This window comes from Bacillus sp. BD59S (genome assembly GCF_007363175.1).
In the GTDB taxonomy this organism is placed as follows: domain Bacteria; phylum Bacillota; class Bacilli; order Bacillales; family Bacillaceae_G; genus Bacillus_A; species Bacillus_A pacificus.
Genome location: NZ_CP034686.1, coordinates 2,785,830 through 3,016,515 on the forward strand (window position 1 = coordinate 2,785,830; position 230,686 = coordinate 3,016,515).

223 protein-coding genes, 16 pseudogenes, 3 riboswitches and 1 other annotated feature (2 of these 243 only partly in view) are annotated in these 230,686 nt (G+C 34.6%); of the genes and pseudogenes, 56 read left to right on the plus strand and 183 right to left on the minus strand.

All coding sequences use genetic code 11. The annotated features are described in order from the left end of the window. The 3 genes from EKQ63_RS16455 to EKQ63_RS16465 all read right to left on the minus strand — a co-directional run. Positions 1-686, minus strand: partial view of a ParM/StbA family protein gene (locus EKQ63_RS16455; RefSeq protein WP_143881278.1) — the 5' portion only. It extends 340 nt beyond the left edge of the window; 686 of the gene's 1,026 nt are visible here — the first part of the coding sequence; its start codon is at positions 684-686; its stop codon lies beyond the left edge, outside the window. A 35-nt stretch (positions 687-721) separates the two neighbouring features. Continuing rightward, positions 722-1,123 (minus strand): peptidase U61, encoded by a 402-nt coding sequence (locus EKQ63_RS16460; protein ID WP_087997119.1) that lies wholly within the window; start codon positions 1,121-1,123, stop codon positions 722-724. Positions 1,124-1,208: 85 nt separating this feature from the next. Next, positions 1,209-1,595 carry a YflT domain-containing protein gene (locus EKQ63_RS16465; RefSeq protein ID WP_143881279.1) on the minus strand — a complete coding sequence of 129 codons (387 nt, stop codon included), beginning with the start codon at positions 1,593-1,595 and terminating at the stop codon, positions 1,209-1,211. 139 nt (positions 1,596-1,734) lie between these two features. On the opposite strand from EKQ63_RS16465, the gene EKQ63_RS30295 reads away from it, so the two are divergent. Further along, on the plus strand, positions 1,735-1,833 hold the full coding sequence (locus EKQ63_RS30295) for an acyl dehydratase (protein ID WP_254520543.1): 99 nt from the start codon (positions 1,735-1,737) through the stop codon (positions 1,831-1,833). A 129-nt stretch (positions 1,834-1,962) separates the two neighbouring features. Here the strand turns inward: EKQ63_RS30295 and EKQ63_RS30720 are convergent. After that, positions 1,963-2,064 (minus strand): annotated as a pseudogene (locus EKQ63_RS30720) (hydrolase); the annotation flags it as partial. Positions 2,065-2,242: 178 nt separating this feature from the next. Continuing rightward, entirely contained in the window at positions 2,243-3,472 is a 1,230-nt protein-coding gene (locus tag EKQ63_RS16475) for a helix-turn-helix domain-containing protein (RefSeq protein WP_063547309.1), read from the minus strand. A gap of 430 nt (positions 3,473-3,902) precedes the next feature. Here EKQ63_RS16475 and EKQ63_RS16485 point away from each other — a divergent pair, with 430 nt between their 5' ends. Beyond that, the gene (locus EKQ63_RS16485) at positions 3,903-4,031 is read left to right on the plus strand and encodes a peptidase (protein WP_087996869.1); all 129 of its coding nucleotides are present in this window, start codon (positions 3,903-3,905) and stop codon (positions 4,029-4,031) included. Between the two features lie 749 nt (positions 4,032-4,780). Here the strand turns inward: EKQ63_RS16485 and EKQ63_RS16490 are convergent. The 12 genes from EKQ63_RS16490 to EKQ63_RS16540 all read right to left on the minus strand — a co-directional run bounded on the left by EKQ63_RS16490 (position 4,781) and on the right by EKQ63_RS16540 (position 18,207). Continuing rightward, positions 4,781-4,969 carry an alpha/beta-type small acid-soluble spore protein gene (locus EKQ63_RS16490; protein ID WP_000897404.1) on the minus strand — a complete coding sequence of 63 codons (189 nt, stop codon included), beginning with the start codon at positions 4,967-4,969 and terminating at the stop codon, positions 4,781-4,783. A gap of 166 nt (positions 4,970-5,135) precedes the next feature. Continuing rightward, the gene (locus tag EKQ63_RS16495; RefSeq protein ID WP_063547308.1) at positions 5,136-5,777 is read right to left on the minus strand and encodes a GIY-YIG nuclease family protein; all 642 of its coding nucleotides are present in this window, start codon (positions 5,775-5,777) and stop codon (positions 5,136-5,138) included. 165 nt (positions 5,778-5,942) lie between these two features. Then, positions 5,943-7,358: an amino acid permease gene (locus EKQ63_RS16500; RefSeq protein ID WP_143881280.1), complete on the minus strand. Its 1,416-nt coding sequence runs from the start codon at positions 7,356-7,358 to the stop codon at positions 5,943-5,945. A gap of 133 nt (positions 7,359-7,491) precedes the next feature. Beyond that, on the minus strand, positions 7,492-8,310 hold the full coding sequence (gene proC, locus EKQ63_RS16505) for a pyrroline-5-carboxylate reductase (protein ID WP_001041296.1): 819 nt from the start codon (positions 8,308-8,310) through the stop codon (positions 7,492-7,494). Positions 8,311-8,634: 324 nt separating this feature from the next. After that, a complete protein-coding gene (locus tag EKQ63_RS16510) occupies positions 8,635-9,828 on the minus strand; it encodes a Ger(x)C family spore germination protein (protein WP_087952654.1) in 1,194 nt (397 codons plus the stop codon). Then, on the minus strand, positions 9,825-10,916 hold the full coding sequence (locus EKQ63_RS16515) for a spore germination protein (RefSeq protein WP_087952652.1): 1,092 nt from the start codon (positions 10,914-10,916) through the stop codon (positions 9,825-9,827). Before EKQ63_RS16515 ends, EKQ63_RS16510 begins: the two co-directional genes overlap by 4 nt. 26 nt (positions 10,917-10,942) lie before the next feature. After that, positions 10,943-12,517, minus strand: coding sequence for a spore germination protein (locus tag EKQ63_RS16520; RefSeq protein WP_140421333.1), 1,575 nt, complete (start codon positions 12,515-12,517; stop codon positions 10,943-10,945). After that, entirely contained in the window at positions 12,514-12,648 is a 135-nt protein-coding gene (locus tag EKQ63_RS30485; RefSeq protein WP_087952651.1) for a hypothetical protein, read from the minus strand. Before EKQ63_RS30485 ends, EKQ63_RS16520 begins: the two co-directional genes overlap by 4 nt. A gap of 530 nt (positions 12,649-13,178) precedes the next feature. Further along, positions 13,179-14,123: a response regulator gene (locus EKQ63_RS16525; RefSeq protein ID WP_087996864.1), complete on the minus strand. Its 945-nt coding sequence runs from the start codon at positions 14,121-14,123 to the stop codon at positions 13,179-13,181. Positions 14,124-14,127: 4 nt separating this feature from the next. After that, the gene (locus EKQ63_RS16530; protein WP_087952648.1) at positions 14,128-15,444 is read right to left on the minus strand and encodes a sensor histidine kinase; all 1,317 of its coding nucleotides are present in this window, start codon (positions 15,442-15,444) and stop codon (positions 14,128-14,130) included. Positions 15,445-15,677: 233 nt separating this feature from the next. Then, positions 15,678-16,658 carry a glutaminase GlsA gene (gene glsA / locus EKQ63_RS16535; protein WP_087952646.1) on the minus strand — a complete coding sequence of 327 codons (981 nt, stop codon included), beginning with the start codon at positions 16,656-16,658 and terminating at the stop codon, positions 15,678-15,680. A 124-nt stretch (positions 16,659-16,782) separates the two neighbouring features. Further along, on the minus strand, positions 16,783-18,207 hold the full coding sequence (locus tag EKQ63_RS16540) for an alanine/glycine:cation symporter family protein (protein ID WP_087952644.1): 1,425 nt from the start codon (positions 18,205-18,207) through the stop codon (positions 16,783-16,785). A gap of 961 nt (positions 18,208-19,168) precedes the next feature. Here EKQ63_RS16540 and EKQ63_RS16545 point away from each other — a divergent pair. Beyond that, positions 19,169-20,311, plus strand: a complete 1,143-nt coding sequence (locus EKQ63_RS16545; RefSeq protein WP_143881281.1) for an anion transporter — start codon at positions 19,169-19,171, stop codon at positions 20,309-20,311. Here EKQ63_RS16545 and EKQ63_RS16550 read toward each other — a convergent pair. The 3 genes and pseudogenes from EKQ63_RS16550 to EKQ63_RS16565 all read right to left on the minus strand — a co-directional run bounded on the left by EKQ63_RS16550 (position 20,248) and on the right by EKQ63_RS16565 (position 23,606). Then, positions 20,248-22,194: a bifunctional metallophosphatase/5'-nucleotidase gene (locus tag EKQ63_RS16550; RefSeq protein WP_143881282.1), complete on the minus strand. Its 1,947-nt coding sequence runs from the start codon at positions 22,192-22,194 to the stop codon at positions 20,248-20,250. The two genes, EKQ63_RS16545 and EKQ63_RS16550, sit on opposite strands and share 64 nt — an antisense overlap. Before the next feature lie 238 nt (positions 22,195-22,432). Continuing rightward, positions 22,433-22,944 (minus strand): annotated as a pseudogene (locus tag EKQ63_RS30300) (Rpn family recombination-promoting nuclease/putative transposase); the annotation flags it as partial. A gap of 146 nt (positions 22,945-23,090) precedes the next feature. Further along, positions 23,091-23,606, minus strand: coding sequence for a DinB family protein (locus tag EKQ63_RS16565; protein ID WP_014893716.1), 516 nt, complete (start codon positions 23,604-23,606; stop codon positions 23,091-23,093). Positions 23,607-23,893: 287 nt separating this feature from the next. On the opposite strand from EKQ63_RS16565, the gene EKQ63_RS16570 reads away from it, so the two are divergent. Continuing rightward, positions 23,894-24,091, plus strand: coding sequence for a hypothetical protein (locus EKQ63_RS16570; protein ID WP_087952287.1), 198 nt, complete (start codon positions 23,894-23,896; stop codon positions 24,089-24,091). Positions 24,092-24,284: 193 nt separating this feature from the next. Here the strand turns inward: EKQ63_RS16570 and EKQ63_RS16575 are convergent, their stop codons facing one another. The 7 genes from EKQ63_RS16575 to iolG all read right to left on the minus strand — a co-directional run bounded on the left by EKQ63_RS16575 (position 24,285) and on the right by iolG (position 32,925). After that, entirely contained in the window at positions 24,285-25,076 is a 792-nt protein-coding gene (locus EKQ63_RS16575) for a 5-deoxy-glucuronate isomerase (RefSeq protein ID WP_143881283.1), read from the minus strand. 105 nt (positions 25,077-25,181) lie between these two features. After that, positions 25,182-26,027 carry a class II fructose-bisphosphate aldolase gene (locus tag EKQ63_RS16580; RefSeq protein WP_087952285.1) on the minus strand — a complete coding sequence of 282 codons (846 nt, stop codon included), beginning with the start codon at positions 26,025-26,027 and terminating at the stop codon, positions 25,182-25,184. Between the two features lie 128 nt (positions 26,028-26,155). After that, positions 26,156-27,052, minus strand: a complete 897-nt coding sequence (gene iolE / locus EKQ63_RS16585) for a myo-inosose-2 dehydratase (RefSeq protein ID WP_087952284.1) — start codon at positions 27,050-27,052, stop codon at positions 26,156-26,158. Between the two features lie 122 nt (positions 27,053-27,174). Next, on the minus strand, positions 27,175-29,109 hold the full coding sequence (gene iolD, locus EKQ63_RS16590) for a 3D-(3,5/4)-trihydroxycyclohexane-1,2-dione acylhydrolase (decyclizing) (protein WP_087996925.1): 1,935 nt from the start codon (positions 29,107-29,109) through the stop codon (positions 27,175-27,177). 154 nt (positions 29,110-29,263) lie between these two features. Beyond that, positions 29,264-30,727, minus strand: coding sequence for a CoA-acylating methylmalonate-semialdehyde dehydrogenase (locus EKQ63_RS16595; RefSeq protein ID WP_000218129.1), 1,464 nt, complete (start codon positions 30,725-30,727; stop codon positions 29,264-29,266). A 78-nt stretch (positions 30,728-30,805) separates the two neighbouring features. Beyond that, the gene (iolC, locus tag EKQ63_RS16600; RefSeq protein WP_087996923.1) at positions 30,806-31,804 is read right to left on the minus strand and encodes a 5-dehydro-2-deoxygluconokinase; all 999 of its coding nucleotides are present in this window, start codon (positions 31,802-31,804) and stop codon (positions 30,806-30,808) included. Positions 31,805-31,899: 95 nt separating this feature from the next. Further along, positions 31,900-32,925 (minus strand): inositol 2-dehydrogenase, encoded by a 1,026-nt coding sequence (gene iolG, locus EKQ63_RS16605; RefSeq protein WP_088328123.1) that lies wholly within the window; start codon positions 32,923-32,925, stop codon positions 31,900-31,902. A 495-nt stretch (positions 32,926-33,420) separates the two neighbouring features. On the opposite strand from iolG, the gene EKQ63_RS16615 reads away from it, so the two are divergent. Further along, positions 33,421-34,701, plus strand: coding sequence for an MFS transporter (locus EKQ63_RS16615; RefSeq protein WP_087996921.1), 1,281 nt, complete (start codon positions 33,421-33,423; stop codon positions 34,699-34,701). 90 nt (positions 34,702-34,791) lie between these two features. Here EKQ63_RS16615 and EKQ63_RS16620 read toward each other — a convergent pair whose 3' ends face one another. After that, the gene (locus tag EKQ63_RS16620) at positions 34,792-35,823 is read right to left on the minus strand and encodes a LacI family DNA-binding transcriptional regulator (RefSeq protein WP_143881284.1); all 1,032 of its coding nucleotides are present in this window, start codon (positions 35,821-35,823) and stop codon (positions 34,792-34,794) included. A 301-nt stretch (positions 35,824-36,124) separates the two neighbouring features. On the opposite strand from EKQ63_RS16620, the gene EKQ63_RS16625 reads away from it, so the two are divergent. Beyond that, positions 36,125-36,490: a YxeA family protein gene (locus EKQ63_RS16625; protein ID WP_143881285.1), complete on the plus strand. Its 366-nt coding sequence runs from the start codon at positions 36,125-36,127 to the stop codon at positions 36,488-36,490. A gap of 24 nt (positions 36,491-36,514) precedes the next feature. On the opposite strand, the gene EKQ63_RS16630 is transcribed toward EKQ63_RS16625, so the two are convergent. From EKQ63_RS16630 to EKQ63_RS30305, 13 genes and pseudogenes are all read right to left on the minus strand, one after another. Then, positions 36,515-36,961: a hypothetical protein gene (locus tag EKQ63_RS16630; RefSeq protein WP_087953194.1), complete on the minus strand. Its 447-nt coding sequence runs from the start codon at positions 36,959-36,961 to the stop codon at positions 36,515-36,517. Between the two features lie 167 nt (positions 36,962-37,128). Next, positions 37,129-37,842, minus strand: a complete 714-nt coding sequence (locus EKQ63_RS16635; protein WP_143881286.1) for an alpha/beta hydrolase — start codon at positions 37,840-37,842, stop codon at positions 37,129-37,131. 103 nt (positions 37,843-37,945) lie between these two features. Then, entirely contained in the window at positions 37,946-38,401 is a 456-nt protein-coding gene (locus tag EKQ63_RS16640; RefSeq protein WP_140168742.1) for a TspO/MBR family protein, read from the minus strand. Between the two features lie 146 nt (positions 38,402-38,547). Continuing rightward, positions 38,548-39,978: a cryptochrome/photolyase family protein gene (locus EKQ63_RS16645; RefSeq protein ID WP_143881287.1), complete on the minus strand. Its 1,431-nt coding sequence runs from the start codon at positions 39,976-39,978 to the stop codon at positions 38,548-38,550. A gap of 110 nt (positions 39,979-40,088) precedes the next feature. Beyond that, positions 40,089-40,670: a PadR family transcriptional regulator gene (locus EKQ63_RS16650; protein WP_087953190.1), complete on the minus strand. Its 582-nt coding sequence runs from the start codon at positions 40,668-40,670 to the stop codon at positions 40,089-40,091. A gap of 76 nt (positions 40,671-40,746) precedes the next feature. After that, complete coding sequence (locus EKQ63_RS16655) at positions 40,747-42,270, minus strand: MDR family MFS transporter (RefSeq protein ID WP_087953189.1); 1,524 nt, start codon at positions 42,268-42,270, stop codon at positions 40,747-40,749. Between the two features lie 215 nt (positions 42,271-42,485). After that, on the minus strand, positions 42,486-43,703 hold the full coding sequence (locus EKQ63_RS16660; protein WP_143881288.1) for an NAD(P)/FAD-dependent oxidoreductase: 1,218 nt from the start codon (positions 43,701-43,703) through the stop codon (positions 42,486-42,488). Positions 43,704-43,878: 175 nt separating this feature from the next. Further along, positions 43,879-44,241, minus strand: a pseudogene (locus EKQ63_RS16665) (alpha/beta hydrolase); the annotation flags it as partial. A 308-nt stretch (positions 44,242-44,549) separates the two neighbouring features. Then, entirely contained in the window at positions 44,550-45,071 is a 522-nt protein-coding gene (locus EKQ63_RS16670) for a carbonic anhydrase (protein ID WP_143881289.1), read from the minus strand. Positions 45,072-45,150: 79 nt separating this feature from the next. Then, a complete protein-coding gene (locus tag EKQ63_RS16675) occupies positions 45,151-47,775 on the minus strand; it encodes a DUF2309 domain-containing protein (protein ID WP_143881290.1) in 2,625 nt (874 codons plus the stop codon). After that, the gene (locus tag EKQ63_RS16680; protein WP_087953185.1) at positions 47,775-49,307 is read right to left on the minus strand and encodes an NADH dehydrogenase subunit 5; all 1,533 of its coding nucleotides are present in this window, start codon (positions 49,305-49,307) and stop codon (positions 47,775-47,777) included. Before EKQ63_RS16680 ends, EKQ63_RS16675 begins: the two co-directional genes overlap by 1 nt. A 606-nt stretch (positions 49,308-49,913) precedes the next feature. Next, positions 49,914-50,276: a Na-translocating system protein MpsC family protein gene (locus EKQ63_RS16685; protein WP_000798158.1), complete on the minus strand. Its 363-nt coding sequence runs from the start codon at positions 50,274-50,276 to the stop codon at positions 49,914-49,916. 372 nt (positions 50,277-50,648) lie between these two features. Further along, positions 50,649-50,747, minus strand: a pseudogene (locus tag EKQ63_RS30305) (peptidoglycan N-acetylglucosamine deacetylase); the annotation flags it as partial. A gap of 97 nt (positions 50,748-50,844) precedes the next feature. Between EKQ63_RS30305 and satA the strand changes: the two are divergent. Next, positions 50,845-51,402: a streptothricin N-acetyltransferase SatA gene (gene satA, locus EKQ63_RS16695; protein WP_087953184.1), complete on the plus strand. Its 558-nt coding sequence runs from the start codon at positions 50,845-50,847 to the stop codon at positions 51,400-51,402. Between the two features lie 97 nt (positions 51,403-51,499). On the opposite strand, the gene menA is transcribed toward satA, so the two are convergent. Then, a complete protein-coding gene (gene menA, locus EKQ63_RS16700) occupies positions 51,500-52,411 on the minus strand; it encodes a 1,4-dihydroxy-2-naphthoate polyprenyltransferase (protein WP_143881774.1) in 912 nt (303 codons plus the stop codon). Positions 52,412-53,037: 626 nt separating this feature from the next. Between menA and EKQ63_RS16705 the strand changes: the two genes are divergently transcribed. Beyond that, complete coding sequence (locus EKQ63_RS16705) at positions 53,038-53,943, plus strand: alpha/beta hydrolase (protein ID WP_143881291.1); 906 nt, start codon at positions 53,038-53,040, stop codon at positions 53,941-53,943. A 233-nt stretch (positions 53,944-54,176) separates the two neighbouring features. Here the strand turns inward: EKQ63_RS16705 and EKQ63_RS16710 are convergent, their stop codons facing one another. Next, entirely contained in the window at positions 54,177-54,359 is a 183-nt protein-coding gene (locus tag EKQ63_RS16710; protein WP_087953732.1) for a hypothetical protein, read from the minus strand. 171 nt (positions 54,360-54,530) lie between these two features. Continuing rightward, positions 54,531-54,749, minus strand: coding sequence for a hypothetical protein (locus tag EKQ63_RS16715; RefSeq protein ID WP_061402363.1), 219 nt, complete (start codon positions 54,747-54,749; stop codon positions 54,531-54,533). A 269-nt stretch (positions 54,750-55,018) separates the two neighbouring features. Here EKQ63_RS16715 and EKQ63_RS16720 point away from each other — a divergent pair, with 269 nt between their 5' ends. Both EKQ63_RS16720 and EKQ63_RS16725 read left to right on the plus strand, forming a co-directional pair. Then, positions 55,019-55,156 (plus strand): DUF3956 domain-containing protein, encoded by a 138-nt coding sequence (locus EKQ63_RS16720; protein WP_000376554.1) that lies wholly within the window; start codon positions 55,019-55,021, stop codon positions 55,154-55,156. A gap of 290 nt (positions 55,157-55,446) precedes the next feature. Next, positions 55,447-55,653, plus strand: a complete 207-nt coding sequence (locus tag EKQ63_RS16725) for a hypothetical protein (protein ID WP_029438876.1) — start codon at positions 55,447-55,449, stop codon at positions 55,651-55,653. A gap of 1,272 nt (positions 55,654-56,925) precedes the next feature. Here the strand turns inward: EKQ63_RS16725 and EKQ63_RS30585 are convergent. Continuing rightward, positions 56,926-57,105: pseudogene (locus tag EKQ63_RS30585) on the minus strand (hypothetical protein); the annotation flags it as partial. A gap of 98 nt (positions 57,106-57,203) precedes the next feature. On the opposite strand from EKQ63_RS30585, the gene EKQ63_RS16735 reads away from it, so the two are divergent. Together EKQ63_RS16735 and EKQ63_RS16740 are read left to right on the plus strand one after the other, a co-directional pair. Further along, positions 57,204-57,410 (plus strand): hypothetical protein, encoded by a 207-nt coding sequence (locus EKQ63_RS16735; protein WP_087953181.1) that lies wholly within the window; start codon positions 57,204-57,206, stop codon positions 57,408-57,410. A gap of 206 nt (positions 57,411-57,616) precedes the next feature. After that, positions 57,617-58,405 (plus strand): GNAT family N-acetyltransferase, encoded by a 789-nt coding sequence (locus tag EKQ63_RS16740; protein ID WP_143881292.1) that lies wholly within the window; start codon positions 57,617-57,619, stop codon positions 58,403-58,405. A gap of 372 nt (positions 58,406-58,777) precedes the next feature. Here EKQ63_RS16740 and EKQ63_RS16745 read toward each other — a convergent pair whose 3' ends face one another. From EKQ63_RS16745 to EKQ63_RS16800, 12 genes are all read right to left on the minus strand, one after another. Next, on the minus strand, positions 58,778-59,053 hold the full coding sequence (locus tag EKQ63_RS16745; RefSeq protein ID WP_087953179.1) for a hypothetical protein: 276 nt from the start codon (positions 59,051-59,053) through the stop codon (positions 58,778-58,780). A gap of 147 nt (positions 59,054-59,200) precedes the next feature. Then, positions 59,201-59,413 carry a hypothetical protein gene (locus EKQ63_RS16750; RefSeq protein WP_087994210.1) on the minus strand — a complete coding sequence of 71 codons (213 nt, stop codon included), beginning with the start codon at positions 59,411-59,413 and terminating at the stop codon, positions 59,201-59,203. 160 nt (positions 59,414-59,573) lie between these two features. Continuing rightward, a complete protein-coding gene (locus EKQ63_RS16755) occupies positions 59,574-60,458 on the minus strand; it encodes an alpha/beta fold hydrolase (protein WP_087953177.1) in 885 nt (294 codons plus the stop codon). A 185-nt stretch (positions 60,459-60,643) separates the two neighbouring features. Further along, positions 60,644-61,639, minus strand: coding sequence for a CgeB family protein (locus EKQ63_RS16760; RefSeq protein ID WP_143881293.1), 996 nt, complete (start codon positions 61,637-61,639; stop codon positions 60,644-60,646). A gap of 394 nt (positions 61,640-62,033) precedes the next feature. Next, positions 62,034-62,633: a DJ-1/PfpI family protein gene (locus EKQ63_RS16765; protein WP_087932059.1), complete on the minus strand. Its 600-nt coding sequence runs from the start codon at positions 62,631-62,633 to the stop codon at positions 62,034-62,036. Positions 62,634-62,688: 55 nt separating this feature from the next. Beyond that, positions 62,689-63,672: a phosphotransferase gene (locus tag EKQ63_RS16770; protein WP_142940696.1), complete on the minus strand. Its 984-nt coding sequence runs from the start codon at positions 63,670-63,672 to the stop codon at positions 62,689-62,691. A gap of 320 nt (positions 63,673-63,992) precedes the next feature. After that, positions 63,993-64,649 (minus strand): uridine kinase family protein, encoded by a 657-nt coding sequence (locus EKQ63_RS16775; protein ID WP_071725944.1) that lies wholly within the window; start codon positions 64,647-64,649, stop codon positions 63,993-63,995. A gap of 312 nt (positions 64,650-64,961) precedes the next feature. After that, positions 64,962-65,366 carry an arsenate reductase (thioredoxin) gene (gene arsC, locus EKQ63_RS16780; protein WP_143881294.1) on the minus strand — a complete coding sequence of 135 codons (405 nt, stop codon included), beginning with the start codon at positions 65,364-65,366 and terminating at the stop codon, positions 64,962-64,964. Positions 65,367-65,391: 25 nt separating this feature from the next. Further along, positions 65,392-66,432, minus strand: a complete 1,041-nt coding sequence (gene arsB, locus EKQ63_RS16785; RefSeq protein ID WP_087953174.1) for an ACR3 family arsenite efflux transporter — start codon at positions 66,430-66,432, stop codon at positions 65,392-65,394. An 18-nt stretch (positions 66,433-66,450) separates the two neighbouring features. After that, entirely contained in the window at positions 66,451-66,888 is a 438-nt protein-coding gene (locus EKQ63_RS16790; RefSeq protein WP_001271026.1) for an ArsI/CadI family heavy metal resistance metalloenzyme, read from the minus strand. 60 nt (positions 66,889-66,948) lie between these two features. Further along, on the minus strand, positions 66,949-67,254 hold the full coding sequence (gene arsR / locus EKQ63_RS16795; RefSeq protein WP_074568201.1) for an arsenical resistance operon transcriptional regulator ArsR: 306 nt from the start codon (positions 67,252-67,254) through the stop codon (positions 66,949-66,951). 514 nt (positions 67,255-67,768) lie between these two features. After that, on the minus strand, positions 67,769-68,278 hold the full coding sequence (locus EKQ63_RS16800) for a DinB family protein (protein ID WP_074568200.1): 510 nt from the start codon (positions 68,276-68,278) through the stop codon (positions 67,769-67,771). 347 nt (positions 68,279-68,625) lie between these two features. Here EKQ63_RS16800 and EKQ63_RS16805 point away from each other — a divergent pair, with 347 nt between their 5' ends. Then, positions 68,626-69,171 carry a dihydrofolate reductase family protein gene (locus EKQ63_RS16805; protein ID WP_087953172.1) on the plus strand — a complete coding sequence of 182 codons (546 nt, stop codon included), beginning with the start codon at positions 68,626-68,628 and terminating at the stop codon, positions 69,169-69,171. Positions 69,172-69,258: 87 nt separating this feature from the next. On the opposite strand, the pseudogene EKQ63_RS16810 reads toward EKQ63_RS16805, so the two are convergent. The 7 genes and pseudogenes from EKQ63_RS16810 to EKQ63_RS16840 all read right to left on the minus strand — a co-directional run. Next, a pseudogene (locus EKQ63_RS16810) lies at positions 69,259-69,423 on the minus strand (IS4 family transposase); the annotation flags it as partial. Then, positions 69,384-69,719 (minus strand): YkvA family protein, encoded by a 336-nt coding sequence (locus EKQ63_RS16815; protein WP_048555286.1) that lies wholly within the window; start codon positions 69,717-69,719, stop codon positions 69,384-69,386. The gene EKQ63_RS16815 and the pseudogene EKQ63_RS16810, both read right to left, overlap by 40 nt. A 480-nt stretch (positions 69,720-70,199) precedes the next feature. After that, positions 70,200-72,752 (minus strand): ABC transporter permease, encoded by a 2,553-nt coding sequence (locus EKQ63_RS16820; protein WP_000925105.1) that lies wholly within the window; start codon positions 72,750-72,752, stop codon positions 70,200-70,202. Then, positions 72,743-73,489, minus strand: coding sequence for an ABC transporter ATP-binding protein (locus EKQ63_RS16825; protein ID WP_000608860.1), 747 nt, complete (start codon positions 73,487-73,489; stop codon positions 72,743-72,745). Before EKQ63_RS16825 ends, EKQ63_RS16820 begins: the two co-directional genes overlap by 10 nt. Then, positions 73,437-74,678: a zinc metalloprotease gene (locus tag EKQ63_RS16830; RefSeq protein WP_016717946.1), complete on the minus strand. Its 1,242-nt coding sequence runs from the start codon at positions 74,676-74,678 to the stop codon at positions 73,437-73,439. Before EKQ63_RS16830 ends, EKQ63_RS16825 begins: the two co-directional genes overlap by 53 nt. Positions 74,679-74,744: 66 nt before the next feature. Further along, entirely contained in the window at positions 74,745-76,199 is a 1,455-nt protein-coding gene (locus EKQ63_RS16835) for a radical SAM/SPASM domain-containing protein (RefSeq protein WP_048555288.1), read from the minus strand. A gap of 16 nt (positions 76,200-76,215) precedes the next feature. Beyond that, positions 76,216-77,544 carry a radical SAM/SPASM domain-containing protein gene (locus tag EKQ63_RS16840; RefSeq protein WP_223290758.1) on the minus strand — a complete coding sequence of 443 codons (1,329 nt, stop codon included), beginning with the start codon at positions 77,542-77,544 and terminating at the stop codon, positions 76,216-76,218. Positions 77,545-78,235: 691 nt separating this feature from the next. On the opposite strand from EKQ63_RS16840, the pseudogene EKQ63_RS16845 reads away from it, so the two are divergent. Beyond that, positions 78,236-78,399: pseudogene (locus EKQ63_RS16845) on the plus strand (ISNCY family transposase); the annotation flags it as partial. A 163-nt stretch (positions 78,400-78,562) separates the two neighbouring features. Here EKQ63_RS16845 and EKQ63_RS30725 read toward each other — a convergent pair. The 8 genes and pseudogenes from EKQ63_RS30725 to EKQ63_RS16885 all read right to left on the minus strand — a co-directional run. Then, a pseudogene (locus EKQ63_RS30725) lies at positions 78,563-78,827 on the minus strand (HEPN domain-containing protein); the annotation flags it as partial. Continuing rightward, positions 78,804-79,175 (minus strand): annotated as a pseudogene (locus tag EKQ63_RS30320) (nucleotidyltransferase domain-containing protein); the annotation flags it as partial. The pseudogenes EKQ63_RS30320 and EKQ63_RS30725, both read right to left, overlap by 24 nt. A 21-nt stretch (positions 79,176-79,196) precedes the next feature. Continuing rightward, a pseudogene (locus EKQ63_RS16860) lies at positions 79,197-79,510 on the minus strand (hypothetical protein); the annotation flags it as partial. 194 nt (positions 79,511-79,704) lie between these two features. Continuing rightward, positions 79,705-81,561 (minus strand): alpha/beta fold hydrolase, encoded by a 1,857-nt coding sequence (locus tag EKQ63_RS16865; RefSeq protein WP_087953170.1) that lies wholly within the window; start codon positions 81,559-81,561, stop codon positions 79,705-79,707. Between the two features lie 58 nt (positions 81,562-81,619). Further along, the gene (locus EKQ63_RS16870) at positions 81,620-82,186 is read right to left on the minus strand and encodes a TetR/AcrR family transcriptional regulator (RefSeq protein ID WP_001072309.1); all 567 of its coding nucleotides are present in this window, start codon (positions 82,184-82,186) and stop codon (positions 81,620-81,622) included. A 247-nt stretch (positions 82,187-82,433) separates the two neighbouring features. Then, entirely contained in the window at positions 82,434-83,576 is a 1,143-nt protein-coding gene (locus EKQ63_RS16875; RefSeq protein WP_143881296.1) for an MFS transporter, read from the minus strand. Positions 83,577-83,638: 62 nt separating this feature from the next. After that, positions 83,639-84,235, minus strand: coding sequence for a TetR/AcrR family transcriptional regulator (locus EKQ63_RS16880; protein WP_087953168.1), 597 nt, complete (start codon positions 84,233-84,235; stop codon positions 83,639-83,641). 280 nt (positions 84,236-84,515) lie between these two features. Next, positions 84,516-85,280 (minus strand): SDR family oxidoreductase, encoded by a 765-nt coding sequence (locus EKQ63_RS16885; protein ID WP_143881297.1) that lies wholly within the window; start codon positions 85,278-85,280, stop codon positions 84,516-84,518. A gap of 169 nt (positions 85,281-85,449) precedes the next feature. On the opposite strand from EKQ63_RS16885, the gene EKQ63_RS16890 reads away from it, so the two are divergent. After that, positions 85,450-85,890 (plus strand): Lrp/AsnC family transcriptional regulator, encoded by a 441-nt coding sequence (locus tag EKQ63_RS16890; RefSeq protein WP_016717953.1) that lies wholly within the window; start codon positions 85,450-85,452, stop codon positions 85,888-85,890. Between the two features lie 75 nt (positions 85,891-85,965). On the opposite strand, the gene EKQ63_RS16895 is transcribed toward EKQ63_RS16890, so the two are convergent. Together EKQ63_RS16895 and EKQ63_RS16900 are read right to left on the minus strand one after the other, a co-directional pair. After that, entirely contained in the window at positions 85,966-87,171 is a 1,206-nt protein-coding gene (locus tag EKQ63_RS16895) for a M20 family metallopeptidase (protein WP_087953166.1), read from the minus strand. An 88-nt stretch (positions 87,172-87,259) separates the two neighbouring features. Further along, positions 87,260-87,361, minus strand: a riboswitch (SAM riboswitch). A gap of 75 nt (positions 87,362-87,436) precedes the next feature. Next, complete coding sequence (locus tag EKQ63_RS16900; protein WP_143881298.1) at positions 87,437-89,746, minus strand: AAA domain-containing protein; 2,310 nt, start codon at positions 89,744-89,746, stop codon at positions 87,437-87,439. Between the two features lie 111 nt (positions 89,747-89,857). Between EKQ63_RS16900 and EKQ63_RS16905 the strand changes: the two genes are divergently transcribed. Together EKQ63_RS16905 and EKQ63_RS16910 are read left to right on the plus strand one after the other, a co-directional pair. Further along, positions 89,858-90,250 carry a VOC family protein gene (locus EKQ63_RS16905; RefSeq protein WP_087953164.1) on the plus strand — a complete coding sequence of 131 codons (393 nt, stop codon included), beginning with the start codon at positions 89,858-89,860 and terminating at the stop codon, positions 90,248-90,250. A 69-nt stretch (positions 90,251-90,319) separates the two neighbouring features. Continuing rightward, entirely contained in the window at positions 90,320-90,634 is a 315-nt protein-coding gene (locus tag EKQ63_RS16910) for a hypothetical protein (RefSeq protein WP_129075286.1), read from the plus strand. 153 nt (positions 90,635-90,787) lie between these two features. Here EKQ63_RS16910 and EKQ63_RS16915 read toward each other — a convergent pair whose 3' ends face one another. From EKQ63_RS16915 to EKQ63_RS16950, 6 genes are all read right to left on the minus strand, one after another. Continuing rightward, positions 90,788-92,863: a serine hydrolase domain-containing protein gene (locus tag EKQ63_RS16915; protein ID WP_143881299.1), complete on the minus strand. Its 2,076-nt coding sequence runs from the start codon at positions 92,861-92,863 to the stop codon at positions 90,788-90,790. 892 nt (positions 92,864-93,755) lie between these two features. Further along, the gene (locus EKQ63_RS16925) at positions 93,756-94,061 is read right to left on the minus strand and encodes a monooxygenase (protein ID WP_087953161.1); all 306 of its coding nucleotides are present in this window, start codon (positions 94,059-94,061) and stop codon (positions 93,756-93,758) included. 180 nt (positions 94,062-94,241) lie between these two features. Then, complete coding sequence (locus tag EKQ63_RS16930; RefSeq protein WP_087953729.1) at positions 94,242-94,592, minus strand: DoxX family protein; 351 nt, start codon at positions 94,590-94,592, stop codon at positions 94,242-94,244. 222 nt (positions 94,593-94,814) lie between these two features. Further along, positions 94,815-95,234: a MarR family winged helix-turn-helix transcriptional regulator gene (locus EKQ63_RS16935; RefSeq protein WP_001048550.1), complete on the minus strand. Its 420-nt coding sequence runs from the start codon at positions 95,232-95,234 to the stop codon at positions 94,815-94,817. Between the two features lie 279 nt (positions 95,235-95,513). Continuing rightward, on the minus strand, positions 95,514-98,711 hold the full coding sequence (gene cypD, locus EKQ63_RS16940) for a bifunctional P-450/NADPH--P450 reductase (protein ID WP_143881300.1): 3,198 nt from the start codon (positions 98,709-98,711) through the stop codon (positions 95,514-95,516). Between the two features lie 632 nt (positions 98,712-99,343). Continuing rightward, positions 99,344-100,822, minus strand: coding sequence for a DHA2 family efflux MFS transporter permease subunit (locus EKQ63_RS16950; RefSeq protein ID WP_143881301.1), 1,479 nt, complete (start codon positions 100,820-100,822; stop codon positions 99,344-99,346). Between the two features lie 288 nt (positions 100,823-101,110). On the opposite strand from EKQ63_RS16950, the gene EKQ63_RS16955 reads away from it, so the two are divergent. Beyond that, positions 101,111-101,713, plus strand: coding sequence for a hypothetical protein (locus EKQ63_RS16955; protein ID WP_143881302.1), 603 nt, complete (start codon positions 101,111-101,113; stop codon positions 101,711-101,713). 262 nt (positions 101,714-101,975) lie between these two features. Here EKQ63_RS16955 and EKQ63_RS16960 read toward each other — a convergent pair whose 3' ends face one another. Beyond that, positions 101,976-102,626, minus strand: a complete 651-nt coding sequence (locus EKQ63_RS16960) for a YwbE family protein (protein WP_143881303.1) — start codon at positions 102,624-102,626, stop codon at positions 101,976-101,978. 223 nt (positions 102,627-102,849) lie between these two features. On the opposite strand from EKQ63_RS16960, the gene EKQ63_RS16965 reads away from it, so the two are divergent. Then, positions 102,850-103,821 carry an NAD(P)H-dependent glycerol-3-phosphate dehydrogenase gene (locus EKQ63_RS16965; RefSeq protein ID WP_223290759.1) on the plus strand — a complete coding sequence of 324 codons (972 nt, stop codon included), beginning with the start codon at positions 102,850-102,852 and terminating at the stop codon, positions 103,819-103,821. 197 nt (positions 103,822-104,018) lie between these two features. On the opposite strand, the gene EKQ63_RS16970 is transcribed toward EKQ63_RS16965, so the two are convergent. The 23 genes and pseudogenes from EKQ63_RS16970 to EKQ63_RS17085 form a co-directional block, all read right to left on the minus strand. Beyond that, a complete protein-coding gene (locus tag EKQ63_RS16970; RefSeq protein ID WP_140421268.1) occupies positions 104,019-104,405 on the minus strand; it encodes a DUF1259 domain-containing protein in 387 nt (128 codons plus the stop codon). 253 nt (positions 104,406-104,658) lie between these two features. Beyond that, the gene (locus EKQ63_RS29930) at positions 104,659-104,820 is read right to left on the minus strand and encodes a hypothetical protein (RefSeq protein WP_033691926.1); all 162 of its coding nucleotides are present in this window, start codon (positions 104,818-104,820) and stop codon (positions 104,659-104,661) included. Positions 104,821-104,952: 132 nt separating this feature from the next. Beyond that, positions 104,953-106,239 carry an ATP-grasp domain-containing protein gene (locus EKQ63_RS16975; RefSeq protein WP_176398070.1) on the minus strand — a complete coding sequence of 429 codons (1,287 nt, stop codon included), beginning with the start codon at positions 106,237-106,239 and terminating at the stop codon, positions 104,953-104,955. Positions 106,240-106,244: 5 nt separating this feature from the next. Next, positions 106,245-107,489, minus strand: coding sequence for an MFS transporter (locus EKQ63_RS16980; protein ID WP_087996086.1), 1,245 nt, complete (start codon positions 107,487-107,489; stop codon positions 106,245-106,247). A gap of 605 nt (positions 107,490-108,094) precedes the next feature. Continuing rightward, positions 108,095-108,397 (minus strand): annotated as a pseudogene (locus EKQ63_RS16985) (LysE family translocator); the annotation flags it as partial. Between the two features lie 109 nt (positions 108,398-108,506). Beyond that, positions 108,507-108,722 (minus strand): hypothetical protein, encoded by a 216-nt coding sequence (locus EKQ63_RS16990; RefSeq protein WP_016717976.1) that lies wholly within the window; start codon positions 108,720-108,722, stop codon positions 108,507-108,509. Positions 108,723-109,094: 372 nt separating this feature from the next. Beyond that, on the minus strand, positions 109,095-110,540 hold the full coding sequence (locus tag EKQ63_RS16995; protein WP_143881304.1) for a L,D-transpeptidase family protein: 1,446 nt from the start codon (positions 110,538-110,540) through the stop codon (positions 109,095-109,097). Positions 110,541-111,478: 938 nt separating this feature from the next. After that, positions 111,479-111,898, minus strand: coding sequence for a YhfM domain-containing protein (locus tag EKQ63_RS17005; RefSeq protein WP_140168653.1), 420 nt, complete (start codon positions 111,896-111,898; stop codon positions 111,479-111,481). 133 nt (positions 111,899-112,031) lie between these two features. After that, positions 112,032-113,027, minus strand: a complete 996-nt coding sequence (locus EKQ63_RS17010) for a D-cysteate sulfo-lyase (RefSeq protein ID WP_087953151.1) — start codon at positions 113,025-113,027, stop codon at positions 112,032-112,034. A 332-nt stretch (positions 113,028-113,359) separates the two neighbouring features. Next, positions 113,360-114,592, minus strand: coding sequence for a DUF4073 domain-containing protein (locus EKQ63_RS17020; RefSeq protein ID WP_143881306.1), 1,233 nt, complete (start codon positions 114,590-114,592; stop codon positions 113,360-113,362). 214 nt (positions 114,593-114,806) lie between these two features. Next, positions 114,807-116,330 (minus strand): serine hydrolase domain-containing protein, encoded by a 1,524-nt coding sequence (locus tag EKQ63_RS17025; RefSeq protein ID WP_088327761.1) that lies wholly within the window; start codon positions 116,328-116,330, stop codon positions 114,807-114,809. Between the two features lie 414 nt (positions 116,331-116,744). After that, positions 116,745-117,038 (minus strand): hypothetical protein, encoded by a 294-nt coding sequence (locus EKQ63_RS17030; RefSeq protein ID WP_016108765.1) that lies wholly within the window; start codon positions 117,036-117,038, stop codon positions 116,745-116,747. A 5-nt stretch (positions 117,039-117,043) separates the two neighbouring features. After that, positions 117,044-117,244 carry a helix-turn-helix transcriptional regulator gene (locus EKQ63_RS17035; protein WP_000903048.1) on the minus strand — a complete coding sequence of 67 codons (201 nt, stop codon included), beginning with the start codon at positions 117,242-117,244 and terminating at the stop codon, positions 117,044-117,046. A 337-nt stretch (positions 117,245-117,581) separates the two neighbouring features. Beyond that, positions 117,582-118,727, minus strand: a complete 1,146-nt coding sequence (locus EKQ63_RS17040; protein ID WP_143881307.1) for a hypothetical protein — start codon at positions 118,725-118,727, stop codon at positions 117,582-117,584. After that, positions 118,724-120,061 carry a F390 synthetase-related protein gene (locus EKQ63_RS17045; protein ID WP_143881308.1) on the minus strand — a complete coding sequence of 446 codons (1,338 nt, stop codon included), beginning with the start codon at positions 120,059-120,061 and terminating at the stop codon, positions 118,724-118,726. The genes EKQ63_RS17040 and EKQ63_RS17045 overlap by 4 nt, the downstream gene beginning before the upstream one ends. Next, the gene (locus EKQ63_RS17050; RefSeq protein ID WP_087996098.1) at positions 120,054-120,905 is read right to left on the minus strand and encodes an MBL fold metallo-hydrolase; all 852 of its coding nucleotides are present in this window, start codon (positions 120,903-120,905) and stop codon (positions 120,054-120,056) included. The genes EKQ63_RS17045 and EKQ63_RS17050 overlap by 8 nt, the downstream gene beginning before the upstream one ends. Further along, positions 120,902-121,888: an NAD-dependent epimerase/dehydratase family protein gene (locus tag EKQ63_RS17055; protein WP_087953144.1), complete on the minus strand. Its 987-nt coding sequence runs from the start codon at positions 121,886-121,888 to the stop codon at positions 120,902-120,904. Before EKQ63_RS17055 ends, EKQ63_RS17050 begins: the two co-directional genes overlap by 4 nt. Further along, positions 121,885-123,048, minus strand: a complete 1,164-nt coding sequence (locus EKQ63_RS17060) for an ATP-grasp domain-containing protein (RefSeq protein WP_140168654.1) — start codon at positions 123,046-123,048, stop codon at positions 121,885-121,887. The genes EKQ63_RS17055 and EKQ63_RS17060 overlap by 4 nt, the downstream gene beginning before the upstream one ends. Then, positions 123,038-124,027, minus strand: a complete 990-nt coding sequence (locus EKQ63_RS17065) for a beta-ketoacyl-ACP synthase III (protein ID WP_143881309.1) — start codon at positions 124,025-124,027, stop codon at positions 123,038-123,040. The genes EKQ63_RS17060 and EKQ63_RS17065 overlap by 11 nt, the downstream gene beginning before the upstream one ends. 557 nt (positions 124,028-124,584) lie before the next feature. After that, the gene (locus EKQ63_RS17070) at positions 124,585-125,229 is read right to left on the minus strand and encodes a hypothetical protein (RefSeq protein ID WP_143881310.1); all 645 of its coding nucleotides are present in this window, start codon (positions 125,227-125,229) and stop codon (positions 124,585-124,587) included. Positions 125,230-125,320: 91 nt separating this feature from the next. Further along, positions 125,321-125,734 carry a DUF6892 domain-containing protein gene (locus EKQ63_RS17075; RefSeq protein ID WP_062822207.1) on the minus strand — a complete coding sequence of 138 codons (414 nt, stop codon included), beginning with the start codon at positions 125,732-125,734 and terminating at the stop codon, positions 125,321-125,323. Positions 125,735-125,905: 171 nt separating this feature from the next. Then, a complete protein-coding gene (locus tag EKQ63_RS17080; protein ID WP_143881311.1) occupies positions 125,906-126,664 on the minus strand; it encodes a DUF975 family protein in 759 nt (252 codons plus the stop codon). A gap of 365 nt (positions 126,665-127,029) precedes the next feature. Continuing rightward, complete coding sequence (locus EKQ63_RS17085; protein WP_087996104.1) at positions 127,030-127,950, minus strand: class I SAM-dependent methyltransferase; 921 nt, start codon at positions 127,948-127,950, stop codon at positions 127,030-127,032. Between the two features lie 216 nt (positions 127,951-128,166). Between EKQ63_RS17085 and EKQ63_RS17090 the strand changes: the two genes are divergently transcribed. Beyond that, complete coding sequence (locus tag EKQ63_RS17090; RefSeq protein WP_087996105.1) at positions 128,167-128,748, plus strand: ATP-binding protein; 582 nt, start codon at positions 128,167-128,169, stop codon at positions 128,746-128,748. A 150-nt stretch (positions 128,749-128,898) separates the two neighbouring features. Beyond that, positions 128,899-130,017: an LPXTG cell wall anchor domain-containing protein gene (locus EKQ63_RS17095; protein ID WP_087953138.1), complete on the plus strand. Its 1,119-nt coding sequence runs from the start codon at positions 128,899-128,901 to the stop codon at positions 130,015-130,017. Positions 130,018-130,066: 49 nt separating this feature from the next. Here EKQ63_RS17095 and EKQ63_RS17100 read toward each other — a convergent pair whose 3' ends face one another. Beyond that, positions 130,067-130,738: an ABC transporter ATP-binding protein gene (locus EKQ63_RS17100; RefSeq protein WP_000202604.1), complete on the minus strand. Its 672-nt coding sequence runs from the start codon at positions 130,736-130,738 to the stop codon at positions 130,067-130,069. Beyond that, positions 130,738-131,802, minus strand: coding sequence for an ABC transporter permease (locus tag EKQ63_RS17105; protein ID WP_143881312.1), 1,065 nt, complete (start codon positions 131,800-131,802; stop codon positions 130,738-130,740). Before EKQ63_RS17105 ends, EKQ63_RS17100 begins: the two co-directional genes overlap by 1 nt. A 185-nt stretch (positions 131,803-131,987) precedes the next feature. On the opposite strand from EKQ63_RS17105, the gene EKQ63_RS17110 reads away from it, so the two are divergent. Next, the gene (locus EKQ63_RS17110) at positions 131,988-132,611 is read left to right on the plus strand and encodes an ArsR/SmtB family transcription factor (RefSeq protein WP_087953136.1); all 624 of its coding nucleotides are present in this window, start codon (positions 131,988-131,990) and stop codon (positions 132,609-132,611) included. A gap of 69 nt (positions 132,612-132,680) precedes the next feature. Continuing rightward, on the plus strand, positions 132,681-133,940 hold the full coding sequence (locus tag EKQ63_RS17115) for an MFS transporter (protein WP_143881313.1): 1,260 nt from the start codon (positions 132,681-132,683) through the stop codon (positions 133,938-133,940). Positions 133,941-134,090: 150 nt separating this feature from the next. Here EKQ63_RS17115 and EKQ63_RS17120 read toward each other — a convergent pair whose 3' ends face one another. From EKQ63_RS17120 to EKQ63_RS17145, 6 genes are all read right to left on the minus strand, one after another. Further along, entirely contained in the window at positions 134,091-134,561 is a 471-nt protein-coding gene (locus tag EKQ63_RS17120) for a DinB family protein (protein ID WP_088327755.1), read from the minus strand. A gap of 209 nt (positions 134,562-134,770) precedes the next feature. After that, the gene (locus tag EKQ63_RS17125; protein ID WP_143881314.1) at positions 134,771-136,147 is read right to left on the minus strand and encodes a sensor histidine kinase; all 1,377 of its coding nucleotides are present in this window, start codon (positions 136,145-136,147) and stop codon (positions 134,771-134,773) included. A gap of 1 nt (position 136,148) precedes the next feature. Beyond that, on the minus strand, positions 136,149-136,826 hold the full coding sequence (locus EKQ63_RS17130; RefSeq protein ID WP_000781961.1) for a response regulator transcription factor: 678 nt from the start codon (positions 136,824-136,826) through the stop codon (positions 136,149-136,151). A 146-nt stretch (positions 136,827-136,972) separates the two neighbouring features. Beyond that, a complete protein-coding gene (locus EKQ63_RS17135; RefSeq protein WP_071710615.1) occupies positions 136,973-137,812 on the minus strand; it encodes a YitT family protein in 840 nt (279 codons plus the stop codon). Between the two features lie 340 nt (positions 137,813-138,152). Further along, positions 138,153-138,422 (minus strand): 2TM domain-containing protein, encoded by a 270-nt coding sequence (locus tag EKQ63_RS17140; RefSeq protein WP_000440733.1) that lies wholly within the window; start codon positions 138,420-138,422, stop codon positions 138,153-138,155. 180 nt (positions 138,423-138,602) lie between these two features. After that, a complete protein-coding gene (locus EKQ63_RS17145; RefSeq protein WP_087953132.1) occupies positions 138,603-139,244 on the minus strand; it encodes an ATP F0F1 synthase subunit alpha in 642 nt (213 codons plus the stop codon). Positions 139,245-139,533: 289 nt separating this feature from the next. On the opposite strand from EKQ63_RS17145, the gene EKQ63_RS17150 reads away from it, so the two are divergent. Together EKQ63_RS17150 and EKQ63_RS17155 are read left to right on the plus strand one after the other, a co-directional pair. Next, positions 139,534-140,565: a S66 family peptidase gene (locus EKQ63_RS17150; RefSeq protein ID WP_087953131.1), complete on the plus strand. Its 1,032-nt coding sequence runs from the start codon at positions 139,534-139,536 to the stop codon at positions 140,563-140,565. Between the two features lie 75 nt (positions 140,566-140,640). Continuing rightward, on the plus strand, positions 140,641-141,036 hold the full coding sequence (locus EKQ63_RS17155) for a DUF3224 domain-containing protein (RefSeq protein WP_143881315.1): 396 nt from the start codon (positions 140,641-140,643) through the stop codon (positions 141,034-141,036). Between the two features lie 223 nt (positions 141,037-141,259). Here the strand turns inward: EKQ63_RS17155 and EKQ63_RS17160 are convergent, their stop codons facing one another. From EKQ63_RS17160 to EKQ63_RS17180, 5 genes are all read right to left on the minus strand, one after another. Further along, positions 141,260-142,504 carry a DUF1015 domain-containing protein gene (locus tag EKQ63_RS17160; protein ID WP_143881316.1) on the minus strand — a complete coding sequence of 415 codons (1,245 nt, stop codon included), beginning with the start codon at positions 142,502-142,504 and terminating at the stop codon, positions 141,260-141,262. Positions 142,505-142,517: 13 nt separating this feature from the next. Then, a complete protein-coding gene (locus EKQ63_RS17165; RefSeq protein WP_087953128.1) occupies positions 142,518-143,690 on the minus strand; it encodes a 3-phosphoglycerate dehydrogenase family protein in 1,173 nt (390 codons plus the stop codon). A 12-nt stretch (positions 143,691-143,702) separates the two neighbouring features. Then, positions 143,703-144,785, minus strand: a complete 1,083-nt coding sequence (gene serC / locus EKQ63_RS17170) for a 3-phosphoserine/phosphohydroxythreonine transaminase (protein WP_088327775.1) — start codon at positions 144,783-144,785, stop codon at positions 143,703-143,705. Between the two features lie 210 nt (positions 144,786-144,995). Further along, positions 144,996-145,187, minus strand: coding sequence for a DUF378 domain-containing protein (locus tag EKQ63_RS17175; protein ID WP_087953127.1), 192 nt, complete (start codon positions 145,185-145,187; stop codon positions 144,996-144,998). Between the two features lie 89 nt (positions 145,188-145,276). Next, positions 145,277-146,335: a glycoside hydrolase family 113 gene (locus EKQ63_RS17180; RefSeq protein ID WP_087996120.1), complete on the minus strand. Its 1,059-nt coding sequence runs from the start codon at positions 146,333-146,335 to the stop codon at positions 145,277-145,279. Positions 146,336-146,695: 360 nt separating this feature from the next. Here EKQ63_RS17180 and EKQ63_RS17185 point away from each other — a divergent pair. Continuing rightward, positions 146,696-146,773, plus strand: a pseudogene (locus EKQ63_RS17185) (lumazine-binding protein); the annotation flags it as partial. A gap of 38 nt (positions 146,774-146,811) precedes the next feature. On the opposite strand, the gene EKQ63_RS17190 reads toward EKQ63_RS17185, so the two are convergent. From EKQ63_RS17190 to EKQ63_RS17220, 5 genes and pseudogenes are all read right to left on the minus strand, one after another. Beyond that, positions 146,812-147,264, minus strand: coding sequence for an SMI1/KNR4 family protein (locus EKQ63_RS17190; RefSeq protein ID WP_088327750.1), 453 nt, complete (start codon positions 147,262-147,264; stop codon positions 146,812-146,814). Between the two features lie 12 nt (positions 147,265-147,276). Continuing rightward, a pseudogene (locus tag EKQ63_RS17195) lies at positions 147,277-148,510 on the minus strand (WXG100 family type VII secretion target). Positions 148,511-149,029: 519 nt separating this feature from the next. After that, on the minus strand, positions 149,030-151,420 hold the full coding sequence (locus EKQ63_RS17205; protein WP_143881318.1) for a penicillin acylase family protein: 2,391 nt from the start codon (positions 151,418-151,420) through the stop codon (positions 149,030-149,032). A gap of 80 nt (positions 151,421-151,500) precedes the next feature. Further along, positions 151,501-152,241 (minus strand): DnaD domain-containing protein, encoded by a 741-nt coding sequence (locus tag EKQ63_RS17210; protein ID WP_087954912.1) that lies wholly within the window; start codon positions 152,239-152,241, stop codon positions 151,501-151,503. A gap of 290 nt (positions 152,242-152,531) precedes the next feature. Further along, positions 152,532-154,307 carry an S-layer homology domain-containing protein gene (locus EKQ63_RS17220; protein WP_143881319.1) on the minus strand — a complete coding sequence of 592 codons (1,776 nt, stop codon included), beginning with the start codon at positions 154,305-154,307 and terminating at the stop codon, positions 152,532-152,534. Between the two features lie 260 nt (positions 154,308-154,567). Between EKQ63_RS17220 and EKQ63_RS17225 the strand changes: the two are divergent. Then, a pseudogene (locus EKQ63_RS17225) lies at positions 154,568-154,723 on the plus strand (MFS transporter); the annotation flags it as partial. Between the two features lie 161 nt (positions 154,724-154,884). Here the strand turns inward: EKQ63_RS17225 and EKQ63_RS17230 are convergent. Continuing rightward, a complete protein-coding gene (locus EKQ63_RS17230) occupies positions 154,885-155,343 on the minus strand; it encodes a hypothetical protein (RefSeq protein ID WP_143881320.1) in 459 nt (152 codons plus the stop codon). 286 nt (positions 155,344-155,629) lie between these two features. On the opposite strand from EKQ63_RS17230, the gene EKQ63_RS17235 reads away from it, so the two are divergent. Next, positions 155,630-156,337 (plus strand): DNA alkylation repair protein, encoded by a 708-nt coding sequence (locus EKQ63_RS17235; protein ID WP_143881321.1) that lies wholly within the window; start codon positions 155,630-155,632, stop codon positions 156,335-156,337. Positions 156,338-156,415: 78 nt separating this feature from the next. Here the strand turns inward: EKQ63_RS17235 and EKQ63_RS17240 are convergent, their stop codons facing one another. Next, positions 156,416-156,748 carry a DUF3895 domain-containing protein gene (locus EKQ63_RS17240; protein ID WP_001071915.1) on the minus strand — a complete coding sequence of 111 codons (333 nt, stop codon included), beginning with the start codon at positions 156,746-156,748 and terminating at the stop codon, positions 156,416-156,418. A gap of 387 nt (positions 156,749-157,135) precedes the next feature. On the opposite strand from EKQ63_RS17240, the gene EKQ63_RS17245 reads away from it, so the two are divergent. After that, positions 157,136-158,218, plus strand: coding sequence for an S-layer homology domain-containing protein (locus EKQ63_RS17245; protein WP_143881322.1), 1,083 nt, complete (start codon positions 157,136-157,138; stop codon positions 158,216-158,218). Between the two features lie 113 nt (positions 158,219-158,331). On the opposite strand, the gene EKQ63_RS17250 is transcribed toward EKQ63_RS17245, so the two are convergent. Then, the gene (locus EKQ63_RS17250) at positions 158,332-158,790 is read right to left on the minus strand and encodes a VOC family protein (RefSeq protein ID WP_087954906.1); all 459 of its coding nucleotides are present in this window, start codon (positions 158,788-158,790) and stop codon (positions 158,332-158,334) included. A 264-nt stretch (positions 158,791-159,054) separates the two neighbouring features. Here EKQ63_RS17250 and EKQ63_RS17255 point away from each other — a divergent pair, with 264 nt between their 5' ends. After that, positions 159,055-159,465, plus strand: coding sequence for a DUF4279 domain-containing protein (locus tag EKQ63_RS17255; protein WP_143881323.1), 411 nt, complete (start codon positions 159,055-159,057; stop codon positions 159,463-159,465). A gap of 197 nt (positions 159,466-159,662) precedes the next feature. Here EKQ63_RS17255 and EKQ63_RS17260 read toward each other — a convergent pair whose 3' ends face one another. The 5 genes from EKQ63_RS17260 to EKQ63_RS17280 all read right to left on the minus strand — a co-directional run bounded on the left by EKQ63_RS17260 (position 159,663) and on the right by EKQ63_RS17280 (position 163,776). Next, on the minus strand, positions 159,663-160,652 hold the full coding sequence (locus EKQ63_RS17260) for a hypothetical protein (protein ID WP_143881324.1): 990 nt from the start codon (positions 160,650-160,652) through the stop codon (positions 159,663-159,665). Positions 160,653-161,069: 417 nt separating this feature from the next. Next, positions 161,070-161,270: an NETI motif-containing protein gene (locus EKQ63_RS17265; protein WP_087954903.1), complete on the minus strand. Its 201-nt coding sequence runs from the start codon at positions 161,268-161,270 to the stop codon at positions 161,070-161,072. Beyond that, positions 161,254-162,450 (minus strand): MFS transporter, encoded by a 1,197-nt coding sequence (locus tag EKQ63_RS17270; RefSeq protein WP_088327739.1) that lies wholly within the window; start codon positions 162,448-162,450, stop codon positions 161,254-161,256. Before EKQ63_RS17270 ends, EKQ63_RS17265 begins: the two co-directional genes overlap by 17 nt. A 114-nt stretch (positions 162,451-162,564) precedes the next feature. Then, positions 162,565-162,798: a hypothetical protein gene (locus EKQ63_RS17275; protein ID WP_087954901.1), complete on the minus strand. Its 234-nt coding sequence runs from the start codon at positions 162,796-162,798 to the stop codon at positions 162,565-162,567. 60 nt (positions 162,799-162,858) lie between these two features. After that, the gene (locus tag EKQ63_RS17280) at positions 162,859-163,776 is read right to left on the minus strand and encodes an intracellular short-chain-length polyhydroxyalkanoate depolymerase (protein WP_140421263.1); all 918 of its coding nucleotides are present in this window, start codon (positions 163,774-163,776) and stop codon (positions 162,859-162,861) included. Between the two features lie 174 nt (positions 163,777-163,950). On the opposite strand from EKQ63_RS17280, the gene EKQ63_RS17285 reads away from it, so the two are divergent. From EKQ63_RS17285 to EKQ63_RS17295, 3 genes are all read left to right on the plus strand, one after another. Beyond that, positions 163,951-164,367 carry a MarR family winged helix-turn-helix transcriptional regulator gene (locus EKQ63_RS17285; RefSeq protein ID WP_000343680.1) on the plus strand — a complete coding sequence of 139 codons (417 nt, stop codon included), beginning with the start codon at positions 163,951-163,953 and terminating at the stop codon, positions 164,365-164,367. A gap of 15 nt (positions 164,368-164,382) precedes the next feature. After that, positions 164,383-165,582, plus strand: coding sequence for an MFS transporter (locus tag EKQ63_RS17290; RefSeq protein ID WP_087954899.1), 1,200 nt, complete (start codon positions 164,383-164,385; stop codon positions 165,580-165,582). Between the two features lie 100 nt (positions 165,583-165,682). After that, positions 165,683-166,942, plus strand: a complete 1,260-nt coding sequence (locus EKQ63_RS17295) for a serine hydrolase domain-containing protein (RefSeq protein WP_087954898.1) — start codon at positions 165,683-165,685, stop codon at positions 166,940-166,942. Between the two features lie 148 nt (positions 166,943-167,090). Here the strand turns inward: EKQ63_RS17295 and EKQ63_RS17300 are convergent, their stop codons facing one another. Continuing rightward, positions 167,091-167,519 (minus strand): helix-turn-helix domain-containing protein, encoded by a 429-nt coding sequence (locus EKQ63_RS17300; protein WP_087954897.1) that lies wholly within the window; start codon positions 167,517-167,519, stop codon positions 167,091-167,093. A gap of 252 nt (positions 167,520-167,771) precedes the next feature. On the opposite strand from EKQ63_RS17300, the gene EKQ63_RS17305 reads away from it, so the two are divergent. Further along, positions 167,772-169,118, plus strand: a complete 1,347-nt coding sequence (locus EKQ63_RS17305) for a short-chain fatty acid transporter (protein ID WP_143881325.1) — start codon at positions 167,772-167,774, stop codon at positions 169,116-169,118. A 40-nt stretch (positions 169,119-169,158) separates the two neighbouring features. Here EKQ63_RS17305 and EKQ63_RS17310 read toward each other — a convergent pair whose 3' ends face one another. From EKQ63_RS17310 to EKQ63_RS17325, 4 genes are all read right to left on the minus strand, one after another. Next, positions 169,159-169,512 carry a group-specific protein gene (locus tag EKQ63_RS17310; protein ID WP_143881326.1) on the minus strand — a complete coding sequence of 118 codons (354 nt, stop codon included), beginning with the start codon at positions 169,510-169,512 and terminating at the stop codon, positions 169,159-169,161. Further along, entirely contained in the window at positions 169,509-170,084 is a 576-nt protein-coding gene (locus EKQ63_RS17315; RefSeq protein ID WP_143881327.1) for an NAD(P)H-dependent oxidoreductase, read from the minus strand. The genes EKQ63_RS17310 and EKQ63_RS17315 overlap by 4 nt, the downstream gene beginning before the upstream one ends. Before the next feature lie 23 nt (positions 170,085-170,107). Next, positions 170,108-170,497 carry an SWIM zinc finger family protein gene (locus EKQ63_RS17320; RefSeq protein WP_087954893.1) on the minus strand — a complete coding sequence of 130 codons (390 nt, stop codon included), beginning with the start codon at positions 170,495-170,497 and terminating at the stop codon, positions 170,108-170,110. A gap of 252 nt (positions 170,498-170,749) precedes the next feature. Further along, the gene (locus EKQ63_RS17325) at positions 170,750-171,007 is read right to left on the minus strand and encodes a hypothetical protein (protein WP_000171475.1); all 258 of its coding nucleotides are present in this window, start codon (positions 171,005-171,007) and stop codon (positions 170,750-170,752) included. Positions 171,008-171,107: 100 nt separating this feature from the next. Next, positions 171,108-171,206, minus strand: a riboswitch (SAM riboswitch). A 122-nt stretch (positions 171,207-171,328) separates the two neighbouring features. Here EKQ63_RS17325 and EKQ63_RS17330 point away from each other — a divergent pair. Beyond that, entirely contained in the window at positions 171,329-171,520 is a 192-nt protein-coding gene (locus EKQ63_RS17330) for a hypothetical protein (protein ID WP_000554030.1), read from the plus strand. 168 nt (positions 171,521-171,688) lie between these two features. Here EKQ63_RS17330 and EKQ63_RS17335 read toward each other — a convergent pair whose 3' ends face one another. The 6 genes from EKQ63_RS17335 to rraA form a co-directional block, all read right to left on the minus strand. Further along, positions 171,689-172,390, minus strand: coding sequence for an ECF transporter S component (locus EKQ63_RS17335; protein ID WP_143881328.1), 702 nt, complete (start codon positions 172,388-172,390; stop codon positions 171,689-171,691). After that, positions 172,363-174,024 (minus strand): ABC transporter ATP-binding protein, encoded by a 1,662-nt coding sequence (locus EKQ63_RS17340; RefSeq protein ID WP_143881329.1) that lies wholly within the window; start codon positions 174,022-174,024, stop codon positions 172,363-172,365. Before EKQ63_RS17340 ends, EKQ63_RS17335 begins: the two co-directional genes overlap by 28 nt. Then, positions 173,997-174,875: an energy-coupling factor transporter transmembrane component T gene (locus EKQ63_RS17345; RefSeq protein WP_087996149.1), complete on the minus strand. Its 879-nt coding sequence runs from the start codon at positions 174,873-174,875 to the stop codon at positions 173,997-173,999. Before EKQ63_RS17345 ends, EKQ63_RS17340 begins: the two co-directional genes overlap by 28 nt. 22 nt (positions 174,876-174,897) lie before the next feature. Beyond that, the gene (locus EKQ63_RS17350; protein ID WP_143881330.1) at positions 174,898-175,728 is read right to left on the minus strand and encodes a DUF4430 domain-containing protein; all 831 of its coding nucleotides are present in this window, start codon (positions 175,726-175,728) and stop codon (positions 174,898-174,900) included. A gap of 56 nt (positions 175,729-175,784) precedes the next feature. Beyond that, positions 175,785-177,581 (minus strand): DUF4430 domain-containing protein, encoded by a 1,797-nt coding sequence (locus EKQ63_RS17355; protein ID WP_143881331.1) that lies wholly within the window; start codon positions 177,579-177,581, stop codon positions 175,785-175,787. Between the two features lie 338 nt (positions 177,582-177,919). Beyond that, complete coding sequence (rraA, locus tag EKQ63_RS17360; protein WP_087954888.1) at positions 177,920-178,399, minus strand: ribonuclease E activity regulator RraA; 480 nt, start codon at positions 178,397-178,399, stop codon at positions 177,920-177,922. Positions 178,400-178,600: 201 nt separating this feature from the next. Here rraA and EKQ63_RS17365 point away from each other — a divergent pair, with 201 nt between their 5' ends. Beyond that, entirely contained in the window at positions 178,601-180,031 is a 1,431-nt protein-coding gene (locus tag EKQ63_RS17365) for a YfcC family protein (RefSeq protein WP_143881332.1), read from the plus strand. A 147-nt stretch (positions 180,032-180,178) separates the two neighbouring features. Here the strand turns inward: EKQ63_RS17365 and EKQ63_RS17370 are convergent, their stop codons facing one another. From EKQ63_RS17370 to ybaK, 6 genes are all read right to left on the minus strand, one after another. Next, entirely contained in the window at positions 180,179-181,006 is an 828-nt protein-coding gene (locus EKQ63_RS17370; RefSeq protein WP_053563973.1) for an endonuclease I family protein, read from the minus strand. A gap of 484 nt (positions 181,007-181,490) precedes the next feature. Continuing rightward, the gene (locus tag EKQ63_RS17375) at positions 181,491-181,847 is read right to left on the minus strand and encodes an ATPase (protein WP_087954886.1); all 357 of its coding nucleotides are present in this window, start codon (positions 181,845-181,847) and stop codon (positions 181,491-181,493) included. 197 nt (positions 181,848-182,044) lie between these two features. After that, positions 182,045-183,070, minus strand: a complete 1,026-nt coding sequence (locus EKQ63_RS17380; protein ID WP_087954885.1) for an alpha/beta hydrolase family protein — start codon at positions 183,068-183,070, stop codon at positions 182,045-182,047. Positions 183,071-183,086: 16 nt separating this feature from the next. Further along, positions 183,087-184,211, minus strand: a complete 1,125-nt coding sequence (locus tag EKQ63_RS17385) for a helix-turn-helix domain-containing protein (RefSeq protein ID WP_143881333.1) — start codon at positions 184,209-184,211, stop codon at positions 183,087-183,089. Between the two features lie 289 nt (positions 184,212-184,500). After that, positions 184,501-184,827, minus strand: a complete 327-nt coding sequence (locus EKQ63_RS17390) for a hypothetical protein (protein ID WP_063245650.1) — start codon at positions 184,825-184,827, stop codon at positions 184,501-184,503. Positions 184,828-185,357: 530 nt separating this feature from the next. Continuing rightward, positions 185,358-185,834: a Cys-tRNA(Pro) deacylase gene (ybaK, locus tag EKQ63_RS17395; RefSeq protein WP_143881334.1), complete on the minus strand. Its 477-nt coding sequence runs from the start codon at positions 185,832-185,834 to the stop codon at positions 185,358-185,360. Between the two features lie 339 nt (positions 185,835-186,173). Between ybaK and EKQ63_RS17400 the strand changes: the two genes are divergently transcribed. Then, on the plus strand, positions 186,174-187,484 hold the full coding sequence (locus EKQ63_RS17400) for a histidine--tRNA ligase (RefSeq protein WP_143881335.1): 1,311 nt from the start codon (positions 186,174-186,176) through the stop codon (positions 187,482-187,484). A 333-nt stretch (positions 187,485-187,817) separates the two neighbouring features. Here the strand turns inward: EKQ63_RS17400 and EKQ63_RS17405 are convergent, their stop codons facing one another. Continuing rightward, positions 187,818-188,198 (minus strand): winged helix-turn-helix transcriptional regulator, encoded by a 381-nt coding sequence (locus tag EKQ63_RS17405; RefSeq protein WP_071739585.1) that lies wholly within the window; start codon positions 188,196-188,198, stop codon positions 187,818-187,820. A 128-nt stretch (positions 188,199-188,326) separates the two neighbouring features. On the opposite strand from EKQ63_RS17405, the gene EKQ63_RS17410 reads away from it, so the two are divergent. Together EKQ63_RS17410 and EKQ63_RS17415 are read left to right on the plus strand one after the other, a co-directional pair. Continuing rightward, a complete protein-coding gene (locus EKQ63_RS17410) occupies positions 188,327-189,007 on the plus strand; it encodes an NAD(P)H-dependent oxidoreductase (protein ID WP_087954881.1) in 681 nt (226 codons plus the stop codon). Positions 189,008-189,157: 150 nt separating this feature from the next. Beyond that, entirely contained in the window at positions 189,158-189,442 is a 285-nt protein-coding gene (locus EKQ63_RS17415) for a DUF1292 domain-containing protein (protein ID WP_074567512.1), read from the plus strand. A gap of 47 nt (positions 189,443-189,489) precedes the next feature. Here EKQ63_RS17415 and EKQ63_RS17420 read toward each other — a convergent pair whose 3' ends face one another. The 6 genes from EKQ63_RS17420 to EKQ63_RS17445 form a co-directional block, all read right to left on the minus strand. Next, the gene (locus EKQ63_RS17420) at positions 189,490-190,569 is read right to left on the minus strand and encodes a pyruvate kinase (protein WP_223290760.1); all 1,080 of its coding nucleotides are present in this window, start codon (positions 190,567-190,569) and stop codon (positions 189,490-189,492) included. 71 nt (positions 190,570-190,640) lie between these two features. Beyond that, positions 190,641-191,351 carry a hypothetical protein gene (locus tag EKQ63_RS17425; RefSeq protein ID WP_087954880.1) on the minus strand — a complete coding sequence of 237 codons (711 nt, stop codon included), beginning with the start codon at positions 191,349-191,351 and terminating at the stop codon, positions 190,641-190,643. 337 nt (positions 191,352-191,688) lie between these two features. Beyond that, positions 191,689-192,447, minus strand: a complete 759-nt coding sequence (locus EKQ63_RS17430) for an SDR family oxidoreductase (protein WP_087954878.1) — start codon at positions 192,445-192,447, stop codon at positions 191,689-191,691. 56 nt (positions 192,448-192,503) lie between these two features. Beyond that, entirely contained in the window at positions 192,504-194,162 is a 1,659-nt protein-coding gene (locus tag EKQ63_RS17435; protein ID WP_087996162.1) for a putative ABC transporter permease subunit, read from the minus strand. Continuing rightward, positions 194,155-194,880, minus strand: coding sequence for an ABC transporter ATP-binding protein (locus EKQ63_RS17440; protein ID WP_000570195.1), 726 nt, complete (start codon positions 194,878-194,880; stop codon positions 194,155-194,157). The genes EKQ63_RS17435 and EKQ63_RS17440 overlap by 8 nt, the downstream gene beginning before the upstream one ends. A gap of 87 nt (positions 194,881-194,967) precedes the next feature. Beyond that, a complete protein-coding gene (locus tag EKQ63_RS17445) occupies positions 194,968-195,162 on the minus strand; it encodes a hypothetical protein (RefSeq protein WP_000958870.1) in 195 nt (64 codons plus the stop codon). 179 nt (positions 195,163-195,341) lie between these two features. Between EKQ63_RS17445 and EKQ63_RS17450 the strand changes: the two genes are divergently transcribed. Both EKQ63_RS17450 and EKQ63_RS17455 read left to right on the plus strand, forming a co-directional pair. Beyond that, a complete protein-coding gene (locus EKQ63_RS17450; RefSeq protein WP_087996164.1) occupies positions 195,342-195,701 on the plus strand; it encodes a DUF3796 domain-containing protein in 360 nt (119 codons plus the stop codon). After that, positions 195,689-195,892 carry a helix-turn-helix transcriptional regulator gene (locus tag EKQ63_RS17455; RefSeq protein ID WP_087954875.1) on the plus strand — a complete coding sequence of 68 codons (204 nt, stop codon included), beginning with the start codon at positions 195,689-195,691 and terminating at the stop codon, positions 195,890-195,892. Before EKQ63_RS17450 ends, EKQ63_RS17455 begins: the two co-directional genes overlap by 13 nt. 175 nt (positions 195,893-196,067) lie before the next feature. Here EKQ63_RS17455 and EKQ63_RS17460 read toward each other — a convergent pair whose 3' ends face one another. From EKQ63_RS17460 to EKQ63_RS17480, 5 genes are all read right to left on the minus strand, one after another. Next, on the minus strand, positions 196,068-197,030 hold the full coding sequence (locus tag EKQ63_RS17460) for a tubby C-terminal domain-like protein (RefSeq protein ID WP_087996166.1): 963 nt from the start codon (positions 197,028-197,030) through the stop codon (positions 196,068-196,070). Positions 197,031-197,100: 70 nt separating this feature from the next. After that, a complete protein-coding gene (locus EKQ63_RS17465; RefSeq protein WP_143881337.1) occupies positions 197,101-197,802 on the minus strand; it encodes a YjjG family noncanonical pyrimidine nucleotidase in 702 nt (233 codons plus the stop codon). An 86-nt stretch (positions 197,803-197,888) separates the two neighbouring features. Then, positions 197,889-198,911 (minus strand): tyrosine-protein phosphatase, encoded by a 1,023-nt coding sequence (locus EKQ63_RS17470; protein ID WP_143881338.1) that lies wholly within the window; start codon positions 198,909-198,911, stop codon positions 197,889-197,891. 89 nt (positions 198,912-199,000) lie between these two features. Next, the gene (locus EKQ63_RS17475) at positions 199,001-199,840 is read right to left on the minus strand and encodes a hypothetical protein (RefSeq protein WP_143881339.1); all 840 of its coding nucleotides are present in this window, start codon (positions 199,838-199,840) and stop codon (positions 199,001-199,003) included. Between the two features lie 51 nt (positions 199,841-199,891). Continuing rightward, a complete protein-coding gene (locus tag EKQ63_RS17480; RefSeq protein WP_143881340.1) occupies positions 199,892-200,614 on the minus strand; it encodes a GNAT family N-acetyltransferase in 723 nt (240 codons plus the stop codon). 123 nt (positions 200,615-200,737) lie between these two features. On the opposite strand from EKQ63_RS17480, the gene EKQ63_RS17485 reads away from it, so the two are divergent. Both EKQ63_RS17485 and EKQ63_RS17490 read left to right on the plus strand, forming a co-directional pair. After that, the gene (locus EKQ63_RS17485; protein WP_087996176.1) at positions 200,738-201,577 is read left to right on the plus strand and encodes a DUF2785 domain-containing protein; all 840 of its coding nucleotides are present in this window, start codon (positions 200,738-200,740) and stop codon (positions 201,575-201,577) included. A gap of 17 nt (positions 201,578-201,594) precedes the next feature. After that, positions 201,595-202,044 (plus strand): annotated as a pseudogene (locus EKQ63_RS17490) (NUDIX hydrolase). Positions 202,045-202,136: 92 nt separating this feature from the next. Here EKQ63_RS17490 and EKQ63_RS17495 read toward each other — a convergent pair. From EKQ63_RS17495 to EKQ63_RS17530, 9 genes and pseudogenes are all read right to left on the minus strand, one after another. After that, the gene (locus EKQ63_RS17495; RefSeq protein WP_071715294.1) at positions 202,137-202,391 is read right to left on the minus strand and encodes a YbeF family protein; all 255 of its coding nucleotides are present in this window, start codon (positions 202,389-202,391) and stop codon (positions 202,137-202,139) included. Between the two features lie 99 nt (positions 202,392-202,490). After that, positions 202,491-202,871 (minus strand): VOC family protein, encoded by a 381-nt coding sequence (locus EKQ63_RS17500; RefSeq protein ID WP_087996249.1) that lies wholly within the window; start codon positions 202,869-202,871, stop codon positions 202,491-202,493. Positions 202,872-202,932: 61 nt separating this feature from the next. Beyond that, on the minus strand, positions 202,933-203,958 hold the full coding sequence (locus tag EKQ63_RS17505) for an ROK family transcriptional regulator (RefSeq protein WP_143881341.1): 1,026 nt from the start codon (positions 203,956-203,958) through the stop codon (positions 202,933-202,935). A gap of 136 nt (positions 203,959-204,094) precedes the next feature. Then, positions 204,095-204,212 (minus strand): annotated as a pseudogene (locus EKQ63_RS30730) (MFS transporter); the annotation flags it as partial. A gap of 170 nt (positions 204,213-204,382) precedes the next feature. After that, the gene (locus EKQ63_RS17515) at positions 204,383-204,946 is read right to left on the minus strand and encodes a maltose O-acetyltransferase (RefSeq protein ID WP_029439008.1); all 564 of its coding nucleotides are present in this window, start codon (positions 204,944-204,946) and stop codon (positions 204,383-204,385) included. Between the two features lie 304 nt (positions 204,947-205,250). Further along, a complete protein-coding gene (locus tag EKQ63_RS17520) occupies positions 205,251-207,740 on the minus strand; it encodes an FtsX-like permease family protein (RefSeq protein ID WP_143881342.1) in 2,490 nt (829 codons plus the stop codon). Then, entirely contained in the window at positions 207,737-208,495 is a 759-nt protein-coding gene (locus tag EKQ63_RS17525) for an ABC transporter ATP-binding protein (protein WP_088328097.1), read from the minus strand. Before EKQ63_RS17525 ends, EKQ63_RS17520 begins: the two co-directional genes overlap by 4 nt. After that, on the minus strand, positions 208,488-208,637 hold the full coding sequence (locus EKQ63_RS29935; RefSeq protein ID WP_087996259.1) for a hypothetical protein: 150 nt from the start codon (positions 208,635-208,637) through the stop codon (positions 208,488-208,490). The genes EKQ63_RS17525 and EKQ63_RS29935 overlap by 8 nt, the downstream gene beginning before the upstream one ends. Positions 208,638-208,713: 76 nt before the next feature. Continuing rightward, the gene (locus EKQ63_RS17530; RefSeq protein WP_143881343.1) at positions 208,714-209,712 is read right to left on the minus strand and encodes a tryptophan--tRNA ligase; all 999 of its coding nucleotides are present in this window, start codon (positions 209,710-209,712) and stop codon (positions 208,714-208,716) included. A gap of 44 nt (positions 209,713-209,756) precedes the next feature. Beyond that, positions 209,757-209,965: a binding site (T-box leader), on the minus strand. Positions 209,966-210,117: 152 nt separating this feature from the next. Between EKQ63_RS17530 and EKQ63_RS17535 the strand changes: the two genes are divergently transcribed. Next, positions 210,118-210,429 carry a hypothetical protein gene (locus tag EKQ63_RS17535; RefSeq protein ID WP_088328099.1) on the plus strand — a complete coding sequence of 104 codons (312 nt, stop codon included), beginning with the start codon at positions 210,118-210,120 and terminating at the stop codon, positions 210,427-210,429. A gap of 64 nt (positions 210,430-210,493) precedes the next feature. Here the strand turns inward: EKQ63_RS17535 and EKQ63_RS17540 are convergent, their stop codons facing one another. Together EKQ63_RS17540 and EKQ63_RS17545 are read right to left on the minus strand one after the other, a co-directional pair. After that, positions 210,494-211,615 (minus strand): AI-2E family transporter, encoded by a 1,122-nt coding sequence (locus EKQ63_RS17540; protein WP_000411474.1) that lies wholly within the window; start codon positions 211,613-211,615, stop codon positions 210,494-210,496. Positions 211,616-211,678: 63 nt separating this feature from the next. Next, on the minus strand, positions 211,679-211,927 hold the full coding sequence (locus EKQ63_RS17545; RefSeq protein ID WP_087954853.1) for a GlsB/YeaQ/YmgE family stress response membrane protein: 249 nt from the start codon (positions 211,925-211,927) through the stop codon (positions 211,679-211,681). A 136-nt stretch (positions 211,928-212,063) separates the two neighbouring features. On the opposite strand from EKQ63_RS17545, the gene EKQ63_RS17550 reads away from it, so the two are divergent. Both EKQ63_RS17550 and EKQ63_RS29940 read left to right on the plus strand, forming a co-directional pair. After that, positions 212,064-212,525, plus strand: coding sequence for a GNAT family N-acetyltransferase (locus EKQ63_RS17550; RefSeq protein WP_139866171.1), 462 nt, complete (start codon positions 212,064-212,066; stop codon positions 212,523-212,525). Positions 212,526-212,563: 38 nt separating this feature from the next. Next, positions 212,564-212,706: riboswitch (cyclic di-AMP (ydaO/yuaA leader) on the plus strand. Between the two features lie 97 nt (positions 212,707-212,803). Further along, entirely contained in the window at positions 212,804-212,947 is a 144-nt protein-coding gene (locus EKQ63_RS29940) for a hypothetical protein (RefSeq protein ID WP_000945244.1), read from the plus strand. A 74-nt stretch (positions 212,948-213,021) separates the two neighbouring features. Here EKQ63_RS29940 and tsaA read toward each other — a convergent pair whose 3' ends face one another. The 3 genes from tsaA to EKQ63_RS17565 are packed head-to-tail and all read right to left on the minus strand — an operon-like array spanning position 213,022 to position 214,846. Further along, positions 213,022-213,480: a tRNA (N6-threonylcarbamoyladenosine(37)-N6)-methyltransferase TrmO gene (gene tsaA, locus EKQ63_RS17555; RefSeq protein ID WP_143881344.1), complete on the minus strand. Its 459-nt coding sequence runs from the start codon at positions 213,478-213,480 to the stop codon at positions 213,022-213,024. A gap of 26 nt (positions 213,481-213,506) precedes the next feature. Further along, a complete protein-coding gene (locus tag EKQ63_RS17560; protein ID WP_143881345.1) occupies positions 213,507-214,262 on the minus strand; it encodes a class I SAM-dependent methyltransferase in 756 nt (251 codons plus the stop codon). A 41-nt stretch (positions 214,263-214,303) separates the two neighbouring features. Then, positions 214,304-214,846: a CGNR zinc finger domain-containing protein gene (locus EKQ63_RS17565; RefSeq protein ID WP_140421308.1), complete on the minus strand. Its 543-nt coding sequence runs from the start codon at positions 214,844-214,846 to the stop codon at positions 214,304-214,306. Positions 214,847-214,958: 112 nt separating this feature from the next. On the opposite strand from EKQ63_RS17565, the gene EKQ63_RS17570 reads away from it, so the two are divergent. The 3 genes from EKQ63_RS17570 to EKQ63_RS17580 all read left to right on the plus strand — a co-directional run bounded on the left by EKQ63_RS17570 (position 214,959) and on the right by EKQ63_RS17580 (position 217,005). Beyond that, positions 214,959-216,158 carry an MDR family MFS transporter gene (locus tag EKQ63_RS17570; RefSeq protein WP_087954844.1) on the plus strand — a complete coding sequence of 400 codons (1,200 nt, stop codon included), beginning with the start codon at positions 214,959-214,961 and terminating at the stop codon, positions 216,156-216,158. Positions 216,159-216,311: 153 nt separating this feature from the next. Then, entirely contained in the window at positions 216,312-216,689 is a 378-nt protein-coding gene (locus tag EKQ63_RS17575; RefSeq protein ID WP_088328101.1) for a hypothetical protein, read from the plus strand. Between the two features lie 76 nt (positions 216,690-216,765). Beyond that, entirely contained in the window at positions 216,766-217,005 is a 240-nt protein-coding gene (locus EKQ63_RS17580; RefSeq protein ID WP_071725109.1) for a DUF3923 family protein, read from the plus strand. A gap of 119 nt (positions 217,006-217,124) precedes the next feature. On the opposite strand, the gene EKQ63_RS17585 is transcribed toward EKQ63_RS17580, so the two are convergent. The 4 genes from EKQ63_RS17585 to EKQ63_RS17600 all read right to left on the minus strand — a co-directional run bounded on the left by EKQ63_RS17585 (position 217,125) and on the right by EKQ63_RS17600 (position 220,199). Beyond that, positions 217,125-217,673 (minus strand): DUF2179 domain-containing protein, encoded by a 549-nt coding sequence (locus EKQ63_RS17585; RefSeq protein WP_000938438.1) that lies wholly within the window; start codon positions 217,671-217,673, stop codon positions 217,125-217,127. 198 nt (positions 217,674-217,871) lie between these two features. Beyond that, a complete protein-coding gene (locus EKQ63_RS17590) occupies positions 217,872-218,285 on the minus strand; it encodes an ATP synthase subunit I (RefSeq protein ID WP_087954842.1) in 414 nt (137 codons plus the stop codon). A gap of 52 nt (positions 218,286-218,337) precedes the next feature. Further along, a complete protein-coding gene (locus EKQ63_RS17595) occupies positions 218,338-219,672 on the minus strand; it encodes a hemolysin family protein (protein ID WP_143881346.1) in 1,335 nt (444 codons plus the stop codon). A gap of 119 nt (positions 219,673-219,791) precedes the next feature. Beyond that, positions 219,792-220,199 carry a MerR family transcriptional regulator gene (locus tag EKQ63_RS17600; RefSeq protein WP_000285637.1) on the minus strand — a complete coding sequence of 136 codons (408 nt, stop codon included), beginning with the start codon at positions 220,197-220,199 and terminating at the stop codon, positions 219,792-219,794. Between the two features lie 262 nt (positions 220,200-220,461). Here EKQ63_RS17600 and EKQ63_RS17605 point away from each other — a divergent pair, with 262 nt between their 5' ends. The 5 genes from EKQ63_RS17605 (at position 220,462) to EKQ63_RS17625 (ending at position 225,329) form a co-directional block, all read left to right on the plus strand. Continuing rightward, positions 220,462-221,235 carry a glycosyltransferase family 2 protein gene (locus EKQ63_RS17605; protein WP_048550434.1) on the plus strand — a complete coding sequence of 258 codons (774 nt, stop codon included), beginning with the start codon at positions 220,462-220,464 and terminating at the stop codon, positions 221,233-221,235. Positions 221,236-221,348: 113 nt separating this feature from the next. Further along, positions 221,349-222,116: a glucose-1-phosphate cytidylyltransferase gene (gene rfbF, locus EKQ63_RS17610; RefSeq protein WP_001969081.1), complete on the plus strand. Its 768-nt coding sequence runs from the start codon at positions 221,349-221,351 to the stop codon at positions 222,114-222,116. A 1-nt stretch (position 222,117) separates the two neighbouring features. Next, positions 222,118-223,173 carry a CDP-glucose 4,6-dehydratase gene (gene rfbG, locus EKQ63_RS17615; RefSeq protein WP_143881347.1) on the plus strand — a complete coding sequence of 352 codons (1,056 nt, stop codon included), beginning with the start codon at positions 222,118-222,120 and terminating at the stop codon, positions 223,171-223,173. Positions 223,174-223,185: 12 nt separating this feature from the next. Beyond that, a complete protein-coding gene (locus tag EKQ63_RS17620) occupies positions 223,186-224,409 on the plus strand; it encodes a class I SAM-dependent methyltransferase (protein ID WP_143881348.1) in 1,224 nt (407 codons plus the stop codon). Beyond that, positions 224,406-225,329 (plus strand): NAD-dependent epimerase/dehydratase family protein, encoded by a 924-nt coding sequence (locus EKQ63_RS17625; protein ID WP_140421310.1) that lies wholly within the window; start codon positions 224,406-224,408, stop codon positions 225,327-225,329. The genes EKQ63_RS17620 and EKQ63_RS17625 overlap by 4 nt, the downstream gene beginning before the upstream one ends. Here EKQ63_RS17625 and EKQ63_RS17630 read toward each other — a convergent pair. Together EKQ63_RS17630 and EKQ63_RS17635 are read right to left on the minus strand one after the other, a co-directional pair. After that, positions 225,298-226,095, minus strand: a complete 798-nt coding sequence (locus EKQ63_RS17630; protein ID WP_087954838.1) for a glycosyltransferase family 2 protein — start codon at positions 226,093-226,095, stop codon at positions 225,298-225,300. The two genes, EKQ63_RS17625 and EKQ63_RS17630, sit on opposite strands and share 32 nt — an antisense overlap. A 63-nt stretch (positions 226,096-226,158) precedes the next feature. Next, positions 226,159-226,509 carry an SH3 domain-containing protein gene (locus EKQ63_RS17635; RefSeq protein ID WP_143881349.1) on the minus strand — a complete coding sequence of 117 codons (351 nt, stop codon included), beginning with the start codon at positions 226,507-226,509 and terminating at the stop codon, positions 226,159-226,161. A 202-nt stretch (positions 226,510-226,711) separates the two neighbouring features. Between EKQ63_RS17635 and EKQ63_RS17640 the strand changes: the two genes are divergently transcribed. Next, positions 226,712-227,596, plus strand: coding sequence for a DMT family transporter (locus tag EKQ63_RS17640; protein WP_087954836.1), 885 nt, complete (start codon positions 226,712-226,714; stop codon positions 227,594-227,596). A gap of 17 nt (positions 227,597-227,613) precedes the next feature. Here EKQ63_RS17640 and EKQ63_RS17645 read toward each other — a convergent pair whose 3' ends face one another. Both EKQ63_RS17645 and EKQ63_RS17650 read right to left on the minus strand, forming a co-directional pair. Then, positions 227,614-228,150 (minus strand): hypothetical protein, encoded by a 537-nt coding sequence (locus tag EKQ63_RS17645; RefSeq protein ID WP_087954835.1) that lies wholly within the window; start codon positions 228,148-228,150, stop codon positions 227,614-227,616. 19 nt (positions 228,151-228,169) lie between these two features. Continuing rightward, entirely contained in the window at positions 228,170-228,991 is an 822-nt protein-coding gene (locus EKQ63_RS17650; RefSeq protein ID WP_143881350.1) for a pentapeptide repeat-containing protein, read from the minus strand. A 195-nt stretch (positions 228,992-229,186) separates the two neighbouring features. Between EKQ63_RS17650 and EKQ63_RS17655 the strand changes: the two genes are divergently transcribed. After that, on the plus strand, positions 229,187-229,363 hold the full coding sequence (locus tag EKQ63_RS17655; protein WP_001162798.1) for a DUF1272 domain-containing protein: 177 nt from the start codon (positions 229,187-229,189) through the stop codon (positions 229,361-229,363). A 42-nt stretch (positions 229,364-229,405) separates the two neighbouring features. On the opposite strand, the gene EKQ63_RS17660 is transcribed toward EKQ63_RS17655, so the two are convergent. Continuing rightward, positions 229,406-230,467, minus strand: a complete 1,062-nt coding sequence (locus EKQ63_RS17660; RefSeq protein WP_190240635.1) for a lactonase family protein — start codon at positions 230,465-230,467, stop codon at positions 229,406-229,408. A gap of 126 nt (positions 230,468-230,593) precedes the next feature. Next, positions 230,594-230,686, minus strand: partial view of a gluconokinase gene (gntK, locus tag EKQ63_RS17665; protein WP_087954830.1) — the final stretch only. It continues 1,449 nt past the right edge of the window; the window shows 93 of its 1,542 coding nt (coding positions 1,450-1,542); the start codon falls outside the window, past its right edge; the stop codon is at positions 230,594-230,596.

The following is a 230,686-nucleotide window of genomic DNA, read 5'->3' on the forward strand; positions in this document are numbered from 1 at the left end:
TTAATATGCAATTGATTACTTTCACCCGCATGATTCTGCACGATATTCTTAATATTTTTCAATGGCTTGCTACATCCTAGTTCCGTCTCATAATGATTTAAAATGACATTCTGTTTCATATCTGTCATTTCTAATGTATGAAATCCGCCATCAATAATTAAGATACGATCTCGTTCCTGAATGATTCCCTCTTTTAAGAAATAGGCATGTAAAGCGACCGGTTGCTGAAGAATCAAAGCATTTTCCACCGTAATAGTAATAAATTTCCCATCAATTTGCACGGAAGTTTCTTTTTTTAGTGCACGTTGTAATTGCTCATGCTGACTACCAAAACAACTAACGGGAAGCCCGGTAACAACTAAAGGCAACACGATATTTTCTTTATAATCCTTTGCAATGCAACCAAATATTTGTTGTTTAAATCGTTCGCTTTCATAATAATTTTCTATTTCTTCGCCAAATGGAGGAAGAAATGAAGCGTCAGATTGATGTGCTTCATCTCCCATGTAGTATGCAAAGTCTAAGTCTATAAAACTTACCTTTGTTAAATCTTCACTTTCAGCATGATTGGGTACAGGGGCTAGTGTAGAAGCCTCACTCTTAATCGTCACCTCAGAATCTACATCCTGTCGGTATGCCCGCTTAGTAAAGCCAATTCCTACGTCAATTGCATACAGAGATTTCATACCTTTTTCCTCACTTTCTATTTTTAGAGTTAAATTTAGGCACTCTCTTCTTTCCCTTCTTTCACATATTTCTTTTCATTTTTCGTTTTTTCCCCGTCTATTTCCTTACTATTTTCATTTATTTCGTAATCCGTTTCATCTGTTTTCTTTTTGTTCGTTTCGTTTTCTGCTAAGTCTTTAATGGTAGAAATGACAACTGGTGTGGCTGTGAGCAGTTGTGGTAATGTTTGTTTTGCAACATTAGCTGCATTTACAGAGAATTGTTTACTTGTCTCAGTTACCTTCTCTAATGTTTCCTTTATGTTCCCTTCTTGTAGTTTGTCTTTTACGCTTTTTCCTGTTGTTTGTATCGCTTTCCGATTTTCTTTTTTTAATAAGGAGACCATGATTCCGGTCGTAACCCCAATCACAGCATATTTAAATATTGTATGTTTCATTTTTCTCACCCTTCTCTACTTTTATTTTTTTCCATGCTACAACCTAAAATCATTACCTTACCTATTTATCAGATGTTGCAATCTATTACAGAGAATGATAGTTTTGTGGCTGCCTATCACTCGCCGTTGGTACTTCAGCTGTTACTAGGAGTAAAATTCTCCCTTGATCTAGTTTTTCTTCATATAAGTTAGCTTCCTCCTTCGACAACCCCATTTCTTCCATTTGATTTCGAAGTTCGTCCCCTTTTTTGGAGAAAAAGTTGATCATACTTGTTCCTAATCCTTGTTCTTTTACTCCAATCGTATTTATGTTTGTATCATCCGCAATCTTTTTTGTTAGATGCTTTTCATGTGTTAAGACGTAAATGTCATCTTGGTGAATCCCTTGTAATTCTAGCTCTTTTACTTTCATAACTACTTCATGCTCATTATCATATTCATGAACCACCGGTTTTCTTTCATTCTTATGCATTGTATTTTTCCTCCTTTAGATTTTTTATTTTCTTATTTAGTTGTTATGTAATATGTAATACACCTATTTTAAAGATGTTAAACCTAAATTTTCAAAAATTTCATACGATAGATTATTAATGTTTTTGAATATTAAAGAGATGTCACGAGCGCTTTCCTTTGATAGCAGTGTTACAAATAACGATTTGTTTAAAAGGAAAGCCCCTTATTTTATAGAAAATTTCTATTTAGAAAAATAAAAAAACACTCCTTTTCAAAGAGTGCTTTTAAAAAATATATAACTAATAGTAATGTTTCTATTTTAGTCGCAGAAAGAAAGTATTTATTAAAACATATGGTTGCTAATTTAATTGCAATCTTTCTTGCACCTAAGCAGCAATATCATTTATAACATACTTAGGGATATTAGCAGAATTATAATATTCATCCGGTTTACTTATTTCTCCATAACCTTCTGTAAAGAAATGATTTTATAGTATCTTTTTAATATCCATGTCCGCCTTGCCAACCACCGTGTCCACCTTGCCAGCCACCATGTCCGCCTTGCCAACCTCCATGTCCGCCTTGCCAACCACCGTGTCCACCTTGCCAGCCACCATGTCCGCCTTGCCAACCACGTCTTTACATTGGAGACAGTAGATAACAAACTTATATTATTGTATATTTTTCACGGTACTGCCTAGGAGTCATGCTAGTGATTTTTTTGAAAACTCTTATAAAATAACTTTGGTCATTAAAGTTAAGCCAAGCACAGATATCTGATAACGAATAAGTAGTGAGTGTTAATAATTTCTTTGCTTCTTCTACTCGTTCTCTTTGAATATATTCGCTTAAAGTAATTCCCATTTCTTTTTTAAATAGTTTAGACAGATAAGTAGGCGTAATTTCTAAATGATTAGCAAGTTCATTCAGAGATATTCCATCGTAAACATTTTTATTAATATGTTTTATACATGTAGTAACCGCGTAAGAATACTTTTTTGCATTGTATTCTTTCACACGATCTGCAAAAGTACGTAAAGCATCCCCTGACAATCGCTTTACAGATTCTACATTATCTAATTGTTCCAGGGTTTGTATATATAAAATACTATGAGCAAAAGCAATATCTGGTGGCAGGTTTCCTTCTATTGCATATCGAGTGGCTAAGGTAATCGCAATAATCCCAAGATTTTTTTGATTCCTGAGCGGATCCTCTATTAGCATAAGTTCAACATCTTCTTGCGAAACCGCATACATATACTGTATTAACTTTTTTTTATTGCCTTCTTTAATAGTCGAAAAGAAATCATTTACTAATGCCATATTGTGCGTTTTAGGTTTGTTTTGTCGGCGTTTTAAAATATATAAATCAGGTTTCACATTTTTATTAGGAATTTCCTCTAGTACTTTATTTTTTTCCAAGACAATATCTACATCTAACTTTTCATTGAAAATCATGTAATGTAATAAAATTCCCATATCAATTAATGTAGTTTTTTTAATCTCAGATAAACACTGATAATAGGCAAGTCTTTCTTGAATGTTATCATTTGATTTAAATTCTTTCTGAAATTTTATGATCATATCATCTGAATCTTTTGGATGTATAGTAGGACCGATTATAATAGTCCCTTTAATATCATCATGATTTTCTATATGAATTAGAACAAAATTTTCAAGATAGTTGTTACTTCGAAAAAGTGGCAAGTTAAAGGGATCGTTTTCTTGATAAATATCACTAAGATGTTCTTCTTTTGAAGAATAAAAAGGACTACAAACATTATCAGATGTAGAATGATATAAAATTTTTCTGTCTGCAGATAAAATATGTACAGGGGCATTAAATGCTTTATGTGCAAGATCACACAAGTGTTGTATATCGATAGAAGTATTCATTACATTCTCCTTTATAGATCCATAAAATATATTCTGTTAGATATAATTCACGACAAATAATACTATAAAATATCAAATTAGTACAATTCACAACAAAATATTACTATATCTTTTTTATAAAAATCATATATTATTTAATTGTAGTTAGCATCTAAACATCAGAGTAGATAAGTAAATGAAATAAGTTAAGTTCTTTTCTTAATTCTACAAGATATAATTATTGAACTTGAGAAAACAGTGAAGTACTACAAAATACAGTGGTAGTCAATGCGAGGACCAAGCTGGAAAAAGATTTAAAATACAGCGAAAGTAACAGGAGATACTGTACCACCGCAAGAAACAACAGTCAAAGTTCCAATTCAATCACTTATACAAATTGAATTCAAAAAAATAAATACTGCTAATTTAAATATGAAACTGAAAAACTATTTTGCTCCAAATTTTAAAAAAAGATAATAAAGAAGTTTTGAAATTGGAAACAGATGAAAGCGATACGGTTATTTTTGAAGCACTATGCTTTGAAAAGTACAAGGTGGAGGAAATTCAAGTACTCAACTAAACATAAAAAAACGAATGGAATATTCAAAAAAATGACACTATATTACTGGTCGCAACATTAGTTTTACTTTCCACAAAAGAGGAAAATATATATGGACTTTACAAATACTAAAAATAGCAAACTAGATAGTTTTATTACCGCATCACATAAAGTGAAACTTTAATCAGTGGGGTTTTGTTCATCCCCCACTGATTATTAGCCCACACCAATCGGGCTTTTACGGGCAGTAAGACTCCCACCTAACTTCTTTGCTTCCGCTGAATTTTGAGGTGGGGGTCTTACTGCCCGGCAAATAGCGAGATAAACTTATTAATAATTTCCAAATACAATAGTTGTTAATCAACAAAAAACTTCAATAACCAAGGTGCACAGTAAATTGACCTCAAAACAATAATTACTACAATATCAGGTTTTGCTTATTCTATAAAAAAGAAATATCACTTAAAAACTATTCCTTTATATCGATTTAGACATAAAACATTTTATTATATCGGCTTAAGTATTATGGAATTAAAATTATAAATAACACCAAAACCCTTTTAAGGGCCTTTACATTGTTCGTATCGAATTTATCACCTTTCAATACCTATGTCATTAACACAACTAAAAAAGATTATTACAAAGGAATCTGAGAGGTTTTTTCAATTTCGAAATTTATTTTTTGTAAATTAAAGGAAAAATAATCCGTATATATACGGATTATTTTCTTAGTGTAATCTGTATTGACCTGTTAACTGTTTTTCAGCCATTCAAACTAAGCGTTTTGTAATCTCTCCACCGATCCGAACCATTTGCAGATGATGTGATGTATCAGGTCCCAGTGTGACTCTTAGTTCAAAAGCAATTTCATACTTCATTTGCTCAATAGTACTTGTAGTAGCAGAAATAAGAATTTCATTTGTATTACTTTCGTATCTTTGAATATTTATAAATAACATGTGCCTAATTATGCTATTTACGCACAAGTAACCTAATTTATTCCAGTGTTTTTATAGGAACCCTTTCCCTCCCCTTATTCCACCAATTAAATTTGAAACACGAATGTACATTGCATTTCAATATAACAATAAAAGCTACAAAAGCAACGAATTTACTATTTTAAAGTTAAGTGTTTAACCTTGAAGTACTTAAATTCTTTTTTCCAGATAAAGCATACATTATATCTTGATGTTTTATTGTCCTCTTATAATTATGTGGTATCGGGAATTTATTTCGGTGTTCTTTTATTATAATTAAAGTTTGAAGTTCTATGCTCAATACTTTTGCGAGGACATGATAGTTATACCCATTGTTTAACAGAGAAATTATGTCATAAAACATAGTTTTTCCACCCACTAATTTTACTAATTTATTCTTTAACTCATCCCTTTTTTCTTTAGCTTCATCAATTTCTAACAACATGGATTTTTTATTTGTCTGCTTAATGTATTGAGTATACAACTCTGGGAATTCTTTTTGTACTTCTTTGTTTAATACTGGTTTATATTTAATCATGTAAGTAACTTGTAACAATGAGCGTTTTAACAAACTATCTTCAATGAGATACGCTACTTTATTAAATAAATGTACATATTCCTCAATATTGGAATAACTATTAAAATGAGCTAATACTCTACTTTTTATACTAAAAGCCTTGCCTACATAAATAATATTGTCATTATAGTCTTTAATGAAATAAATACCACTGTCAGATTTTTTCAATTTATTATCCAATTCTTCTATACTCATAAAATGCAATTCACTCATAATTCTCTCTCCTTAGCAGTTTTAAATCGTAAAAAACAAGCAAGGTTTCTAAAAAAGTACTTAGCTGCCCTAGCATCTCTTATTTTATCTCTTGCTAAATGTCAAAAAACTGTTTCTATGTTACTCAACTTTCAATATGATTATTAATAAAATTTTCGATCGTTATTATCTCGCAATTTTATCATGTAATTTCGAGATCGTTTCCTCATTTAAATTACTGTGTTTTATCGAATAAAGGAAATATACTACTACCCCAATAGTAATCCAAATACTAAAGTACACCCATGTCCTTAACGGTAAATTTAGCATTAAAAACACACAGCATACAATTGCAACGCATGGTAATACAGGTACAAAAGGTACCATAAATCCACGTTTTAAATTTGGGTGTGATTTACGAAGGATAATAACTGATAGACAAACTAACGCAAACGTCACTAAACTACCGATATTAACTAAATTAACTAATTCTTTCAAATCAATAAACCCAGCTATTATAGAGCTCCCTATTCCTGCCAATCCAGTTATAAAAGTGGGTGCTCCAGTTTTCTTATTAACTTTCGCAAATGATTTCGGTAACAATCCATCACGACTCATTGCAAAGAATACTCGTGTTGCCGCATACATATTGGAAAAAATAACAGCCATAAGGCCAATTACAGCACCTGCAGCAATTGCACCAGCGACTTTTCCTTGTCCTACAACTTCCATTACATAAGCCATCGCCTCAGGAACATTTAATTCTTTATAGGAAACCATTCCTGTCATAACAAGGCATACCATAACATAAATAATTGTACATATGATTAACGATGCAATAATACCGATCGGAAGATTACGTTTCGGATCTTTTACTTCTTCTGCTGAAGTTGCTAATATATCAAAACCCGTAAAAGCGAATAAAATAGCTGCTCCACCCGTAAAAACTCCACTTAAACCGTATGGTGCAATTGGTATCCAGTTCATTGGTTTTACATAGAATATACCAACCGTAATAAACAACAAAATCATTCCAATTTTAATCAATACCATTATATTATTGATTCGTTTGCTTTCCCTCGTACCACGGGATAACATCCATGCTAATATCAATGTAATGATTACTGCTGGTAGATTCACAATACCACCATGCGAAGGAATCCTTACTAGAGCTTTAGGTATCTCTAATCCAAACCCCTTTATTAAATTGTGGAAATAGCCTGTCCATCCAGCAGCGACAGCCGCTGTTGCCACGATATATATTAACAGCAATGACCAACCTACTAGATGAGCAACAAACTCACCAATTGTTGTATATGAGTACGTATACACACTACCAGATGCCGGGAGTGTGGAAGCAATTTCTGCGTAACATAATGCTATAAATCCACATATAATTGCTGCAAGTACAAATGAAAAAATAACTGCTGGACCAGCATCTCTTGCTGCTACTAATCCAGTTAACACAAGAACCCCTGTTCCAACTATCGAGCCTATCCCTAACATAATTAAATCAAATGCTCCTAATGTTTTCGTTAAAGTCTTGCTTTGATTATGCTCTAACAATTGTGTAACGGATTTCTTTTTTAGTAAATTACTCATATTTTCTGTATCCCCTTTAAAATAAGGTTTGTTTTTCTCTTTAGTGTTGTATATAAATTTACTTAGTTATTAACTAGCCTCATAATATTTCTTTTACATTAAATAGATTTGAAATATTATATAAATTCGCTTCTCACTTACTAGTTAAACTAGACATTTCCATAGATTTTTGCGTACAACGTTTCATAGCTGAAATGATAGCTGTTCTTAAACCTTTTTCTTCTAGCGTTACTACAGCTTCTATCGTCGTTCCACCTGGAGAACAAACCATATCCTTCAATTCACCTGGATGTATTCCTGTTTCCAATACCATTTTTGCAGAACCTAATACAGCCTGAGCCGCAAATTTATAAGCTTGTTTTCTCGGCATACCGCCAAGTACAGCAGCATCTGCCATGGCTTCTATAAACATATACACATATGCTGGAGAAGAACCACTAATAGATGTAACAACATCCATTAGTTTTTCATTTACGACCTCCGTCTGGCCGAAAATATTAAATATGTTAAGTACCTCTTTTATATCTTTTTCTGTAACCATTTCATTAAAACATAACGCAGACATTCCTTCTCCAACAAGTGCCGGTGTATTAGGCATTACTCTAACAACCTTTAACTTTCTACCAAATTCATTCTCAGTGCTCTTAATACTTTTTCCTGCAGCAATAGTTACAACGATTACATCATTTTTTATTTGATCTTTTATTTGGTTAATTACCGATGAGTATAAATCTGGTTTGATTGATAAAATTAAAATATCAGCACTGTTAGCGACTTCATTGTTGTTAGTAGTTATAGTTATGCCATATTCATTACTAGCATTTTTTAAATTAATGACGTTTAAATCTGAACAAATTATTTGATCCGGAGAAACTATATTTTTTTTAATCATCCCACCTATCATAGCAATACCCATGTTTCCACATCCGATGAATCCTATTTGTTTATTCATAATAATTTGCTCTTGCTCCTTCTACTCTAATTTTTATTGATTTTGAAATTATTATTCTAAATAAGGGCTATTACAATTACTTGGTTTATCAATAGAATTTCAAAATTCTCCTTCCTATATAGAGCTTACATATACCTCTAATAACTTCTTTGCTTTCGCTGAATTTTGAGGTGGGGGTCTTACTGCCCGGCAAATAGCCGGATAAAATCATTTCTTTAATCTATAATAAGAAGGACATAAAAAAACAAAAAGTTACAAAAATTTTTAAATTAAAATTTTTGTAACTTTTTGTTTTGATGCAAATATAATTTCAATTAAGGTATCTCACCGTTTTAAACTTGACGCTCCATAATCTTGTATAGTTACATTTATATGATATTTAATCGATACCTTACTAAATGTTTGATCCCAATTTTTTTTGACTTTCTCCCATGTTCTCGGGTGTTTAATTCTTAATTGGTTGCCAAAACCCGCAATATCGACTTGGTATTCTTTTTGTATTTTTTTTGTAACATGATGTACTAAGTGCTTTACTTCTTTTTCAATAGCTTTTTCTTCCTTTTTTAAAAATTCATTTTCAAAATCTTTTCCTGATTGCATCCAATTTTCAGACAAACGCCCTTCTGATTCAATGTTTACATCAAAGGAAATATTATTTCCGTTAACATGTGGTATGATTTTGCTTTTTATTGACTTTATTTCGTATATAATCAGTTTCTTTGATTCTTTATCAAAAGTTTTTACCACACCACCATTCCTTTTTCCGTTTATCCATACTACTCCTTCCAATTCCTGTTCATTTAAAAAGCCCATCAACTTTTTTGTCTTCCCTTTAATTACAGCAGCTCCTGCAAATTTTGTTTCCCCATTTATCGAGATTACATTTTGCAAAAGAAAACTGGACCCTGACCGCATCTTTCCTTCCAATTTAGCGAGCGATACAGGAGGTAAAATCCTTGTTGTTCTATTTCTATTATCTGCAATTCCAGACAAACGAAATGCTGGGATTTCTCCTTTTTTGTTTGATTCCAGTACCTCCTTCGCTAGACCCTTGCTAATTAAGAGCATACAGCTAAGCCGAACTTCATTGTCACGGAGATACTGTTCAAGTAATTGTTCTAAACTGTATGTACGTACAAGTCTATCACTAATAACAATGTTTTTTAAATGTGGGCTGAACATTGTGCTCTCTCTTTTCAATGAAAACTCACGAACAATTTGATGAATGGAATCACCGGTCTCAGAAACATTTATATAACGTTTTTGCTGTCCGTTTCCTTTACTTTGTGCTTGCGAACTAACAATTTGATAAGTAGCTGTTATAAGATTTCTTTTAGGATAACCTCCTTCCTCATCCTCTTTCTCGATTGTTGAATCCTTCCCTTTATCTAGTGCTATACCTGCAGTTAAACTCAACTCTTCTACTTCTTTACTGCTCCAACATCCTGTTAAAAATAGAAGCAAAAGCGTCCCTAACAAAGCCAAATAGAACCGCATATAATTAAATTTATGTTTCACACTACTCCTCCTTTTAATCGCGTAATAATGAGAAGAAGCAGTGGCAGTAAACCAAATAAAAATAAAGCAGCATTACCGAGCATATCCCCCAATTTAAGCAAGTCATTTATATTTTTCGAAGTCATAGCAATGATGTAAATGATTGGAATCAAAGCCAAAATAAACGGATGAATACTCTTTTTAAAGAGTTGCGCTAATCCTAATGCAGCTGCATAATAACTAATCGTATATGTAGCAAATATTTGCATAATCCATATTACAAGCAGTAAAGATTCAAAACGTTCAAATATCAATCCGGAAATTTCAAAACTGCGCATAAGGTCAATTGTCGGCCATGTTCTTGTTACAACCCCATCAATTGATAATGCACCAATGACCATTACAACAGTTATTACATAAAAGATTAACGGAATTGAAATTCCAACTAAAATAGCTTTTACTGCTTTCTTTCGTTGTTCCATAAACACCAAAAGAATCAACATAATTTCAGGACCTGTATATGCGAGAGACGTTGTTTTTATCCCATCTAACACTGGTTTAATTCCCAAACCTAATACAGGACGGAGATTATCTATCTCGAATATTCCGATACTCATAAAGGAAATGAGTAAAAAAATAAAAAAAGTAATAGGAAATATTATTTCAAACATCCGTGCAATCGAGTTAATACCACTCATAATCAAATAGAGACCTATCCACATAAAAGGCATAACAATAGCCCATGTGGGGGTTCCTTCTAGCAAAAAAAAGCTTATTACTTCTGCCATTGAACGAATTTGAAATGCTGAAGTTGTAAGAAAATACCCTATAATAAGAAAACTAAGCAACCTGCCTATCCATTTCCCTACAATATCTTGACTGTATTGATAAAATGTTTTATTTGGAAACTGCTGACTTAATTTGACCATAATTACTCCTGAAACCATTGCGAGTATCCCACCTAATATAACACTTAGCCATACATCTGGTGTTTTCACTTTTTCCACAGATGCTCTAGGCAAAGTGAGAATTCCTGTCCCAAGTATGTAATTTACAATAATAACAACTGCTTGCGAAGTTGTTATTCGGTCTTTAGGTTTCGTAATCACTGAAGGCCACTTCCTTTCGTCATCAGCTACCTTTTGCGGATAGTTTTTTTGGTATGCATTATTTTCGGTCGACGTCTCATTATTTTTAATGGCATGCGAACCATAAAATCTCTCCAGTCACTAAATCGATACGGAACAGCAGGGCTAGTATAAGGAACGCCAAAACTTTTCAGTTTCACTAAATGACTGCAAAGTAAAAGAAAGAAGAGAATAACACCATACAAGCCAAATATCGCAGCACAAAACATAGCTACAAAACGAAGAATGCGTAACGTAATTCCCACACTATATTGCGGAATAGTAAAAGAAGAAATAGCTGTTACCGCAACAACGATAACCATTATTGGACTAACAATTCCTGCTTCTACGGCAGCCTGACCAATTATTAAACCGCCCACAATTCCCATTGCAGGTCCAATCGGTTTAGGCAGACGTAAACCTGCTTCTCGCAAAACTTCGATAGCTACTTCCATAATTAACGCTTCTATTAAAGCGGGAAAAGGAACTCCTTCTCGCGATCCGATAATAGAAATAGCGAGCTTAGTGGGAATTAATCCTGGATGAAATGAAATAAAAGAAATATACAGTGCTGGAGCAAATAATGAAACAAAAGCTGTCATGAAGCGTAATAAGCGGAGAAGCGTACCAGGAAGCCACCTTTCATAATAATCTTCTGGTGATTGCAGCAGCATACTAAATGTAACTGGAGCAATTAAAACAAATGGTGTTCCATCTAACAAAATAGCTACTCGACCTTCCATCAAAGCACTAATAACACGATCAGGTCGTTCTGTATTTTGAATCTGCGGAAAGGGACTGAGATAATTATCTTCAATGAGTTGCTCTATATAACCAGATTCGAGTACACTGTCTATGTCAATTTTCTGAATTCTGTTTTTTATTTCATCCACCAATTCTGTACTAGCAAGATCTTTAATAAATGCGACGACTAACTCTTTCTTTGCACGTTCTCCTACTGGTAGCTTTACTAATGATAAGCTCTCATCCGCACAGTGTCGTCGCAAAAGTGAGGTATTATCACTTAATACTTCAGTAAAACCGACCCGTGGCCCTCTGACTAATGCCTCCGATACTGGTTCTTCAATGTTTCGTTTATTTGCTTTTGTTGTACCAAGAATAAACACATCTGCTAAACCATCAATTAAAAGAGCTGTTGAACCTATCAATACTTTTGGTATTAATTCTTTTATGTAATGGACTTCTGCTACTTCACTAATTGTAAGAACTTTATTTTTAATATATTCTTTTGAAACAGTCCCCTCCACATAAGAAGATTCATTTTTATATTCATCAGAAAAATCATCCATTAGTAATTTCATAATATGTTTGTCAATTATCTCTTTATCTGATAGACCATCAACAAAAACGATCCCAGCTTGAATATCTGTGCGTCCAATATTAAACTTCCGAAAGCGAACATCAGAATTATGTCCGATTTGTTGCTTTATAAGTTCTAAGTTAGAGGCAAAATCATTTGTGAAATGAACGTTTGCATTTTGAGATGGTTTATGATCTTGTTTCGTTTTATTTTGAATATTATTTTTTTTCACTTGTTTGTCTCTTGACTTCCACCAACTCATTCTTCCCACTCTTTCTCTGCCATACGAACCCAATGAAAAAATCTTGAGATAGTATACGGAATTAAAAACAAGATAAAAGCTTGTACAAAGACTTTCCAATCTGGAAGATAAGAAGTAATTATGTTCCACATTTTTATCACCCAATTTATATACTCTGCTAGGATTGAGATTTCTAAAAAACGATATGTACTTAATAAAAAATAACTATAAGATTAAAGAGCAGAAAAGCGAGACATTATGCTTATTTAGTACCAATAACCTAATTAGTATAAAAACATTTCTGACCTAAAATACCATTTCCAATTATAATTTGTTAAATATTATCTCCTTTTCCCTTATTTATATGCCCGCATTTGAATTTCAAATAATATAAGGATCAATGATATTCCCTCTTAAAGAAAAAAAGATGCTAGAAGATAGCATCTTTTTTTAAATTCAACTTACTATGTATTTATATTTTATTGTGAAAATACTCGTTTTTTTTTAATGAATATTAATGTTTAAAAAAATAAAAAATACATATTCTTTTGTTCTAAATTCATACACTTCTACCGAATCGATACGGAATTTTCTGATTTTAAAACTAATATGAAATAAAGGAGAATAAAAAGAAAAATTATTATCAATCTATCAATTAAAAATAATACTTAGCAAGAGTTTATCATCTTAACTCCAAGTGTATTCGTTTTGCTTCAAAATAAAGAACTTGAATAAACTTTTTCGTATCAATACGAGCAGGTAATGTTGGTTCATTATTCAATTCTGTCATCTTTCTTCTTACGGTAGTAAAATCAAAAAATCTAGAAGCATAATTTTCAAACTTCGGGTTTAAAAAATCAGTAAGTCCAAGGGATGCTAAATGGTTTAATGATTGATAAATTGCTCTCCGAATCCGTTGTTTGGAAGCTTCTATGAACCTTTTTAATTCGGCATCTTCAGCTGAATCCCCAAGTTTTTTTTGAGCCAAATTCATAAAAATCTCTTTTAGTGAGGGAAAGCCTTGTTCCAACGTGTTATCTTGTTCATATTTATATAAATAATCTAGCATATCCATTAAATCTTTACTTCCACTTTCACTGGCTATTCCTAATTCAGACAAAAGAAAATGAATGGAATTTTGAAAATGATTGAAAGTATTTAAATGTTTTTCATTACGGTATTTTTCTTGCACACTTGAATTACTATCCAATTTTAGTACCATATTAAGCGATTCTTGAATGTTTTTTATTGATTTTTCCAAACGAATTCGTTCAATGACTTTCCGAACAACTGTTAATACTTCAATCCGGTTAATTGGCTTAATAATATAGTATTCAACACCAAGCGAATAAGCTTCAGCAATTAATTCTTTTGATTCTACTTGAGAGACCATGATGATTTTCCCTTTAAACGAAGGTTTTATTTGACGGATTGTTTTTATTCCATCTTGAATCGGCATTAACAAATCGATAAATAAAATGTCTATATTTTTAAGGGTTAGCATTTGTTGCTCTAAAGATAAACCATCCTCAGCTTCACCTATAACCTCCCCAAGATCTTCATCCTCGATAATTTGAGCCAACATTGAGCGAACCGCTTTTTCATCATCTACTATATAAAAATACATACAATCACCCTTTCGAAATTATATGATCAATCCCTAATCTAATTATAAAAATTGATCCTTTTCCTTCGGTTCTGTCCTCAAGCGTAACATCACCTTCAAGTTGTTCGACCATTTCTTTAACATACGATAATCCGATACCTGTCGATGGGTTGCCTAAATCATCATATTTAGAAGTAAACCCAGGCTCAAAAATTGAATCTTTATATTTTGAAGAAATACCAGGACCATTATCGCCTATTTGAAATTCAACAAAATGGTGTTCTTTATTAATGTCAATTGTGATGGTTCCCATACCTTGGATAGCTTCTACAGCGTTTGTAACGATATTATTTATAATAGATAAGATTGTGTAAATATGATAATGAGGATGCACACCATCAATTTTATACACAAATTGGATGTCTTTCTCTAGCAACCGTGCATATTTCGTATTTGCCCGTATAATGATATTTACTAGTTCATGCACAGACATATAATCTGTAAAACTTTCATCAGAAATTAATTTTGAAAGTCCCGCAAAAATACGTTGGTTATCCTTTTTAACGTCATGGACCTCACCAGCAATTTGTAATGCCTGTTGCCTTAAATCTTCAAACTGAAAATCCATCTGTTTGTGCTCAAAAGAGTCTAAGGTTTTATATAAATCATAGGATTTTTTTGTTATATTCTCAGCATCTTGTAATGTTTTCTTTAAATGAACAGCATCTTCATATAAATTAGAGATAAGCATGAGCATGTGTTCATTTTGCTTCTTTATATGTCTCTCCCTTGATTGCGCTTCATACAATTTCATCATATTGAAAAAGCTTAGAACTATAAAACTATGGGAACATGCGATAACAATGATCTCATTTATTGCCTCGGATGTGATCGATGTTTTTAATACGAAATATTGAATCATTAATTCCACACAGTCTGACAGTATTTCAATCATGCAACCAATAAAACCAATCATTAGTGGTTGATGATAAAAACGTTTGATTTTTGCTAAATGAAAGAGATACGAATAAGTAAAATAAAAGAAAAAACTAGGATAGTGAGTATGAAAAGCGGCTAGCCAATCCATATTTCCCTTTATAATGACATCCATTGAGATACGAAATACTACCACGACTATCGCTGTTAAAAAACCCGGTAAAAATGCTGGAATTCGTCGAAACAATAACAAAAAAAAGAAAAATGTTGGTGCGCCAAAGCTCATTCTAAATGTTTCATTTAAGGGAAATGACTTTATTTCACCTACTAAGGGTACTGTAAGTATCATTAAAACGAGAATATAGATGTCTTTTTTTAATAAATTACTAAGATTCAAAATAATCACTTCTCACTTTCGCCTAACAGTCAGTATACAAACCTATTTGCATTAATACAATACTTACTCTATTTTTTTCAAAAACTGATAAATAAGATATAAACGAAAGCATTATAGATTGTGAGTATTCATTACAACCTTCTACTTTAGAAAGATACTTTATAACCCAAAAATGTTCAGACACAATATAAGGTCTGAACACTTTTGGACTCGCTCTAACACCAAAATATCTGTGCTCCTTTTTAAAATATACTTAAATCCCATTCTTTTGCAATATGTTCTAACAACATAATTCCTGGTAAACTATTCCCATATTCATCAATGGCTGGTCCGTAAATACCAATACCACATCCATCTTGGAACGATAAATCCTTCCTAGATTTTGAGGGAACAAGTGTCATAATTCCGCCGGATACCCCACTCTTAGCTGGTAATCCAATGAAAGCAGCAAATTTTCCAGAAGCATTGTACATTCCACAAGTTAGCATTAAAGCTTTTGTTAACCTAGCTACTTCTTTAGGGAGCACTTGTTCTTTGCGAATAGGATGATATCCATCATGTGCTAGTATAAGCCCTATTAAGGCAATATCTTCTGTATTTATTTCAATCGAACATTGTTTTAAGTAAACCTCTAGTGTCTCCTCCACATCTGATTCTAGAAAACCATTCTCCTTTAAATAGTATGCTAATGCTCTATTACGATGAGCCGTTTCCCATTCTGATTGAAATACTATTTCATTAATAGCGGGACGCTTCTCTATCATTTTTTCAATTAATACGTATAGAGATTCTAATTTTTCTTGCACCGATGTCCCTGGCAAAAGTGAAGCTATCGTAATCGCTCCAGCATTGATCATAGGATTAAAAGGTTTTCCTGGTTTATGTATCTCTAAACGAATAATTGAATTAAAGGCATCTCCAGTTGGCTCTACGTCAACTCGTTCTAATACATAAGAAATACCGCGACTTAAACAAGCGGCTATAAAACCGATTACTTTTGATATACTTTGTAATGTGAAAGGTATCTCCCAATCTCCTGATTTTATCATTGTTCCATCTGGCTTTACTATACAAATACCTAACTGCGATACATTCATTTCCCCCAGAGCGGGAATATAACTGGCGCTTCTTCCCTTAGCTGCATACGCTCGATAATGAGCTACCCATTGATCTAAGCAAACTTTTTCTTGACCCTCAACTTGAACGCTAGAATCCTTTATCATTTAATCATATTCCCCCGTACTATTAACTTTATATAGAATGATTTTTTCTTTACTATAATCAATACTATTTGCACTAGAACCAAGAAAAATATTCAGACATATTGCAGTCTGAATATCCTTCTTATTACACACTTTTCTTTTTTGAAGTTTTCTCATAACTATCCCAACATTCAATATTTTCAAGCCCTTTAATGTTTTCTTTATAAAAAATAGGATCTTTACCAGCTTTTTTCTGGTTTATATAATCTTGTAACGCCGCAAATGCTACTTTTGAAAGTAAGGTAATAGCAATTAAATTAATAATAACCATAAAGCCCATAAATAAGTCCGCTAAATCCCATACAATTTGAATCTTTGCAACAGAACCAAATACAATCATAGCCAACACACTTATTCTGTATATCATTAACCACACTTTACTTGTATGTAAGAAGCGAATATTTGTTTCACCATAATAATAGTTGCCAATTAACGCACCAAATCCAAATAAAAAAACAAAGATAGCAAGACAACCCGATGCCCAAAGACCTATGTGTTCACTTAATGCTGCTTGTGTAAGTGCAATACCATTTAACCCCGGTTGTTTATATGCATCAGACAGCAAAATAATAAAGGCAGTGCTAGTACAAATGATCAGTGTATCCGTTAATACACCAAATGCTTGAATCAGTCCTTGTTTCACCGGATGACTTGTTGTTGCTGTTGCGGCAACGTTTGGTGCACTTCCCATACCAGCTTCATTTGAAAATAAACCACGTTTAACTCCATTCATAAGTGCTGCACCAATTGAACCGCCTGCTATTTGTTTAAAACCAAATGCGTTTTGAACAATAAGAGAAAGAACTTCCGGCATTTTTGATATGTTGGTAACTACAACAAATAATGCAACTCCAATGTATAATACCGCTAAAAATACCACCTTGTATTCAGCCATTTTTGCAATACGTTGTACACCACCAAAAATAATCGCAGCGAAAGCAATGGCCATGATTATCCCAACTGTTAGACGATCTGTACCAAATGAGTTTTGAAAAGCAATTGTAACTGTATTTGATTGTACTGAATTGAATACAAGACCAAAAGTAATTGTGATTAAAATAGAGAATAATACTCCCATCCAACGTTTATTCAACCCTTTTTCCATATAATAGGATGGACCACCGCGGAAACCAGTTTTATCTTTTACTTTATATATCTGTGCTAATGTGCTTTCGACAAAACTGGAGGCCGAGCTAATAATAGAAATAATCCACATCCAAAATACAGCTCCAGGACCACCTAATGCAATTGCAATCGCAATTCCTGTGATATTCCCTGTTCCAACGCGGGCTGCCATACCAATACAAAACGCTTGAAAAGGAGAGATTTGATCTTTAGAACCACTTTTCCCCTCCATTAATACACGGACCATCTCTTTTAACATTCGAAACTGTACAAAATTCAATTTAAATGTAAAATAAATTCCGCAAATAACAAGCATAATAATTAACAATTTAGACCATAAAAAATCATTTGTTGATCCGACTAACTCTACAAAAAATCTTTCCATATTATCACTCCATACCAAAAATTTATCTATCATAATCTATATAAAATCACCTATATTCCTTGGCATAAATACCTCATTCATATTCAAATACAACAAGGATAAAAATTTTCTATATGAATAGAATTGGCCTGTTTAAACAAACATCGCAATACGCAACCACAAAACTGAATTTTCTAAAAACTTATCATTTATACAAACGATGCTCTATCCCCTTCTGCAAAACTAATATTCTTATCCACTAATGTTGTTGTACTATTATGTTTGTTTCGTTTACCGGTGATTTACATTTAAATCATAATAATCAATAGTGATTAACTGGTTTTCGGTTAATTTTCTTAAGAACATGGAAATATCTCCTTTCTTACTACTAATCTCAAAAATAGGCTAGGTAAAAATTTCACGAAAAATCTATAAAGCGCTTTCAATCTTTAAATAAAAAAACCTTGTCTTTAATTTATAATTAAAAGTACAGAATGTTACGAAAAAGTACAGATTTTTATAAAAACAAAAAATTTTTTGAGATTTTCCATCTAAAAAAACAGTGAGATTTTGTGAATTTTATACAGTATCCAAACGTCGCAGATTTTGTTCTACCTATCCTTTGACAAGCCTCTATTTTCTTCATAAAAACATGCATACTTTTTCTCTTTTAGAAGTTCATATAAAGTATTTGAAATCAAGAATCAATAGAATATTATAAGAATATTCAAAAAAATAAAGCATTTAATTTATTTATGGTATCATACAAAAAACATTTGTTTTCTCAATTAATCCCCCTAGTTGGATTCGTCTATATTGCACATATTTACAACATGAAAGACACTAAGAAAAAAAGGATTTTGTTGAAGGGATGAAACATTACAAAACTCTTATTTAGGACCTTATGACATCCTCTTTTCTAGCAATATCGAGTTATCCCAAAAAACGTATATTTACTAACATAGATTACAGGTGGTGTATTGTGAAAGAAATAGTATTCGTTCAAAATAAAAAAAGACTCCTTATGAAATTCGAATTTTTAAAAAAGGATTTAGTGCTTACCATTTCACTGATACTAGCAATTGTAAGCTGCTTAATACATTCGCCAAAGATCGAATATATTAACTTTGAAGTGTTAATTAGCTTATTTAATCTAATGGTGGCCATTAAGGCCTTGGAACAGCTAAAGATATTAGACAAACTTGCCGTTGCGATTTTAAATAAATGCAATAACAGCAGGTCAATATCTATTATTCTAATTTTGTTATGCTTTATTTGCTCCATGTTTGTAACAAATGATGTCGCTCTCCTCACTTTTGTACCAATAACACTTGTCATTAGTAAAAAAACACAAATGAACATGATGGATACAATCATCCTGCAGACAATTGCAGCAAACATCGGTAGTAGCTTGATGCCTATGGGAAACCCACAAAATTTATACCTATATTCTTACTATGGAATTAAGCTCATCCCATTTTTAGGTTCAATCCTGCTTTTAGCTATACTTGGAATTAGTTTGTTATTTATATTTACTCAAAAACTTCAAAAAACAGATTTGAAAATAGAACTACCTGTTATTACCGTGAAAAATCGAAAAAAAGCTACCGTCTGGATTTTGATACTTATCACTATCATTGCATCTATTTTTGGTGTCATTGATTATTACATTGCGCTAATAGTCACATTGATAGCTGCATTTACGTTAGATAGAAACTTACTTTTTAAGATCGATTACTTTCTTCTAATAACCTTTGTCGGTTTTTTTATTTTTATCGGAAACATTTCCCATTCGGATGCGCTGGAGACATTTGCTCGCGCTAATTTAAGAGGAGATACTTCAGTCTTCTTTAGTTCCATATTTTTGAGTCAATTGATTAGCAATTTTCCTACTTCAATTCTTCTATCAAACTTTACTTCTAATTGGAAAGCTTTATTACTAGGAGTAAATATTGGAGGGCTTGGAACAATTATCGCATCTTTAGCCAGTGTAATCTCCTATAAACTATTCATTCAGGCCAATGTTAAAGAGAGTAAGGCGTATTTAATTAAATTTAGCATTTACAACTTTTCATTTTTAATCATACTTACATGTATACAATACTTTTTTATATGCTTAAACTGATTTGGATTAATATTTGCTTTTTGTGAGAGTGCTACAATCTCTTCTTTTGTAATTGAATCTTTAGTATTTATAGAGGCTATATTTGTATATTTTCCATCTTCAGTTTTTGGAATTTCTAATATCCCTTTATTCACTAGATCCACTACAGCCTTATGCTCTGAAGAATGTGTATTCACACCAGTAATTTTCCAATTATGCATAACTTTTGGTGTGTAAACACCGTTCTTTACCTCTTTTAAATATGTAATAGCAAGGTTACGAATGGTTCCACCAGTTTCCCCGAATGCATTCTCTTGTTTAGATGACCAAATTTGTTCAAACTTACGCCCCTCTAAAGCTCCACCTTTTGCCTGAAGAGCCTCCATTCTATATGCATTCATTCCCAACGTCATAACATCGTTCGTTTTGATTGGTTTATTTGTACGAATAGAACATAAATTTGTTATTCTACTTCCATATGGTTTTGTTAAGTCAATTTCGTATTTTACGCCTCCAAAGAAATCGTTCGTACTGTATTTAGATGCACGACGGGTTTTATCAAAACTAACTGTTACATCTCCAGGACGAGATGAGTTAAAGTACCCCGCTGCCCATTCCATATAGTCTTTTAAGTCTTTCCCAGTTACCTTATATACCGTAATTTCACCCAAAGCATATTGATAATTATATGCAATATCTTTTTTCTTAATAGGACCTACATCCAAACGGGCATTATCGTTATCAATTTGATGGGCGACTACATCTGCTTTGCTGTAGTAGAGCATGACTTCATGAAAGAAATCCGATAAAGGTGTCTCTTGAATCTGCACACTTGGAATACCCTTTATTTCATTTTCAGGAACAAGGTTTCTGCCCTTTAATTGAGCGACTACAACATTTGCATCACCCCTCGCATACTCGTGAAAAGGTGTCAGTGTGTCTTCAAGTGTAGGATCAGATACTACTGTTGTTCCATCATTATTTTTTACAGGTATAGCGGTAGCAGTTTTATCTTTTAGAACCAGCTTTCCATCTTGCTTTGTAAAAGTAAGGTCAATACGTGAGATATGTGTTCCATATTTATCTGGTTCTGTAATAATGACACCATTTACAACTTCTTTTTTAACAAGCTTATGCATATGGGCTGCAAAAATAGCACTTAGTTCCGGACAAGCATTCGCAATATCTTGAACCCCAGTACCAGGGATTCCATTCTCATTTTCTAGTCCCATATGCATAACGCCTACCATTACATCTACTTTACCTTCTAACTCTTTAATGGCCTTCTTTGTCTCTTCTACTGGATTTTTCACCACTAAACCATCCAAATGATCTGTCCCTTTTTCAAAATCACTAATCATTGGTGTATTCATACCAATAATCCCGACTTTAATTCCACCTTTTTCAACAATTGTATATGCAGGAAGAAAACGCTCTCCATTTTCCTTATAAATATTTCCTGCTAGTGTCTTGCCCTTATATTGCTCACTAACTTTTTTCAATGTATCTAATCCAAAGTTAAATTCATGATTTCCAAATGCCCAAGCATCATATCCCATTGCATTCATCGCTACCATCATTGGCGATTGTGGTTGATCATTGAATAACTCTACTGAATTTCCTTGAATTGTATCCCCAGCATCTACTAATATGGTATTGGGATTTTCCTGACGTACCTTCTTTATAACCGTATAGAGTTGCGTTAAACTTCCACTCGTATTTGCACCATCAAGCGCATAATCCCAGGGCATAAATCTACCATGAATATCTGCAGTACCTAACAGTGTAATATTCACATCAGATTCCTCAGCTTTTGAGGTAGATGGCTTGACTGTTATTGCTGTTCCAAGAAGTATAAAAATAACCAAATAACATAAATAGTTCTTCCATTTCATTTTTTGCATAATAACAATATTTCTCCCCTTTTGTACTGTCATATAGTTGCTTGAACTTTAAAAATGTAACTTATTATTCGGAAAACTTCAACTACAAAAAGTAATTTTACGGGGGATTCTGCATGAAAAACAAAAAATGATATAGAAAAGCACTGCCGAATTGTTCAGCAATGCTTTTCTATTAAACGTACTATAACAATGAGTGTCTACTTTCTCTTATTCATGAGTACTATAGGTTCATATATGTTCACTTTAATTTTAAGATACGTTCTGTTTCCTCTACACTCAACTTACTTGCTTTTGCAATAGTTTCAAGCGGTACACCTATTTCATGCATCCCTCGGATCATTTGCATCTTACCTTGTTCAATTCCTTTTTCTATGCCCTCTTGTTCAGCATGCGCTAGCTTAGCTTGTTCATCTAAAAGCAATTTCTCGCGAGCTTCATATGCTGTTCTGAAAGAAGAATCATGGCTCATATTTTCCCATTTACTTATTTCCTTTTTTAAAATTGGATCTTGATTCATATCAATCCCCTCCAATACAATGTTTAAGTTAAATGTTCATCTCCATGCGCTGGTAGTAATAACATCCAACAAACAAATGAATTTTCTCAAGGGTTTACTCTTTCTTCACGCCATTGTTTTACTAATTTCGGTATCTCTACAAGATGGATTTCAATATCGTTGCTTAATAGTTGTTGCATTTTTGTATTCCATAATTGTCCGATAGTATGAAATTCATCATTCTGAGAAATTAAACTCCCCCCACTTTCACTTCTTTTATTTTAATAATTAGAGCAATAAAAAAGTAGTGAATTTACACTACTTTTTGGTATAAAAATTATTTGAATTCTTTTTTATATAATTTAATAGCATACATTTCTCTAAAAATAGACAATGCTTTTTACTTTCCAACTTCACAAAGTAATTTTATCTCCTTAATTTGTTCTATGTGGCGCTGTTCATGTAAATAGATCAGTTCTATCCACTGCTCAAGAAGTAATTCTCCAAGAGCTGGATGCATCACTGATTTTTTCGCTAATATAGATTCATCTTCTATTGTACTTAGGAAACGCATTAATTCTTTTCTCGATTTATTTAACAAATCGACCATTTGCTGCACTTCAAATGGCTCTATGTTTGGTTGAATCATTTCTGGGGCTATAAATTTTATAGATCTATCTAATAATATAGATTGAATTTCTTTACGCTCATTTTGTGTACTATCCATCTTTTTTAGTCCAGATGAAATGACCTTTATAACCCTTTCATCTAATAACACTAAGTGATGACATACTTGTGCTATACTCCATTTATCCTTATCTGGTTTCTTATTAAATTGAGTATCACTTAACAAAGTAATTTCCTCAAATAAATGATTTCGCGTATCATAAAACTTATCATTAACAAGTGTATTCATGAGAATTCCCCTTTCATCTAAAAGCAAAATAGATTAATTCCTACTCTAGCATTATTCTCTATGAAAAAATATTATCCTTCACTACCTATTGGTTATCATATCTGTTGTTGTGCCAATTTAACAACAAAACTTGTAACGAAACAAAATGTAAACCAAAACAAGAAACGAATAAAAGCAATCTTTGCAATATAAGTTTGTATATAATTCCATTCAAAGGCTCAAAATATCGAAGTGTCTATTCATAATTCCATTGTTTTTAATCTCATCTCAAAAAGGAGCTGTATTATATGGATAAAGAAAAGCTACAGATGAATCGTGTCCCATCGGATGCTCTGAATACCCCTAGTAAGGAACAAGAACAAATGCTAGAAACATCATCTCAAGTGGAACATAATCCAAACATTAGCAATAAAGTTATTAACCAAGACCTATATGGCACAGACTTACCCATTTCAGATGTAGATAGAACAACAAACAAAAAGTAAATAACTAACAAGTCAGAAACACAGACCAAAATAAAAGATTTATTTTACATAATTTCTGAAAGAATTCTCCTTCTTTAAATGTTCGCAGGACAATAATCCGGCGATAACAGTAAGAAGAATTTTCCTTTCCACACACAAATAAAAAAACGAGCACCTTATCACTATGAATAGGATTGCTCGTTTTTATTTTCGTCTATTCCTTTTCTGGCCAAATTTTCGTGTTTGGTTCTAATAACCACTTGTGGTCTTCCTCCATGATACGATCATTCCATGGATTATTCTCAAGATGTCGAATCATCCAACAAAAATACATGGCATATCCAGGCGCAGTTGCTTGCGGATGGTCTAGTTCACCTGGAATTGTAATAAAGCTATTATGTACAACGCGATAAGCATCCTCACCAACCATTGCACATCCAAATCCCTGTGGCTTGTTAAAGCGATAATAATATACCTCCGGTTGATCATGGTGATGAGGTGGATAACTGGACCATCGCCCTGGATAAGAAATAACTTCTCCTACTACCATATTAGAATATGCTGCATTGTTATAGTCAAAAATCGTACGAATAACACGCTGTGCTGTTCCTTCCCATACTCCTTCTCCAGTCACAACACTTTGACACTCATTTGGGGTATATAACTTAGAAGCAAATTCTTGATCATTATCCGTTTTTTGAACAAGCACTTCACTATCTGAAAGAGCAGTAATTGTAAGCTTCACATTTTTAGATACATGTAAACACCAAGGGTTTTCTTCAAACACAGACTGTCTTTGAATAACTTGTTCCATTCCTTCCCACTCTAAACGTATTGCCCCTTCCAGTAAAAGAACTGCTGTTTCATTCTTATTATCAAATAGCAACTCTTCTTTTCCATTAGACATTTTATATATACCTATATCCATTAACATATCACTGCATTGACCATTCATTTCTGTTAATACATTATATCCTTCATGTAATTCACCTAATTTTCCTAACATGGCTTTCTCCTCCTTTTAATTAATGGCTTCACTAGCATTCTCCACTTTTGTCAGCTAACTACATTCCGAATTTCTTCTAACTAGTAATGAAGAAATTTTTTCTGATTATGCTCTGTTTTCACTTCCGAATATTTGCATATGACTTTTAACGTTTTCATATGCGGCCTCAATAACATCCTGGTGATACGTAAAATAATCTGAATACGGAGTATTTAGGACGGTATTGTTAACCGCAGTAATTACATTCTGAAATGTGGCTGTCGCTACATTAATTTTACGAACACCATGTTGAATACATTGCTTGAAATCCTCTGGGCTAATGCCAGAGCCGCCATGTAAAACGAGTGGGATATGGACTACCTCATTAATCTCTTGTAGGCGGTCTAATCGTAAATTGGGATCTCCATTGTACATACCATGCGCATTTCCAATCGCAACAGCTAACGCATCTACGTCTGTTTCTTCTGCAAATTGTTTTGCTTCTTTAGTACTTGTTAGCAACATCTCAATATCTTCTGATCCATCCTCACTACCACCAACTCTGCCAATCTCAGCCTCTACTGTCGCTTCGTATTGTTTCGCAAGTGCTACAATTTCTTTTGTCTTTTTGATATTCTCTTCTAATGGATAGTGAGATCCATCAAACATAACCGAACTAAAACCAATTTCTAACGCCTCTTTAATTGTTTCAAATGTCATACCGTGATCAAAGTGAACTGCTACTGGAACAGTTGCTTTTTTTGCTGCAGCTACCATCAAAGGACCAATCATATGAATTGGCGAATGATTCAAGCGAACTTCCGCAATTTGTAGAATAAGCGGTGAACTTAACTCTTCAGCTGCTTTAATAGCTCCCATTACCATTTCCATATTAGCGACACTAAAAGCTCCAACCCCATAATTCTCTTGATTTGCTTTAATTAAAATATCTTTCATTTGAACTAATGGCATTACATACTCCCCTATTTCAATATTATTTATTACATGTAAAACCAACCTTCACGTCTTTTTATCCATTTTGTAAGAAGACATGTTGATTACCATACCATTTACTTAGGGATAATCTTAAAATGCTTAAATTACAGACCTGCTTTTTCTTGTATAAATTTTCGGGCTTTTAATGCGTATTCAAAAGGATTCGCTAAAGCTGGATCTTGCTCTGCTTCTACCACAAACCAACCCTTATAATCAGAGTTTGCAAGGATAGTAAACACTTCATCAAATCCAATTACGCCATCCCCGGGAACTGTAAATGCCCCATTCTTCACTGCCTGTAAGAAGCTCAATTCGTTTTCCTTTACAACATCTACTACTTCCTGGCGAATATCTTTTAAATGTACATGTTTAATACGAGGTAAATATTTTTTTAAAATATAAAGCGGCTCTTCTCCTGAAAAAACAAGATGACCTGTATCAAAAAGCAGAGATACAAGCGCTGGATCAGTCATGTCCATTAACTTTTCAATTTCTGCCGTTGTTTGAACACCCGTACCCATATGATGATGGTATACAATATGTAGCCCCTTTTCCTGAGCTAATTTACCGAGGTGATGTAACCCATCCGCTAGCTTTTCCCACTCTTCTTCTGTAAAAACAGGCTTATTTTTAAATAGTGGTACATCCATTAAACCTTGAATACTATGCCCTTGCTCTGAAACAACGATGACTTCTGCACCCATGTCATGTAAGAAATCCCTATGCTTAATAAATTCTTCCACCGTCTCTTCAATCGGCTTCGTTGTTAAAAACGTACTAAACCATGCACTAGCAATCTCCAGGTTTCGTAATTCCAAAGATTTTTTCAATACAACTGTATTTCTCGGATATTTATTACCTACTTCACTTCCATTAAATCCAGCAAGTGCCATCTCACTGATACATTGTTCAAACGTATTTTCTGCCCCTAGCTCCGGCATATCATCATTTGTCCAAGCGATTGGTGCAATTCCAAGCTTAATCGTGTTTTCTTTGAACATTCCCTTATCTCTCCTCTTTGCAAAATGTGATAGAATTTCGCCAACTTCTCTTATCTGTCTGTTAAAAAGGGGGCTTTCTAAAAAATATGCATGTAGATAAAAAGCCCTCTTTGTGTCCTAATCTAATACGATCTTGCCTTTTGCAAGTTACTTATTTTATCCTCGTACGCAGCTTGTACACTTTGACTATTAGATACCTCTGCAACACCTACATGCCACCATGAATCGTATCCATTTGTCATTGTTTTTGGTAATACTTTAATATCAATTAATGTAGAAACTGTTTGTTTTCTCGCATTCTTAAGCGCTTCCTGTAATTGTTCTATTGATGTAACTTGATACGTTTTTACGCCATATCCAGCCGCGCTAGCTGCAAAATCAATTTTCATAATAGCCCCATTTAATTTACGAGTTTCCTGGTTTCGGTAGCGAAACTCTGTTCCAAAGCTCCCCATTCCATTACCCATTTGTAAGTTATTAATGCAGCCAAATCCAGAGTTATCAAACAATAAAACATTAATTTTTTTGTTTTCTTGAAGACTTGTGACAAGCTCAGAATGCAGCATTTGGTAACTTCCATCCCCTACCATTGCATATACTTCCTTCGATGGTTCAGCTAGCTTTGCACCAAGCGCGCCGGCAACCTCATAGCCCATACAAGAGTATCCATACTCCATGTGATATGTATTAGGTTTTCTAGGTGCCCACATTCTTTGTAAATCACCTGGAAGACTTCCTGCCGCACCAACGATGATTGCATCTTCATCAAGTAATGTATTCATTTTTCCAATGACTGCAGTCTGTGTTAATTGTGTACCAAGTGCGTCTACATACTCATTTAAATTCTCATCGAAATGACCTTCAACTTCTGGTGTGAAACCTTGACCTGTAAAGCGAATATTATGTAGACGTGCTAATTCTGTTTCCCAAGCCTCTTTTGCATCAGTGATTTCTGCAGTGTAACTAGATTGATAATCAATTACTTGTAGTTCAGCTATTAGAGCAAGAAGTGCTTCTTTCGCATCTGCTATAACCTTCAACGCATCAAGCTTGTTCGCATGAAATTCTGAAATGTTGATGTTTAGAAACTCAACTTCCTCATTTTGAAATAATTGTTTAGATGCCGTTGTAAAATCAGTAAATCTCGTCCCAATCCCAATAACAAGATCCGCTTCCTTTGCAATTGTATTAGCTGCTAAATTTCCGGTTACCCCAATGCCGCCAAGATTATATGGATGATTACTTTCTATCGCACTTTTTCCAGCTTGTGTTTCTCCAAATGGAATGTGGAATGCCTCAGCAAACTGTTTCAGCTCCTCTGCCGCTTCGGCGTATCTTACACCACCACCGCAAATCATAATTGGCTTTTTCTTTCTCTTAATCATTTCAACCGCATCCGCTAAACTTGCTTTTGTAGGTAGGCGACGTTCAATACGGTGAACACGCTTTTCGAAGAAGTAACTTGGAAAATTCCATGCTTCCCCTTGGACATCTTGTGGTAAGCAAATTGTTACAGCTCCTGTATCTGCCGGATTCGTTAAAACACGCATGGCTTGAATCATAGCAGTCATCAATTGTTCAGGACGATTTATCCGGTCCCAGTACTTACTTACTGCACGAAAAGCATCATTCGTAGAAATAGATAAATCATGTGTTTGTTCAATTTGCTGAAGAACAGGATCAGGTTGTCTCGTTGCAAATACATCTCCTGGAAGTAATAAAACGGGAATATTATTTGCAGAAGCTGTTGCTGCAGAGGTAATCATGTTTGCTGATCCAGGACCAACAGAAGAAGTACATGCCATAATTTGTTTTCTATGTTTTTGTTTCGCAAAAGCCATCGCAGCATTTGCCATTCCTTGTTCATTTCTCCCTTGATATACCTCTAATTCCCCTGCATCTTCTTCTAAAGCTTGACCTAGGCCTACTACATTTCCATGACCAAAAATCGTAAAGATTCCCTTAATAAACTTTTGTTGTTTTCCATCAAACTCTACGTATTGCTGATTTAAAAATTTCACCAATGCTTGCGCCGTCGTCATTCTAACAGTTTGCATATGATTTGCTCCTTTCTATCTCTATCAGTCATTCTGCATATGAAAAAGGAGTATTAGGAATTTGATAGACTCCTAATACTTCCTTCTTATCTTTTACTACTTCCCTTACTTTTGCTTATAAGCAACTAGAGAGATTCTACTTCTCTCTTAATGATTACTTTTCCCAACGTGATGTAAGCATTTTCTTTCTTGTATAAAACTCAACGCCGTCAGTACCATTCGCATGAAGATCACCGTAGAAAGAGTCTTTCCAGCCAGAGAATGGGAAGAATGCCATTGGCGCCGGAACCCCAACATTCACACCTAACATACCTGATTCAATTGTTTCACGGAATTGACGTACACTTGCCCCGCTATCTGTATAAATGCAAGCTCCATTTGCAAAACGAGACTCATTTGCAATTTCAATCGCTTCATCTAATGATTTCACACGAACAATCGATAAAACAGGAGCAAAAATCTCATCTTGCCAGATTTTCATTTCTTTTGTAACATGGTCAAAAATTGTTGGACCAACGAAGTATCCAGCTCCTTTTACAGCTGTATCTTCTCGTCCATCACGAACTAATGTAGCGCCCTGCTCTACACCTGAATCGATGTAACCAATTGTGCGCTCTTTATGGTTATCACGAATAACTGGTCCTAAAAATACATCTTTATCAAGACCATTTCCGATGACAATTTTGTTCGCTTCTTCTACTAATTTTCCAACTAATTGATCTGCAATTTCTTCTTCTACTGTTACAACAGAAGCAGCCATACAACGCTCACCAGCTGAACCGAATGCAGCACTAATAATTTGCTTTGTTGCTAGTTCAAGATTCGCATCACTTAATACAATGGAATGGTTTTTCGCACCCGCTAATGCTTGCACACGTTTTAAGTTTTCTGTTCCTTTTTTGTATACATATTCTGCAACTGGCTGGGAACCTACGAATGAAATTGCCTTCACTAATTTGTGTTCAAGAAGACCGTTTACTACATCATGAGCGCCATTTACGATATTTAAAACGCCTTTTGGCAAGCCAGCTTCTTCAGCTAGTTCCACTAATTTTGCTGCTAGAAGTGGTGTACGCTCTGATGGTTTTAACACAAATGTATTACCACAAGCAATCGCAAGTGGGAACATCCAGCATGGAACCATCATTGGGAAGTTAAAAGGTGTAATTCCGCCTATAACACCAATTGGGTAACGATACATACCAGACTCAATACCTGTTGCAATATCAGGTAGCTGTTTTCCCATCATTAATGTAGGAGCACCCGCTGCAAACTCCACGCACTCAATACCGCGAAGAACTTCACCGTAAGCCTCGTTATAGCTTTTTCCGTTTTCAATCGTAATAAGTTTCGCTAACTCTTCCCAGTTATCTACTAGTAATTGTTGATATTTAAATAGAATACGAGCGCGTTTTGGCACAGCAGTTTTAGACCAAGATTTGAACGCTTCATTTGCTGCTAATACAGCTTGTTCAACATCTCCTTTTGTTGAAAGTGGTACCTGGGCGATTACTTCCCCTGTTGCTGGATTATATACATCTTCCATCTTAGTTGAAATAGATTCTACCCATTCGCCGCCAATGTAGTTTTTTACAATTTGTGCTGTTTGTACTGTCATATTCATTCTCTCCCTTTTATGTAATGTAGAGGCGTCCAATAGGATACGCCCTTACTTGATTATTGATTCATGACGTTTCTATACCAATTCCTCAGCCGTTTCCATGAATGCAGAAATCTCTGCCCTTGTTGGCATTGCATCAGAACAGCTATGTTTAGAAATAACGATCGAAGCAGAAGCGCCACCTAATCGCATCGCTTGAGGAATCTCAAGCCCTTGCATTAGGCCATAAATAAACGCAGAAGCATACGAGTCGCCAGCGCCAAACGTCTTTAACACCTTTGTTTTAAAGATACCGCCGCGGTGAGATTGACCGTCTCTCGTATAAGCGATTGAACCATCCCCGCCGTGTTTAATTACAACGATTTTCGCATGATGAGAAAACCATCTTTCAGCCGTAACTTGGTCATTAGATTGTTCGTAGTTTAATAGTTTTTCCATCATATCGAATTCTTCGCGCGTTCCAATAATGACATCAGATTTTTCAGCCGCTAGATTGTAATACACAGCCGTTTCAGCTTCTGACTGCCATGTATAAGGGCGGTAATCTACATCAAAAAATACAACTACATCATGTTTACGCGCATATTCTAGCGCTAAAAATACCGCCTCGCGAGAAGGGCTTTTTGCTAAAGCTGTTCCTGAAATTAAGAGTGCTTTTGATTGTTTAATATAGTCCTCAGATACCTCTGTTGGATCTAGGTTTAAGTCTGCGACATTGTCGCGGTACATTAAAATACTGCAATCCTCAGGGCTTTTAATTTCTGTAAATGCTAAACCTGTCACTGCACCAGTACGATCGATACATATCTGATCTGTATTAATATTGTTGTCCTTTAGGTACCCCGTAATAAAGCGGCCCATTTGGTCATCAGATACTTTACCAATAAATCCTGTTTGTAAGCCAAGACGTGCAGCACCAATCGCAATATTCGCAGGAGAACCTCCTACATATTTAGTAAACGTTCTTGTTTCTTCCATTGGACGTTGTGTTTCATTGGCATTTAAATCAACGCATAAACGTCCAACTGCAATTAGGTCCAATGGACGATCTTCTTTAAAAATAAGTGGATTCATTATTACTACCTCCCATGCTTTATGAATGATAAGGTTCATATTTTTATAAACATACTATTCATTACTCTTTATCTATCTATAAGTAAGCGTTCTCTTTATTGATTTAATGCAGGCTGTTTATGTTCAATTTGTACAGGTTTTCCTGTTAGTAAGGATTCCTTCGCAGCTTTCGCAATTCGCTCCGCTTGTAACCCATCATTACCACTGCAAATAACAGCTTGTCCTTCTATAATTGACTTTGTAAATTGTGTTACTTCCTCAATGTAAGCCTGCGTGTAACGCTCTAAGAAGAAATAAAGCGGCTTATCTTTTACAACACCTTCTGTTTTTGACACTTGAACTGTTGTCGGGCAGCAATTATCCGCAGCAACCGCGCCTTTTTCACCAAACACTTCCACACGCTGGTCATATCCATAAACAGCTTGGCGGCTATTATCAATTACCCCTAAAGCTCCATTCGCAAATTTTAATGTGACAATTGCAGTATCAACATCATTTACTTCCTGAATGGATGGATCAATTAATGTTGTTCCATATGCAAATACTTCAACAACTTCACTATTCATCACATACCTAGCCATATCAAAATCATGAATCATCATATCCATAAACAATCCACCTGAAGAACGAACATATTCTATACTTGGCGGTTGTGGATCTCTAGACGTAATTTTTAAAATATGTGGGTGTCCCACTTCTCCTTGTTGAATAAGATCATAGACTTTTCTGAAGTTAGGATCGAAACGGCGGTTAAAACCTACTTGAAGTGATGCTCCTTGTTCTTTTACTACTTCTAATGCATCTAATGTTTCTTCTACTGAGAAACTAACAGGCTTTTCACAGAAAATATGTTTTTTCGCAAGAGCCGCTTCTTTAATAATTTGCGCATGTGTATTTGTTGGTGAACAAATAAATACAGCATCAATTTCTGGATCTGCTAATAAATCCTGATAGTTTGTAGTCAGAGTAGAAATCCCTTTATCCTCGGCCCACTTTTCTAGATGATTAATCGCTACATCTGAAACCGCTTTAATTTTTACTTGTGGCATAAGCTGCAAATTATCAACATGCAGTTTCCCAATTCGTCCAGCACCAATAATCCCAATCTTTAAAACGTTCATATGATTTCTCCCTCTATATTAAAATTTAAGAAACGAAATGAAAGTCTATAGGGTTTAGCGTATCAAATCAGTTAAGCGCTTTCCCTATTTTTCTTCATTATACACACTTGATTCTAAATTGAAAACATTTTTATTTTTTTGAATACTTTTCTTTACATCTGAATTTTACATTCCCTCAATATACGTATTACATAAAAATAAAAATTAATAATTAGAAATACACACTCTAAAAAGCTACAAATATATTCTTTTAAAATACTGATATAACAAAGAAAACAAAGCCCTTCAAAGTCTAAACTCCTATCTATAAGGTATTTCTTTGTTTTCATATTCACCATTATTTTATTGTCCGATAAGTAAATAGAATGCCCCTATAAAAGAAAGTTGTAAATTGTCAAAAAATTTAATTGACGACCTCATAATGTAAGCGTATACTTTTTTTTATCAAAAAGAATTAAGCGCTTAACCAAAAAATAACTTATCGGTGGTGGGAGAATGAACGCTATTAGTTCAAACAAAACATTTATGGACAGGATTGGAATCCCTTCTAATTTAACTTGGGGATACATAGGGATTATTGTTTTTATGATTGGGGACGGTTTAGAACAGGGATGGTTATCCCCTTATCTCGTTGAAAAAGGATTAACGCTAGAACACGCTGCTTTCCTGTTTACTATTTACGGAATTACTGTATCTGCTTCTTCTTGGTTTTCGGGGGTATTTGTACAAATGTGGGGACCAAGAAAAGTCATGACGTTTGGTTTAGTATCATTCATTTTAGGTTCAATCGGGTTCATAGGTATAGGAATTCAACATATGAATTATCCCGTAATATTAATTTGCTATGCCCTACGAGGGTTCGGTTATCCTTTATTTGCTTATTCTTTTCTAGTTTGGGTATCTTACAGTACTCCTCAACAAATGCTTTCAAGAGCAGTTGGCTGGTTCTGGTTCGTATTCCAGCTGGGGCTTAGTGTTATAGGAGCCTTTTATTCTAGCTATATGGTTCCTAAAATCGGAGAAATCGCTACATTATGGAGTGCTTTAATTTTTGTTGTCGTCGGTGGATTATTCTCAATTGTTGTAAATAAGGACAGGTTTAAAGCACAAACCGTAAGCGCTAACAAATCAAGTGAATTACTAAAAGGCATTACCATCGCATTTGAAAATCCTAAAGTTGGTATAGGTGGTATTGTAAAAATTATAAACTCGGCCGCTCAGTTTGGATTTGTTGTTTTCCTACCTACCTATATGATGAAATATAATTTTACGATGACTGAATGGCTTCAAATTTGGGGTACTCTATTCTTTGTAAATATGGTGTTTAATATTATTTTTGGTATTGTTGGAGACAAGTTTGGTTGGGTAAATACAATTAAATGGTTCGGAGGAGTCGGTTGCGGAATTGTAACTCTTGCACTCTATTATGTACCACAAATGGTAGGACATAATTATTGGGCAATATTATTTGTTGCCTGTTGCTACGGAGCAACACTCGCCGGTTATGTACCTCTTACAGCATTAGTCCCATCTTTATCTCCTGAAAATAAAGGAGCTGCAATGTCTGTTTTAAATTTAGGTTCAGGATTATCAGCATTTGTTGGACCATTAGTAGTAACTGCCTTCATCGGGCCATTAGGTGTTGGCGGCGTGATGTGGATTTTTGCTGGTTTGTACTTCTTTGGTGCATTTTTAACTCATTTCCTTACTATTCCAAAGGAAAATGAGATGGATCAGGATTTAAATACGAAAAGCGGTGAGCAATTCTCTGTCTAAATCCTATATATATAAAAGAAGGTCATCCTAACTATACTTAGTTACGATGACCTTCTTTTGTTACATTCAAATAGACTTGTAAAAAAGTTATCATGTAATATCCTTTACTGAGGATCGCTCTACTAACTGAGGAATAATTGTAATTTTTTGCTTAGCATGCTCCTTCATTTCCATCGTTTTTAGCAGTTGTTCAAACGTACAGGCTGCCATTTGTTTAATTGGCTGCTCAATTGTTGTTAACCCTGGATCTGCAATCTCAGCATAGATTGTATTATCAAATCCGATTATTGATAAATCTTCCGGAATTGAAAGTCCTTGTTTTCTTGCTTCATTCATAAGGCATATAGCAATCAAATCTGTACAAGCAAAAACGGCTGTAGGTCTGTTAGGCAAATGAAGTAACTCTTTACTTGCACGTTTGCTATCTTCCACTGTCGAATAGCAACTAATGATAGCCTCATCATCTAACGAAATCCCTGAATCCGTAAGGGCTTGTTTGAAACCATTCAATCTCCCTAAGCTACTTTTTCTATCCTTCTCCATCATAATCGTTAAAGATGTATGGCCTTTCTGTGTTAGATAACTTCCAGCTAGATAGCCTCCCCTCATATCATCAGTTGTCACAACATGAGTCGTGATGGAAGGATGATCTACAGTGAATAATACAAGTGGCAAATCTCGATTCACGATTTTTTTTACAAGTTTATAATCATTTAACTCCGTTGCAATAATAATGCCATCTACTTGCTTTTTAAATAATAGATCAATGTACTCGTGTTCACGTTTTGTTTGATGGTCTGTACTACATAAAATGAGTGTATACCCTGATTCTCGTGCACTATTTTCAAACGCTCTTGCTACTTCAGCAAAAAATGGGTTTGAGATATCTGGGACAAGTACCCCAATTGTATATGTTTTTTTGCCTGTTAACGCTGCTGCTACACTACTTGGCTGGTAATCTAGTTCATCCATTACCTGATTTACTTTGTTTATTGTTTTTTCACTAATACGCCCAGTTTGATTAATTACCTTGGATACAGTCGCTATTGATACACCTGCTTTTTCCGCAACATCATAAATTCCTTGCCACCAGCCTGCATAGCCTTGTCTCTGTGAGTTCATTCCTTCGCACCCCTTCTTATTAAAAATTCAAATACTGTAACTGGGTATTCTCTAAATATAATTATGTATCCCAAAAATAAATGTATCCGCAAACATCTCGATTATTGGTAAAGTAATTATCTAATGAAAAAAACATTTTCGCGGGATAAAAAATAATACGATTTGCACGAAAGAATAACCATACACTGTTATCTCTCCTTTAAACACCTATTTAAGAAAAACTTAAGAAATTCACTTCTAAATTCATAAGAATTTTTTCCTATACTTAAAAATAAGTAATTTAACAAGAGGAGAAATGACCATGAAGAGATTTATAATTTGCATAATAGGAATAGGCCTTCCTATATACTTACTTCCTTTCATATTACGCGGGGATTTAGACAGATTTAATCCGATTGCTGAAGAAAAAAATGTATACGCCGTTGCGCAGGGGTATGGCATTCCAGATTATCATTATAAAGGCCGGGCTATTTACTCACTAAAAGGTGTCGATGAATTAAGCAATGAGAAAGAATATAAAGTGGGAACGAACACCCCTAATGATTTTATAAGAAAAACTTACTTGAAAATTCAAGTAAAAGGAAAGTATGTGTATTCTTACGATGTTATCTCTGAAAAGGACATACCGGAGAAAGTAAGAGGACAATTGAAGATAGTAAACAAATAAAAAATAAGCTGATTTTTTATCAGCTTATTTTTTCATTCCCTTACTTTCTCCAGTCCAAAGAGTGGTCTTTGTTTCAGCATCAGCGATCAAATATTTTACTCGGAAAATTTTTTCTGTTTCTGTCCATGATGCTATTAAGTAAATTTGTCTATTCGGATTAATTTTAGGATTTTCTTGTGTACTCGCTGTCTTACTTACCCACGGTCCTATTTCGGATTCCATAGTCGATTGTAAATCTTTATATAGAACTGTTTTCTGTATATGATTTTCAGCTTCATGAAAAGGGACATAGAAAGAACGATACGTATGATTTTTAATTTTACTATAAAAAACTTTTGGATTTTCAAAGATTTTACTTGCATTGTTTTCTATATAGGAAATCTCTTTTAAAGAATCCTCTGCATTTGCCATCCCTTGTACACCTAGTAAAAGAAAGCTACAAGTAAACAAAACCGCTATCATTTTTTTCATATTAAACTCCTTCAATTTTTTAATATTTATACCCAAATAAGGTTATTTCATACGAATTGATCCATTCAAAATCTGGATATACATCAAAAGTGCTAGCAATTACTAAAAAAAGACTCTTACATAGTAAGAATCTTTTTTATATAATCACCATCGATTTATTAAGCTGATTATGATTGTTTCAATAACCATTCTTCCATTACTTTCACTGTTTCATCTCGTTGTGCTTTCGGCGTAATTAAGCTCGCATTATCACCTTTTTGCTCACCGTACATGCCAAAGTGAGCATGGTTTCCGCCTTTTATCATGTGCATAGTTGTATTCTTTGACATGAACTTTTTATTGTTCTCTATTTTTTCTACAGTTGCTAATGCATCTACTTCCCCATAAATTGATAACATCGGGATTGATTTCGTAGAGAAGTCATCTGCAGGATAAGAACCTAAGAAAATGATTCCGTCTACCTTGTCTTCATGCTGAGAGGCATACTTAGAAACCATAGCTCCGCCCATTGAATGCCCCGCAACATACCATTTTTGAACTTCCGGATACTTTTCAATTACACTGTCTACCTCATTGATTCCAAATATCGCTAAGTTTAATGGTAACTTAGGCATTACTACAAAATACCTATCTTTTGCAAGTGCTTCCCCTAAGTAACTATAAGCCTCGGCTTCTACTTTAGCTCCTTGATAAAAAATAACCCCTATTTTAGCATCCTTCTCTCCAAAAGCTATATAATCTTCATCTTTTTTATCATCCACTAACGACAAAGCCTCTTTCGTCGGTTTATAAGTAAACTGAGACCAAGTCAAAAACGTAATACTTCCTATAAGTAAAATACCAAGTAAAGAGTACAGCGTAATTTTTATCCATTTCTTCACAAAGATGGCCTCCCTAAGATGTATATATTCTATACTTTAGATTATCATTAATAAGCATAAAAACTCGAGCATTTTTATTATGCTCAAGTTTTCATTTACGTCTTTAATTCATACTATAAATGGTCCAAGATAAATATGTAGCAAATGTAGTCCATAAAAAATATGGGATTAGCAACCATGCCGATACTTTAGATAAATTGGAAGAAAACATAATGAGAAGTAACGTAGTAATAGCGACTAGTAAACAATCTACTGTTGCTAAAAACAAATTCTTTTGGCTAAATTGAAAATAGCTGAACGCTTGATTGAATATATAATTTAAAAGGAATAAAAACCAAAATGTTTTTTGCTTACATCCATAGTTGTTGTAAATAATTGCAACTGATAATGCAATAAGTCCAAATAATACAGCCCATATCATTCCGATTGTCATGCCAGAAGGCGTCCAAGACGGCTTTTCTAGCGCATCGTACCAAGTGCGATCAATAGGAAATACAATACTAGAAACATAAAACAAACCATATGTTAGTAAAAATACTATAATACTAGATTTTTTCATAAACATTCTCCTTTTTAATAGAAGGTTTTAGAAACTCTATATGATTCGTATGCTCTTTCAATGAATACAACTTTAATATGCAAATAGACATTCTTATGCTTTTCATTATAACCTTTACGTCTCAAATTCATATTGATTCGTTTATTTTATACAAATTCTTTCATACTTTTATATGCACAAAGTGCTCTCTCTCGTGCTGCCTTATGATCAACAATCGGAAAAGGATATGTATCACCAAGTTTTATATTGGCCTTTTGTAAAATATGCTCAGGTGCTTCCCACGGTTTATGTATATATTTATTAGGCATATCTCTTAATTCTGGTACCCATTTTCTTATATACTCCCCATCTTTATCGAACTTTTCACCTTGTGTGATCGGGTTAAAAATACGAAAATACGGTGATGCATCTGCCCCACTTCCAGCAACCCATTGCCACCCCATTGTATTATTTGCAATATCAGCATCTAATAGTGTATCCATAAACCATTTTGCTCCTTCTTGCCACGGAATTAACAAATGCTTTACAAGAAAAGAGGCTACAGCCATTCTTGCTCGGTTATGCATAAAACCTGTTTGCCATAGTTCCCGCATTCCTGCATCAATAAACGGGTACCCCGTTTCACCTTTCTGCCATATCCTTAAAAACGGCTCTTCATTATCCCACGGAAAATGTTCAAAGTTCTTATTAAGAGGTTTATATACTGTAAATGGATAATGATATAGCAAGTAATAAGAAAACTCTCGCCAAATTAATTGACGTATAAAGCTATTCACTTGTTGTTCAAAAAGACTACATTGTTTTTCGGTACTTTTATTTATTAAGTAATGATATATTAGCTTTACTGATATTTGACCAAATGAAAGATACGGTGCCAACATGGAATGGACATTTTGATCTGGAAAATCTCTTCCTTCACTATAAGAGGTCAGTTTGCTAGAGAAAAATTTCTTGAATGTTTTATATGCCCCTTCTTCTGTCGGATCCCATATTGATTCCATATGAGATGTCCACGGTATAGTCGGCAGCAAGTGTAATTCTGAAACAGATAAACTTGCTGGTAAAGAACTTCCCCATTTTATACGCTGCACTTTACTAATAGGTTTAGATATTACCTGCTTTTGAAATGCATTATAAAAAGGCGTAAACACCTTATATTCAGTGTTATCTTTCTTTTTAATCATCCAAGGCTCTAATAATAAATGCGAATTAAATTCCTTACATGTAATACCTTTATCTTCTAACATCATTTTCATTTTTTGATTAGATTGTAATCTCTCCGGATCATAACAAATATTCCAATATACAGCCGTTATACCTAACTGTTCTATGAGAGAAAGTATTTCTTCCTCCGTACTTCCTTTACGAATTATTAAAGTAGAGCCCAATGCCTCAAGTTGCTTCTTTACATCTATTACAGCATGGTGCAACCACCACTTTGACGCACTTCCCATTGAAAAAGCTTCATCTTGTACATATACTGGAAGAACCTCACCAGACTGAGTAGCTTCAAATAGAGCTGGGTTATCATATAAACGAAAATCTTTTTGAAACATAACGATAATTTTATTTTGCATGGCTATCCTTTCCCATTCTTAAAGCACAATTCATTCTTTATTCGAACAAGTACTTCTGTTATTTTTAAATGATTATAACAATCGTTCTTTCTATTTTATAATCTTCTTCATTATAAACATTGATTTTCTATCTCTCTAAGTACATCATTTCCTATATTATCTATCTTTTCATTTTTTACGTTATTATATAAACTCTGTAAAATCTTTAACTCTGTTCTTAAATGTAAAATGACACTAGATAATATATATAGCTTAGCTAAACTCTCTTTTCCACACTTCTCTTCATATACTTTTTGAAGAGTAGTAAGATATAACGTCAGTTGAGAAATTTTAATTTTTAGCTGTTCTAGAATTAATTGTTCCTCCCCGTATTGTGCAAAAAGTAACGCTTCATATATAGGACGATGCATATCCTCTTTCTTTATCATTTGCTCTAATAATAAATGCTCAAATTCTTGTTTACCACTTTTAGTAATACCGTAAATAGTCCGTTCAGGACGTTGTTCATTACGAATAATATCAACAACTTCTATAAAGCCCTTCTTTTCAAGTTGCTCAAATGTATAATATAAAGAGCCTTTTGTAATTTTTATATAATATTTCATTTCACTATTTTTTAAAAGTTGCTGGACTTCATACGGATGCCTATTCTTCTCCATAAGAAGACCCAGCATAAAAAGCTTTGTATTCATAACTCTCCACTCCTTAATAACCTATACCAATAGTATAAGCTAAAAATAAGCAAAGAATCTTTTTGTTTTATAAAATTTATGAATTCAAATTCACTTTATTATCCTTTGTACCAGCTTTGACATTCCCCATAAATAATATTGCCATAAACGAAACGATAATTGGAATTAAAGCTAATAGAAATACACTAGTAATCGAAGATGACATAGCGGCTATAATTTTTTCAAGAATAAAAGTAGGGATACTGGCCCTTATATCTGAGCGAAATATTGCACTTGGATCACCTAGATTATTTAACATGCTGGAACCGTGTTCTATTCCCTTAAAAGCATCCTTTAAGTTAGCTGTAAAGGTACTATTTTGAATGGAGCCAAAAATCGTTACCCCAATTGTCATACCTAGTGAACGAAAGAATGAATTTGTTGAAGTAGCTGAACCACGGAATCTCGGTTCCATATTATGAATAGAAACTGTAGGAAGTAAAGAAAACGAAAATCCAACCCCAAATCCCGTTATAATCATGTATATCGTTAAAAGTGCACGGCTTGTTTGCGGATCCATCGTTCCTAATAAATACATACCTATCCCAAAGGATATTACAGATAATAACATTAAGTTGCGGTAACTAATTTTCGTTTGAAATATTCCGCCAATGGCACTACCTACGACAGAACCTAACATCATTGGTGTTAAAATTAATCCAGCATTAGTTGCTGTTCCACCATATACAGCCTGAACAAAAATAGGAATGAATACTGTTAAAATAACAAATGTTGCTCCATAGAAAAATGTAATAATTTGAGATATTGCAAACTCCTTACGCTTAAACATCCAAAATGATATGATCGGATCTTTCACTTTTCTTTCTACAAATAGGAAACCAATAAAAAATACAATAAACGATGTAAATAACCCAATGATTTGTATCGAACCCCACTTAAATTCTTTTCCTCCTAATTCTAAAGCGAACATTAAGCTAATTACTGCTATTACGAGCGTTATCGCCCCCCACCAATCAATATTTTGCTTAGTAGGTGGATTATTTTCTTTATAAGCTTTTAAAATAAAAATTAATGACATTAAACCAATTGGAATATTGACGTAAAAAATCCAATGCCAACTAATATTTTCTGTTATATACGCGCCTAATAAAGGCCCTAATACACTTGAAGAACCAAATACGGCCCCTAATAATCCTGTCATTTTTCCTCTTTTTTCAATAGGAAAAATATCAAATACAATGGTAAAAGCGATTGGCATAAGTGCACCCCCACCTATACCTTGAATTGCACGATAAATACTTAGCTGAACAATGCTTTGCGCAGTACCACATAATGCAGAACCAATTAAGAAGATTAATAAACCAAAAATATAGAACCTCTTTCTACCATACATATCAGATAATTTCCCAAAAATAGGCATACCAGCCATAACTGCAACCATATAAGCAGAAGTAACCCAGACGAATTTATCCAATCCACCCAAATCTGAGACAATTGTACCAATTGAAGTAGCAACAATTGTATTATCCATTGCAGCCATTAAAATGCCTAGCATTAAACCAGCTATTACTAAGCGTAAGTTGGTCTCTTTTGCAACCATACCTCTTTCCTCCTTTTTTCACACCCAACAGAATAAATAGTCTAATTAAACTATATACCCATTATAGTTTAATTAGACTATTTTTCAATAAAAAAATAAATCCCCCCAAAATATATTGGAGAGATTACAAATGTAGAATTGCTTCCTATATAAAATAATTAAAACCGTTAAAACGATTACTTCTTTATACTACTTTGATTTTGCATACATGCAGCTTATTCATTTAGTTTTGGTCTAGTTTGTAAATATAAATTCAAATCTGGACTTGAACCGCTAATAATTACATCTCGAACAATTTTAGAAAGTGTCATACTATATACTAATCCATTATCTCCATACGCATAGATAAAGTGACAATTTGGAAACTCTTCATACATTCCAATTATAGGTAAACCATCATGAGTACCACCATAAAAAGCACTTAAATAAAATTCAGGTTCAACCGTAATATTTGGAAAGAGCTTATTAAATTCATTCACTAATTTCTCTTTTTTATGGATTAATTTTGAATCTCTTTCTTGAGCAATGTTTGTATCTTCATCTAACCCACCTATAATAATCCTGTTATCTGCAGTAGTTCTCATATAAATATATGGTCTCGCAGTTTCCCAAATGAGAGTACGTTTATACCAAGAAGATAAATCTTCCACAGGATTAGTAACAATTGCATATGAGCTAATCATTGTTGCATTCTTTTCCTTTTTAAATTCCAATCCTTCATATCCTGCAGCCACAATTACTTTATTGGCAGTAATAGAATTGCCCCCCTTTGTATAAAAGATAGCACATTCTTCCGCTAACTTTTTGCCAACAATCTCCGTATCTTCATAAATGTGGACTCCCTTATTAGAAGCTTGTTTTAATAAACTATGTGTAAATTTATAAGGGTTTATTTCACCATCGTTATACGTATAAATAGCTGCACGTTTTTTAAATGGATATCTCTGTCCAATTTGTTCCTCTGATAGCCAAGTCGCTTTAAAATCATGTTTATGTAAATAATACAGTTCTTTTTCTAATTTCTTTATATCCTCTTCATAACTTGCATAATATAAACTGTCACGTCGTTTAAAGTCAGAGCAATAAGGTAAATGTTGATCAGCATATTCAATATCATTGATAGCTTGTTCACATAATTTCATATGCTTAACTGCATACTCTTCTCCAAATGTATTTACAAGTTCAAAAAACATCTTGTCACCTAAATATTGAATAAGTGCTGTATTTGTAAGGTTACTTCCATGTCCTACCTTTCTTTTATCAACGACAACAATCTTTAAATCTGATTCACTTAAATAGTATGCGGATTGAGCACCGGAACTCCCTGCTCCTATTATGAGTACGTCACATTTTATATCTTCTTCCAACCGAGGGTAAGAAGGTGTATTAGAAAAAGTTGTGTTCCAATATAATTTCCCTGTCTGTAAATCCATTTAAAGTGCACCGTCCTAAATAAAATAGTTATATCCCCATCTGTATCTCCAAATCATTCTTACTATATACTTCTTATCAAAATTATTCTTGCTATCATTAAATTATTAGTACAATATGTTTGTCCACTCATATTTGGTATTAAACTAAGGTTATAAAAAGTTAATAGTATATATATTATTTATTTTCATTTAGAAATTTAAGAACTTGGTTAAAAGCTTCTTGACCTGCTGGAGTGTTCATTTTAAATTGAAATTCATGCGCTAACTTCCCAGAGATATTTTTATCGAAGAAAAGTGTATCTACAGGTACTCCTTTATGTGTAAAGTAGAAGCTAATGCTTTAGCTTGCTCTTCAAATGATGCAGTATTTCCATCTGTAATGAACGTTGGTGGATAATCTTTTGTAATGTGTTGATAAATAGAGGCGATTTCCATTTTAGCTAATGCAGGCATATTATACGGACCGCAAAATAGCAGTATACCTTTAAGCGTCGATTCCGGTTAATTTCGCATAACCTGGAGATGTTTGAATAGTTAGCAGCATTCTTTTTTTCCATATTATTTTAGGTTTTAACTGTTTTATTGTCATAATTAAAGAATCTCCATTCTTTTTAATAATAATCTTAAAATAAATCACAACATAAATTTTTATTTCCCGCCTGCTAATCCGTCCTTAAAATTTTATCCAAAAGGTTATATATTTTTATTATGTACATATTAGATATCTCCTATAAAACACATTAAAAATTCAAACAAAAAGAGCAAAAGATCCCCATTTATAGAAGATTTCTTTTGCTCTTTGTAAAGAACACAAGTCCAAATAAAAGTTGCTTATCTATCGATAACTTACACATAAGAATGCATTTGTTTCGTTACTTTATTAGTAGGAACTTTAACAACCGTTTCTTTTCCACCTGTTTTATCAATCATGAAACCATGAACTTTAACATGAGAAGGTACTAATGGATGATGACGAATCATATCTATACTCTTCTCAATATTTTCACTAACATTTTCTTTTCCACTTAGCCATTCCTCAAGGCTACCACTTGAAAATTCAGGCATGCAATTTTTAAAGAGATAGTCTATTTCCTTGTTATTTTTTATGAAATCACGTTGAATTTGTAGATTAACTACATTAGTTTCTTTATCCTCTATTCCGACAACAAAAATTTCTTCCACATTTTCTTCATAAATAGCAATAATAATAGATCTCATTATATCTCCATAAGGATGTACAATTACAGAATCGTAGCTGTGTATAGTCAACATGTTTTCTCGTTGAACGTTAGTTACTTGTTTGATAATAGGCTCTATTCCGTGTTCAATGTCTGTTAACAATAAAACCTTTTTATTCTTTGCATTCATATATAGCACTCCTTCTTCATGATTGTATTTATGAAACTTTTAAACTAGTAACGATAGTTGATTATTCATGACATGATTGTTACCAATTTTTCCATTGTCCTTCTGGATCAACACTCGCCAGTCTAACCCACCCATTTTTAACTTTTTCTCGAAATGTGAAATCATTCTTTAGCAAACGTTCTATATATTTAGTAGGCGCTTGAATTACAATGAGTAAACGAAGTGGTGAGTGATACGTCTCACGATCTGACTGCATTACGGATTGCCAAGGTAAGCCTGATAACAAATCACTTGCATTTCCCTGCATAACACCGAGACCTGCCGTTACGGTTTGTGTTGTTTTATTCCCACTACCATAATAATGAGGGGCTACAGTTGAAGCGTAATATTGTAGATTGATCCACTGCGCTACTGTTCCTGGTCCCGCTATGATGCTAGCTAATATATCGCCATTTTCATCCTGTTTCCAATCATAATTATGAAGGAAAGCCCTACCTTCTAAGTCACAATCCTGCGTTAATTCTCGCTGTCCGATAATAAAAGATGCATTACGGGCTAATCCCCATTCTGGACGTATTTCACTCCAATCTTCTGCAAATCGATGTGCCTCTTTACTCGGATTTTTTATTTTCATTTTAAAATTAGGTAATTGTGTTAAACGCTCTCTGTTTGCATGTTGGCTCACATTTGGCACAACCGACTCAATACGATCAAATGCTTCTTGCGCAGCTTCCGAAAGTTTTGGGACGTAAATCCATTCCAATTCATCCACTGTTGTTTTATGTTCAGCTGCTGCAAAAATGGTAGCCTCAGGAATTTTAATGCCTTCAGCAGACAATGCCTCTCTTACTTCTGGAAGATTACATAATGTAGCAAAAACTCTTGCATTGAACCCTCCTGCTGCTCCGCCACAAGCACCACACTCAAGCGCTGCAGCATAAGGGTTGTTCGTACTTTGACTACTATGTCCGCACATTACAACTAAAGGCGCGAATTTTTCTGTTAATCCCACCATTTTTAAAGCTTGACGCACATAGTTCACTTTTTCTTCTTTCGTAAAACCGATCGGTATCTCACATTTTGTATCATGAACATGATTAAGTGAGAATATTGTATCGGGTTTTTGTAACATCGTTTTACGAAGGTTACGAAGGAAACTACCTACTCTTCTTGGCACAAAACTTCTTGTCACCATTTGTAGGCCAAGTAAAGGGCCACTTACTTCAGGTAGTAACATACTTGTCAATACATTTTGTTTCATCGTCTTAAACGTATAACTTACTGAGCTGTCTATCTTCTTGCGTTGTTTATAATTTTTAAATTCCTTTTCATCCGTGAGTTCTTTTATTTGATGTTTCGGTTTTAATATAACTGGCAAAGAAGGATGACTGTCATTACTACCTAGTTCACTAGTCGCAATTGGTAACCCGAAGAAACCGGCTATTCCAAACGTTTCGAACGGACCTAATTTTTCTAGGTGACGACGAAAAGGTTCTGAACGTACATCAATACAGAATGCTAATTGAGCTAATACATGTTTTTTATCATTCGTTGCACGTTGTTTAGAAGCGATCTTCTCCCTTAATTGCTCAGCATGCGTCTGTTCCCAAGCTTCCAGCCAAAGTTTCCTGCGAAGATTTTCATCAAAACGATAAGCAACTGTTAATAATTCGCTTTGTTCAGCGGCAGACATTTGTAACCATTCCCGTGTTGAAATATCCCCCCAATAGATCCAAGAAGCTATAAGTGGGACAACCTCAACTTTTTTCTCAACCTTTTGATTTTTTATAGGTAAATAAGGTTTTACAATGGCTAGCTCCATAGAAATTCGAACTGCTAAATATTCAATCATAAGTTCCTGTTCCTGAATTGATTGTTGGGAACGCCATCGTATCATTCCTGCCCATCCAGGCAAAGCAAGCAAGTGCCCTTCAAGGTAAGCTTGCTTGTTAGATTCAGAAATTCCTAGTTCAGATAATGCTTTTATTAAAGCTCCCTGGGCATCTTGTGGCCAATCTTTTAAAACTTTACGCTCATTTTTACTGAGCGCTGGATCAAATGTAATAAGGTGGTGCCATGCACGATACAAGCCTTTCTTTCGGTTTGGCATCGTCCAGCTTGCCCCGGAGTCATCCAAATATAATTTACACCATTTAATGATGTGATAATTAAGAATATCAGATAGGTTTTCACCCTTTTGATTCTCTATAAGTGAACTGATTAATTGCAAAGAAGAGTCTTTCATACTCCCTGTATTTATATAACTTATTTCTTCTGCTAATTTATTTAATTCTGGCGATGATAACAAACTAGAAGGTAATCTTTCTAACTTTAAAGCTTCTTGGCAAAAACGCTCCGCTTTCGCTCGCGGGATATGAAAAGATTGTGAATCAAGCCAACGAGACAAGCCACTTTGTAAAAATGATTCCTCAATCTCCCCTTTTGCCTTTGCCGAATGAATCATAGAAGTACTCGGATATATATCCACATTACGAATTTCTTTTAACCAATCTGCAACTTGTTCAAATGATTGTTTTTCAAGCCCCATCCAAGGGTGATGAGCTGCAAATGTAGCAATCGGCCAAAGTGGTGCAATCACTCGGCTAGCAGATTCAACTAAATCATTCATATTATTTTCTTGTACTTCAATGTTTGTCTCTTTCTTTTTTAAAGTTTCTTTCGTTACGATTGACGATATGCCCATCACTGATTACCTCCCTTTGATACATAATGTTTCAGATAGCTTGGATGACTTTCTACTGACTTTCGTCTCGCCTCACCTACTCGAACGAACCAAAGATACATTACAGCAAATATAGTAGAGGATTGGTTACGAGTAACGAGAGTACTAATAGCACTACCAAATAATAAGAGACATATAACAAAAATAACGGCTGGAGCTGAAGGTTGAACGCTTTGATACATGTCAGTATGCAACCATTTATAAAGAGAATTATGAACTGTAAAGTAAATGAGAGAAAATCCAGCTAAAATAAATAGGCCAACAATTCTTCCCATTCTTCCCTCTCCAAAAACAACAAGCTGTTTCCATGAAAAGTATAATGACCACCCTAAGACGAACGCACTAACGAATTGATACCCTTCTCCAGAAGTCGTAAACCAAAATGCAATCACTATAAATAATCCGAAAACACGCCCGACTATCATCCATAAATTGGACATTTTTTCATTAGACTGCTTCACTTCCCCAAAACGTTGTACGGAAGAACCAGCTTGTAAAAACAGTGTAGCTTTAAACAAACCATGTAAAATTAAATGAATAACAGCCGCTAAATAAGCTCCTAATGCGCATTGAATCAGCATAAATCCCATTTGTGCAATCGTTGATCCCACTAGCTGACGTTTATAATCAACCTGAACTAAGCTAATTCCTGTTCCGATTAAGACAGAAATACTAGAGAAAATTAGTAAAATGATTTGTGCAATATCATCATGAAACAGTGGCGAAAATCTAGTTAACATGATACCGCCAGCATTTACTAACCCCGCATGCATAATAGCAGAAACAGGAGTTGGAGCAACGGCTGATTCAATTAGCCATCTCTGAAAAGGCCATTGTGCTGCTGGAATTATCACAGCTACTATAATCAATAAGTTAATTCCTGTTTTCTCCAATGTTCCAAATTGAGCTACATTTTCATTCGTTAAAACTGATGTTAACTGCCACTGTCCAGTTATTTGAAACATCCAGATGATAGCTGATAACAACGCAATCCAGCTTATTGTAAATAAATAACTAGAAATTTTTGTTGCTTCACTAACTACTTTCCACCCTTTATTTAGCCCTATGAGTAGAACCAATCCTATAAGAGTTGCTCCCCAACAAATAAGCATGAAGCGAAGATCATCACTTAACCATGCAACCGAAGATACACCTGTAGTAAATGTAAAAAGTGAAAAGTATTTTCGATATGAGCGATCTCCCATTAAATAACGTACAGAAAATCGCTGAATGATTAAACCAATTGTAAGAACGAAGAAAGCCATTAACCAAGCTAAAGTATCTAGATGCCAAGGCCCTACAACTCTATCTCCATTGTGATTAACAAGTGCGAGTAAAGAAACCAATGAAGGCAATGCAGCGATACCAATATGGATATGAACAAAACGTAAAGGCATCCTTGCATGTAATAACAATAATCCACTTAGACAAGAAGCACTAAGCGCGATAAAAAATAATATTAACAGTGTTGATGAACTTAGCGAAATTAACATGTACAATACTCCCTTCTAAACGAAAATAACCTATAAAAATTCCTTTTCATTACGATAGTTTTTTAATTTCAATTTTTATTCACTCTTTTTCGTACATCGTTTTTTCCATAAAAAAAACCGACAACTTCCATAATTCAATGATTTTATATCATCATTGAATTATGGAGATTGTCGGTTTCACTTCAACTAACTTCAATAAAGTTTTTTGAAGAGCTCCCATTTTATAGAGGTTAATAATGTATGTATTACTCCTATGAAAAATAACAGTATATCTCTGATCTCCTAGATTATGCAATCAATATATCAATTTACGTTATGCGCTATCTTTCAATTAAGAAACTTTTTCATTTAGTCAATATTACATATTAAAAAAATGCTAAAGCCTTAATTATAGCAAACCGTTAAAATAAGCATCTATTAATTTTTAAAACAATTATAAGATAAACCATATTAAGCAGTTTGTCAATTTTTTTATCAGTTTTTAAGATTTATTATACGTAAATAACTTCAAATTTTTAATTATTATCATGTTAATAAATGTAACTAAAGTGCAAAACTTTTAGGTTTCTTAATTATCTCCCACTAGCCCTACGGTGGTTTTAATTTTTAAAATTTCTCCTCAAGATTATGAAACAATTTAAAAATCATTACTCGTTCACCTGTACGAGAGCTTATATCCGTATGAAAGCTTTTCACTTTCTCTCCAGTTAATTCGAGTATAATCTCTTTCAAATCATCAATTCCAGATTCAACTAGCTCCGAACGATTTTTCTTTATCGTTAGCATACCGTCTTTCGTTTCGCAAACAGTATATTCAGCCGGTGTTAAAATACCTTGTAAATTTACGATAATCATATCCCGTAATATATCTGTCTTAACGGATATAGACCCGCGTCCTAGGTAGTCCTTTTCCCAGTGCGTAATTGCTTTACTTATCTCTGATTCAATAGAGCCTTTTGAGTTTTTCATTTATGTATCCTCCTTTAATAAAATAAATTTACAATAACAATATAATAATCTGGATTGATTTTATTTTCAATTATTGAGAAAGATTTATTGGGATTGTTGCAAGGTATCCTTTCAAATCATAGTAATTTTTTATATTACAATATAGATTTTTTTTGATCATCCCCAACAAAATACTCTTACTATAAAAGCTCTGTTGCATGCATTTCTAAAAAGGACATTCCGGGTAAAATAAGAAAGCTCTTGTAACGTAATACATAAAAGAAAAAGCCGATTTCTTTATAAAATATTAAATCGACTTTTGTCTTAGTTATTGATTTAATAATAAAAACACTTTTTAAAAGAAATAAGCTTATACTATAGACGTTGATTTTTCTAGAAGTTTAAACGAAAATGGCCCTCATCATTGTATACCCTAAATTCATACCCTTTCTCTTTATAAAATTTAATGATTTCAGGAAGAACTTGTAATGATAGCCTTACTATTAAAAGTCTATTATAATTTTGTCATTGCAATTCATTTGAATTACATAAAAAACCAGAGGAAATTTTATTATTTGGAGGTACTCCGATGAACCTTTTAATTAGAAAGTTAGAAAAAAATGATGTAGACAATTTCCCGGAGATTGATGATAGTTTTATAGTGAATGCTCGGTTAATTCTTTCTCTTTCAAAAGTAAATAGACGCATAGAATATACAGTAGAAGACGTTCCGAGTTATGAAAAAAGTTATTTACAAAATCAAAATGATAATGAAGAACTCGAGTACAATGAATATATTAATAACCCTAATCAAGTAATTTACATAGCACTGTTACATAACCAAATCATTGGATTCATAGTATTGAAAAAGAATTGGAATCACTATGCTTACATAGAAGATATAACGGTGGATAAAAAATATCGTACACTCGGGGTTGGTAAAAGATTAGTTGATCAAGCAAAGAAATGGGCAAAGAAAGACAATATGACGGGTATCATGCTTGAAACGCAAAATAATAATGTCGCAGCGTGTAAATTTTATGAAAAATGTGGATTTGTAATTGGTGGGTTTGATTTTCTTGTTTATAAAGGTTTGGATATGACAAGTGATGAAGTTGCAATGTATTGGTATTTTCATTTCAAATGAAAATGCTCTTAACGTTAAACATAGTCAAAATAAAAACCCCAATCTCTCCATATTAAAATTGAGAAATTGGGGTTAAGTTACTTAACAATATTTTTATTTAAAACCAGTAACTTATTAATAATCCTGCTGATAATAAAAAGCCAAAAATCGTATTTGTCATCGCTGTTGATTTCATTGCGATGCGCATATACCCTGGATCCTTTGCTCCTTTTTGGAAACTTTGAATGGCGGAGATTGGCTTTCTCAAACCTAGGAACATCACTAATGCCCAAGGGCTTATATAACCTATCAATACAATTACCGCGATCCATAAATAAGCAACGAAAAAGGCTACAGCTAGTGTTACTATTGCTTTTTCTCTCCCAAGGAGGATTACTAATGTCTTTCTTCCACCTTTCATATCTTCTTCGATATCTCGGATGTTATTTGACATGTTGATTGCACCGACTAAAATTCCAATTGGAATGGAAATTAATACACTTTCAGTCGTTATCGTATTCGTTTGAATAAAGAAAGCAATAAGTACAAAGCATGTCCCCATCAACAATCCAGAAACTAATTCCCCAAACGGAGTGTACGCAATTGGTAATGGACCACCTGTATATAAATAGCCAACCGCCATTCCAATTAAACCGATGACAACTAACCACCAGCTACTATTCATACAAATATAAACTCCAATAAATGCTGCTACTACATACAATAAAAGCGCAACTGTTAAAACATTTTTTGGTTTCAATCCATGACGGACAATTCCGCCACCAATTCCAACAGAATCAGCTGTATCTAATCCACGTTTGAAATCATAGTACTCATTAAATAAATTCGTTGCGATTTGCAATGCCAAACATGCAACCATCATCGCAATAAATAAAAGCCAATCAATTTTGGCAACATAAAGTGATGCCACTGTTCCTAAAATCACAGGAGAAAACGTCGCCGTTAACGTATGCGGGCGCGTCATCTTCCATATTAATTTAGCGGAACTAATTTCTTTTTCTGTCCCCATAACTCTGTTCAATCTCCCTACATTTAAGTATAAATTACTAGCAGTATCTTTCTATCTGTTTTCTGCCACGCATCCATTATATCAAAAAATGAATTGGTGATAGAACTGTAATGCTCTTGCTTGCACCATAACTTTGCATCAAAATATCGTTTTTTCTAATATGGGGTAGTACCCCATCGCCATCAAGCTAAGAAAAGCAAATACCCCCAAAACGAAAAAATAAGCCGTTGTCTGTCAAAAACACATGGAATTTTCATCCTGGAGATGTTATAAAATTCTTGAGTTGATGAGCATGGGATACCATCAGGAAAATGCGGATATACAACGATAAGCCCCTATTTAAAACGATTTCCTTGTTTTTAACAACGCAAGAGAGTTTTAGTGATCTTAAAGAATCTAATGATACTACATTATCCAAATTAATATGGTATTCTTCTAGTAAATTAATATGCCTCCCTAAAGGTGACTATAGAAAGCTATGGGAAAGGAACAAATAATCATTCCTTATTCCATTAAAGGGGCGGATTAATAGAACAAGAATAAATTATTTCTTCTATCGAAATATAATTCCCAAAAAAAAATAATCCGTTAAATAATTCTCATTGCACAAAAAGAGGTGTGGAAAAATGTCATTAACATCAGTTTTATTAAATGTGATATTTAAAAAGGGTGATGCTAAAAGAGATAAAGGGTTAACTACCCCAGAAAATATAGAAAGGTTTGACAACCTTGATTACTACGGGGATAAAAGTGAAGACCATTTGCTTGACGTGTATTATCCAAAGGATACGGACAAACCCTTGCCAGTAATTATATCGATTCATGGTGGTGGCTGGGTGTACGGGAACAAGGAAGCTTATCAATTTTACTGCATGAATTTAGCCCAGTACGGGTTTACGGTAGTAAACTTCAACTACCGTCTTGCACCAAAATATAAATTTCCAGCGGCTCTGGAAGATGTAAATTCGGTTTTTCATTGGGTGAAGAATAATTCAACAAAGTTTCATATGGACTTAAATAATTTGTTTATTGTAGGTGATTCAGCGGGAGCCCAGATTGCAAGTCAGTATGCAGCAATTATAACTAATTTAAAGTATGCAAAACTGTTTGACTTCAAAATGCCTGATATAAAAGTAAAAGCAATGGGATTAAACCACGGAATGTATGATCCTCTCGATAGAATAAAAAACAAAGAAACGAAAGAATGGTACAGGAGTCTTTTAAATGCTTTGATGAAGGACTACCTTGGAACTGAAATTTATAAATATGAAAAGGAAATGGATTTTCAGTCAAACATTACGTCATCTTTTCCTCAGTCCTTTGTGACTTGTAGTGTTAATGATGGATTGGTTGGGATTCAACCTGTTTTCCTTAGTAAATTAGAATCCGCAGGACTTCATTATATTTACAAGGAATATGGTCATAATGACAAAACTAGCGGTCATGTATTCCACCTTGACTTAAGAAAAGACGAAGCAACAATACTTAACAACGAACAAATAGAATTTTTCCGCCAATACATGGGCAAATGAGTGGATATCTAGTAAGAAAGGAATTGAAACAAGCTGAAAATAGGGATCCGCCACATGCCCATCAACTTAAGAAATTTTAATACCTTTAAATACAAAAAAACGTCATCATTTCTAAACAGGCCAGATTAGAACTGATGACGTTTTTTATTGTATGGATACTAATTTATATTAGTCTTTCTGATGATGTGATGGTATATCATGCTAATTAATAAAATGTTTTTGAGACACTGTACTTATTGAGAATGATGTTTTAATCCTGCTAAAGTAGCTTCGATGAACATCTTCTCTTCTATGTCAACTTGAGCTATCAACTTATCAACTATATGTCTATCTGCGTTAGCTAACAGAATTGCAGATATATTTGCAATACCACTAACATAAGCCGTAGCATCTTTGCTTTCGCCATTCATTTGCATGGAAAATGTAACGTTAGAGTTCACGATTCTTCACCTCTATTTTTGTTCGTTGTGTTCATTCATTTTGTCAGATGTTAAATCAAATTAAAACTGTATCCTTCGAGTTAATAAGTATTCATAAAAACATAATAAAAAAGAGTGCGATTAAGATGTGCACTCTTTCAAAAGATTTTACCAATCTCGATGATCACCATGATCATGATTATGTTCACGATCGTGGTCGCGGTCATGATTACGTCTGCGACGACACTCATCACAATCACAGTCACGTCTACAATGACAATCGTTAAAATCGTTTCTTCTACGTCTACGACCACATCCGCAAAATACTAAATCATCCCAAAAGTTATTACGATCTCGGGAATGCCCAAAATTATTATTCCATCCCATAGATATGATTCCCTCCTCTAAAAATAGAATTCATCTTATTCTATGATTAAAAAGGGAAAACAGCTTGTTTACTAGTCTATGTTTTGTGTTTTAGACTAATAATATTTCAATTTGCGAGTCTATCTTCCCCCTCTATTTTCAATCGTTGTGTTCGTTTGTTTTGTTTAAATGGGCAAATCTATCAATTCTATAAAATCAATTAATCCAACTATTACACATTAATGATTAATTCATATACTATATTAGATTACTAGAAAGGAGGCGTAACCATGGATAGTTGCGTTGTGTTTGTAAATGGACAACCTTTTTTAGTTCTTTCAGTAGCTGGTATTGAAATTGCTAGATTAGAGATTTCTCTTCAAGTTGCATTAGCTCTAAGAGTGCTTGGAATACCAATCTGCGATTAATTACCAGATCAAAAAAAGAGGGCATTAGCTCTCTTTTTTTATTTACCCCTTATCTTTGCTTGACAACGAGCAAGACACCACCAGATCACGGCAGCGCCTGCGATAATTGCTATACACATGTTTGTTCTATCTACATAGTAAAATAAAACACCCATAATGAACACATCATAAGATTAGTAACCCTATTTTCTGTCCGTTGATTATTATGTTTATAAACCTAGATTATGCACATCTATATTCAGTAAGTGCATACCCTATTACATGAATGCTACTTTAGGAGTGATTATATTATGAATCCTTTCCCGATGAGGATTTTTGTAGCTCCAACTTCGACTTGGCAACATTTACTTCACCATCCTTCATATGGTCAATATGGTATGCAACCTGGGCATATCCCCTTTACTCCTACAATTGCGCCTTCTTCTGTAATATATCAATATCATTATATTTTTCCAGCATTGTATTTCCAAGAGTTTCACGGTACATTTAACATCTAATCTAAATAGAAAAACATCTGTTATCTGTACCATTGGTGAGTCAATTCATGTTATACCTAAAACAGTATTTAAATACGTTTAATGTGTAATTTCTATATAACAAAGAAAAAAGCACCCGTTATGGATGCTGGGCGATATGGGTAATAGCGAATATCATAATCTAATTTATAGATTATGAGTTCCCCTCTGAATAAAACTTAATATTTTGTCAATAATATAGATAGGCGATGGCCATAACTCATTTAATGAAGTCCCTAACCTTTCTCCTTTCCCCCTATTGGAGAGCCAGCCGAGCAGTTAGTTTTTGCTAGCTGCTCTTTGTTTGTAAAAAGCACTCAATTAACTGAACGCGCATATAATATTCTGCGTTCCTTTCTTTATAAAATAGTCGTTACAAAATGAATCTCGTCACGAGAGCACTTAATAAAGTGCTCTTTTTTTCCTTTTAAACTAAAACAAAATGAAATTTTTGTTCAGTTTTCTTTCATGCATATTATTTTGATATTTGTTTATAATATAGTTGTAACTTTTTGTTACAACGTATATCTGTATCTAGTTGTACTTCTAAAACCGTACGACAGAGCAGTTACCTACTTTAGCTAGCTGCTTTGTTGTGCAAAATAGCGTTTTTGTCGAAAATGATGCCCTCATTCATTTGGACAAATTCACCAGTATTTTTACCATAAAAATTCATGATATGGTGAATTAGTCGAGTACGTCATTACTTGACAATTACCCTTAGAACCCCCGCAGACAATCGGTTTTTTTTTTTATTAAATAAAGATTTTGTTTTTCATCCACACATCTCTAAAGAGCAGACATACAATATCTTGGGTGTTCTTTTTCAATATTAATTTTAGTCATAGAGCACTTTTAAGAGTGCTCTTTTAATGTATTGCGATGTATCACGTTTTACATACAATAAACATAGAATGAAATGAACAGACAAGACATGGTTTCTATATAATCGTGTACATTTTTGTACGCGATTTTTTTATTAAAATAACGATTTTGTTAAGTTTTGCTCCATTCATTTTTTATACGTCTTTCTGCTAAACACATTTGTCCAGAAAACCCTATATTATTGAACAAGGTTACCGACTCTCAACTTACAATTTTTCACTTTCGGTGATGTAATCCCATGCCCATCAACTTAAGAATTTAGAATTACCCCAAAACGAAAAAATGAGCTTTTTTGTTACAAGTTAGCACAAAATTTCGTTCTGGGGATACTATAAAATTTTGGTTTGATGGTGATGTATGGTGCCCCCTAATAAGCGCCTCTCGTTTTTGTTTTTGTTTTTGTGTTGTGTTATCGTTCATTTCGTTATACATCGAAACTGCTTTTTCTAGTTTCTGCGGATCAATACGTTATTTTACTAATTCCAATCCGATAATATTATTGATTAACTTACCTATGCCAACCATTTCTTCTTGTTTAGTTAGTTTCATTTGTCCAACTCTTCCTTATGGTAATTCTCTTGTAAATCTCTTTATTTAAATGTATAATTGTATAAAAAGTCGTAAAATTTAGAATTGAGGTGAACAGCATGAAAAGTTTTGGTATGTTAGTATGCTCTACTATCTTTTCAGTGCTCCTAGTATATTATAATGTCGATTCCTTTTATAATAAATTTACATCCGGGAATACATATTACTGGGTAAACGGTATCCTAGCTGCTGGATTCCTTATATCCTTAATTATTAACATAAAAGATATCTTCAAGAAAAACTACACAACTTCTGAATCGAATTAAGGAGCCTATTATGGTTCCTTTTACTATTCAAAATAAAAAAGCAGCGAACCCGCTACTTACAATTTGTTAATTTCATTTTTTCTTGAAGATATTTTTTGAAGGGTATGAGATATATCCCAACTAATAAAACTGAAAATTAAGATATTTAAATGTACAATAAAGTACAAAAGATATTGAAGAAATAAATAGAAAAGAGGGAATATTGTATGACTAGTCTAAAAAATGTTCTTGAGCTTGATTTTGCATATCTTGAAACCTTTACTAGCCGAATAGAGAAATCATGGGGTTCTATATTTTGTAATGAAAGTAATCCATATTATTATGATGCGAATCATGCACATGTAAGTGTAGTAAGTTTAAATCCACAAATGGTAGTAGATGAAGTAGTCCATTTCTATAAGACTAAAAATATAGTACCTAGATTTTATATATACAACTTAGATATGCAAGAAAAACTGATTTCTGAATTACAAATAAAGAATTTTGGATTTGAAGAATTAATAAGTCCAGTCCAATTATGGAATAAGAAATTAACTAAAAAAGATAAAAATAAAAAAGTTACTATTGAAAAGGTATCTGAATTAAATTTTGAAGAAGCTTTAGATATTGAATGTAATATAAAAGAGTTTGGAGGAGGCGAAGTTAGAAAAAAAGCTTTTCAAGATGAATTCCAACATCCAGCATTCACTCATTATCTACTTAGATACAATGGAGTAGCATGTTCCATTGCTTGTATTTTTAAACATGAAAAACAGGCCCGAATGGAAAGTGTAGCTACAATTGAAAAGTTTAGAGGTAAAGGGTTAATAGGTGAACTTATTCATTTTATTCAAAGTGAAGTAATGCATAGAGGAATAGATAATCTTTGGGTGATTCCAATTAACGAAAGAGTAGAAAAAGTGTATGAAAAATATGGATTTGAAACAGTAGAAAAAATTAAAACAGGACATGCATTTTTAGAAGGAAAAAGCATTAAAGAAATTCACGAGGGATAGAAAAAATCAGCTTATTTTGTTAAAGGGGTACCACCCCATACCCATCAAGCTAAGATTTTAAGGTACCCCCATAACGGCATTTTTACCTTTTACAGTTATTTATGGGAATTTAGTTCATTTTTTTCGTTTTGGGGAACAATTAATTTCTTAGGTTGATAGCCATGTGGGAGTACCCCTAATACCCCATAAGAAAAAGAAGAGTTTGAATCCTTTAACGTACAGGGCGTTCCATATATCATTGTAAAAGACAATGAAAATAACATTCAAAAATCAATTCTTGAATTCAGCACTCAATCATTAGAAGAGGCTATTTTATAATAATCATTCCCAAAAAAGAAACGAACAAAAATGTTCGTTTCTTTTTTATGGTGTTTAATGCTCAAGAAAACTTATAGCCGCATAAGTATATAGAACGACTAGAGCAAAGGCACATATTCCCATAATTATAATCGCTAGTGCGCTTTTCTCTTGTCTAAACCCTATAATTCCAAGAATAAATGCACTCAACATTGTTACCTTAAGCATTGTAGAAAGGTTGGGAATTGAATATCTACTCAACCAGGTAGAGAAACATACAATTACAGAAAAAGAGAACAAAGTTAGAACAATAGATAATATATTAATGTGCTTCCCATACTTCAGTTGCATTTCGCTACCTCCTTTTCTTTTCATTATTGAATAATAGGTAGGTGACTATATTTTTATTTCATTCTAAATTTTCTTTGAAATCTACAACAAAAAGAAGAGGTTGTCCCAAAAGTCGCTGAATAGTTACCTTTAAGCAACCTCTTTTCTTTATTTTTTACTTTCCTCTAGTTTAGAGATACTTAATTCTTTTTCAGGTAACGTATCAACAAAATCCTTTTGAGATTTTAATAGGTCAGATTGTTTTATCCAAGCCATAAGATCATCTAAAGATTTACGGGATTCTTTTACATCGCCAGTAATATCATTCATGTTCAATTTATTAAATGTAGCTAAAAATTCTTGTTGAATCTTACCTTGCAATGCATTGGCTTGCTTTGTTAATTCTTTATTCTCATCACTTTTTGCCTTTTGAACTTATAACTCGGTTTTATTGCGTCTATTTAAAAGGAACTGGCTATGACAACTACATTAAGTTTTTCAAGAGAAAATCCGTTGCTCACATTCGAACAACGGACTTTCTTTATATGAACCATTTTAAAACATCTGCGGCAATCTCTTCTGGTCTATCCCAATGCATTAAATGCCCTGTATCTTTGTAAAGCTTAGTCGTAATATTAATACGCTTCTTAAATTCTGCTATCTGCAATTCTCTTATTTCTAAATACTTATCGGGAAGGTCGCAATACAATAATAAAATATCGCTTTTAATTTTATGCGATTTCAATGTTTTATACACCGTATATTGAAACTTAATTACACCTCTAGCGGTATCGCCAGTAGCATGCCATTTTATTTTACTATCGTCTTCTCTCATTAAATCATAAACCGCACGTTCTAGTAATGGTGACCACCTGCTGTAAGCCAGTTTTTCTGATTGGATGAATGCTTCTTTACTGTCAAAAATATATTCATCAAAATCTTTTTCGTAATGAGTGATTTCTTCTTCTAATGATCGTGGTGGACACTCTCCTTCTTTCGCATCTTTATATAGCTGCGCAAAATAGTCCGCATTCATTTTGCCATGATGATAACCACCATCTAATAAAACCATTTTATTCACTTTCTCTGGACGTTCGGCTGCATAGTGAAGCGCAACGCTCACGCCCCATGAATGTGCTACTATATGAAATGTTTCTTTTCCTATTTGCTCAAGTAATGCTACTACCCACTTTGTTAAATGAGATGCACCGTAATCTTCATCTTTCCCGAAACTTGGTGTTTTCCCGTGTCCAGGTAGATCAAACGATACAATATGATAGTTATCCTTTAAAAGTTTCGCTATTTCGATAAAACTTAATTTTGTACTTCCTAAACCATGAAAACAAATGATTTGAGGATTACTTTTATCCCCCCATTCACAAACACTTGCTTGGTATTCACCAAATTCTACAAAAAAGTGATTCATTTTTAATCCCCTCTAATGCTCAGATGTAAGCTAGTTTAAATGCGACATTTTTTTCAGAATAAATAAATTCGACAAAATTATCCGAATCCCTTTTTCGTAAATGATATTTATAGAATGCGAGCGGCAACTCTAGTTAAAAGCACCAAATGCTTAACTTCATGTTTACCAATGCTAATAGGGTTAGACTACATCTTCACACCTCTCAAATTAATATAGTTCAACAATTGTATGATTCGTTTATCATATGTGTGATGTTTCAAAGTCCTATCCAGCCCATTTTTTGCTATTTGTTTTCTTTCTTGTACATGTTCCAAATAATACTCCGCTTTTTGTATAAACTCCCGTGCACTATTAAACGTTTCTATTTCAACACCAGGTATGTAATGCTTCGCTACATCTGGTCGTATATCAGTTAATTGAAAAGAACCTACAGCATTAATTTCAAACGTCCTATTATTTACTGAATAGGCTTGGATGTTTGCGGCATTACAATTCAATTCTTTATCATTTGGTGAACGATGTAAATTTATATTAATTTTAGTAGCTACGTAATATTGCAATGCATCTTCATACTTAGCAAGTGGCAGAAGTTGTATTTTATCCTTTAACCTTTCATAATTCTTTAACTTCTCCCAACCAAACCCTACAATTTTTGTGTTTTTTTCTGCTACATACTCTGCAATCGAATCAACAAAGTGAATTCTATTTTCAAACGCTGTGCCTATAAAACTAAGATCATACTTATATGTATCTTCTTTAAGAGAAGGTTTAAACACCTCTTGATTTGCTGCTAAAGGGAGATGAAACACATTGTTACATCCTATCCCCCTATAAAACTTGATACAATTTAAATCTTGCGTAAATATGTAATCATAATACGGAACAAGATGTTGTGTTACATCCGTATAATACGGATCATCTGTCAACCAAAGTCCAGTAGTAAAACCCGCACTCTTTAGTACTGGCATGACACTAATAATTCCCTCATTTAAACCACCGAGTACCAAAATAAAATCCGGTTTCATTTTTAATGCGGTTTCTATCGCTCGTTCCGGGTTTACCATAATTGTATTACTGTTCATCTTTTGTAAACTATTCAAAATTGCTTCTTCGATCATTGGGTAATAAAAAGGAATACCTGATTGAATAAATAAAATTTTCTTAGGCTTATTGTCTTCCATGTCATCCCCCTATTTCTACATAATCAAAAAACACGAAAATTAGCAGTCTTTATTCATTTTCATGGCCTCTTACTTTACATGTATAAGCACCGTTTATGTCCATTATGTTGAAATCCCCTTATTTTAGAAGCTGTCACGAAAGGAATAAAGTGAAACTTTAATCAGCCCTCACCAATCGGACTTTTACGGATAGTTGATCCCCCACCTAATTTCTTTGCTTCCGCTGAATTTTGAGGTAGGGGTCTTATTGCCCGTTAAAGCGGGATAAAATTAGGCTATATTCAGCCCAATTATTAAACATAGAGAATGAATACATAAAAAAAGAGCCTGCTCGTATGAATTGGCTCTTACTCTTTTACAATATCTACAAAAATATGATTAAGCGAATAAAAAATCATTCCCACACAACTCCCCGCCGCTCATATTCCATTCTATATTCAACAGCTGCTGCAATTTTAGAACTTGCGAACTTTTCCGTAATCCAAAGTCCTAAATCAATTCCTGAAGTAACTCCCCTTGCAGTAATAATAGCCCCTTGATCCACAATTCTGTAAGGAAGAAGTTCTGCTCCATATTTATTCATTTCACTCTGCGCCAAATGATGCATTGTTGCCTTTTTATCATTCAATATACCGGATGCAGCTAGTAGCATACCTCCTGTACAAACACCAGCAACAATCGTTCCTTCATTGTGCATCTCTCTAATCATTTTGGTTAAAGTACCAAGCTCTGCTTGCTTTCGTGCCCCGTGCTTTGCTTTATGATTCCAGCCACCACCAGGTACAATTAACAAATCTGGACGATTATCCATTCGTAAAAAATCATGTAATTGAACCGTAACTCCGAACGAGGTAGTAACTTCTTGTTTTGGTTCACTTGAAACGAATTCAACTGTAAACGGAGCCCCTTCTTCTATCGCTCTTTTCAGTACCTCAAACGGTGCGAAAGAAACAAGCTCACCAAAGCCATCAAACAATACAATTTGTATTTTCATTTTTAGAACACCTCATATGGTTTCTTATTTGAATCCCCAATTAGGAGAATACATGTTATGTACAAATTAATAATGAAGATAGTCTTTCTCCCCTCACTCTATAAACTTCCAAATGTTCTTCTAATTTCCTCTTATCACTTATTACACTTAGTGTTTTCTTCACAAAATTCCAATTTAAACTACCGGATAACCATAGTAACGAAGAAAGTCTTTTGTAATCATTTGATGTTACAATATTATCAGCCTTATACCCTTCTAAAAATGCACTAGCAACACTTGAACATACTTCATGCGAATGTATTCCTTCTGTTCGAGAATACCATTTTATTAAAAATGACAATCCTTCAATGCGGTCTACATAGCCAATAGATTCAAAATCTACAATTCCTTTTACCTGTTCACTTGAGTCCCATAAAACATTCAAAGGATTTAAATCTGTCTGTACAATAAACTCTAATTCACTCGTATATGCACACTCTATATGATATGTAGCGAGATCTATATACTCTCGTAATTCTCCACATGTGCTTGCCTTACTTTTTAGCATATGAATAAACTGGGTATACCCATCCAAATGAGATTTCTTTTGAAAAATCGAGCTTTGAAATGCGTAAGAAATATCATGAATCTTTCTTGCTTCCTTTCCGAAGGCTTTTGCGATAGCTTTTGTACAATGCGTAACATGTTCTCCTTCAATCCAATCAGACAATACAAATCGGTATTCTTCATCATTCCAAGTGACAAGTGTAAATGGCTCTCCTTCCCTATTCTTGCTTATCTGCATAAAAGGAATTCCATGTTTGCGTACATAATACGTAAACCGTACTTGCTCTCTCAGTTGTTCGTTTGATAATGCCCCAAAGGCTGGATTGATTGTTCGCTTACTATTTATAAATCTTGCGGAATATCGCTTTCCATTCACCATGATTTTATAGTGTGAATCTGTATGCCAACTATTATTATGTAATTGTTCTTCCAGTGCTAGTGAATGAATTTCTTTAAAATAATTCATTACTACATTTCTTATTATGTGTTTCATCCGATTCTCCCTTTATGTAAAAAATTCGTTTTTGTACTTCCGAATAAAAACCTTTTAAAGTGAGTTTTTTAAGATACACGTAATTTATTCAAATAAAAATCATCCTCTACTGTATAGTAATAATAAAGTTATGTAATTTTGCCACAAAAATTACAGTAGCCTTCTATCTATGTAGATGAAAGAAGGCTACTAAATCTTTTTAAAAATTTAGTTATTTTATAGTGAATGTATTATTGATTAAATAATACATTTATTCAATACAAGTACTCAGTAAGAAAAATTAATCGTTATAATGCAATTAATAAAGTGATGATTTTCATTTAAACTTTATAAAACTCAAATGTATTCTTTTCTAAACATATTGTTTCATCAGAGGTTTTGATAATGATATCAAAACGCTTACTATACGGATGCATAAATACTTCATATTGAATACGGCGTTCTTCATGAGACTGCCTTAAATAATTTATATCGGCTCCCCTTTCAGCTATATCCCGGCTCGATCTTCTCATTAGTTCCGTTTCGCCATTTGTATAAAAATAAATTTTCAAATCAAATAAATCAGGATTAATAAATGCAGCACTCATTCCCTCCACAATTGTTACTTTATTTTTCGAAGAAATTAACTTACTTTTCATGTAATGCGTATCTATCGTATAAAAATCTAGCCCAGCTCTAACCATCTGAATATCTCTTTCTAAAGCTGTCAAATGATGTGCCGCTGGATGACAAGCTGTCATTTTATAACGATGATTTTCATTTTGATATGTATAGTGAATCACTGCATGCTTACGGATATCCGAACTGACAATGTAAGGATCTGTATTAATATAATTTATTTCATTTTGATTTAGTAGGTTTACGAGTCTATTAGCAAACGTTGTTTTTCCAGCTGCACCATGTCCCGAAATACCAATAACAATTTGTTCATCGCTCATCCTTAACCAATTTACAATTTCTTGTAACAACTTATCCATCATTCTCCCCCTTACACTAATATACTACCCTTTATTTTAATATCCAAAAATCCCATTATTTAATTATACATAAAATAAGGAAGATAGCGTGATTATTTATCATACCATCTCTAATTCTAAACAACTATATTATCTTTTAAATGAATTTATTATTTGTGAACACCTACATGATTAAATACATATCTAACTTTATCAATCCAACAGAATACTCTATATTTTTCGGTAATTTATGCGAACCAACATAGTCATGACTATGTACAATAAAGAAAGAGCTAATCCCCTATAAGATAGAAGATTGACTCTTTCCTTTATTTACTCCCCTGTTTCAGCAAATCGCTTTATACGTTCACCAATTTCATCACGAACACGTTGAAATTCAGACCATTCTTTTCCTGCTGGATCATCAAATCCCCAGTGAACACGATGCACATGCGGCGGAGTAGATGGGCATACAGCATCTGCATGACTACAAAGCGTAACGACTAAATCAGCACGATTTAAAATGTTTGCATCAATTATATCTGATGTTTGATTTGTTATGTCGATATTTACTTCGTTCATTGCTTTAATAGCATTTGGATTTACTCCGTGTGCTTCGATTCCTGCAGAATATACATTCCACTTATCTCCTAAATATTGTTTACCCCATGCTTCTGCCATTTGGCTTCGGCATGAATTTCCAGTACATAAGAAATAGATTATTTTTTTGTTTTCCATGTTGTTTTCCGCCTTTGTTTTTAAATTATTCTGGTTGGTCATTAAAATATTTACGCTTAAACCAAAAAGCGACGTTTACAAGTGCAATCATGACAGGTACTTCAACTAAAGGACCGATAACAGCTGCAAATGCTGCGCCCGAATGAATACCAAATACACCAACTGCTACAGCAATCGCTAATTCAAAGTTATTACTACCTGCTGTAAATGCTAATGTTGTAGTTACCGGATAGTTTGCACCAATTTTTCTTCCCATAAAGAAAGAAACAAAAAACATTACGATAAAATAGATTAATAACGGAATCGCTATTCTTACCACATCTAGTGGCACGCTAACAATCATCTCTCCTTTTAAAGAGAACATAACGATGATCGTAAATAGCAATGCGAGTAGTGTAAGTGGACTAATTTTAGGTATAAACACCTTTTCATACCACTGTCTTCCTTTTAACTTAACGAGTACAAAGCGTGTCAACATACCTGCTATAAAAGGAATTCCTAAATAGATACATACTGATTTTGCTACTTCTATCATTGTAATATCGACAATAGCACCTTCAATTCCTAACCATTCTGGAATTACGGTTACAAAAACGTATGCATAAACTGAGAAAAAGAGCATTTGGAATACCGAATTAAAAGCAACTAAACCTGCCGCATATTCTTTATCCCCATCAGCTAGATCGTTCCAAACAATTACCATTGCAATGCAACGTGCTAATCCAATCATAATGAGACCGACCATATATTCTGGTTTATCAGGAAGAAAAATAATTGCTAACACAAACATAAGTACCGGACCAATAATCCAGTTTTGTACTAATGATAAAACTAACACTTTTACATCTTTAAATACTCGGCCCATTTCCTCATAGCGAACTTTCGCTAATGGTGGATACATCATGACAATTAAACCAACAGCAAGCGGAATAGACGTCGTTCCAACTTGTAATGTATTCAGTCCGTCTACTACACTAGGGAACACAAACCCTAAACCAATCCCAACAGCCATCGCTAGAAAGATCCATAGTGTTAAATATCGGTCTAGAAAAGATAAACGTTTCATTTTATTTTCCCTCTCCTATTAACAACAAGAATTTTTAGCTACCTCATTTGAAGTCGTGCAACAAGATGACTCTTCAATTTTGTGAACATCACTATGTGCTTTCGTATAAAAGAATTCCCACTCATTCCCATCAGGGTCTGTTACCCAAAACTTATCTTGTACTGCATAGCAACAAGTCGTATCCATCTCATCACGCGCAAAGAAACCTTCTTTTTCTAATCTTTCTTTATGTAATGTAATTTCTTCAGCTGTATCCACTTGGAAACCAAAATGATTTACCTGGTTTCCATTCACCTCATCTCGTACGTTCAGCGTGAAATTAAGCCCTGGCGTCTCTAATAAAAATTTTGCATAATCCGTTTTCACCTTAACTGGTGAAACACCAAATACCTTTTCATAAAATTCAATAGACTTCTCTAAATTCGTAACGTTTATACCAACGTGAACATATCTCATACCTTATTCCTCCTCTTTATACATCATTAATCAAGTTTTTTTGATGAATAGTGCAAAATTTTAACAGCAGCTACCTTTTCCTGTTTTTCTAAAGATACAGCACAATTCTTCTGATAATAAATTATTTACTTCCGTATCATTTAAATCATAATAACTCCACGTACCTTTTGTTTCTTTTACAATTAAACCTGCGTCTAATAAAATCTTTAAATGATAGGACAACTTAGATTGTGTCATTTCAAAAATCTCTGTTAAATCACATACACACGTCTGGCCTCGCTGACAAAGTTCATACATGATTTCTAGACGTTTCTGATCAGCCAACGCTTTAAACTTTTTCTCATAGAACTGGAAATCTTGTGCCATTGTAGTTCACTTCCCTTCATCAACTTTTTTTGATGTTTATAGTATATACACTGTTTAGTTCTTTATGCAACTAGTTAATCAAGTTTTTTTGATTAATCAAAAAAACTTTCTCGCGTCATAACTTTGCTACAACTAAAAAAGACCATAGCCTTTTCAAAAATGAAAAACTATGGTTCTTTTTACAACTTAATAGTTACAACATTTCCGAGAAATGGAGTCTCTATAACTATTTTTAATTTTAATTTGATCATTATAGAGTAGTGCCCCGTCACCCTCAATCTAAGAAAAACAAATACCCCAAAATGAGAAAAATCGATATAACTCTTGTTTTTGGTGCATATTCATAAAAAGCACGTTACCCTTTCTCATTAACATAAGAGAATAGTAACGTGCTTTTTATTTCAAAAATAGTCTAAATCCTTAAGTTGATGGTTGTGGGGCGGGACCCTAATAAGAACGGTATCTAAGGTTGTATGAGTGGTGTTAGTTCCATTCCAAAGGACTCAGCCGACGATTAACTCAAGTACCGGTTTCGGATAACCCCCATGTGATGAAGCTCGTGTCCTGCAATGCCGTACGCGAGGGCGCGCGCCGTAATGCTTAGGTTGTTGGCTGTGCCCTTACGGGTCCACGCCTCCGCTGGTAGCCCGCGCAGCAATGTAATCGTTGATTGCCGTACGGCCCGGTAGTCTTCGGCCAATTGCGCGGTTGTCCAGCTTCCGAAAGGAGGAATGAACAATTCCTGATCGAAACCGGTCAGCGGCGTCTGGTCTCCTCTTGCGAACCTGAGCAGGCGGTAGGTCATGACGCGTTCCGCGTCTGTAATGTGGCCCACAACTTCTTTCAGTGTCCATTTTCCTTCCGCATACCGATACGCGGCCTGGCTCTCGGTCAACGATGCCAGGAGCTCGGTCATTTGCTTTTCCTGGGCGAGCAAAATGTCAATGATATTACCGTCTGGCACCAAACGGATATATTCGCCGGAGCTCCCAGCGTATTCTTCTTCTGACGGTCTTTGATTCATGCGTAGTCACCTCTTTATGTATATATAGAAAATTATAGCACTCGTCTATGTCTAATCAATTCGCGAAATGATAAAACTTCCCTTCTAATAATTGAGGATAAGAAACTATTTAGTCGGTCGCCACACTATCCTGATTCGTTAGCACAATAAGCAATGCTAATCAATAATGCATAAAAATTAGAAGTTATACAATATTTCAAAGTTATTAATATATATTAGATTATTCCAAAACATACATAAATACATTTTGTCGAAACTATTAAAAAGGGAGAATTTCTCTAGCTCAAGAATTAATAATTGTGTTACCAATATGTAAAAATCTCAATTTAAAACTAAAGGAGAACAAAATGGGACAGATAATTGTATCGATGTACCTCTCACTAGATGGTGTCATGGAGGAACCAGCTTGGACTGCTCCATACTTCAATGAAGAAGTGGCAAAGTTTCAATCCAATTTACTGTTTGAAAGTGAAGCTCTTCTACTAGGGCGAGTAACCTATCAAGGTTTCGCAGCTGCCTGGCCTTCTATGACTGATGAAGAAGGTTTTGCTGATAAAATGAACAGCATGCCTAAATTTGTTGCCTCAACAACTTTGGAAAAAACCGAATGGAATGCAAATCTTATCAAGGGTAATATTGTAGAAGAAATATCGAAACTGAAGGAACAGCCCGGTCAGAACCTTTTAATCTATGGCAGCAGTGATCTTACACAAACATTAATGCAACATGACCTCATTGATGAATATCACTTTATAGTCAATCCCGTTATCGTAGGAAGCGGAAAGCGTCTCTTTAAAGACCAGAGCAATACGAAAGCATTAAAACTTATAGAAACAAGAACGACCAGTTCAGGTGTCGTTATTCTTTCCTATCAGCCGGAGAAAAAAGAATAATTATTGATAAATTATATAAACAAAAAACTCATCAGAATAAATCCTGCTGAGTTTTTTTATAAGATAATACATATATTAATTTATAAAAATCACACGGGTTAGTACTTTATCAGTCATACCTACATAGGCATCGGATATTCCATATGTTTGTCCTGTTTGGAGAGAGCTCATTAATACCTCCATATCTAGCTGTATATACTCTGTAGCTTTCTTTATTCTTTCATCCTGAAAATAATCAGGTTTGCAATTTTTACAGCCCATACAAAGACAAGAATCCAGAGAGTAATGATAATAATGCCTGTTATCCAATTCTTTGGTTTGCTTGTTATCTGTCTTTCCTCTACCTTTCTTTTACAATCCTCCAACACTTCTTTAGGAATCAGTTTTAATGCCAAGTATACACCTAATGGTACAAGAATCAAATCATCAAGATACCCCAAGATTGGAATGAAGTCTGGGATTAAATCTATAGGACTAAAAGCATACGCAACAACAAGCATTGTAAATAATTTAGCATACCAAGGGACTCTTTCATCTCGATATGCCAAATAAAGTACAAGAAGTTGTTTTTTTTTAGTTTCTAGCCCATTTTTTCATTTTTTGTATGATAGATATTTTTTCTTCTGTTTCTATCGGTTTATTTTGATTCAAATTATTCCTCTCCCATTTTATTACTACGTACATCTTCTCAGAATTGTTCTTATTAACTGTATAATAATTACATAGCTACTATTGAGTCTAATACTTTATTTTAATAAAAACTATTTATAATATAAAACCTAATGATCAGTCTACATTTTATTAATCAATAAATTAGAAAGATAAGAGATAAGAAACACGTTTAAATCAACTAGGTTTAATCTAATCCAGTTTTTAAATGGGAACAAGCATGTGAGGGAGGGATCCCCAGATTTTCGTTCTGGGGTATTCTTTAATTTTAACCTGATAAACATAGGATATGTGTTGTTTTAAAGAAAATAGAAAAAGCGTATTTTGACTAGATAATCAAAATACACTTTTTTCTTTCTTTATTTATTTTGTAAAAGGTGTATAGGTTTAGCCGATAATGATTGTTTTGCTGCTATCCATACAACAATTATTGTTGTTATAACAGATAAAAGTATACCTAAAATGGACCAAGTCATATCTATTTTCATCGGCATTTGGAATAAGAAGCGTAAAGTGATGCCTGAAAAGGCTAGGGCAATTCCAGCGCCAACTAATCCAGCCGATAGGGAGATAATCGTGTTTTCTAATAAGATAGACTTCATCAAATTACTAGAAGACATACCAACTGTTTTCATAATAGCAACATCTCGTGTCTGTTGCATTAAGCGAATGACAACTTGATTTCCAATTGTAAGAACAGCTGTTAAAAATGCGAACAACGCTACAATTGAGAAGAAAGCACTTTGCATTTGAATAATATACTGAAGACTATCGATTGCTGTAGCGGCAATTGAATATGCCATTGCTGAACCAGGAAGTTTTTCATTTAATTCTGTTAATATAGTATTTGTTTTTTTAGGATCACTATCTAAGGAATAAGTAATTCGGCTTGGTTTCCCATATGTAGCTAATGTTTCAGTTGGAATACGGATGCCAACGGTTTTAACTACACCAGATTTAAAGAAACCTATAATTTCGCAGTTTACTAATTCATTTCCAATTTGAATGTCAACTGTATCACCGACTTTTACACCTAATTTCTTATAGCTGTCCAAAAGAATTGCTTTTTTCCCCTTTGCATCCGATAGAGCTAAATCACGCCCTTCAGATATCATATAGGATCTAGAGTTAAGAGAGGTATCTACCCCTTCTATTGAAATTTTAGTTGAGCTAAAAAATTTATCATCTTTTATATTTTTCATGAATATAGATGCTGCGTCCACTCCGTTAATATTTTGGAGTCTTCCATCTAATTGATAACCTTTTTTCGATCCTTTTATGTCCTTAATAGATTGTAGCTGCTTTTCAACGTTCCCTTCGTCATGAATGGAACTTGTAATAAGGATATTTCCCATTGCCTCTCTTTCCAATTGACCTTGAACTGACTCAATTAAATTGTCTGCAAATACATGACTAGAGACAACAGAAACAACACCAATAGTTAAGGTAACTGCCAATAAACCATTTCGTTTACTTGTAGTAGCCATGTTGTGTAAAGCAAGAAAGAGGCTTTGTGGCATTATGCTTTTCATGGCGCCAATTAATCTGAATAATAAAGAATATATAAACCCTATAAATCGGACAAAAGTAAAAATAAATAACAGAACTGCAGTTGTAAGTAAAAGAGCAAGAAACCACTTAAAGACTGCGTTGCCATTTGTATTTGTTGTGAAAGCTATATTGTAAACATAAATAGAAAGAATGCCACAAGTAAATATAAAAAGTTGAAATTTCTTTTTAAATGGTAAAGCATAATTCACACTTGTGTTCTCAGTATCACGTAACATTTGAAGTGGTGATACACACATTCCACTTTTTACTGGTATCCAAGAAGCTAAGAAGGTTACAATTAATCCCACAATAATTGTTGTAAAAATTACGGACCATGAAATTCCCCAATGTAGCGGTAGTGAAAGCACGTCTGCTAGATAGGACGTCAGCCAAACACTAGCTAATAAGCCGAGTACAATCCCACCAACTGTTCCGAGAATCGCTAGCCATAATGCTTCTAATAGAAAATATCGAATAATATATTTAGTTTTCATTCCTACGGACTTCATAACAGCGATATCATGCGTACGTGAAGCAATAATGACTTTCATTGTATTAGAAGTAGTAATAGCGGCAATTCCAAGAGCTAATATACTGAAAAGCTGAAGAAATGGTAACAACATCCGTAAATCTTTCTGTTTCTCTAGCTCCTTATCCTGAACATCTATTACACTACTTTGTGGTAATTGTTTTTGAATATTCTTTTTAAAAGAAGAGATATTAACATTTTCATTTAATAAGATTAATGCTTCATTAATTGTGCCTGCAGGTACATTTAAAAGCTGCTGTGCTTGATCTAAATGTAAATAGGCAGTTCCAAAAATTGAAGCATCGCCATAGGATTCTTGGACACCTTCTACTAAACCACTAATTTTATAAGAGGTCATTGCCCCAGTAGAACGGTTAGGAATCTCAACTCTATCTCCTACTTTGACTTGCAAACGGTCAGCTGTATTTTTGGAAAGTAGTAGTTCATCTTTATGTAAAGTACGAATATTAGGAAACAGATTATCACCAAAGAAAGGATAGTGGTTCGTTTCAATTCCCTTTACAATTAAACTTGTTGTTTTCCGATCAGATTTGACCATACTTTGACCTAATAAAGAAGTTGTGAGCGCTTTCTGTTCTTCTTTAGGAATGGAAGAAATAAGAGTTTCGCGATCCATCGGTTTTAAATAGGATTGAACTGACACATCCCCTCCTAAAAGAATTTTAGAGGATTCGTGAATAGATCGCGGAACCAGCTCTACCAACATAGACATAGAAAAGAAACTAGCTACTCCTATTAAAATACTGAACACAGTAAAAAAAGTTCTTAAACGATTACGTGCTAAACTACGTAGTGCAGATTTTAGTAGCATGGTGTTATGCCACCTTCTTGCTCACTAGATTTTGTATGGTCGTTAAAGGTTTCTTGAACGAGGAGGCCATCTTCCATTTTTAAAACACGATCTGAAAGTTTTGCCACATGCGTATCATGTGTAGCAATAATAAACGTCATCTGGAGTTGGTCACGTAGTTGAAAAATTAAGTCCAAAATATTTTTTCCTGTTTTGGAATCTAAGTTCCCAGTTGGTTCATCAGCAATAACAATGGCTGGATTATTTACTAATGCACGAGCAATTGCTACACGCTGTTGTTGACCTCCAGATAGCTGGCTTGGTAAATGATGATATCGTTCTTTCATCCCAACAAGGTCCAACATTTCCCTAGACTTTGTTATCATTTCTTTTTGGCTTCTTACTCCAGCGCACATAAGTGCCATCATAACATTTTCTTGAGCGGTCATTGTTGTGATTAAATTATACGATTGAAAAACAAAACCAATCTTTTTTGCACGGAAATCAGCTAGCTTTTCTTCTGACATGGAGGTAATATCTTGTTGTTCAATAATAATACGTCCTTCGGTAGGGGTATCCAATGATCCCAGTATTCCAAGTAGTGTGGATTTTCCGCTTCCACTAGGACCAATAATACTAACAATCTCTCCAGAATAAAATTTAGTGCTAAGCCCTTTTAAAATTTGAATTGTTCCTGCTTCGGTTTCATAAGCTTTCTTGATTTTTTCTACTTGAAGGATGGTTTGTTTGTTTATCATCCTTTTCCCTCCCGGCCCTTTTAAATTTTAATGTAAAGACAACTATTGTTCTAATTAAAACTATAATTATTACAATAATGGCACCTTTTGCATTTCCCCATGTGAACGAATCTAGCGATGTGAATAAATAGATGGTATATCGAAGAATGAACCAGATAGCAGTGATAACTGAACAAAAATATATACTAGCATATGTAAGAAATGCTATTTTATAGTGCCTGTTCATCCTCTTAATTGTATCATTAAATTGCTTTCGATAATCAGGCTTGAAAAAAAAGTATCCCAGGAGACCACTTTTCACCAATTGGAAGGTTCTAGTATGCAAGTTTGCAATTCCTAGAATGTCAGTAAGAACCCAAAAACCGTCATATTGTAAAAATGGATATAAGTTATATAGAACTGTAATGAGTATGAATTGATTTGCTACAAAAAATTCCTGGAATCCTGAAATAAAATAACACAACTCAAATAATATAAATATCCATAATTCAAAGTAAATTCCGCCCAGGTCAATAACTACTCTTTGTCGTCTAGGCAATCGCCAGGTATCACTTAAATCAACAAATAAAACAGGCCGCATCATATAAAGACCCATTCCGACGTCTTTAGGTTGTATTTTATATCGATAAGCAGCAACTATATGACCAAGTTCATGGATAATCATGGAAAATAATAGCAGCAAAATTGCAATAGTAAATTTATAAACGGATCCAAATGTGTTTGATATATTTTCAGTATTAGCCTGAAAAAAATAATGTATTAGACTTATACTGAAGAAAATACTAAATAAAACAAATACGCCCCGAAAGAATAAGAATTCGAAATATTTGGATGCCTTTTTTAAGTAAGAAGCGTGGAATATTGCTATTCTAAATGTAATTGCAGAGTGATGAGATGCTTTTTTTTCAGAACCAACTAAAACCCCTTTTGGTAATAGATGTTCATTTATCAGTTCTGTTAACTCATTTATAGTAATATTGCCATCGTGATTCGTTTGTACCATTGTACATATATCTCCTATGGATGTGGTTCCATCCATATAATTGAATAAATTTCTCAGTGATTCAGTGACTTTTAATTGTAATCCGTTATCAAATTTTATTAAATAACGAGGCCCCTCCTCCCAAACATCCATATTATAAACTTCGTATGGAATTAACTTTGGAAAGATATTTTGCGATGCTGTCAAATTGATCACATCCTTTAAGAGAAAGTAACCCCACAATGGTGAAGGTATTTGTGGAGTTATATCTTTTTATTTAATTAGTTCTAAAAAGGCAGTTTCATTTTTCTTAATATAAGTCGAAATGGTTTGATGTGAATCATTACAGTAAGGTTTATTAATGGCACCATTTCGCATTAAATTAGCATAAGCACATCCTCCACCACAAAATAGTGAGATACTACAACTACTACACTGTTCGGAGTCAGTAATATCTTGATCCCAAATAGCATGCTTATCAGCATCTAAATTGTATTCAGGAAAAAAGGAACCCACTGCAGTTTCTGGCTTACCTACGGCCTCAGGACAAGCGTATATTAAACCTTCTGCACCAAATGCATAGAAACGCTGTTCTCTCGCACTACATTCTTTAAAATAAGGTAAACTATGCATGACAGAAGAGCAGGAATCAAGTTCACTTACCTTCTCCCAGTCAAAAGTTCGTATGGCTTGACGGATTCTAGAAGTACGAATGTTAAGGTCTGTACCCAGTTTTGCGTTAAATTTATCCATAAATTCTTCTAAATCTCCGAAAATATTATAAATTTCGGCGAGTAATTCATGCTCTGGAAGGTGATTTGGTAGATTATCTCCGTAATGATCAGTAACAGGAGATACCTGCCAACCAAAATTAGGATAAGTATTCCAATGTTGATCTTCGATAAAGGTTGCTAATTCTTTTACATATGCAAGATTATCTTTATTCACATTAGTACGTAAGCCTACTGCGAAACCACGCTCTAATGCCAGTGAAATATTAGCAGCAATTCGATCGAATGTTCCTGTGCCACCAGCTGTAATACGTCGTTGATCATGAATATGTTTCGGTCCATCAATAGAGATTTGAAAATAATCCCAGTTCTCTTTGTAAGGCTCTAGAAAATCTAAGAATTCATGCAAGAATGTACCATTTGTAATGGCGTACATACGAAAACCGTATTCTTCTATTCCACGTTTAACAACTTGTTCAACTGTCTTTCGAGTTGTTGGAAGCAATGGTTCACCACCATATAACATCATGCGGTGGGTTGCATTCTCAAATCGACCACGTTCATTCTCCATAGACAAAATGTTATCAACTGCTTGGAACATTTTGTCTACTTCAGCAGGGGTTAAAGCATGTGAAATTTTATGTATTTCATGACCTTGGTAACAATAAGGACATCTAAGGTTACACATATATGTTGTGCATACGTTGAATGTAACTCCGGAATTACTATTTGCTAAAGATTCAGTCATCCGATCACGAATAATAGTAAGTTTATTTAATTCTTCATCACGGTCATTAAAAAGATAGCCACGTTTTGTTAAAAATGAGAGAAGTTCTTCTAATTCAGGATAAAGAGTTAATTTTTTATTACGCTTAATATCATCTAATACTTTTTTTATGTCTGTATTAATTACATCGAGTGCGCCACTTAGTGAATTGATTAGAACGTAATTTCCATCAGATAATTTATATGTTGAATTATAGGTACTTGCTATCATAGCTTAGTTCCTCTCCTTATATTGAAATCTCTTCTTTAATAGTTTTTAAATATTCGAAAACCTGTTTATCTGTTTGTGGACAGTTTGGTTGATTCAAGTTCCCATGAACTATAAGAGCTTCAGCAGCACACCCTCCTCCACATATAGGTGATGAGGCACAAGATTTACATTGTGGAATGGTAAAGGAATTGAATTGTTTCCACTTTTCCCACTTCCAATCTTGGCGAGAGAATTTAGGGAAATAATCGCCGATTTTGAACTCTGATCTTCCAACTAAATCAGGACAAGCATATATATGGTTATCAGGTCCAAATACAACTCGTTTCCCTTCAGCAGATTCACAATAGACTATATTGGGAACAACCATTTCAATTTTATTTTTTAATTCTGAATCTAACTGCATAATTGGTTTAAAGAAACGGTACATATCAGCTCCGAAGTTAAGAGATTTTTGTTTTTCTAATTTTTCAAAATCAGGAATATTTTTTTGTAATTTTTTTACAATTTCATAACCCTTCATTAAATCTTCTCCTAAGCCTTTACATGTATGATCTGTGACAGGTGAAAAAGAAATTGAGAAATTTTCATTTTCAAATAACTTGTTTTTTTTGTAATAGTCTACAAGAAGTGAAACATAATCAATATTTGTTTGGTCTATATTGACTCTTACAATGGTACGAATGCCATGATTAAGTGAATCACAAATACCTTTTTGAATTTGATCAAATGTACCTTGACCTCCCGTCATAATACGTCGTTGATCATGAATATTCTTCGGTCCATCAACTGTAACCATAATACTCAGTCGATCACGGTAGTTTTGGAAAATCTCTACAAAAGAAGAAAGGTGATAGCCATTTGTATTGCAACCAATTTTGAAGTTACGCTTAACAGCTTCTTCACAGATTTGTTTGACTATTTTTTTAGTAAAAGGAAGGAGTGGTTCGCCTCCAAAAAGGTTAATCATACCGATTTTATAACCACTTTCTTTATGAAAGATGTCTATGGCTTGCATAACTGCTTGGAGTTGTTCTTCGGTTAAAGCTGTTATTTTCTCATGAAGGCTATGGCTTTCAAAACAATATGGGCAACGAAAGTTACATGTATATGTAGGGCAAATAACATACTGCATTTCATTTCCAGCGTCTACAATATTTTTAGCCTGCCATAGTCTATGGTCCCGATCCTCTGTGTTCTTAAATACGTAACCTCTATCAATTAAAATTTTAGTAGCATTTTTCTCTTCGTTAGTTAAATTTTTATATTCTCTATATGACAATGTATCGATAAAATTAATTAAGTCATGAGAAAAAAAATCTACAGCACCAGTTAAGGTATTAATCATTAGAACTTCCTCGTTTAAAGGATATCGTAAATGATACTTGTTAATAATCATCAAATCACCCTTGTATAATTATTTTCTGTTCTTGCTAGGCAAGAACAGAAAATAATGAATTTAGTAACTAAGTTTATTAAAAGGTATAAGTATTTCAAGTGTTTATTTACTGTAAGTATAAATTAGATTTGGAAGCAACAATTAAAGCAGCAATTATCACAACAAATTGAGCAGTTGAAGCATTTCATTTCATCCCTGTTTTCAAGTGTTTCCATTTGATCAGCTAACTTTGTCCAAAGCTGTTCATTGTCATTAACTGAACGGATTTTAAAAGATTTTTTTTCCATTTTTAAATCCCCCTCTTTTATAGTTGCTTTGTTTTCATATAAAATAAAATGAAAGTGGATTCTGATATAAAATAGCTTTATGAAAATAAGTTGATAAACATTGAAAATTACTTTGCTATAACAGAGAACTTCCATTATTTGGAGCCGGCTCAATAATTATAATAAATGGAATCATATGTAATTAGCAACTTCAAAATTCGGAATATTTCGTGACAGATTTTTCAGATATTAAAGTATAGAAATGGTGTTATAAAGCTCACAAATATTCAAAAATACATACATAAAGAAATTCGTTCTCCTGAAAGAATAAGAGTAACCTGAACTATCTACAGAAGGGACGGATTGTATGATAACCTTTTTTTCATGAGTTTTGTGGTTTATCATTTGTGCCTCATATTTCTACTTTTTCACGTGTAGGTGCTTGGTTTCGAGAAGAAGGCATTCCTCTGCTTCGCGAACAGGTACTAAAAGAAATGCATCGTGATTGATTCCTTGTGCTTTAATTAAAAGTACCGCCACTGTACCTACAAAACAACAATTGTGTGATAATTATCCATCATTATATTGTTATCCCCATAGCAAAGTATCATTTCATTCTACTATGAAGCATTCCTCCTCTTTTTTAGATAGAAAAAGAGAGTCCCTTTATAGGCACTCTCTTTTATGTATATCCTCTATGTTTAATCGATTACGATTTCATGCATATTTAGCATGTTTAACTTTTCTTTATAAAAACTCAGTACTTTTTGAGCATGTTGTATAGTCATTAATCTATCTTAAACAGTAAGTGATTCAAAATACGGATAAACGAATATCTGTAGCATAACCATTTAGCTGCACGCACTGTTCTAAAATCAATGAGGATTCCTCATCTAATTTCCGACACGATTTGTGCAGCATTAAAAGGTTATGAGTTTTTGGGACTGTTCTACCGTTTAGTGCAATCTTATGTTCCATAGTTACGGTACGACTAGCACGTTCTAGAAACTCTTCTGGCCCATACACTAAAAAATCAACTGGTGTTTCCATAACATCGTAAATACCCCAATTGATACGATTAATGACTCCCCTTTTTCTTGCTCCTACACCTTCTACAACAATACAGAGATCAAATTCACTGTCTTCATTTGGTGTGCCATATGCATGAGAGCCAAAAAGGATGATTTTTTGGACAGAAGACACAGTTTCACGAATCTTTTGAGCCAATAGGTCCAATTCCCTTTGTACTTCTTCGTTAATCCGAATCACTCCTCGGATAAAGTAATTATATTGACGTTTAAGTATATTATACATGCGTTGCTCTTCTCCTTGCTATTACATATTTATTTTTATATTGTTCTCTTGTTTCCCAACGTTCTGCAATGCTTGATAACATTCGTATACCTGCTTAAAATCCTGTAAGAATCCATCATCAGAGATACTATGAAATCCTTTGAAGTTCTTTCTACACCAATATAAGAGATCAAATTCATCCTTAGCTAAAAAAGAATCTGGATTGAAATGAATAAATGCCTCTGCTATACAAGCCAGAAGCAATGGTATCATTTCAGCATCCTCTTTTGATAAATCCAGTACAGATACAACGGGGTATACTGCTTATATTGATAGTATTGTGGCGGTACCCCACATCCATCAACTTGAAGGCTTTATAATGCCCCTAAAACAAAAAAAATTACGCATTTTCACCTGGAGATGCCCATTTTCTCGTTTTGGGGTATTTGCTTTTCTTAGCTTGATTGGCATGGGGCGGGACCCCAAACAGTACGATTTTATTTCAAAGACACAACGATCTTACTACACACTTTTTATTTATCCCACACTCTCATCTGCTAGTATTACTATTTTTTATTACTAATGTTGCCGTTTCACTCGGATGGCTAAGAGGAAAATGATGGCCATATGGAACAAAATCAACCTTACCAAGATGCGATGGAGCAGAATAGCCTCTGTCATACTCCCCCCAAATAATGTGAAGATTATACTTTGTTACTTCATTGAAATCACCTTGATCGTTTTTCAGTAGTAAACTGTTAAGCTGAACCGTAGTATTTAAAATTCTAGGGGAAGTAAAACTGTTACTTATTTTTTCAATATAATGTTCAGGGATACTCTCCATACTTTCAAACAAACCATTACTTAATAAATAACGCCCTATCAAATTAGTAGTTGCCAATTTTAATGTCCATTTGTTCATAAATTGAGGAACATTTAGCGATTTAGCATTTTTTTTAGCAACAGGTGGCTGAAGTAAAGTGATTGCATACTTCTTATCTATGTACTCTTGTACCAATGCTTCTAGAAGAATAAACGCACCGAATGAATGGCCAATTAGATGTGCACCATTCGTAGCTTTCTCCAATAACTTTTTCACTACATTCAAATAGATATCTAGAAGATTTTTCTCTCGTTTAAAAGGAGAACGTCCCAAACCTGGAAGATCCAAAATCCATACAGGTTGACCAGTTTTTTCATGAAGCTCTTGTGCTAAAGGAAATAAATCCTCTCCATCACTCAATAAACCATGTAATAATATAAACGGTTGACCCTCTCCTTGTAATTGGTAAAGGGTATTGTTATCGCATAATGTTCGTTTAAATACATGATTATGCTGGCCATTTTGATACATCATTCGATAATCCAGATCAGCTACTACGGCAGGGAAAAATTTCATTACACTCGTCTTCTTAAACCAATCTCCTCCCATAATTTTTTTCGCTGAAACATCTGAAAATTTTCGGTTTGTAATAAAATTCAGTCCATCAGAAGGAATTTTTGTTATTTTACTTACTCCACTATTCATAATTGCTTTCATAAGTGGCATTGGAACAGAGATTTTTGGTGCCCTCATATTCATACTTTCCGACATAATACTTAATAATTCAGCAATGTTCTGATCGTGCTGTTTGTCTTCAACAAGTGTATATGTTTGAATAGTCGGTTGCTCCAATCTGAAAACCTGCACAATAAACTTCGCAAGCTCATCGTTTGAAATAAGTGGTAACCTATATCCCTTACCTCCAGGAATCACTGGCATGAGCCCTCTTCGCATACTCATCACAAGCAAACCTAATCCTGCTATCTGCTCTGTACTCCCTGTTTTACTACTACCGACTACAGTTGGCGGATTAATTACAGAAAGAGGATAACCTACTGCTGATGCGTGCTGACGGATATAAAGATCTGCTAAAAATTTTGTTCTCTCATATGGATTTTTTATTTTCAAATAATTGTTTCCTTCTTGAAACACATCAATTGCAATCTTGCTATTTTTATCATCAAAGGGACTCATATAACCTACAACATGAATAAATTGTTGCAAGCCCTTCAATTGATGAATACTTTTAGCTAATTCACTAATGTGTTTGGCGCCATTTAAAAATACGGACGCTGCCTCTTTACTTGTCGCTTGAATATCCATGGGGCCTCCTGCGTGAATAATCACATCCGTTTTCAATACCCTCTCCTTATCTTCAGCACTTAGACCTAAATCTATTTTCGTCAAATCACCTTCAATAAAGTGCATAACTGCCTTTTTTAAGATGCCTCTTTCTTGAAAAAGGCGTATTGCTTTACTTTTCGACCTTACTAAAAGAAGAATTTTAACATCCTCTTTGGCTAATTCTTTCACTACTTGCTTTCCAATAAAGCCTGTTCCACCAGTTAAAAATACTGTTCTCATATAAAATCCCCCTTTTAGTACTAATCAGTACTAATTTAATGTAAAAAAAATGCTTCTTTTATCGAAGCAATTTTAAAAAATGATCTGCTGTTTTCGTAATTACAGTTGCATCCTTCAATGTTTCTGAAATAAATAACGCTCCTTCAAGATTTGTAATAAAAAGTGATGCAACCTCATCAATATGAATCGTATTTCTGAATTCTCCATTCTCTACCCCTTGTTTAAGTAATAGAGAAACTTTCTTTTGTAATCCTGTAAAAAAAAGACCTATTTTTTCTTTTATTTGCGTGGCCTGTTTAGGACTTTGAATATAAAGAGTAATAAATGGACAGCTCCCCTTATACTCTCTCGACTGAACTCCTTGTGATAATTGCTTTAAAAACAGTTGGATACGATCTTCAACTAAAAATTGATTCTGAGAAAGTACGTCATCAATTGCAGATTGATACATTTCAATCCAATAATCAACGACCGCTTCTAATAATACTTCCTTATTAGAAAAGTGATAATACACATTAGACTTTGAAACTTTGCTTACACGTACTAATTCATCCATACTTGTATAAGCAAATCCTTTTTCTAAAAATAATGTTGCAGCTACTTCAATTACACGTTTTTGATTCATTAATTTTACCTTTGTCATAACTAGAACTATATAGTACTAATTTAAATATTGCAAGTATTTATGTTAATTTTTAAAAAAGTTTGATTAAAAAAGTTTGATTAAAAAAGTTCCACTAACATTGATTTTACCGTAAAAAAATCTTATTTTGAATAAAGTTGAACTGAACCCAGAAATTGTTCATTCACTATTGTCTAATAGAGATCACCATACATACCCATCAACTTAAGAAAAAGAAATTTTAAACATCTTAATCTGCCTTTCCTTTATGTAAATATGGGAATAACGAAATTACCCCAAGGATAGCTAAACAAGCTCCAATCCATAGCGGAGATACAAAACCATATCCTTTACTGATCCCAAGACCACCTAGTGACGAACCAATAACAATACCTAGCGTAATAAAAGAACTATGAACGGTATTTATCATTATTCCATTACTAGCTGTTTTCATCACCCTCGCAACCATAGCTGGATTCAATGCTACACCAGTTAAACCAATAAAAATCGTAGCCATAACTGCAATGTATTTATTCTCCGCACTTAAAGCAAATACAGACAACGCTATGATTAATATAATTAATCCACCCATAAGTATTTTCATTGTAAATTTATCAGCAAACTTGCCAATTATTATATTTCCAATTACCGTCGCACTACCATAGAGAGCAAGTAAATATGGAATACTTGCACTTGAAAAGCCTGTGACATTTGTAAATATCGGAGTAAAATAACTAAATGCTGCAAACGTACCACCAATAATGAACATACTTGTTACGTACGCTGCCCAAAGATGAATATTCTTAAATCGCAGAAGTTCGTCTTTCCAATTTAATTGCTCTTTATTTGAAGATGATGGTAATAACCGTTGAATCATAATCCCTGATACTAGCACAAGAACCGAAACTGCCCCAAAACTAATACGCCAGCCAAAATATTGCGAAATAACGGTTGTTATAGGTAAACCTAATACAGTTGCGAACATTAAACCTGCAAGTACAATTGATGCAGCTTTTCCCCTTGAATCAGAGTGAACTAATGTCGCAGAAAAGGAAATCGCAACTCCAAAAGCTGAAGCTGAAGCAATACCAGTTATAATACGTGAAATCATCATAATATCATAGTTCCAAGCAATAGCTCCGAGTGATTGACCAATTAAAAATATGAACATTAAAAACAATAATGCTTGTTTGCTGCGCATTTGTAAGAGGATTGCAGTTAAAATGGGGCCTCCTATTACCATTGCTCCTGCATAAGCTGAAATTAAATACCCAATAGATGATACAGGAACCTGGAATGCAAGAGCAAGTTCATTCATCATACCTGCAACCATAAATTCTGATGTAGTCATACAAAAGATTGCTAAAGCTAATAAATATATAATCGATGGCATAAAAACACTCCTTATTCATTATTGTAATGATTGGTACAAAAATAGTGCGAAAAAAGAGCGCACTAAGCGCCACAAATAGACTCTATTGTTCCTTTGATAACTTGTTCAGACAACATCCGATTTTGCATCGATACATTAAGAACACGGAATCCGTAATAACTGCTTAAAAGCAGACTAGCTAATTCCTCAGCTGATTGCTTCTTTGAAATTTCACCTGTTTGCAATCCTTCCTCCATCACTGTTTCAATAGCTTGTTTAAGAAGTTCAACATGCTTCGAGAAAATTTCTTGTACCATTAAATCGTTTTTAGCACGTTCTATACTGGCATTAATCAATAAACATCCTTTTTGATCCATATTCTCAAAGTCTTCTTTCAATGCCCATTCAAAAAAATTACTTAATCGTTTTTTAACTGGAATTGGAGTATGTAACAATTTCCTTTGTTCCCTAATCCCAATTTCATGGTAGCGTTCTAATACTTGTTTATACAGTTCATGTTTACTACCGAAAGTATTGTATAAACTTCCTTTTCCAAGTCCTGTGTCACTGCATAAATCTTGTGTAGAACACCCTTCATATCCTCTTAACCAAAATGTTTTCATTGCAACATCTACAATTGAGGAATAATCAAACTCTCGAGGTCTGCCGCGTTTATTCAATCGTATCCTCCTCTCATTTTAAAGATAACATGAATAGAATACCCTTTTTGTACCATGCGGTCAATAATTTTATTTTATTGTTACTGTAAAATAAAATTTGATTATGTTAGATTACGAATAATGAAAAGTAGCCCCTTATTCAAATTTCCTAGCGAAAAAATCACGTTTTAATAGACTTCTTTATCATCCCTACCTTTCTATAAATTACTAGTTATGAAACAAGGATCGTTTCATAACTAGTAATTTACTTGATTAGCTTGATGGGTATGGAGTAGTGCCCCTATAAGCAAAACCCTCCAGAAACATCTAAAATTTGCCCCGTTACCCAGCGACTATCAGAGGAAGCAAGGAATGCTACTGCATCTGCAATATCTTCAACTTGCCCTATTCGTCCGAACACAGATGAATTCGTAGCAAAATTTCGTATTTCTGGATTATCTAGCAATTTCGCATTCATATCTGTCTTCGTATATCCAGGCATAATTGTATTCACTGTTATACCTCTTTCTCCGAGATGTTTAGCAAGAGGAAGTGTCATCGTATTTAATGCCCCTTTACTTAAACCGTATGCAATTGAGCCTGTAAAACCAAGTCGTACTTCAGCTGATGAAATGTTGATAATGCGTCCTTCTGCTCGCAGTAATGGTAATGTTTGCTGAATCAAGAAGAACGGCGCCTTAATATTTACAGCCATAATTTCATCAAAAATCCCTTCGGTCGTATTTTCAATTGTTCCTTGTGTACCTATCCCTGCATTGTTTACTAAAATATCAATCTCTGCTGTACCAACTCTTATTTGTAATTCATTCTTTAATTGTTCTACTAGCTTTTTGACACCATCAATTGAATTGAGCTGAGCTTCAATTAAGAATGCCTTTCCTCCATTAGATTCAATCTCACTAATCGTTTCATCTGCAGCTGTTTTATTTCGGCCGTAGTGAATCGCTACTAATGCCCCGCCTTTCGCCAATCTCTTTGCAATGGCACGGCCAATTCCGCGACTCGCCCCTGTTACTAATGCTACTTTCCCATCAAGATTCTTCATTTTTTTCCATCCTTCCTAAATTTCCGTTTGATAAAAACCTATACTTATATTTTCATGTAAACACCAATAATTATAAATACAGATTTATAGGTAATTTAGTTTGTTTACTTATGATATTATAGTTATAATTTGTAATTCACTTTAGAAAACACAACAAGGAGGCTACACAATGCAAAACGCAGTAAAACTGGATGAAATCGATCATAAAATTATGAACTTGTTATATGAAAATGCGAGAATTTCCGTTTCAGAAATAGGACGGATCATATCCATGACGCAGCCTGCTGTAAAAGAGCGTATTAATAAACTTGAAGATCAAGGAGTTATAGCGGCTTACCGAACGAAATTTGAGCCTTCTAAAATTAATAAAAACATTCAAGCATTCGTCATGTTTAAAACGAGCCAATGCTCTGATTTTATCCAATATTGTAATACCGCTTCTGAAGTAACAGATTTATATCGAATTAGCGGGGAGTTTAATTATATGATGAAGGTCATGAGCGATTCGATGGATTCTCTCGCTACATTTTTAGATTCTTTAATGCAATTTGGATTATCGTCTCCTTTAATTGTATTAAAGAGTGAGTTTGAGGAGAAATTGTCGTTCTGATAAAGGAATAAGCGAATTGGCATCAAATTTTCTCAAAAAAGAAAAGGGAGTGGATCATCCACTCCCTTTAACCACTTATCCCTGATTCCTCTGCGCCTCTCTAAACTCTTCCTTCACCTTCTCTAACAACCCTTCTTCCGTAATTAATCGATACGCCGTATTCGCTAATGCTTTTGCGGATGTAATTAATGCTTTATCTCCTAATTCTGAACGCGCTGCTTCTCTAAATTCATTCGTATGTGCAATTAAGTCATCTGGGCCGATTTTAATGTACGGGTGAATGGTTGGTACGACTTGACTTACGTTTCCTGCGTCGGTTGAGCCGATGCCGAGTCTTTCTTTACGGTTTACATCTTCACCTAGTAATTCTAGTTCTTCAGCTACGATGTCGTTATATGTTTTTGTTACGAGTAGTTCATCGATTTCATTTTGGAATTGATGGATTTTTACTTTTGTGCCTGTTGCTAACGCTGCCCCTTGTGCGATATTTTTTACTTTTTCTGTTACTTCCGCACATCTTTTTCGCGTTGCTGCACGGATGAAGAATCTTGCTGCTGCGTAGTCTGGAATAATGTTAGGTGCTTTTCCTCCCTCTGTAATGACGCCATGAATTTTCACGTCTGATGGAAGTTGTTGGCGAAGTGCGTTAATACTGTTATACAGCTGGATAACCGCATCTAATGCGTTAATCCCTTCTTCTGGTGAAGCTGCGGCATGAGCTGTTTTTCCGTAAAAATGAAAATCAAGTGGATCGACTGCTAGTGAAGGACTCGTTGTTGCTGTTTTTCCACTCGGATGAATCATAAGCGCCGCATCAATGTTTTTAAATAAACCTGCCTTTACATAACTCGATTTTGCGCTACCGTTCGGTCCTCCTTCTTCAGCTGGTGTTCCGAATACGACAACTTCCCCGCCAATTTCTTCAAGCGTTTCTGATAATGCAATTGCTGCTGCAACACTAATTGTGCCGATTAAATTGTGACCACACGCATGGCCAAGTCCTGGTAAAGCATCATACTCCGCTAGAAATGCGATTGCTGGTCCTTGTTTTCCAGAGCTTTTTCGCGCGATAAATCCCGTTTCATGTCCAGCTATATTGTGTTGTAATTGAAATCCTGCACTCCCTAGCAATAAACTTAACGTTCTTGATGCGTAAAACTCTTGGTTACCAATCTCCGGATTCGCATGAATATCGTGACTTGTTTCTATGTACTTTTCCTTATTTCTTTCAATACTCTCTTCAATTGTTTTTCTTTGTGATGTTACTCCTGTAGCTCCCATTTTTCTTCCTCCTTTTATTTTCACGTAAAAAAGCCTCTTTCTAAAAGATAGAAAGAGGCTTCTGTATATACAGTCAAAATGAGCTTCTTTCTTATCTTTCAAGTTACCTTGCTGGAATTGGCACAGTATTCATAAAGAATCCGCTGCCGAGGTATCATAGGGCCAGTCCCTCCACCTCTCGTGATAAGAATTTTCATAAAATTATATTAAATTACATTCATTCTAAGTTCATTTTAAATAAAAGTCAAGGAATTCCTATCCGAATTTACCGGATATCTAAAAATCCTTTTAATACACCAATTGTCTCAGGTGCTTGCAGTCTCGCACATACGTACGGGAATTCCGTACTACCTTCAAACATCATTTGAGATGTGAGTGGTGCGCCTGCCCAAAAGATTTCATCATCGATTACGATAAACGGGAATGCTTTATTTTGCCTTTGTAACTTTACATTTTTCAGTGGAACTGGTCCATCACTATACACTGTTATTTGCGCATTTGTACGCATTAATGCTTGCCATACTCGCTTATCCACTTGCTTCGTACTTGGAAGTGAAATAATAATTTTTCGTTTTGCAGCTAAAATATCTTTCAATAGCCCTTTCGGTTCTTCAAGATTTATTTCCATAAACCAGCGTAAACGTTTCGAAATTTTTCGTTCCCACAATTGTCTTGATGTCGTACGATCATACACATCTCCGTGACGTTCTATATGAGCTGTTAATTGTGACAACGCTTGTTTTCTTGAAAGATTTTTACGCATATAATGGCAATCTGATAATTGAATGAACTTCCCTCTCGCTCTTGTCACTGCTACATTGACGAGACGATGGTTTTTATGGTCAAAGAATAACACGCCAGGTCGTTCTTGCGGATAACTATCCACTGTATCAAAAATCATCATATCTCTTTCTGAACCTTGGAACTTATGAACCGTTGCCGCTAAAACAGGTATGTTTTGATATTTCGTTCTCTGTAACATTTCTCTAATACACGTTGATAAGAATCGTGACTGCGCTCTGTAAGGTGTCACAATACCAATTGATTGCACACCGTCTAACAATCCGATTAACATCATTTGCATCGCTACTAAACCAGACATAATGTTAAAACGAGATCCTGAAGCAGCGTCTTTTAACGAAAATGCACCCATTAGACTCGTATCAAATAAAACGCTCGCCTCATTTGCGAAAGGTTGCAATTGCGCAAGTTCTTTACGTTCTGAAACAGACGGATGGTCATAAACTCTATTTTTATAAATAAATGAGTTTGTAAACTTAGATATATCCGCATGCATACGTCTTTGTTCCTGCAACATAAACAGGTTTGGATGTGCTTCTGATTTATTGACAGACTCAACAATCCCGGCATGGTAGAACATATCTTCCCCAAGCCATTTTCGAACGAGTTCATGATTCGCCATCGCAATTGGAGGTAACTGTAAAAAATCACCACATACGACGATGCGTTTTCCAAGTGAAGCAGCTAATGCAATTTGCGGAACATATGCCATACTTACTTCATCTACGACAACTAAATCAAATGTACGCTCATAAATAAGTGAATCAATGGCACATTTCGATAAAGTTGCGCCGATTACTTTCGCATTTTCAATGTATTCTTTTTCTACTTCTTTAATTTTCGCTTTTTGCTTTCGAAGATCACTTTCAATCTCTTGTATACGCTTCTTATCAGCAGATGTTGCTTTATACGATAAAATCTTTTCACGAAGATCTTGTCGTGTCTCTTCTAAATAGAGTCTCTCTTCTCCCCAAGATCCGTTCGTCGTTTCAACTAACTTCGACGCAAGTAACGTTTCATGATTTCGTATATGTTCATGTTGACTATAACCGTAACGAACAATTTCACCAGGTGTCCATTTCTTTTTCTTTTCAATTTGTTTCGTTACTTCACTCATTAATACGTCCACTGCCGCATTACTATGGGCTAACACAAGTACCGATTTCCCTTTTTGATAATGAGCTGAAATAATACGTGATAAATTGTAAGACTTCCCTGTTCCAGGTGGTCCCCATACGTACGTTGTCGGATTATAAAACGCGCGATACGCCAATTCATTTTTCGGATTTTTCATCTTCTCCATATGTTTCGGACTGCTCGTCCCATCAACAAGACGCTTTATACGATTACGTTTTAGCTTATCTTTACGTGCTTCTTTCAATCGCTCTTGCAGTTGCTCTAACAATTGCCACGGTTCACTGTATAAAACCGCTTCTCTTATTTCACCTTGTATATAATCATTTAATTTCAGTTCTATTTCTAATCCATGTACAGATAATACTTCTCCTGTCGCTTCCTCACCATCGAACTCAATTCGAATTGGTGAACCTTCAGGTAAGCTTACTTCCGAAATAAGCTGAAATACGTATACTGTACTTTCATAATCTGTATATAAAAAACGACCATTCATGATAGAAATTTTACTACCACCTATCGTTTTCCAATGTTTAATTTCATACGCTAATGCATAATGCCACTCTTTCATCGTTTCTGATAATGAAGGAGTTTGAGTAGGTGTATTCATCGTATAATCTCCTTCCTTCTCCCCAAACATACTTTCTCACTATACCATATAACACGCTAAAATTTGTAAGGTTTTTATCTTGCTTATTTTCTTAATTTTCAATAATATATTGTATATAATTTTCAGAAAGAAGGAATCTACATGCCAGTTAGAAGAATCGAACACGTCGGACTTATGGTTACAAACTTAGAAACATCTATTTCATTTTATGAAGAAGTAGTCGGCTTACAGCTCATTAAACGTATGGATCACCCGAATCCAGACTTAAAACTCGCTTTTTTAGGTGTGGAAGAATCAAAGGAAACGATACTGGAACTCATTGAAGGCTACAACTCTTCTCTTCCAGCAGAAGGAAAAGTACATCACATTTGCTTTAAAGTGGATTCATTAGAAGATGAAATCGAAAGAATAAAAAAACATAAAGTAACCTTTTTACTAGGAGAAGAAATTGAAACATTACCAGATGGAACACGTTACATATTCTTTGCTGGTCCTGATGGAGAGTGGATTGAGTTTTTTGAGACGGAGAGATAAAACGAAGCTTTAGTCAGCCCACAATTAACGGGATCATAACTTTATGATCCACATAAGGAGTAGAAACTGATGAATACAGTTTTTATTATCGTTTTTTGGGTACTTATACTATTTCCACTTCTTTATATAATATTGATAAAGAAGTGGAATATAAAAGTAGCTGCTTTATTTGTTGGAAGGATTCTATTAAGCATTGTCTATTTCATAAATGGAATGGTGTTAGGACTGCAACGAAATTGGGTAGATCATGAAACAGAGTGGGATTTCTTTATCAAATCTTTACTAAACTGGAAAACTGATGCGCTTATACACTTGTTACTTCTAATTATTATCATTACTTTGGATTTAGTTATTACATTTTATTATATTAATAAAAAGAAATAGGATATCCACTCCTATTTCTTTTTTAATGGGTAGCGCCACATTGCTATCAAGCTAAGAGTTTAAGTGTAATATCATTTAAGGGAATACTTAAGATACAAATAAAGTCTCTTTTCCATGTCGTACTGTTTTATTGAAGTCTATCCCGAGTTGTAGCTAGTTCAATGCGACTGTAAATTCGGAATTCGGTGCGCCAGCAAATACAACGGTTCCTTTCTCTGGTAGTTTCACTTTGTTATTGTCACTAACAACAGTAAAATTGACGCATACTCCATTCGCATCATACACCGCTAATGAACTTCCTGATGGCAACTCCACAGTCATCGTTTTCCCTGCTGCCTCTTGCGGAATCGTAAACCATTTCGCATGCCCATTTTTTTGCAGTGTAACTTTCGATAATTGACCTGTATCAAGGGATTTTACATTAGATTCACTGACGTATAAAAAGCTGGCCATCTCTATATATTCCGTGCCATCCTCTGTATAAAAATGGGCTTCCTTTGTATCTCTCCCATTCATCACAGGGATCTGAATTTGATGAGTCGCCGTATTCGGACCTGTAATTTTTTTGCCGTCCCAATACCCATCCTTGATTGTAATTTGTGTGTTAAGAGGCATTAGTTGTCCTAGATAGTTCATAGAATTAAATTTTTCGTTAACGAGGTAGAACTTGCCACCCTCACGCTTCGCCCATGTAGCAGCTGTTTTCTTCGGTAACACATTGTTTTCTAATTTCTGGGCTAAATAGTGAGTCAGCACATTTTGCCCCAATCCTGGCGATAATTCATATGTGCTCTCTTTCAAATAAACTTTTCCATTCTTCTCAGTGACAAAGTTAAGCTTGGAGGTACCCATCTCATTTATAAAGCTGCCATCCGCCGTATATACATATTTTTCTTCCGGTTTAGTTGGTAAAAATAGTTCTCCCTTATTCGTAATTTCTATTTTGAAATGGCTGCGGCTATTTCCATAAAAACCCGCTTTTTTTACCACGTCTTGAGGTACTTTAGCCTTGACTGGTTTGCCGAAGGATTTATCTGGTTTTATATCCTTAATTGTCCCTTTCTCTTTAAGCCTGGCTAGCAGTAATTTGTTTGCTAACAGTTGATTTGTCATGCTGGTGCCGCCGGAGGACAATACAGCTGCTGCCATCTTCTGTTCCGGAAGCACGACCAATGTAGCATGTTGCAGTATCGTATCCCCACCCTTAGTCAACGCTTTTATCCCATATTCACTGAATGGGTATAGTTTCACACTATCCCAGCCAAGACCATAGTTGAACATATTTCCGCTATCTCCCGGCCACATTCCTTTTTTATATTCTTCTTGTTCCATCGCCTTGACCGCTTTATTAGAGAGAATTTCTTTTCCCTGTCCCATAAATATTTGTGAGAATCGCACCACATCTTCTGCAGTAGAAGAGATTCCTCCCGTACCAATCACATTCACCATTTCACTTGGAAGCTGTCCCTGGTATGTCGGAGAATACAGTCCAGCCCGCTTTTCGTCTTCCCATTTGTCTTGCGATGTTATCGTATGATTCAGTTCTAATGGCTCTGTAAACTTTTGATGTAGAAATTTAGTGAAACTCATACCACTGACTCTTTCTACCAAGATCTCAGCCAGTGTAAAACCGTCATTACAGTATACTGAGAACTCACCAGGGTCTGCCTTCAAGTTTTGGTTGGACAATTGTTGCAACAAGATATCATGGGCATAAGCATCATTATCTTTAAATGAAAATGCATTATTGAACGTCGAACCTTGCAAACCCGAGGAGTGATTCAACAGCATACGCGGTGTAATACGCTTATATCGTTTATCTTTCATTTTGAAATCAGGAATATAGCGGGCAACAGGAGCATCCAAATCAACTTTTCCTTCGTCTACTAGTTTCATAACAGCAGCAGCCGTATATACTTTACTGGTTGAACCAATTCCGTATAGAGTATCTTTGGTTAGTGGTTCTTTCCCTTCTATGTCGTTCTTACCTGTCTGTCCTGACAAAATAAGTTTACCATTATCAATCAGCGCATACTGTACGCTAGTCGTCTCATAGGACTTCGTGAGCAGTGCAGCATTCTCTGCAGCAATCTTCTCCAAATCTTTGCTAGCAACTTCTTGGCTAGATACAACCGGAGTCTTACTGCTAGAAGACGCTATCGCTCCTGTTGGTAGGCTCATCGTTAGAGCTAAGGTAGCGGCTAACACCCCAGATAATTTATTTTCCATAAAAAAATGCCTCCTTAGATAAATAATCAATTTCATCTTTTATTTGTTCAATTACAAACATCACATAAACTACTATTCTAGCTTTATCCCTACTGTCTAAATTCAACAAGTAAAACACTTTTAAAAAGACCAGTATTCTCGCCTCTACCCATACTGTTCAAATTGCCTTCAACATATGCCCCTCCAGCAAAAGTATCAAATCATGGAATAACACCTGTATGTCCCCATATCGAGACAACGTTAAGAAGTTTAATTTCATAGATTCCTAGACCCTATCCATTGATTCCTCCCTTTCCTACAGGAACTGTAGTGAGTATTTATTTTAGTTGCTGTTCTTTCAGTAATTGCCACCAATAGAATGCTCTTATTACTAGTTTGTTTTTCGTATAAATGTATCCTATTTACCCTCCCTCTTTTACGCTTCTCTATATTTGTATCCTATACAATAAAAATTTCTTTTTTCTTATCCATTTCTTACAATTTCCTTACGTTCAAATCACTTCTATAATTAGGTAGGTTTTATTTTAAAATCTCCAGGATAATAAATGATTATATAATCCCACGATTTCATAGAAGATGGATTAATACCCCTGCGCCAAATCAACATGCGCATCTCTGCTATTTCCTTGGATTCCCCCTTCAACCTTTACAACAGTTCTAGCCGGCATCAACACTTCTTCACGTTCTTATAAGATAGTAATAACTAATCAACTCCTTACCTGAAAATAAATGAATATAGAAAAAGAGAGATAAGGTTAAAATACCTTTATCTCTCCTTTTCTCTCGCAAATTTTGCGAAGGATTTTTTTGTGTGAGTCCCCTCACCATCAATTTAAGAGTAAAAAAGAAGGGGATTATCCCCTCCTTTTTAAGCTTGCTCCGACTGTCGGAATTATTTAATATACCCACGATTCAGTTCCGTTAACTTTTCATTAATGTTAAAAATTCTTACTCTAATATCTTTAACACCAGCTGCTTCAAGTCTGTTCTTGTGCATTTCAGCGTATGTTTCAGCATCTTGTTTTTCTTCAAATACATAGATGCCTCCAGCTTCTTTCGTTTCTTCATTCTCTGTCCATATTTTCCAATGGAACCCTTCTTCTTCGTTAATACTTTTTGCTAAATCAAAAAATGCTTTTTCCATTTCTTCACCAAAAGGACCTTCAAACGGAAAATCAACTTGTAATAAATATGCCATCTTCGCTCACTCCTATTTTCAATATTTTTCAATTCGAATGCAGATAATATCTTAAATGAGTGCTTCTATTATTCCTGCACTCATTTAAAATTTCACCTGCATTTTCACAACCCCTTTTATAAAATAATTACAAAATGATAGCAACTTGTACGCATATAGTTTAACGGCTTTAGATTATGTTTAAAAAATATGATAACAACTTATCCCTAAACTAAGGACAAACAAAACAAGTGCAGGTATCGCTTTCTTAAAGGGATCTCTCGCTAATACGATAAGAGTTAATGCAGCTGCAAGCATCGTACCGCCTAACAACAATCCTGCTAATAAAGCTACTGTTGGAATCCAAATTCCTATCAACATTCCAATTGCTCCTACAATCTCAAAAGCTCCGGTTAAGAAATTAAAAAACGAAGGTAAACCAAATCGTTTAAACTCATCTGCCATTTTCCCAGATATAATTTTCGTTCCTGTCATTAAAAAGAACAGAAACAATACAACTTTTACTACATTGATTAATATTAAAATAGCAATCACATCTTTCTTATTTATTTGATAAATTTATATGCTATAGCATATATGATACGAAAATTTGACTGGTACTAGGTAAAAAAATGAACCTGAATCAAATATCATACAAAATAAAGCTATCTCCCCCATCCCTCGAAACAACCAACAATATATGCTATAGCATATCTAATACATAAAACAAAGTTTGTTCCTTATGAATAGCGTAGCATCAATAAGGAACAAGTATTAATAGCGTGTATCATACAATTTGTTTAATAATGATTGTAATACTTTAATCTCTTCCTCGCTCAAATTACTCGTCACGAAATGGTGAGCGTCTGTCACGACAGGCAAGATCGTTTTCTTTAACTCGTCACCTTTTTCAGTTAAAAACAGGTTGTGTGAACGCCTATCTTGATCATTCAAAGCCTTCTTTACAATCCCTTTTCTCTCCATTGACTGTATCATTCTTACGACAGTAGTTTGATCTTTATCAATCGCTTCTGCTAACTCTTTTTGAGTAGTGGCTCTTTGGCTACAAAGAACACTAATAATTCCCCACTGCTCTGGCGTAACTCCGAAAGGCTTTAATTTCTTCGTAAAATAATTCGTCATTTTCACATCAGTACGATGAACAAGATAGCCTATTAAATCATGTAAGTTCATATATCACCTCTATAAATTAATATATAAAAGAGTATAGCATACCAGTCAATTATTCACAGTGAATGTATTCATTTTATTAATTACATGCTATAGCATATATATTATAGCAGGTCATTTTAATTGTCAAATAAATCATCTATTTTTCTACAGTATCAGCCGAGCTTATTAAAAATAAGAAAATCCCGTATTCCATGAAAATACGGGATTTTTATAAATGAGTTATTCACTTATTCGAAAGAAGTTCATTCGTTACATATTAGTTATCTAATTAAGAAACATTCATATACCAGCCCAAACATCTTTTCCATATCGCCCTTCATCTTGCAGACGATCCAACCAATTCCTTGCTTCTTGTTCACTGACTTCATGAATTTCTTGATAGGCTTGACAAAGGGTATCTTCTACGTCAGGAGCCATTTTACTTCCATCACCACATATATAAAGATGAGCTCCATTATCTAATAACGAAATTAAATGGATTCTATCTTCTTTTATTACATGTTGTACATATGTTTTAGGATGTCCTTCTAAGCGAGAAAAAGCTGTGTGTAAAGAGATTAGTCCATCTCTTTCATCATTTTCTAGTTCTGTACGATAGAGATAATCCTTTTCAGGATGACGACAACCAAAGTATAGATGTGCTTGTCCTAAGTTCATACCTTTTTGCTTTTGAACGCGACGCGCTTGCAGGAATCCACGGAATGGTGCAATTCCAGTACCTGGCCCAACCATAATAATTGGTGTTTCTGGATTTTCAGGTAATTGAAAGTTTGATTGTGGCGTTCGAATGAAACAGATAATCTCATCTTTATTATGACGCTGAGCTAAATAATTAGAAGCGACTCCTTCATATGTCCCTTCCCCACTCCATGCAGGCGCATTTACAACACCAACCGTAATGCTCAGACGATCCTGTGCAACAAGTGGAGAACTTGAAATAGAATAGTAACGCGGTTTGAGCGCCGGAAGAAGTTCTAAAAAGCGTTCAAATCGGATTTCACAAGCCTCATACTTTTCAAGAAGATCTAACATTGAAATACGTTTCTTTAATATTTGTTCATGATAAACTCCGTCTTCCAGTAATGATTCCAATTCCTTTTTATGAGGAGGGCATGCTGTGAATGCCACCATTTCTCGTATTTGTGCTCGAGTAGCTGCTTCTTGCACTTCAACACTATAACTAAGAAGGTCATATAAACGAACAGGACTGTCTAAAGGTATGTGATTTACACTTCGTCCACTTGCACTCAGTATGACTTGATCCTTCCCGTTTAATTCAAAGCGTTTTAAAATTCGGTTGACATTTTTCTCACTATTAATTGGCAGCACCCCAAGGTGGTCTCCTTCTTGATACGTAGCTCCTTCTGGCAAGGATATTTCAATATGTCGTGTGCTTCTTTCACTGCTAGATGATTGAAGTTCACGATTTTCTAGTATAGATGCATAAATTGCTTCATATGTTCGCGCAAGAGGAGACCCTCCAAGACGGCTGACAAATTGCAGACTCAAAGTACTGCGCTCTTTTTCCATATTTTTGTTAAGTTCCAATCCAAATGCCTTCATCGCATCAGACCACATACTTTGTTTCCATTGCTCGAGTTGTTCCTCAAAATCACCGCTTGCATCCGCTTCTCCACGTTTAGAGAATCTTGTTGCTCCTTTTTGGGCCATTTGCTCATCAATATATCTTGGAATTCGCTGATAGGTACTAGCCCAATTATGATCTCCACAACCAAAAACTGCGTATTGAACACCTTTTAGCTCATTCGGTTTTAATTCCTCCAACCATTGCACAAACTGCCCTGCATTACTTGGCGGCTTTCCATTATAAGAAGAAGTTACAATAAGAACCGCCCCTTCTTTTGGCAGACCTCCAATTCGGTCGTTAAGAGCTGCCACTTCCGTTTGAACCCCTTCTAAACTAGCTGTATCTGCTAGTTCTCTTGCAATACCTTCTGCTACCCCTGTATCCGATCCATACAGAACAAGCAGCGAAAGATTATCGGCTCCAATAATGGAAGGAGTCTTCTGAACTTGCTGCTTGGTTTCATGGTTTTTCAGTTTCTCCTCTGTAGGTGCAAGAACAGTAGTATGGCTAATAGTTTGATTTCGAGGTACAATCCTAATTTTAAAATCACCAGGCTTTAGCGTTAATGTTTGTTTTACGTCCAGCTTATAGTCTTCATAATCGATGAATTCAAAATGTTGAAGAAGCATTCCCATTACGAGTGTGGCTTCATGAAGTGCAAACTGCATACCAATACATGCTCTCTGGCCATTTCCAAATGGCTTATAAGCATGGTGAGGAACCTTATCCAGCTCTTCAAATCGTTCAGGTTGGAATTCTTCCACATTGTCTCCCCACGCATCTTTATCCCTATGTAGTTGTGGAATAAGGACAGAAATACGATCTTCTCCTTTTTTAATTGGATATTTCCCACCAATCACTGTATCTTCTTTTGCATAGAGACTGAATGCGGGAGCAGTCGGCCATAGACGTAGCGATTCATTTAAAATCATCCGTATATACTTAAGTTTCATAACTTGTTGGTATGTTGGAGTAGGATCTGTTAAAACCCGGTCTACTTCTTCATAGGCTTTTTTCAATTTATCTGGATTCTTTAATAAAAAATAGATTGCAAAAGACAACAATCCACTTGTTGTTTCATGCCCAGCTATTAAAAAAGTGATTATTTGAAAACGAATATTTTCATCATCTAATTTTTCACCCGTTTCCGGATCTGGCACATGTAACATACGGGAAAGTAAATCATTTTCTTCCTGATTTCCACTACTTTTACGTTCTGCAATAATATTATCTACTAAAGAAAACATAGATTGGATATCATGCTGAAATTGACGTTTCGTTCTCCACATGAGTTTATCTTCTATATCCAGCCTCTGTAATTGGTGCATCGCCTCATCTAGAGCACGGGTCATACTAGTAATAAAAGGATGAGGGGTCTCACGATAAAAGCTATTAAATCGATAATTAAAACCACATAGACCAATTGTATCTAATGTAAGGCGAGTCATATCCCCTGGGACATCTACATTTTCATTCGGATTCAGTCTTGCCCATTTTTGAACGAGTTGTACAGCAATATCGACCATCATAGCATGGTAATCTTTCATTGCTCTTTGGCTGAATGTAGGCATCAAAATATTATGAGCTTTTTTCCAGTTAGGCTCGTGAGTCTCGCTTGTAAATAATCCGTCTCCAGCAAAGGCACGAACCTTTGCTAAAGCACCATCTATACTTTTATCGAACCGTGTTTCATCACAGACTTCTGCTACCAGTTCATGTCCAGAAACGACAATGATCGTATCACTTAAAGTTTGAATTTGAAAAATAGGACCATACTCTTCCGCTATCTTGATAAAAGATAAGGTCGGTTTATCTTTATCGATTAATGGGAGATTCCCCAGCGGTCCGTATGTTTTCGGCTGCGGAATGGCAGATACTTTTTTATCCATTAAAAACACCCTTTCAAAAAAGCATGAAATAAAGTGAAACTTTAATCCGTGGGGTTTTGTTCATCCCCCACTGATTATCAGCCCTCACCAATCGGACTTTTACGGGCAGTTGATTCCCCACCTAACTTCTTTGCTTCCGCTGAATTTTGAGGTGGGGTCTTACTGCCCGGCAAATAGCGGGATAAAATATCCCATTCAATAAAAAGAAGATAGCAATGAATCGCCTGGCATAAAGATATGTAATTGATTACCTTATTTTATCTTTTCCCTAACTATTCACGATTATGATATTACTTATAAGGTTGGGAATCTAAGTTGTTTGTTGCTATTAGATTTCTAACTTCCAGAAAAAATACTACATTAAAATAAAGCGTATTATTATAATGTTTATGAGAAGTTGAGAGCTAAAGATTGTAGTATTTGGAAAACGAGTAGTTTCTAATGTCAATTCAAACAAATACGATAAGCAAGTATACTCTGTTACGAATGAAAAAGGATCTGATATGAATATCAAATCCTTTTTGCTATATATAATTATTTCATTGTTTCTTTCAGTTCTTTTTCCGTTTTAATTATCAGTTTCTTAGCAGAAAAAAACTTGTAGGAATCATTATCAAGAGTTTTATTTCACTCTACCGATTTAACCTCTCAACAGCTTCCGGGCTTGTATCTACACGTTTAACGAAAAAAACTAATAGTAGCGCAACAACATTCATGCCAAGTGCTACATAGAATGAATGCTGAATTCCGGATAATAAAGCCTTCTGCGTTAACATTGCCTTCGTAGCTTCTGTGAAGGTTGTTGGATCTACATGGGCCATTAAACTTTCAGCTTTTGTTTTTGTTACAGAATTCATAATCGTAACAAGAATAGCAGTACCAATTGAACCGGACACTTGTTGAGCTGTATTATTAACAGCTGTACCGTGCGGATTTAAACGAGTTGGCAATTGATTAAGGCCATTGGTCATAAGTGGCATCATCACCATTGCCATCCCAAACATCCGCAGTGTGTAAATAAGAATAATATGTGTGTGACTAGAGTCGATTTGCAGGTTTGCCAGCATATAAGTTGAAACAGCTGTAATGGAAAGTCCTACTATCCCAAGAATCCGAGGGCCATATTTATCAAATAGTTTACCTGTAATTGGTGACATAACCCCCATTATTACCGCACCTGGAAGCATCATTAGCCCAGAGCTCAGCGGTGAAATACCGCGGACGTTTTGTACATAAGCTGGTGTCAAAATCATACCCGAAAACATGGCCACTGCATTGACAATTGCAATTACAGATGCAAGCGCAAACATGGGGTACTTATAAACACGTAAATCTAATAACGGTTCATTCATTTTTAATTGACGGATAATGAAAGCAATTAGGGCAATAGCGCCTATGGTTAAGGTTGTTACAACAACTTTATTCGTCCAACCATCGGAGCTTGCAGAACTGAACCCATATAATAAACCGCCAAAACCGACAGAAGATAATAGTAATGAGAGATAATCAAGTTTTGCATTTTTGTTTTGTCTCATGACATTCTCTGATTTCCAAATCCCTAACAGTAAGCTAATGATTGCTAACGGTAAAATCATTTCAAACAGCAAACGCCAATCATAATACTCTACAATATAACCTGATAGTGTCGGTCCAATTGCAGGAGCTGTAATCATAACTAATCCAAAAATCCCCATTGCCGTTCCCCTTTTTTCTCTTGGAAAGCTTACTAGCATAATATTCATTAACAAAGGCCCCATGACTGAAGAACCTGCCGCTTGAATCATCCGGCCAGTAAGTAATAGACTAAAGTTCGGCGCTAAAGCCGCTAAGGCCGTACCAAGAATAAAAATCACCATAGATGTAATAAATAAACTCCTATTGGAGAAGCGGGTTATTAAAAATGCTGATGCCGGAATTAATATGCCACTTACAAGCATATACCCTGTAGAAAGCCACTGGATCGTTGAATAATCTTTAATGTCTAAATCCTTCATTATTGATGGCAAGGCTACATTTAAAAGCGAGTTATTTAGAAATGACACAAATGCACCAATAAAAAGGATTACAAGCATTACATATGGTGGTTTTGTTTTATGTAACGTTTCACTCATATATTTATTTGCCCCTTCATTATCAATTCCATTGATTTATTTAACTCGTTTGCATATTTGCACGAGAATATATTACCCTTGCAGTATTTTGCCAAACTCTTCGAATGGATATTCTCTTTTTAGCAATTCTACTTTCTCAACATAACATTTTAAAATCTTTTTTATTAATTACACCTTAATAAACATTTAAATACAGGCTTGGAAATCTAGTTATGTAACCATCCATAAAAAGGAATATCACATAGGCTAAGTCTAACATTACATTTTTAAAGTGAGGGGAATAAGCTTATGCACCAATATTGGTATTTGAATTCAAAGGGAGAAGAGGAACAATATAATAACCAAATTTCCATGTCATCATTATATTCACAACCCCAAATAACGAAAGCTGAGGGAATAAATGGTCTGAAGGTTCCTGAGTATTGGAGTTATCGAGTCTATCCATATGGTTGGGATTCACCAACCAATTATACAGGTTTCAATCCCGAGCCCCCTTCCTTCTCTTGGGGGCAGCCAATCCATTATGCAGGGTTGATGCCTCAAGGACATCCTGCTAATTGGACTCCATTACCAGGCAATGCAAGTTTTAATTATCAAAAACCTCCCATCCCCTGGGCCCAACCATTCAATCATGCAGGGATGTTCGCACAAGGTCATCTTGCCGCTTTACTATCGCCGCCAGCTAAAGCTTTTAACTTCGTTACCAATAACTGGGGTGTTTTCGGAAACTCTCCAGGATGGGGAGGGCAGGTAAGTCCCATGGGATGGGGGAATAACGGAAGTTATGGTCAGCCAGGAATGCTCGGAAACTTACTTACAGTAGGAAAAAACACCATGAATGGAATTGGAATGCTTAGTAGTCTAATGGGTATGGGAAAGTTCTTCTTTTAGTTAATTAGAGCGAGAGGATAGGTCCATAACCCAGAATTAAAAAACATTTCCTTTTCTATTCATTTAATCTTCTCAAACATGCTTCCAATACTCCCTCCACGTTCGTTTCCTCGTCTTTCAAATTATAAAAACATCTATACTTGATAGAGGTGTGGTAGCACCAACAAAACGCAAATTCCGCACGTAAAAACCCGGTTCTTTTACGAAAGAACTGGGTTTTTAACTTTTATTTATTTGATAAAGAAGTCAAATCTCTTTTTCATTATTTAACACTTTGAACACGGCCAATTTGTCCATCTTGTAAGCGAACTTTAATTCCGTACGTATGTGTTTCACTATGTGTCAAAATGTCTTTCACAACACCACTTACAGTTTTACTATAGTCATTATCCAATTGAATAACTACATGTGAACCAACTGAAATTTGTGATCTTGTTGGTTTCCCACCTGTTGCTTGTGTTGGTTTTTCTTGTTTTTGTGTTCTCTCTTGTTGTATAGACTGCTGTTGCTGAGCCTTCTTCTCTTCTTGCTTGCGTTTTTCTTCAGCTACTCTTTGTTGCTCTTCTTGCTTACGCTTCTCTTCTTCTGCTCTTTGTTGCTCTTCTTGTTTACGCTTCTCTTCTTCTGCTCTTTGTTGCTCTTCTTGCTTACGCTTCTCTTCTTCTGCTCTTTGTTGCTCTTCTTGTTTACGCTTCTCTTCTTCTGCTCTTTGTTGCTCTTCTTGTTTACGTTTTTCTTCTTGTGCTTTTTGTTGCTCTTCTTGTTTATTCTTTTCTTCCTCTGCTACTTTTTTGTCTTCATCCACTTTTTGCTCATCTGGTGCGCCCTTTAATTTTTCTTCATTACCTTTACAAGCACTTAAAGCAATTACACATAAACTCATAAGTGCAAATAATAACAATTTCTTTGACATTTAAAAATCCTCCTATTTATACATTACAAATCAATAACTTTCATAGTATAGCAAAAGTATATGTATTCCTTTGTCAAAATTTGTCGTATGCATTTAATTCCCCGTAAAATACTAGGTATTACAATTAGAAGAAGGATATTTGTTAATGTATATCAAATATTAAACAATATAAATAGAGCCATTCATGCAAAGGGAAACATCATAAAAATTTATAAAGACAAAGGTGAGATTATTGAACATTTCAGTTCTTGGTTGTGGGCGTTGGGGTACTTTTATAGCTTGGTATGCTAACAAAATTGGTCATAATGTCATGTTATGTGGCAGAGAAAACTCAAGAAATTATCATAAATTAAGTGAAACTAGAAAAAATGATTATCTTACGCTCTCAGAAGATATTGAGCTAAGTAATTCTCTACATAAAGCAATTTCATTTGCGGAGATTATTATTATATCGATTAGTGCACAAGAATTACGTTCGTTTGCTAGTCAATTAAACTTAATTAATGAAATACAAGGAAAAACCTTCATCTTATGTATGAAAGGACTTGAAGCAACAAGCGGAAAGAGACTTTCTCAAGTATTTAGTGAAACCATTGAAAAAAATGTGAATTTAGCTGTTTGGGTAGGACCTGGACATGTACAGGATTTTGTAAATGACATTCCGAATTGTATGGTGATTGGATCTGAGAATATTAGTATCACTAAGGAAATTGTGCAGGAATTTAATAGTGATTTAATACGGTTTTACTACGGACGAGATTTGATTGGCAATGAAATAGGAGCTGCTACAAAAAATGTTATGGGCATTGCCGCAGGAATGTTAGATGGATTGAATTACAGCAGTTTGAAAGGTTCACTCATGGCTAGAGGGACAAGAGAACTTTCACGTTTGGTTACAGCTATGGGAGGAAATGATTTAACGATATACGGATTGAGCCATCTAGGAGATTATGAGGACACATTATTTTCATTACATAGTCATAACCGAAAATTCGGAGAAGCGTTTGTCTCAGGTCAAAAATTCGAAAAGTTGGCAGAAGGAGTTTCAACAGTAAAAGCATTGAAAGAACTATCTAAACAATACGATGTTGAGCTTCCAATTAGTAACGCTTTATATGAGATTTTATTTGAAAATAAAGATGCAAAAAATACATTAGAAGAACTTTTTTTAAGACCTGTTAAATTTGAATTTTAAGGATACCTCCCCCAACTCTTTCTGTTGAAAGATAAGTAACATATAATCAATTAAAACAATGTAACAACCCACATTAACAACAAAAACATCAAAAGAAGGCATTCCATATATGGAACGCCTTCTTTCACTTTATAAAACCTTTCAATAATATGAAATATTCTAATTAACCAAATCACTCATTTAACGAAAGAAATAAGTTAATTACATAACGCTCTTCTAACTTTCCTTGCGAAGCTTAGCGGATCATCAACGTCTTCAATATTAACGTAAATTAAATTTGGATCATCACATAACCACTCATTGTGTATAGACGAAACAATTATTCCTTGTTTAATAATTGTAGCAACGAATCCATTGACTTCTTTTTGTAAGAGTGCTACCCGTCCTAGACATAATGCCCGTCCAGTTTTTTGATCTCTTGATTCGAATGAGAAGGAACTTGTTACCCTAAAACGTTTCCCTAAAATTGTTGCTTTTATTTCATCCCGATTTATCGTTGCCACGCATTTTCCACCGGCAAATCCTTCTTGCCCACCAATAATTCTTGCAAACTGTTGACAAATTAATTCATCATTACACGCCATACCTTTCATCATCCCCCCTTTTTACTGTTAGGTTATGAATAAATACACAAGTCTGAAACGGTAATGAATCTATTCTATTATAAAAAAGATACTGGGAATCTTTTAAAGAGCAGAAAAAATACACCCTAAGGTGCCATCCTCCGACTTGAGAATCATATCTATGTATGAAAAAAATTTAGAAAAGGCCAATACAAAAGAGAAAGTTCTAACTGTAATGTATGGAGCGCTTATGATATTAAGAATCCACGTTATATTACTTTCTAATCAGTCTCGTTAAAGCCATCCCAAGAAATCCAACACCCATTCCTATGAGCCATCCAGTTTGGGCATTACCTAACATAGATCCCACTCCTCCGCCCAGAAACATGCAGCCAACGAATACTAATCCTCCAATTCCCCAATTCGGCCGTTCCATAATTCAATCACACCCCTTCAATAAAGCATATGCTTTTAGCTATCTAAACTTTCTTGCATAGGATGGTTAATTATTTTGCTTAGGTTTAGCACTATCAGGGAATTCAAAAATTCCTCTCTTTATATAGACCAGTCATTTGCCACATTTCTTTTTACATATATTTTTAAAAGAAGGTTTCCATTCTGAGAAATCCTCATAAACAAACGTTATTTTGTTACATATTTCCTCTGCAACTTCATACATATGTTTTATATCATTAGCCGTAAATAATATAGACCCTTTGCGTTGCGTACTATCTACAATAGTTGGTATGGTGTCGCCCTCTTTTACTACTAGATCAATTAATACGATCTCGGATATGTTAGTTAACTCTTTATACTTGATTTCTTTTAAGCAACCTGGTTTTGGAATCAAGCTTAAAGACATAGCTTGATATTTTGAAGGTACACATCTAAATTCATCTATAATCTCAGTAGCTAGCGCATCATAATAGTATCCAAATTGAGATATGCCAGTTGTTAGTTCCACCATTTTCCAGATGTTGCCACCACCTATTCTAACTTGAGACTCTATAATTATTGGCTTATTTTGTTTGTCTAACTTTATTTCTGTATGAGTAATGCCATTTTCCATTTTTATATCGTCTAAAAATAACATTACTTTCTCCATAATGAATTGTTTTTGAGATTCATCTATAGGTGCTGGCATAATCGTATAGTTTATTATAAATGTATCTTCTTTACATACTTCAGCTGATATAGCAAGTATAGAATGTTTTTTGTTATAAGAAACGGTTTCAACCGTATAAACTATATCACCTTCCACATACTCTTCCACTAAAACAGGTAGTTGAATACCATTTTCTTTAATAAACACCCCTACGTCATCTCCCGAGTTTAGCTTACATACTCCTTTCCCCCCTGCCCCAATCGGCGGCTTTATTATAACACTATCTTTTTTATTCAAAAATTCATTAATGTCTTCAGTATTATTACAAACTGTCGAATCTATCGAAAAGTCCTTACCTGCTAGAATTTCACGCATCATGTCTTTATTGCGAGTTATCATATTAGCATTGTAAGAAGGTCCTTTAACATTAAAAATCTTTGCAATTATGCAAGCCGTATCTAATGCTGTTTCGTTAAAAGACACAACCACATGAAAGGGTCGCTCTTTAAATAATTCTTCAGCATAGTATATAGACAAGGGTATGTTTGTTGTGTCTAATTCTTTTTTATAGAAACATTTTTCTAAGATAACTCCATCAAAATATATGTGTTTAGCGTAAGAGCCTATATACGAAACAGTATACCCACTGTCTAATGCATCTTGTATAGGTTTTGTCCATCCCCCTATAAATAAAATGTGTGGTCTATTTTCTATGTCAGTTCCTTTTAATACCTTATGCATCATAATCATCCCCTCTAAAATGAACTCGTATATTCAATGTCAGTTCCTTTTGATACGCCTCGTCTTAACAACGCAACTAAACACAATGTTGTTCCGAAACCTCCTATAAATAACGTAGTTTGAAGCCCGAATATAGAAATTAAAAATGCACTAGCAAAACTTCCCAATGCCCAAGCTCCCCAATTAAGCGTGCGCTGTACAGCATTTACTCGGCCCAGCATGTGATTTGGTGAGGCAAGTTGTCTTATAGTTGCAGCGTAAGGGCCAAATACACCTTCTCCCATACCATGTATGATACTTGCGGCTACTATACCGTAAACTGTTCCCATATATCCCATTATCGGTATAAAAGCCAAACCGGTAACTGATACAGTAGCGCTATAAATAAGCATTTTTGTATTATTAATTTGTTGACTCTTTTTCATGAGAACCGTATTACCTATTAAAAACCCTACCGCTGCTGAACCTACAACAAATCCTATTTCAATTTCAGATAGCCCCATTACCTTATAAAGGAATATTACTAAAATGCTATTTAGTATGTATTTAAAAAAACCGTAAACAGCACCACATGTCACAATTGGCTCTAATACAGGGTGTTTTTTGAAATATATCAAACCCTCATATATGTTTTCGTATATGGATTTTAAATTTACGTCTTTTAAAGAACCCTCTGTATGCGGTTTAAACTTTGAAATAAATAATACAAACATAAAACAAACAAAATACGTTACTGCGTCAACAGTAAACGATCCTGTTAATCCGACTAGAGTAATGACGATTCCAGCTAGCATAGGACCAATTACTATAGAAAGAGACTCCGAAAGTGCTAGTTGAGCATTTCCTTTTTTTAAGTTGTCTTTATCTGTTACGATTTCCGGTAAGAAAGAAGGAATGGCAATGTTGTAAAACGTGGTGAATATTCCATTTAAAAACATGATAAACACCAATAAAGGGAACGTTATTATATTTGTTACAGTAAGTATGAATACTGATAAAAACAATATGCCTTGACATATACTACAAATTAGCAAAACATTTTTCCTATGAAAAATGTCTATTAAAGCACCGGCTACTAACCCAAAAATTAGGTAAGGGACGAATATAACCCCACGAAGCATAGCAGCATTTGCTTCACTTGTTTGTAACACCTCTAATGCAAAAAGTGGCAAAGCTACTATTGTAAACTGAGTACCTAACAAACTTATAGACTGTCCTAGCCAAAGCTTGTGAAAATTAAAATGTTTGCTACCTTTCATAATATCCCCCCGTTAAATCCATCTTTATAAATTATCAAGTTTACGATATAAGTCAGAGTAGGCAAAAACTATCTTTCAACTAATGTGTGTACCACATAAAAATTCGAAACCTGCTATACAAGCGAGTTTAGTTTCAAAATGAAAACTTGATGTTTAAAAATTACCTGGCTAATGAAAAGCTCACCTTCCGAAAGATACTTCCGCATTCATTTATAAATCAATTGATATACGGATTGAATTTGCTTGTAAGAATCAGTTTATTAATTAGTTTGTTTCGAATTCATTTTCCGATTGTATGTTACTTTGAATCACCTCCAGCATCAGTATAACCTTGCAGGCACGCTGTTGTACGCATTTTGGAATGTAATAGCAAGATAACGAAGCTACGATGACGAACTGAATGGATTTAACCTTGTTATTGGAGGACACATATATACATGACAATTGATTAAAATACATCAAGCCCTATGGGATAAATTTTTAGATAAACCAAAATAACAAGCAAAAAGCCCCTTCAAATTTGAAGGGGCTTTTTAATATATAGAAATTAACTTAAATTAAAAATAACATCTCTTAAAAGGGGGGCATTTTTTTATTATTCATGTTTATTGAGGAGCCTTCGTTTGAAGCAACTTTAACCCCATGCTAATAAAAATCAGTCCTGTTACTTTATTTAGAATCATTCCTACCTTTTGATTTCCTCTTAATTTTTTGGTGACATAGGAAGAGAAATAAGCAACAAATAAACACCACAATAGTCCAGTTACTGTAAAAGTAATTCCTAAAATGATAAAAGGTATAGGACCTGAAGCCCTTGTATCTATAAACTGCGGCAGAAATGCAATAAAGAATAAAGAGACTTTTGGGTTCGTAAGACTTGTTAAGAGTCCTTGTAAATATATCTTTCTTTTGATTTACAACCGATAAAACTGATGTGGTATACCATTCGTATCACGGAGCCAAAACTCACTATTGAATAAGTAAAGCCCCAGAAATCCAAAGATCTCTGGGGCTTCCTTATATATTTAGCTCTTTTTGCTTTTTGTTTTGTTTATATCTATACAGCAATTTTCGGCTTATTAGAGAAATCACTAATAAAGTCAGTATCAATACGACAAGTTGCATCCATGATAAATCAAAATATTTAGCACCTGTAACGATTAAAAGTGTAGAAATCGTTCCTTTTACAATGAAAAAAATAATAATCCATAATCCGCCTTTTTTCCAGTTCATTTTATATTACCCTTTCCTACTTTTAAATTCTTGAAAAAATTAGTGATAGTTTTTGAATGTGACACCTTAATAAAAATCTATTATATTAGTAAACTTTTTCACGAAAATCATATCTATTTACATACGACGATTCCATCATAAATGAAAATGATATTCAGTGTCAATTTTATTGACTATTTGAAAACCTGTTTCTTCATCTGAATCTCTCTCCACTTTGCTTCTTATAAGCAATGAACTCTTGTCTTCAAACAAAAACACCTCCATTGCATTTGCACACTTAGTATGCGAATGCAAGAGGTGTTTTTTCATGGACCATCAGGTAAAATTTCCTGCTTTGTTTACTCGTTTAAGTTTTTAATGCGCAATTATATTCTAGTACACGATAACTGGATCATACGTGTTCAAACTATCATACACAGTTTTTGCAACGTTAGGAAGAAGATTTACACACCCGCCTGATCCTCCTGTTAAATAAGCATTACTTCCCCAGTCTTTTCGCCAGCCGGCATCGTGGAATCCTTGACCGCTATTTGTGAATGGAACCCAGTAATCTACTTTCACTGCATAATCAGCTTTCCCTACTGCGCTGCCTCTTAGCGTATATGGTGTTCGTTTGTATAGAACGTACCACACACCTGGTGATGTATCTTCACCTGTGCTATGTTTACCCGTTACTACATTTGTTGTGACGACTAATTTCCCATCTTTGTAAATCCAAATTTGTTGATCTGCAATGGAAACTTCTGCATATGTGTCTCCAATACCATTATTCGATGTTGTTTTATAACCGATCCCTTCCTTCTCCCAACCATTTCCGTGAATATTAGAAGCAGAAAGTGATTTTTCACCTTTCTCAAAGGCTTGTTGAACTTGTTTTGTCTCTTTTTCCACATCTAGTGCCCAGCCGTATCCTTGACCTTTTACTGATATAACCGAACCAGAATGTGTTTTAAAAGCGAAGTCTTTATGTAATGTAGATTTAGCGTTATTAATTTCAGCAATCTTATTCTTAATTTCGCTCGCATCGATTGTCACCTTCATATCTTTTGACATAGACGCGTTTTGAATTAAATCTTTCGCTTTTAACGAATACACTTCATCCTGCACTTTATAATCAACAGACTGCGTAAGAAGATTTTGTAATGCTTTCTCTTCTTTTTTAATAATCGGATCGTCTTCTTTAATAGGCTGTATGTATGCAGACTTTAGATGGATTTCGCTTTTATGTTTCTGCTTATCGTAATCTTTTAGTAAACTCGCAACGTCATACTGTTTTCCATCAACACTCTTCGAAATTACAACTTTTCCTTGTTCAAGCTTCGCCATAGCATCTTGAGGTGCTTTTAATTTTTCATTCATGGAAACAAGCTTTTCTTCTACAAGTTTTTTCATCGTTTCACTACGATACTGATCCGCTTCTTTCGGTAACAATGAATAATCTTTTTCCTTTGAAGAAGGGAAAAATGTCCACTGGCTTTTTAATAGTTTCTTAACTTGCGGCAAATCTTTTTCCGTCAGTTCCGTCTTTGTCTCTTTTTCATCTAAAATTTGTTCTTTATCAATATAGACTTTGTTTGCTAATCCAGATGTTTTTAATTTCTGTATTGCCTGATCAGCGCTCAAACCACCGACTTTTGTATCATTAATCGTAACATTAGAATTGAAGTGAGTTGCCTGATAATAGCTCATTCCCCCAAGGAGAAGTGCAAGTACACCGCCACCTGCTGCGATAAGCTTCCAATTTGTAAAACGTTTTTTGGATCTTACCCGTTTTTTCTCAACTTTTTCAACAGATTCATTTACTGTATTGTTGTTCATCAATCTTTCCCCCGTATACATTAACGTCAATTGATTTTAAACCAAAACCATTGAATAGTGTACCTTATTTTCCCTGAAATTTCATTGTTTTTAACTAGGATTTATCTCATTTAATCGTTAAAAGTTAGATTTTTTATAGAAAGATATATAAATATGGTAGATAAAGTGGAAAAGGAACCACATCAATCGAGCTATTACAGGCCCCTAGCATTCCCTGAATTTTGAAGAGTGGTACTCTCCATGAACTTTAACTTAGTGAAATAAATGTTAGTAGGTTCAAGTTAGAGCACAGCACCTTAGCATGTCTTCTATTTATGAAAAATATCCACAAAAAAGGGTCTACATGTAGACTCTTTTTTGTGAACATTTTAATATCGTATTTTTATAAACATAGAATTCCCTATGCTTTTCGCTTTTCACCAAAGTTCACAACATCTACTATTAGGCTAACTCATTTCACCTTATGACCTTTTATCATCAACAATTTTAAAATTCTTTAAACTATTATATACGTTTGTACCACGCTTTATTGATACGTTCAACCTTTACAGGTGTTGAAGTTTTTGACTCATTCTTTGTTATAACCCTATTATTAGAACATCCTGCAATAGTAAGGCAGCATGTAACCAATAAAACCAATAATATAAATTTATTCAAATAGCCACTCCTATATAAGCAAAATATTATATTGAGAAAATTAAACATACCATCGAATCTTTGTAAAAACAATATATTTACTAGTTTTATTTTCATTAGCGGATTAATGGACGCTTTAAGGTGTTTTTTTTGCATTTATAAGGGTAAAACTTCACGTTCATCAAGTCAAGGTTCAATTTCTGTTTAATTCGCTCTCAGAGTTTATTCCAATATAAAAGATGGCTATTTTTCTTGAAAACTAAGTATCTTCCAAAACAAAAAACTGTAGACTCCATATACATTTATTCAACTAACTTCTCCCCTGTAACAATCTGAAACAACGTGGCTGCATTTTCCCCTTCTAATTGAACGTACTGACTATTCCCCGCTATGATTTCTATTTTATCCTTATTAGGACTTATCCAAATTTGATACAACACAGCTTTTGCCTCTATTTTCGGATTTTTAAATTGAAAAATAAAGTGATAATCAGCTGGACGAGACATTTCCACTTTTTTATTTTCAAAATGAGCATCATTTAATATTTTCTTTACTTGCCGAACTTGCTTATTATCTGTAACTACCTTCAAATCTTCATATTTATTATCAACATGTTTTTGCACTTTGATTGTTTGATCTTCATTTCCTATTATATTGGAACAGCCCGTTACTATGAATATAACTATGGCGATAAAAACTACAGATAAATTTCTATCCTTCATATTCATCTACCTCATTTCAATCAAGTACCGTGTATATAATCCATTTTAAATTTGAACTCATATACTCCCCTTCTCACCTTCTAATAATTCCATTATATAACAAAAAGCATTGGATACCCAATGCTTTTTACACTTACGCAAATAAAGACGTATTCGCATATAAAGCTGGTGAACCACCTGAATGTACGAATAAAATTTTGTCTTCTTTTTTAAATGTACCTTTTCTAATTAAGTCGATTAATCCCGCTACTGCTTTACCTGTATACACTGGATCCAGTAAAATACCTTCTGTTTTCGCAAGTAATTGCACTGCTTCCACCATTTCCGGCGTTGGTAACGCGTAACCTGGTCCTACATATTCATCAAAGCATGTAACAGCTTCGCGCGGGATAAAGTTTGGAATGCCAACGTGAGCTGAAGTTTCCTCTACAAGTTTTGCTACTTTCTCTTCTTGCTCTGCTTTTCCTCTACTTACGTTAATGCCGATTACTGGAATGTTACTTTGTGTTCCAGCAAAACCTGTAATTAAACCAGCGTGCATACCGCCGCTACCGCTTACGCAAACGACTGAACTGAAATCAATTCCTTGGTCAAATGATTGCGCCATAATTTCTTGCGCACAAGCAACGTACCCCATTGCGCCAGTAGGATTTGAACCACCAACTGGTATTACATATGGTGTACTACCTTTTTCACTAACTTCTTTCGCGACTTTATGCATCTCTTCCATAAGATCTGCTCCGTTTCGTACAACAATGACATTTTCAGCACCTAATAAATGATATAAGAAATAGTTTCCGTTAAAGTCTGGCTTCTCTTCTGGCTCAAGCCCTTCTTCCAATACAAGAATACATTTCATTTTTTCTTTTACCGCAGCTGCAAGTGTTAGGCGGCAATGATTTGATTGAATGCCGCCAGCTGTAATTAACGTATCTGCACCCTTCGCCTGCGCATCCGCAACTAGAAACTCTAACTTTCTCGTCTTATTACCACCAGCTGTTAAACCAAGTAAATCATCTCGTTTAAAATAAATAGTCGGCCCACCAAGTGCCTCAGAAAAATTGTTTAATTTTTCAATTGGTGTATATGACTCTGTATATTTTTTTCTCGGGAATTTAGCTAAATTCATGAATAACGCTCCTTTTGTACTTCTTTCACAATGTATGTAACGATACTATTATTACATGTAAAAATGATGAAGTCATCTTTCTGGGGTAAAAATATGTTGGAATTCTGTTTTGGCGAATGGAATTGCATTAAAGGTTTTATCTTCAATACGGCACATGAAATTATAATAATGATTTTAACCATATTACGGTACATGAAATTTATATCGACGATTTTTCAAATATATCGTTCATAACTTGAAATATATCAACTATTTTTTCAATATATCGACTTATCGACAAAAAATGACAAAACAAAAAGAGCCCACTCTTTAAAAAGTAGGCCCTCTTCCAATCACTTATTTGCAGAAAATCGAAGTAGCTGTGTTAATCCTGGTTCTAAATTCATTTCGCCTTTATGGCGTACGTATACGGTTTTGTCCCCGTCAAATTTGGGCGGGTTTCCTGGATTATAAGTATGCCACTCATCCGCTCCTTCTACATTATACTCCATATACTCCGTTGCACCGACGATTACGTTTTTACTATCATCAGCGGTTACATTTGGTGCCATTTGTGCGACTTTCGCATCACTAATTAATAGCTTCTTTATATCCTTATCACGTTTATAGTCGTAAGCTGTTACAATCACATCATTACCGTATGCTTTCACTTGCAACCCTTGTTTAAATGAATAGCCATCAGGAGCAGTTTTCTCTCCGCCATTTGGTCCAGCCGACATCCAGCCCGTTTCAATTCCGCCCGTATTTACAACAGTAAATCCTTTTTTATCTCCGCCTGCAATTTTCTTTTTACCAGCCCAGTCCGGTAAGTTTAAATCCCAATGCGTATGGCTCGTGAAGAAAACGACCTGCGGATAGTCTTTTAATATATCGTACAATTTATCAACGTTTAAATAGTCCTGTAAATATGGTGATTGTCTTGACCCAGACACAGTATCAGGTAAAACGTGATGAGAGAAAATGAAGATTGGCTTATTTTTATCTTTTTGACTGTATTCTTCTAAATTTTGTTTTAACCAACCTAGTTGCTCATCACTCATATATACTTCGTCCCACATTTTTGAATCGTGGTATTTCATATATTTTTCAGTTCCTAAAAATAGAAGCGGATAACCGTCTAATTCTTTTTTATGATATACCTTTTCTTGTCCACTAAATTTCAGATAGCGGTTAAATAAAGTTTCCTCAGTTACACCATTTGGCCATGTACTTTGAGAGAGCTTCCCATCAGCTGTCCATTTACCAGCATAAAACTCATGATTCCCAATAGCCGACCATACATTCTCTGGATGCTTATTTTTGTTTAACACACGCTTCACATCATCATATTGTGACTGTTGTCCCGTTGGCGTTATATCCCCATTCATAATAAGTGCTCTAGAAAGTGGCGTCACTTTGTTCATATCTTTTAATACGTGATCAAAATCCCCTAAATCCCCTTGAATATCACTAATAACATTAAAAGTTGTAGCCGATTTTCGAACTTGCTCTTTCCCTTCCGCATGTGCTGAAAACGTCGGTAATAATGCCGTCATAACCAATAACGAAGCAACTGTCTTTTTCATACAAATTCTCCCCCTAATAATAGAATGTACAAACTGACATGTTCTGCTTTCTCTTAGGTGCTTGTCCAATTCACATTATAGGGAGGCATTGTAAAGATAGATGGAGTTAAAAGTTAAGTGTTTTTTAAGAGATTTTGTCGTTTTTTGCAAACCGCAATTAGCGATTCACGCCAATCTAGCTTTCTAACCTTAAACATTACATAAATGTAAATTTTTATGTTAAATCTTTTCGTTTCATACGTTGTTTTTTATTACTTTTAATTTTCGGGAAAAATCCACTAATTAATAATGTTATAATCCATACCATTATTAGAATGAAATTTATTGTATTACCGGAATTCAAGCTGAAAACTCTCCACAAATAGGCAGCACAAAAAACGAGAATAGCAGTAATAATAAGTAAAAATGTCCTAACTACTAATTCAATGTAGGATTTCTTCTCTTGCTTAAAAATGAACGTTCTTCTACCTTTGTACAATCTAATCACAAATAACAGCAAATATACACTAAGTATGGCTCCAATAACAATTGATACAATGGAATTACTTTTTCTCTGCTCAGCTAGAGCGAAGTAACTTTCAGGTAATTTTCCCGTTTCATATTCAATCCATGCGTGGTAAATATCTTGTCGTAAGTCTATACCACCTTCACCATTTGTAAGGATTACCAATCCATCCTTTGTATTAGGAATGAAACCATAAAAAGAATGCCAGCCTCGATTGTCACCAGAATGATAAAGTAATTTCCATTGATTAGATAGTTTTTTTTCAAATATACCTAAACCATTCTCCCCTAATACTGGCTTTTGCATTTCTTCAACACGTTCACTTTTGATGACACCACTCCCTTTATTATTTGCATCCATGCTTGCAAGTATCAATCTCATCATATCCGTAACATTTGTCTTGAGACCTGCAGCAGCCTGTTCGGTAAATTGGTAACTAGGGAGCTCCTCTCCAAAATATCCATAGACTTTCGAAAGATTAGGATTTTCAGGACGTTGTAAGAATGAGCTTGATTTCATTCCTAAAGGATTCATAATTTGCTCTTTCATATAACGATTAAACGGTATTCCGGTAACCTCTTCAATTACAAGTTGTAAAATTGTATATCCGCCACCAGAGTAAATTGTTTCTGAACCTGGTTTATTGGTAACCTCCACTGGTTCATTAAGCCATCCTTTTCCAGACAGAGACTCCTCAGTAGAATCAAGATGTTTCCCTGGTGCAACCCCAAGGTATCCTTTATGTGCAGACAGCCCTGCTGTATGACTTAATAATCTTCTGATCGTGACTTCATTATTATTAAACTCTGAATTAGGTAATTTCCATTTGGTCAGATATTTTCCAACGGGATCATCTAGTGATAAACGACCTTCATCTACAAGATGCAAGATTCCCCACGCTGTAAGACTTTTAGAGATGGAACCAGCCTGAAACAAAGTATCATCACGCACCGCTTTTTTTGTCTTTTTATCTACATAACCATAGTTAAGTGTATAAGCAATACGCCCCTCATGTACAATTCCTATTGCAACCCCTGGTACATTATAATTCCCCTGCCATTTTGGTACCTGTTCATCTAGCTTTTTTTTGAAATCCTCTATACTCCTATCAGTCAACGTGCCCGATTCTGCCCTCACCACATTTGTAAACCATGCTTCATTCGTAATCAATATGCAAATGATTAAACATAAAATACTTTTGCATATTATCGATGCTTTTTGTCTATTCTTCATTTGCTTCACCTCTCTTTTTTTCAGAATGTTCTAACCATTAATCAGAGTATCCCATTCCAATATCCCGTTCTATCGATTTTTATTACTTAACCTTACAAAATTGTAATAAAAATCAAAGATCTACTATTGTCCTTTATCCGAGAGCAATGAAATTCATTAACAAGATCGATATGAAGTTATATGTATTGTTTCAGTTAAAGCCCCTAAAATACTAGTTTGGTTAATCAATTGGATATATTCCACACTACAAATATTCATTTTATAAAAAGAAGAACCCACACATTTTGATTAAAATGTGTGGGTTCTTTTGGCTTCCTTAAATTTTTATGAAAAAGATTGATTATTTTATGTAGCTTACTAAAAAACCATTTTGTTCAATCAGCTAACAGAACAAGATTAAACACTTAACTCGTATTAGTAATTTTTACTGTTTCTGTTGATAAATATAAAAATACTGCCTAACACGCTTAATGAAAGTGCAAAATATAATAACAAATCAGGTAGAAATTTCAAAGGAATAATATCAATTAATTGTAAAACAATAATGGCAAGGATACCTAAATATAGAATATTGTACAAAGCATTATTTGTTTTATATAGAATTTCTCTTCCTCTTTCGTCATTTGCTTCATCACTTGATTGAAATTTTATTACATACATCTTACTTATCACTATTAAAACAAATAATAAAATTTTTAACAAAAACATATGTATCACTCCTCTAGATAATCAAATACGTCGGTTAACGGCTTTTCAAATGCATTTGCGATTTTAAAGGCAAGAATTAGAGAAGGGTTATATTTATTCTTTTCAAGAGTAGCGATAGTTTGACGACTAACTCCCACTCTTGTTGCCAGTTCTTCTTGGGTCCAACCTTTTTCTGCTCGACAAACTACAATTTTATTATGCAACAATAGTAACACCTCTTTAGATAATTGTAATTTATTTTTTACAAATTGTAAATTATTTCTTACAATATATTTTAAAAATTAAAAATCCTCATAAAAAAGGACATAAAGATTTCTCTCCATGCCTACTAATCTTCTACTTCTTTACTGTATGTACATAATGGGCTGTTTCAAAAACTTAATAAAAAAGAGAACTACTCTTCAAGCACTTCTCTCTTTCATCCAAACGATACATATAAAATAAATTATAAAAAATATACTATATAAGTTCCATAGCGTGGGTATTACAGCTACACTAAAATAAAGAGTTCCTGGTAACAAGCAATCATAAAAGTCTTTTTGTTTAAAAGCGATGTTTTTTTGCCATCGGTTCTATATATGTATTTAATATCCACATTAATACTTTCCATACCTTTTGTTCGCTAGGTGGTAAATGAGCGTTATATACATAACTATATTCAATCTGCTGTGTTGCACCACGATTTCGTTTGAACTCTCCAGCTCCAGCACTACAATGACAAATTAAATCTTTTTCGATAGAATCCATTGTAATAAGGAGGGAAAGTATACGGTATAAACCTTGTTGCTGATCAGAGTTTGTATGATAGCCAAGAATCGGCGTTGTCATAACTCCATCCCGAATAAAATAAGCAATGACACCATCAATTGTATCCCCTTTTTTTATGGCCTTTATCTCAAATAAACGATGCTGAAGAGCATTCCATAAATAAGCGGGTGTAAACATTGGGTTATGGGCGGAATATTTTTCAATATATAGTTGGTTGTATAGCTGGGAAATTTGTAAAATATCATCTTTTGTTAATTCTTCATTCGTAATGATTTCATAATTGCTTTTCTCTAATAAACTTTTATCATTTAATAAGTCTTTTCGTTTTTTTCTATTCATTTTTTTATAGTGTTTCGGATCAAATAAGTATATAGAACGAGACATAATTTTATTATAACCGACTGTAGCTAGTGCTTCTGTCGTTACGGGATATAATTTGTTATTTAAAGAGCGAAATAGAATGGTATGATCTGGAAATTTTTTAACTAATAATTTCGTTATTTGTTCGATTTGTTGTTCGTTGATAGAGTGATAAAGATTTGTTGAAAGCATCCAATTATTTACGACAATGACTTTATTTATATTCGTTCGTCTTAGCCAAGTTCCCATAAGATGAATCGGATAGGTTAATAGCTTCTCTAGCCATGGTTTTTTCAACTCCCATAGCTCTTCTAACGCATAAGATACGTAATGCGTATAAGGAGAACATACATATGAATTTTCGAACTCTGCGTTATTAAGAGTAACTGGCAAGATGAGATCATCAATCTCTAATAGAAAGAGCTCCGTGTTAACGTTTTTAATAAATGCTGGAACGCCCTTTTGAAAAAGAGGCAGGAAACTATCTCGCACATATGCTCCATCTTTTTTGGTTTCCCAATCAATACTATGCAAAGAATGAACATCATGTAACTGAATCATTTATATTCACCACGTCTTACAAGGCTTTCTATTCTTTTTAATTTTTTATCATATACTTGAATATCGTAATGTGAAAAGAAGAACTGTGGCATCGTACACTTTTTCGTAGACCATAGTGTATGTAATTCTTGCATTACCTTTGATTGACATAATTCGAGATTTTCAGGTAGTGATTTAAGTTTAATTTCAATTTTGTCTACGCTATGTTGTATTACTTTAAATTCTTGAATGTCACTAGATGCAAACAAAATTGCTCTTCTAATGAAATCTGGAAAAATAAATATTTCACTATGATCCACTTCACTTATTCCAATAAATATATCATCGCATCGACCATCAATACGTTCTAATGCTAAGAAAGGTGAGCCGCAGCTGCACGGCGTTTTTTTCTCAATTAATATGTCATTGAGACGATAGCGTATAATCGGCTGTGTTTTCCTCATGAAATCAGTAATAATGGGAACGAATATCCCCTTCTCTTGATCTAAGTATTCTTTTTCAATATGAACGAGATCTTCATTCATGTGTAATGTCCCCTGCTCGCAGGTGGTAGCAAGAAAACCTTCTGTACATTGGTAAACTTGGTGTACTGTCTGCTTGAAAGTTGCACGAATAAAGTCTCTATCAATATCTTCAAGCACTTCTGCTACAGAGATAATTTTCTTTGGACAAATTGTAATCAGTCCTTCTTGCTGCCAGTAAGCGATTTTCCGTAACATAGACGGAGGTGCAATTAAAATAGATGGCTTTACTTCATTTAATCGCGTGATATGCTGCTGAAACGAATCTAGTAAATCAAAAAAATGAAATGAGATTCGCTTATTTTTTGTCGCTTCATATAAATTGCTATTTGCACGTAAGAAAAAAGCAATCGTGTGTTTATGTAGAATGCTGGAAGGAAGCACCTTTCCAATAATCGAGCCAGCCCACAACGTTTGTTCTTCCTCGGAAACGAGAAAAACCCCACGATTTCCACTAGTGCCTGATGATAAACCGACAGTTATATTGCGAATGGTTGGTGAGAAATTCCGGGTCTTTTCTGCTTCAAATGCTACATGAAACGCTTCTTCCTTTGAAATATGTACTGTATTTAATGTATCAAAATGTTCCATCATTACTTCTTTATCAATAATTGGGAGTGCAGCCAAATTCCCCTTTTGAATTTCATGTAAAAACGGCGTATATAACTGGCGATAAAAAGGCGACGCCTCTATCGTGAACAAAAGTTGTTTTTCTATTTGTTGTTTATGAAACTGTTCCAACTGTTTACGATTTGAAAATCTCGAGCCATATTTTGTTTTCAAGTATTGCTTGAGAATACTTAGTTTATTCATAGTACACCCCTGCTTTAATTTTATCCCATGTATGTTCACAATGAGTTGGTACAATTTCAATCTCAGGTGATGTTTGTGATAAATGGTGTAAATTCTCGATATTCTTTCGGTAAGACTTTGGATCGCTCGTTAAAAGGTTGGCAATCTTACTAGGAAATACAAGGTTTTGATACGTTTTACTTAGCCACACTGCGTCTGCACAAAGAAAGACAATTTTATTACTCTGTAAATGAACGAATAAACCAAATTGTCCCGTTGCATGTCCTGTTAAATCAACAGCAAATAATGAACCATCACCAAATACATCATACCCCTCTTCAAACTTTCCATATGTAGAAGGTAAGTTAAGGGATGGAGTTTGATCAATGAATGACATCCTCTGCTCTAAATCCATCGGCAGTGTATCTTTTAGACACCCTTTTAATAGGGCACCAAATTTACTTCTCTTTTTAATATCCTCATAAGCTTTTGCGAAGGTTAGTATTTTCGCTTTTGGAAAATCGGGTAAACCAGCTGTGTGATCGCCATGAAAATGAGAAAGAATAATATATTTAATTTCTTCTGGCTGAATACCATCAAGAAGAAGTTGCTGTTTAATCGATTGCGCTTCCGTAAAATGAACAGGCGTCAGTTTTGCATATACAGAGTAAGGGAATTTTTTTGTCGCTTCTTTAAAGTGTCCTGCATATCCAGTATCAAATAAAATATATCCTAATTCTGGATGCTGGAGTAATCCTACTGTTGCTGGAAAACAAATTTGTTTCCAACTGCCCTTGGAGTATGCGATTTTTTCTGGATGTGTGCAATATCCTGTATCATATAGCTTTAAAGATTTGATTTTCATTGTATTTTCCACCAGTCTACAAATTTTGTAATTCCTTCTTCTATACTAACCTTTGGAGCATATCCTAGTTCTTCTTTAGCTTTATCAATATTTAATGTCTGGCTTTTTGAAAGGACACTAACAGTATACTTTGTAAGAATAGGTTCTTTTCCGAATAAAATAGTTTTTGAGATTCCTTCTAGTATAGCAGCTAGTGAAAAAGCGGTTTTGTAGGAAATTTTTTTATATTTTACTTCCTTATCAAGACGCTTCATTACATTTTCTATGACCTCATATAAATTTACACGTTCGTCATTTGTTATATTGTACTTTTGACCTAATGTATGTTTTGGGGAATGCATACAAAGAAGTAAAGCATCTACAACATTCTCAACATACGTAATATCAACGAGAACATTTTCAGTACCAATTCTCGGTAAAGCACCCTTTTCACATACTTTAATAAGACGCGGAAGAATCGCATTATCTCCTGGTCCGAATAAAGCGCGCGGACGTATTGTGATAACTGGTAAACCATGCATGAAAGCTTGATCAATAGCTTGTTCAGCCATGTGCTTCGTTGTTGCATAATGATTTACAAATGTAGCAGGAAGTTTCGCGTTTTCTACTACATTTTGTCGCTCATCATAATAGAAATAAATACTTGGTGTTGATACGTGGATCAGGCGTTTTATACCGTACTTTTGACATCCCTCGATAATATGTTTCGTTCCTAACACATTCGCATTATAAAAATCTTCATATTTGCCCCAAGGGGAAGAAAGTGCCCCGCTATGAAAGATATAATCTTTATCTTTACAAACTTGTAGCACACGATCCCTGTCTTCAAGAGGACAATGAACAAACTCAATTCCATTTTGTTCTAATACCTTACCAATTGTTTTATTTCTCCCTGTTGCCGTTACTTCATAGCCCATATTCTTCAGTCGAAAGGCGAGTTTTTGTCCTAGAAAGCCCGTTCCACCAGTTACTAGCATTTTCATAAATCTTCACCATCCCACGATATGTCATATGTTGTTTGCTCTAAAATAGTCCGTTCATATTTATAACTTTCACGCCATAATTTATACATGCTAAAAAACTGATAAAAAAATGGTTTCCAATCATTGTGACGATAAACGATATCTGGATAAGAGCATAGAACTTTTAACCATCGCTTACGTTTTTGTTTACTTTTTAAATAAGGAAATCCATATAAAAGCATCGCTAACCGAATTGCGCACTCAGAGTTTGGTCTTGGAATACGTGTATTGTTTACTGTTTCATGAAAGAAAGCCGGCAATATTTCCTCATCGAATAAATGTAATCCACTTGTAGTACGTGGATTACATTCAATTGGAATCGCATCTCCATTCTCTGTAACGATAAAATCAAAGGCAATTTGTCCTGAGAAATTTAACTCTTTTACAATATGCGTAACAAACTGATCAATTTTAGGATGATTCATATGCTGAAACGCAATGGTAGCACCTAAGCCTGCCGTAAATTCTGTTTTATACGTAGAGTGCGCTAACACTTCCCCAGATTGTGCGATACTGTAAGAACAATGCTGTGTTCCTCGTATAAACTCTTGCATAATATAATTCGGCTTACGTATCATGCTTTCTTTTAGAGCAGCCTCTTTTGTAATAAATTCCACTTTATCAGAAAACCGGGAGTAAATCGGCTTTCGTACAAAAGGAGTATGAGCGGGTGTTTTGTGCATCATTGAACTTATCGCTTCTTCATCATCTATTCTATATGTTGCAGGTACTTGCCACCCTAAATTCGCTACAAACTGAATAAATTCCCACTTATTATGCAGTAGTGAAAGTTTTTGAAAATCATCTACTAATACATGACAAAATGCACTTAATTCCTCTCTATATTTAGATATATAAAATACTTCTTCACAAGTAGGAATAAGCAAATCTACATTGTGACGTTGAATAATGGATAGTAGCGCACGAATACTTTCATTTGTTTTCCACTTTGGAGATGGGATTTCATAAAAGTAATCCGTACTTTTTGAAACTTTACTTAACGGATACGGAATACTATCTGCAACAATAACGGTATGTCCGGCGTTATGAAACAGTCTGCATAAATGCAAAGTTGCTGGTGCACGTGCCCCTGTAATTAATACTGTTTTCTTAGTATTCAAGAAGGATGCCCCCGATAGAAAGTCCTGCAGAAGTACCTAATAATAATATTTTATTTCCGCGTTGCACTTTCTTTTGCTTAATGGCTTCAAAAAGAGCGATTGGAATAGATGCGGAAATCATATTACCGTAGTCTTCAAAAATGGTCATAAAGCGCTCTTCATCAACCTCTAATTTTTTACGAATAAGTCTCATAGCTGGTCCACTTGCTTGGTGAGGAACAATTAAATCAATATCGGCTAGAGAATAACCAGTATCCATAAGGAGCTTGTCGATAAACTTCATTAAATACTTAGAAGATAGTTTAAAAATGGCTCTTCCATTCATATCGAACAAGAAGTCTTCTTTTCGTTCCTCACTATACTCCCTAGGATGAATCATCGTTCCACCGCCACGAATTTCTGATAAATGCGCACCAGAGCTATATGTTTCCATATGGGAAGCAATAATAGAAGATGAGTGATCGCCTTTTGTTATGACAACAGCTGCCGCACCATCACCGAATAAAATACTGCTTTCATTTTGTCCCCAATTTAATCCAACAGAAGAAATTTCAGAAGAAATAATAACAACATTTTTGTATCTCCCGCATTCAATTGCGTATGAAATTGTATCAAGTGCTGTTATGAAACTTAGACATGTTGAATTAATATCAAAACATGGAATACCAGAATGCTGTAGCCCGAGCTGTTCTTGAATAAGTGATGCAGTAGAAGGAATCGCCTGTTGAATCGTTCCGCTTCCGCAAATAATACAATCAATATCATCCCATGTTAACTTCGCATCTTCTACAGCTTTTTTTGCAGCTTCCGCCCCCATATAAGAAGACGTTTCTCCATCAACAAAATATCGTGTTTTTACCCCAGCTTTTTTTAACGTCCAGCCATCTGGTACGTCTAGCATACGATCTATTTCAAGAGAATCTACTTTTCGTTTTGGAAGATATGTGCCAATGCCTTTTATACTAATATATCTTTTCATTTTCTATCGCCTCTTAATCTTTTTATAAGTTCAAAAATTCCGTCATATATAACTACTGTTGTGGATACATACAGATTCTTTTGTGGAATTCTGCTATCCCATTATGTACATCTAATTCTATTTTTCTTCAAAAAAGAGCCAGTTCTCTACTTGAGAACTGGCTCTTTTTGCATGAGAATTCTTCAAATACATAATCTAGAAAAAACTTTTATATCAATTTAATTATATTATAACAATTATCCAAAAATAATTAATAGTATTTTTTTGTAAATAAAAGTGAATATGTGGTATAAACTTATGTAAGATGATAGTTTATTGCGCAGCAAATATAAATATATGGAACGTATATACATGTCATTTTAACATCTTCTATTTTCTCTTTTGTTTCCAAAAAAGCTACTACTTTTGTAGAAGAAATCTTCATTAAATTCAGATGTAACCATATTTGAATAGTGAAAAATCCATTTTTTACTATGAATCACTTTTTTACGCCCGATTGTAATTAATATTTTTCAGTTAATAGATGTGTAGCAATATACCTATCAGTAATCTTTGTACTAACAATTATGCGTAACTTCTAGCTCATTATTAGCATAAATTGTTCCGTAAGTAGCACAAAGTAACATTCCACCACAAGCCTCACTACTCACTTGAAAGTTTATGTTATCTTCAAATGTATTTATACTATTAGGTCTAATTGTATCTACAAGTTTTTTGAAATCAAGAACCGGTAAATATTTCGTTATGATTTCATAGCTTAATAAATTATCTTCATTATTATATGCATTATATTTTTGAATTTCTCTATAAATCGGACTTGGACTATACGGATCATGTTGCAATTGTCCATTTTCATCTTCGAATCTTTTTATTTCTTCTTTTACTATATAATCTGGATAATCTTCACTACTTTCATCTTCATCACCAAATTCCCAAAATGGATATTCTATATCGCATAAATGCGTTATAACCCACATTAGAAATTGCTCATTTATAAATCCAACATTTGTTTCTAACTCTTTGAATCTATTACCATAATATTTTGTAGCCTTTTCTACCTTTTCTTCTTGAGTCATATTATCCGTCGCCCCTGTTATATCGCATCCATCTAAATCTATAAAAATGCTATTGAATTTACCTAAAATGCCTAAATCAACAGTTTTACTCCAGTAGCCTTCACCATCTTTATCAATTAGTATCATAGTATCCTCCATTCTGCTTTGTTCGTTGCATAAGAAAAAGTGACTCTTTCTAAATAAGAATCACTTCCATTATTATATAACTTGTCCCTCATTAATCCTCAATTTCTATTCCAGCTTGTTTAAATGGTTCTAATACTTTTGGGTAACACATTGAAATATATTCCACTGTTTTTAAATTTTTTAGATTTTGAAATCCTTCAACAGATATAACATCAAATAAACTGTCTTCACCGTCCCAATCAGGCTTTAAAATATGATAAATTTCATTCCCACCATCAAAGCAAAGGGATTCAATCTTTTCCAAATCACTTATTTCCAAAGTTAACTCTTCTAAAAAATCTCTGATTTCAACAATTGGTCCAGCTCCTGCATACCATTCGAAATTATTCGTATACTTATCTATTAAATCTTTCAATTCCTTTTGAAATAGTGGCTCTTTATCTAATAAAGCTTCAATTACTACTAATTTAAAATTAAAATCTTGAAACATTTCACTCTTTCCCATTTTAAATTCCTCCAATGTTATAACATCCTTATCCAAATTATTATAAGTAAAACATATCCAATTGCAGCTTCTTTATTTCTTTCAATATCACATTAAAAAGGGATATGCTTAATTGCATGTCCACAATCGAGAAAATATACATTATACATATTTTCTTACTACTTATATTCTTTATATACTTACCTTCGCTTCTCTATCATCCTGTTTCTTAATTAAGTCTAAGTAAAAATGCGAGACAGTTGTGTTGTAATAAGGGGAAATGAATATGAATGATAGATTAAATGTAAACATGCCTATAAATGCAGTTAATAAAAACCAACCAATAAAAGATAACCAAAGAACAAATAACTTGAACTTATGTCCTTTCATTATTCTTTTACTCTCCCTTAATGCTTCACTCGCTGTATAATCCGGATTCTCTATTAAAATATAATATGACATTGAATAAGAAAAATATTTAATAATACCTGGAACAATTAATAACAGACTCCATAAAAATAGAAAAATAGCCTGCAATACTCCTAATTTCATTGCTCTAAACAAATTGTTCTTCCTAAACCCTACAAATATATCGTCCACCTTAGCATCTTCATTTTTACCTAAGCGTAAGGTGAAAACAGAATACCCATAATTAAAGATACCTTGTATGACACTGTAAATAAAAAAACAAATCAGTCCTATAAAAAAATAACTTAGAATAAGTAAAACTATTGCTGTTGGATCTACTTGTGGCTGCCCACCAATTGAATAAATAAAGAAAACATCCAAACCAATTACCCCAATAAACAGGCCAAATATTAAAAATATAAAACTAGCGATTGCTGATGCACTTAAAGTTGGTACAAAATAGTATAACGCCGATCCCCCTATACTTACGCCCCATTTCCCATCTAACGAATTAAGTGCTGCTTTCTTTAAATTTCTTATCAAACTTACACCCTCCCTTTTTCCATATTTCACCCAATAGAAATTTTACAAATAAAAGAACTTGTAGCAAGCCCCACTACAAGTTCTTTTAGCTAAACATTTTAGCTTATCCAAACAAAATATAATTTCTACACAATCGGGGTTAATTTCTAAAATATGGTTTATTAAAATCATTATATAACATAATTGTGAATTTTTGTTGAATATTCTGTTTCTTTACACAAATACACCCCACATTCTTCCTGATATTCATTTAGATGTAGTAACTCATGTAGCAATATACCTATCATTATCTTTTTCAATAAATCCCATCCTCTTGTTTTCCACAAAAAAAGACATAGAGATTCCTCCCCATGCCTACTAATTCCTTACTTCTTCACCGCATGCACATAATGTACCGTCTCAAAAGCTTTTAAATAATCGTTTCGTCCTTCAAAATATAATGTATTTATGTCTTCTGGCGATAAGTGCTCATAAATAAGTAAGCCCGCCTTCTCTAACAGTGCTTCCATTTCGGTATAAGAAAAACATGATTTCATCGGTTCTCCGCCTACCGCAGCCATTTTCACCATGTTTGCCACTCGATTGGACAGTCCTTTTTCCGTGAATAAGTTTTCATTGGGATAATCAAAAACGATAGAACTCCCTTCTGGAACCATCTCAAATAGACATTCTATTAAACTGGAAAGTTCCTCTTTCGTTAAATAATACGAAACACCTAAAAGACTAAAGAAAGTCTTTTTATTTTCAAATCCTTCATTCCGTAACTTTTCATAGGAAAATCTTTTTGTGAAATCCATTGAAACAAAATGAAGGTTGTTTGGAATTTCAATTTCTGCTTCTTTTATTCTTTCCTTCTTAAACTGCTGCGTAGAAGGATGATCCACTTCAAATATTTCTAATTTATTTTCTAACTCTCGGTGTCTGAAACTGAACGTATCTAAGCCTGCACCGAGTATGACGTATTGTTTTGCGCCTAATGTAATTTCATGTAGTAATACTCTTTCACAATATGCCGCACGTGCTAAAGGTGTTGGTGATAATTGAACTTGTGTAATCCATTTTAATATTTCTTTCGGATTATCTCGAAACCGCTCAGCAATGTCTGTATTGAAAAAATGTATCCCTTGAACCATATTCGTTTCAATATCGCTTCGTTCTTTTGGCGATATAAATTCTTTAGCGATATAATCATCAAAGATTTTCGGATTATCAAATTCACTATGATATGCCCTGCTGAAAGCTGATACTAACGACGTTACACTTGCTTCACCTTGTTTCACGTACATACACTCTCCTTCATTTTTACAACAAAAATAGGATTCCCCTGGCCAGGAGAACCCTATTATACACTTTATTTTTATATTGGTAAATTATAGCATAAATAAGTTTTTTTGTCAAGTTTCCAGCCTACTATCACTCCGTCACTTTGTATATTCTCTAGCAGGAAAATTATCGATTCGCACAGAATGTACCAAATTATAACAACAAACATGGAGGCCAATATGAAACGATTCGTCATTATTACGGTAGGAAAAACACACAGCGGTAAAACTACATTTGCAAAAGCTTTAGAAAAAGAGTTACCCCACTCTTTTGTTATGGATCAAGATAACCAAGCTGAATTTATTAACACGCATTACGAAAAATTACAGCCGGCTGAAGGTGCTAATACATTTAAGCACGGTCTTTCGAAATTCATTGTTGATTATGCGAAAGGACATACAAATTTACACCTTATTATTAGTAACTCCAATCGTAGTAAAAACGGAAGATTATATTTATTAAACGAATTATTTCCACAAAATGAATATGTACGCATACTCGTTCATTTTGACATTCCAGATGATGTACTTTACGAAAGAGTGGCTCGAAGCACACGAAGTACCAATATTTTTAGAGGTGGTTATTCTAGTTTCAAAGAAGTACTAGATCGACAACAGGCTGAATCACTAGATGAAGATGTGGTGGATCCTATAGAAAACGAAGCTGACTATTTGTTTGTAATTCGTAATAGCAAAGATGTAAACTCTACTATAGAAGAAATTATTCATCTAGCTAAGGTTTTGTCCCCTACCCCAAAATAAAAGAATTTAATAATTACATAATGATAGATTATTATGCAAATCCTTCCTCTAACCACTTAACATGGTATATAATGATAAGATAATCTACTTCTATATGCTCATTTTTACACAAAACAGTTCATGCATATGAAAGAAAAGAGGTACAAAAATATGAAAACAAAACAAACAATCGCTGCGTCTACACTAGCTCTGGCAATGATTGCTGGTGCAAATTCTGCTCATGCAGAAGTAACTGATTCTACTACTCAGCAAAGTACAGGAGATCGATTAGCTGAAATTAAGCAACATAAACAAGAGTTAGATGCGAAATTACAGCAGCACAAAGAAAACGTGGATCAAACATTGAATGAACTTAACAAGGTTAAGGAAAATGTTGATACGAAGGTGAATGAACTACATGAACGTAAACAAGTTGCTGATGAAAAAATTAACGAAATTAAGCAACGTAAAGAAGAGTTAGACGCAAAACTTCAGCAAGACAAACAAATCGCCGAAGATAAAATCGCTGAAATTAAAGAGCATAAAAAGCAAGTAGAAGATAAAGTTGCTGAAGTAAAAGAGCATAAGCAAAATATCGATAATAAAGTGAATGAGATGAAAGAACATAAACAAACTGTCGATGAAAAAGTGAATGAAATGAAGCAACATAAAGAGAACATCGATCAAAAGGTGAATGAACTTAAGGAAGTTAAAAAACAGGTAGATGAAAAATTAGCTGAGTTAAAGAAAGCGAAACAAACTGCTGAGGACAAACTTGCTGAGCTAAAAGAAAACAAGCCGAATACTGGTAACACGTTAGAGGAGCTTAAGAAAATTAAAGGCAATTTAGATAGTCTTTCTGCTAACTTAGAACTAGCGAAACAAGATGTAAAAAATAAACTAGCTGAATTGCAAAAAGCTAGAGAAGATTTACTAAATAAAATTAACGAAATGAAACAAACGAAACAAACTGTTTCAGACGATTTAACAAAGAAAAAACAGGACTTAGATATTAAAATCAACGACTTTAAACATACTGAGAAAAAAATTGAGGACAAATTAGCTGAGGTACATACAACGAAGCAAAATGTAGATAACAAAATTAATGAAGTATCTCAATCAAAACAAACAGAAACAAAGACTGGTACTATGAACACAAACAATAACGCTAGAGAACTTCCTAACGCTGGTAGTGAGCAATCAAACAATATGGCTTTAGGTATGTTATCTGTATTAGGCGGCGTTTTATTAGTAACACGAAATAAAATTAAAACATTATTCTCAAAATAAAGCACTTATACAAAAGACAACCGCACACTTGTGCGATTGTCTTTTTTCTTTATATTAACTTCCCATCTCGAAGCGTCAATATACGATCACATACATCAAGCATTCTTTCATCATGCGTAATCATAATGGCTGCTTTTTGGCTCTCTTTCACTTCACGTTTCATCATTTCTACAACTTCACGTGCACGTTTTGAGTCTAAGCTTGCCGTTGGTTCATCCGCTAATATTAAGTCTGGGTTGTTCATAAACGCACGAGCGATTGCTACCCTTTGCTTTTCTCCACCAGATAGTTGATTTGGATAATGATTTTTTCTTTCTCCTAATCCAAATGCCGCTAATAAATGATCCGCACGCTTTTCTGATTCTTGTTTGTTTTCTTTTTTAAGCTTTGCAATGTAAAGCAATTGTTCTTTTACATTTAAATATGGAACAAGATTTGCGAACTGGAAAATGAAGCCGATTTTTTTCAAACGAATGTCTGTCATTTCCTTTTCGGATAACTTCGTAATATTTTGCTCACGAATGTAAATATCCCCTTTTGACGGTGATAATAGTGCACCCGCGATTGATAATAATGTACTTTTCCCTGATCCAGAAGGACCGACGATGCCGATAAACTCTCCAGCTTTCACATCAAGCGACATCGGATGAAGGGCTGTTACTTCCGTATTCCCTTCTCCGTACACTTTACTTACTTTGTCTAATTTCAATAATGAAGTCATTACATCCCGCCTCCAATTGCTTCTAATGCATCAACTTTTAATACTTGGTATAACGAAATAAGTGTTCCTAAAATACTAATTACGATAAAGATTGCTGCATATTGTGCAATCATCGGTGTTGTTAATAAGAACGGCATACCCGCTGGTAAAATTTGTTCTAATCCTTGTACAAGAACAATACTAATTATCATCGCAACGACTGATAAGAATAACGCCTGTACAACTAAGCTATTTGCTAAATAAGAATTTTTCGTACCGATTGCTTTTAATACACCTAATTGCTGTGTTTTTTGCAATGTAATTACGTAGAAGAATACGCCGATTAGTAATGCAGCGATAACAAGTAAGAACGCAATGATCATCGTTAATGTTCCTTGCTCTTCTTTAAATCCTGGAATACTTTGCAGTACTTCTTTTTTGTCGATAACATGTGCATTTTTAATTTCTTTATCTGTATTCAGCGCAATTGCACTATAATCTTTTTGGTTTGGTTGTGAAATATATCCCCATACATCTTCATTTACATATACAACTGGTGTATGGCTAAACATTTGATCTTTCGTAAATCCAACGATTGTAAATTCTTTCTTTGAAACAGGATCAATAATTGTATCTCCAATATCGATTCCTTTTTCTTTAATCGATTCATCAGCAACCATTTCGTTGTTTGCTGTGCCTAATTTCTCACCTTTTACAATGTTCGGCTCTAAAAATGAATCACGTTCACTTGAGAAAATAGCAACGTCCACTTTTTTCGAACTATCTTTCTTTTCATACGTTGAAACTTTCACACGAAACGGAACTGCCTCTTTCTCGCCTACTTGATTTACTACGTTATCTACATCGTCTTTCTTAATTTGTGAACGAAGTAATTTATTTTCCGCATCATCTGCTAAAACGAACTTGTTTGCCTCCATATTTTGAATCGATGAAGCATTATCATATGATAGTCCATTTGCTAATCCTGAAATCACAAGGACTAAAAATGATAATAACACCATAATCAGTCCGATTAATCCGTATCTTAATTTTGATTGTTTTAATTCACGCAGAGCTAAAAACATTTCGCTCGCTCCTTCCTCTTTCTTTCTATGCACTTATCATAAAAAAGAAATATGAACGGAATATGAACAGAAGATTACAGAGATTAAGATTAAATTTTCAGAAAGTATTGAAAACAATCAAAATCCTTGATACAATTCAGTCAAATAATCTTGACCGAGTAATTTCATTTAAGGAGTTGATCATTTTGAAGCCCATGTTCACACTAACTACTTATAGCCAACTAAAAGCAATGAGCGATCCATTACGTGTCGAAATGATGATGCGACTATGCGAACGTCCTTATACAGGGCAACTACTATCTGAGAAATTGGGCATTCCAAGGGCAAAAATTCATTATCATTTAAAAGAATTAGAAAAGAACGGTTTTATAGAAATTGTATATACAGAAGAAAAGAATGGCATCGTTCAAAAGTTTTATCAATCTGTCGCTAGAGGCTTTACCCCTGCTGCAGAACTATTACCTCATTTAGAAATATTAAGCGAATCTGGTCGCCAAATCTTTTTACAAATGGCTGAAAGAACGAAAAGCCATATTCTCGCTGCACCCGAAGAAGCTTTTACATTACGAAAAGAAAGCGAAGATCCTGCTGATTGGAATTACGTTTCATCTTGCTGGGAGTTTGATGCTACGCCAGAACAATTTCAAGTGTGGGTGAAAAAATTTCATCAATTGATGGCTGAATTAAATGAAATCGCAAAAGACGGGGATAAAGATCCAAATAGGAAATCTTATTACATTTCTACTACTGCACTACAAATAGACGAACGAGCAATGCAACAGTTTGTGAAAAAAGAAGAAAAATCGTAAAACGATTTTTTTTACATAAACGGTCAAATTTATTTTACCGAATAAATTTATTATAAAGGAGTAGATAAAGTGGACATATTAAAAAACCGGAATTTCCTCTTATTATTTTTAGGAAGAATTTTCACCAACATAGGAGATAGCTTATATTACGTAGCAGCGATGTGGCTCGTATATAAGCTAAGTGGTAATCCTTTTTATTCTGGATTAGCAGGTTTTCTTACGTTATTACCTTCTGCACTTCAATTTCTTACCGGTCCATTCGTTGATAGGTGGCAAATTAAAAACACCCTCGTCATCACACAAGTTTTGCAATGCATTCTTATTTTAATCATTCCTATTACACACTACTTCGACCTATTAACAGTTCAACTACTACTCATCATCATGCCCATCGTAGCCTTTATCGAACAATTCGCCTATCCCGCACAATCAAAAGCTTTACCACTTCTACTGCCTAAAACACAATTATTAAAAGGAAATTCACTCTTCTCATTCGCATATCAAGGCATCGATCTAATTTGTACGACTCTTTCTGGAATATTAGTAGCACTATTTGGCGCAATCACTTTATATGTAATCGACTCTTTCACTTTCGCGATTACTGCTCTTTTGTTTTTTTCATTAAAAATGCCACAGCAAACTGAAACGGTCACATCACTTTCAACTAAACAATATTTCACTGATTTAAAAGAAGGGTTTTCGATCGTCTTTCGTTCCTTAATGGGCGTATTCTTAATCGGTTCCGTTGTTGCCAATTTTTCAATCGGTATGACAATGGCCATACTCCCTTCTTTCGCTGATTCTTTAGGTGGTGTGAAATCATACGGCTTCTTCTTAGCTGCTATATCAGCAGGTAGTCTCATTGGTGCATTATTCAGTTCCTGGGTTGGCAAACGTAATGTTGGCCGTGTCTCTATTATTGGCTTTGCGACTGGTGCTATCTTTTGGTTTTTCTCTACGGTTGTACCGTTTCAATGGCTGTCTATTTTCTTATTCGGCCTAGCTTGGGTACCGATTGGTGCAACCAACATATTATTTGCGACAATTAGTCAAATTGTAATTCCAAATCAATATATTGGACGCATCAACTCTGTCATGCGAAGTATGGGCACAATTGCGATGCCATTTGGTTCTTTAATTGGCGGATACACTGCAAATGTATTTAGTAGCCAACTCATTTTCGCGCTCGCTAGCATTGGGATTTTATTTATTTCTCTCGTATGGCTACTTCATCCGAAATTACGGGCATTGCCGAAAGCTGATGAAATTACAGCAGATACTTTTGGAGTACGGTTTAAAGAAGAGCTCGGGAAAGGTGCGGCTTTATAGCAACCAAACATAACCCCGTTCTAAATTGGGGACGGGGTTAAAAATATAGTTATTTCATTTTGGATGTAAAATACTTCACTAAAAATATAACAATAAAGTCCTTTGAATATCTAAATTTTATTTAACAATAGCACCAACTTAAAACGACAGTTAACGCTTTGATGGCCAAGCACCCTGCATTTTCCTTAATTGAATAATTTGTCCTGTATGATAAGCATCATGAAGCATGATATCCAGTAATTTCCCCTCTAGTGAATTTTGCTCAAGCTCTCTTTCGGAAATTGCACTTAATACCTGTCTTAAATTATGTTGAACATCTTCACAACGTTCAACGACTTTCTTCCATTCCATATCATTATTAGATTGCTTAGTCAGATAAAATGTGTCATTTCCGTCAAGATTATGTGTCCATGCACGGCCTTCCAAGTTTGCAGCAAGCCTCTCTTTGTAATAAATGAGATGATTAACATTCTCCCAAATGTTGTTCGTTACCCCTCTAGATGGCTTCCACATAGCCTGTTCGGCTGTAAGTCCTTCTATAGCATGTTTAAACGGTGCATACCAACTCTCTTTATCAAATGTTGAATCTAGTGCGTTTAATAACAAGTCAATTCGTTTCAAAGTAATTTCCTCCCTAAATAGCTAAAGTTTCAATAAAATCTTATAACTCTGTAGAGATTCTACATTTTTAAATAAGCTTCCTCCTAATCTTATTCTACAAACAAGTCCAATTATGGAATAGGATTACTCACATCTTTAAAACAACTCTTTTCACTTTACACATAGACTAACGAACAAAAAAGAGGCCGTTCCGAAACAGCCTCTTTCATCTATTTAGGAAGCTCAACCCGAACGGTCGTCCCTTCCCCCTTCGTACTATACACCGAAACGTTTCCATGATGCAGTTCAACAATCTTCTGCACAATCGATAATCCTAAACCACTACCTTCTACGTTTCTTGCTCTTGCTGTATCTACTTTGTAAAAACGATCAAAAATACGTTCCATCTCTTCTTTTTCCATACCGATTCCGTTATCGGATATAGAGATAATAACACTAGACTCTAACTCTTCGACAAAAAACTCAATGGTCCCACCATCGTTTGAAAACTTAATACTATTAGTGAAAATATTACTCCATACTTGATGAAGTAAGTTTTCATCACCTTTTATAACAATATCGGGCACATCGAATTCAACGGCGATATCTTTTTCACGCCATTTCCATTCGAGCATAAAAATGACGTCTTTAATTTGCTTCTGCAAATTGAATTCTTTTATTTGCAACACTTTCTCTTCTTTATCTAAAGAAGCAAGCGTAAGTAACTGTTTACATAAACTAGACATTCGCTTACTTTCGCCCTCAATAATTTGTAAGTAATGGTTTCTTTCTTCCACGCTCATCTTTTCTGTTTGCAATGTTTTCGAAAAACCTTGTATGGAAGAAAGCGGCGATTGAAATTCGTGCGAGACATTCGAAACGAATTCTTGTCTCATTTCATCCAATTCTTTTATACTTTTCGTCATCTTCTGAAAGCTCGTAGCTAACGTACCAATTTCATCTTTTCGTTTTACGTCTAATTCGATATCATATTTACCACTTGCAATTTTTTGCGTAGCCTTCGTGAATTTACGAATGGGACGAACGATATAACCTGCTGCAATTGCTATAAAAATGATACTTAATAGCACGATAAACACAAGTAATACCGCTAAGAAAATTCGCATCTCGCCAAATTGGTTCTGAATGTCAGGACGAATAAATAAAGCGTACTGTTTATCACCGTGTTGCACTGGTACACCGACGCTATTAATTAACTCATTATCGAAGAAACCTGTAATAAATAGGCGGGTCGGATATGTAGAAACGCCATTAAACGTTTCGCCATTCAATACTTTATGAACGGTATCATCACTAATAGACGTCTTACGAAACGCATTGCCGATACGCTTTCCATTCTTTTGATCATCGACAATATAAATTTCATATCCCAATTTCGCAATAGACTGTAAGTATGCTTCTTTATTCTCTTCACTTTGCTTTTCATATAACGATTTAACTTCCTCAGCATACGTTAAAATCTTTTCACTATTATACGGTTTTAACTTCACTTGATAATATACATTTGTTAATAAAAAACCAATTATACTACTAAGTAGCATAATACCGACTGTCATAAATACAAATCTCGAATATAGTGATTTCATTTTATTTCAACTCCAACTTATAACCGAGTCCGCGCACTGTTGTAATTTGAAAATCATCTGTTCGTTTTGAGAAGCGATCTCTTAGTCTCTTCACATGAACGTCAACTGTTCGTTCATCCCCTTCAAAATCCATTCCCCATACTAACTCAATTAACTCTTCTCTTGAAAATGTTCTCCCAGGATAACTAGCTAGTTGTGATAATAATTCAAATTCCTTTAATGGAAGTAAAATCGTCTGGCCGTTACACTTCACTTCAACACCTTTACGATCAATTGTCGTTCCGTGAAGTGTAATTATGTCAGCACTCAGCATTTGATAACGGCGCAATAATGCTTTCATACGAAAAATGACTTCAGCTGGTTCAAATGGTTTTACGATATAATCGTCTGTACCAGAAATGAATCCTTTTTCTTTATCGACTAACTGATCCTTTGCTGTTAATAAAATAACAGGAATATCATGATACTTCCGTATTTCTTCACATAACGTATAGCCATCAACGAACGGCATCATAATGTCTACGATCGCAAGATGAATATTTTCCTTCTCTAATACGTCTTGCGCTACCTTTCCATCTTCCGCCTCAAAAACTTTAAACCCCTCTTTTTGTAAATGGTAATGCAATAACTCTCTAATATGTTTATCATCATCAGCTAATAAAATATGTATCATCTTCATTAAACCCTCTCTTGTTCATCCTTCTACATCACTACATTAAGAAACAATTGGATTTTTTGCAAGAAAAAGAATCTATTTTGAAAAAAGACTATTCAAAATAGATTCTCACGTTTTAGTATTAAGATTATTTTAATCAAAAACAATTTTTAAGCCTTCGAAATATCAACAAATCCTTCTCCGAACACATCACGAACATCGTGGATAGCGATGAAAGCAGCCGGATCCGTAGTTTGAACAATCCGCTTTAGCTTCACTACTTCTTGCTTATTAATAACAACATAGAGAATGTCCTTCGGCGTTTTCGTGTAATAGCCATGACCTGAATACACGGTAACCCCTCTGCCCATTAAGGTTGTCACCTTCCCTGCAATTTCATCTGGATTATCAGAAATAATGGTAATGGCCTTTTTCGGATTTAACCCTTCGATTACAAATTCCATTACTTTCGTTCCTACATATAGCATAATAATTGTCAGCATCAGTTTCTCTGCACCAATGATGAAATAAGATGAAAACGCAACGATTAAATCGAAGAACAGTAGACCGTAGCTAATGCTCCAACCTAAATACTTATGCGTCATTCTCGCTAAGATCGTAGTACCTGCAGTTGTTCCGCCAACGCGAATAATTAGACCGATACCGCACCCTACAAATATTCCTCCAAAAATAGCATTTACGAGCATTTCATCCGAAGTAATCGTCCATCCTTCTGTTAAATGGAGAAATAGCGAGTTCGTAACTACAGCGATAATCGTATAAATCGTTGTGATTTTATTTAAAAATTTATAACCGACTATTAACAAAATCGCATTTAAAATTAAATTAACTAAACCTGGTGACCATTCAAATAAATAGTACGTAATAATCGTGATACCTGTTACTCCGCCCTCACCAAATTCGTTCGGAATAACAAATAAATTGACACCTAAAGCAAAAAGGAATGCACCAATAATAATAAAAATAATGTCTGTCGTTCTTTTTTTCATATAGTACCTCACTTCTTATGCAAATATTTCTTCAGATATAAACTCTCACCATTATATCGTGGAATATTCAAATCGAACAGTAGTTTATTTTTATTTTCATATAGGATGATAAATCAACTTTATCCTATATCTACATGTAATTAAAAAAGGATAACAACTTTATTTATTATGTGCTACAAGTAAAGTTTTGATTTCATATGCTATTCACGCTGAAAAGTGAATAGGAACACTCTCACTCGCACAAACTTCGAATACAAAACAAATAGGCGAAGCTATAGAATAGGCTTCGCATCAAACATTTGATTGTAGAGATTTATATTCATACATTCCAAAAATAAATTCACTTATCTTTCTCCATATACTCTTTAATCTTTCGTTCTTCCCACTCTTTTCCGAATATCCCAAATGGAAAAGTTGTTAAACCGTGTATAACGATACCGATCCCCCAACCTCCAAGTGGATATAAAAACCATAATTTACTTGAATCAGAACTTATATTTATGAAAAAAAGCATTAAGTTCACTAATATATAGACCGTTAAATGAATGTAAAACGCTTTTAAATTCTCCACCCTTTTTTTAGCTCGTAAATAATTCTCATTTCGCTCCATATGTAAACACCTCTTTCATTATTGTATTTTTTAAATTCGCTCCGATTTAAATATCATATTCTAATCGAAAATCCCTTATTCTCAAATAAAATACAAAACAAAAAAGTACCCAGCAAATAGTCATGTGTATGACCGCTTGCTGGGTACTGCATGATACATTTATTATTTACATTAGTCTAATTAAGACCAAATCCAAACATCATCATTATTTTCAACGTTGCTCTTTACCTCATGAACTTTTTCAATATGGTCAACTGTGTTCCAGTTAATAGAACTTCCGCCCCAGCCTACATACTTCATATCAATTTTCACTTTCTCACCCGCTTTAAATACTTGTCCCTTTGTTAAGAAAACATCAATAATAACTTTCTTCCCGTTTAGCGATGGATACTCGACTACGACATATTTAGTAGCACCGTCTCCCTCATCTTCCATCGTTCCTACTTTTGATACTTCACCAATTACATAATCAGGAGAACCGTCTTCTTTCATATGCATGCCTAACTTGTTTGTTGTATTTTCAATTGCAGTTGCAACCATATATTCTGTAAAATTACGCATCATAGATCCAGTAGCTTTTACTTCATCTCCTACTTTCACGTTTGAAAATGAATCTATATATACACTAACAGGTTCTTCGTATTGCTTAGATTTAACAACAATTACACCGTTATCTACTTCTACTACTCGTCCTTCTAACGTCGAGAAATTCGATTCAATAGAAGCTGCACTCACTTTTGTTAGTTCTAACCCTGGTAAATTCGTTCCTGATAATGTTGCAATCCCTAAAGCACCTGCTAAAATTAATTTTTTCATACCCATTATGAAACATCTCCATTCATGATGATTTTATTTTTGATTGGATACAACCAACCTGTAACTATTATAGTTACAGGTTATAAAAAATAGCAACCCTCTTTCTCATGCAATGATGCATAATGTGATTTTTACATATAAATCGATTATTTCTATATTCAACAATACTGCCAAATTCTTGCATAACAGCAGGGAAACGAATTGATGATGAAGAAACTAATGACATGCATCATATTTTTCAATGCTACGGTTTGTATAATCGTAGTTCATTACATTATGTAGGGGCGGAATTCATATGTTAATAAAACCAAAGAGATTACAGCCAGGTGATATTGTAGCAACAGTAAGTCCTTCATGGGGAGGCGCAGGTGATTCTGAGATAAGATGGCGTTATGAACAAGGAGTAAAGAGATTAGAAGAGATTTTCGGTCTTACGGTTATCCCAATGCCAAATAGTTTAAAAGGTAGCGAATTCATTTATAACAATCCACAGGCTCGTGCGGAAGATTTAATGACAGCATTTCAAGATACGCGCGTGAAAGCCATTATTGCGAATATTGGCGGTGAAGATAGCATTCGCTTACTTCCTTATATAGATTTTAATGTAATACGTGAAAACCCGAAAATTTTTATGGGATACTCTGATGTTACCGTTTCACACTTGTTTTGTCATAAAGCAGGAATTTCCTCCTTTTACGGTCCAGCAATTTTGACCGACTTTGCCGAAAATGTAGAGATGGATCCATATACGGTTGAAATGGTAAATCGAACTCTCTTTTCAAATGAAACGATTGGCGAGATTCAACCAGCTCATGAATGGACGAGTGAGCGTTTAGAATGGATAGAGATAAATAAGCATACAAGACGTACGATGCAACAAAACAATGGATATGAGCTACTTCAAGGCTCTACCACTGTACAAGGTCGTTTAATTGGTGGTTGTATAGAAGTATTGGAATTTGCAAAAGGAACGGAGCTTTGGCCTGAGAAAAAACATTGGGAGAATAGTATTCTCTTCTTTGAAACTTCTGAAGACCATCCAGAACCAAGTTTTATAAAGTATTGGTTGCGAAATTACGCAGCGCAAGGTATTCTGCAACAAGCAAAAGGTATCATTTTTGGTAAACCAAAAGACGAAATGTATTATGAAGAATATAAACATGAAATACTGAAAGTTATGAGGGAATATAACTTAGAAAACTTGCCAGTTCTTTATAATTTAAATTTCGGCCATACTGAACCGAAGTTTATTTTACCTTACGGTGCGATGGCAGAAATTGATTGTGAAAATGTATCTTTTTCTATTTTAGAGAGTGGCGTGGAATGAATAAAAACACTCCTATGAGATATGTCTGTGAATGGATACTTTTTAAAAGTATATAATTGGAGGGAGATTACGTGTATGGAAGTAACATTTACAGTAAGTAAATGGGATGAAAAACCAATCGATGATACTAAAAAAGATTTCTCTATTAATATTGCTCATGTCGAATATGATATTGATGGGGAATTAAAAGGAAAGGCTTTTGTTGAATACTTATTATATTATTTAGACTCAAATATAAATGATGGTCACTTAGCTACTGCTAAAATTTCTGGATTTTTACACTTTGAAGGAGTTTATAAAGGGCAACATGGGACATTTACAGCTATAGAACAAGGAATATTTGATAAAGGAAATTTAGATTCCCCAGGAACAATTATTAAAGCTACCGGTAACTTAGAAAGTCTGAGAGGATCCTATCATTATCAGTTTGCAGGTCAAACCAGTAAACTCATTTTAGAATTTGAAATTTAGCAAAATACCCTATAATTTAGTGAAAAGGACATTTCTTGTAATACTAGGAATGTCCTTAAAGTTCGTTCAAAGGTAATTTTTTCGCCTACTTGCAATTTCATTGGTCCCCCTCCTCAAAACCTCTTTTAAAATAAGAAAAACCGAAACTAAAATCATTTCGGTTTTTCAAACTAATGAAGTCTATATTTATTTTAAAGAATGTACAAACAACCCAATATAATACTTATAAAGAATTTACAAAAAACCCACTAAGCAGTTTCGGTATAAACCCCGATAATTTTTGTGGCATAACTTTTCGCGCGTCTCCGAATGGTAATAAAGATTCCATTGATGTCGGATATAGTGAGAACGCTGCTTTATATGCACCGCTATTTACAAGACATTCTAGTTCTTCTAATCCGCGGATTCCTCCAACAAAATCAATGCGTGAATCAGATCGCGGATCATGTATTTCAAGTACTTGGCTTAATAAATGATCTTGCAGAATAGATACATCTAAACCTTTTACAAGGTCGTTCGCATCAAACGTTTCCTCTTTCACTGTGAGCTTATACCACTTCTCGTTTACATACATGCCAAATGTTTTTGGTTCATTTGGTTTATACGGAGAAATAGATGCTTCTTCTACATAGAAGTATTGCTTGATTTGCTTTAAAAACTGTTCTTCTGATAAACCATTTAAATCTTTCACAACGCGGTTATAATCCCAAATAGATAATTCATCATGAGGGAATAAAACTGATAGGAAGAAATTAAACTCTTCTTCTCCTGTGTAATTCGGATATTGCTCTCTTCGCATAAGCCCTACTTTTGCAGCTGATGCAGAGCGGTGATGCCCATCCGCAATATAAAGATTAGGAATATCTTCAAATAAGTTTACTAAACTCGCAATTACTTCTTCATCAGCTATTTTCCAAGCAACATGCCTAACGTCGTCTTCTGCTGTAAATGTATAAATTGGTGTATGTTCTTCTTTCCAGTTTGCAATGAAACGTTTCACTTCTTCTTTTGTACGATATGTTAAAAAGATAGGACCTGTATTTGCATCACACACATCTACGTGACGAATACGATCTAGTTCTTTTTCATGACGCGTTCTTTCATGTTTTTTAATTGTATCATCTTCATACTCATCAATAGATGTACAAACGACAAGACCGGACTGCGTTCTTCCTTGCATCGTCAGTTCATAAATGTATAGTGCTGGCTCTTCGTCTTGTATGAACACTTCTTCTCGTATAAAACGATTTAAATTTTCACCCGCTTTTTCATATACGCGATCATCGTACGGTGAAAGCGCTGGGTCTAAATCAATTTCTGCTTTATCAACGTGTAAGAAAGAAAATGGATTTCCTTTTACAACTTCTCTTGCCTCTTCACTATTTAAAACATCATACGGTAAAGCCGCAACTTGTGCTGCTTTTTCTTCTACTGGACGAATGGCCCGAAACGGTCGGATTTTTGCCAATTCCCTCTCTCCTTTACACAATCATTCGAACGGCTACAACACCTGTAATTTTGCTTATATTTTCCACAATGTTCTCTTTTATTATATCATCAATTCCGTTATCAATATCAATCATTGTGTACGCCCAAGAATGTTTACTACGATTAATCATATCGGCAATATTAATATGATGTTCTGCTAAACATCCTGTAATTTGTCCTACCATGTTCGGAACGTTTTGATGCATGATTGTAATACGTTTCTTTCCGATATACGGCAATTCTACGTTTGGATAGTTGACTGAATTACGAATATTTCCTGTCTCTAAATATTCACGTAATTGACGCGCTGCCATGATCGCACAATTTTCTTCTGATTCAGATGTAGATGCACCAAGGTGAGGCGTCGCAGTTACATTTTTCATCTTTATTACATTTTCATTCGGGAAGTCCGTTACGTAATGCGCAATAACATCTTCTTCTAACGCTTTTTGAAGAACCTTTTCATCTACAAGTTCTCCTCTAGAAAAATTGAATAAACGCATTCCTTTTTTCATTTTCTCTATAGCGTGTTCACCAATAATCCCCTTCGTTTGATTCGTAAGAGGAATATGAAGGGTAATATAATCACACGTTGCAAAAATTTCATCTAAACTAAATGCTCTTTGCACATGTGTAGAAAGGCGCCATGCTGTTTCAACTGAAATGTAAGGATCGTATCCGACAACGTCCATCCCTAAAGCTAACGCATCGTTCGCAACTAAAGCACCGATTGCGCCAAGGCCGATAACCCCTAGACGTTTCCCCGCAATTTCAGATCCAACAAATTGTTTCTTTCCAGATTCAACAAGCTGCGGTACTTCTTCCCCTTCTAAATTTTTCGTCCAGCTTACTCCGTTAATAATGTTACGTGAAGACATAATAAGACTTGCAATAATAAGTTCCTTTACTGCATTAGCATTCGCTCCTGGTGTATTAAATACTACAATCCCTTTTTCTGTACATCGCTCGACAGGAATATTATTTACACCTGCACCAGCTCTTGCAATCGCCTTTAAGTCTTTTGAAAAATCTTCTTGATGTAAAGAATAACTGCGAAGTAAAATGCCGTCTGGGTGGTCCATTCTCCCCCCTACTTCATAGCGCTCTCCGCTAAGCACTTGCAAACCTTTTTCTGCAATTTGATTTAACGTTTGAACACGAAACATATCCCCATCTCCCTATCTATTCTCAAGCTCAAATTCCTTCATATAATTTACTAATTGCTGTACGCCTTCTGCTGGCATCGCATTATAAATACTAGCGCGCATACCACCGACTGATCGATGCCCTTTTAACGTAACAAGGCCGCGTTCTTTCGCTTTTTGTAAAAACTCATTGTTCAGCTCTTCTGACGGCGTTGTAAACGGAATGTTCATAAGTGATCGATACGTAGGATCAACTGGTGAAGTAAACATTTTTGATTCATCTAAGAAATTGTAAAGAAGTGAAGATTTCATTTTATTTTGTTCTTCAATCGCAGATACCCCGCCTTGCTCTTTCAGCCACTCTAGCACAAGTTTCGTTACGTAAATACTAAAAGACGGCGGTGTATTATATAAGGAGTTATTTTTGCTGTAAGTTTCATAATTTAACATTGTCGGACAAGAGCGATCTGCTCCTCCAATTAAATCCCTTTTTATAATCGCAATCGTTAAGCCCGCTGGCCCTAAATTCTTTTGCGCTCCCGCATATATAAGACCAAACTTCGAAACATCATATCGTTCTGATAAAATATTTGAAGACATATCCGCAACGAGCGGTACTTTATCTACATGTGGAATGTCCACATATTTCGTTCCCTCAATTGTATTGTTCGTTGTAATATGTACATAATCTAGTTTTTCATCATTTGGTAAACCATCCAGTTTAGGAATTGTACTAAACTTCTCTTGTTCAGAAGAAGCAATCACTTGTACTTCCCCTACTTTTTCAGCTTCTTGCAGCGCCTTTTTAGACCATGAGCCAGTCAATACGTACCCTGCTTTTTTATACGTATTCATTAAGTTTAACGGTATCATAGAAAATTGTAATGACGCACCACCTTGTAAAAACAGTACTTCATACTCATCAGGAATGTTCATTAATTCACGAAGCAAGTTACTCGCTTCATCTATAATACTTTGAAAATAAGAAGATCGATGACTCATTTCCATAATAGACATGCCTGTCCCGTTATAATTTACAAGCTCCTTTTGCACTTTCTCTAAAACTGGCAAAGGGAGTATAGATGGTCCAGCTGAAAAATTATATACCCTCTCCATCATCCTAATAACCTCCCTATTTATCAATCTTATTATTTTTTAAACTTTCTGAATTATAACCCGAAATATAATATACGGTCAATTTGTTTTCTATTATTACGGCGCAAGACGCAATGGAATCGCTTGCATGTGCAAACTATTTTTATAAACATACAAAAAAGTGTTAAGTACATAATCGTACTTAACACTCTAGTAATAAAAGAATAATAGCTATTTGTTCGTAAAGAACCGATCAAAAATTTGATAAATAGCAGAAAGACCAATGAGCCAATAAATAGTGTCCACAAGCGCCGGCATAGAACCAAACCATTTCTCAACTACATTGTAATCTAACGCCACAAATAACCAATTCAAACCGCCAAGAATCACCAAAATTACTGTAAGGTAAGACAAAAATTTCATGATGATTGCCCCCTAGGTGATAAGATGGTGAAAGGCCTTTCACTAGAAATATATGTAGTGAACCTCAAAACTTGCCTATTTTATAAAAATTATTTTCGGTACCAGCCATTAATAACTGCTGCCGTTTCTTGACTATGTATTTGATACGCATGCGTACTATTATGAGAACCAATAAACCAAATTGAAAAACCTTTAAAATACGGTTTCGGTTCTAATACATCACGGTAAGCGCGCCATCCGTTTAATTGTATGTCTTTTGAAAATACATTAGAAACATCTGGATTCCACGGATTTTGCAAGCCCAATTCACGCGCTGGAACGTTAAATCCACCAAAGTAAACTGGCTTTCCTGTTGCTTTATGTAATTGTTCTAGTTGTTGAACGACATTTTGTCCACGATTATATACTGTAGTCGCAAATAAATTTTGTCTTACCTCTTCATACGATGGATTTCTTTTCCCTGAAACTTCAAACCAACTATCGATACTAACAATATCCACTTTTTTTAAATACGGACGATTAATTTTCTCTACAAACTTCGCTTCATAAGAAGGATCCCAGCTTGCTGTTAACCACCAATTCATTTGATACAAAACATTTCCTTTATACTGCTGGCGAACAAAATCAATCGTATCGCTCCAATACCCTTCTGCATATTCCATATTCACGAAATTGGAAGCAATCTTGAGCCCGTACACATTGTATTTACTTGTAATCGAGTTAAAAATATCTTGCAGAATAACCGTCTTCCAATTCCAGAAGAAATCATTAATATTACTCGGATTCCATTCCGTTTCCCCAATATTCCCTTGCTGAATATATGGGAACGGTTCCACAATAACTTGAATATTACGCTTTGATAATTCTCGAATTAAAAGAATAGCCTGTTGCTTTTGCGCTTGATTAATTACCATGTTAGTAGAAGTCACGTTCGGAATATCTACTTGAATTGGTACATTTACTGTATTTAAATTTAAACGCTCTACATCAGCTAACACTTTTGCCACATTTCCAACTTCCCATACTGTTACGTTTCCTGATTTGATTTTTCCTGGTTGAACAGCTGCCTGTACATTTCCTTGAAAACAAAAAGAAAACAATATAATACACACTCCTAAAAAACTTATTAAACTCTTATTTCTCTTCAAAACTTCCCCCCTATAATTTTTGGCATTCTTGCTTATTCTATACAACGTTTCACATATATTCCACAAGAATATTTAATGAAATTTCAACAATAAAAATGCTATTCACCCTTTATCCATATCTTATTCAGACTAACCTCCTAAAAATAGTAAGGTAAATAAAAAAGGAGCGTATTTCCGCTCCTTTTTTTGCCCTGATATGATTGAAATTGTTGCACTCCTTCTAACGCCCTAATTAAATCATATCTTTCATATAAGCAAATTTTTATCTATATTAGTTTTTTGTTTATATTACATTTACTTCATTATTTACCTTTGCAGTTAAGAACTCCTTTGTTCTTCTTTCAAAAATCACATCATCAATATAAAAGTAATCCTAAAAAAGTAATCGTAATTGAACTTGAGAAAACGGATGATAGTTGGAAAATTAGTAAATCATAAAAAAACGGTCTAGAATTCTAGGCCGTTTTTTTGCTTCCTCAATCTTCTTCTTCAAAATCACGTAGACTAGCAAGCAATTCTGTAAACGTTGAGCAAACAGGATATATTGCTTCCTCTATGTTTTCCTCCTCATGCTCCCAAAATACTACTGTTGGTGATTCAGTGCTATTTCGATAATCGAAACATAAAAGGTTACCGAATGGATCTCTAGCAAAAGGATATACCTTAGCTACCAACCTATCTTTTACACTGTTATAGTTTTGGACAATTGAATATTCGTCTTCTATATGCAGAGTTAAGAGATCACTAAATACATTCTCATCTTGTCCTGGTACATCAAATACTTTTGGATTAGGATATCCCCCGTCATATTTCTTTACACAGGCAACAAAATCATTAGGTAATTTAATATTTAAATATTGTTCTACTGCTTGGATTTCTTCGTTTGTAACTGGTGTTTTACTCATAAAAGACCATGTAATATTATTCATTTTTTCCACTCCTTATTTGTCACTATCTTTTCCCCAAATCCTATTTCCACCTGTATGACCAGTATCGTGATGTATCTGATAATCTACAAGTTGCATTCTACCAGCATCTTGATGATGATGCCATGTGTAATTCTTTGGTGTTTCACCTTGCTTAAACATTTGAATTTCTTCTTCTGTAAACTTTGAAGCTAAATTAGGGTCCTCCATTATTTGTTTGTAGAATGCTTTATTGCATTTTCTAAAATGTGTTGGTCTAGATTTTTTAAAATCCGCTTCTTTTAGGAATACCTCACCTTTAGATTCAAAAATAGGGAAACCATCTAAATCATACGGAATGCCTGTAACTGGATGTTTATCCCCCGCTAACTCACCTAATCTTAATCTTATTGTTTTCGGGCCATTTGGACCCTCATAAGTATATGGAGCTGCTTTCTGTAAGTACTGTTTAATACTTCCGACTCCTGCATATGAGAGATGATTACCACCCTTAAATTCATAATTGTTTAATATATGTAATGCATTTCTATATGCCGGAGAATTAATTACAAGTGATTTCCCTTTAGTAAAACCTGTAATAGCAGCCACCTTACCTGCTTGTCCTACTTTATCTAGACCTTTGCCACCAACAAAGCCTGTGAGTAGCGTAGTGACTGCGTAAGCTGCATAATGTTCTCTGCTATTCCAGATCTCCATTCCAAAAATTATTCATAAATGTATCTGATACAGTGTTCCATGCAGCAGGAATAGTCTCTCTATAGTTTACAATCGCATCTCGCATATTTAACCAAGTTTCTTTATCTCCTAAAGCTACGAATCCTTTCCATGCATCTACAACACCATCTACAAAACCAGTAGAAATACCAGTCCACGCAGCATTTAAATCTTTTTTATTGAAAAATGATTCTTCTGATTTTGGAGGGAGTTTTCCACACATGGCTCCTTCTTGAATATCAGAGTCAACTAAATTTCCGTCATACGATTCATCCGCTTCTCGGAATTTAACAGCTGCACGTTCTAATTCTACTGCGATTTTATCTAACTCTTGCAAAATGTTAAACATCATTGGTTTTGCTTCATTAAACATCTGATAGAAACGATCACTACTTGCTCCGCCCCACTGAGAAGCTATATATTCAATTTGAGAGTATAAATCTTTATGTATATATTCTAATGATGATCTCGTATTTCTTACGGTTTTAGCAGCTTGTTCTAATTGTTCCGGTGTTACCTTTATTTGTGTGCTCATTCCATCCCTTCTTTTCATATATATTATGAAAATTATAACATAGCATTATTTCATTAATGGTTATCATTTGAAAATATCCGTTCCTAAAAGTAAAAGGAGGGCCCATCATAAAAACAACCCTAATTCCTAATGAGAAATTTGGGCTGTTTCTGTTATAAATATGCTTTGTTTTATATTTTTTTATAGACTTATTTCTTTCATTACTGCCAAGGAATCTTAATTTTTTCAAGATTTCTAAATAAAAAAATGGCACAAACGCCTTAAATAACCTATTTTCCCTAACTAGCACTAGACTGGAAGGTGTTATTTATATACTACAAATCCTCCCAGCAGCTTCCCCTATTCAAAAACAGTCTATGTAGACAACGATTGTAAACATCGAATATGGAAACAGCCTACTATCAAATTAAATGATAGTAGGCTGGCTGTTAAAATTATTTAAGAACTAGGTTATATTCTAAATGATAAGCTTTCATTATCAAAAAGATTATTACTAGTCCCCCCACAAACACCCCCCTATCACTTTGGCTCTAAATTTAACACCTTCCCCTCTATCCCCTCCGTATTCAATGAAGTCGTATGATACGTTCCATTTACCCAATCATCTATTTGATCATGATACCAATCACTTCTAAAATGTCCTGATTGTCCTGGCCCTACGATATGATAACCGTTTGACATATCTTTCGTATCAATGACGAATCGCCAAGAAGCTCCGTGATTGACGATACCATTATCGCCGTAGCTCGCTGCTTGAACGGTAACTTGACTTCCACCAATTGGAACTGGTTTTTCGCGATTAAATGCAAGTAATGCTAACATACTAGATGATTTGGAGATTGGATGTGTAAAAGCAAGTTGATGGTAATCGCCCCACTTCCACTCCGCAACATTCGGTCCATACTCCTTCTGTAATTTCTTCATTACATTCTCGTACGATGTATGCACAACTTTTGTGAAGCCTCCGTACTTCATAAACCAAGCGCTATGTTCTCCTGCTACTTCTTTTCGAATTAATTCATCAACAACTTGTGCCTTTCCTTCAAATAACTCCATCACATCTTTCGGTATTTCTTTTGAAAATAACGTATTTGAAATCTCTTTCATTAATAGATGGAATATTAACGGTGCCGATTCATCTTTACTATCGTAAAAATTCCACTTCGTTAATTGTTTTACGCCCTCTTTCTCTACTTCATTTAAAGATGCTTTATTTAACTCTTTTAACAATATAGGAGCAAACTCTTTCCCATATAAATTTTTTTGATCCATCTGTAACTCTTCTAAATCTTTCACCGTATACTTTTCCTTCTCTTGTAAAAACTCTTGAATACGTATTTGCCTATATGGCTGTGCCCACGTATTACTAATATGGTACGGATAATGATCATCAACAATTTTATTATTCGCAGTGGAAATAAACCCTTGTTTTGGATTGATTACTTTTGGAAGTTGATCATATGGGATATACCCTTCCCATTCATATTCATCTGTCCATCCTGGCACTGGTAGACTACCATCACCTTTTTTACGCACTGGTATATTTCCATTTGCTTTATAAGCAATTGTGCCATCATTTGATGCAAATACAAAGTTTTGAGTTGGTGTATGAAAATCTTGAAGAGCCGTTTCAAACTCATTCCAGTCTTTCGCCTGATTCATATTTAATACAGCCTTTAATTCAGCGGAAGGCTCTAAAGCAGTCCACTTTAAAGCAAATACTGTTTTCGTTTTCTCTTTCCCTTTATCCGCAAACTCCGAAATGACTGGGCCATGCCTCGTAACTGTAACGTTATACGGAATTGTTTTCCCGCCTTTTACTTTAATAGATTCATCAACAACGGTAGCTTTTTCCCACTTATCGTTATACAAAAATTCATTTTCATTATTAGGATTTCGCTTCTCAATATATAAATCTTGCACATCAGGACCGGTATTCGTAACACCCCATGCTATTTTGTCATTGTGCCCTAATATAACACCTGGCACGCCAGCGAAAATAACACCACTCACAATCAAATCTTTCATTTCAAGTTTTGATTGATACCAAATAGAAGGCGTGGCAAGAGATAAATGAGGATCATCCGCTAAAATTGGCTTACCAGACGCACTCTTCTCACCGCTTATGACCCAGTTATTACTACCATTAAACTCTGGCGGAATGATCGTTTTTGCAAAACTTTGTGCTACGTCTACATTTGTATTTTTCAGTTCAGCTAGCAATCTAGGCGCATCTTTCGGATATGTAGGAAATAACTCATTTACTTGCTCTTTCGGCAAATTTTTCAGCGCCCAATATCGAAATACCTGTCCGTGCCAATGTCCCCCTAAATCAAACGCCATATACTTTCCAATCGTTAACGTATCCACAATGGACCATTCAGCAGGTTCATAGCCTAATATAGTAAACTCAACTGGCAATTTCTTTTCCACTTTTGCCTCGCGTATAAAGGTATTCACCCCATCAGCAAATGACTGCAGAGCATCTTTCGCTTCTCCATCATATTGACTAACAGACGCTTCGGCTGCTCGCCGTAAACCGAGCGTTCGAAACAACTTATCTCGATCAATAGCTGCTTCCCCTACAACTTCACTTAACATCCCAGAAGCTTGCCTTCTACTTAAATCCATTTGAAATAACCGATCTTGTGCTTGTACATACCCTTGCGAAAAATATAAATCATGTGCATTTTCCGCTTTAATATGCGGTACACCTTTACTATCTCTTTTCACCGTAACAGCACGTTGTAAATCCTCTAGCTTTATCGTTCCATCTATCTTTGGCACAGATCTAAGCGTATATATGTTCAAAAAAATCGCTGTACAAATCATTAACAAAAGAACAATACTACTCGACCAAATAAAAATTCTCTTACCACGAGTTCGTTTCTTTTTTATAACAACTTCCATATAACCCCCTCCTTCCTCAAACTATTCGCTTCTATTTTGAAAGAACCTTTTTGAATAGGAAAAATCCTTCTTTTCTCATGTTATGGATCATGTAAACAGACTTCTCCTTCCTTTCTTCCACTGAAATCTCCCCGTCCTTTCTTACACCAATTCCTCAAAATCCCCTTTACATAAGCGAGCGTTCTCTTATTATGTTCAAACGCAATTTTAAGCGCCTCTAATACTCTCTCTCCTGAAACTTTTCGTATCCACTCTTTCAATTCCTTCACGATATATGGGGATAGACTACTTATATGTTGCTCGTAAAACTTATAAACTTCACTATGTGGAGTGTCCTCTTCCACTTCCACATCTTTTATTTCTTCAACAATTTCTTGTAAACTACTAGTATCCTCTTCCTCTGGCATACCAAAATACTGCAATAACAATGGAATCTTCCATTCTTCTTCCAGACATGTACGTAAAAACATATGTATAAATTCTTTATTTTTTACAGTCTTTAACTCACGTAACACACATTTTTCTACATTCGTATTTAAAATAGGATTATAGTGTAGCCAATTTATTATATATAACTCTTTCGTTTCCGCATCGTATAAAATCTTTCCGTATTCAACAAACCTATTTAATAACTTCTCAACAGTCTCCATATTGTAGCCTGTTTCAAGTTCTGCCACACGCTTCGGTAATACGTAAATTCCACATTGCTTCGTTTTCGTACCAGTTAACAAATATATGTAAAAATAACGCTCCTCTGGCGTTAAATCTAATATGAATTCATCTTGCCAAAAGTTCACTTGCACATTACGGTACACCGCCATATGTTTACCTCCCCCTTGTTTTCATAAAAAGGCAGATTTCAATCCTTCAATATACATATAGGAGTGAGGGCTTGGTTTTTGCAGTTGAATTCCAAATTTTTTTAACTACTACAACGACGGTTTTATTTTTTCGCGCTTTTTTGCTCTTGTAGTTGTTTTTGTTTTGTTTTTTCTTAGTGATTTATTACTTGGTAGGTGCTTATAAGGGGCTTGGAAGGGGCTTAGTAAGGGCTTATATAAAAAGGAGCTGTTCCAAATTCTCATTTTGGATAGCTCCTTTATCATTCTTTCTATTTTTGACTTGCATCTAACATCTTCACTAAAAAGGCAGCTGCTTCACCACGAGTTGCTGTCCCTTTAGGATTAAACTCATTATTTCCAACACCAGTAACTACTTTTAAGCTATATAATCGTTGAATAGGCTGTTTATATGTGATCAAATGTTTATCGCTAAATGGCAATGCAACTAATTCACCTGTAACACGGTTATACTGTAATGCGTTGTCAATCATGATCGATGCTTCTTCACGTGTGATAGATGCGTTAGGATCAAAAATCCCGCCGCCACGACCGTTAATAATTCCTGCACTTGCACTACGTTTCATACCGCTATGAAGGGATGGATGCGCTTTGTCAATATCTACAAATGACTTGTTTCCTTCTGGTAGCTTGAGAGCATTTGAGATTAATGTCGCAAACTCAGCTCTCGTAACATTACGATAAGGCGCAAATACACCATTTCCTTCACCGTTCATAATTCCTAGGCTGTTCAGCTTACGAATGTTCCCTTCAAACCATCCACCTGTAATATCATCTTTTGGTTTTTGTACTTCTTTATGTGGCACATTATAGTTTATCTTAATCCAACTTGGGTTATAGAAAATCCACTCATCGTTACCTACTTTATACCAACCATTTTTAACTGCTAACACTTTGTAACGATCCCCGTTTGAAGCTTTACGAACGATATGATGTTCAAGTCCCGAACCACTACGTACGTTTATACCATCACCATTTACTACAAGCTCCATATTAGGTTCAGCTGGATTATATTCATTGGAATCAAATAGCTCATTTCTTTCTTGTAAAGGCGAATCAATTTGTGCGTTAACATTTGCATACCATTGAATACCTTGTACGAATCCAGTCCAATTCCCACGAGAAATTAAAATATCAGGACAGTTTTTCCCACTCCATTGTTGATGCCTATAAATGTGGTCCGCACTAATACCTTCTTTGTTCATTAAATAACCTGCAAGTCTCTTTGCATTCTCTAACGCTTTATTGTAATCTCCATCTTGGTTAACTGAAATTTCGATACCGATAGACTCTCTATTTCCTGAGCCATCGCCATCTCCTGCATGCCAACCGTTTTCATTTGTTGGTAAGTGCTGATAAACTTGTTTATCGTCTACAGTAAAATGCCAAGAAGCTGTTCGGAACGTACCTTCCGTTGCTTGTTTATACAAATATTTCGCATGATTTTCAGCATTTGCACCACGAGCTGTGTTTGCAGTCTCGTGAATTGTAATGTAGCGTGCTTTCATCGGATTTGCAGGGCGAATATCAGGATTTCCAGCTGGAACAATCCACTCTACAAACGGGACACCTGCAAGTGTTCCATATTTCTTTGTAGTCATCGATGCACTATACTGAATAGCTCTTCGTTTTTCAACCGGCTTCATTTCACGAGTAGAGCCATCATTTCGTCCGTCTACATGTTCAAATGCCTTTTCAATGTTTGAGATAGCTTCATCTTCTGCTACTTGACCTTTTTTCGCTTCTTTCATTTTCTGTAACTCTTCTGTTTCATCATGTTTATGTTTATATTCTTCTAGAAGAATTTCCTCGTTCTCTGATACTTCTGCTTCATTAATTTGCATGTGATCTGGAGTTTCTAGATTGAAATTAGAATAACGTAATACGTTCGTTCTACGCTCCCCTTGTGCAATACTAAGTTGGTCAGTATGAGATTTATTTATCTCTTCTGCTGATATTGATAAAGGTGCACTCCCTAAAATTACTAGACTTGTTGATAGTGCGATTACTCGTTTTTTAATATTCATTGCTGTAATCGATACCTACACTGTTCGTGTAAATATCTCAACCTCCCTTTATTTTCTCATTCGTGAAAGACTATGAATCTACTATGTATAAAAATATGGTTATTCCGCCTTTTTATAAACACTGCATTTTATCCCCAGCAGGCGAATGATAGTTTCTAGAAAACCCCTTAACAGACATTATTTAATAACCAATTGCAATCGCCGTCAAAAGCACTTATCGCCTTACACCCTACTACTTTTCAAAAAATAAATAATTATAAAGTTACATAATTTTTAACTCTATCGGTAGTGCAACAGGTGCAATTCTTTCAACAAATACGTATGCAAAATATGGTTGGGATGGAGTATGCATATTAGGTGTATCTGTTAGTGCTTTCGCTCTTCTATTTTGGTTAATAACCTTACGTCGATCATAACAGCCGAAAGAAGAATAATTCATTTTTGTTTCATACGTGTTTTTCTACAAAACTATAGAATAGCATTTATTTTTAACACAAATCAACGGCATTTTCATATGAAAAATGCCGTTGATTCATAATTTCATGATAAGAAATCCTATACTAGCGAAATACATCTATTACAAATTCCCTTTAACGTTTTCGACAACCTCGTTTATCGTATTTCGATCAAACTTATCACTAATTTCGTATGGCTCACGATCTCCTACTAATTGTACGCCTACGATATCATTACGGTCCTTACCATATTGTACTTCAATAATCGATCCACGCTCTATTCGCTTCCAAACAAGACCTGCTTCATCCTTGTTATCTAAAACGATACAGTCCTCAATATTTTCATCAATCCCAATTAACTTATTATCATCCATATATCCAACCTCGTATTGTTGACGTTCTTTCGCTTTTCCGCTTACTACTATACCTTTGTTTCCATACGAGTAATCCGTATAGTCCTTTTTCTCTGATTGTATCGCTTTCGGTTCTTTTGCTTCAGTTTTTTCAGTATTTCCACACCCCACAATCATACTAATTGGCATAACTACAGTTAATACTACTCTAGTAAATTTCTTTATCATTTATAACCAACCTCACATGTTTCACTTTACATTTATCCTCTTACCAAATAATAACATAATAATACCGAGAAAGAGCCAAAGATACAGTGAAACTTTAATCAGTAGTTTTTCATCCTAAAAATCTAGACTTTCAAAATCACTATCTGCACTATCGACAAATTATAGAAAGTAGACATCCTACTCACATAAGATTTAAAATTAGAAAGTATGGAAAACATGATAAAAAATATAGGCTAGTTGTTCGCAATTAAAATGGTTTTTACATGAAGAAAGGAAGTACACAGCTTTGGATTTTAAAACAGTTATGCACGAGCTTGAAGCCCTAGGCAAGGAACGAACGAAAAAAATATACATATCTAACGGTGCGCACGAGCCAGTTTTCGGCGTAGCTACAGGTGCTATGAAACCAATCGCAAAAAAAATAAAAATAAACCAAGAGTTAGCAGAAGAACTTTATGCCACAGGCAACTACGATGCTATGTATTTTGCAGGCATTATTGCGGACCCGAAAGCTATGAGTGAGTCTGATTTTGATCGATGGATAGACGGAGCGTATTTTTATATGTTGTCTGATTATGTGGTCGCAGTCACTTTATCAGAATCAAATATTGCACAAGATGTTGCTGATAAATGGATTGCAAGTGGGGACGAGCTACAAATGTCTGCAGGCTGGAGTTGCTACTGCTGGCTTTTAGGAAATCGCAAAGACGATGAGTTTTCTGAAAGCAAAATTTCCGATATGCTTGAAATGGTGAAAAAGACAATCCATGATTCGCCAGAACGAACTAAATCCGCTATGAATAATTTTCTAAACACGGTAGCAATTTCATATGTGCCACTACACGAAAAGGCAGTCGAGATTGCAAAAGAAGTTGGTATAGTTGAAGTAAAACGTGATAATAAAAAAAGCAGTTTGCTAAATGCTGCAGAAAGTATTCAGAAAGAACTTGATAGAGGAAGACTTGGTTTCAAGCGTAAATATGTAAGGTGTTAGATGATTAAAAGGGTGTCAATCTAAGTAAGATTGACACCTTTTTTGATGAGAAAAATGAATGAATTCCCCCTGCACACCTTATCCGTTAAACATTTCTTCATTTAATTTATAAACCCTATCTCTTTTCTCATCACTTTTGACAAAAATAAGCTTTCCTTCTTTCACAAATCCTTCTAATAGTAAGCATACTTCTCCATATGCTTTCGGCTTATTCGTTGTGAATCTTTCATCTGATATTTTTCCAGCTCGTATTAATTGTTCACACAGCTCAAGTGCACTTATTTCTTCAGAATCCATTAATTCCAATATATCTCTTTGCAATGGTGATAAAGGTACTGGTATTTCAGCTACCTCCACCTTTTCTTTCTCGTTTTCTTCTTCAAATAAATCTTCAAATGAAATTTGATTCATTACTTCTTTTCCTTTCTAACAATTGATTTGTATAAAGCGTAGTTATTGTTATGTAGTACGTACCTTAATACATACATGTCAAACTCATGTACATCGTTTCATATAGTATATTTCGATTATACCAAATATACGTTCTGTTTTCTATCGTAGAATGGAAAACAGAACATTTTACTGTATGTACCATTATTAAATAACGCTGAATATTCATTATCCAAATATTACATTTTTGGTTATATTATCAAAATTCCATCCACATTACGGAAATAAATGACAAATAATTATAACTTACATGTTACAATTACGATGCATGCATTTAGTTGTATTAAATGCATGCATCGTAATGAGTATATTTAATAAAGTTAAATGAAACTGGGGAGGCTTGCGCAAATGGGCAAGAAAACAAGCAAAGCTAAAAAATTTTTCGGATTCGTAATCACCGCAGCACTAGCAACTACACCGATGGTAGGCACAGCTAATGCACAAACAACTACGAATAGCTATAAGATAGCTGCCAATGAGAACATTGTATTTACAGATGTACCGAAAGACCACTGGTCAAAAGATGCTATTGATTACTTAGCGGCAGCAGGGATTTATAAGGGATATGGAAATGGCAAATTTGGTTTTGGGGACAACATCACTAGAGGACAGGTAGCTTCTTTAGTCAATCGACATTTAGGTTTAAAAGTAGACGATAAACAAGGAAATATGTTTAGTGATATTGCAAATCATATGTTTGAAAAAGATATTAAAGCCATTGCGCAAGCTGGAATTATGACAGGTGATGGAACAGGTACATTTCGTCCAGATGATGTATTAACTCGATATGAGATGGCAGTAATATTACAAAAAGCATTTCATTTAGAATCAAAAGAACAAGGGAAATTTAAAGACGTACCAAAAGGTCATTGGGCTTATGAAGCTGTAAATACACTGCGTAGTAACCGTATAGCACAAGGTGACGAAGCAGGTAATTTTAACGGAAATACATTTGTGAAGCGTGAGCAATATGCACAATTTTTCTATAATGCAATAGCAAAAAACAGAGATTATAATTTCAACATCAATTCAAAAGAAGAACTGAAACAAATGTTAACAACAGCTTTAGAGAATGGGACGTTTGGTCCATTTAAATTAAATTCATTGGGTAAAGATCTATCTGATGTAAAAAAAGAATATGGAGTGCCTGATGTTTTGAAAAAAGCACCATGTACAGAATGTGATGCACCTAATATAGCAGTATACGGCGATTATAATATTGATATGTACCCTTGGGACGCTAGATATATATGGGTGAAAATGGATATTTCTATCAATGAATTAAAAGAGTGGTTTGGTGAGCCCGATTTAATCGGAGAGGATATGACTAGCGAAGGCTTTATATATAATCGAGGAAGCTATTCTCTTTATTTCAGCTTCTCTGATGGTTATATTCAACGCGCTGAAATATCTAAACGTGAAGATCGTTAATAAGTTACAAACAATAAAAAAATCCTTCAAGAACATGCCTTTTCTTGAGGGATTTTATTTGTCTCTATCTATTTAACATAATACAAAGCTATAACACTCCTACTGATTAAACTTTATTCTTCTTGGTGCTCCGCTTCCCAGTCACTTAAATACGTTGCATATTCTAATTCATCTGAATCATCATATAACATAGAAATAAACTCTAATTTATTTCCATCACAATCTAAAAAATATACGCTTGCAGCTGGCATCCATCTTTGGACAATTGGCTCTTCATTTCCTTTCCCCTGACTCCCTACTACCTCTATTCCACGTTTCTCTAACCACAATTTAGAAGTCTTTAAAAACGCTAAATCTACACGAAAGGCGAAGTGTTTCGTCTCAAAATCTTCATTACTATGTACTTCCCATAATCCAAGCATTTGTTCTTTATTTTCTCCTACCCATAAGAAAGCAACCCGCCTTTTCGATAGTTTTTTTGCCAATATTAAACCTAACTTATTTTGATAGAAATCTATCGCCTTTTCTAAATTTCTTACATGTAAATGCGTTTCATATATGCTTTGTATCATTATAACTCCTCTCCCCTACATTCCAATTTTTTAAAAACATTTTGTTTTTATCATACAAATAAATACATTTGAAATCATCCTACTTTTGTATCATTCCTCCCTTACTACAAAGGTATATATCTAGCATTATCATTTATATCCCAACACCAAATTTCAATCAAAAACACATTTACCTTCTAGCAAATACATTCTTAAATTTTTATAATGTAATAAGAGTGACATCTTAACAATAGAGGAGGAACCATTCTGGATAAAACCAAAGTTATGGCTTATTTTAGTATAACGGGTGATATATTCCCTGTTGAAGCAATTACCGACGCCCTAAATATCGAACCTACAAGAACTTATAAAAAAGGTGATATTGTCGCAAGACGTGATAATCCGAATCTTGTATCCACCAAAACCCTATATAGAAAAGAAACTAATTGGGCTTTAAGCACTGGCTATCAAGAATCATACAATATAAATAATCAGTTGTATGTTATTCTAAAATCACTTGAAGAGAAAACAGAACCATTAAAACAGCTTAAGAAAAAATATGATTTAGAATTTCTATTTATGGTAGTCATTCAAATTGAGAATAACGAATCACCCGCAATGTATTTACAAAAAGATATACTTGATTTCGCTAGTTCGATTCAAGCAGAAATTCATTTTGATCTAAATATTTATTAAAAACAAAAATGCTATTGATATTGGAATCAATAGCGTTTTTTTATATGACTAGATGTGTGAATTATTTTGTGAGAACAAAACAGATTCATTTTTATGTAACCTTTTTCACTTTGATTTCCCTGTCTATCTTCACTTCATAAAAGGTTGGCTCTTCCATACGACGAGATGGTGTCCATACGTGATAAACAGTCTGTATTTCACGCTTTCTTCAACGAAAACAGAATATAGATTTTTTCAATTTCATGCGATTCTTCTAAAATCCATGAGGTTTGAGCTAAAAGCTTCTGTAATCCTTCCAATCCAAGATATCTAATTTGTACGCCAATAAACTCTGTAAACCCAAGGTATCCTGGATTAACATATGCTCGGTCGAAAATTAACGAACCCGTCACCCTGGCATCCGCTGGGGAATTTTCAAAGAAACGGTCTAAAGTCTCAATAATATCCGAATCCGAACCATACTCAAAAAGCCCCCCCTCCGATGAACAGAGCTGAATCCAACCTGAATGATCCAAGCTCATTTTTAATAATGACTCCGATTGGCTCCAGTTATAATGTATTGTGTTAAGTATTATATCAAGGCCATAAAAGCGTTCTTCCGGTTGCTTCAAAGCATCGATGCACCGCTTGGCGAAATTAGGGCCGTACGTATCAATATCTAAAATGTTAATTTCAATCTTTCGTCCCTTAAGTAATTCTGGGTCCGATTCCTGAATTAAAATCAAAGTATTGATACTGTCTGCAGCAGCTCCACCAGCAATATTAAAAAAACAAAGGCCACGTTCAGGAAACGCCCTAAGCTGAGGCAACAAAAGTTCCGACTGCTGTCTGCAAAGATCCCTCAGCCTAATCCGAAGTCCCATAAAAGAGGTTTGCTTTACCGCCCACTTGTCCCGGAAGCCTAATTTTATCCCCTTACTTAAATCAGGTCCAAGTTTGTACAGTAACGTACGCATACCACTAAGATAAGAATCATCAACATTCGACATTTTCACAAAAATGTTCTGGATAAAACCCGGCATCTTTTTTAATGATTCAATACTCCGCGCTGATTTAAGGCAATTCAAATGATACGCCTGTTCATCAATACTTGCATTGAACAGCGGGTGCGTAATATCCAAAATCGGTAATTTCATTTCATTCTCAAAAACTGCATAGAGAATTCGCTCATTTTGATTCGCTTCCATTTTTGAACTCCACCTCGTTTGCACACTGAATTTTGAACTAACAAAAATCCAAAGCTAGTGTAACTGCTCTTCCAGGAAGATTTAACGTTACGATTACGCATTTTCTATACAAAAAAATATAACTATTTATAGTATGTTTTATGATATTGTTATTTTTTCCAAATCACAAAATTGATGGCATACGGATTAACCAGCACTCGGCGTATTTACCTATTTCCCTTTTCACAATTTTAGCTTCTTATAGTTTTAGCTCTATAATCCATGCCCGAACAACTAACTTCATCCTCTCTAGAAAATATCCATTCATTCTATTCAATTCCTAATCTACCTATTCCTTCATTACTCAGTAACAAAACAAGCCACCCAATTCAAATGAATTGGGTGGCTCTATACTATAAAGAGAATTTACTATTTGTATTACTTCAATTTCCCCTCAAAGACAATCTTTCTACCGCACGGTTCCACTACTGTTTTGCCGTCTTTCTTCACTTCATGAAAGATTGGCTCTTCCATGCGGCGAGATGGTGTGTATCCTTCTTGTTCCATACGTGCTAAGCAGTCTGTAATTGTTTCATTTTCGAGTACTTCAAATTTCTTTTTATTAGGTTGTTTTGTCATGCCCTAACCTACTTTCTATTTTTCTTGATGCGAATTGATTCTTCATGTAGATCATATATACCATTGCGAGAGTTCCTATTATAATCATAACCGCAATGAAAAAGCTTGTATACTGTATTTTTTCTATAAATACGCCTCCTAATACAGGTCCCAGTATACTCCCTAAACTAAAGGCGATTCCAGATAATATATTACCTGCTGGCAATAAGTGTCTCGGTAATAAATCAGTCATAAATCCAAGCCCTAAAGAAAAGCACGATCCAATGACCATACCAGCTAACAACATGCAAGCAAAGACGATCCAGTAATATTGATCAAATACGGCTGCAAGTAAGAAAATACCCGTACTTATGCTGAACGTCCACGTTAAAATACGGTCCCTTCCGTATTTGTCACTTAATATACCGAGCGGAATTTGTGTAATAATGCCCCCAACTGCAAATGCTGGTAATAAAAAGGATACTTCTGAAACGGACCATCCTTTTCGAAGCGCGTATACTGGTAAGTTACTGTTTAACATTGCTTCCAGTACGCCATATGCAAGTGGTCCCAGCAGTGCAATCCATCCTAATCCAACAACTTGTTTATAACGAGAAAATGATGATTCATGCTTCACTTCTCTTTCATCTTGCGCCGGGAATGCATTTTTTGTTGGTAATAGTAACAGCCAACCTATTAAACAAAGTATAGTAGATATAATAAACGGCGTTGCAAGACCATACTGCACAGTGCTTGCTAAATACGGGCCAACGGCAAAACCAATCCCGAAGAATACACCGTATATCGATACTTGTCTACCTATTTTGCTTGGATCGGACGTTGTCGTGATCCACGTTTGCGTTCCGACATGAAGCATATGATCTCCAACTCCGACTAGAAATCTAAGAATAAACCATACCCAAAATGAAAAAGTTTGTGTAAAGAAGAATAATGAAATAATAACGAGAAACCCACCAATCACGATAATTGGCTTCATTCCAAACTTTTGCATCGGTTTTTCAAGAAACGGTGAAATAACTAATATCCCAATGTATAATGCTGTCGCATGAATACCATTAATACTTGAACTAACCCCTTCTTGTTCAAAAATCATTGCAATGGCCGGTAAAAGCATCCCTTGTGACAAACCCGAGATTGCTACAATCCCAACCATAATCCAAAATGTAAAACGCATTGACATTCCCTTTCCCTCTCCTTCTCACGCTGTCCACTTTTCATTATAAACTGTTTCTTTAAATGCGTGTACGAATATTCAAAATAAAAAAGAAGCGAAAAGAATGATTCTTTTCGCTTCTTATCCTTCCCAAACTTGTGCTTTCACGTTATTATGAAATTGCTTAAAATACGGATTTTTATAAAATGCAGTTCCATATACAAATTGCTGTACGTTAGTAATTGGTGGCTGCGTATGTTGCATTTGTAAAGGAACTACAGCTGGTGAAACTTGCATATACAGCGGGTTTATCATCATTTTTGTATATGGGTAATGACCATATGGCGAATGCGCGATGAAGAACGGATACTGCATTGATAATCTCTCCTTTTACCTACAATGTTATAGTATATGCAACACTGTTCATTTCAGGGGTTATTTCTGTTCTAACCAATTCTCTACATGCTTTATAAATACATCTAAACAATCAATAAACGGTGAATGACCGCAATCTTCTAATAATTGCAATTCAGCATTCGGCAAATGTTTTGCCAATTCCTCACCGACTACTTGCGGTACGACATAATCTCTGTCACCTTGTATGACAAGTGTTGGAGCTTTAATATGATGAATTTGCTTATTTCCCTCTACAACCCCGTTATGTTCATCCGAAATATTAAATGTAATGAGCGCATAATTCACATCTACGAAATTACGTTGCGTTAACATATCGTCTAAATACTTTTCATAACGATCTGGTTCAGGCTGATTATGTGTATATATTAATAGATTCCATACTGTTCGGTAATATAATTTATTCATATTTTTTATCGCATCTAGCACTGGAGCAATTTGTACAGGATCTTGTGCAACCTCTTCCTTCGTCTTTACTAAACTTGATACGATTGGCTGCCCGTTTATATCTTTTTTAAAAATTGGATATCCCTTCATGCCCACCGATTCTACTAAAATTAACTTTTCGACAAACGTTGGATGATTCGCTGTAAATTGCATCGCAACACCACCGCCCATTGACCAGCCCATTAATGAAAATTTCTCTAGTTTCAATTGATCAATAAATAGTTTTACATCTTCTGCAAAATCTTGTATTGAATCTATCGCTTTATTATATGTTGATTGACCAAATCCTCTTAAATCAAGAGCGTAAATATGGTATTGATCTTGCAGCTTTTCAATGACTAAATCCCAATGTTGTGACGATGTCATGTTCCCGTGAATGAGTACAAGAATTTCTGTATTTTGCCTTCCAACTTCCTGATACGCAATCGTTTCTCCGTTCGATAGTGAAACAAACTCCATTGTTGCAGGCTTAATCATCACAAGTTCCCCCATTCTTTTTAATAGAAAGAAAATTCTTTACTTACTTAAAGAATAACATGCAGAATGTATGTTCTCAACAAAAAAGCGATATGAAATTTTTACATAAATCAACATGTCTATTACTAGACAATTATAATAAAAAAGTATATAGTTAGCTAGGTAACTAATTTGAAAGGATCAATATACATGGACGAAAAACAACATTTTTTTCACATTGTCAGCCAGACTTCTCGCAAGTTTACGAAGAAATTTAATGAACGCGTATCTCCCACTGGGTTATTTAGTGCGCAATGGGCTGTAATTTTCCGTATTAATCAAACTGGTTCTTGTACGCAAACAGAATTATGTCAGTATTTAAATGTTGAATCACCAACGATGACTCGTACGTTAACACGTATGGAAACGATGGGATGGATTATTCGTACTGAAGGAAAAGATCGCCGTGAGAAGCTCATTTCTTTATCAGAAACAGCGATAAAAATGATTCCGGTATGGCAAGAAGAAGTTGATACTTTCGAAGAAAAGACGCTAGAAGGTATTAATGAAGATGATTTACATCAAGCATTTCAAGTGTTACAACAAATTATTAAAAACTTAGATTAAATTGGAGGGATGACGATGCAAAGTGAAAAACTTTGGACGAAGGATTTCCTCGGAACTTGTTTTAGTAGTCTATTTCTCTTCTTAACATTTTATATGCTTATGACTACTTTACCCGTCTATGTAATAGACGGCCTAAAAGGAAAACCTGAGGAAATTGGTTTAGTTGCAACTGTTTTTCTTATTTCATCTGTTTTATGTAGACCATTTACAGGAAAATGGCTTGATGAATTAGGGAGAAAGAAAATTTTATTTATTTCACTTTCATTATTTTTAGCTGCTACCGTGATGTATTTCGGTGCGCAAAGCTTATTTTTATTACTTGCTCTTCGCTTCTTACATGGTATTGGGTTCGGTATGGCAACAACTGCAACTGGTACGATTGTCACAGATGTTGCACCAGCTCATAGACGAGGCGAAGCACTTGCCTATTTCGGCGTATTTATGAGTCTGCCAATGGTAATTGGTCCTTTTTTAGGTTTAACAATTATTTCTCATTTTTCATTCACTGTACTATTTATCGTTTGTTCCGTATTTTCATTGCTTGCATTTTTATTAGGACTACTTGTAAATATTCCGCATGAAGTACCAGTGAGCAAACAAAAACGAGAAAAAATGAAATGGAAAGACTTACTTGAACCTGCTTCTATTCCGATTGCTCTGACAGGATTTGTTTTAGCCTTTTCTTATAGTGGTATTTTATCCTTTATTCCTATTTATGCGAAAGAGCTCGGTTTAGGAGAAGTTGCTAGTTACTTCTTTGTTTTATACGCACTTGTTGTTGTCATTTCTCGTCCATTTACAGGAAAGATTTTTGATCGCTTCGGTGAAAATGTACTTGTTTACCCAGCTATCATTATTTTCACAATTGGGATGTTCATTTTAAGCCAAGCGCAAACTTCATTTTGGTTCCTTGGCGCAGGTATGTTAATCGGTTTAGGTTATGGAACATTAATTCCAAGTTTCCAAACGATTGCGATTTCTGCCGCAGCAAACCATCGACGTGGTTCTGCGACAGCTACGTACTTCTCATTCTTTGATAGTGGTCTCGGTTTTGGATCATTCATTTTAGGTATCGTCGCAGCGCAATCAAGCTATCATAATATGTATTTCATCGCAGCTATTATCGTTGCGTTCACTTTACTTCTTTATTATGGATTACACGGACGAAAACAAAAATTCAAGAAACAACATACAGACGGAAAAGTTTCCGCTTAACATGAATAAGGAAAGTAAACTTCCCCGTTTACTTTCCTTATTTTGTATTTCTTTCAATTGAAGCGTATACTTATAATAGAAAAAACAAGGAGGGACCGATATGAAACTTAAAAAATCTCCCCTACTCTTACTCATAATCACATTCATATTTGTAATTACAGGGCTCGGTTTTACATACTTCAAACATAATAAAACAATCCCATCGAAAAATAACGTGACGAAAAAAAATTGGCTAGATGATCCGTACTTACGCTGGTCATATACACATATGAAAGAATTCACTTTAATTAACGAGGTGAAAAATAACCCGGATCACGTTTTTCACTTCTCTACCGCATTGCAAAACTTAGACGATTTTGCTGTGGAGCGTAGATTTGGAAATACAACTCCTCTAAAAAAACTTTTAGACGATAACAAAACGGATGCTTTCGTCGTTGTACATAATGGACAACTTGTATATGAACGATATTTCAATGGATATAACGAGAGCGAACCTCATGGCATGGCGTCATTAGCAAAGGTCTTTACCGGAGCAATGATACAATCTCTCGCTGAAGAAAACCGTATTGACTTAGAAAAAACAGCTGACACATATATAAAAGAATTAAAAAATACACCTTTCGGTAATGCCTCGCTTCAGCAATTAATGGACATGCAAGTATCTGCAGAGTACCCGACTCACGGCTATGAACACTCAGCGTTAGAAAATCAAGATGCACAACTATATTTAGCGAGCAATATTTTACCTCGAGGTAAAAATTACGACGGCCCGATGAAAATTTATGATATGTTACGAGAAGCAGAAGAAACTGCACCGCCTGGTTCCGATTTTTCTTACGATAACGGATCAGCAGAAACACTCGCTTGGATTATTCGAACGATCACTGGGAAATCATTAGCTGAAAATGTTAGCGAGCGCATATGGTCTCAAATTGGTATGGAAGAAAACGCGTATTACGTAACAGATGAAACAAAAGTTGAACAAGCTAGCGCTGGTTTAAATGCAACTGCTAGAGATATGGCGAGATTCGGGCAATTACTATTAAACAACGGGGAATATAATGGAAAACAAATTCTCCCTTCTTCTATTACTGAAGATATAAAAAATGTTCAAGAAGGTGAACTTGCAGTTGGCCCTGGAGCTTCCATTTCTTATCATAATCAATGGTGGATTCCGCACAATGAACAAGGTGCTTTCGAAGTGTTAGGTAGTTACGGACAAACACTTTACCTCGATCCGAAAGCGAATATGGTAATTGTCCACTTCTCTTCTAACGCTACGCCAAGTAATGACATACATTCAACATACTCAAATATGTATGTTGATATTGCCCATCATTTAGAGAAACTTCCACAGTAGTGGAAGCTTTTTCTTGTTGAGGATAAAAATACTACCGCTACTTCAAAGGTTTGAGTATCCCAAATTGTAATTAAGCCTAAATTGACTAAAACCGACAGCAATTAGAGAATGCTCATCCCTAACTTGCTGTCGGCTTTCATTTTAAAATTTAATTAAAAAATTTTTTCTTATTATTTTTAATGTAGTGTACGACTATTACAAAGTAAATAACAGCTATAAGATTAATTATGCTTAATGTTAGACCTGATAAATTGGACCAAGGCAGTACAAAAAGCCAAAATACTACTAAAATTGAACTCACTACATATAACCATTTGAATTGATCTGTCATTTTTAATTCCCCCATTTTTCCTTCTTTAATGATTTTGTCTTTCAAGAAATCATCTCCTTTAATTAATTCGTCAATGCTAATATTGAATAAATCACTTAATGCAATAAGTGTTTCAATATTTGGATAGCCTTTTTCAAGCTCCCATTTAGAAATTGATTGTCTGCTAATGTTTAATTTAAGAGCTAGTTCTTCTTGTGATAAGTTATGCTTTAAACGTTCTTCTTTTAGCTTTTTATAGAACTCCATAATTTCAACTCCTATAACTTTATTTTTACTATAGATTATAAAAATCCGTAAGAATCGAGAAGTAGCATGATGTAACTTAAGAGTAGCAATGTTTGAAACAGATAGTTGCACTATACTTCAACACACAATGAAATAACGGTTAAACAAATAAAAACAACCGGAATAAATATCTGAATTTTCTATATATTAAAGGATATTATTCAAACAACCCCGAATAATTGTAATACATATACATAAGGGGGTTGATCTATTTTGTTTCGTTCTTTTACAAATGGTTGCGTCGCTTTAGTGCAACGTTTCTTGCCAGAACCGTTTATTTTATCATGTTTATTAACTGTTTTTGTTATCTTCTTCGGCATGTTTGCAACGCACCAAGCACCTGTGGAAATGATTAATCACTGGGGTAATGGCATTTGGGGGCTTCTCGCCTTTTCTATGCAAATGGCACTTGTACTCGTGACAGGATCTGCTTTAGCAAACGCTCCTCTTATTAAAAAAGGATTAACGAAAGCTGCCAGACTACCGAAAACGAATGGACAAGGTATTATTGCCATTTCAATCGTAAGTTTACTAGGCGCATACATAAACTGGGGCTTTGGTATTGTTGTATCTGTTTTATATGCAAAGGAAGTCGCAAGGCAGCTGGAAGGATTAGATTATAGGCTAGCCATTGCCTCTTCTTACTCTGGATTTCTCATTTGGCATGCGGGGCTTTCTGCTTCTATCCCTCTTACATTAGCAACAGGTGGAGAAACGTTAATTAAAACGACAGCTGGAAGTATTAAAGAAGCAATCCCAATAACTGAAACGTTATTCTCACCATACGCCCTCGTTCCCGTTATTATCTTTTTAGTTACGATGCCTCTCATTAATAAGGCGATGCATCCAGATGAAAAACATACGATTACAGTAGACCCTAGCGTGTTCCATGAAGAAGCTGCCGCTCAAGAGGTAGGGAAAAATACGTTCGCTGAAAAAATGGAAAATAGTATCATCATTACACTTTGCGTTGGATTGTTAGGTCTCATTTATATTTTCAATTACTTTTATACGAAAGGTTTTAACCTTACGCTAGACATCGTTATTTTTATGTTATTAATTGCTGGACTTATTTTCCACCGCACTCCGATTCAATATATTCGTGCTTTTTCAGACTCTACGAAAAGTGCTTCTGGTATTTTACTTCAGTTTCCATTTTACGCGGGAATTATGGGCATGATGATTGGAGCAAATAGTGAAGGACTTTCACTTGGAGGGGCTATTTCGAATTTCTTTATTAGCATTTCAAACGAAACAACTTTCCCACTCTTTACTTTTTTAAGTGCTGGCATCGTTAATATTTTCGTTCCATCTGGCGGCGGTCAATGGGCTGTGCAAGCACCCATTATGATTCCAGCTGGTGCTGAACTTGGTGTACCTGCTGCAAAAACAGCAATGGCCATTGCATGGGGCGATGCTTGGACGAATTTGATTCAACCATTCTGGGCATTACCGGCATTGGCAATAGCTGGTTTAGGCGCTCGTGATATTATGGGATTTTGCGTCGTGAACTTACTATATGCAGGATTTATCATAAGTCTATGTTTCTTATTTATTTAAACGAAAAGCTAGTTTTATACTAGCTTTTTTACATAATAAATCATTTATTTCCCATGCAATTTATAATCGTTTCCCACTCTATCTCCGTAAGATGTAATGACTCAAATGCAAAAAAATCTTCGCAAATTTTTCCGATCAGGTGTGGATGTTCCCTCAAAAAATTCCACTGTAACGCTTTAGGAAGAAAATATGTTTCATATTCTTTACTTCCCCTTACTACTTCATCAACTTCTCTTTCACAAATTCCTCTTATTAAATAATCATTTCTTAACTCTATTTGAATTTGCCCAAACGTTTCGCTACATTTCTTCAATTGGACTAAGCACTTAATATATGTACGAAAAAGTTCGTTATCATACTGACAACAATTTATAATACGAGCAAGTTCATTCATAATGTACGAGCCTTTTCTTCAATTTGTAATAACCACTTTTCCCGCTTCTCTACTTTACTCGTTTTCACAGATTGAAAAACTGACCGTTTTATATCGCGAATGCCGCAAAAACGTAAAACACCTCTCTTCATTGTAATCCAATCGGCTGATCGATATAGTAATGCGACGTACCATAATGGTGAGTCTAACGTATTAATTACCCATGCCTTCTTACCTTTCAATAAGCCTTTCGGCAGGGCCCCTTCATATTTATAAGCAAATCCAGCTACAAAAATACGATCAATAAACCCTTTTAAAATAGCTGGCATCCCCCACCACCATATCGGATAGATGAATAAAAGCAAATCCGCTTCTTCTACTAATTTTCTGTACTGAGCTGTCTCTTCTTCATTTACTAAATCACGTCTTTTCTTCTCTTCATTAAATACAAGGACTGGATCAAATTGTTCTTTATATAAATCAAGTACCGTAACTGAATGATTTGTTTCTTGTAATCCTTTTTGCACATGCTCTAAAATCGCCGCGTTAAAACTTGAAGAACTAGGATGAGCGTATACAATTAGTACATTCACTACAAAACAACTCCCTCTATAAGTTAAAGTTTCCCCTTCTTTAACATCTTCTCTACAATTTGCACGTTTTTTGAACTTTGCAACAAGCGATTTAGTACCGTTAGTAACTCTTCCTTTTCTAAACCTTTCAGTTTCTCTTTCACCTTACTCTCACCAGCATCTTGAATATCATAAACAACTGCCGCCATATGCTTGCAAAGATTCTCATACGGACACTCGCAGCTACTTTCTGTAAAATCTTCAAGATCAATAATCACTTCATAGTTTCCTGCATTTCCAGTAACGAAAGCAAATATTTTCTTGTCTTGTATTTCAACATCTTCTACATGTCCATCTTCATAATATTCATAACCTTTATCCATAATGTACTTAGGAATCCACTTCGTTATATCATGTAATAAGTAAGCGTACATCATAGCACCTCTTCCTTTAATTCCCTTTTGACTTCCACAACCCCTGCATGTTATTCTAATAACTGTCAAATAGCAAGTCTATATGACAAAACGACTGACACCTATTCGGCGAAGGTGTCTCTTTTCATTTGCAGCCGATATGAAGTGCCTCTTTCAGGCACATTCAATTTTTGACACTACACACTCAACACCATTCCCTGTATCAGGCTGCTTTAGCAGTCTTTTACTCTACATACTTCAAAAAAAGAGAGCTTAGCTCCCTTTTCTCGCCTTATAAAATACCCCTTTTTCAGCATAGAGATATTCATCAGCTAATGTAATTTTCCCATCCAGTTTCAGTTCATCTAATAGTCTTGATAAATAAAATTGATGTAACATCTTTTTCGTGAATTTTCCTTCATGATGCGAAACGATATGTTCTTGAATATCTAACAATGATATTGGCTTATCTTGCTCTATCATATATTCATAAACTGTACTACGCAGTTTGACGTATTTTTCGAGTGTCACAGTACTTCGCAACCCCTTTCTTCTTAATATAAATTTTCGTAATCGGTTTTTTTGCAATAAAAAAACCTCTCCGATAAGAAGAAGTTACGTATATATCTTCGTCTTATCTCCCAGAACAAATATGTTCTGCTGGAATTAGCACCTGCATCGCGGTTGCTGGGTTTCATCGGGCCAGTCCCTCCACCTCTCTGGATAAGAAAATATTCACTTAATTCTTACTATACGTAATTTCATTTTAATTGTCAAACAAATATAACGAATTATATTTTCTTCTTTACTGTTCATACTATACATATATGAGTATGCAAGGAGGATTATGAAATGCATCAAAATGCTCGCGGATATGTACAAGATTCTTTTCAATCATTACAAGAAGCAAAACATTGTTTAGAAGAAGCATTACAGACTGTTGAAAAAGATTTTAATCGCGCTCGTATTGAGCAATCCCTTTATGCGATTGAACAAGCTATTCAACGCTGCGATTACACCGTTCATATTTTAGAACAAGAGTGAAAAAACTTCCCATCATAAGGTGGGAAGTTTTTTCAAATGGCATACGTCATAATTATTGCCGTTATGATAAAAAAATATACAGAAAAATGCTCCTTACAATATGTAAGAAGCATGAAAGAGGCAAACGAATATGTAAGTCGCGACCCTACCTTATATGAGTATGCTTTTCTACGCCATGTTATGCTCATCTAATATGCCGTATTTCCTTTTAAATCTTGTAAGAATCGTAATCCAAGACGTACTAAATAGTAGTAAGAACACAACATTTGAAATCGCATGGCTCAAATCGAAATAAAAACTTGCGATATAATATGAAATGACAGCTTCCCACGTTGCTTCACGTATAAAACCGAGAAGCCCCCAGAAATTCATGATCCAGCCAAATAAAAAGCCCACGAAGAACCCATATAGTAGTCTCCCCCATAACTTTTTCATTAAAAATGTATTGCGAAGTAAGCCTGCTATAAAACCAATCATACCCCATGAAAACATTTGCCACGGCGTCCACGGACCTTGCCCTAAAAAAATGTTAGATACGATAGCCGCTGTTGCACCGATCATAAATCCAGTTTCGCTTCCAAACACAATTGCAGAAACGATAATGACAAAAGAAGTCGGTTGTACACTCGGTAAAATAGAAAATGGTACGCGGCTAACTGCTGCAATTGCCGCTAATACGGCAACGAGAACAATTTCACGTGAAACAAACGCCTTTCTTTCAAAACGGATATAGAAAGGTAACATAATAACCGCTAATATAAACAAACTACTTAACATGTAATACCTATCCATGATAAGTGTAGTAAAGAGTAATGTGCCTATTATTACTGCGAAAATACATATTATGAATGCAACATATCGTTTGGACACGCTTCGTACACATCCTCCCACGTTAATGCATATGGCAATTCTTTTCGAATGAATCGATTAATAGATGTTGTATAAAAAAAGTTTCCACTAAAAAATTCTTTCGGTGCATCATTCATAATAACTGCTCCATCAAATAACATCATACATTGATCCACGTATTTCGCTGCAAATTCAATGTCATGCGTTGCCATTACAATTGTTGTACCTTCTTTTTGCAACTTCCTAAATAGCTCTCCTACTCTTTCTTTCTTCCACGGATCTAATCCCTTTGTCGGTTCATCAAGTAATAATAACATTGGCTTTGATAATAACGTTATACATAATGCAAGAAGTTGTTGCTCTCCCCCGCTACAATCATGTGGATGTCGTTCTTTAAGCGCATGTAACCAAAACTTTTTAAGCTGTTGTTCTGCTATTTCTTTTCCTTGTTCTCCATATAACTCGCTTGCACGTTCATACACTTCTTCCCACACTGTATCAAATGTAAAATGATAATACGGATGCTGTGAAACATACCCAATACTTTTAAATCGTTCTTTCGAATCAATTTTATGTATCACTTTTCCATTCCACTTTACTTTCCCTCTTCTCGCTTTTTGTAACCCTGCTAAAATCGTTAACAGTGTAGACTTACCTGTCCCATTCTTTCCAACGAGAGCTACCCATTTTCCTTTTTCAATCGATACGGTTAAATCTCGTAAAATGAGCGGACTATTTTTTTCATATTGAAACGAAATATGCTCTGCACTTAAAATGACTTCTTGCTTTTCACTTTGTTCTATTGGCCCGTTCACATATGATATCGCTGAAAAATCATTCATTTTCATTTGTGCTTCTCGCACTGTAAACGGGATATCTTTCGCATTCCACTCTAAAAATAATCTTGGAATTTGCGGAATAAATGGACGGAACTTTTCTACTTCCCACATATTCGCTACAACCATTTTCGGACTACCATCATACACGATTCGGCCGTTATTCATACAAATAACGCGCGTTGCGAGCGGAATTACTTCATCTAAACGATGTTCACTTAAAACGATTGTAATGCCAAGTTCTTCGTTAATACGTTTTAATAATCCTAAAAATTCTTTCGCAGCAATTGGATCTAACTGCGCCGTTGGTTCGTCTAATAATAATAGTTTCGGTTGCATCACTAATACCGCAGCTAAATTGACAAGCTGCTTCTGCCCACCAGATAACGTATGAACAGATTGGTGCAATAAATCTTGAAATCCTAAGAAGCTAATAAGCTCAGCTATTCTCTTTTGAATAATGTGTGATGGTAATCCGATATTTTCTAAAGAAAATGCTAATTCTTGAATGACCGTATCCATTACGAGCTGATTTTCTGGATTTTGAAATACCATGCCAATTTCTTGGGCAGATAACAAATCCGGTACATTTTCTAATAAAGTACCATCATAATATGTATCCCCAGTACGCTTACCAATTGGAAGTAATTCTTTTTTAAAATGTTTTAATAAAGTCGTCTTCCCAGATCCCGATCCTCCAGCAAGTGCAATAAACTCACCTTTTTGAATAGAAAGAGAAATATGCTGTAACGCTTTTTCGTTTTCATCAGCATATACAAATGATAAATTGTTTATTTCTGCATGCGCCACCATATCCATTCCCGTCCTTCCATTATAATTGGTAAACTAATAAACATCGTTAATACGACAAACATCATCCCATCGTATTGCTGAAATAGAACCGATTCGACTTTCGGATAAATGATTAACTTCCCTCCGCCATACGTACTACATATAATAGCAGCTATAAATAGAATACTTAAATAACTGAGCGTATACCAATCGCGTCTTTCCATTCTATACCGAATATAAGTCGTACGTTTCGTTACACCAAATCCACGAGCTTGCATAGAATCTGCCGTTTGTAATGCATCTTCTAATGAACAAATTAATAATACTTGCAATAATTGCATACCATTTTTCACGCGTTCAACAATGGAACCTGCATCTACTTGTACACCTTTCGTTTTTTGGACGAGTGTTATTTTCTGTAATCGCCTCATAAACAAGGGAACAAATCTCACTGTAATCATCGTTAACAATGCTACTTTCGGTGAAATTCTAGAAAATAAATATAAAAATTTATGACTTGAAATAATATCATTATACGAAGCAAACGTAAACATAATTGCAACTAGTAATAACCCCATTACTACTCCAAACATAATCGCCTCAAGCTTAATCCGACTATCACCTAACCAAAATAACGTAGTTCGCCCTCTATGCGTGAATAACGAATTAAATAAAATGACCATAATAAAGAAAATGATTGTGCCCGGTAACATCTTTCTTATCTTTTCGCTATTCCCTTGCATCACATTGATTATAACGATTAATAGTATTGCTCCAATTAAAAAAAGAGGATGAAGACACATCATACATAGTATCATCACCCCAATATAATAGGAAAAATTCACAAAAGGATGTAAAGAAGAAAAACTTATTTTCATAGTCCTTTACCAAATGCCTTTCTTATTTTAATACATACACCCACTCGATTGTATCTCCTGGCTTCACTGTCACTACACCTGCACTATGGTTTGGGAATTCACCGTTCACACGATATTTCCAGCCACTAGTAGCGGTAATATCTTTTTCATATAAATCATTAATACCTTTTACATAAACATCGCCTTTAGACCCACTCGCATCCACATCTAAACCTGTACGCTGCAATACTTTATACACTGTATCGCCTTCTTGTACATCCATTTTTCTCGCACCTAATAAGTATCCTTTATCACCTTTTACTGAGATAGTGACTTGTTTTGCTTTAGGTTCTGGTGGTACTGGTTTTGGTGGTGGTACCGGTGTTGGCGGAGTTGGTACACTATTGTTCTCTTCTGGATTTTTCTTTTGCTCCTGCTTCGGTGTTTCTTTCGGTTGATTGACAACCTTCGCTTCTTCTTTTACCTCTTGTGCTTTCGGTTGTTGCTGTTGTTTCTCTTCTTGTGCTTTTTGTTGTTCTGGTTGCTTATTTACAGCTGGTTGCTCTTTCGGTTGTTCCTGTTGTTTCTCTTCTTTCTTTACTTCTGTCTGCGCCTGCGGCTTTTCTTCTTTCGGCTTCTCTTCTACTTTTTGTTCTTGTTTCTCTTTCTGTTCGTCTTGCTTATTTTGATCTTGTTCAGCTTGTTTTTCCTCCGGCTTTTCTTCCGGTTTCGCTTCATCTTTTTTCTCTTCTTGTTTTGCTACCTCTTCTTGCTTCCGTTCTACTTTCTTCTCAGGCTTTACAGCTGCCTCTTCACATCCGGCAAGTAACCCAAGTGAAAGCAGTAAAGAAATAAACCACTTCATCTTACTCATGTTGTCTCTCACCTTTCATAATAAAATTAGGAGCAAATGATTGCTCCTAATTTTTGTTAAGCTGCTTTACGTCTCCATAATACATATGCAGAAGCAATACATAATACACCCATGCCTACTTCTGTAGCTGCACTATGAGAAGATGCTCCTGTTTTTGGTAGTGTGCTACCGTTTCCGGATTTTTTATGTTTAACCGGTTCGTTATCAATAACAACTTTTAAGTTGTCATCTTTTGTTTCCTGTTGCCCTTGTTTTTGTTCTTCTGGTTGTTCAGTAACTTCTTTTTCTACTACAACATTTTCTGAATCTACATTTGGTTTCTTATCGATTTCAATAACAGATTCAGTTGACCAGTCATAAATCGATTTTCCAAGGTCTTTAAACTGAAGTAAAGCTAATAATGCTTGCTCTGTTGCCATTCCGCTACCGGTTTGATCCCCTGGTAACCATTTAAATTCACCATTTGGAAGTTGATATGACAATAGATTTTGCACTGCCTTATGTAGACGGTTTTGATCTACATCTTTCACAAGTGATAATCCAATAATTGCTTGTGCAGCACTATTAGAATTTACTTGTCCATCAGCAGAGAAACCACCATTTTCTAGTTGTTCATTATATAAGTATGCAACAGCCTTTTGCACAGCTGGTTTCACATCTTCTCGCTCTTGATAAGGAGCTAATGCTGATAAAACCATACCTGTTACATCAACGCTACTAGCACTATCTTTACTGCTTGCGCTATCGTAAGTCCAGCCGCCATCTGTATGTTGCGCGTTTAAAAGTGCATCTACTAAAGCAACTCGATTCCATTTTGAATCTACTGGAATTTCATATTTTTTCGTATCAAATGCAAGTAAAGCAAATGTATAACCTGTAACAGAATTCACTTTATCTGATTCGTACAATTTTTGAACTAAATTATGTTCGCCTACCATTTTTGGGTCTGCATTCATTGCATTCATCATAATAATCGTTCTAGCTAAATCTGTCGCTGAAAAACGGTTCATACGCTTTTCTACTTTTTCAGTTACAGCCTTAACATAATTTAATTTCGCCTCGATTGGAACATTCTTTCCAGAACGAGAAAGACCTAAAGCTACCCAATCGCTTTCAATTCCATCTTGTAACATCTTTTCAGATGTTTTAGAGATTGCGTCATTTACTTGTGCTGCTGGAACTTGAATGTTCTCTTGCTTTGGTTGTTCTTGTTTTTCATCATTTGTTTTTGTTCCATCTGGCTTTTCTTGTTTTGGATCATCTGCCTTTGGTTCTTCTGGCTTTTCTTGTTTCGGATCATCCGTCTTTGGTTCTTCTGGTTTTTCTTGTTTTGGATCATCTGTTTTTGGTTCTTCTGGTTTTTCTTGTTTTGGATCATCTGTCTTTGGTTCTTCTACCGTTTTACAAGTACCAAATTTATCTAATGTTTGTTGTAATGTTTCTTGACTCATATTGCTCCAGTCTGAAACAAAGCGGAAAACAACAACATCTCCAGATTTTAATTTATAACTATCCGCTCCAACTTCTGCAGATTTATCATTTACATCATACAGCCAGCCACTTGTAGCACCGGCCATTAAGCCGTCAATGCCTTTTACATACGTTCCAAACGACATCGTTTCAGCTTCTACTTTGTCCCCCATGACTTTTTGTAGCAAACTTAAAGCTGTTTCCCCATCTGCAATTTGCTCTTCTTTCGGACATAACATAATGCCCTTTTGTGATTCACCAACAATTGCAAGTTTTGCTGTATTTCCTTCAGCAAACGTAATATGTACTGTATTCGCAAAAGAAACAAATACAAGTGTAACTGCCATTAACGACGTAAGCAGCCATTTTTTTAACATTGCCATCCCAAAATTTCCTCCCTTACTACTATTCACACAAAAAAAGGCCCTTCAAGGGCGTGCAATTGACACTCTTTTTTTGTAAGTGTCGAACAAACTGTGCAACACCTCCTACCCGCATCATTCGCGGCTATATTTGTATAGGAAAAATAATTTTGTTCATGAACGTATCATTGTGATAACATTCACTTTTCTAGGCAAAACTGACTTCCATTTAAGTTATCGTAAAACGATAAACCTATACATTCTGTAAATTATAAATTTCTGTATTATTTTACTATTGACATAGAATTTTGTCCATGCTTTATCGTATTTATTTTCTAAGAATAGTAACTTACTAACCTTTAACGATGCAAACTTTTTTCACTAATAATGACGCCATCTTCATCCACATAAACATAATCATTCGGCTTCCATTCTACTCCTCCAAATTGCAATGAAATATTTCGTTCTCCTTTCCCTTCTTTTACACTTCTATTCGGCATTGTTCCTAACGCTAAAATACCTATATTAACATTCTTTAGTTCACTAGAATCACGAACATATCCATTCACAATAATTCCTGCTAGCTTTCTTTCTTCTGCAATAGCTGCCAAATTATCACCGAGTAACGCACAATTCGTAGATGCGCCGCCATCAACAACTAATACCGTTCCTTCTGATAATGTTTGCAACCCTTCCTTCACTAGTACATTATCATCCTTCACTTTTACAGTTGCAATTTTCCCGTAAAATTGTTCTTTCTTCCCAAAAGACCGAAAAGACTGGCGACATATTTGCAATTCATTTTCAAAATCATCACATAGATCCGTAGTTTTCCACATCTTTTTTCCCTCTTTTCCTTATTCTTTCTATATAACATATTCTTTGATTATTCTCGTTTCCCTGTCTACTGTTGCAAGAATTTGTATGTGCGTGAAAAGGATAGAAAAACTATTGCCTTAGGAAGCAACCTTTATTATAATCGATTTCACAGATAAATTTCAGAATATTAAAAATTAATAAAGTGAAAAAGGAGGGGTTTTATGCAATTACAGACCGAGGCAAAAAAACAGACTAGTAAACGAAAGTTTAAAATGCCTGACGCGTACGTACTACTATTTTTTATTGCCTTACTTTGTGCAATAGCTACTTATTTCGTTCCTGCTGGAGAATTTAAAAGAGTTACTAACGGTACTGTTACAACGACAATACCAGGAAGTTATCATTCTGTTCCACAATCGCCAGTAGGGTTTGTTTCTTTTTTTACTGCTATTGAAAAAGGAATGACACTTGCTGCTCCTATCATCTTCTTAATTTTATTTACGGGTGGTGCTATTGCGATTCTTGAAAAAACAGGTGCTCTTGACGGTTTAATCTATCATGTTATTAACAAATTTCGTAATCAGCAATTACTTTTCATATGTATTGTCGCCGCGCTCTTTTCTATTCTCGGAACGACTGGTATTATCGTTAACTCAGTTATCGGCTTTATACCCATTGGTATCATCGTGGCACGCACATTAAAATGGGACGCTATCGTTGGCGTAGCAATTATTTATTTAGGCACTTATGCTGGTTTTAATGCTACTATTTTATCTCCCTCACCTTTAGGCATTTCACAAAAAATCGCAGAACTTCCGATGTTTTCGGGAATTGGTTTACGTACGGTAATTTATATCTCTTTTTTATTGGCTACCATTCTATATATTAATTGGTATATAAAACGCTTGAAAAAATCGAATAAAGGAAGCATACTCGGCGACAACTGGTTTCCAAGTAATGCTCTTTCAAGTGAGAAAGAAATAGAGAAAACTGAAGTTCCTTGGACAATACGTCACAAATTGATTTTACTCGTTTCAGCTTTATCCTTAATTGTATTTTTAATAGGCGCTTTCCGTCTACATTGGACAGACGCAGAAATGACCGCTACCTTTATTTTCATCGCCATTACAGCGGGAATAATAGGTGGTATGAAAGCAAACGATATCGCTTCTACTTTTCTAACAGGCTGCCAAAATCTCATATACGGTGCTCTAATCGTCGGAATGGCTCGTTGTATTTCAGTCATTTTAGAACAAGGTAAATTACTTGATACAATCGTTAACCAACTCGCACAGTCTCTCGAAGGACAAAGCCCGATATTTGGCGTGATCGGTATGTACGTAAGTAGTGCCGCATTACATTTCCTTATTTCATCCGGTACAGGTGAATCTGTTATTTTCATTCCGATATTAGCTCCATTAGCTGATTTCATGCACATTACACGCCAAGTTACAGTACAAGCTGTTATGCTCGGCGAAGGTGTAGTGAACTGCCTCAATCCAACTTCCGGTGTTTTAATGGGCGTTCTCGCAGCGAGCAGCATTTCTTATGGAAAATGGCTTCGATTCATGGCGCCACTTGCATTGATCTGGTTTATCATTGGACTTATTTTTCTTATTGTTGGTGTGAATATTGAGTGGGGACCGTATTAAAAGATTCGTATTATACTTAACTTGATAAAATATCTATCCTATTTTCCTCTCCAATTCTATAAAAATCACTTATTCTAGTATAGATATAAAAAGGGATTAATCATAATGATCAATCCCTTTTCTCAAAGTAAAATACCTTTAAGTATTTTAGTTCCAAATTTTATTTACCCATTCCGGATGATCAATGAAAGGATTACGATTATGTTGATATTTCGTAAAAATCACTTCATTACGCTTTCTCTCTAAATCATCGACCGGGTCTTGTTCATTCCATTTTAGTAAAACGGATAGTTTGCCCATGTATGGGTCTTTATTGTTATTCACCTTTTCATTTAGTTCTAAGTCTATTTCACCGTTGTCTCCCTCGTAACGAACTGCCATGTAAAATAGCATTCTAGCGATATCTCCTTTTACACTATCACGAGGTTCCCAAGAATCACTATCATATTTACATTCTGTCGCTTCTGAATGATTCACGCCACCATTATCAAAATCCAGATTTCCACGTGAACTATTTACAGATACATCCGTCGCTCTTAAATGATGCAAATCTGTTCCAGGTCCTGCAGTCGTTCCAAAGTCACCGTGTGATTTTGCCCAAACATGCTCTCGGTTCCAGTTATTTACTCCTGAGCCATTCGTAAGTTTCCCTTGCGAACGACCAGTATATAAGAGTATCACATTATTTTTATTATTTGGATCTTCATCAGTATCTCTTAGTGCTTCCCAAACCGCACTGTATGATAACTTTGTATGATTATCAATAATATTATGCAGTTCCTTCTTTAATTCTAAACCGGTCTTTCCTATTGCATTATTATAATATGTATCGTCATAACTTTTTACAATAATCTCCTGTGCTGATGCAGGAGCCACTTCACCGTGTATAGTATCTGTGAATGATAGAGATGCAGAACCTAAAATAAAAAATGAAGATAGTGTAATCATAGCAATCTTTGTATTTCGAAACTTCATATACCCATTTCCCCTTTAAAATATAATTTGAAGCTATTGACTAAAAAATGCTTTCTACCCCCCAAAAACTCTTTAGAAACCCATACCCCTTTTCTGTTTATTTAATACAAGACTCTATTGAGTCTGTATCACTTCTAAACTTTTTGTTTATTCACATTCCAAACAATTTCACTTTTAACAAGGAATACCCTTCTCTTATAAAGATTATTAAAATATTCTTTACAACTAAAAAGTAGTTTAATATTAACTTATAAATATAAATTTATTTATGCAATAATGCATATTCGATAAATACTTAAAAAACATTCAAAGAAAACCATGCCACAAAACCGATACAGTCTAAGACAGAAATAATAAAAATCAAGATGATAGCTCAACTTTTCCTTTTTCCATAACTGTCTTTATTTTTGTGTAAAATCTTTCTTTCTCTGAATAATACGTACAAAAATAGATTGGATACCATGTAGGCACCAATCTATTTTAATTAAAGAAACTGTGTCAATTCTGAGTTCACAACACGTTGTGCAGTAATAATAACACTTTCAGCTGTTAGCCCATAAACACTATATAGTCCACCAGGTTGATTAGGAACAATTTGAACTTCATATTCAAATGCTTGTCCAAAAGCAGGATGAACTAAACTTAGAGTTACAAAAGTAGAAGCATTAGAATTCACATTGAAGTTTACCTGTTCAATCAACACTAATGAACCGTCAAGTCTAAAAACTCTAGCTACTCCAGTAAGCGGGCCCGCAGTACGGTTAAGGATTTTCACCCTAACTCTATTTGCATTAGCAGGTTGATTTCCTACGTTTTCAATTGGTCCTGTAGTAAGTGCCATATAACATCACCTCCATTATATTATTATGATATTCAACGATATATAGTGATGTTATAGTTTAATTACCCAATTTATTTAAAATAAAAAAATGTTCGTTTTTATCTCGTTAATTAATAAAAACGAACATTTTATAATGAATGAATTCGCAAAAAATAAATTCATATACTAAACTAAATCAACCTACAACAACCGTTTTTTTACAGACAATTCCTCTCCCTTCCGACTTCCTCACTTTCGCCTAATATTGAGCCGGGAATCTTACTACCCGCATGTTGCGAGATAAAATGTGTATCCAGCCAATTTACAATTATTTCTTCCAGCTCTGGATGTAGTGGCTTTCCTGCCCCTTCTTCATAATTCTTTTTAAACTCTAATGCTTTAAAATCACCTTCAAAACTTTTCAAACTATGATCCATATTTTGTACTACATATACTTCAGAATCACCCTTCACATAATCACCGATCCGCTTCGCTCTTTCAGGATCAGCCTGAATATCTTTATCACCAGCAATAGCTAGTACTGGACATGTTACTTGTTGTAAGTCTTTATAGATGTCATGCTGAAAATGCTCTCTAAACCACTTTGCGTTCATCGGTTTAAAACCAACTTTAATCGTATCTTTTTCTGTGTTCATCATTTTCTCTTTTATTTTTTCCATTTGCTTCTCTCCGCGTTTCTCTACATTGAGAAGGCGCATTAGTTTTCCTTTTATTCCTTTCTGCTCTTTTAGTTCTTTATATGCAATTTCTCTTTGTCTTTTTGTAGCCTCTTCTAATGATTCCGCAGCCCCTGTAAGAAGGATAAGCCCATTAACTGGTGTTCTTGCGTTTACTACAGTTGCCAACATACCCCCTTCACTATGACCAGCTAAAATAATATTTTCTGGATCAACAAATGGTTGTTCTTTTAAATACGTAATCGTAGCCTCTATATCATTAACTAAATCCCACATTCCAGTCTTCAGAAATTCTCCGTCACTCTTTCCTACTCCGCGCTTATCAAAGCGGAGCGTCACTACTCCAAGTCTCGCAATTGTATGTGCTAAATCTTTATATACGTTCGACGCAAGCTTTAACGGTACGATCGTTCCATCACGATCAATTTCCCCAGATCCAGCAATAATGACAACGGCAGCATACTTCCCGTCAGCTTTCGGCTTTGTAATCGTTCCATACAAAGTAAATTCACTATTTATCGCTACTTCATATTCGTCAAAGGTCATTATATTTGTCCTCCCACTATTCTTTTATATCCAATTTAAATTTCAAACTCGCTACAATATTTTTATACTCTATTAAGTCTTTCATTGATTCGAAAATTGGATTCTCTGCAATACTTTGTAACATGCTCCGCTTTATAATTTCTTCATTTCTGACCGTCTTAGCGCCGAGCGGAAACTCTGCAAACCATTCATCAATTGCATCAAAATAGGAATCACCGTGTAAATGTAGACTATTTACTGTAAAGCTCGCCGCGCAAACCGCTGCATATTTCCGTAACATTTCTAATGCTCTTTCATAGTTTTCATGCATACAGCATACTTGCGCAGCAGCATAATAAACTTTTAAAGTCATATGCGGATGTAATTTTTCTATGTCATAAGTGTCTATTAATTTAAAGACTCTATTTAAAGCCATCTCTACCTTTTCTTTGTTTGAGGCATTTACTAATACAAAACTCGGTATTGTCGAAACGAATTGCATCAAATGTTGGTACATACTAATTTGCATTATTTCATTTGCCTTTTCAGCATTTCCAAGCATTTGATACGCTTGTGCGATTAGCTCTTCCTCTGGAACGTTAGGACGTATCGTTCCGCCAAGCAATTCCAATACTTCATTCGGTTTATTGAGTATAAGATAGCAAGTTGCTTGAAACGATACCGCCTCTTTCACAAGAGAAACATCGTCACTTTCTTCCTGCACTCTGCTAAAGAGATACATTGCTTCTTCTAAAATTTCCATTCTTTTATCCGTATCCTCTGTTAACATATGGTGATTAATAAAAAGTAGTCCCATTTGAAGTAATAACGGAAAACAAGAATAATATTTTTTGATGATTCCTCTGCACTCTATCATTACATCATCAAACGGTTCTTCACTAAAAGCTTCTGCGAGTCTATGATATAAATTTTTAATATCTTCCTGTTTCATTTGCGGTGTATAACTAATTAGTTCATCTATACTAATGTTAAAGTATGATGCTAACAGTGGTAAAAATGTAATATCCGGATAACTCTGCCCCGTCTCCCATTTGGAAACAGACGCCTTCGTAATACCGATATACGCCGCTAACTCTTCCTGCGTAATTCCCTTTTCTTTTCTCTTATCCGCAATAATTTTATGAATCTGAATCTCTCTCACTGTATCACCTCATACTTTTATTATATGTACTATATTCTATACAAAATATGGATTTAAAGTCGACTATCGTTAACAAAATCAACTGTTAGGAAACACCCCTCTAAAATCAAAGGCAGGAACATATTTAATATGTTCCTGCCTTTTTATTGTGGGTTACCGATACATAGCCATCTAGCTAAGATTTTGAAGTACTGTAAAATCAAAAATTTCATCTCACCACAGTTTTCTATGGGAATTTAGTGAACAGCTTATTTGCATGATTTTCGTTAGCGGAAGTCATTTTAAAATTCTATATGTCGATTTTTTCTTTGCCCTTACGGATAAACCACCATATTAAAGCCATAAATAGCATGAAAAGCGGTATTATTTGAATAAAGAAAAATCCTTTCCAAAAATAAAGTGGATTATTATATGTAAATTCTGTTGAGGCCTCATGTGTATAAGAAACAAACGAACCTACCAAATAAGCCATTGGAATTGTAATTAGATTTATCCCTAGAAAGATCATTATCAATGATAGGTTTTTATCTTTAATTTTTGGTGAACCAGACTTGATAAATAAAAATGTTGCAGTGCCAAATATAAGAAAAAGTGGTATTACATAAAAAATTCCCATAATACCCCTCCTTGATTTTAATTGTACCATCAGGAAAGACAACTTTGTGTAATTTTGGATGAATAACATATACCTGTTCAGTTAACATAACGTCTCATTATCAGTAGCAAGGAAAAAGGAGAACCCTGCTCTCACAAGGGAACCTTCTTTTTTATTTCTATGAATCTATACATGTTTTATACATTCCTATCCTGGTATCGTTTTAGTGTTCTTGTTTGTTACTGGATTAGCAAAAAAACTGTATATAATCTTGCATGCTCTTAGCATAGGTTTTTCAAACATACTGGCATTCCCGAATATTCGCTTTCTTATGGCATGTCTTAAACTTTCATTAAAACACTCTCCCTTCCTTTGTCTATCTTTGTGAGTAACTCTTCTTGTTTATTTAAAGTCCTCCCCCCAAAGCCAAACAAATGATTCAGTTTATCCAGTATGTAAATAAAAAGGACAATTAGCCCCATAATGGACTAACTATCCTATAACTTCTTATCTAAACTTAATAAAACTAGAACTTCTTTTCCTATGTATCATTATTTCGTTATCTCACCAAACTGCGCTCTCGTCACTTTCGCCAAGTCATCCACTTTAAGTTCAATTTGTATACCTATTTTCCCGCCACTTACAATCATCGTTTCAAGTGATTGGGCGCTTTCATCGATACATGTAGAAAATAACTTCTTCATTCCGACTGGTGAACAACCGCCGCGAATGTATCCTGATACTTTCGTAATATCTTTTACAGGAATCATTTCAATTTTCTTTTCACTTACTGCTTTTGCGGCAGCTTTTAAATTTAATTCCTCATCTACTGGAATAATAAACACATGATAATTTTTACTATTCCCTTGAGCAATTAACGTTTTATATACTTCTCTCACTTCTCGTCTAATTTTCTCGGCTACTGATACGCCATCAATTTTCCCATCGTCTGGATCATATGACATCATCGAATATTCAATTTTTTCTTTATCTAATATTCGCATCGCATTTGTTTTATCTTTTTTCATAACGTTCTCCTTAAAAGGTTATTTCATATTATTAAGTTTTATTATACACCCTTTTCCATTTCTCCTACATAACTTCACGTATTTTTCAAAACTAAAAATATTGATAATTCAAAAATTATCTGATATAATTTGGAAAAACTTATGTTAAGGAGAGATTTGTAATGCGAAATGTTAATACTTCTTTCCAACTTCATCATCATACGTAACGCCGTGTATCCGAAGAAAAATTTTTCTTCGTGGGTACAGGGCTTTTCCTGTTGACCCACGAAGCGTTCATAAAGCTATGTGGGTATTTTTATACCTGCATAGCTTTTTTTAATTTAAAAAGGAGTGATTATGATGGAAATGAGAAATGTAAAAGGAACGAAAGACTATTTACCAGAGGAACAAGTGCTGCGAAATAAAATGAAAAGAGCTTGTGAGGATACGTTTGAACGTTATGGCTGTAAACCGTTAGAGACACCAACATTAAATATGTATGAGCTTATGTCATACAAGTACGGCGGTGGTGATGAAATATTAAAAGAAATATATACACTTCAGGATCAAGGAAAACGCGACCTTGCCTTACGATATGATTTAACAATTCCATTCGCAAAAGTCGTAGCGATGAATCCGAACATCCGCCTTCCTTTTAAACGGTATGAAATTGGGAAAGTATTTCGAGATGGCCCTATTAAACAAGGGAGATTTCGTGAGTTTATACAATGCGACGTTGATATAGTCGGTGTAGAATCTGTCATGGCAGAAGCTGAACTTATGAGTATGGCATTTGAACTGTTCCGAACGTTAAACTTAGAAGTAACGATTCAATATAATAACCGAAAATTATTAAACGGTATTCTCCAGGCCATTAACATTCCTACTGAGTTAACGAGTGACGTCATTTTATCATTAGACAAAATCGAAAAGATTGGGATTGATGGTGTACGAAAAGATGTATTAGAGCGTGGAATTTCTGAAGAAATGGCTGATACGATATGTAATACCGTTTTATCTTGTCTAAAGCTTTCAATTGCTGACTTTAAAGAAGCTTTCAATAATCCACTCGTTGCCGAAGGAATAAACGAATTACAACAATTACAGCAATATTTAATCGCTCTCGGAATAAATGAAAATACGATATTCAATCCGTTTTTAGCCCGAGGACTCACAATGTATACAGGCACCGTATATGAAATCTTTTTAAAAGATGGATCAATTACATCTAGCATCGGTAGCGGAGGGCGATACGATAATATTATTGGGGCATTCCGTGGTGATAATATGAATTATCCAACAGTCGGTATTTCATTCGGTTTAGACGTTATTTATACAGCACTATCACAGAAAGAAACGATATCATCTACAGCGGATGTATTTATCATCCCGCTCGGAACAGAATTACAATGCTTACAAATCGCCCAGCAATTACGTTCTACCACTTCCTTAAAAGTCGAACTCGAACTAGCAGGACGTAAATTAAAACGTGCCCTTAATTATGCCAATAAAGAGAATATCCCTTATGTGCTTATTATTGGGGAAGAAGAACTTAGTACAAACACTGTTGTGCTACGGGATATGAAGGAAGGTAGTGAGGTGAAGATTCCGCTTTCTTCTTTGAAAGATAATACATTGAATAAGTATTTTACAATGCCTACTACGTTATGACTGTGAAGTATTCTCAAAATGTAAATCCGGTCAACAAAAAAAGGGCTGTCCGCGCATGGCAGCCCTTTTCCCTTAATGAACAACACCTTCATAAGTGAAATTATATTAAAGATTTTTCGAATATATCTATCATAATTTACACTATATCAACGATACATAGATTTTTTCATTTTATAGATAATCGGGTGGTTAGTTTACATAAAATAATTATGATCAATTTAATCCTACAAAGCTTTAACATCCAATTCCCTATTTTGATAATATATGGTTTTCTAACTCCACTACCAATTCAAGAAAAATTCATATCCGTCTCTACTATACCACTTTCATCTATTAACTTTTATTTTGTGCATTCCTACTCTCCAAAACTTTCTCCATATTATGAGTTGCCCATTCCATCATTAATAGAATCATTGGACGTAGTGATTCACCAAGCTCAGTTAACGAATATTCTACTTTCGGAGGGACTTCACGGTATACTTCACGATGGATGATGCCGTCTGCTTCAAGTTCTCTCAGCTGCAGTGTTAACATTCTTTGTGTGATATTAGGTTTTAATCTTTTTAATTCATTAAACCTCTTTGTACCATCTAATAAATGATACAAAATAACCCCTTTCCATTTCCCACCAATAACCTCAACCATAGCTTCCACTGGACAAGAATATTTATTTAGAAATGGGTAATTTATATTATTTTCATTCGAACAATCCATAATAAATCCCTTCCCTTATCAATAGTACCTTTTTTGATACTATACCACATAAATGTGCGTACTTGTGTCTATGTTACTTTAAAAATATAATTTACTTACAAAATAAATGAATGAAAAGAGGAACTTTTATGACAAATACAAATCAAATTACAAAAGAAAAAATTATGGAGGCTTTTCATTTCAGACATGCATGTAAAGAGTTCGATCCTATGCACAAAATTTCAGAAGAGGACTTTAAATTCATTTTAGAAGCAGGCAGATTATCTCCTTCTTCTTTTGGTTATGAACCTTGGAAATTTATTGTCGTACAAAATAAAGAAGTAAGAGAGAAACTACAACCGTATTCATGGGGCGCTGGTGGGCAACTTGCAACAGCTAGTCACTTTGTCATTGTTCTTTCAAGAAACATGAAAGATATGCATTATGATGCAGAGTATATTAAATATATGATGAACGATATTATTGGATTGCCTGAAGACACGCAAAAAATTAGATATGAATTCTTTAAAAAATTCCAGGAATCAGATTTTAACTTATTACAATCCGACCGTGCTGTATTTGATTGGGCATCTAAGCAAACTTATATTGCTTTAGGTAATATGATGACGAGCGCAGCTCAAATCGGTATTGATTCTTGTCCAATAGAAGGATTTGATAAAGAGAAAGTAGATTCTTTACTTCGTCAAGAAGGCATTATCAATGGAGATAACTTTGAAGTATCTGTTATGGTTGCCTTTGGTTACCGTAAAGAAGAGCCAAAACGTGATAAAACAAGACAGACGATGGATGCAATTGTTGAATGGATTTAATAAGATAACACGCGCTCCGTATAGCTGCATACACATACGAAAGAAGTAGAAGTTCCTTTTTCTTATGTATGAAATTAGTTTTTCATGGAAAACTATATTAGTATGTATGCAGTTTAAACACTCTATTTATTAGAGTTGGACAGGAGGAGAATGAATATGTCTGATATTGAAGTTGGCGAAGTGTTTACTCTTAGTGATGAGAATAACGAAGAGCAAGAAGTAGAAGTACTTGGAGCGATGGATGTCGAAGGTGCAGAATATATTGCAGTTGCCTTTGTTGAAGATATCCAAACAGAAACTGAGGAAGACATTGATATTTTCTTTTTAAAAGTAGAAGAAGATAGCGAATTCTCATACATTGAGAATGATGAAGAGTTTGAAAAAGTATCTGCTGCGTTTGAAAAGATTTTGGATGAGCAAGAGCAAGAAGAATAGGAATGAAACAGACGAGGACGGATGCATATCCGCCCTCTTTTTATTTATCACGCATCCAAAGACTTATGCAGTAATTCCAGTACATCTTTCATCACAACAGGACCATCTTTTTTTACATGCTCAGCAAATTCAGAAACAAGGCGCAATGTTTTTACACTTTCAATCGGATGCTCGCCTGACGCACTTTCAGCAGAAAGCATAACAGCATTCGTTCCGTCCATTACAGCTTGAAACACATCAGTCACCTCAGCCCTTGTTGGAATAGAATGCTCTACCATGGATTGCAGCATTTGTGTCGCTGTAATAACATATGTATTCGTTCGATTACATTCCTGAATCATCATTTTCTGCAAGAGCGGTATAAATTGATACGGCAACTCAACTCCTAAATCTCCCCTTGCAATCATGATTCCATCTGCTTCCTTACATATATCTTGAAAATTCTCGATCGCTTCCATCGTTTCTATTTTTGCAATTAAATTAGGTGACGTTTCTTTATACTGTTGTATAAAATCTCGTATTTCTTTTATATGACTAGGTTTTCTTACGAAAGAACATGCGATAAAATCAACACCCTCTTCTAAAAGAAACTGAATATCTTTTTTATCTTTCTCTGTAATAGCTGGTAAACGAACGATTGCGCCTGGTAAGTTCACCCCTTTATGAGATGAGATATTACCACCTGTTTTCACCTTTGTTTCTATTGTATCCGTACTTACTTTCTCAACGATTAACTCAACTTCACCATCATTCATTAAAACTCTACTTCCGACTTTCACATCATGCGCGATTCCTTCATAATCAACACTTGCTTCCGTACTACTCCCTGTAACTGGTTGCGTATGTAAAATAAAAGAATCTCCCGCCTGAAGCGCAATTTGTTCTCCTTTTATTTCCCCTAACCTTATTTTAGGACCTTGTACATCGCCTAAAATTTTAATAGAATCATCTAACGATTTCACTAAACGAATGATATCTTTATGACTTTCATGCGTCCCATGTGATAAATTTAGCCGAACAATTTTCATACCATTATTTATTAACTGCGCTAACGTTTCTTTGTTATTACTTGCTGGACCAATTGTACAAATTCGATCGATTGTCATATTTCCACCATCCTTTTTCATTAGGATTCCCATAAACTTTCATTACACTCTCAACGTCAAAAAAGCCTACTCACACAAGTAGGCTTTTGAAACTACGAAAGTTTCGTTAATAACTGATTTAAATCTTTTTTCGTTTTCGTCGTTAATGACTTCATTTTAGTAATATCTATCTTTTCTTTCTCCGCTCCTACAATTAACGGATACATACTTTGTCCGATTGTTTTAGATTCAGCTGGGTGTGATGTTTCTAACTCTTTCTCGATTACATCCCACTTTGCATTAATTTGTTTTCCAAGTTTATTTACTGTTTCTAATTTTGGATTAGCAGCTAATTGCTTGTCTAAGCTATCAATTAATGCAGCAACTTCTTTTACATTTGTTTTCACCGCTACGTTTTTCTTCGGATCTTTCGTTGTTTTTCCGTCTGAGTTTGTACTTGTACTTTGATCTGTTGTTTTCCCGCTAGTCGTTTGATCATTCGTCTTTCCTGTCGTCTCTTTTTCTTTTGTTTTTACATTCTCATTTTGAGTTGACGTTTTACCGTTACTTTCTGTTCCTGATGATTCTTTCGTATTTTTTGCATCTTTATCTGTTTTTTCATTTGAAGAAGTATTTGTTTCTTTTTCAGTATCTTTCGTTGTTTTTGACGCTTCATCTGCACTTGTCGTTTTTGATTCTCCTTCATTTTGCGCTGTTACTTGCTCTTTCTTTTCTTTCTCTTTATCTGCTGAAGGACTACAAGCTGCCATAGTAAGCATTGTACCAATTGTTATCGATGCGATAGCGACCTTTTTCATTTTCATATAAATCCCCCTATGTTTACGTAATTTATCCTCCCCTTTACGATTCGATTTCCCCGTAAAAAATCCCTTTTCATACGAATTATCATTTTTCCGACAGTAATCTTCATAATAATACGTACAAAAAATGATAAATCAATTTGAATATTCGAGTTTCTTCTACTTCATTTTTCTTCTGTGCAGGAAAAGAAAAAGAATATATTGTCACATGAAGCATTACGATCCTCATATGACGACATACTCTTCTATCAAATTTTTATCTTTCTTGACATTTTATTTATACAAAAAATAAAATTTTCTTTCGTTTTTTTGTTTCTCAACAATTGTTAACATAATAATTTTATGAGTAACCACCATTCGAATGAATAATTTGCCCTGTAATCCATTTTGCTTCTTCACTGACTAAAAAAGAAATTACGCGCGCTGCATCCACCGTTTCTCCTACTTTACCTTGTGGAAACTTCCATACTAAATGATGCTTCAGCTCCTCTGTAATCCATCCTGTATTCGTTGGTCCTGGATCAACAGCATTCACTGTAATCCCCTTCTCCATCGCAACTGGTGCTACTGATTTTGTAAATGCTTCAATTGCTCCTTTCGTCGCTACGTATGCTAGTTCATCAGGCATTGGCCCGAGTGACTGCCCTGAAGTAAGATTAATAATACTGCCACTCGCCTTGCTTGCATAATGTTTTATAAATAATGAACTTAATAACATAGTAGCGCGAACATTTACTGTATAGTGTTTATCTAACTGCTCTACATTTAATTCTTCGATTCTCGTATGAGTAGCATACGCTGCATTATTAATTAAAATAGATGGATCACCTAACCGTTCTGAGACCATATAAAACAAACGGTTTGGCGAATATGACTGCGATAAATTGATTTCTGCCATTTCACATCGAACACCTAAACTTTCAATCTCCTCTTTCAACAAAAAGGGCTCTTTTTCATGCATTCCCCACGGCATCGCTTTATCATACTGAGACCAGTACGTGAAAAAAATGTCTATTCCTTTTTGAGCAAGCACCTTGCATACAGCTGCACCAATTCCATTCAGACGAGTTGCCCCTGTTACAATTGCTATTTTCTTCACCTTTTCTCCTCCACCTATGGATAAATCCTCTGCACGAATACAGAGGATCTATCTTTTTATTCAATATTTGACAATATACGTTCTGCACCTAATTTTAACATTTTAATAAAGACATAATTTACAATCGTAAACATTACAAATAAAACGATAAACATAACCCACAGCCCTACTTGAAGGAAGAAGTATAATAGACCTACTCCCGCTACAATAATTAAAGCTATTAAAATATTAGCTAAAAAATTCCACAAAGTTGTATATCGGCTCTTAAATAATTTCTGCTCTGTATCCCAATGTATATCTGCAGTTTGTGCATCCCAGCGTGTACCAATTAAATTAATTAACAGTAAGCCGTTCGCACTTAGTAAAAACCACAGTAACATGAAAACAGGAGAAATTCCCGCTACAACTGCCATCGTAATACCGAACACTGCTAAAATAATTACATTAATTAACCAAGCCGTGATCGCTTTTGCAAAAAAGATATCCGAAGCTTTTACAGGTAAATAACGATTCACAAACCAAGAGCTTCCATCACGTGAAAATGATGTTGTTGCGATGACGTTACTTCCCATTAAAAATAGCGATGCACAAAGGCCAACGCCAATTGCAAGACCTGCTGATTTTGGATTATTAATATAACTCGTAATCCATTTTAAATTTCCATCTTGTACAAATAAAACGAAGAACAACATAATCGGCATAACGAAAGTTTGTACGATACAATTCAAGAAAAATTGTGGTGTACGGAATAACGTTTTAAATTCTTTTTTCACATACGCTTTCAAATGTGAACTTTGTACCGTTGATTTTTGTAAACCTTCTGCTGAAATGACCTCTTTTTTTGCTGTACTCGTTGAAAGTCCAATAACCCCTTTTAAATATGTACGCTCTGCAATGTAATAAAACAACACAAAAAATACAAATGAAATAAGTGCAAAGATTATTACATATAAAGGACCCTTCCAATTTGCATTTTCTACTAACGCCACTGCTCCAAAATATGTAGTTGGAAAATAATTTGTCATTTGTACTAAAAGAGAAGATTCGTTGTTTGCAAGATAATTTGTAATTGCATCTTCAGAAAACGAACTTTTATTTTTCCACTGCAAAAATACATTAATCCCTACAATAAATAGTATACTTACGATTCCAATAAATATATTTCCTCGGTCTTTATTTTTCCCTATATTTGTATACCTCATAATAACTGTCATCAGTAACGAAGCTAATACTAACGGCACAATCGGGAAAAGTAAGTAAATAAAAATCATGTATATGTAATATGTAATAAATGCGCCACTTTTTAAACCGTACGTAATAAAGATTGGTAGTAAAATGAATGAGCTCATTACGTATTGTGTAATTAATACTGTTAAAAATTTTGCCGAAATAATTTGCGCTGGTTTTAATGGTAATGGTAATAACATTTCAATGTCATTGCTGTAGTAAAATACAGTTAAAATGTTCGTTATACTCATTAAAAATACCCATATACTCGCAATCGCAAGTCCCATTGCGACAATCATTCCTGGGTCTTGCCCTAAATGTATCATTCCCTCATACATTCCGTGCGTGATAGAACCAAATATTAAAAAGCCGACAAATAAAATAGCTGCAAATGAAAATACATATGCCCATCGCTTCTTCTTATCTGTTATGAAATCTGCATAATTTAATTTCAATAATACTTTCGTTAACGTCCAAATTTTACTCATTGCCCGTCATCTCCAAGAACATTTTTTCAAGTGATTCGTTGGATTTAAAATGATCTCTCATTTCATCTAAATTCCCTTTGAACTGCAAATTCCCCTTATTAATAATCGCGACGCGGTCACATAATTTTTCGGCCACTTCTAATACGTGTGTAGAGAAGAATACAATCTTTCCTTTATCTGCATGTTCTCTCATCATTTCTTTTAAAATATATGCAGATTTCGGATCAAGCCCCGTTAAAGGTTCGTCTAAAATCCATACATCTGGCTCATGCACGAGCACACCAATAATAACGATTTTTTGTCTCATACCGTGCGAGTAACTTTGAATTTGATCCGATAACGCATTGTAAAGATCAAATTTCTTCGCTAAAGACTCGATTCGTTCTTGGCGTACTTCTTTCGGCACTTCATACATATCTGCCATAAAGTTTAAATATTCAATTCCCTTTAATCGTAAAAACATATCTGGGCTATCTGGGACATAACCAAACGTCCTTTTCGCTTCCATCGGATTTTTCATAATATCTATACCATTAATCGTAATCGTCCCTTTGTCCACCCCATGAATACCAGTAATCATCTTAATTGTCGTTGATTTACCCGCACCATTCGGTCCTAAAAACCCAAAGATTTCTCCGCTAGGCACAGATAAGCTTAAATCTTTTACTGCATAGGTAGACCCATTATAACTTTTTGACACATTCGTAATCTCAATCATTCCATCCAATCCTTTCCTTAATTACCAAATAACTATATCAACATTATAGCATACTTCTATTTTCAGATTTTTGTATTTTTCAGTTTTTTAACCTTTAAAATAAATATACAAACCTAATCCAACGATTAAAACGACAGCTAGTATAATATAAATCATCGTAAGCCTTCTAATATTCCCCTTTGTCGCTTTACTATAATTTGCATCACCATTTCGCCCAATTAACACCGTCGCGACTACAGTAATCACTACAAGTAATACAACGACCATGATCCAAGTTAGCATACCTTCCTCCCCCTCCTTACAACCATTTTACAATATTATCCTCTTTATTTCGCAGTATATTTCCTCTTTTTACTATTATTATGAAGTAAACTGGAAAACTATTATTACCATTTCTATCCATATGTGATATATTTATAACATAACGTGATTTATTTCTAACATTGAAAGGAGAATCTATCATGAAAACAACTTGGATAAAATATTTAGGGTTTCTCGGTTTCTTCGGTTTCCTCGGCTTTTTTTATGAAAAAGGATTGTTTACTATGTTTTGTTTTTTCTCCTTTTTCACAACGTACAGAACGGTTCAACACGATGAACTATTTGAACAAATCGTCAATAAATCGTGCCGCAATGCTTTTATCGTTACATTACTAACCACTGCTATCATTCTGTTTATTGAAATGTTATTTCCAAACCCGATGCTACAAGAAATTGATATCGCCCTTATTTTCGGCACACTCATTCTTACGTTCGGGTTCTCTATGTTCTTTTACGATAAACCTGTTGACGAAATGGAAGATGCACCATGGCGTTCGTAACGAGAATAAAAGAATACCGTGCTAAATTGAACATGACACAAGAAGATTTGTCAAAGAGCGTTGGTGTACGTCGTGAAACAATTAGTCACCTTGAAAAAGGAAAATATAATCCTTCCTTACAGCTTGCTCACGATATAGCGAAGGCACTTCATAGTACGATTGATGAAATTTTTATTTTTGAGGATGAATAAAGTGAAACTTTAATCATCCCTCACCAATCGGGCTTTAATGGGCAGCCCGACCCCCACCTAAATTCTTTGCTTTCGCTGCATTTTGAGGTGGGGGTCTTACTGCCCATTAAAGTGAGATAAAAAATACCGGCATTCTTTTCACAAAGAATACCGGTATTTTTCATTTATACAACTATCACCCATACAAAACCGCATGAAATACGCCCAACAGTAAATATTGGTCTTCTATATAATCTTCATCGTATACATTCATCTCGATGTGATACATATCTTCCTCAAGACGAATATTCCAATCTGCGATTACATAGCCCTTTCGTAATAACTTTCCCATCCCAAAAGTAGTTTTATGAACAACATATTCTTCTCTCTTATACGTAAAGGTAAATAAGAAATTTGCATCCAATAACTTTCCGTCACATACAAGTATTTCATGCTCTGCATCATGATTATCTTTGTACGTTACTAAAATCCTTCTTTGGCGCTGCCTACTTACATCCTTTGCAACAACGCGAATATTGTCCTTATTATCCTTTATTTCATAAATGATATTACTACCGACTTTCGGAATAAAGTCTAACACTTTCATCAACGTATTTTTATAATAGCCCCGTACTGCGCCTACTCTTTCGCTTTCATTATAAACCTCTATTGACGTCGTATCCGCCTTACTATCACACAGTCGTTTGTAAGAAAGCTGCATCACCTGCTCTCCTCTTAAGTACTGATCAAACGTCACAGGATATTCGATCGCGCGCAGTTCTTTATTTAGCTCATATAAATAACGCCCAACGCTCTTTACTAATGTTGTAGTAGAAATACTCTCCTGAAGTTCAAATTGTTGCCAGCTGGAAGAAACTCTCCACTGATTCTCCTCTTCATAGGAGAAAGCAAGAATAATCTCATCACGGTCAGGCGTTTCATAATTCATATGTACGTTCTGCCCGTGTTGCACTTGCTCCATCCACTGTCCTAAATAAATGCCTAGCTCTGCAACCTTCATACGTGACTTTTGAAAAAGTACGCTGTCACTCGCGCAAATTGTTACATCCCCTTCGATAAAACCCTTTGAATAAGCATCATACCGCGGCTCATCCTTTTGTGGGATATTCTTGTCTAACTCAAATAAAAACGTTAACATCCTTTATTCACCTCTAGTTGTTACACAGCTCTTGCCCATATTGACTATAACTGAAGATATATCAATACCATTAAAATGAAACTACTTTTTCTTTAGCCACTTCTAAAATCTGTATAAGACTCTCCACTTCATAAGTCGGCTTAACATCTGTCCTATTCTCTTTCAAACTCGGATTATACCAACACGTATCAATGCCGTAATCTTCTCCGCCTCTCATATCAGAAGTGAGCGAATCTCCAACCATTAGTACACTTACTTTATCCGTAATCCCAAACTTTTCAAATGCATAATCAAAAATCTCACGTGCTGGTTTTTGATGACCAACCTCTTCTGAAATAATAATATGATCAAAGAAATTACATAAAGGCGAATTTCCGATTCTAGATTGTTGTACTTTTGTATATCCATTCGTAATAATACCTAACTTGCAATCTTGTAGATTCTCACATAATTGCACTGCACCTTCTATAAGATGTACTTCTTTCCCTAAGTTTTCAAGGTATGCATCACTAAATTGCTGCGCATCTACTTCTATATTATGAAGGGCAAATAATTGTCTAAATCGATCTACCGCTAATTCACTTAACGTAATCATTTTATTTTCTAAATCTCTCCATAATCCATTACTAATCTCTTTATAACTCGAAAGATAATCACTATACCCTGTAGGCATACCAAACTGTACAAACGCATTATGTAATGCGTGTCTTTCCGTTTCAGGAAAATCTAATAATGTATCGTCTACGTCGAATAATATAACTTTGTATTTCATGATGTTCTCCTCAATTCCTATATTCTCATAGCCTAATTATAGCAACAATAAGAAAAGGAGGCTAATCTAATCAGCCTCCCTCCTCTTTATTTATCTTCTAACAATAAAACTTTCATTTCTTCTAACGACTCTTTCGTAAAGCCAAGTGCTTTTTCAGCATACGCTTCAACTGAACCGTATTGCTTTTTTAATTCATCAATCGCAGCTTGTAAATACTCAACACGTGCTTCAAACATTGCGCCCAATATCGCTCTACTTTCATCGTTTTGTAGTTTTGCACCTAAAAAGGCCATCATTTTTTCATTTAACTTTTCACGGAAACCATTACTTAATAAATAATCTTCCATTACTGTTTTCTCTGGTACACCTAGTAAAAGTAATAATAATGCTGATCCAAATCCAGTACGGTCTTTTCCAGCTGTACAATGGTTTACTAACGGTAAGTTTTCCGGGTCTTGCGCAAGTTTTAAGAAGCTCACAAATGCTTCATTACCACTTACGAAGTCTTGATTCATTTTCACAAGATACTCACCTGGTTTTCCTAACATAGAAAGGTCACCAACTTGGAAAAACTCATTTATATTTAAGTCTTTCGCTAAGTCTTGCATAACTGGTAAGCACACTTGACGAGCACCTATAATTTCTGGGTTTGGCTTATGCTTCACTTCAAAGTCTGTACGGTAATCACAAATTAACTTTAAACCAGACTGTTGTAAATACGCAATATCCCACTCTGTTAATCCTGCTAATTCTTCAGAACGGTATAATTTGCCCCATTTTACTTTACGGCCTTCAGTCGTTTCATATCCTCCCATATCACGAAAGTTAAACGCGCCTTGTAATGGCAATCTACGCTCAGCTACTGTCACTGCTTGTCCATTACTACCTACTAGCCTAAAATATGGACGCTCATTTTCGCTCGGGTTTTCAATTGTATATGATGATTCTCCATTTACCGTTGCAAGTAATTCTCCATTTTCTTCAATATGATCTGGTGAAGTACTCCAATAAATACGAACTTCTTCTATATGATTTTCCCACTTTATTTGTAACGTATTATCTTCATTTCTTTCTACAGTCGCTTGTAACCAATGTCTTTGCTGCTCCATTCTTTCACCAACGCTTTCTCATATAATCGAATCTTTCTTTATTGTATTATAGGAATATCTATTTTGTCGTTCTCATTTTTCTTTTTATCTTACAAACAGGCAAAAAGTTCTTTTACTTGTTCAAAATTTGTACATGGATTCCCTCGAAATACGTATGTGATTTGTTCATTACCTAAATCTTCGTATACAACTGTTCCGCGATCAGAGTGTGAATAAAACTCTAACTCGTTTATAATTTGTTTTGGGCCATAGTTCATTGTCCATGAAGAAACAGGATAATACGCTTTGTTTTTATGTCTACAAACCCAAAGTGCATATAGTTTATTATCTTCGTCCCAGTATACATACTGCGTTTCATCATTTCCAAAACCGACCGATTCAAGTTTCCAACTCAGCTTTTCATGAATTGACAATTTTACATAGGATACGTCATCTGGAGCATTCCACTCTCTACATCTTCCTATCTCGCCCATTTCACCTCTCTTAGCTTGAAAGCTTAATAAGTGAAATGGTGTATGTAATATCGTTTTCGCAAACTCCATATGTACCGGTTGTAATTCAAATAGAAATCGTTCCATTTCGTCTTGGTTTACATATCCATGATCAACTGAAATTTCAACTTGTGTTTTCCATATAGATGTAACGTAACTTTCTTTTCCTTTATAATTTACACCTTTCCAATACACAAGCTTTTTATATTGAAAACAATCCCCTTTTACTTGAGAAATACAGGTATCTGGAAATACTGGCTCCATTATATCGAGAAAAAACTCTTTTACCCGAAACATTCCAGTTGGAGTAACAACTTGAAACCAAAAAGTTTCCCACTTTTCACCTTCATAACGTTCTGAAACCTTTTCAACTTTCCAACCTTCTAACAATACATGTGGATACAGTAAAACGAATGAATGCATGGATTGTTTTAACATATATAGTCCCCTCCCGCTATACGAGTTCGAGAGTATACATCATTCATCCTTCTAAAACTTTCTCACATATCTCTCAGTTGAACTCAGCAGCTGACATCCGTTCTTTTCAAAAATATCCTTCATCCACTCATTTTGCACATTTGTCTCACCGATATAATAAGATGCTCCTATTTCTTTTAAAACAAACATTGCTCCTGTAAAGAATGCTGCTTCGTATCCTTTATTTCGCATATTTGGAGCGACTGCGAAATACATGAGCTTTCCTTCTTCTAACGTCCCCTTTTCAATATGCGGGATTACAATTCCTATCAGCTCTTCACCTACACTCACTGTTAAACAATGTTCTTTCCATTGCTCACCAATTTCTTGTAGCATCATATTTACAAATTGATCATAAGTGACTTGTTCTTCCGTCATCTCACTCCAAAGAGAATAAAAAGCATCTTCTCCTACTTCTTCAATCAACTTAAAATCAATTTCACTTTCTACATCTTCTACTTTATATAGATCCTTAAACACAATGATGTTTTCAGTAACATATTCAAAAGAATACGTTTCAAAACATTTTTTATACATATTACAATTGGGGCTTTTCGAAGAAATCTCAAAATGTAAGTTTTCAATTCCCTCTTTTTCAGCCTCAGCAACGCAATATTGCATGATTCCCTTTAATTGCTCTTCTGTAAAAATCTCTGCATTATTTTCTTTTATCATGATAGAAGAAGCATTTCTTCTTATTTTAAAATGTTTTTCTAACTGTTCTATGGTCGTCATATTCTTCCCTCATCTATGTCATACTTGAATTTCTACTTGTTCTCCTTGCATGAGCAGGATTGTCCTTGAATATATAGAATACTAGAAAACATCGCATCTTTAAAGTGCGGAGGAGGTTCTCCATTGGATATTACAGCGCTGCAACAACAGTTAGAGCTTATACAACAAAATGACTATACGCAACTGCAACATATAGATATTAATGAGTTAACTTTGAACATGCTTCAGTTTATCGGAACGACTGATAGTTACGTCCGTTATCAACTTATATATAAATGTTTTTCACATTTCATTCATCATGAATTCCTTATGGATGATCAACTAAAATTACTGTTGCAAACTTGTTTAAGTGATGAGTATTTATATTGTGACATTTACTCCACGCATTCAGATGGGGTTTTCACACGTTCTTACACTGTTTCGTTACTTGCGTTAATACTTCAATTCGCTAATTCGCACTACTTTTGTACAGAGGAGGATATCGAAGAAATAAAAAACAAACTCATTACATACACAAACTTAGAAACAGATTTTCGAGGCTATATCGAAAATAAAGGATGGGCTCATTGTCTTGCTCACGTATCTGATGCCTTTACTGAAATTGTTCACAATTCTTATACAACCTTTGAATGGTATGAAGAATTAATTCATTGCTTATTAAATAAAATCTTCATTCCATCTGACCTTTTTCATAATAACGAAGATGAACGAATTGTTACGCCATTACTAGCAATGCTGTATCATGACTTTCCGCAAGACGAGTTAATTTCTATTATTCATAAAAAAATAAAAAGGCTTCCCCAAATTAGAAAACGCCTTTCACTTAATGAGTATTGTATTTTATGTGCCAACATTAAAACCTTTTTACGCACTTTATTTTTCAGAACGAAAGATGATCATAACTTAGCCTTTACAGCACGTAAAACAGAAAGAATGTTAAAAGAACTTCCTAATTACTATTAAAAACAAGGAGTCAAAACATGGGTTATATTGAAGACATGAGAAATTTAGTAGGAAATCATCCACTTATTTTAATAGGTTCGCACGCCATTATAGTAAATGAAAAAGGTGAAGTATTACTGCAGCTCCGCACAGACTTTAACCGCTGAGGCATTATTGGCGGCGCCTTAGAATATAACGAAACGTTAGAAGACGCTTTAAAGCGAGAAGTATATGAGGAAACTGGACTTATTATTAAAAATCCAAAACTATTCCGTACATATTCAGGACCAGATTTCTTTCAAATCTATCCAAACGGCGATCAAGTACATGGTGTACTCGTTGTTTATATTTGCCGAGAATTCAATGGTGAGTTTGTATGTGATCAAACAGAATCAAAAGAATTACGTTTCTTTCCGCTTGATAAATTACCTAGTACTCTTCATCCAGTTATTGAGGGGATTCTTCGCGATTTTCATCACTCCAATTAAAAATAGACATTAAACAACCTCATTTCACATCATGATAACGTGAAATGAGGTTGTTGTCGTTCACCGTAAATCACTATTTCCCCAAAATGATATTAACGTTCTCTTTCTACAACTTTATATCCCTTTACAAAAAGGATAGTTATATAAGAAACAATAAATGAAAGAATCGTATACATGCCAACCCAAAAGAAAAATGCTGGATCGTGCACTGTAACATGTAACATAAGAAAAATAAGAAATGTTACCATTGGCATCACGTAAAATATACCTATTTTATATGTCACAGCTATTGAAAAAATACAAATAAGCAATGGATATATACAGAAAATCAAAATTGACTCACTCAATGTTATGTCCCCCTTTCTGCAGAAATAATAGGTTTCTTGTAAAACAATTCGGGGAACAACAAAGTTTTATATTTTTATTCGTTTTTAGTAAATAAAACGTTAGATCGTTATCTCAATCTGATTTCCTTCAGGATCACTTACTACACTTTCGTAGTAACCATCCCCTGTAGTACGCGGACCGTTTAACACAGCGTATCCTGCTTCTCTTAATGTACTAGTTAATTCGTTCACTTTTTCTTCACTACCTACAGAAAAAGCAATATGCGCATATCCTATTGTTTGTATTTGTACTTTCTCATCTATCCCTACCTGCTTCATAAGTTCTAGACGCGCACCACCTTCAAAAGTTATAAAATAAGATTCAAACTGCTTTTTCGGATTGTGATATAAGCTATTTTCTTCACCACCGAAGTACAGTTTATAGAAATCACGCATTCCTTCTAAATCATTCACCCAAATTGCTACATGTTCAATTTTCATAATTGGCACCTTTTCTTTTATGTTATTCAACTGAAAATTGGATGCTTCATTGCCAGTACATTTAATTTTCTTTATTTGTTCTCGTAATCATAAGATCAAGTCCAAGGCTTTTTAGCCCATATAAATAATCTTCTTTCCAGTTGCTCACTGTTATTTTCGGAATATGTTCTGCCGGAATGTACTGCGGACAACTTTTTACAATTTGATCTATTACAAATTGGTTTACTTCATCATCACAGAAGATGAATCCATGAGGGTTAATAATAGCTATACATGTAGCTATTAAACGAGTAATAGCATCTATATTATATTCCTCTGGATTATTCGAATCTTCACTTCTCAAAGCTTGCAAGAAATTTTTATTATCATACTGCGGGACGAAAGATATCTCTCCTGAGAAAAATGTGCTTCCGCGTACGACATCTCCATTTACCATAATACCTGCACCTGGGCCATTTTGACCTGAATATAAATATACAAGAGAGGAATTGTCATAGTTTCCAGTTTTATAATAACCAAGCACAGCAGCATTCATATCGTTTTCTATTACTACTGGTATAGAAAACTGTTCCTCCAAATGACTTTTCAAATTAAAATTTTGGAACTTTTCATATCCAGGAATATAAAAAATACGACCATTATCAACCGAACCAGGCACACCAATTGATATAGAGCTTATCTTCGGGAATGTATCGATAAGACCTTCAATATGTTTAGATAATAGATTTACGCCCGTATCAATTAACATACTTGAAGTACTTCCTTGTTCTTTTACTTCCCCTAAACAGTTGAAAATTGCATAGTTTGTTTCATTTTTTTCTAAAAATATCGCTAAACCTAACATATATTCTGGATTATAAGCATATCGTTTCGCTCTTCTTCCGCCACTTGAATCATCTAAACCGACTAAAGTGACTTCACCGTCTTGTTTCATATTTTCTATAAATTTACTTATCGTTGGAAAACTAATTTCTAATGCATTACTAAGCTCAACTTTCGTTGCACTACCTCGCTCTAAAAGAGCTGTACGTATGCCGCGAAGGATCGTCTCTTTAATCGATTTTTGAGTAACAAATTGCTCACTCAAATCGCTCACCACCTTAATCAACATACTTATTAAACACTTTTAATAAGTTGCGTTGACAATATATCATACATCATTTTCTAAAGCAATAAAGATGATATATTTCCGCTGCACGCACTCTCTGTTTCGCTTCATGTATTCATACAATTCCAGATAACAGAGCAAATAATAAAACAGCTAGCAAGGTATTACGTGTTCCGAATGATCCCCCTAGTATACCAGCCGACTAAAAAGGCTGTATAACCGATGATAGAAACTTACAGCAAACGAAAAACCCGGCAAAACAAATAAGAGAAAAAGAGCGTTTCAAGAAGCAAGTAATGTCTTTGTACAATTGTCCGCACTATTTTTCTTCATAATAAAACACCTTTCACATTGTCTATACGATACGACACCAGTTTATTCATATACCCATGAAAAACGATTTCTATAAGTCTATCGTTTTAATAACTTTAGCTGGGTTACCACCAACTACTACATTATTAGGTACATCTTTTGTCACAACTGCCCCTGAAGCAATTACAGCGTTATCTCCAATTGAAACACCAGGGTTAATAATAGCTCCCCCGCCAACCCAAACATTGTTACCAATCTTTACAGGCTTCCCATATTCTTTGCCAGAATTCCGCTCTACCGGGTGTAAAGGATGAGTAGCAGTATAAATGTGAACACCAGGTGCAAACATACAATGATCACCGATTCGAACTTCACAAACGTCTAAAATTACACAATTAAAATTAGCGAAAAAGCTCTTTCCAACATGTATATTGTAGCCGTAATCACAGCGAAAATCAGGATTAATTTGGGCTTTTCCATCAGCTGAAGAACCTAAAAGCTGATTTAATAAAGTGTAACGCCTCTCATCTCCTGTCTCCATCGCCTCGTTATAAAGACGTGTTAAACGTTTTGCCTCCACCCTATCAGCTACTAATTCTTCGTCATCTGCAATATACATTTCTCCAGCTAACATCTTTTCTTTTTCTGTTTTCATAGAATCATCTCCTTCGTAATCAAATGAACCCTACTTATTAAACACCTTTAATAAGTGACTTTCATTATACTTATTAAACATGTTTAATAAGTAACCCTATATTAGCATACTTTTTAACATATGCAACTAATAAGTTTGAAAAAGAAATGCGAACTCCTTACTTCACCTAATGATATTACTCGGTGGCATTTAACTAATATAATGCACTATACATTTATGAATGAGCACACCAATATGCAAATCAATTGTTAATAAAAAGAGATTGACCCAAAAGTAGCTGAATAGCTACTTGGGTTAACCTCTTTTATTTATTATCTTTATTTAACTCTTCTACAATGTCCCTTTTCCCTATTCTATTAGCAAAAGGGATAAAAATAATAAGGACTATTCCGAACATCCCTGCTACTACCGTTACGATAAGTTTGAAATCAAAAAATAAAGGTGTACGATCTATTATACTTACCATATAGGTTAATAATGCTCCTATAACTGCTCCTAGTACAATTCCAATAAGTACATATAAATTAACTTGCGTCAAAATAACTTGTACAATCCCCTTTTTCTTAACTGTTATCGCTCTTAAAATAGCAAACTCTTTTCTTTTAGATTGAATATTATTTATAAGTGTATTACATACCCCTAATGTTACACTAAACAAAATTACTACAATTACAACGATGAAAATGGACCACCTTTGCTGGAACATTAAATTAGATTGTTTTAACAATTGAGTATAACTACTTATTTTTAATTGTGGATATTGACCTTTCAATTCCTTTAATTGCTCCAACGTCTCTTTCTCATTATTTGAACTAATAAATGCACGCTCAAAAACTGTATAATCTTGTTTATATGTTACATTACTCCAATCCATAAGCACCGAAGGCGAATTCGGTAGCTCATTAACAATTAATCCGATTTCTACCTTACTAGTCGGTCTAACCTTTTGTTCCTGTTCTGAAAATAACCCTAATTGAACGATATCACCTACATGAAGTTTATATCGCCCCGCTAACTCTTCTGTAACAATTATACTATTCTCCAAATTTGCAGGTACTTCTGGCAGTAATCCTTGCTTTTCCATTTCCTTTACATCACCTAAATTATAGTCAAAAGTAATATATTTTTCATCTTGCTTTAATTCTGCCAGTGAGTTCGTACTAATCGTACTAGCTCTTTTTATACTACTTATTTCTTTAAATATATTTTGTATATGAGATGAGGGAATTGTTGAATCATTATTCAAACGATTTTCTACAACAATATGTGTTGGAAATTCTCGTTTTAAATATCTTTCATTATTTTTTTGCATCGTTTTAAATATAGTGGAACCGAAGACGACTATCACCATCATTGTACTTATCATTAAGATAACAAATGTATTTTTTCTCACTTGCGGAATTACATTTTTAATAGCAACAAATGTATTCCTTCCAAATATTTTTTTCATTATAGGTTGACATGCTATTAATATCGAAGAGAGATAAGTCGGAAATAAAATATATACTCCTAAAACGAGAAATATAGCTCCTATTAATATCACTATTGCCTGCGTATCTCCCGTATTTGCTACAAACCCACCTAAAACAGTTAAAAATACGCTACTCATTAAAAGGAATTTCCCCATAATACTGCGTGTTTTTTTATTAGAAAAATCGGATTCTTCATTCTCCCGCATAAGCTTTACTGGCAATATTTTCGAACTTCTGTATGAAGGATATATCATAAACAATTCAATGAAAAAGATACTACAAATCACTGTTACAATTGCTATTTCATAGTCAAAATTCATTGAATTAATTTGAAAAGTAAATACATGCTCTAGCCAACTTTGTAAAAAACGGTTACTTATTACAGCTAGTAACAAACCAAATATTTCACCAAAGAAATTAATTACACTACATTGAATAAATATAACTTTAAACAATTGTTTCGTTGTTGCTCCCATTGATCGCATAATAGCAAATTGACTTTTATATTTATATAAAAACACTTCAAAATTAGACATTAATAATAACGCAGTAATAATAAGTATTAATGTAGATAAAACGATTATAAAAATATGTAATGATGCTAAATTACTTTTTAAAAACTCGTCTTCCTCCGCAATATCGATTCTTAATTCTTTGTCTATTTTATGAATTTGATTAGATAATGCTAGTACATCTGCATTCTCTTTTGCTTTTATTAACAAATAAGTAGCTTCATTGTGTTTACCCGTTTTTTCATATACGTGCTGTTTCAACGCACCTTCCGATAAAATGAGTATGTCTGGAGCTGAACCTCCAGCTTCTATATCAGGTAACACTTCTTTTACTACATATGATTTATTTTCTATTTCAACCTTTTCTCCAACCTTTACTTGTAAAGTTTCCGCTAATCCATCATTTAATGTTACTTCCTCATTTGATAAATTTTTAGAAAAGTGATATCGACTCTTAGATAACATATCATTTTGAACACCTACCGTATAAATACTTGCATTCAATTTATTCACTTGCAAATGATTTACGAATACTTTTGACATGTATTCAATATTTTCTTGTTCCTTAATATTTTGTAATAAAGATTTATCGATCACTTTATTTTGATTAGGGTTATATCCAACAGATAAATCCATATCTCCATATAAACTTTTAACTTCATTTATAACAAACTGCTTCGCATGACTCGAAAATACAATCATCGTAACAATTAGAGAAACGGCCAACATAACGCTAACGATAGAAGAAATAGCAGTAAATTTATTCGTCTTAAAAAAACGTAAACTTAATCCTCGTACTGATTTTATCATTTTGATTTCTCCATTAATTTTTTAAATTTATCTAAAATGATATTCATATCATTTACTCCATGAGAACATGTATAATCATCAACAATTTCTCCGTCATGAAAGAAGAGAACCCGATCTGCATACGTAGCAATGTGAGGATCATGAGTAACAAGAATCATACTTTGATTGAATCTTTGTTTCATATCGACTAGTACCCGTAAAATATCATTAGACGTATTGAAATCTAAATTTCCAGTTGGTTCATCTGCAAGGACGATTGGAGGAGATGTTATTAACGCCCTACCAATTGCAACACGTTGTTGTTGTCCCCCAGAAAGCTGTACTGGTCGATGTTTTTTCCAATTTACTAAACCTAGAACATCTAATATTTTATTTGTTTTTTCTCGTATTTCCTCTTCTGAATCAGTTGATAATATGAGAGGTAACGCAATATTTTCTTCTACAGATAAATCCTTTAATAAATGAAATGACTGGAATATAAATCCTATGTTATCCCTTCTGTACTCTGTCGCATACGGTTCAATGAACATATTTTCAGGTACTTCACCATTTACATAGATAACCCCCTCATCAGGCTTATCTAGAGCACCAAGAATGTTTAGTAATGTACTCTTTCCAGATCCACTCGTTCCCATTATGGCAAGGAGTTCTCCTTTATTTAACTCCAAAGATACATTTTGTAAGGCTCTAACATTTGTATCTACACTCTCATATGTCTTACTTAAACCTTGAACTGCTAACACAATTTCACTCATCTTTATTCACCTCAACATGATTAAGTTTTATTCCCTCCACCAAATTAACCTGAATTAAAATTTTTTCTTTTAGATTACTAGGTGGTACAATTTCTGTTCCTATTTGGAATAACAACACTTTTAACTCGAGAGTTGTAATCATTTCTATCCCTCCTCAATCTATATTGGTAACAAATTGAAATTTCGTTCGTTTTTTTTGTAAAAAAATAAGGGAACGCTCAGCGCTCCCTCTCAAATCCAATCTGTTTCTTAATTTCTGTTAAATTTACCTTCGCAATAGCCCGCGCCCGCTCAGCACCTTTTTCCAACGCTTCATATAATAAATTCGGTTCATTCATATACATAGCATATTTCTCCCGAGGTGCAGCTAACTCACGGTCTACAACGCGAAACAACTCTTTTTTCACATCGCCCCATCCGATTCCGGTCTCATATTTTTCACGTAACAACTGCATTTCATCCTCTGTCGCAAATTCTTTATAAATCGTAAATAACGTTTCTAGTTCTTTCGGTTCATTTGGAAGTGAAGAATCTGTTTTGATTTTAAATATTAACTTTCGTAGTTTTTCTTGCTCCGCAAATAATGGGATTACATTCCCATAACTTTTACTCATCTTTCTTCCATCAAGACCAGGTAAGATTGCACCTTCTTCTTGTATGACATACTCTGGAAGTGTAAATGTCGTGCCGAATGTATGATTAAAATACGTCGCAATATCGCGCGCGATTTCAATATGCTGAATTTGATCTTTTCCAACAGGTACATGCGTAGCTTGAAATAGTAATATGTCAGCCGCCATTAATATCGGATACGTATATAACCCTATATTCACTCCGGCATCGACCTCTAAACCCGCTTCTTTATTTTGCTCTACCTTCGCTTTATACGCATGAGCACGGTTCATAAGCCCTTTCGGAGTTAGGCAAGCTAATATCCAAGCTAATTCTAGAATCTCCGGCACTTCAGTTTGCCTGTAAAAAATAACGTCTTCACCAAGTCCAAGTGATAACCAAGTAGCTGCTACCTCTTTCGTATAACTACTGAACTTCTCTGGATCATGCACAGCATTTAACGCATGATAATCGGCTATAAAATACAATGCTTTCCCTTCATTCTTCTTTGATATTTGCAACGCAGGTTTAATTGCACCAATATAATTTCCTAAATGCGGATAACCTGTCGGCTTAATTCCTGTTAACATTATTTTGTCACTCATCCTAACTCCTCCTTTCTCAAAATAAAAAGAGCCCCTCATCCTTAAAAAAGGACGAGAGACTCCCGCGGTACCACCTTAATTAGCTATCATGAATAGCTCACTTCAACTTCTTAACGTGAAGCAACCGTCTTTACTTACTCATTTCAGTTAGAAGCTCCAGAGCCCATTCCATATTCATCCCTTACTGATTTCCACCACATATCAGCTCTCTGAAAAGTTTCGAATATGTACTCTTCTCTTTCATCGCTTTTTCGTTATTTTTTACAGTTTATCATATTTTCCCTTCATTAAAAACTAAACATTCAAACTTTTTAACATTTCAACAATAAATATTACCAAATTATTCCGCAGGATATATAATCAATATATATAGAAGCGATTTACAATACAAAAAGAGGTGATGTCATGAGTTGGTTTACTAAAAAGAACGATGAAAAAATTGATGAGTTTAAAAACGATGATACAACGCAAGGTGATACTTTAGGAGTAATTATACATTTCACACCTGTCGCTATATATTTATACACTTGCGATGAATACATAGAAACGTTTGAAGGTGCGCTCACTTTTGAAAATGAGGACGGCAAACAAGTAGAAATCGGAGGTACTTTTATTTCTCTTGAAGTAGATGCTAATTTTCGCATGGATGATTTAATATTTGATTACAAACTGAAGGAAAGCAATCTACCTATTGTTGAATTAAAAGCCTACGCATAAGAGCAATTTGTCTACTATAGAAGAGCAAAAAAGCTAGAACAGTAATATCTGTTCTAGCTTTTTTTCACGTATTCAACTTAACAAATCGATAACCGTGCGTAACTAACACTTTTAGTATCGCATACCCTGGAATTGCTAAAATAATCCCCATAATTCCAAATAAATTTCCGGCAGTTAAAATAATGAAGATGATAGTAATCGGATGAATATCTAGCTTTTTCCCCATGACTTGCGGAGAAATAAACTTACCTTCTGCTAATTGTACGACCATCATTACGATAATTACCTTTAAAACCATTGCTGGCGAGTCAATAAATGCGATAATTAAAGCTGGTGTAATTGCAATGATTGGGCCTACGTACGGAACGATATTTACAATCATCGCTAAAATAGCGAGTAGTACCGCATATTTAATACCGATAATAAGGTAACCAATTAATAGCATAATACCGATAAATAAGCTAACGATAATTTGTCCTCTAATATACGAGCTAATCGCATAATGCATATCGTCTAGTATTCTCATCGCTGCCGGTCGTCTTTGTTCTGAAATAAACTTTAAAAAGTGATTTGGTAATTGCTCACCATCTTTTAAAAGATAGAACAATATAAACGGAACCATTACAAACGTTAAAACGACCTCTGTAATAGTACTTAAAAATCCAGTTACATTTCCTGTTACTGATGATAAAGATTTCGTAAAATCAACTGTATAGTCTTTTACCATATTCGCAACATTAATATTTAAATTCTCCTGAATTTTACCGAGTAAATTGCTTTCCCCAAATCTACGTGCTGCTCGTTCAATTTCATGACCGAAATACGGTAAGTTATCTATTAATGCGTCAATTTGATCTTTAATAATAGGAATAACCGTTAAAACTAAAAACACAAATAATCCAATTACTATTAAGTATATCGAGGCTATCGATACAATTCTTGAAACACCCTTCTTTTCTAAAAGCGAAACGAATGGGTGCAAAATATAAAATAGTACACCCGCTAATAATACGGGGAAGAAAATTGTTTTTAAAAAGACGATAAATGGTGTAAAAACAAATGATATTTTTGTTAGTAATAAAATATTAATGAACAATAGTGCAAACCCAAGTAACACTGCTAAATAATTGTGTTCTCTAAAAAACTTTTTCAGCTTATCTCTTTTTCTTATATTTATTTTTTCCAACGAAACCACCTCTTCGAATGATGAAAAGCCCTTATTCAGGGCTTTTCATCATAATCTATATATCTATTTCTTTGCAGCTTTCACTACAAATGATACAATAAAAATTAACACGATTGCTCCTAATAATGCTGGCACGACATGAATCCCACCAAAAGATGGTCCAAAAGATCCAAATAATTTACTGCCTAACGAAGCACCTAATAAACCCGTAATAATATTTCCGAATATACCGCCCGGAAAATTTTTACCCGTTATAGAACTAGCAATTGCACCTATAATAGCACCAACTATTAATGTGATAATCCATCCCATTTCTAGTCCTCCATTTCTATTATAGTGTATTTCTTTTTCATACTAAATGATTATGTAACTACTATAATTATTATATCCAAAAAAGAAAAATCTTGTCAAATCTATGCAAATAAAGTATACAAGGAGGCTTTCCCCTATGATTCAAAAATTAATACCAACTTCTCACAAAACCGCTGCTTCTATTTTAAACATTCAAATACCCGCTTATGAAATCGAAGCAAAATATATAAATAGTACAGCTATCCCTCGCCTTTATGATACTGTACCCGATATTCAATCATGTGATGAAATTTTCTATGGCTATTTTTATGAAGATACACTTGCCGGGTTTATCTCTTTTAAAATTGAAAAAGACGAAGTTGATATTCATCGTTTAGTAGTATCCCCTGATCATTTTCATAAGGGAATTGCTACAAAATTACTGCTTTATGTATTTGACATGTTCTCCCCTTCCAAAACATATATTGTACAAACAGGAAAAGAAAATACACCTGCTCTGTCTTTATATAAAAAACATGGCTTTATTGAAGTAAAGAATATCATATTACCCGATGGAGTGGTTTTAACTTCACTTAAAAAATCAGAAAACAACAAATAGTTTGACTCATCAATTTATTTATGTTATCTTTTACTTTATAAAACCTTTTGCTGAGTCCAAAATTTGGAGCGGGGGAACCATTTTTGTAGCTTTGCTACTTGGGGCGAATCTTATTTAAGTAGGGAAACTCTCACTTCCCGAGTCCGACAGCTAACCTCGTAAGCGTAATGGGAGAGGAAGGTGCTTTTTGCCTATGTTACACATTTTGCCTCCTTAATAATAAATATGGGATCGATACCAAATAGTCACCTATATTTATAGAAAAGGAGAAATGCACTATGTTACGTTTATCTGATCATGCAATAAAAATGATGGAGCAAAGACTTCGACTCGAACAACATCGCACATACCAAGCAAATAAAATTGTAGATAATTTACATCACAAATACTTCTTTCAACATATTTTTCAACCGAAAAGATAAAGAAACCATACGTATAGTATAATGTAATACAAAAAGCTTTGCGATTCTAAATCGCAAAGCTTTTTGTATTACTATTAAAAATAATTTTCCATTAACTTATTCATCCAATCTGGCACACGAGCATTTTCTCTTGTATCAAAAGCAGCAATATATGGTTTTATATCTAAAATTGCCGTTCGATCATTAGCGTCTAATCCTTGCACAGTCATAACGTTATTATGAATCGATAATATTTCAACAGTAGTAATTCCAATAGGGTTTGGGCGATGCTTTGTCCGCTGAGCAAAACATCCCTTTTCATCAAAATCACTTAATCCCCTTGGCTTTCTAGCCCACAAATGTTTGTTTTCTTCTTGAAAATCATTCATATAAAAAATAACAATTGCATGAGAATAATCCTCAAGACCTGCTAATCCTCCAATATACTCTGGATATATTTTGATGTTTGAAATAATACTTCCCCAATTACAATACATTTTCTCATCTATAGAAGATTGTACTTCACCAATCTTCACCATACTCACATGAACCATTTTCCTCCCCCTTCATATAACACTACCTACTTTCTCGCCTTCACAATAAAAGTAGTTGGCACCATTCTAGCTTTATATAAAGAATAATATTTCGTAGACGGCTCAGCTAGTTCTTCATCAAACAAGCTCGATGGTTCAGGCTCTTCTATTCTCTCAATTGTAAATCCGGCTCTATGTAACTCATTTATGTATGTACTTATTTTTCTCTTATATAATGTCGCTTGTACATCCTCCCCTTTAAATGTTTCAAACGTAATAGGAGTTTCTTCATGATAAGACGAACTTAAAGCAATCTCCTCTGTTCCATACATTAAGTTTGAATATATGGGATGCTCCCAGCTAAAAATAAAACTTCCTCCTGGCTTTACATATGAATAAATCAGTTCCAACGTTTTTCTTAAATTCGAAGTCCAACCTAATGCGTAAATGGAATATACCATATCAAAATACCCTTTCGGAATATCTCCTTCTTCTTCCATTGCTCCACATATTAACGTCGGATTCCAACTCTTTAACGTTTCATTCGCTGTTTTAATTTGTTCACTAGAAAGATCAAGACCCCATAACTCTTCCGCCCCATGCTCTGCCATATATTGCAGCGAATGCCCACTTCCACAACCAATATCAAGAACCTTTTTATTTCTAATTGAATCGAACAAATGAATTTCCTCTTCAGACGCTGTATACGGACCATATTTCGGCAAACAATCTACTTGAAAGAAATAAGGTGCAACCGTATCCCAACACTTTTTATTTAATGCTAACATTTGCGTACCTTTCATATGCTACATTCCCCCATCCAATTTTCTTTCCCTAATATAAATTAGACATTATAACCCGATCTCCCTTTTCTCTTTGCTCGGTAGTTTTTCACTTTTGCAATCGTACCGCACGCTCTTCCTCCTTCTTCTCCAGCGTACATACCGCACCATCTTTTACTTCCATTTCGTGAATTGTCATAAAATACCCAGCGGCAATCTGGACATGCTTTTAACCTCCCCCATAAATTTTCTTGAACTGCTATTAAAACAATGCTTAATACTTTTGTATATACAGTTTCTTCGTGTATTGGTTCATACGTAATACCTTTCATATCTTCCATTATATGTACATGAAATGGATATTTCTCTAACCACTTTTGCAATGATCCTTCACCTTCAATTGCCGCCCGAATATCTTTTCGAAAACTTTTTAATTCTTCTATCGTATGAAATGGAAGCTCTTCATGAAAATATTCTTTCATAAAGAGCTTTATATCCTCTTCTGTTTGCAGCAAATCAATTGCTTCTCTCGTATCGTTTGGTATTCTCCATGTATTTAAAAATTCTCGAATATACTCTAATTCGTTTGGTGCGTTTTGGCTCAATTCCATTCACCTTCTTCTTAAAATTTACTTTTTTCTGACTTTGTGTATAATTATAATATAAAACAGTTAACCATCAAATGATTTTACTGGTTACATAATTAGGAGGGGTTTTATGAAAAGTTTCTCAATACCAATACGTTTCATGCTTATTTCTTCATTTTTTATGTCTTTTGGGTATTTTGCAGTATACGCATTTTTAGCTATTTATCTATTAAGCTTTCTTCATTTTTCAACTTTTCAAGTCGGAACAGTGTTGACAGTTATAATAATTACATCACGGGTTATCCCTTTATTCTCAGGTTTAATTGCTGACAAAATAGGCTATATCATTATGATGATAGCCGGATTATTTTTAAGAGGAATCGGATTTATCGCTTTAGGAATATCCTCTGATTTCTATACAGTTTCTATTTCTTCTGCACTTATTGGCTTCGGAACTGCATTTTACGAACCTGCTGCGCGCGCTATATTTGGCTCACAGCCAGCTCATTTGCGAAAAAATTTATTTACATATTTAAACCTTAGCCTTAATTGCGGTGCAATAATCGGACCAATTGCCGGAGGGTTCTTACTCTTACTCGATCCAATCTATGCTTTCTCTCTAACAGGATCTCTTATGCTGGTATTTGCTTTAATCTTTTACTTACTTAAAAACCACTTCCAAGTCACTACTGAAAACACGTCTATCACACTAGGAATACAGGCTATCTTACAAAACAAACCTTTTCTTCTGTTTTCATTTATCATGATTTTCTTCTATATTATGTTTACTCAGCTTACTGTCGCACTTCCACTTCATATGAAAAACATTAGTAATAGCAATCAGCTTGCTACACTCGTTATTACGATAAATGCAATAACAGGCGTCATATTTATGGTGTTATTTCGAAAACTATTTCACACGTACAACACGCTATCAATTATTAAATACGGTATTTTATTCATGGGGATTTCCTTTTTACTCATCCCTTTATTCCAGCACCCATATTGGTTATTTATTTGTGTAATTTTATTTACAATTGGTGAAACACTCGTATTACCTAACGCTGATATTGCTATTGCAAATTACAGTAACGAAACCTATACAGCTACTTACTTCGGATTTTATCAACTATCACTCGCATTTGGCTTTATCATCGGTAATTATACCGGTACATCTTTTACATCCAACTTAAGCGGAATGTATACACCATGGCTTATTTTTGGCGGAATAGGACTTATTGGTTTTATTTCATTACATATTTTAAATATGAAAAAGGATTTCCTAAAGAAGATATATGCCTACTGTAAAAATACTAATTTACGGCAATAAGTAAACTTTCAATCCCCCTTAAATTGGATATACAGCCTGCATTATTTTACATATTATGGTACAATCGAAAGGAATGCTCAGTAAACGTTTACATAAAACACTAGCAGTCTAACAATACCAAAATCAAAAATCACATAGAATCGGGGGGATGTTATGAAAAAGAAATTACTTGTTCTTCTATTCACTGGAATCATATTATCAGGATGTTCAACTATAGTAGAAAATTCTTTAGAAACCGGAAGCGGCAGTATGGAATTATTAACACCAACGATTACAACAAAAGATAATGAATTAGAAATTAAGACCGAGGGCATTGATGAAAATAAAGTGACTTTTATTTATGTTGCTAATAAAAAAGTGTTGGAACAAAAGCTAAAGAATGGTGAATCCTACAACCTTAACATTAAAGATATCGAACACGCTCATCGGACAGACTACAAACCAAAAGTTCAACTTTTGAAAACGAAAGATGATCATAATGATGGAGAAATAGTTACCTTTAAACAAGTTAGATATACGGTTAAAAACTAATTTTAAAGTTGTTTCATTATAAATGTAACGAACGAAAATATACTTTTAACAGTGGATACATGTAAGGGGTGTTAACATGAAAAAACGATGGATTTCTTGGTGGATTGGTAACCTATTTTGGATTATCGTTTTTGGAATATGGGCCGCTATTATTTGGCTACGAGAGGTTGATGGTGCTGGTGTTATTCAAACACCTGAAATTAAGTCCATATCACTTATCGTTTTATTAATCGCGTTTATCATACCAGTATTTTTTCAAGTTATATGGCTAATTATTAATTTGAGGATGAGTAGAAAAAATAACTTTACGACTTAGTCTTTTAATTAACTAATAAACACTATTTATAAAAAAGAGAGGAATCTACATCAAAATAGATTCCTCTCTTTTTCATTTGGACTTATACTGCCCTTTTCATGCAGCACTACTCCTCTTTTTTACGATGCATGTTCATCTTTCTTCTTCATTAACGCTCTTTTCTTCATCGCCTTCGTTAAATATCCGCCTTTAAATGAACGAATTTCATAAGAAGACATAAACGCTTTCGGTGCAATTTCATTAATAATTTCTAACAGTTCTTTTTCTCTAGAACGCTTTGCAACGATATCTAAGCGATAACGTATGGAATTAATACCTTCACCTTCAAATACGGTAACGCCAAATCCAGAGTGACGTAATTCATCTACTAATTCATTACAACGGTCTAGTAAACTAACTTGATACGTAATATAACCAATTGCTAATTTATTCTCTATATAACCGCCTAATAACAGTCCTGCACTAAAGCCAATGACATAGGCAACGATGTTCATCCAATTTGATAAATCTTGAAACACAATACCTAAACTGACAATGTAAATAGCTCCTTCTAACAATCCTACGCCAGCAGCGGATCTTGTTTGATTCTTTACAAGCAAAATCGTACGAATTGTTAAAATGGGAACGTAAATAATTTGAAGCACAAAAATAAGTAGCGCTTGTAACATTGGTATCCACCTCTTTCAAAAAGTCTTTTGTCATGATAACATACATAACCTTTAGAAATCGATGGGTTTTTAAAATTTTTTTTATTATTTTTCATACTATTGAAAAACGCAAAAAAGAAGCGTATTATATTTGTCGTTAATTTGGTTACTTGTATCATTTCAATAAAATAAAAAAGGAACCCCATTAGGTCCCTTTCATCATAGCTCTATGTTTTTCGAAGTATGTTCCCTTTTCTTCTCTTCTTCTTTCACTACCTGCATATTTGCATAAGCTAAATTCGCAATCATTAAAAAGTGACCACCTAAAATGCCTGTACCGAATGCCCACATTTCCATTTCATGCTCAATTTCATACATGATGATAGCTCCTAAAATGGCAGCTGCAAATCGGTTTAAAACTCCTAATCCGGGAGCCTTTTCTTTCATTACGATACTTTTTCCAAGTTTCTCCACTCTGCGAGCTAATAACCATAGGCAATATGCACTTACAGCTAATCCGATACCAAACCCTGTTACTTGTTTTCCAAACGGAGTAATCGTCCACATAAGTAGTAAACCACTAAAGATTACATACAATTGTAATCGATATACACGTAAGGCTTCTTGAATCAAAATATCCGCTCCTAAGTTCTCATTTTTTGTACTTTAGAAGAAAAGCAGCAACTTACACAGTTGCTGCTTTCTCTTCTTCTTGTTCTTGTTCTTGTTCCATCTTACGAATTTCAACACGTTTAATTTGGTAAGCGTCTTTTTCTAACACTTTAAATTCATAACCTTCTGCCTCAACGTGTTGTCCTTCTTCGATTTCATGATTCTGCATCATAATCCATCCACCGATTGTATCCACATCATCTTCTTCAATGTGTAATCCAAATAAATCTTTCACTTCTGAGATAAGCACTTTTCCATCAACAATGATATGTTGCTCGTTCACATGTTGAATTGGTGGTGCTTCATCTTCATCATATTCGTCACGAATTTCGCCGACGATTTCCTCCAAGATGTCCTCAAGCGTTACAATTCCAGCTGTTCCTCCGTACTCATCATATAAAACAGCCATCGGAATTCGCTTCTTCTGCATTTGAAGTAATAAATCGTGAATTGGAGTCGTTTCCATCACTTCAATAATCGGACGCATATACGAGCGAATAGATGATAAATCTTTTTGATCCTCGGTCATATATCGAATAAAGAAATCTTTTACGTTGACCATACCGATAATATCATCTTTATCTTCTCCAAAAATCGGATAACGTGTGTATCGCTCATTTTGGATTACTTTCATGTGTTCTTCTACTGAATCTTCCAGGTAGAAACCAACGATTTCTGTTCGCGGTACCATAATCTCTTTTGCAATACGATTATCAAATTCAAAAATGTTATTTACATACTTGTATTCAGCCTGATTAATTTCGCCACTTTCATAGCTATCTGAAAGGATAAGGCGTAATTCTTCCTCTGTATGAGCTACTTCATGTTCTGAAGCTGGTTTTAAACCGAATAAGCCAGTTACAACACGCGCTGAACCGTTCAATACCCAAATAAATGGATACATTACTTTGTAGAACATCATTAATGGACCTGCCAATAATAACGTTACCCTTTCAGCCTTTTGAATTGCCATCGTTTTCGGAGCTAATTCTCCTACTACAACGTGTAAATACGTCATAATCATAAAAGCAAGACCAAATGTTAATACTGATGAAATAGAAGGGTTTAAGTTCCATTTCTCAAATAACGGGTGTAATAACTTTTCAATTGTCGGTTCACCTAACCAACCTAATCCCATAGCTGTAACTGTAATACCTAATTGACAAGCAGATAAATATTCATCTAAATTTGTTGTTACCTTTTTCGCTGCTAAAGCACCGCGTTTTCCTTCTGCAACAAGCTGATCAATACGACTTGAACGTACTTTTACAATCGCAAACTCAGCTGCTACGAAAAATCCAGTAAATGCGATTAAAATCGCAACCATGACTAAATTAAATATTTCCAATGAATCCCCTTAGTTAAAAAACTAAGGTGTCCACCTCCTGTATACTATAATGTTTTCTTATTTGTTTCTTAGAAAACATAGCCCGATACAAAAATTAAAGAGGTCGGATTTCACTTTTTCTATAATAATAGAGCAAGTGTCTGTATTAAAGCTGTCGTTTGACCAGATAAAGATTTCGATATTTTTTCACGTTGTGAATCAGTCAATCCATCTAAAAGCGGCTTTAACTCTGTTAACTCTGCTTCTAATCGATGAATATGGTCTGTCACTTCATTCACTTGTTTCGAAACGTGTTCATTGATACCGAGCAGCTTCTTCTTCTCCTCGATTTTCTCTTTAATCTCACAAAGCGGCATATGCATTTCTTTGCACTTCTCAATAAATTGTAATGTTTCAAATGCTGTTTCGTCGTAATAGCGATAATTAGATTGAGATCGCTCCGCTTTTAAGATACCTAGATTCGTATAATAATCAATCGTTCGTTTCGACACGTGAGCCATGAGAGCCAACTGTCCGATTCGATACACCTTCCCAACGATCTTCCCCCCTTGTTTATATTACTAACATCATACAACACATAAACTGTACAGTCAAACGTGACGGTTTATTATTCATAATTTATACAAAATTCCAAGACCCGCCCTATTATTATTCCATACAAGTAATCTACACTTATACAAGAAAATTACTAAACTATTACTTCATCACTACATTGTCTGCAACTTTTAACCTTTCTTATTAAAAAACATATCCTATTAATAATGATTGCTTGTATAGGAGATGATTAACATGAGAAAGACACTTATTTCTCATTTTTATAATGAAGAATACCTACTTCCATGGTGGCTTATGCATCACACGAAAATATTCGATCACGGTATTTTAATTAATAGAGGTTCTACAGATCGTTCAGTTGAAATTTGCAAATTATTTGCTCCCCACTGGGAAGTACGAGATTCAAGATTCCTTGAATTCGATCCCACTAATACTGACATTGAAGTAATGGAAATTGAGAGAGAAGTTTCAGGTTGGAAGATGGTATTAAATACTACAGAATTTCTTTGCTGTAACAATGTAGAAGAATTTTTCTCATCACTTCATACGTTAGGCCAAAATATGTATGCGATTAGAATGATTGTCATGATTGATAAGCATGATTATAATTATTCAAAACTAAGATATTCTATTCCATTAGTAGAGCAACGATACCATGGTCTTTTTCCTTATAAACCAGAAATCGGCTGCGCCTGGAGATTTATACACAATCATCTTGATGGCGCATATTTACCAGGCAGACATTTTACGCGGCACCAACCTATCGTTTATAACTCCCCTTCATTCATTTTCAAATTTTATTTTAGCCCTTGGAACGAACATACAAAGGCAAGAAAATTACAAATTACACCCACCCTTTCAAAAAAGGGCGTTCGAATGGGACTTCAAAAACAATATGGTCGGTCCTCTGAAGAACTCGAAGCTCGATTTTTAATGTTAACTAATGCAACACAGGATCTACGTAATCACCCTGAGTATCAACAATTATTCCCTAAATTCAAATCTTAATATTTCTCATCCGATCATGCTTCACACATTTTTACGCACTTAGTCAAAAGCAAAACCATTTGCATACAATATGAATACTGTATATATTATATTTTTTATTTTAGGAGGAAAAAATGAAAGCTGTTATTCTTGCTGGTGGATATGGGACAAGGATTGGGGAAGAAACACATTTAAAACCGAAACCTATGATTGAAATTGGAACAAAGCCTATTTTATGGCACATTATGAGTTTGTATAGCCATTACGGCATTACAGAATTTATTATTTGCTTAGGGTATAAAGGATATGCAATTAAAGAGTTCTTTCTAAATTACAACTTACACATGTCAGATTTCACGATACATTTAAAGGATAATACAATTACTAGCCATTCTCATCGTGTAGAACCGTGGAAAGTTACACTAATCGATACCGGTGTAAATACAGAAACGGGAGGACGAGTGAAAAAGATTCAAAATTTTGTTGGAGACGAACCTTTCTGCCTCACTTATGGCGATGGATTAAGTAACGTAAATATAAAAGAACTTATTGCATTTCATAAAAAGCATGGAAAAATGGCAACTGTTACCGCCGTACAACCTCCTGGTAGATTCGGTTCTCTCATATTAGATAAACAGTCTGTAACATCCTTTCAAGAGAAGCCACTTGGGGATGGCGGATGGGTTAACGGTGGATTTTTCGTTTTAAATCCTGAAGTTTTCAATTACATTAGTGGAGATAAGTCTGTTTTTGAAACAGACACTTTAGTTCAGTTAGTAAACAAAAACGAACTATCAGCATATCAACATACTGGTTTTTGGCATCCGATGGATACATTGCGCGATAAAAATAAATTAGTCGAGCTATGGGAAAGTAATAACGCTCCGTGGAAGGTTTGGTAATATGGCTTCATCATCTTTTTGGAATAAGAAAAAAGTATTTATTACGGGACATACTGGATTTAAAGGTTCCTGGCTCACCCTTTTCTTAACTTCTTTAGGTGCAGAAGTAGTTGGCTTTTCTTCTCATCCCCCATCTATTCCTAACCTTTTTGAACAAGGTAACGTAGCAAAAGAATGCATAACAATTCATGGCAACATTACAGATTACGATTCTTTATTCCACGCCCTAAAGCAACATAATCCTGACATACTATTTCATTTAGCAGCCCAGCCAATCGTCACCACTTCATATAAAAATCCTATCGAAACATTTAAAACGAATGTTTTAGGTACTGTTCATGTATTAGAAGCGGCAAAACATATAGAAAGTATACGTGGCATCATTAATGTTACAAGTGATAAATGTTATGAAAATGACGGGAGCGGTAACCAAGCATTTGTAGAAAGTGACCGGCTAGGAGGTTTCGACCCTTATAGTGCTAGTAAGGCTTGCGCTGAACTAGTGGCAACATCCTATCAAAAATCATTCTTCCGCACGAATACTCAGAAACTCGCCTCAGTAAGAGCAGGTAACGTCATCGGCGGTGGTGATTGGGCAGAAGACCGATTATTCCCAGATGTCATTCGTGCATATTTACAAGATGGTACATTAACTATTAGAAACAAAAACGCTATTCGCCCGTGGCAACACGTATTAGATCCTTTACATGGCTATATCCTTTTAGCTGAAAAACTTTGGACAGACGCTGCATATGCAGAAGCGTGGAATTTCGGTCCGATAAACGAACCTAACCGAACAGTTCATGACGTCATTCAATCTATAATAAAATTATGGAATAAACCATTAACAATCCTTTCACCTCCTACAAACACTCCTTATGAATCACCTATTTTAACACTCGACAGTACAAAAGCAGTAAACAAACTCGGCTGGACTCCTAAGTTATCAACAGATAAGGCTATCGCTTGGACTGTTGATTGGTACAAAAAATATGCATCTGGTGAAAATATCGAATCTTTCACGCGACAACAAATCGATGCATTCAAAAATTTATAAGGGGGCTATAAAATGGAACAGAAAAAATGCCGTTTTTGCCACTCATTACTCACAAACACTTTTTTAGACTTAGGTGTTTCTCCTCTCGCTAACTCATTTGTTTCTCCAGAAAACTCATATAAAATGGAACCATTTTATCCATTGCACACATTTGTTTGTCACTCTTGTTTACTCGTACAATTAGATGAATTTGAATCTCCGCACAATATTTTTCATGACTATTTATACTTTAGCTCTTACTCATCAAGCTGGCTACTGCATGCTAAACAATATGTAGAAATGGCGATTAAGCGCTTCCACTTAAAGAAACATTCAAAAGTGGTTGAAATTGCGAGTAACGACGGATATTTATTACAATACTTTCAAAAAGAACATATCGAAACGTTAGGAATTGAACCAGCACAAAATGTAGCAGAAATTGCGATTCAAAAAGGAATTCCTACCGAAGTGAATTTTTTCAGCAATGACTTAGCAAAAAAATTACCGCAAGCCGATTTAATCATCGCTAATAACGTATTAGCACACGTTCCGAACTTGCATGATTTTGTCGCCGGTTTAAAAACATTATTAAAACAAGATGGCACGATAACAATTGAATTCCCGCACTTACTAAACCTCATATCCTTTAAACAGTTTGATACGATCTACCATGAACACTTCTCCTATTTCTCACTTATAAGCCTTCAAAAAATTTTAGCTCATCATCATTTACAAATTGTCGATGTAGAAGAACTTTCAACACACGGTGGTTCCTTACGGATTTTTGTAAACCATCTAAGTGACCCATCCTCTATCCATTCCAATGTTGCAAAAATAATTCAGAAAGAAATAGATCATGGTCTAGATACATTAGATTGCTATCTACTTTTTTCTAAACGCATCGAACAATTGAAAATAAATATTTTACAGTTTTTTATCGAAGCGAAAGTTTTAAACAAACAAATTATCGGTTACGGTGCACCTGCTAAAGGGAACACTCTTTTAAATTATTGCGGGATAGGAAAAGAATTTCTAGCTTATACAGTAGATAAAAACCCCCACAAGCAAAATCTTCTTCTACCAGGTACCCGCATTCCCATACAATCTCCAGAAGAAATAAAACGTACAAAACCTGATTACATTCTCATACTTCCTTGGAATTTAAAAGATGAAATTATGAAAGAATGCTCTTTCATTCGTGAATGGGGCGGCAAATTTTTAGTAACAATACCAGAAGTTGAGGTAATTGAGCCATGAAAAAAATTCTTGTAACAGGCGGTAGTGGATGGATTGGTAAATATGTTGTACATTCTCTTATCCAAAAGGGCTATGAAGTGCACGCCACTTACAATACAAATAAGCCTTCTCACCTTTCTTGCTGTTGGCATAAAGTAAACTTACTTTGCGATAAAGAAATAGAAAAACTCATTTACGACATGAAACCTAGTCATCTCATTCATTTAGCTTGGGAAGCAGTGCCTCCAGCATGCTACGTATCCATTAATAATTACTATTGGCTTACATCCAGTATCTCATTGATCCAACACTTCACAACATGCGGCGGAAAGCGAGTCGTCGTTGCCGGTACTGGCGCAGAGTATGAATGGTTTAACGGTGTATTATTTGAAGATTCACCGCTTCTTTCTTATAAAACCCCGTATTCATTATGTAAAAATGCACTACACTCCTGGCTCCAAACGTACGCCAAGCAAACCGGTCTCAGCATGTGTTGGGGCCGCATTTTTCATATGTATGGCCCTCACGAACAAGGGAATCGGCTCGTTTCTAACATTATCACTTCTTTATTAAAAAATGAGGAAGCACTATGTACACATGGAAAACAATCAAGAGATTTCCTCCATGTGAGCGACGTCGCTGATGCTCTCATAACAGTATTAGAACACGGTGTTACAGGCACAATCAATATCGCTTCTGGTCAATCTGTACAAATTAAAGAATTAGCATCTATCATTGCTAAAAAGATAGGAAAAGAGCATTTAATTAAACTGGGCGCGATCCCTTTCTCTACAGATGAACCTTTATTTGTCGGGGTTCATGTAGAGCGTTTAAAAACTGAAGTAAACTGGAAACCAACATACGATCTAAATACAGGAATTGAAGAAACAATTTTATGGTGGAAATCATTTATACAAAAACATAACGATATGCATCACTAAAACGTAAATCCTTCGTTCCTCTCGCTAATTCCTTATACCATTCTTCTAATCTTTCCGGCGTAACAATATGATGCGTACCCATTCCCCCATGCTTACTAGCTTCAGAAAGAGTCGGACCAATTTGTAACTTTCTCTTTCTCATTGCATCGTTCCACGGACTAAACCCAAACCATAATATACAAGCAAGAGGTGGATAAATCATAGACTCATGCGCAGATAAATGTCTTCCAACCGTATAACTTCCATGTTCATGATTATGAATAAATCTGCCTCTTCTCCATAGTCTCCACTCCTCTGGTAAATAACCATGAAATCGCTGTTTCATTAAGGGTAGTCCAAAGTTAAGTTCCGGATAATTGTAGTTAGGATCATCGACCATAACAAGCCCTTCCAGCCAATACATCCTCCCTCCCAATTCATTTAGTGATTTCCAAAACTGATTTTTATCTTGCACACAAAGAAACTCGGTCGTATTTAAAATCATTTTCCATCCTTTTACTTCTTGTTCTATCCTCATCACTTCATGATCTGTCGCATATGCATCAAACTCCGGATTTACAGAATCTCGCACTTCCCAGTGTGGCGCGAATTTTTTACAAATTTCAACTGAACGATCTGTTGAGCCTTTATTAATTAAAATGCCATGATCAAACAATTTCGTATGATGAGCAAGCCACCACGGTAATAAATACTCTTCGTTATAAAAATGAGAAATAACGGTTGTAGTTATAATAATCTCCTCTTTCTCTATTAATCTATTTTTCACCCTACAACCAATATACTCATAAACGAAAAATATGTTTCCTATATTAATAACCAAATAGTATTACTAATATTTTTGTAAGTTTTCCTTTGGTACCCAGCCATCCTCACCACCTGTTTTTTCACACCAAACCCATCCATTCAATTCTTCTATTCCAATCACTCTTTCTCCAATACTTACATTTAATTCTTTGGCAGTATATGGTTTTATAATAATTCCTGTTCCATTCATATCTTTTCTTATAATTTGCTCCGGAACCCATCCTTTCCGGTCATATTTCTCTTCGTGACAAAACATCCAGTTTTCCCAATTTTCAGGACCATCGTAACTCTCTATCATTTTCACTACATCCCCCTCTTCTAAGCGAATTGGATCAGGATAATTGCTCACATGTGATTTTATCACGATATATTTCATAACAGCCTCCAATAATCAGAAAATTAAGTTATAATATCATTATAACTTAAGAAGGAGGAATACACATGTACTACAACACTTCATTCGAAAACGATCAACCAGTAAGCCGTCTATAAACTAAGACGGGCATTCATATAACACGTGCACTATGCCTCGTCTTAGGGAACTCATCATACCCTAAAAATAGACGGAGGTACTTTACATGAAACAAACAATTTTAGGAGCTATATGTTTATCACTAGCAGCTAGTATATGGGGCGGTATGTACGTTGTTAGCAAATATGTACTCGACTTTATCCCACCACTAACACTCGTTTGGCTACGCTTTATCATTGCTTTTGTTGTTTTGTATATGATTTTAAAAATAGCTGGGAAAAAACAAAAGAAAAAAGTAACCATTCGTAAAAAAGATTGGCTATTATTCGCTTGGATTGGATTTATCGGATATTTCATTTCGATCACTTGTCAATTTATCGGAACAAAATTATCTGACGCTCATACAGGCTCGTTAGTCACATCAGCTACACCTGCATTTATGGTTATATTCGCAGCGATCATTTTAAAAGAAAAACTAACCGCTCGTAGACTGTTATCTACTATCATAGCGACAATCGGTGTCATAATCGTAATCGGATGGGATATTGAAATTGGCTCCTATTTTATCGGTACAATCATCTTAGTTGGGGCAGCTATTACGTGGGCTTTACTATCTATTTATGTAAAGATTGCTTCAGCTCAATTTTCATCTTTAGTGATTACAACGTACGCCATATTCTTTTCACTCTTTTTTATTACACCTTTTATGATATGGGAATTACAATCAAGCCCGATTGAACATATAAGCCTATATGTACTATTAGGCATACTTTATTTAGGAATCGTCTCAACGGCAGGTGCCTTTTTCCTTTGGAATAAAGGATTAGAATTAATGGACGCTAGCATCGGCTCATTATTTTTCTTCTTCCAACCTATCGTTGGGTCATTACTTGGTTGGCTCTTATTAAATGAGACATTAAATAGTAACTTTTTTATTGGTGGTATTCTTATTATATGTAGTGTTTTCATTACTACTTTTGAAAAGAAATGAAAAACAGGCAGAGATTCTTAGTCTCTGCCTGTTCGCATTATTGGATCTTGGTCGTGAAAACCAATACAAATCGGTATATTATTTTGCACTTCACTACGTACACTTATAAAACTACACAGCGTTTTAGCAATTAAATATAAAGTGATACCGATTGCTTTTTCACTCTTATCAAAGCCATTTTCAGTATACATATCTGCTAATTCTACAGATCCCGGCCCCTCAATATTATATGTCCATTCAGATGCCCAATCGTCATCCTCTTCTTCCATTGGAAAATACTCCTCACAAATATAAAACTGACTATCCCATTCATTATTAAGATCATACTCAAAATAAATCGCTTTTGCCTCTTCACTAGTAGCAATTTGTATAGCTTCATTCAATGCTAGTCGAATACTTTCCTCATATGCCCCTAAATGAATTGCTTTAATTCGCTCTGCATATTCTGTAGACGCTAACATGCAACAAATATCATAATACTTCGCTTCTATTTGCTCTACTGCTAACGAAAAGACATTCTCTTGCATCTCTTCTAAATACTGAAATATATCCACGCTAAATACTCCTCACTCTTTACGCACTCCAATGAGATGGAGGGGACAATAATTTCGGTAATTTCGTATGTTTGTCCCCTCTCGCCGCATTCACTTGAACTTGCGTCAGAAAAATACTATTTGTAAAATCAGCCCCACGAATATCTGCATCTCGCAAATCTGCTCCGATGAGATCTGCACCGCGTAAGTTAGCACCATTTAAGTTAGCCGCAATTAAATACGCTCCTCTTAAATTCGCTCCTTGCAAATCTTTCTTTTTCAAATTAGCTCCCATAAGGTCTGCCCCGCGGTGAATGATTCTTTTCTTACACGCAGTATTCATTTCCTTCCATACTAATTCGCTCGTTTCTAAAAGGAGAATGTTCACTTCCGCTCTGTGTAATGGAACATTTATTTTCATTAACTCATCTGGATTTAAATTCGAAAGTCGCTCTGTCTCCTCAATTGCGGTCTCCAGCTCTTTATGAATTGGCTGTGTTGCCTTTAAAAGAATCGCTTCATTCAAATACCAAAGCATTTCATGAAGTTGATGCATAACCGGAAAAGCATCGTACATTTTTCTTGCATGCTTTGCATCTTTCCGCCAATCAATTCCTTTAAACGTAACTTGAGAGATTTTCTGCCCAGCACCGAAACATTCAAATACTGTACAACCTTTATAGCCATTTCCTCTAAGATTTTTATGTATACTACATTTATAATCTGATTGTAAGTTAGAACATGGCTTCCCACCATCTTTATTCACCGCAAAATCTACCGATGCTGCGAACGGTAATGCAACGCAACATAGACCGAAGCATGTTTCGCAGTTTGCTTTTAAATAATCGTTATGATTAGTCAAAATGTATACCCCCTGTTGTCTTTTGACTATTTCATAATATTCCAACTGTAATAAATAATCAATTTTAAAATAAATTAGCATCTTTCATTTCAATTCATAACTTTATCATTCGATTTCCTTTCAATTGAAAAGGACTATTTCTATTTAATGAATTATAATTAAATTATAAATTTTCTAACTAAAAGGAGACTTATTATGGCACTAGAAATGAAAACAAACTGTCAAATTTGCAATCAATCGCTCGAACAAGATTCTGAAGCATACATTTGTGTATATGAATGTACATTTTGCGCACCATGTACAGAAGAAAGACAAAACGTTTGCCCAAACTGCGGCGGCGAGTTAGTACGTAGACCGAAAAAGAAACAATAAAAGCAAAGCGATATCGCTTTGCTTTTGTTTTGGCATCTGAAATTATATATTTAAAAACTTCACACAAACAGGCTCTGGCACAGCAACATCAGATTGTAAAAGTGTTAACTTACCTGTAAATTCATCTCTTGAAAACAACACAAGATTATGCGACTTTTCATTTGTAGCAACAAGGAACTTTTCAGTAGGATCTAATACAAAGTCTCTTGGCCAATTTCCTTCTGTAGATGTATGTTCAACAAATGTAAGCTCACCTGAATTTTGATCCACACTGAAAACAGCAATACTATTATGACCACGATTACCTGCATATACAAAACGGCCGTCAGAAGAAATATGAATCGCACTTCCTTGATTATTTTCACCAAACGCGGCAGGAATGGTAGAAATATACTGTAACTCTGTAAAAGCCCCTTCTTCCGGATTATATGTTAACGTAATGACTTCCGAACTAAGCTCCGTCATCACATACGCATACTTTCCATTCGGATGAAAAGTAAGATGTCTCGGACCACTTCCTGGATTTACAGACAAGCTATTCACTTCTTTTAATACACTATCTTTTATTTCATACGTAATTAATTTATCTATTCCTAAATCAACGCCCACTACATGCTTTTCATCAGGCGTATATCCCGCATAATGTGCATGTGGTTTTTCTTGTCTTTCTTTATTCGGACCTGAACCTTCATGTGTCATAATAGATGCGGCAGGATTTACAGTTCCATCTTCTTCATTTACTTCAAAAGACTCAATCGTTCCTTTATGGTAATTTGCTGTAACTACTGCTTGATTTCCACTATCAACACTAATATGACAAGGCGAAGCCCCTTCTACTACTTGTCTATTTTCTTCCTTTAGCTCCCCTGTTTGACTATCAATTGAATAAGCAGCTACACCGCCAGATTCGCCTTCCTTAACAACGGAATAGAGACATTTATTATTTCGGTTAATCGTTACATATGTAGGGTTATCCAGCTTTGCCGCAAGTGCTACATTACTAATTTTTTTGGCTTCCGTATCTAAAGTAAACTTATATATTCCTTCACTATTTTCTTTCGTGTATGTTCCAACATATCCAATAAACTCTTTGTTATCCTTCATTTTCATAACCCTCTCTCCCTATATTTTTCATTCATCTTACTTCTTATAATGTTTTATGTTGAAAGAGTATCCTAAAAAATCGGAGTACCTCTTTATACGTTAACACATTTTCTTGTTAAATAGCCTTTAAACCCACTTTTTTTGGTACGCTGCTATACTTTCATATTCTTCTTCCAATTGACGAGACAGACGAATATAGATTGGTGTTAAATCTTTATA

Bases quoted from the DNA above. Each gene is read 5' to 3' on its own strand.
- EKQ63_RS16460 (WP_087997119.1), bottom strand. From the start codon at position 1,123: ATGAAACATACAATATTTAAATATGCTGTGATTGGGGTTACGACCGGA.
- EKQ63_RS16465 (WP_143881279.1), bottom strand. From the start codon at position 1,595: ATGCATAAGAATGAAAGAAAACCGGTGGTTCATGAATATGATAATGAG.
- EKQ63_RS30295 (WP_254520543.1), top strand. From the start codon at position 1,735: ATGTCACGAGCGCTTTCCTTTGATAGCAGTGTTACAAATAACGATTTG.
- EKQ63_RS16475 (WP_063547309.1), bottom strand. From the start codon at position 3,472: ATGAATACTTCTATCGATATACAACACTTGTGTGATCTTGCACATAAA.
- EKQ63_RS16490 (WP_000897404.1), bottom strand. From the start codon at position 4,969: ATGTTATTTATAAATATTCAAAGATACGAAAGTAATACAAATGAAATT.
- EKQ63_RS16495 (WP_063547308.1), bottom strand. From the start codon at position 5,777: ATGAGTGAATTGCATTTTATGAGTATAGAAGAATTGGATAATAAATTG.
- EKQ63_RS16500 (WP_143881280.1), bottom strand. From the start codon at position 7,358: ATGAGTAATTTACTAAAAAAGAAATCCGTTACACAATTGTTAGAGCAT.
- proC (WP_001041296.1), bottom strand. From the start codon at position 8,310: ATGAATAAACAAATAGGATTCATCGGATGTGGAAACATGGGTATTGCT.
- EKQ63_RS16520 (WP_140421333.1), bottom strand. From the start codon at position 12,517: ATGAGTTGGTGGAAGTCAAGAGACAAACAAGTGAAAAAAAATAATATT.
- EKQ63_RS30485 (WP_087952651.1), bottom strand. From the start codon at position 12,648: ATGTGGAACATAATTACTTCTTATCTTCCAGATTGGAAAGTCTTTGTA.
- EKQ63_RS16525 (WP_087996864.1), bottom strand. From the start codon at position 14,123: ATGTATTTTTATATAGTAGATGATGAAAAAGCGGTTCGCTCAATGTTG.
- glsA (WP_087952646.1), bottom strand. From the start codon at position 16,658: ATGATAAAGGATTCTAGCGTTCAAGTTGAGGGTCAAGAAAAAGTTTGC.
- EKQ63_RS16540 (WP_087952644.1), bottom strand. From the start codon at position 18,207: ATGGAAAGATTTTTTGTAGAGTTAGTCGGATCAACAAATGATTTTTTA.
- EKQ63_RS16550 (WP_143881282.1), bottom strand. From the start codon at position 22,194: ATGCAAAAAATGAAATGGAAGAACTATTTATGTTATTTGGTTATTTTT.
- EKQ63_RS16565 (WP_014893716.1), bottom strand. From the start codon at position 23,606: ATGAATACACTTGTTAATGATAAGTTTTATGATACGCGAAATCATTTA.
- EKQ63_RS16570 (WP_087952287.1), top strand. From the start codon at position 23,894: ATGGATAAAGAAAAGCTACAGATGAATCGTGTCCCATCGGATGCTCTG.
- EKQ63_RS16575 (WP_143881283.1), bottom strand. From the start codon at position 25,076: ATGTTAGGAAAATTAGGTGAATTACATGAAGGATATAATGTATTAACA.
- EKQ63_RS16580 (WP_087952285.1), bottom strand. From the start codon at position 26,027: ATGCCATTAGTTCAAATGAAAGATATTTTAATTAAAGCAAATCAAGAG.
- iolE (WP_087952284.1), bottom strand. From the start codon at position 27,052: ATGTTCAAAGAAAACACGATTAAGCTTGGAATTGCACCAATCGCTTGG.
- iolD (WP_087996925.1), bottom strand. From the start codon at position 29,109: ATGCAAACTGTTAGAATGACGACGGCGCAAGCATTGGTGAAATTTTTA.
- EKQ63_RS16595 (WP_000218129.1), bottom strand. From the start codon at position 30,727: ATGACAGTACAAACAGCACAAATTGTAAAAAACTACATTGGCGGCGAA.
- iolC (WP_087996923.1), bottom strand. From the start codon at position 31,804: ATGAATCCACTTATTTTTAAAGAAGATCGTCCATTGGACCTAATTGCA.
- iolG (WP_088328123.1), bottom strand. From the start codon at position 32,925: ATGAACGTTTTAAAGATTGGGATTATTGGTGCTGGACGAATTGGGAAA.
- EKQ63_RS16615 (WP_087996921.1), top strand. From the start codon at position 33,421: ATGAACGCTATTAGTTCAAACAAAACATTTATGGACAGGATTGGAATC.
- EKQ63_RS16620 (WP_143881284.1), bottom strand. From the start codon at position 35,823: ATGAACTCACAGAGACAAGGCTATGCAGGCTGGTGGCAAGGAATTTAT.
- EKQ63_RS16625 (WP_143881285.1), top strand. From the start codon at position 36,125: ATGAAGAGATTTATAATTTGCATAATAGGAATAGGCCTTCCTATATAC.
- EKQ63_RS16630 (WP_087953194.1), bottom strand. From the start codon at position 36,961: ATGAAAAAAATGATAGCGGTTTTGTTTACTTGTAGCTTTCTTTTACTA.
- EKQ63_RS16640 (WP_140168742.1), bottom strand. From the start codon at position 38,401: ATGAAAAAATCTAGTATTATAGTATTTTTACTAACATATGGTTTGTTT.
- EKQ63_RS16645 (WP_143881287.1), bottom strand. From the start codon at position 39,978: ATGCAAAATAAAATTATCGTTATGTTTCAAAAAGATTTTCGTTTATAT.
- EKQ63_RS16650 (WP_087953190.1), bottom strand. From the start codon at position 40,670: ATGAATACAAAGCTTTTTATGCTGGGTCTTCTTATGGAGAAGAATAGG.
- EKQ63_RS16655 (WP_087953189.1), bottom strand. From the start codon at position 42,270: ATGGTTGCAAAAGAGACCAACTTACGCTTAGTAATAGCTGGTTTAATG.
- EKQ63_RS16660 (WP_143881288.1), bottom strand. From the start codon at position 43,703: ATGGATTTACAGACAGGGAAATTATATTGGAACACAACTTTTTCTAAT.
- EKQ63_RS16670 (WP_143881289.1), bottom strand. From the start codon at position 45,071: ATGAATGCAAAGAATAAAAAGGTTTTATTGTTAACAGACATTGAACAC.
- EKQ63_RS16675 (WP_143881290.1), bottom strand. From the start codon at position 47,775: ATGGGCATATCGTCAATCGTAACGAAAGAAACTTTAAAAAAGAAAGAG.
- EKQ63_RS16680 (WP_087953185.1), bottom strand. From the start codon at position 49,307: ATGTTAATTTCGCTAAGTTCATCAACACTGTTAATATTATTTTTTATC.
- EKQ63_RS16685 (WP_000798158.1), bottom strand. From the start codon at position 50,276: ATGAAAAACTCAAAAGGCTCTATTGAATCAGAGATAAGTAAAGCAATT.
- satA (WP_087953184.1), top strand. From the start codon at position 50,845: ATGAACCTTTTAATTAGAAAGTTAGAAAAAAATGATGTAGACAATTTC.
- menA (WP_143881774.1), bottom strand. From the start codon at position 52,411: ATGGGGACAGAAAAAGAAATTAGTTCCGCTAAATTAATATGGAAGATG.
- EKQ63_RS16705 (WP_143881291.1), top strand. From the start codon at position 53,038: ATGTCATTAACATCAGTTTTATTAAATGTGATATTTAAAAAGGGTGAT.
- EKQ63_RS16710 (WP_087953732.1), bottom strand. From the start codon at position 54,359: ATGCAAATGAATGGCGAAAGCAAAGATGCTACGGCTTATGTTAGTGGT.
- EKQ63_RS16715 (WP_061402363.1), bottom strand. From the start codon at position 54,749: ATGGGATGGAATAATAATTTTGGGCATTCCCGAGATCGTAATAACTTT.
- EKQ63_RS16720 (WP_000376554.1), top strand. From the start codon at position 55,019: ATGGATAGTTGCGTTGTGTTTGTAAATGGACAACCTTTTTTAGTTCTT.
- EKQ63_RS16725 (WP_029438876.1), top strand. From the start codon at position 55,447: ATGAATCCTTTCCCGATGAGGATTTTTGTAGCTCCAACTTCGACTTGG.
- EKQ63_RS16735 (WP_087953181.1), top strand. From the start codon at position 57,204: ATGAAAAGTTTTGGTATGTTAGTATGCTCTACTATCTTTTCAGTGCTC.
- EKQ63_RS16740 (WP_143881292.1), top strand. From the start codon at position 57,617: ATGACTAGTCTAAAAAATGTTCTTGAGCTTGATTTTGCATATCTTGAA.
- EKQ63_RS16745 (WP_087953179.1), bottom strand. From the start codon at position 59,053: ATGCAACTGAAGTATGGGAAGCACATTAATATATTATCTATTGTTCTA.
- EKQ63_RS16755 (WP_087953177.1), bottom strand. From the start codon at position 60,458: ATGAATCACTTTTTTGTAGAATTTGGTGAATACCAAGCAAGTGTTTGT.
- EKQ63_RS16760 (WP_143881293.1), bottom strand. From the start codon at position 61,639: ATGGAAGACAATAAGCCTAAGAAAATTTTATTTATTCAATCAGGTATT.
- EKQ63_RS16765 (WP_087932059.1), bottom strand. From the start codon at position 62,633: ATGAAAATACAAATTGTATTGTTTGATGGCTTTGGTGAGCTTGTTTCT.
- EKQ63_RS16770 (WP_142940696.1), bottom strand. From the start codon at position 63,672: ATGAAACACATAATAAGAAATGTAGTAATGAATTATTTTAAAGAAATT.
- EKQ63_RS16775 (WP_071725944.1), bottom strand. From the start codon at position 64,649: ATGGATAAGTTGTTACAAGAAATTGTAAATTGGTTAAGGATGAGCGAT.
- arsC (WP_143881294.1), bottom strand. From the start codon at position 65,366: ATGGAAAACAAAAAAATAATCTATTTCTTATGTACTGGAAATTCATGC.
- arsB (WP_087953174.1), bottom strand. From the start codon at position 66,432: ATGAAACGTTTATCTTTTCTAGACCGATATTTAACACTATGGATCTTT.
- EKQ63_RS16790 (WP_001271026.1), bottom strand. From the start codon at position 66,888: ATGAGATATGTTCACGTTGGTATAAACGTTACGAATTTAGAGAAGTCT.
- arsR (WP_074568201.1), bottom strand. From the start codon at position 67,254: ATGGCACAAGATTTCCAGTTCTATGAGAAAAAGTTTAAAGCGTTGGCT.
- EKQ63_RS16800 (WP_074568200.1), bottom strand. From the start codon at position 68,278: ATGAATCAAAGACCGTCAGAAGAAGAATACGCTGGGAGCTCCGGCGAA.
- EKQ63_RS16805 (WP_087953172.1), top strand. From the start codon at position 68,626: ATGGGACAGATAATTGTATCGATGTACCTCTCACTAGATGGTGTCATG.
- EKQ63_RS16820 (WP_000925105.1), bottom strand. From the start codon at position 72,752: ATGCTACTAAAATCTGCACTACGTAGTTTAGCACGTAATCGTTTAAGA.
- EKQ63_RS16825 (WP_000608860.1), bottom strand. From the start codon at position 73,489: ATGATAAACAAACAAACCATCCTTCAAGTAGAAAAAATCAAGAAAGCT.
- EKQ63_RS16835 (WP_048555288.1), bottom strand. From the start codon at position 76,199: ATGATAGCAAGTACCTATAATTCAACATATAAATTATCTGATGGAAAT.
- EKQ63_RS16840 (WP_223290758.1), bottom strand. From the start codon at position 77,544: ATGATTAATACCTTAACTGGTGCTGTAGATTTTTTTTCTCATGACTTA.
- EKQ63_RS16865 (WP_087953170.1), bottom strand. From the start codon at position 81,561: ATGAGAACAGTATTTTTAACTGGTGGAACAGGCTTTATTGGAAAGCAA.
- EKQ63_RS16870 (WP_001072309.1), bottom strand. From the start codon at position 82,186: ATGAATCAAAAACGTGTAATTGAAGTAGCTGCAACATTATTTTTAGAA.
- EKQ63_RS16875 (WP_143881296.1), bottom strand. From the start codon at position 83,576: ATGCCATCGATTATATATTTATTAGCTTTAGCAATCTTTTGTATGACT.
- EKQ63_RS16885 (WP_143881297.1), bottom strand. From the start codon at position 85,280: ATGAAGAATCTTGATGGGAAAGTAGCATTAGTAACAGGGGCGAGTCGC.
- EKQ63_RS16890 (WP_016717953.1), top strand. From the start codon at position 85,450: ATGCAAAACGCAGTAAAACTGGATGAAATCGATCATAAAATTATGAAC.
- EKQ63_RS16895 (WP_087953166.1), bottom strand. From the start codon at position 87,171: ATGGGAGCTACAGGAGTAACATCACAAAGAAAAACAATTGAAGAGAGT.
- EKQ63_RS16900 (WP_143881298.1), bottom strand. From the start codon at position 89,746: ATGTTTGGGGAGAAGGAAGGAGATTATACGATGAATACACCTACTCAA.
- EKQ63_RS16905 (WP_087953164.1), top strand. From the start codon at position 89,858: ATGCCAGTTAGAAGAATCGAACACGTCGGACTTATGGTTACAAACTTA.
- EKQ63_RS16910 (WP_129075286.1), top strand. From the start codon at position 90,320: ATGAATACAGTTTTTATTATCGTTTTTTGGGTACTTATACTATTTCCA.
- EKQ63_RS16915 (WP_143881299.1), bottom strand. From the start codon at position 92,863: ATGGAAAATAAATTATCTGGGGTGTTAGCCGCTACCTTAGCTCTAACG.
- EKQ63_RS16925 (WP_087953161.1), bottom strand. From the start codon at position 94,061: ATGGCATATTTATTACAAGTTGATTTTCCGTTTGAAGGTCCTTTTGGT.
- EKQ63_RS16935 (WP_001048550.1), bottom strand. From the start codon at position 95,234: ATGAACTTACATGATTTAATAGGCTATCTTGTTCATCGTACTGATGTG.
- cypD (WP_143881300.1), bottom strand. From the start codon at position 98,711: ATGGATAAAAAAGTATCTGCCATTCCGCAGCCGAAAACATACGGACCG.
- EKQ63_RS16950 (WP_143881301.1), bottom strand. From the start codon at position 100,822: ATGAGTGAAACGTTACATAAAACAAAACCACCATATGTAATGCTTGTA.
- EKQ63_RS16955 (WP_143881302.1), top strand. From the start codon at position 101,111: ATGCACCAATATTGGTATTTGAATTCAAAGGGAGAAGAGGAACAATAT.
- EKQ63_RS16960 (WP_143881303.1), bottom strand. From the start codon at position 102,626: ATGTCAAAGAAATTGTTATTATTTGCACTTATGAGTTTATGTGTAATT.
- EKQ63_RS16970 (WP_140421268.1), bottom strand. From the start codon at position 104,405: ATGGCGTGTAATGATGAATTAATTTGTCAACAGTTTGCAAGAATTATT.
- EKQ63_RS29930 (WP_033691926.1), bottom strand. From the start codon at position 104,820: ATGGAACGGCCGAATTGGGGAATTGGAGGATTAGTATTCGTTGGCTGC.
- EKQ63_RS16975 (WP_176398070.1), bottom strand. From the start codon at position 106,239: ATGATTATGATGCATAAGGTATTAAAAGGAACTGACATAGAAAATAGA.
- EKQ63_RS16980 (WP_087996086.1), bottom strand. From the start codon at position 107,489: ATGAAAGGTAGCAAACATTTTAATTTTCACAAGCTTTGGCTAGGACAG.
- EKQ63_RS16990 (WP_016717976.1), bottom strand. From the start codon at position 108,722: ATGAACTGGAAAAAAGGCGGATTATGGATTATTATTTTTTTCATTGTA.
- EKQ63_RS16995 (WP_143881304.1), bottom strand. From the start codon at position 110,540: ATGAACAACAATACAGTAAATGAATCTGTTGAAAAAGTTGAGAAAAAA.
- EKQ63_RS17005 (WP_140168653.1), bottom strand. From the start codon at position 111,898: ATGAAGGATAGAAATTTATCTGTAGTTTTTATCGCCATAGTTATATTC.
- EKQ63_RS17010 (WP_087953151.1), bottom strand. From the start codon at position 113,027: ATGAATTTAGCTAAATTCCCGAGAAAAAAATATACAGAGTCATATACA.
- EKQ63_RS17020 (WP_143881306.1), bottom strand. From the start codon at position 114,592: ATGAAAAAGACAGTTGCTTCGTTATTGGTTATGACGGCATTATTACCG.
- EKQ63_RS17025 (WP_088327761.1), bottom strand. From the start codon at position 116,330: ATGAAGAATAGACAAAAAGCATCGATAATATGCAAAAGTATTTTATGT.
- EKQ63_RS17030 (WP_016108765.1), bottom strand. From the start codon at position 117,038: ATGTTTTTGTTAAAAATTTTATTATTTGTTTTAATAGTGATAAGTAAG.
- EKQ63_RS17040 (WP_143881307.1), bottom strand. From the start codon at position 118,727: ATGATTCAGTTACATGATGTTCATTCTTTGCATAGTATTGATTGGGAA.
- EKQ63_RS17045 (WP_143881308.1), bottom strand. From the start codon at position 120,061: ATGAATAAACTAAGTATTCTCAAGCAATACTTGAAAACAAAATATGGC.
- EKQ63_RS17050 (WP_087996098.1), bottom strand. From the start codon at position 120,905: ATGAAAATCAAATCTTTAAAGCTATATGATACAGGATATTGCACACAT.
- EKQ63_RS17055 (WP_087953144.1), bottom strand. From the start codon at position 121,888: ATGAAAATGCTAGTAACTGGTGGAACGGGCTTTCTAGGACAAAAACTC.
- EKQ63_RS17065 (WP_143881309.1), bottom strand. From the start codon at position 124,027: ATGAAAAGATATATTAGTATAAAAGGCATTGGCACATATCTTCCAAAA.
- EKQ63_RS17070 (WP_143881310.1), bottom strand. From the start codon at position 125,229: ATGATACTAATTGATAAAGATGGTGAAGGCTACTGGAGTAAAACTGTT.
- EKQ63_RS17075 (WP_062822207.1), bottom strand. From the start codon at position 125,734: ATGGGAAAGAGTGAAATGTTTCAAGATTTTAATTTTAAATTAGTAGTA.
- EKQ63_RS17085 (WP_087996104.1), bottom strand. From the start codon at position 127,950: ATGTACGTGAAACAAGGTGAAGCAAGTGTAACGTCGTTAGTATCAGCT.
- EKQ63_RS17090 (WP_087996105.1), top strand. From the start codon at position 128,167: ATGAAACGATTCGTCATTATTACGGTAGGAAAAACACACAGCGGTAAA.
- EKQ63_RS17095 (WP_087953138.1), top strand. From the start codon at position 128,899: ATGAAAACAAAACAAACAATCGCTGCGTCTACACTAGCTCTGGCAATG.
- EKQ63_RS17100 (WP_000202604.1), bottom strand. From the start codon at position 130,738: ATGACTTCATTATTGAAATTAGACAAAGTAAGTAAAGTGTACGGAGAA.
- EKQ63_RS17105 (WP_143881312.1), bottom strand. From the start codon at position 131,802: ATGTTTTTAGCTCTGCGTGAATTAAAACAATCAAAATTAAGATACGGA.
- EKQ63_RS17125 (WP_143881314.1), bottom strand. From the start codon at position 136,147: ATGAAATCACTATATTCGAGATTTGTATTTATGACAGTCGGTATTATG.
- EKQ63_RS17130 (WP_000781961.1), bottom strand. From the start codon at position 136,826: ATGAAGATGATACATATTTTATTAGCTGATGATGATAAACATATTAGA.
- EKQ63_RS17135 (WP_071710615.1), bottom strand. From the start codon at position 137,812: ATGAAAAAAAGAACGACAGACATTATTTTTATTATTATTGGTGCATTC.
- EKQ63_RS17140 (WP_000440733.1), bottom strand. From the start codon at position 138,422: ATGGAGCGAAATGAGAATTATTTACGAGCTAAAAAAAGGGTGGAGAAT.
- EKQ63_RS17145 (WP_087953132.1), bottom strand. From the start codon at position 139,244: ATGGGTATGAAAAAATTAATTTTAGCAGGTGCTTTAGGGATTGCAACA.
- EKQ63_RS17150 (WP_087953131.1), top strand. From the start codon at position 139,534: ATGTTAATAAAACCAAAGAGATTACAGCCAGGTGATATTGTAGCAACA.
- EKQ63_RS17155 (WP_143881315.1), top strand. From the start codon at position 140,641: ATGGAAGTAACATTTACAGTAAGTAAATGGGATGAAAAACCAATCGAT.
- EKQ63_RS17165 (WP_087953128.1), bottom strand. From the start codon at position 143,690: ATGTTTCGTGTTCAAACGTTAAATCAAATTGCAGAAAAAGGTTTGCAA.
- serC (WP_088327775.1), bottom strand. From the start codon at position 144,785: ATGGAGAGGGTATATAATTTTTCAGCTGGACCATCTATACTCCCTTTG.
- EKQ63_RS17175 (WP_087953127.1), bottom strand. From the start codon at position 145,187: ATGAAATTTTTGTCTTACCTTACAGTAATTTTGGTGATTCTTGGCGGT.
- EKQ63_RS17190 (WP_088327750.1), bottom strand. From the start codon at position 147,264: ATGAATAATATTACATGGTCTTTTATGAGTAAAACACCAGTTACAAAC.
- EKQ63_RS17205 (WP_143881318.1), bottom strand. From the start codon at position 151,420: ATGGAAGTTGTTATAAAAAAGAAACGAACTCGTGGTAAGAGAATTTTT.
- EKQ63_RS17210 (WP_087954912.1), bottom strand. From the start codon at position 152,241: ATGGCGGTGTACCGTAATGTGCAAGTGAACTTTTGGCAAGATGAATTC.
- EKQ63_RS17220 (WP_143881319.1), bottom strand. From the start codon at position 154,307: ATGAATATTAAAAAACGAGTAATCGCACTATCAACAAGTCTAGTAATT.
- EKQ63_RS17230 (WP_143881320.1), bottom strand. From the start codon at position 155,343: ATGATAAAGAAATTTACTAGAGTAGTATTAACTGTAGTTATGCCAATT.
- EKQ63_RS17240 (WP_001071915.1), bottom strand. From the start codon at position 156,748: ATGAATCAAATTTCATTTGAAGATTTATTTGAAGAAGAAAACGAGAAA.
- EKQ63_RS17245 (WP_143881322.1), top strand. From the start codon at position 157,136: ATGGGCAAGAAAACAAGCAAAGCTAAAAAATTTTTCGGATTCGTAATC.
- EKQ63_RS17250 (WP_087954906.1), bottom strand. From the start codon at position 158,790: ATGATACAAAGCATATATGAAACGCATTTACATGTAAGAAATTTAGAA.
- EKQ63_RS17255 (WP_143881323.1), top strand. From the start codon at position 159,055: ATGGCTTATTTTAGTATAACGGGTGATATATTCCCTGTTGAAGCAATT.
- EKQ63_RS17260 (WP_143881324.1), bottom strand. From the start codon at position 160,652: ATGGAAGCGAATCAAAATGAGCGAATTCTCTATGCAGTTTTTGAGAAT.
- EKQ63_RS17265 (WP_087954903.1), bottom strand. From the start codon at position 161,270: ATGACAAAACAACCTAATAAAAAGAAATTTGAAGTACTCGAAAATGAA.
- EKQ63_RS17270 (WP_088327739.1), bottom strand. From the start codon at position 162,450: ATGTCAATGCGTTTTACATTTTGGATTATGGTTGGGATTGTAGCAATC.
- EKQ63_RS17275 (WP_087954901.1), bottom strand. From the start codon at position 162,798: ATGCAGTATCCGTTCTTCATCGCGCATTCGCCATATGGTCATTACCCA.
- EKQ63_RS17280 (WP_140421263.1), bottom strand. From the start codon at position 163,776: ATGGGGGAACTTGTGATGATTAAGCCTGCAACAATGGAGTTTGTTTCA.
- EKQ63_RS17285 (WP_000343680.1), top strand. From the start codon at position 163,951: ATGGACGAAAAACAACATTTTTTTCACATTGTCAGCCAGACTTCTCGC.
- EKQ63_RS17290 (WP_087954899.1), top strand. From the start codon at position 164,383: ATGCAAAGTGAAAAACTTTGGACGAAGGATTTCCTCGGAACTTGTTTT.
- EKQ63_RS17295 (WP_087954898.1), top strand. From the start codon at position 165,683: ATGAAACTTAAAAAATCTCCCCTACTCTTACTCATAATCACATTCATA.
- EKQ63_RS17300 (WP_087954897.1), bottom strand. From the start codon at position 167,519: ATGGAGTTCTATAAAAAGCTAAAAGAAGAACGTTTAAAGCATAACTTA.
- EKQ63_RS17310 (WP_143881326.1), bottom strand. From the start codon at position 169,512: ATGAATGAACTTGCTCGTATTATAAATTGTTGTCAGTATGATAACGAA.
- EKQ63_RS17320 (WP_087954893.1), bottom strand. From the start codon at position 170,497: ATGTACGCTTACTTATTACATGATATAACGAAGTGGATTCCTAAGTAC.
- EKQ63_RS17330 (WP_000554030.1), top strand. From the start codon at position 171,329: ATGCATCAAAATGCTCGCGGATATGTACAAGATTCTTTTCAATCATTA.
- EKQ63_RS17340 (WP_143881329.1), bottom strand. From the start codon at position 174,024: ATGGATATGGTGGCGCATGCAGAAATAAACAATTTATCATTTGTATAT.
- EKQ63_RS17345 (WP_087996149.1), bottom strand. From the start codon at position 174,875: ATGAAAATAAGTTTTTCTTCTTTACATCCTTTTGTGAATTTTTCCTAT.
- EKQ63_RS17350 (WP_143881330.1), bottom strand. From the start codon at position 175,728: ATGAGTAAGATGAAGTGGTTTATTTCTTTACTGCTTTCACTTGGGTTA.
- EKQ63_RS17355 (WP_143881331.1), bottom strand. From the start codon at position 177,581: ATGGCAATGTTAAAAAAATGGCTGCTTACGTCGTTAATGGCAGTTACA.
- rraA (WP_087954888.1), bottom strand. From the start codon at position 178,399: ATGTGGAAAACTACGGATCTATGTGATGATTTTGAAAATGAATTGCAA.
- EKQ63_RS17365 (WP_143881332.1), top strand. From the start codon at position 178,601: ATGCAATTACAGACCGAGGCAAAAAAACAGACTAGTAAACGAAAGTTT.
- EKQ63_RS17370 (WP_053563973.1), bottom strand. From the start codon at position 181,006: ATGAAGTTTCGAAATACAAAGATTGCTATGATTACACTATCTTCATTT.
- EKQ63_RS17375 (WP_087954886.1), bottom strand. From the start codon at position 181,847: ATGGCACTTACTACAGGACCAATTGAAAACGTAGGAAATCAACCTGCT.
- EKQ63_RS17380 (WP_087954885.1), bottom strand. From the start codon at position 183,070: ATGACCTTTGACGAATATGAAGTAGCGATAAATAGTGAATTTACTTTG.
- EKQ63_RS17390 (WP_063245650.1), bottom strand. From the start codon at position 184,827: ATGGGAATTTTTTATGTAATACCACTTTTTCTTATATTTGGCACTGCA.
- ybaK (WP_143881334.1), bottom strand. From the start codon at position 185,834: ATGAAAAAAGATAAAACAAATGCGATGCGAATATTAGATAAAGAAAAA.
- EKQ63_RS17400 (WP_143881335.1), top strand. From the start codon at position 186,174: ATGGAAATGAGAAATGTAAAAGGAACGAAAGACTATTTACCAGAGGAA.
- EKQ63_RS17405 (WP_071739585.1), bottom strand. From the start codon at position 188,198: ATGGATTGTTCGAATGAAAATAATATAAATTACCCATTTCTAAATAAA.
- EKQ63_RS17410 (WP_087954881.1), top strand. From the start codon at position 188,327: ATGACAAATACAAATCAAATTACAAAAGAAAAAATTATGGAGGCTTTT.
- EKQ63_RS17415 (WP_074567512.1), top strand. From the start codon at position 189,158: ATGAATATGTCTGATATTGAAGTTGGCGAAGTGTTTACTCTTAGTGAT.
- EKQ63_RS17420 (WP_223290760.1), bottom strand. From the start codon at position 190,569: ATGAAAAAGGATGGTGGAAATATGACAATCGATCGAATTTGTACAATT.
- EKQ63_RS17425 (WP_087954880.1), bottom strand. From the start codon at position 191,351: ATGAAAATGAAAAAGGTCGCTATCGCATCGATAACAATTGGTACAATG.
- EKQ63_RS17435 (WP_087996162.1), bottom strand. From the start codon at position 194,162: ATGAGTAAAATTTGGACGTTAACGAAAGTATTATTGAAATTAAATTAT.
- EKQ63_RS17440 (WP_000570195.1), bottom strand. From the start codon at position 194,880: ATGATTGAGATTACGAATGTGTCAAAAAGTTATAATGGGTCTACCTAT.
- EKQ63_RS17445 (WP_000958870.1), bottom strand. From the start codon at position 195,162: ATGCTAACTTGGATCATGGTCGTTGTATTACTTGTAGTGATTACTGTA.
- EKQ63_RS17450 (WP_087996164.1), top strand. From the start codon at position 195,342: ATGAAAACAACTTGGATAAAATATTTAGGGTTTCTCGGTTTCTTCGGT.
- EKQ63_RS17455 (WP_087954875.1), top strand. From the start codon at position 195,689: ATGGCGTTCGTAACGAGAATAAAAGAATACCGTGCTAAATTGAACATG.
- EKQ63_RS17460 (WP_087996166.1), bottom strand. From the start codon at position 197,030: ATGTTAACGTTTTTATTTGAGTTAGACAAGAATATCCCACAAAAGGAT.
- EKQ63_RS17465 (WP_143881337.1), bottom strand. From the start codon at position 197,802: ATGAAATACAAAGTTATATTATTCGACGTAGACGATACATTATTAGAT.
- EKQ63_RS17470 (WP_143881338.1), bottom strand. From the start codon at position 198,911: ATGGAGCAGCAAAGACATTGGTTACAAGCGACTGTAGAAAGAAATGAA.
- EKQ63_RS17475 (WP_143881339.1), bottom strand. From the start codon at position 199,840: ATGTTAAAACAATCCATGCATTCATTCGTTTTACTGTATCCACATGTA.
- EKQ63_RS17480 (WP_143881340.1), bottom strand. From the start codon at position 200,614: ATGACGACCATAGAACAGTTAGAAAAACATTTTAAAATAAGAAGAAAT.
- EKQ63_RS17500 (WP_087996249.1), bottom strand. From the start codon at position 202,871: ATGAAAATTGAACATGTAGCAATTTGGGTGAATGATTTAGAAGGAATG.
- EKQ63_RS17515 (WP_029439008.1), bottom strand. From the start codon at position 204,946: ATGAAAACAGAAAAAGAAAAGATGTTAGCTGGAGAAATGTATATTGCA.
- EKQ63_RS17520 (WP_143881342.1), bottom strand. From the start codon at position 207,740: ATGATAAAATCAGTACGAGGATTAAGTTTACGTTTTTTTAAGACGAAT.
- EKQ63_RS17525 (WP_088328097.1), bottom strand. From the start codon at position 208,495: ATGAGTGAAATTGTGTTAGCAGTTCAAGGTTTAAGTAAGACATATGAG.
- EKQ63_RS29935 (WP_087996259.1), bottom strand. From the start codon at position 208,637: ATGATTACAACTCTCGAGTTAAAAGTGTTGTTATTCCAAATAGGAACA.
- EKQ63_RS17530 (WP_143881343.1), bottom strand. From the start codon at position 209,712: ATGAGTGACAAAATAATGTTAACAGGAATTAAGCCGACAGGTTATCCG.
- EKQ63_RS17535 (WP_088328099.1), top strand. From the start codon at position 210,118: ATGAGTTGGTTTACTAAAAAGAACGATGAAAAAATTGATGAGTTTAAA.
- EKQ63_RS17545 (WP_087954853.1), bottom strand. From the start codon at position 211,927: ATGGGATGGATTATCACATTAATAGTTGGTGCTATTATAGGTGCAATT.
- EKQ63_RS17550 (WP_139866171.1), top strand. From the start codon at position 212,064: ATGATTCAAAAATTAATACCAACTTCTCACAAAACCGCTGCTTCTATT.
- EKQ63_RS29940 (WP_000945244.1), top strand. From the start codon at position 212,804: ATGTTACGTTTATCTGATCATGCAATAAAAATGATGGAGCAAAGACTT.
- tsaA (WP_143881344.1), bottom strand. From the start codon at position 213,480: ATGGTTCATGTGAGTATGGTGAAGATTGGTGAAGTACAATCTTCTATA.
- EKQ63_RS17560 (WP_143881345.1), bottom strand. From the start codon at position 214,262: ATGAAAGGTACGCAAATGTTAGCATTAAATAAAAAGTGTTGGGATACG.
- EKQ63_RS17570 (WP_087954844.1), top strand. From the start codon at position 214,959: ATGAAAAGTTTCTCAATACCAATACGTTTCATGCTTATTTCTTCATTT.
- EKQ63_RS17575 (WP_088328101.1), top strand. From the start codon at position 216,312: ATGAAAAAGAAATTACTTGTTCTTCTATTCACTGGAATCATATTATCA.
- EKQ63_RS17580 (WP_071725109.1), top strand. From the start codon at position 216,766: ATGAAAAAACGATGGATTTCTTGGTGGATTGGTAACCTATTTTGGATT.
- EKQ63_RS17585 (WP_000938438.1), bottom strand. From the start codon at position 217,673: ATGTTACAAGCGCTACTTATTTTTGTGCTTCAAATTATTTACGTTCCC.
- EKQ63_RS17605 (WP_048550434.1), top strand. From the start codon at position 220,462: ATGAGAAAGACACTTATTTCTCATTTTTATAATGAAGAATACCTACTT.
- rfbF (WP_001969081.1), top strand. From the start codon at position 221,349: ATGAAAGCTGTTATTCTTGCTGGTGGATATGGGACAAGGATTGGGGAA.
- rfbG (WP_143881347.1), top strand. From the start codon at position 222,118: ATGGCTTCATCATCTTTTTGGAATAAGAAAAAAGTATTTATTACGGGA.
- EKQ63_RS17620 (WP_143881348.1), top strand. From the start codon at position 223,186: ATGGAACAGAAAAAATGCCGTTTTTGCCACTCATTACTCACAAACACT.
- EKQ63_RS17625 (WP_140421310.1), top strand. From the start codon at position 224,406: ATGAAAAAAATTCTTGTAACAGGCGGTAGTGGATGGATTGGTAAATAT.
- EKQ63_RS17635 (WP_143881349.1), bottom strand. From the start codon at position 226,509: ATGAAATATATCGTGATAAAATCACATGTGAGCAATTATCCTGATCCA.
- EKQ63_RS17640 (WP_087954836.1), top strand. From the start codon at position 226,712: ATGAAACAAACAATTTTAGGAGCTATATGTTTATCACTAGCAGCTAGT.
- EKQ63_RS17655 (WP_001162798.1), top strand. From the start codon at position 229,187: ATGGCACTAGAAATGAAAACAAACTGTCAAATTTGCAATCAATCGCTC.
- EKQ63_RS17660 (WP_190240635.1), bottom strand. From the start codon at position 230,467: ATGAAGGATAACAAAGAGTTTATTGGATATGTTGGAACATACACGAAA.